The organism is Arthrobacter sp. D1-29, from assembly GCF_054130585.1.
The window spans coordinates 2,688,630-2,919,315 of record NZ_CP096383.1; the positions used below are offsets into that span (position 1 = coordinate 2,688,630).

At 64.2% G+C, this 230,686-nt stretch carries 207 protein-coding genes and 1 tRNA gene (2 of these 208 only partly in view); 128 read left to right on the forward strand and 80 right to left on the reverse strand.

The features are described 5' to 3' along the window. The 7 genes from M1E17_RS12095 to bioB form a co-directional block, all read right to left on the reverse strand. Positions 1-239: the 5' portion of an SRPBCC family protein gene (locus M1E17_RS12095; protein ID WP_457962294.1), read on the reverse strand. It extends 238 nt beyond the left edge of the window; 239 of the gene's 477 nt are visible here — the first part of the coding sequence; the start codon lies at positions 237-239; its stop codon lies beyond the left edge, outside the window. Positions 240-323: 84 nt separating this feature from the next. Beyond that, positions 324-1,556, reverse strand: a complete 1,233-nt coding sequence (locus tag M1E17_RS12100; protein WP_457962295.1) for a cytochrome P450 — start codon at positions 1,554-1,556, stop codon at positions 324-326. Continuing rightward, entirely contained in the window at positions 1,553-2,230 is a 678-nt protein-coding gene (gene bioD, locus M1E17_RS12105) for a dethiobiotin synthase (RefSeq protein ID WP_457962296.1), read from the reverse strand. The genes M1E17_RS12100 and bioD overlap by 4 nt, the downstream gene beginning before the upstream one ends. Continuing rightward, complete coding sequence (locus M1E17_RS12110) at positions 2,227-3,375, reverse strand: 8-amino-7-oxononanoate synthase (protein WP_457967730.1); 1,149 nt, start codon at positions 3,373-3,375, stop codon at positions 2,227-2,229. The genes bioD and M1E17_RS12110 overlap by 4 nt, the downstream gene beginning before the upstream one ends. Positions 3,376-3,383: 8 nt before the next feature. Then, positions 3,384-4,766, reverse strand: coding sequence for an adenosylmethionine--8-amino-7-oxononanoate transaminase (locus tag M1E17_RS12115; RefSeq protein ID WP_457962297.1), 1,383 nt, complete (start codon positions 4,764-4,766; stop codon positions 3,384-3,386). Next, positions 4,763-4,996, reverse strand: coding sequence for a biotin synthase auxiliary protein BsaP (bsaP, locus tag M1E17_RS12120; RefSeq protein WP_457962298.1), 234 nt, complete (start codon positions 4,994-4,996; stop codon positions 4,763-4,765). Before bsaP ends, M1E17_RS12115 begins: the two co-directional genes overlap by 4 nt. Next, a complete protein-coding gene (gene bioB / locus M1E17_RS12125) occupies positions 4,993-6,039 on the reverse strand; it encodes a biotin synthase BioB (RefSeq protein ID WP_457967732.1) in 1,047 nt (348 codons plus the stop codon). Before bioB ends, bsaP begins: the two co-directional genes overlap by 4 nt. A gap of 195 nt (positions 6,040-6,234) precedes the next feature. Here bioB and M1E17_RS12130 point away from each other — a divergent pair, with 195 nt between their 5' ends. Beyond that, the gene (locus tag M1E17_RS12130) at positions 6,235-7,173 is read left to right on the forward strand and encodes a 5'-3' exonuclease (RefSeq protein ID WP_457962299.1); all 939 of its coding nucleotides are present in this window, start codon (positions 6,235-6,237) and stop codon (positions 7,171-7,173) included. Between the two features lie 33 nt (positions 7,174-7,206). On the opposite strand, the gene M1E17_RS12135 is transcribed toward M1E17_RS12130, so the two are convergent. Then, positions 7,207-9,363 carry an amylo-alpha-1,6-glucosidase gene (locus M1E17_RS12135; protein WP_457962300.1) on the reverse strand — a complete coding sequence of 719 codons (2,157 nt, stop codon included), beginning with the start codon at positions 9,361-9,363 and terminating at the stop codon, positions 7,207-7,209. A 331-nt stretch (positions 9,364-9,694) separates the two neighbouring features. Between M1E17_RS12135 and M1E17_RS12140 the strand changes: the two genes are divergently transcribed. Further along, positions 9,695-10,120 carry a ChaB family protein gene (locus tag M1E17_RS12140; RefSeq protein ID WP_457962301.1) on the forward strand — a complete coding sequence of 142 codons (426 nt, stop codon included), beginning with the start codon at positions 9,695-9,697 and terminating at the stop codon, positions 10,118-10,120. 55 nt (positions 10,121-10,175) lie between these two features. Here M1E17_RS12140 and M1E17_RS12145 read toward each other — a convergent pair whose 3' ends face one another. Further along, entirely contained in the window at positions 10,176-10,757 is a 582-nt protein-coding gene (locus M1E17_RS12145; protein ID WP_457962302.1) for a hypothetical protein, read from the reverse strand. Between the two features lie 207 nt (positions 10,758-10,964). Between M1E17_RS12145 and M1E17_RS12150 the strand changes: the two genes are divergently transcribed. Further along, a complete protein-coding gene (locus M1E17_RS12150) occupies positions 10,965-11,624 on the forward strand; it encodes a GntR family transcriptional regulator (protein WP_457962303.1) in 660 nt (219 codons plus the stop codon). Positions 11,625-11,699: 75 nt separating this feature from the next. Here the strand turns inward: M1E17_RS12150 and M1E17_RS12155 are convergent, their stop codons facing one another. Further along, a complete protein-coding gene (locus M1E17_RS12155; protein WP_457962304.1) occupies positions 11,700-13,076 on the reverse strand; it encodes a dihydrolipoyl dehydrogenase family protein in 1,377 nt (458 codons plus the stop codon). Positions 13,077-13,254: 178 nt separating this feature from the next. Here M1E17_RS12155 and ggt point away from each other — a divergent pair, with 178 nt between their 5' ends. Next, complete coding sequence (gene ggt, locus M1E17_RS12160; RefSeq protein ID WP_457962305.1) at positions 13,255-15,099, forward strand: gamma-glutamyltransferase; 1,845 nt, start codon at positions 13,255-13,257, stop codon at positions 15,097-15,099. Here the strand turns inward: ggt and M1E17_RS12165 are convergent. Beyond that, positions 15,096-17,033: a glycoside hydrolase family 15 protein gene (locus tag M1E17_RS12165; protein WP_457962306.1), complete on the reverse strand. Its 1,938-nt coding sequence runs from the start codon at positions 17,031-17,033 to the stop codon at positions 15,096-15,098. The two genes, ggt and M1E17_RS12165, sit on opposite strands and share 4 nt — an antisense overlap. Continuing rightward, a complete protein-coding gene (locus M1E17_RS12170) occupies positions 17,030-17,506 on the reverse strand; it encodes a hypothetical protein (RefSeq protein ID WP_457962307.1) in 477 nt (158 codons plus the stop codon). The genes M1E17_RS12165 and M1E17_RS12170 overlap by 4 nt, the downstream gene beginning before the upstream one ends. A 132-nt stretch (positions 17,507-17,638) precedes the next feature. Between M1E17_RS12170 and M1E17_RS12175 the strand changes: the two genes are divergently transcribed. The 5 genes from M1E17_RS12175 (at position 17,639) to M1E17_RS12195 (ending at position 23,081) form a co-directional block, all read left to right on the forward strand. Then, complete coding sequence (locus M1E17_RS12175) at positions 17,639-17,929, forward strand: hypothetical protein (RefSeq protein ID WP_457962308.1); 291 nt, start codon at positions 17,639-17,641, stop codon at positions 17,927-17,929. Between the two features lie 231 nt (positions 17,930-18,160). Further along, positions 18,161-19,639 (forward strand): ABC transporter substrate-binding protein, encoded by a 1,479-nt coding sequence (locus tag M1E17_RS12180; RefSeq protein WP_457967733.1) that lies wholly within the window; start codon positions 18,161-18,163, stop codon positions 19,637-19,639. Between the two features lie 19 nt (positions 19,640-19,658). Beyond that, positions 19,659-20,600, forward strand: coding sequence for an ABC transporter permease (locus M1E17_RS12185; protein ID WP_457962309.1), 942 nt, complete (start codon positions 19,659-19,661; stop codon positions 20,598-20,600). Further along, the gene (locus M1E17_RS12190; protein ID WP_457962310.1) at positions 20,593-21,423 is read left to right on the forward strand and encodes an ABC transporter permease; all 831 of its coding nucleotides are present in this window, start codon (positions 20,593-20,595) and stop codon (positions 21,421-21,423) included. Before M1E17_RS12185 ends, M1E17_RS12190 begins: the two co-directional genes overlap by 8 nt. Continuing rightward, a complete protein-coding gene (locus tag M1E17_RS12195) occupies positions 21,423-23,081 on the forward strand; it encodes an ATP-binding cassette domain-containing protein (protein WP_457962311.1) in 1,659 nt (552 codons plus the stop codon). Before M1E17_RS12190 ends, M1E17_RS12195 begins: the two co-directional genes overlap by 1 nt. An 80-nt stretch (positions 23,082-23,161) precedes the next feature. Here the strand turns inward: M1E17_RS12195 and M1E17_RS12200 are convergent, their stop codons facing one another. Then, complete coding sequence (locus M1E17_RS12200; protein ID WP_457962312.1) at positions 23,162-28,453, reverse strand: family 43 glycosylhydrolase; 5,292 nt, start codon at positions 28,451-28,453, stop codon at positions 23,162-23,164. A 248-nt stretch (positions 28,454-28,701) separates the two neighbouring features. On the opposite strand from M1E17_RS12200, the gene M1E17_RS12205 reads away from it, so the two are divergent. The 4 genes from M1E17_RS12205 (at position 28,702) to M1E17_RS12220 (ending at position 33,272) form a co-directional block, all read left to right on the forward strand. Then, complete coding sequence (locus tag M1E17_RS12205) at positions 28,702-29,175, forward strand: hypothetical protein (RefSeq protein WP_457962313.1); 474 nt, start codon at positions 28,702-28,704, stop codon at positions 29,173-29,175. After that, positions 29,172-30,968 carry a DUF5671 domain-containing protein gene (locus M1E17_RS12210; protein WP_457962314.1) on the forward strand — a complete coding sequence of 599 codons (1,797 nt, stop codon included), beginning with the start codon at positions 29,172-29,174 and terminating at the stop codon, positions 30,966-30,968. Before M1E17_RS12205 ends, M1E17_RS12210 begins: the two co-directional genes overlap by 4 nt. A gap of 183 nt (positions 30,969-31,151) precedes the next feature. After that, entirely contained in the window at positions 31,152-32,120 is a 969-nt protein-coding gene (locus M1E17_RS12215) for an alpha/beta hydrolase (RefSeq protein WP_457962315.1), read from the forward strand. A 75-nt stretch (positions 32,121-32,195) separates the two neighbouring features. Then, positions 32,196-33,272: a helix-turn-helix domain-containing protein gene (locus M1E17_RS12220; protein ID WP_457962316.1), complete on the forward strand. Its 1,077-nt coding sequence runs from the start codon at positions 32,196-32,198 to the stop codon at positions 33,270-33,272. Between the two features lie 3 nt (positions 33,273-33,275). On the opposite strand, the gene M1E17_RS12225 is transcribed toward M1E17_RS12220, so the two are convergent. After that, positions 33,276-33,536, reverse strand: a complete 261-nt coding sequence (locus tag M1E17_RS12225; RefSeq protein WP_457962317.1) for a hypothetical protein — start codon at positions 33,534-33,536, stop codon at positions 33,276-33,278. Between the two features lie 111 nt (positions 33,537-33,647). On the opposite strand from M1E17_RS12225, the gene M1E17_RS12230 reads away from it, so the two are divergent. Together M1E17_RS12230 and M1E17_RS12235 are read left to right on the forward strand one after the other, a co-directional pair. Continuing rightward, positions 33,648-36,470, forward strand: a complete 2,823-nt coding sequence (locus M1E17_RS12230) for an ATP-dependent RNA helicase (RefSeq protein ID WP_457962318.1) — start codon at positions 33,648-33,650, stop codon at positions 36,468-36,470. A gap of 199 nt (positions 36,471-36,669) precedes the next feature. Then, complete coding sequence (locus tag M1E17_RS12235) at positions 36,670-36,822, forward strand: hypothetical protein (protein WP_457962319.1); 153 nt, start codon at positions 36,670-36,672, stop codon at positions 36,820-36,822. Between the two features lie 310 nt (positions 36,823-37,132). On the opposite strand, the gene M1E17_RS12240 is transcribed toward M1E17_RS12235, so the two are convergent. Continuing rightward, a complete protein-coding gene (locus tag M1E17_RS12240) occupies positions 37,133-38,398 on the reverse strand; it encodes an IS110 family RNA-guided transposase (RefSeq protein WP_457962217.1) in 1,266 nt (421 codons plus the stop codon). Between the two features lie 267 nt (positions 38,399-38,665). Between M1E17_RS12240 and M1E17_RS12245 the strand changes: the two genes are divergently transcribed. After that, entirely contained in the window at positions 38,666-40,252 is a 1,587-nt protein-coding gene (locus M1E17_RS12245; protein ID WP_457962320.1) for a DUF222 domain-containing protein, read from the forward strand. Between the two features lie 283 nt (positions 40,253-40,535). Next, a complete protein-coding gene (locus M1E17_RS12250) occupies positions 40,536-42,716 on the forward strand; it encodes an elongation factor G-like protein EF-G2 (protein ID WP_457962321.1) in 2,181 nt (726 codons plus the stop codon). Positions 42,717-42,727: 11 nt separating this feature from the next. On the opposite strand, the gene M1E17_RS12255 is transcribed toward M1E17_RS12250, so the two are convergent. Further along, on the reverse strand, positions 42,728-43,393 hold the full coding sequence (locus M1E17_RS12255; RefSeq protein WP_457962322.1) for an alpha/beta hydrolase family protein: 666 nt from the start codon (positions 43,391-43,393) through the stop codon (positions 42,728-42,730). Between the two features lie 152 nt (positions 43,394-43,545). Between M1E17_RS12255 and ligD the strand changes: the two genes are divergently transcribed. After that, on the forward strand, positions 43,546-44,568 hold the full coding sequence (gene ligD, locus M1E17_RS12260; RefSeq protein ID WP_457962323.1) for a non-homologous end-joining DNA ligase: 1,023 nt from the start codon (positions 43,546-43,548) through the stop codon (positions 44,566-44,568). A 17-nt stretch (positions 44,569-44,585) separates the two neighbouring features. Here the strand turns inward: ligD and M1E17_RS12265 are convergent, their stop codons facing one another. Beyond that, a complete protein-coding gene (locus M1E17_RS12265) occupies positions 44,586-45,206 on the reverse strand; it encodes an L-threonylcarbamoyladenylate synthase (RefSeq protein WP_457962324.1) in 621 nt (206 codons plus the stop codon). Between the two features lie 119 nt (positions 45,207-45,325). Between M1E17_RS12265 and M1E17_RS12270 the strand changes: the two genes are divergently transcribed. From M1E17_RS12270 to M1E17_RS12295, 6 genes are all read left to right on the forward strand, one after another. Beyond that, complete coding sequence (locus tag M1E17_RS12270; RefSeq protein WP_457962325.1) at positions 45,326-45,760, forward strand: VOC family protein; 435 nt, start codon at positions 45,326-45,328, stop codon at positions 45,758-45,760. A gap of 42 nt (positions 45,761-45,802) precedes the next feature. After that, positions 45,803-46,486, forward strand: a complete 684-nt coding sequence (locus tag M1E17_RS12275) for a hypothetical protein (RefSeq protein WP_457962326.1) — start codon at positions 45,803-45,805, stop codon at positions 46,484-46,486. 17 nt (positions 46,487-46,503) lie between these two features. Beyond that, positions 46,504-47,037 (forward strand): HAD domain-containing protein, encoded by a 534-nt coding sequence (locus M1E17_RS12280; RefSeq protein WP_457962327.1) that lies wholly within the window; start codon positions 46,504-46,506, stop codon positions 47,035-47,037. A 153-nt stretch (positions 47,038-47,190) separates the two neighbouring features. Then, positions 47,191-48,414 carry an anion permease gene (locus tag M1E17_RS12285; RefSeq protein ID WP_457962328.1) on the forward strand — a complete coding sequence of 408 codons (1,224 nt, stop codon included), beginning with the start codon at positions 47,191-47,193 and terminating at the stop codon, positions 48,412-48,414. Continuing rightward, entirely contained in the window at positions 48,411-48,632 is a 222-nt protein-coding gene (locus M1E17_RS12290; RefSeq protein ID WP_457962329.1) for a hypothetical protein, read from the forward strand. Before M1E17_RS12285 ends, M1E17_RS12290 begins: the two co-directional genes overlap by 4 nt. 65 nt (positions 48,633-48,697) lie before the next feature. Further along, the gene (locus M1E17_RS12295) at positions 48,698-49,261 is read left to right on the forward strand and encodes a dihydrofolate reductase family protein (protein WP_457962330.1); all 564 of its coding nucleotides are present in this window, start codon (positions 48,698-48,700) and stop codon (positions 49,259-49,261) included. 55 nt (positions 49,262-49,316) lie between these two features. Here the strand turns inward: M1E17_RS12295 and M1E17_RS12300 are convergent, their stop codons facing one another. Continuing rightward, positions 49,317-49,790 carry a hotdog fold thioesterase gene (locus M1E17_RS12300; protein ID WP_457962331.1) on the reverse strand — a complete coding sequence of 158 codons (474 nt, stop codon included), beginning with the start codon at positions 49,788-49,790 and terminating at the stop codon, positions 49,317-49,319. A 214-nt stretch (positions 49,791-50,004) separates the two neighbouring features. Here M1E17_RS12300 and polA point away from each other — a divergent pair, with 214 nt between their 5' ends. The 6 genes from polA (at position 50,005) to rpsA (ending at position 58,227) form a co-directional block, all read left to right on the forward strand. After that, positions 50,005-52,647: a DNA polymerase I gene (gene polA / locus M1E17_RS12305; protein WP_457967734.1), complete on the forward strand. Its 2,643-nt coding sequence runs from the start codon at positions 50,005-50,007 to the stop codon at positions 52,645-52,647. A 137-nt stretch (positions 52,648-52,784) separates the two neighbouring features. Further along, the gene (locus tag M1E17_RS12310; protein WP_457962332.1) at positions 52,785-53,309 is read left to right on the forward strand and encodes a toxin-antitoxin system HicB family antitoxin; all 525 of its coding nucleotides are present in this window, start codon (positions 52,785-52,787) and stop codon (positions 53,307-53,309) included. Positions 53,310-53,314: 5 nt separating this feature from the next. After that, entirely contained in the window at positions 53,315-54,196 is an 882-nt protein-coding gene (locus M1E17_RS12315) for a DUF4097 family beta strand repeat-containing protein (protein ID WP_457967735.1), read from the forward strand. 17 nt (positions 54,197-54,213) lie between these two features. Continuing rightward, the gene (locus M1E17_RS12320; protein ID WP_457962333.1) at positions 54,214-54,837 is read left to right on the forward strand and encodes a DUF1349 domain-containing protein; all 624 of its coding nucleotides are present in this window, start codon (positions 54,214-54,216) and stop codon (positions 54,835-54,837) included. A 332-nt stretch (positions 54,838-55,169) separates the two neighbouring features. Further along, complete coding sequence (locus M1E17_RS12325) at positions 55,170-56,495, forward strand: GNAT family N-acetyltransferase (RefSeq protein WP_457962334.1); 1,326 nt, start codon at positions 55,170-55,172, stop codon at positions 56,493-56,495. Positions 56,496-56,748: 253 nt separating this feature from the next. After that, positions 56,749-58,227 carry a 30S ribosomal protein S1 gene (gene rpsA / locus M1E17_RS12330; protein WP_267275077.1) on the forward strand — a complete coding sequence of 493 codons (1,479 nt, stop codon included), beginning with the start codon at positions 56,749-56,751 and terminating at the stop codon, positions 58,225-58,227. A 188-nt stretch (positions 58,228-58,415) separates the two neighbouring features. Here the strand turns inward: rpsA and M1E17_RS12335 are convergent, their stop codons facing one another. Together M1E17_RS12335 and M1E17_RS12340 are read right to left on the reverse strand one after the other, a co-directional pair. Next, the gene (locus M1E17_RS12335; RefSeq protein ID WP_457962335.1) at positions 58,416-58,910 is read right to left on the reverse strand and encodes a GNAT family N-acetyltransferase; all 495 of its coding nucleotides are present in this window, start codon (positions 58,908-58,910) and stop codon (positions 58,416-58,418) included. Then, on the reverse strand, positions 58,894-59,619 hold the full coding sequence (locus M1E17_RS12340; RefSeq protein ID WP_457962336.1) for an IMPACT family protein: 726 nt from the start codon (positions 59,617-59,619) through the stop codon (positions 58,894-58,896). The genes M1E17_RS12335 and M1E17_RS12340 overlap by 17 nt, the downstream gene beginning before the upstream one ends. A 32-nt stretch (positions 59,620-59,651) precedes the next feature. Here M1E17_RS12340 and coaE point away from each other — a divergent pair, with 32 nt between their 5' ends. From coaE to M1E17_RS12365, 5 genes are all read left to right on the forward strand, one after another. Next, entirely contained in the window at positions 59,652-60,884 is a 1,233-nt protein-coding gene (gene coaE / locus M1E17_RS12345) for a dephospho-CoA kinase (protein WP_457962337.1), read from the forward strand. 94 nt (positions 60,885-60,978) lie between these two features. Then, positions 60,979-63,078: an excinuclease ABC subunit UvrB gene (gene uvrB / locus M1E17_RS12350; RefSeq protein ID WP_457962338.1), complete on the forward strand. Its 2,100-nt coding sequence runs from the start codon at positions 60,979-60,981 to the stop codon at positions 63,076-63,078. A gap of 207 nt (positions 63,079-63,285) precedes the next feature. Further along, complete coding sequence (locus tag M1E17_RS12355; protein ID WP_457962339.1) at positions 63,286-64,329, forward strand: TerC family protein; 1,044 nt, start codon at positions 63,286-63,288, stop codon at positions 64,327-64,329. A 109-nt stretch (positions 64,330-64,438) separates the two neighbouring features. Then, on the forward strand, positions 64,439-65,803 hold the full coding sequence (locus M1E17_RS12360) for an MFS transporter (protein ID WP_457962340.1): 1,365 nt from the start codon (positions 64,439-64,441) through the stop codon (positions 65,801-65,803). Positions 65,804-65,889: 86 nt separating this feature from the next. After that, complete coding sequence (locus M1E17_RS12365) at positions 65,890-67,233, forward strand: MFS transporter (protein WP_457962341.1); 1,344 nt, start codon at positions 65,890-65,892, stop codon at positions 67,231-67,233. Here M1E17_RS12365 and M1E17_RS12370 read toward each other — a convergent pair. From M1E17_RS12370 to M1E17_RS12380, 3 genes are read right to left on the reverse strand one after another with little or no spacing between them, the layout of a single operon-like run. After that, the gene (locus M1E17_RS12370; RefSeq protein WP_457962342.1) at positions 67,219-68,598 is read right to left on the reverse strand and encodes an alpha/beta fold hydrolase; all 1,380 of its coding nucleotides are present in this window, start codon (positions 68,596-68,598) and stop codon (positions 67,219-67,221) included. The genes M1E17_RS12365 and M1E17_RS12370 overlap by 15 nt on opposite strands. Then, positions 68,591-69,091: an N-acetyltransferase family protein gene (locus M1E17_RS12375; RefSeq protein WP_457962343.1), complete on the reverse strand. Its 501-nt coding sequence runs from the start codon at positions 69,089-69,091 to the stop codon at positions 68,591-68,593. Before M1E17_RS12375 ends, M1E17_RS12370 begins: the two co-directional genes overlap by 8 nt. Before the next feature lie 21 nt (positions 69,092-69,112). Beyond that, positions 69,113-71,659 (reverse strand): DEAD/DEAH box helicase, encoded by a 2,547-nt coding sequence (locus M1E17_RS12380; RefSeq protein WP_457962344.1) that lies wholly within the window; start codon positions 71,657-71,659, stop codon positions 69,113-69,115. Positions 71,660-71,755: 96 nt separating this feature from the next. Here M1E17_RS12380 and M1E17_RS12385 point away from each other — a divergent pair, with 96 nt between their 5' ends. The 17 genes from M1E17_RS12385 (at position 71,756) to M1E17_RS12465 (ending at position 91,238) form a co-directional block, all read left to right on the forward strand. Then, a complete protein-coding gene (locus tag M1E17_RS12385; RefSeq protein ID WP_457962345.1) occupies positions 71,756-72,535 on the forward strand; it encodes a trans-aconitate 2-methyltransferase in 780 nt (259 codons plus the stop codon). Positions 72,536-72,737: 202 nt separating this feature from the next. Next, complete coding sequence (locus M1E17_RS12390) at positions 72,738-74,426, forward strand: ABC transporter ATP-binding protein (RefSeq protein ID WP_457962346.1); 1,689 nt, start codon at positions 72,738-72,740, stop codon at positions 74,424-74,426. Between the two features lie 5 nt (positions 74,427-74,431). Next, positions 74,432-76,246: an ABC transporter ATP-binding protein gene (locus tag M1E17_RS12395; RefSeq protein ID WP_457967736.1), complete on the forward strand. Its 1,815-nt coding sequence runs from the start codon at positions 74,432-74,434 to the stop codon at positions 76,244-76,246. Next, positions 76,243-76,620 (forward strand): GntR family transcriptional regulator, encoded by a 378-nt coding sequence (locus tag M1E17_RS12400; RefSeq protein WP_457962347.1) that lies wholly within the window; start codon positions 76,243-76,245, stop codon positions 76,618-76,620. The genes M1E17_RS12395 and M1E17_RS12400 overlap by 4 nt, the downstream gene beginning before the upstream one ends. Before the next feature lie 47 nt (positions 76,621-76,667). After that, positions 76,668-79,595, forward strand: a complete 2,928-nt coding sequence (uvrA, locus tag M1E17_RS12405; protein WP_457962348.1) for an excinuclease ABC subunit UvrA — start codon at positions 76,668-76,670, stop codon at positions 79,593-79,595. Positions 79,596-79,731: 136 nt separating this feature from the next. Continuing rightward, the gene (locus tag M1E17_RS12410) at positions 79,732-80,448 is read left to right on the forward strand and encodes an HAD hydrolase-like protein (RefSeq protein WP_457962349.1); all 717 of its coding nucleotides are present in this window, start codon (positions 79,732-79,734) and stop codon (positions 80,446-80,448) included. Continuing rightward, a complete protein-coding gene (locus M1E17_RS12415; RefSeq protein ID WP_457962350.1) occupies positions 80,435-81,103 on the forward strand; it encodes a lysophospholipid acyltransferase family protein in 669 nt (222 codons plus the stop codon). The genes M1E17_RS12410 and M1E17_RS12415 overlap by 14 nt, the downstream gene beginning before the upstream one ends. Positions 81,104-81,192: 89 nt before the next feature. Further along, entirely contained in the window at positions 81,193-83,199 is a 2,007-nt protein-coding gene (uvrC, locus tag M1E17_RS12420; RefSeq protein ID WP_457962351.1) for an excinuclease ABC subunit UvrC, read from the forward strand. Between the two features lie 71 nt (positions 83,200-83,270). Beyond that, on the forward strand, positions 83,271-84,194 hold the full coding sequence (gene rapZ, locus M1E17_RS12425; RefSeq protein ID WP_457962352.1) for an RNase adapter RapZ: 924 nt from the start codon (positions 83,271-83,273) through the stop codon (positions 84,192-84,194). After that, positions 84,194-85,213 carry a gluconeogenesis factor YvcK family protein gene (locus M1E17_RS12430; protein ID WP_457962353.1) on the forward strand — a complete coding sequence of 340 codons (1,020 nt, stop codon included), beginning with the start codon at positions 84,194-84,196 and terminating at the stop codon, positions 85,211-85,213. Before rapZ ends, M1E17_RS12430 begins: the two co-directional genes overlap by 1 nt. A gap of 9 nt (positions 85,214-85,222) precedes the next feature. Further along, the gene (whiA, locus tag M1E17_RS12435) at positions 85,223-86,203 is read left to right on the forward strand and encodes a DNA-binding protein WhiA (protein WP_267275097.1); all 981 of its coding nucleotides are present in this window, start codon (positions 85,223-85,225) and stop codon (positions 86,201-86,203) included. A 178-nt stretch (positions 86,204-86,381) separates the two neighbouring features. Then, positions 86,382-87,008, forward strand: coding sequence for a superoxide dismutase (locus M1E17_RS12440; protein ID WP_457962354.1), 627 nt, complete (start codon positions 86,382-86,384; stop codon positions 87,006-87,008). Between the two features lie 261 nt (positions 87,009-87,269). Beyond that, entirely contained in the window at positions 87,270-88,280 is a 1,011-nt protein-coding gene (gap, locus tag M1E17_RS12445) for a type I glyceraldehyde-3-phosphate dehydrogenase (protein ID WP_457962355.1), read from the forward strand. Positions 88,281-88,290: 10 nt separating this feature from the next. Beyond that, positions 88,291-89,517 (forward strand): phosphoglycerate kinase, encoded by a 1,227-nt coding sequence (locus M1E17_RS12450; protein ID WP_457962356.1) that lies wholly within the window; start codon positions 88,291-88,293, stop codon positions 89,515-89,517. A gap of 90 nt (positions 89,518-89,607) precedes the next feature. Next, entirely contained in the window at positions 89,608-90,423 is an 816-nt protein-coding gene (tpiA, locus tag M1E17_RS12455) for a triose-phosphate isomerase (protein ID WP_457962357.1), read from the forward strand. A gap of 50 nt (positions 90,424-90,473) precedes the next feature. Further along, positions 90,474-90,731: a preprotein translocase subunit SecG gene (secG, locus tag M1E17_RS12460; protein ID WP_160670806.1), complete on the forward strand. Its 258-nt coding sequence runs from the start codon at positions 90,474-90,476 to the stop codon at positions 90,729-90,731. 111 nt (positions 90,732-90,842) lie between these two features. Then, positions 90,843-91,238, forward strand: coding sequence for an RNA polymerase-binding protein RbpA (locus M1E17_RS12465; protein ID WP_457962358.1), 396 nt, complete (start codon positions 90,843-90,845; stop codon positions 91,236-91,238). On the opposite strand, the gene pgl is transcribed toward M1E17_RS12465, so the two are convergent. The 6 genes from pgl to tkt are packed head-to-tail and all read right to left on the reverse strand — an operon-like array spanning position 91,191 to position 99,420. Beyond that, on the reverse strand, positions 91,191-91,961 hold the full coding sequence (pgl, locus tag M1E17_RS12470; protein WP_457967737.1) for a 6-phosphogluconolactonase: 771 nt from the start codon (positions 91,959-91,961) through the stop codon (positions 91,191-91,193). The genes M1E17_RS12465 and pgl overlap by 48 nt on opposite strands. 37 nt (positions 91,962-91,998) lie before the next feature. Further along, entirely contained in the window at positions 91,999-92,940 is a 942-nt protein-coding gene (locus tag M1E17_RS12475; protein WP_457962359.1) for a glucose-6-phosphate dehydrogenase assembly protein OpcA, read from the reverse strand. After that, entirely contained in the window at positions 92,937-94,508 is a 1,572-nt protein-coding gene (gene zwf / locus M1E17_RS12480) for a glucose-6-phosphate dehydrogenase (protein WP_457962360.1), read from the reverse strand. The genes M1E17_RS12475 and zwf overlap by 4 nt, the downstream gene beginning before the upstream one ends. A gap of 14 nt (positions 94,509-94,522) precedes the next feature. After that, complete coding sequence (locus M1E17_RS12485) at positions 94,523-96,157, reverse strand: glucose-6-phosphate isomerase (RefSeq protein WP_457962361.1); 1,635 nt, start codon at positions 96,155-96,157, stop codon at positions 94,523-94,525. Positions 96,158-96,162: 5 nt separating this feature from the next. Next, entirely contained in the window at positions 96,163-97,278 is a 1,116-nt protein-coding gene (gene tal, locus M1E17_RS12490; RefSeq protein WP_457962362.1) for a transaldolase, read from the reverse strand. Between the two features lie 24 nt (positions 97,279-97,302). Next, the gene (gene tkt, locus M1E17_RS12495) at positions 97,303-99,420 is read right to left on the reverse strand and encodes a transketolase (RefSeq protein ID WP_457967738.1); all 2,118 of its coding nucleotides are present in this window, start codon (positions 99,418-99,420) and stop codon (positions 97,303-97,305) included. A 519-nt stretch (positions 99,421-99,939) separates the two neighbouring features. Between tkt and M1E17_RS12500 the strand changes: the two genes are divergently transcribed. After that, positions 99,940-100,899 carry a heme o synthase gene (locus M1E17_RS12500; RefSeq protein WP_457962363.1) on the forward strand — a complete coding sequence of 320 codons (960 nt, stop codon included), beginning with the start codon at positions 99,940-99,942 and terminating at the stop codon, positions 100,897-100,899. Between the two features lie 137 nt (positions 100,900-101,036). Here the strand turns inward: M1E17_RS12500 and M1E17_RS12505 are convergent, their stop codons facing one another. The 3 genes from M1E17_RS12505 to M1E17_RS12515 are packed head-to-tail and all read right to left on the reverse strand — an operon-like array spanning position 101,037 to position 103,754. After that, positions 101,037-101,981 (reverse strand): COX15/CtaA family protein, encoded by a 945-nt coding sequence (locus tag M1E17_RS12505; RefSeq protein WP_457962364.1) that lies wholly within the window; start codon positions 101,979-101,981, stop codon positions 101,037-101,039. 7 nt (positions 101,982-101,988) lie between these two features. Then, positions 101,989-102,789 carry an ABC transporter permease gene (locus M1E17_RS12510; protein WP_457962365.1) on the reverse strand — a complete coding sequence of 267 codons (801 nt, stop codon included), beginning with the start codon at positions 102,787-102,789 and terminating at the stop codon, positions 101,989-101,991. Then, positions 102,786-103,754 (reverse strand): ABC transporter ATP-binding protein, encoded by a 969-nt coding sequence (locus tag M1E17_RS12515; protein ID WP_457962366.1) that lies wholly within the window; start codon positions 103,752-103,754, stop codon positions 102,786-102,788. The genes M1E17_RS12510 and M1E17_RS12515 overlap by 4 nt, the downstream gene beginning before the upstream one ends. 107 nt (positions 103,755-103,861) lie before the next feature. On the opposite strand from M1E17_RS12515, the gene M1E17_RS12520 reads away from it, so the two are divergent. From M1E17_RS12520 to M1E17_RS12545, 6 genes are all read left to right on the forward strand, one after another. Then, a complete protein-coding gene (locus M1E17_RS12520) occupies positions 103,862-104,701 on the forward strand; it encodes a helix-turn-helix transcriptional regulator (RefSeq protein WP_457962367.1) in 840 nt (279 codons plus the stop codon). Then, complete coding sequence (gene sufB, locus M1E17_RS12525) at positions 104,701-106,164, forward strand: Fe-S cluster assembly protein SufB (protein ID WP_214959237.1); 1,464 nt, start codon at positions 104,701-104,703, stop codon at positions 106,162-106,164. The genes M1E17_RS12520 and sufB overlap by 1 nt, the downstream gene beginning before the upstream one ends. 2 nt (positions 106,165-106,166) lie before the next feature. Continuing rightward, the gene (gene sufD, locus M1E17_RS12530; RefSeq protein WP_457962368.1) at positions 106,167-107,453 is read left to right on the forward strand and encodes a Fe-S cluster assembly protein SufD; all 1,287 of its coding nucleotides are present in this window, start codon (positions 106,167-106,169) and stop codon (positions 107,451-107,453) included. Positions 107,454-107,470: 17 nt separating this feature from the next. Further along, the gene (locus M1E17_RS12535; RefSeq protein WP_457962369.1) at positions 107,471-107,830 is read left to right on the forward strand and encodes a non-heme iron oxygenase ferredoxin subunit; all 360 of its coding nucleotides are present in this window, start codon (positions 107,471-107,473) and stop codon (positions 107,828-107,830) included. A 107-nt stretch (positions 107,831-107,937) separates the two neighbouring features. Continuing rightward, entirely contained in the window at positions 107,938-108,732 is a 795-nt protein-coding gene (gene sufC, locus M1E17_RS12540) for a Fe-S cluster assembly ATPase SufC (protein WP_457962370.1), read from the forward strand. 9 nt (positions 108,733-108,741) lie between these two features. Continuing rightward, complete coding sequence (locus M1E17_RS12545; protein WP_267275115.1) at positions 108,742-109,074, forward strand: metal-sulfur cluster assembly factor; 333 nt, start codon at positions 108,742-108,744, stop codon at positions 109,072-109,074. A gap of 93 nt (positions 109,075-109,167) precedes the next feature. On the opposite strand, the gene ypfJ is transcribed toward M1E17_RS12545, so the two are convergent. After that, positions 109,168-110,046: a KPN_02809 family neutral zinc metallopeptidase gene (ypfJ, locus tag M1E17_RS12550; RefSeq protein WP_457962371.1), complete on the reverse strand. Its 879-nt coding sequence runs from the start codon at positions 110,044-110,046 to the stop codon at positions 109,168-109,170. 61 nt (positions 110,047-110,107) lie between these two features. Between ypfJ and M1E17_RS12555 the strand changes: the two genes are divergently transcribed. Then, complete coding sequence (locus tag M1E17_RS12555) at positions 110,108-111,514, forward strand: class I adenylate-forming enzyme family protein (RefSeq protein WP_457962372.1); 1,407 nt, start codon at positions 110,108-110,110, stop codon at positions 111,512-111,514. Then, entirely contained in the window at positions 111,504-112,691 is a 1,188-nt protein-coding gene (locus M1E17_RS12560) for a thiolase family protein (RefSeq protein WP_457962373.1), read from the forward strand. Before M1E17_RS12555 ends, M1E17_RS12560 begins: the two co-directional genes overlap by 11 nt. A gap of 50 nt (positions 112,692-112,741) precedes the next feature. Here M1E17_RS12560 and M1E17_RS12565 read toward each other — a convergent pair whose 3' ends face one another. The 4 genes from M1E17_RS12565 to M1E17_RS12580 form a co-directional block, all read right to left on the reverse strand. Further along, positions 112,742-113,365, reverse strand: coding sequence for an energy-coupling factor transporter transmembrane component T family protein (locus tag M1E17_RS12565; protein WP_457962374.1), 624 nt, complete (start codon positions 113,363-113,365; stop codon positions 112,742-112,744). Next, a complete protein-coding gene (locus M1E17_RS12570; RefSeq protein WP_457962375.1) occupies positions 113,362-114,078 on the reverse strand; it encodes an energy-coupling factor ABC transporter ATP-binding protein in 717 nt (238 codons plus the stop codon). Before M1E17_RS12570 ends, M1E17_RS12565 begins: the two co-directional genes overlap by 4 nt. An 11-nt stretch (positions 114,079-114,089) precedes the next feature. Continuing rightward, entirely contained in the window at positions 114,090-114,719 is a 630-nt protein-coding gene (locus M1E17_RS12575; protein ID WP_457962376.1) for a biotin transporter BioY, read from the reverse strand. A 188-nt stretch (positions 114,720-114,907) separates the two neighbouring features. Then, entirely contained in the window at positions 114,908-115,117 is a 210-nt protein-coding gene (locus tag M1E17_RS12580; protein ID WP_457962377.1) for a hypothetical protein, read from the reverse strand. 179 nt (positions 115,118-115,296) lie between these two features. Between M1E17_RS12580 and M1E17_RS12585 the strand changes: the two genes are divergently transcribed. The 3 genes from M1E17_RS12585 to M1E17_RS12595 all read left to right on the forward strand — a co-directional run bounded on the left by M1E17_RS12585 (position 115,297) and on the right by M1E17_RS12595 (position 120,075). After that, a complete protein-coding gene (locus M1E17_RS12585; RefSeq protein WP_457962378.1) occupies positions 115,297-116,031 on the forward strand; it encodes an ANTAR domain-containing protein in 735 nt (244 codons plus the stop codon). A gap of 475 nt (positions 116,032-116,506) precedes the next feature. Continuing rightward, the gene (locus M1E17_RS12590; RefSeq protein ID WP_457962379.1) at positions 116,507-118,288 is read left to right on the forward strand and encodes an N-acetylglutaminylglutamine amidotransferase; all 1,782 of its coding nucleotides are present in this window, start codon (positions 116,507-116,509) and stop codon (positions 118,286-118,288) included. Between the two features lie 188 nt (positions 118,289-118,476). Further along, positions 118,477-120,075 (forward strand): ABC-F family ATP-binding cassette domain-containing protein, encoded by a 1,599-nt coding sequence (locus M1E17_RS12595; RefSeq protein WP_457962380.1) that lies wholly within the window; start codon positions 118,477-118,479, stop codon positions 120,073-120,075. Between the two features lie 14 nt (positions 120,076-120,089). Here M1E17_RS12595 and M1E17_RS12600 read toward each other — a convergent pair whose 3' ends face one another. The 5 genes from M1E17_RS12600 to M1E17_RS12620 all read right to left on the reverse strand — a co-directional run bounded on the left by M1E17_RS12600 (position 120,090) and on the right by M1E17_RS12620 (position 122,429). Beyond that, positions 120,090-120,485, reverse strand: coding sequence for a hypothetical protein (locus tag M1E17_RS12600; RefSeq protein WP_457962381.1), 396 nt, complete (start codon positions 120,483-120,485; stop codon positions 120,090-120,092). Between the two features lie 90 nt (positions 120,486-120,575). After that, the gene (locus M1E17_RS12605) at positions 120,576-120,719 is read right to left on the reverse strand and encodes a hypothetical protein (protein ID WP_457962382.1); all 144 of its coding nucleotides are present in this window, start codon (positions 120,717-120,719) and stop codon (positions 120,576-120,578) included. Between the two features lie 115 nt (positions 120,720-120,834). Beyond that, positions 120,835-121,719, reverse strand: coding sequence for an SURF1 family cytochrome oxidase biogenesis protein (locus tag M1E17_RS12610; protein ID WP_457962383.1), 885 nt, complete (start codon positions 121,717-121,719; stop codon positions 120,835-120,837). Then, positions 121,720-121,992, reverse strand: coding sequence for a hypothetical protein (locus M1E17_RS12615; RefSeq protein WP_457962384.1), 273 nt, complete (start codon positions 121,990-121,992; stop codon positions 121,720-121,722). It lies immediately after the preceding gene. Further along, a complete protein-coding gene (locus M1E17_RS12620) occupies positions 121,989-122,429 on the reverse strand; it encodes a DUF3099 domain-containing protein (RefSeq protein ID WP_457962385.1) in 441 nt (146 codons plus the stop codon). Before M1E17_RS12620 ends, M1E17_RS12615 begins: the two co-directional genes overlap by 4 nt. A gap of 141 nt (positions 122,430-122,570) precedes the next feature. Between M1E17_RS12620 and fabG the strand changes: the two genes are divergently transcribed. Together fabG and M1E17_RS12630 are read left to right on the forward strand one after the other, a co-directional pair. After that, positions 122,571-123,296: a 3-oxoacyl-ACP reductase FabG gene (fabG, locus tag M1E17_RS12625; protein ID WP_457962386.1), complete on the forward strand. Its 726-nt coding sequence runs from the start codon at positions 122,571-122,573 to the stop codon at positions 123,294-123,296. 166 nt (positions 123,297-123,462) lie between these two features. Then, positions 123,463-124,215: an SDR family oxidoreductase gene (locus M1E17_RS12630; RefSeq protein ID WP_457962387.1), complete on the forward strand. Its 753-nt coding sequence runs from the start codon at positions 123,463-123,465 to the stop codon at positions 124,213-124,215. A gap of 92 nt (positions 124,216-124,307) precedes the next feature. Here M1E17_RS12630 and serB read toward each other — a convergent pair whose 3' ends face one another. Beyond that, on the reverse strand, positions 124,308-125,213 hold the full coding sequence (gene serB, locus M1E17_RS12635) for a phosphoserine phosphatase SerB (protein ID WP_457962388.1): 906 nt from the start codon (positions 125,211-125,213) through the stop codon (positions 124,308-124,310). Positions 125,214-125,344: 131 nt separating this feature from the next. Here serB and M1E17_RS12640 point away from each other — a divergent pair, with 131 nt between their 5' ends. From M1E17_RS12640 to M1E17_RS12660, 5 genes are all read left to right on the forward strand, one after another. After that, the gene (locus tag M1E17_RS12640; RefSeq protein WP_267275133.1) at positions 125,345-126,130 is read left to right on the forward strand and encodes an ABC transporter ATP-binding protein; all 786 of its coding nucleotides are present in this window, start codon (positions 125,345-125,347) and stop codon (positions 126,128-126,130) included. A 20-nt stretch (positions 126,131-126,150) separates the two neighbouring features. After that, the gene (locus M1E17_RS12645; RefSeq protein ID WP_457962389.1) at positions 126,151-126,936 is read left to right on the forward strand and encodes a sulfite exporter TauE/SafE family protein; all 786 of its coding nucleotides are present in this window, start codon (positions 126,151-126,153) and stop codon (positions 126,934-126,936) included. 7 nt (positions 126,937-126,943) lie between these two features. Continuing rightward, on the forward strand, positions 126,944-127,753 hold the full coding sequence (locus tag M1E17_RS12650) for a TrmH family RNA methyltransferase (RefSeq protein ID WP_457962390.1): 810 nt from the start codon (positions 126,944-126,946) through the stop codon (positions 127,751-127,753). Positions 127,754-127,896: 143 nt separating this feature from the next. Continuing rightward, positions 127,897-128,154, forward strand: a complete 258-nt coding sequence (locus M1E17_RS12655) for a type B 50S ribosomal protein L31 (protein WP_028267311.1) — start codon at positions 127,897-127,899, stop codon at positions 128,152-128,154. A gap of 168 nt (positions 128,155-128,322) precedes the next feature. After that, complete coding sequence (locus M1E17_RS12660) at positions 128,323-129,426, forward strand: lipoate--protein ligase family protein (protein WP_457962391.1); 1,104 nt, start codon at positions 128,323-128,325, stop codon at positions 129,424-129,426. An 80-nt stretch (positions 129,427-129,506) separates the two neighbouring features. On the opposite strand, the gene pepN is transcribed toward M1E17_RS12660, so the two are convergent. Both pepN and M1E17_RS12670 read right to left on the reverse strand, forming a co-directional pair. Further along, positions 129,507-132,155, reverse strand: a complete 2,649-nt coding sequence (gene pepN / locus M1E17_RS12665) for an aminopeptidase N (protein ID WP_457962392.1) — start codon at positions 132,153-132,155, stop codon at positions 129,507-129,509. 41 nt (positions 132,156-132,196) lie between these two features. After that, positions 132,197-133,312 carry a YeiH family protein gene (locus M1E17_RS12670; protein WP_457967739.1) on the reverse strand — a complete coding sequence of 372 codons (1,116 nt, stop codon included), beginning with the start codon at positions 133,310-133,312 and terminating at the stop codon, positions 132,197-132,199. A 118-nt stretch (positions 133,313-133,430) separates the two neighbouring features. Here M1E17_RS12670 and M1E17_RS12675 point away from each other — a divergent pair, with 118 nt between their 5' ends. From M1E17_RS12675 to M1E17_RS12685, 3 genes are all read left to right on the forward strand, one after another. Then, a complete protein-coding gene (locus tag M1E17_RS12675) occupies positions 133,431-134,987 on the forward strand; it encodes a circularly permuted type 2 ATP-grasp protein (protein ID WP_457962393.1) in 1,557 nt (518 codons plus the stop codon). An 84-nt stretch (positions 134,988-135,071) separates the two neighbouring features. After that, positions 135,072-135,998, forward strand: a complete 927-nt coding sequence (locus M1E17_RS12680; protein ID WP_267275143.1) for an alpha-E domain-containing protein — start codon at positions 135,072-135,074, stop codon at positions 135,996-135,998. After that, entirely contained in the window at positions 135,995-136,846 is an 852-nt protein-coding gene (locus M1E17_RS12685; protein WP_457962394.1) for a transglutaminase family protein, read from the forward strand. The genes M1E17_RS12680 and M1E17_RS12685 overlap by 4 nt, the downstream gene beginning before the upstream one ends. A gap of 74 nt (positions 136,847-136,920) precedes the next feature. On the opposite strand, the gene M1E17_RS12690 is transcribed toward M1E17_RS12685, so the two are convergent. The 3 genes from M1E17_RS12690 to glgC form a co-directional block, all read right to left on the reverse strand. Then, positions 136,921-137,388 carry a pyridoxamine 5'-phosphate oxidase family protein gene (locus M1E17_RS12690; RefSeq protein WP_457962395.1) on the reverse strand — a complete coding sequence of 156 codons (468 nt, stop codon included), beginning with the start codon at positions 137,386-137,388 and terminating at the stop codon, positions 136,921-136,923. 98 nt (positions 137,389-137,486) lie between these two features. Beyond that, on the reverse strand, positions 137,487-138,938 hold the full coding sequence (locus M1E17_RS12695) for an SDR family NAD(P)-dependent oxidoreductase (protein WP_457962396.1): 1,452 nt from the start codon (positions 138,936-138,938) through the stop codon (positions 137,487-137,489). An 86-nt stretch (positions 138,939-139,024) separates the two neighbouring features. Continuing rightward, positions 139,025-140,434 carry a glucose-1-phosphate adenylyltransferase gene (gene glgC, locus M1E17_RS12700; RefSeq protein WP_457962397.1) on the reverse strand — a complete coding sequence of 470 codons (1,410 nt, stop codon included), beginning with the start codon at positions 140,432-140,434 and terminating at the stop codon, positions 139,025-139,027. A gap of 99 nt (positions 140,435-140,533) precedes the next feature. Between glgC and glgA the strand changes: the two genes are divergently transcribed. Then, the gene (glgA, locus tag M1E17_RS12705; RefSeq protein WP_457962398.1) at positions 140,534-141,730 is read left to right on the forward strand and encodes a glycogen synthase; all 1,197 of its coding nucleotides are present in this window, start codon (positions 140,534-140,536) and stop codon (positions 141,728-141,730) included. Between the two features lie 123 nt (positions 141,731-141,853). On the opposite strand, the gene M1E17_RS12710 is transcribed toward glgA, so the two are convergent. Both M1E17_RS12710 and M1E17_RS12715 read right to left on the reverse strand, forming a co-directional pair. Then, complete coding sequence (locus tag M1E17_RS12710; RefSeq protein ID WP_457962399.1) at positions 141,854-143,980, reverse strand: acyl-CoA dehydrogenase family protein; 2,127 nt, start codon at positions 143,978-143,980, stop codon at positions 141,854-141,856. A gap of 111 nt (positions 143,981-144,091) precedes the next feature. Next, the gene (locus tag M1E17_RS12715; RefSeq protein ID WP_457962400.1) at positions 144,092-144,784 is read right to left on the reverse strand and encodes a TetR family transcriptional regulator; all 693 of its coding nucleotides are present in this window, start codon (positions 144,782-144,784) and stop codon (positions 144,092-144,094) included. Between the two features lie 60 nt (positions 144,785-144,844). Here M1E17_RS12715 and M1E17_RS12720 point away from each other — a divergent pair, with 60 nt between their 5' ends. The 3 genes from M1E17_RS12720 to M1E17_RS12730 are packed head-to-tail and all read left to right on the forward strand — an operon-like array spanning position 144,845 to position 148,483. Further along, positions 144,845-146,212 carry an acetyl-CoA C-acetyltransferase gene (locus tag M1E17_RS12720; RefSeq protein WP_457962401.1) on the forward strand — a complete coding sequence of 456 codons (1,368 nt, stop codon included), beginning with the start codon at positions 144,845-144,847 and terminating at the stop codon, positions 146,210-146,212. Between the two features lie 10 nt (positions 146,213-146,222). After that, positions 146,223-147,563 carry a 3-oxoacyl-ACP reductase gene (locus tag M1E17_RS12725; RefSeq protein WP_457962402.1) on the forward strand — a complete coding sequence of 447 codons (1,341 nt, stop codon included), beginning with the start codon at positions 146,223-146,225 and terminating at the stop codon, positions 147,561-147,563. Next, entirely contained in the window at positions 147,560-148,483 is a 924-nt protein-coding gene (locus tag M1E17_RS12730; RefSeq protein WP_457962403.1) for a MaoC family dehydratase, read from the forward strand. The genes M1E17_RS12725 and M1E17_RS12730 overlap by 4 nt, the downstream gene beginning before the upstream one ends. Here the strand turns inward: M1E17_RS12730 and M1E17_RS12735 are convergent. From M1E17_RS12735 to M1E17_RS12750, 4 genes are all read right to left on the reverse strand, one after another. After that, a complete protein-coding gene (locus M1E17_RS12735) occupies positions 148,480-149,544 on the reverse strand; it encodes an FUSC family protein (protein WP_457967740.1) in 1,065 nt (354 codons plus the stop codon). The genes M1E17_RS12730 and M1E17_RS12735 overlap by 4 nt on opposite strands. Positions 149,545-149,624: 80 nt before the next feature. Continuing rightward, complete coding sequence (locus M1E17_RS12740) at positions 149,625-150,734, reverse strand: serine hydrolase domain-containing protein (RefSeq protein WP_457962404.1); 1,110 nt, start codon at positions 150,732-150,734, stop codon at positions 149,625-149,627. 34 nt (positions 150,735-150,768) lie between these two features. Next, entirely contained in the window at positions 150,769-151,878 is a 1,110-nt protein-coding gene (locus tag M1E17_RS12745) for a glutathione S-transferase family protein (protein WP_457962405.1), read from the reverse strand. A gap of 10 nt (positions 151,879-151,888) precedes the next feature. Continuing rightward, a complete protein-coding gene (locus M1E17_RS12750; protein ID WP_457962406.1) occupies positions 151,889-152,632 on the reverse strand; it encodes a M50 family metallopeptidase in 744 nt (247 codons plus the stop codon). 109 nt (positions 152,633-152,741) lie between these two features. Between M1E17_RS12750 and M1E17_RS12755 the strand changes: the two genes are divergently transcribed. After that, entirely contained in the window at positions 152,742-153,206 is a 465-nt protein-coding gene (locus M1E17_RS12755; protein ID WP_457962407.1) for a GatB/YqeY domain-containing protein, read from the forward strand. Positions 153,207-153,298: 92 nt separating this feature from the next. Here the strand turns inward: M1E17_RS12755 and M1E17_RS12760 are convergent, their stop codons facing one another. Then, a complete protein-coding gene (locus tag M1E17_RS12760) occupies positions 153,299-153,601 on the reverse strand; it encodes a DUF4193 domain-containing protein (protein ID WP_267275158.1) in 303 nt (100 codons plus the stop codon). A gap of 473 nt (positions 153,602-154,074) precedes the next feature. Between M1E17_RS12760 and M1E17_RS12765 the strand changes: the two genes are divergently transcribed. Continuing rightward, a complete protein-coding gene (locus tag M1E17_RS12765) occupies positions 154,075-154,674 on the forward strand; it encodes an HNH endonuclease family protein (RefSeq protein WP_457967741.1) in 600 nt (199 codons plus the stop codon). A gap of 62 nt (positions 154,675-154,736) precedes the next feature. Here the strand turns inward: M1E17_RS12765 and M1E17_RS12770 are convergent, their stop codons facing one another. Continuing rightward, positions 154,737-155,630 (reverse strand): ribonuclease Z, encoded by an 894-nt coding sequence (locus M1E17_RS12770; protein WP_457962408.1) that lies wholly within the window; start codon positions 155,628-155,630, stop codon positions 154,737-154,739. Between the two features lie 136 nt (positions 155,631-155,766). Between M1E17_RS12770 and M1E17_RS12775 the strand changes: the two genes are divergently transcribed. Next, positions 155,767-156,255: a DUF805 domain-containing protein gene (locus M1E17_RS12775; RefSeq protein WP_457962409.1), complete on the forward strand. Its 489-nt coding sequence runs from the start codon at positions 155,767-155,769 to the stop codon at positions 156,253-156,255. Positions 156,256-156,461: 206 nt separating this feature from the next. On the opposite strand, the gene M1E17_RS12780 is transcribed toward M1E17_RS12775, so the two are convergent. Next, a tRNA-Leu gene (locus M1E17_RS12780) sits at positions 156,462-156,544 on the reverse strand. 174 nt (positions 156,545-156,718) lie between these two features. On the opposite strand from M1E17_RS12780, the gene M1E17_RS12785 reads away from it, so the two are divergent. Next, entirely contained in the window at positions 156,719-158,023 is a 1,305-nt protein-coding gene (locus tag M1E17_RS12785) for a M20/M25/M40 family metallo-hydrolase (RefSeq protein ID WP_457962410.1), read from the forward strand. Positions 158,024-158,034: 11 nt separating this feature from the next. Continuing rightward, the gene (locus M1E17_RS12790; RefSeq protein WP_457962411.1) at positions 158,035-159,195 is read left to right on the forward strand and encodes an acyl-CoA dehydrogenase family protein; all 1,161 of its coding nucleotides are present in this window, start codon (positions 158,035-158,037) and stop codon (positions 159,193-159,195) included. A 9-nt stretch (positions 159,196-159,204) separates the two neighbouring features. Here the strand turns inward: M1E17_RS12790 and M1E17_RS12795 are convergent, their stop codons facing one another. Further along, the gene (locus M1E17_RS12795) at positions 159,205-159,438 is read right to left on the reverse strand and encodes a DUF5703 family protein (protein ID WP_457962412.1); all 234 of its coding nucleotides are present in this window, start codon (positions 159,436-159,438) and stop codon (positions 159,205-159,207) included. 39 nt (positions 159,439-159,477) lie between these two features. Between M1E17_RS12795 and M1E17_RS12800 the strand changes: the two genes are divergently transcribed. After that, positions 159,478-159,744, forward strand: coding sequence for a hypothetical protein (locus M1E17_RS12800; protein WP_457962413.1), 267 nt, complete (start codon positions 159,478-159,480; stop codon positions 159,742-159,744). A gap of 49 nt (positions 159,745-159,793) precedes the next feature. Here the strand turns inward: M1E17_RS12800 and M1E17_RS12805 are convergent, their stop codons facing one another. After that, positions 159,794-160,729: an aldo/keto reductase gene (locus M1E17_RS12805; RefSeq protein ID WP_457962414.1), complete on the reverse strand. Its 936-nt coding sequence runs from the start codon at positions 160,727-160,729 to the stop codon at positions 159,794-159,796. 50 nt (positions 160,730-160,779) lie between these two features. Between M1E17_RS12805 and M1E17_RS12810 the strand changes: the two genes are divergently transcribed. Both M1E17_RS12810 and mshC read left to right on the forward strand, forming a co-directional pair. Continuing rightward, the gene (locus tag M1E17_RS12810; RefSeq protein WP_457962415.1) at positions 160,780-161,613 is read left to right on the forward strand and encodes an undecaprenyl-diphosphate phosphatase; all 834 of its coding nucleotides are present in this window, start codon (positions 160,780-160,782) and stop codon (positions 161,611-161,613) included. A 15-nt stretch (positions 161,614-161,628) separates the two neighbouring features. Continuing rightward, complete coding sequence (mshC, locus tag M1E17_RS12815; protein ID WP_457962416.1) at positions 161,629-162,912, forward strand: cysteine--1-D-myo-inosityl 2-amino-2-deoxy-alpha-D-glucopyranoside ligase; 1,284 nt, start codon at positions 161,629-161,631, stop codon at positions 162,910-162,912. 45 nt (positions 162,913-162,957) lie between these two features. On the opposite strand, the gene M1E17_RS12820 is transcribed toward mshC, so the two are convergent. Continuing rightward, on the reverse strand, positions 162,958-163,863 hold the full coding sequence (locus M1E17_RS12820; RefSeq protein ID WP_457962417.1) for a PAC2 family protein: 906 nt from the start codon (positions 163,861-163,863) through the stop codon (positions 162,958-162,960). 150 nt (positions 163,864-164,013) lie between these two features. Here M1E17_RS12820 and M1E17_RS12825 point away from each other — a divergent pair, with 150 nt between their 5' ends. From M1E17_RS12825 to M1E17_RS12910, 18 genes are all read left to right on the forward strand, one after another. Next, on the forward strand, positions 164,014-164,763 hold the full coding sequence (locus M1E17_RS12825) for an HAD family hydrolase (protein ID WP_457962418.1): 750 nt from the start codon (positions 164,014-164,016) through the stop codon (positions 164,761-164,763). Continuing rightward, the gene (locus M1E17_RS12830; protein ID WP_457962419.1) at positions 164,750-165,922 is read left to right on the forward strand and encodes a site-2 protease family protein; all 1,173 of its coding nucleotides are present in this window, start codon (positions 164,750-164,752) and stop codon (positions 165,920-165,922) included. Before M1E17_RS12825 ends, M1E17_RS12830 begins: the two co-directional genes overlap by 14 nt. A 115-nt stretch (positions 165,923-166,037) precedes the next feature. Then, the gene (locus M1E17_RS12835) at positions 166,038-167,117 is read left to right on the forward strand and encodes a tRNA (adenine-N1)-methyltransferase (RefSeq protein WP_457962420.1); all 1,080 of its coding nucleotides are present in this window, start codon (positions 166,038-166,040) and stop codon (positions 167,115-167,117) included. Between the two features lie 82 nt (positions 167,118-167,199). Further along, on the forward strand, positions 167,200-168,951 hold the full coding sequence (arc, locus tag M1E17_RS12840; protein ID WP_267279212.1) for a proteasome ATPase: 1,752 nt from the start codon (positions 167,200-167,202) through the stop codon (positions 168,949-168,951). Further along, the gene (dop, locus tag M1E17_RS12845; protein WP_457962421.1) at positions 168,948-170,621 is read left to right on the forward strand and encodes a depupylase/deamidase Dop; all 1,674 of its coding nucleotides are present in this window, start codon (positions 168,948-168,950) and stop codon (positions 170,619-170,621) included. Before arc ends, dop begins: the two co-directional genes overlap by 4 nt. An 87-nt stretch (positions 170,622-170,708) precedes the next feature. Next, positions 170,709-170,912, forward strand: coding sequence for a ubiquitin-like protein Pup (locus tag M1E17_RS12850; RefSeq protein WP_214959339.1), 204 nt, complete (start codon positions 170,709-170,711; stop codon positions 170,910-170,912). A gap of 81 nt (positions 170,913-170,993) precedes the next feature. Further along, entirely contained in the window at positions 170,994-171,815 is an 822-nt protein-coding gene (prcB, locus tag M1E17_RS12855) for a proteasome subunit beta (RefSeq protein ID WP_457962422.1), read from the forward strand. A 1-nt stretch (position 171,816) separates the two neighbouring features. Then, the gene (gene prcA / locus M1E17_RS12860; RefSeq protein WP_457962423.1) at positions 171,817-172,524 is read left to right on the forward strand and encodes a proteasome subunit alpha; all 708 of its coding nucleotides are present in this window, start codon (positions 171,817-171,819) and stop codon (positions 172,522-172,524) included. Position 172,525: 1 nt separating this feature from the next. After that, positions 172,526-173,890, forward strand: a complete 1,365-nt coding sequence (gene pafA, locus M1E17_RS12865) for a Pup--protein ligase (RefSeq protein WP_457962424.1) — start codon at positions 172,526-172,528, stop codon at positions 173,888-173,890. A gap of 111 nt (positions 173,891-174,001) precedes the next feature. Next, entirely contained in the window at positions 174,002-174,934 is a 933-nt protein-coding gene (locus M1E17_RS12870) for an FKBP-type peptidyl-prolyl cis-trans isomerase (protein WP_457962425.1), read from the forward strand. Between the two features lie 66 nt (positions 174,935-175,000). After that, positions 175,001-175,396, forward strand: a complete 396-nt coding sequence (locus tag M1E17_RS12875) for an FKBP-type peptidyl-prolyl cis-trans isomerase (protein ID WP_457962426.1) — start codon at positions 175,001-175,003, stop codon at positions 175,394-175,396. A 131-nt stretch (positions 175,397-175,527) separates the two neighbouring features. Then, positions 175,528-177,516 (forward strand): helix-turn-helix transcriptional regulator, encoded by a 1,989-nt coding sequence (locus tag M1E17_RS12880; RefSeq protein WP_457962427.1) that lies wholly within the window; start codon positions 175,528-175,530, stop codon positions 177,514-177,516. Between the two features lie 10 nt (positions 177,517-177,526). Next, positions 177,527-177,877, forward strand: a complete 351-nt coding sequence (locus M1E17_RS12885; RefSeq protein WP_457962428.1) for a hypothetical protein — start codon at positions 177,527-177,529, stop codon at positions 177,875-177,877. 32 nt (positions 177,878-177,909) lie between these two features. After that, on the forward strand, positions 177,910-178,182 hold the full coding sequence (tatA, locus tag M1E17_RS12890; protein ID WP_457962429.1) for a Sec-independent protein translocase subunit TatA: 273 nt from the start codon (positions 177,910-177,912) through the stop codon (positions 178,180-178,182). Between the two features lie 48 nt (positions 178,183-178,230). Continuing rightward, positions 178,231-179,025 carry a twin-arginine translocase subunit TatC gene (tatC, locus tag M1E17_RS12895; protein WP_457962430.1) on the forward strand — a complete coding sequence of 265 codons (795 nt, stop codon included), beginning with the start codon at positions 178,231-178,233 and terminating at the stop codon, positions 179,023-179,025. Positions 179,026-179,049: 24 nt separating this feature from the next. Further along, complete coding sequence (locus tag M1E17_RS12900) at positions 179,050-181,998, forward strand: DEAD/DEAH box helicase (protein ID WP_457962431.1); 2,949 nt, start codon at positions 179,050-179,052, stop codon at positions 181,996-181,998. Between the two features lie 69 nt (positions 181,999-182,067). Beyond that, the gene (locus M1E17_RS12905) at positions 182,068-183,726 is read left to right on the forward strand and encodes an amidohydrolase (protein WP_457962432.1); all 1,659 of its coding nucleotides are present in this window, start codon (positions 182,068-182,070) and stop codon (positions 183,724-183,726) included. 127 nt (positions 183,727-183,853) lie between these two features. Beyond that, complete coding sequence (locus M1E17_RS12910) at positions 183,854-184,597, forward strand: polyprenol monophosphomannose synthase (protein ID WP_457962433.1); 744 nt, start codon at positions 183,854-183,856, stop codon at positions 184,595-184,597. A 103-nt stretch (positions 184,598-184,700) separates the two neighbouring features. Here M1E17_RS12910 and M1E17_RS12915 read toward each other — a convergent pair whose 3' ends face one another. The 5 genes from M1E17_RS12915 to M1E17_RS12935 all read right to left on the reverse strand — a co-directional run bounded on the left by M1E17_RS12915 (position 184,701) and on the right by M1E17_RS12935 (position 188,597). Beyond that, complete coding sequence (locus M1E17_RS12915) at positions 184,701-185,048, reverse strand: RNA polymerase-binding protein RbpA (RefSeq protein WP_003802221.1); 348 nt, start codon at positions 185,046-185,048, stop codon at positions 184,701-184,703. 340 nt (positions 185,049-185,388) lie between these two features. Further along, positions 185,389-186,336 carry an SPFH domain-containing protein gene (locus tag M1E17_RS12920; RefSeq protein ID WP_457962434.1) on the reverse strand — a complete coding sequence of 316 codons (948 nt, stop codon included), beginning with the start codon at positions 186,334-186,336 and terminating at the stop codon, positions 185,389-185,391. Between the two features lie 39 nt (positions 186,337-186,375). After that, positions 186,376-186,840 (reverse strand): NfeD family protein, encoded by a 465-nt coding sequence (locus M1E17_RS12925; RefSeq protein WP_457962435.1) that lies wholly within the window; start codon positions 186,838-186,840, stop codon positions 186,376-186,378. A gap of 132 nt (positions 186,841-186,972) precedes the next feature. After that, the gene (locus tag M1E17_RS12930; RefSeq protein ID WP_457962436.1) at positions 186,973-187,863 is read right to left on the reverse strand and encodes a putative RNA methyltransferase; all 891 of its coding nucleotides are present in this window, start codon (positions 187,861-187,863) and stop codon (positions 186,973-186,975) included. Between the two features lie 56 nt (positions 187,864-187,919). After that, the gene (locus M1E17_RS12935) at positions 187,920-188,597 is read right to left on the reverse strand and encodes a peptide deformylase (RefSeq protein ID WP_457962437.1); all 678 of its coding nucleotides are present in this window, start codon (positions 188,595-188,597) and stop codon (positions 187,920-187,922) included. A gap of 58 nt (positions 188,598-188,655) precedes the next feature. Between M1E17_RS12935 and M1E17_RS12940 the strand changes: the two genes are divergently transcribed. Continuing rightward, on the forward strand, positions 188,656-189,075 hold the full coding sequence (locus M1E17_RS12940) for a nuclear transport factor 2 family protein (RefSeq protein ID WP_457962438.1): 420 nt from the start codon (positions 188,656-188,658) through the stop codon (positions 189,073-189,075). Between the two features lie 18 nt (positions 189,076-189,093). Here the strand turns inward: M1E17_RS12940 and M1E17_RS12945 are convergent, their stop codons facing one another. From M1E17_RS12945 to M1E17_RS12955, 3 genes are read right to left on the reverse strand one after another with little or no spacing between them, the layout of a single operon-like run. Next, the gene (locus M1E17_RS12945) at positions 189,094-190,227 is read right to left on the reverse strand and encodes an FAD-dependent oxidoreductase (protein WP_457962439.1); all 1,134 of its coding nucleotides are present in this window, start codon (positions 190,225-190,227) and stop codon (positions 189,094-189,096) included. After that, the gene (locus M1E17_RS12950) at positions 190,220-190,921 is read right to left on the reverse strand and encodes a class I SAM-dependent methyltransferase (protein WP_457962440.1); all 702 of its coding nucleotides are present in this window, start codon (positions 190,919-190,921) and stop codon (positions 190,220-190,222) included. The genes M1E17_RS12945 and M1E17_RS12950 overlap by 8 nt, the downstream gene beginning before the upstream one ends. A 9-nt stretch (positions 190,922-190,930) precedes the next feature. Continuing rightward, positions 190,931-192,136, reverse strand: coding sequence for a type III polyketide synthase (locus M1E17_RS12955; RefSeq protein WP_457962441.1), 1,206 nt, complete (start codon positions 192,134-192,136; stop codon positions 190,931-190,933). Between the two features lie 163 nt (positions 192,137-192,299). On the opposite strand from M1E17_RS12955, the gene M1E17_RS12960 reads away from it, so the two are divergent. From M1E17_RS12960 to M1E17_RS12970, 3 genes are all read left to right on the forward strand, one after another. Beyond that, on the forward strand, positions 192,300-192,749 hold the full coding sequence (locus M1E17_RS12960; protein WP_457962442.1) for a helix-turn-helix transcriptional regulator: 450 nt from the start codon (positions 192,300-192,302) through the stop codon (positions 192,747-192,749). After that, positions 192,746-193,165, forward strand: coding sequence for a VOC family protein (locus M1E17_RS12965; RefSeq protein WP_457962443.1), 420 nt, complete (start codon positions 192,746-192,748; stop codon positions 193,163-193,165). Before M1E17_RS12960 ends, M1E17_RS12965 begins: the two co-directional genes overlap by 4 nt. An 82-nt stretch (positions 193,166-193,247) precedes the next feature. After that, on the forward strand, positions 193,248-195,638 hold the full coding sequence (locus M1E17_RS12970; RefSeq protein ID WP_457962444.1) for an ATP-binding cassette domain-containing protein: 2,391 nt from the start codon (positions 193,248-193,250) through the stop codon (positions 195,636-195,638). 170 nt (positions 195,639-195,808) lie between these two features. Here M1E17_RS12970 and M1E17_RS12975 read toward each other — a convergent pair whose 3' ends face one another. The 3 genes from M1E17_RS12975 to M1E17_RS12985 are packed head-to-tail and all read right to left on the reverse strand — an operon-like array spanning position 195,809 to position 200,647. After that, positions 195,809-197,287, reverse strand: a complete 1,479-nt coding sequence (locus tag M1E17_RS12975) for a family 43 glycosylhydrolase (protein ID WP_457962445.1) — start codon at positions 197,285-197,287, stop codon at positions 195,809-195,811. 38 nt (positions 197,288-197,325) lie between these two features. Further along, positions 197,326-199,215, reverse strand: a complete 1,890-nt coding sequence (locus M1E17_RS12980; RefSeq protein ID WP_457962446.1) for an RICIN domain-containing protein — start codon at positions 199,213-199,215, stop codon at positions 197,326-197,328. 31 nt (positions 199,216-199,246) lie between these two features. Further along, a complete protein-coding gene (locus tag M1E17_RS12985; protein WP_457962447.1) occupies positions 199,247-200,647 on the reverse strand; it encodes a glycoside hydrolase family 43 protein in 1,401 nt (466 codons plus the stop codon). Between the two features lie 783 nt (positions 200,648-201,430). On the opposite strand from M1E17_RS12985, the gene M1E17_RS12990 reads away from it, so the two are divergent. Then, positions 201,431-201,715, forward strand: a complete 285-nt coding sequence (locus M1E17_RS12990) for a hypothetical protein (protein WP_457962448.1) — start codon at positions 201,431-201,433, stop codon at positions 201,713-201,715. 289 nt (positions 201,716-202,004) lie between these two features. Here the strand turns inward: M1E17_RS12990 and M1E17_RS12995 are convergent, their stop codons facing one another. Continuing rightward, positions 202,005-202,664: a cyclodeaminase/cyclohydrolase family protein gene (locus M1E17_RS12995; RefSeq protein ID WP_457962449.1), complete on the reverse strand. Its 660-nt coding sequence runs from the start codon at positions 202,662-202,664 to the stop codon at positions 202,005-202,007. 204 nt (positions 202,665-202,868) lie between these two features. After that, complete coding sequence (locus M1E17_RS13000; RefSeq protein WP_457962450.1) at positions 202,869-203,966, reverse strand: substrate-binding domain-containing protein; 1,098 nt, start codon at positions 203,964-203,966, stop codon at positions 202,869-202,871. A 220-nt stretch (positions 203,967-204,186) separates the two neighbouring features. On the opposite strand from M1E17_RS13000, the gene M1E17_RS13005 reads away from it, so the two are divergent. The 9 genes from M1E17_RS13005 (at position 204,187) to nagA (ending at position 213,959) form a co-directional block, all read left to right on the forward strand. Then, positions 204,187-204,618, forward strand: coding sequence for a hypothetical protein (locus tag M1E17_RS13005; RefSeq protein WP_457962451.1), 432 nt, complete (start codon positions 204,187-204,189; stop codon positions 204,616-204,618). Between the two features lie 179 nt (positions 204,619-204,797). Next, a complete protein-coding gene (locus M1E17_RS13010) occupies positions 204,798-206,111 on the forward strand; it encodes an ABC transporter substrate-binding protein (RefSeq protein ID WP_457962452.1) in 1,314 nt (437 codons plus the stop codon). An 88-nt stretch (positions 206,112-206,199) separates the two neighbouring features. Next, a complete protein-coding gene (locus M1E17_RS13015) occupies positions 206,200-207,126 on the forward strand; it encodes a carbohydrate ABC transporter permease (protein WP_457962453.1) in 927 nt (308 codons plus the stop codon). Beyond that, positions 207,123-208,046, forward strand: a complete 924-nt coding sequence (locus M1E17_RS13020; protein WP_457962454.1) for a carbohydrate ABC transporter permease — start codon at positions 207,123-207,125, stop codon at positions 208,044-208,046. Before M1E17_RS13015 ends, M1E17_RS13020 begins: the two co-directional genes overlap by 4 nt. Before the next feature lie 50 nt (positions 208,047-208,096). After that, complete coding sequence (locus tag M1E17_RS13025; RefSeq protein WP_457962455.1) at positions 208,097-209,059, forward strand: hydroxyacid dehydrogenase; 963 nt, start codon at positions 208,097-208,099, stop codon at positions 209,057-209,059. Positions 209,060-209,116: 57 nt separating this feature from the next. Then, positions 209,117-210,913, forward strand: coding sequence for a glycoside hydrolase family 35 protein (locus M1E17_RS13030; protein WP_457962456.1), 1,797 nt, complete (start codon positions 209,117-209,119; stop codon positions 210,911-210,913). A gap of 13 nt (positions 210,914-210,926) precedes the next feature. Then, positions 210,927-211,988 (forward strand): ROK family protein, encoded by a 1,062-nt coding sequence (locus tag M1E17_RS13035; RefSeq protein ID WP_457962457.1) that lies wholly within the window; start codon positions 210,927-210,929, stop codon positions 211,986-211,988. Further along, positions 211,985-212,755, forward strand: coding sequence for a glucosamine-6-phosphate deaminase (nagB, locus tag M1E17_RS13040; RefSeq protein WP_457962458.1), 771 nt, complete (start codon positions 211,985-211,987; stop codon positions 212,753-212,755). The genes M1E17_RS13035 and nagB overlap by 4 nt, the downstream gene beginning before the upstream one ends. 118 nt (positions 212,756-212,873) lie before the next feature. Further along, positions 212,874-213,959, forward strand: coding sequence for an N-acetylglucosamine-6-phosphate deacetylase (gene nagA, locus M1E17_RS13045; protein WP_457962459.1), 1,086 nt, complete (start codon positions 212,874-212,876; stop codon positions 213,957-213,959). Between the two features lie 73 nt (positions 213,960-214,032). On the opposite strand, the gene M1E17_RS13050 is transcribed toward nagA, so the two are convergent. Both M1E17_RS13050 and M1E17_RS13055 read right to left on the reverse strand, forming a co-directional pair. Further along, complete coding sequence (locus M1E17_RS13050; RefSeq protein ID WP_457962460.1) at positions 214,033-214,824, reverse strand: hypothetical protein; 792 nt, start codon at positions 214,822-214,824, stop codon at positions 214,033-214,035. Between the two features lie 95 nt (positions 214,825-214,919). Continuing rightward, positions 214,920-215,771 carry a class I SAM-dependent methyltransferase gene (locus tag M1E17_RS13055; protein ID WP_457962461.1) on the reverse strand — a complete coding sequence of 284 codons (852 nt, stop codon included), beginning with the start codon at positions 215,769-215,771 and terminating at the stop codon, positions 214,920-214,922. Positions 215,772-215,935: 164 nt separating this feature from the next. Between M1E17_RS13055 and M1E17_RS13060 the strand changes: the two genes are divergently transcribed. The 3 genes from M1E17_RS13060 to M1E17_RS13070 all read left to right on the forward strand — a co-directional run bounded on the left by M1E17_RS13060 (position 215,936) and on the right by M1E17_RS13070 (position 221,024). After that, entirely contained in the window at positions 215,936-216,802 is an 867-nt protein-coding gene (locus tag M1E17_RS13060; protein WP_457962462.1) for a class I SAM-dependent methyltransferase, read from the forward strand. Between the two features lie 372 nt (positions 216,803-217,174). Beyond that, positions 217,175-218,815 carry an AbfB domain-containing protein gene (locus tag M1E17_RS13065; protein WP_457962463.1) on the forward strand — a complete coding sequence of 547 codons (1,641 nt, stop codon included), beginning with the start codon at positions 217,175-217,177 and terminating at the stop codon, positions 218,813-218,815. Between the two features lie 271 nt (positions 218,816-219,086). Next, positions 219,087-221,024, forward strand: a complete 1,938-nt coding sequence (locus M1E17_RS13070; RefSeq protein ID WP_457962464.1) for a chorismate-binding protein — start codon at positions 219,087-219,089, stop codon at positions 221,022-221,024. Here M1E17_RS13070 and M1E17_RS13075 read toward each other — a convergent pair. Next, the gene (locus tag M1E17_RS13075) at positions 221,012-221,482 is read right to left on the reverse strand and encodes a VOC family protein (RefSeq protein WP_457962465.1); all 471 of its coding nucleotides are present in this window, start codon (positions 221,480-221,482) and stop codon (positions 221,012-221,014) included. The two genes, M1E17_RS13070 and M1E17_RS13075, sit on opposite strands and share 13 nt — an antisense overlap. 139 nt (positions 221,483-221,621) lie before the next feature. Between M1E17_RS13075 and M1E17_RS13080 the strand changes: the two genes are divergently transcribed. Together M1E17_RS13080 and M1E17_RS13085 are read left to right on the forward strand one after the other, a co-directional pair. After that, complete coding sequence (locus tag M1E17_RS13080; protein ID WP_457967742.1) at positions 221,622-222,038, forward strand: DUF3054 domain-containing protein; 417 nt, start codon at positions 221,622-221,624, stop codon at positions 222,036-222,038. Positions 222,039-222,121: 83 nt separating this feature from the next. Beyond that, positions 222,122-222,403, forward strand: coding sequence for an Lrp/AsnC family transcriptional regulator (locus M1E17_RS13085; RefSeq protein WP_267275206.1), 282 nt, complete (start codon positions 222,122-222,124; stop codon positions 222,401-222,403). A 99-nt stretch (positions 222,404-222,502) separates the two neighbouring features. Here M1E17_RS13085 and trpD read toward each other — a convergent pair whose 3' ends face one another. Beyond that, positions 222,503-223,561 carry an anthranilate phosphoribosyltransferase gene (trpD, locus tag M1E17_RS13090; RefSeq protein ID WP_457962466.1) on the reverse strand — a complete coding sequence of 353 codons (1,059 nt, stop codon included), beginning with the start codon at positions 223,559-223,561 and terminating at the stop codon, positions 222,503-222,505. A gap of 148 nt (positions 223,562-223,709) precedes the next feature. On the opposite strand from trpD, the gene ctaE reads away from it, so the two are divergent. The 4 genes from ctaE (at position 223,710) to qcrB (ending at position 228,054) form a co-directional block, all read left to right on the forward strand. Beyond that, positions 223,710-224,348, forward strand: coding sequence for an aa3-type cytochrome oxidase subunit III (gene ctaE / locus M1E17_RS13095; RefSeq protein ID WP_457962467.1), 639 nt, complete (start codon positions 223,710-223,712; stop codon positions 224,346-224,348). Positions 224,349-224,434: 86 nt separating this feature from the next. Further along, positions 224,435-225,223 (forward strand): cytochrome bc1 complex diheme cytochrome c subunit, encoded by a 789-nt coding sequence (qcrC, locus tag M1E17_RS13100; protein WP_457962468.1) that lies wholly within the window; start codon positions 224,435-224,437, stop codon positions 225,221-225,223. A 103-nt stretch (positions 225,224-225,326) separates the two neighbouring features. Continuing rightward, positions 225,327-226,400, forward strand: a complete 1,074-nt coding sequence (qcrA, locus tag M1E17_RS13105) for a cytochrome bc1 complex Rieske iron-sulfur subunit (RefSeq protein WP_457962469.1) — start codon at positions 225,327-225,329, stop codon at positions 226,398-226,400. After that, positions 226,378-228,054 (forward strand): cytochrome bc1 complex cytochrome b subunit, encoded by a 1,677-nt coding sequence (gene qcrB / locus M1E17_RS13110; protein WP_457962470.1) that lies wholly within the window; start codon positions 226,378-226,380, stop codon positions 228,052-228,054. The genes qcrA and qcrB overlap by 23 nt, the downstream gene beginning before the upstream one ends. A 105-nt stretch (positions 228,055-228,159) precedes the next feature. On the opposite strand, the gene M1E17_RS13115 is transcribed toward qcrB, so the two are convergent. Further along, positions 228,160-228,951: a GntR family transcriptional regulator gene (locus tag M1E17_RS13115; protein WP_457962471.1), complete on the reverse strand. Its 792-nt coding sequence runs from the start codon at positions 228,949-228,951 to the stop codon at positions 228,160-228,162. Between the two features lie 176 nt (positions 228,952-229,127). On the opposite strand from M1E17_RS13115, the gene M1E17_RS13120 reads away from it, so the two are divergent. Continuing rightward, the gene (locus tag M1E17_RS13120) at positions 229,128-229,421 is read left to right on the forward strand and encodes an HPr family phosphocarrier protein (protein WP_457962472.1); all 294 of its coding nucleotides are present in this window, start codon (positions 229,128-229,130) and stop codon (positions 229,419-229,421) included. 157 nt (positions 229,422-229,578) lie between these two features. On the opposite strand, the gene M1E17_RS13125 is transcribed toward M1E17_RS13120, so the two are convergent. After that, positions 229,579-229,980 (reverse strand): cytochrome c oxidase subunit 4, encoded by a 402-nt coding sequence (locus M1E17_RS13125; RefSeq protein WP_457962473.1) that lies wholly within the window; start codon positions 229,978-229,980, stop codon positions 229,579-229,581. Then, positions 229,977-230,686: the 3' portion of an aa3-type cytochrome oxidase subunit I gene (ctaD, locus tag M1E17_RS13130; RefSeq protein WP_457962474.1), read on the reverse strand. It continues 1,018 nt past the right edge of the window; the window shows 710 of its 1,728 coding nt (coding positions 1,019-1,728); the start codon falls outside the window, past its right edge; the stop codon is at positions 229,977-229,979. The genes M1E17_RS13125 and ctaD overlap by 4 nt, the downstream gene beginning before the upstream one ends.

Sequence of the window (230,686 nt, forward strand, 5' to 3'; positions counted from 1 at the left end):
GACTTCCCGTCGACGCTGCGCCAGGCGATGCGTTCGTCCGGCGTCTGGTCCACAATTTCGGTATCGAATTCCCGCTCCACGCCGCCGATCTTCGTGACCCAGTGATTGGTGGTGTCGGTCAGCTGTGTCACGGATTCAACACCGGACATGAATTGCGGAAATGATTCAAACTGCGTCCACTGGTTGTAGGCCGTTGATACCGGCACTGCTACATCGATGGTCTCTTTGACGGATTCCATGGTGCTTCCTCCATTTAACAAAGAGCGCGCGGTCACGGACCACGGCGGTCCGCGAGTCGACCGGCCAACGCCCTCACTTGAACACTAAGCCTGCTGACTATTGGTGTCCAGAACCGAATATTTCACCGGAAGTGCCCTGGGGGCCTGGAAGGACAACAGCATGATCCACGCCGGTTCGGAGTCCGCCAGCTGAAGCCCGGGCAGCGCCGAAGCTGTTTCGTGGACAACGATGCTGGCCTCGAGTTCCGCCAGTTTGGCTCCGAGGCAGCGGTGGATGCCGAAGCCGAAAACCAGACCGTTGCTCATTGAGTTGGCCGCTCGGTCCGGCTGCCCGGGCAAGGGCCGCGGCCTGCCTTCCGGACCGGTTTTGGTGCCCGGCCCGGCCTTGAAGGGGCTTGTGATGAAGTTGCCGCTCAACTCGAGGAGGATTTCGGTTCCGGCCGGAACACGCTCCCCGCCGAGGTCCGTGTCCTGGGTGGTCACCCGCCGCCACGTCGGAACGGACGATTCCGTGGCCAGCACGTGCCGGACCATCGAACGGGCGCCAGCCTCAGACCCAGCATCCCGCCAGCTCTGGACTGCGCTTCCCTCCAAGAGGCGGAACAGGGTGGTGCTGATCAGTTGAGTTGTTGTTTCCTGCCCGGCAATCAGGAGGAAGTAGCCAAGCGAGCAGATTTCCGGCACGGACAGACCGTGCTCCGCCAGCGATTTGAACAGGTTGCGCCCGGGTACCTGCACGGATTCCGTGACCAGCTCGCGAATCCACACATAGAAATCGGCCGCGCTCCGGGCGAGCTCCAGCTGGCGGGTTTCGTCGGGCCAGCCCCAGAACAGCTCCATCGAGTCAAGTCCCCAGCGCTTCAGGCTCACCAGGTCCCGCACGGGCAGCCCCAGCAGCTCCAGCATGACAATGGCCGGCGGTAACGCCGCAATGGACTGGACAAGGTCAACCGGTTCGGCACGGGAAAGCCGTCCGGCAGCGTTGAATGCTGCTACCCGGGCAAGTTCACGGATGCGGGGTTCCATCGCCGCAACCTTGGCGGGGGTGAAGTAGCCCGCCACCACCTTGCGGATCCCGGCGTGGGTGTCAGTGTCATTGCTGGCCAGAACCGGCGGCAGCGCGAACCGCACGCGCTGGAGCGCACGCAGGGCCGGCCCCGTCAAAGGCGTCACGGCAACCAGGGCGTTGGCGGGACTGAAGTCGGCTGGTCTTTGCAGGATTTCACGGACGTCATCCGGGTTGCGCACCACCATGTATGGGCAACGGGTTTCGGATGGGGGCGTGAGGATCCCCGTGATTGATGGATCCGGGGTCATGCCGGCAGTCCGTTCAGCCAGTGCGCTGCTTCGGCCCGAAAGCGGACCGGCGGCAGGGTTGACGCCTGCTCGGGAAGGGCGCCGAGAAACGGAACGGGCAGGGATCTCATGACCTCAAGGTTGCTGTGGTGCAGAAACCCTGGTTCAGCGGGCCAACTGCCCAGCACAATGCCCAGCACTTGAAGTCCGCGCAGTGCCAGCGCCTCGAGCGTCAGTGCTGTGTGGTTGAGCGTGCCAAGGGCAGGACGGGCCACAAGAACGAAGGCCGCAGCCAAGAGCCCGCCCAGCTCCGCCATGGTGCCGCCTGAGGAATCGAGCTGCACCAGCAGGCCGCCGGCACCTTCAACCAGGACGTGATCATGGGATCCTGCGAGTTCACGGATCCTGTCCGCGTGCGCTGTCAGCGGGGGAAGGGGCATCCGGTCGACGGCGGCAGCGGCGATTGGTGCCAGCGGCTCACGCAGCACGACTCCCGTTTCCGCTGTCACGGCACCGGCCAGCCGGAGGATTTCGGCCGTGTCGGAGTCGCCCGCCGACGCTCCTGACTGGCACGGCTTGTAGACGGCAACGCTGCGTCCCAGTCCGCCGAGGACGGCGGCGAGCGCCGCCGTCGTTATTGTCTTGCCGACACCGGTGTCTGTTCCGGTGATCAGGATGATGGGCGGCAGGTTCATGGGTGATCCTCCAAAAGGGTGCGCAACACCGCGCAACTGTGTTCGACGTCCTTAGGCTTAAGGGTGGCCCTGGCCGTGAGCCGAAGCCGTGAAATGCCGTCAGGGACCGACGGCGGGCGGAAACAGCCGATGTGCACGCCGGCGGCCCGTGCAGCTTCAGCAACCTTCAGGGCCGCCTCCGAGGAGGGCATGGCGATGGATTGAACAGCCCCCGCCGAAGGCGCCATGGTGGTGCCCATGTTCTCCAGCACGCCGGCCAGGCCCGAGGCCAGGGCTGCTGCATTGCTCCGGACGGATGCGGCGCGCCACGGTTCATCCCGAATGACATGGACCGCAGCAAGGGCCGCCGCCGCCGATGCCGGGGCCAGTCCTGTGTCGAACATAAAGCTGCGCGCACGGTTGACCAGGTGTTCGCGCAACAGCTCCGAGCCCAGAACCACACCGCCCTGGCTGCCCAAGGCCTTGGACAAGGTGGCAGTGACAATCACGTTGGGATGCCCGGCAAGAGAGGTTCCTGCCACCGCGCCGTGTCCCTGAAAGCCGGCCACTCCCAAACTATGCGCCTCGTCTATCAGCAGGGTGGCGTCGTGTTCCGTCGCCAAAGAGAGAAGGTCCTGGAGCGGCGCCTCATCGCCCAGCACGCTGTAGACGGATTCGACGGCGATGAGTGCACGCGGTTCGGTCCGTTCCGCGAGCAGCCGGCCCGCTTCGCATGCATTGTTGTGTTCAAAGAACTCTGTCCGGGAGCGGCTGAGCCGGAATCCGTCGATCATCGAGGCGTGGCAGTGCTCATCGGCCACGATCAGGGTTCCCGGCCCGCCCAGCGCGGTGATCACGCCCAGGTTGGCCAGGTAGCCGGAGGAGAACACCAGCCCTGCGGCCATGCCCGTCAACAACGCCAGTTCCTGCTCCAATTCGAGGTGGAGCCGGGTTGTCCCGGCCACCAGCCGTGAGGACGTGGCACCCGTACCCCATCGGGACACGGCCTCGGTGGCTGCCTTGGCCAGCCGCAAGTCGGCTGACAGCCCCAGGTAGTCGTTGCTGGCGAGGTCGATGAACAGTTCGTCGGCAGACCGGGGAGCGGGCCGGCGGACCAGCCCGCGCCGGTCCCGGACGGCTGCCTGCCGCTCCAGCCACTGCGTCATGGGGGTGCTCATGCCCGGCCGCCCACGGGTACAGGGACGAGGTCGTGGACTTCCGCGACGGCGGCCCTCATGCCCGCGGTGATCTGTTCAATGTCCGCCGCGGTGCTGATGTACGGGGGCATGGTGTAGACGAGGTTCCGGAACGGGCGAACCCAGACACCGTGCCGGATGGCGGCCGCAGTCACGGCGGCCACGTCGACGGCGTCGTGCAGTTCGATGACACCGACGGCGCCGATGGTCCGGACCCCGGCTACGGCGTCGAGGTCCTGCGCGGGGGCGAGCCCTGACTCAAGGCCGGCGCCGATCCGGGCCACATCGTCCCGCCAGCCTCCGGAGTCGAGAATGCCCAGGCTCGCGTTGGCCACCGCGCAGGCCAGCGGGTTGCCCATGAACGTGGGCCCGTGCAGCAGGGCGCCGGCCTTGCCGTTGGATACCGTGCTGGCCACGTCGGCGGTGCAGAGCATGGCGGCAAGGGTCAGGTATCCGCCGGTCAGCGCCTTTCCCACGCACATGATGTCCGGAACCACGCCGGCATGATCGGCTGCGAAAAGCTCCCCGGTCCGGCCAAAGCCGGTGGCGATTTCGTCGAAAATGAGCAGCAGGCCGTAGCTGTCCGCAATGAGCCGCAGTTCATGCAGGCATTCGGGCGGGTACGCGAACATGCCGCCCGCACCCTGGAGGACCGGTTCCACGATGATGGCCGCAAGCCCCTCGAAGCCGGCGGCCACGATGTCCCGGACCGCCGCCGCCCACTGTTTGATGTTGCCTGTAGTGGCGTCTGCGGTGGCGCCCCCGGTGGCGGAGGACCCCGCCGGGGGACGGGGCGCAAACACGTTGCCCGCCAGCAGACCCGGGAAGGCAGAGTGCATCCCGTCCACGGGATCGCAGACGCCCATCGCCGCAAAAGTGTCCCCGTGGTACCCGCCCCGAATGCTCAGGAAGCGCTGCCGTTGGGGAAATCCGCGCGCTGTCTGAAACTGCACCGCCAGTTTCAGCGCGACCTCCACGGAGACGGAGCCCGAGTCGGCGAGGAACACCCGCTCCAGGGGTGATCTTCCGCCGCCAGCCGGCGCCATCTCCACCAGCCGCTCTGCGAGCTCCACCGCCGGGGCATGCGTGAGCCCGCCGAACATCACGTGGCTGAAACTGTCCAGCTGCTCCCTCGCAGCGGCATCCAGCACCGGGTGGCGGTAGCCGTGGATGGCGGACCACCACGATGACATCGCATCCACCACCTCGTGGCGGCTGCCGTCCTCGCCCCTGAGCCGCAGCCGCACGCCGTCGGCCGCCTCGACCTCCCAGAGCGGAAGGTCCGCGGACGCCGGGGCGTACGGATGCCATAACCGCGCGCGGTCCCGCTGGATCAGCCCCGGCTGAGCCTCGCCGCTCACGGCGCCAAAACCTCATGGCGCGAGCATTCGGCCGACCAGCCCAGCGGAGTCACCTGGACCTTCATGCGGCGCCTGCACGTCGCGCAATAGCGCGGCGGCTCCATCGCGAGGCGCTCGCCGCAGCGGTGGTGGACGTCCGGCGCCAGGCCGGCGCCGCCGTCGGACGGCTGGCCGCAGTGCCCGCAGAACCCGACAGGGTTTTGCGGGGTGAGTGAGCGGTTGGGGATCATAGCGACTTCTGGAGTTCCTTGATGGGCATGTTGAGCTCGACCAGCAGGTTTAGGTCGGCTGTGGTCGGGCGGCCCAGCGTGGTGAGGTAGTTGCCCACGATGACGGCGTTGATCCCGCCCATCAGCCCCTCCCGCGTTCCCAGATCGCCGAGTGTCAGTTCGCGTCCGCCGGCATAGCGCAGGACGGTGCGGGGCATGGCCAGCCGGAACGCGGCGATGGCCCTGAGGGCGTCCTTTCCATCCATGATCTGCTGGTTCTCCAGCGGCGTTCCCGGCCGGGGGTTGAGGAAGTTCAGCGGGACCTCGTGCGGTTCCAGGGCCGCGAGCTGGGCGGCCAGTTCGGCGCGCTGCTCCAAGGATTCGCCCATGCCGATGAGCGCTCCGCAGCACAGTTCCATTCCGGCATCCTTAACCATGTTGCAGGTCTCCAGGCGCTCTTCGTAGCTGTGCGTGGTCACTACCTCGCTGAAGTAGCTGCGGGCCGTTTCCAGGTTGTGGTTGTAGCGGTGCACGCCCCACTCAGCAAGTTGGTCCACCTGACGCTGGGTCAGCATGCCAAGGGAGCAGGCGATGTTGATCTCAACTGCTTCGTTGATGCGATCGATCGCGAACTTGATCTGGTTCATGAGTTTGATGTCCGGCCCACGAACCGCCGCCACGATGCAGAATTCAGTGGCTCCGGTGGCGGCTGTTTCTTTGGCCGCCTTGACGAGTTCGGGAATGTCGAGCCAGACGCCCCGGACGGGGGAGTCGAACAGACCGGACTGGCTGCAGAAATGGCAGTCCTCGGGACATCCTCCCGTCTTGATCGAAATGATGCCTTCCACCTCGACGTCCTCGCCACAGTGCTTGAGCCGCACCTCGTGCGCCAGCTGAAGGGCGGCCGGAAGTGCCTCGTCCGGGAGCCTGAGAATCTCCACCAGCTGGCTTTCGGTCAGCCCCACGCCGTCTTCCAGGACCTGTTTCCTTGCAATCCCGAGTATGGACGGCTCGGGCACCGGTGCCTCAAGGTTCGGTGCCTGAAGGGTGGAGCCGGGGGTCATCGGAGGATCTGCCTGAATCGTCATTGATAGTCCTTTGCGCTGGCGGGAAAATGCCTCACAGCTGACGCTAGTTTTTCGCTGGCCAAAGGATTTTGGAGGGTATCTACAACGAGGAAGACCAGAAGTTGGGCAGCCAGTCCTGTTCGAAACGGTGACGGTCCAACCCCGCAGGACCTATTTGTGTCAGGATCAGTTATGCCTGACCGCCTGATGCTGCTGGACACTGCCTCGCTGTACTTCCGCGCCTTCTATGGCGTCCCTGACACCATCCGCCGCTCCGACGGCACGCCGGTGAACGCTGTCCGCGGGCTGCTGGACATGATCGCCCGGCTCACCACCGATTACGGGCCAACGCATCTCATCGCGTGCTGGGACGACGATTGGCGTCCGCAGTGGCGCGTGGACCTTCTCCCAACTTATAAATCGCATAGGGTGGCTGAGGTGATGGTTGGTGCCGCCGACGTGGAGGTGGTGCCGGACGCCCTGGAGGCGCAGCTTCCGATGATCCGGCGGGTGCTTGACCTTGCCGGGATCGCCGTGGTGGGGGCTGCCGAGCACGAGGCCGACGACGTCGTGGGCACCTACGCCAGCCACGCCGCGTTGCCGGTGGACGTTGTCACGGGGGACAGGGATCTCTTCCAGGTTGTCGACGACGCCCGTCAGGTGCGGGTCATCTACACCGCGCGCGGGATGAGGAACCTTGAAGTCATCACAGAGATCGTGGTGGTGGGCAAGTACCGTGTGCTGCCGCAGCAGTATGCCGACTATGCAACCCTCCGCGGTGACGCTTCGGACGGGCTGCCGGGCGTTGCCGGCATCGGGGAGAAGACCGCGGCTTCGCTGCTCAAACAGTATGGGACGCTGGAGCGGCTCCTCGAAGCGGCGGCAGATCCGGGAAGCGGACTCTCCGCATCCGTGGGATCCAAGCTTGCTGCGGCCGAGGCATACCTCCGGGTCGCGCCCACCGTGGTGAGGCTGGTCCGCGACCTTGAGCTGCCCACCCTGGAGGAATCCGGCGCGCAGCTGCGTGCCGTGGCCGGCGAGCCTCGGGCAGAACTGCAACGTCTCGCGACGGAGTGGAACCTGGGCGGATCAGTAGCACGGCTCCTCGAGGCGCTCGACCGGCACGGCTGAGGATTGGATTCGCCTACAGGAAAAGCCTCCGGCCTAGACCCGTTGGTCAGGGGCATCCAGCAGGGCTGCCAGCGGTGGCCTTGTTCCCCTGCGGAAAAGCATCCCCTCCGGCAATCCCTCTACTGCTACGCGTGATCCGGACACATCGATGGTCACCCGTGCCCCGCCCACGGGGAGGTTGGTGGTGTGCAGGCTTCCCCAGGATTTGGGCAGCACGGGGTCCATCCACAGCGCGCCGCGGGAGACGTGCGCCTCATAGCGCAGGAGGCTGCGCATAATCATCACCGGCGTGGCCGAAGCCCACGCCTGCGGGGAACAGGCGGTGGGGTAGGGCAGGGGTTCCGGACACTCGAACCTGCTGAATCCGCAGAACAGTTCGGGAAGCCGGTTGTCCGTGTATTCGGCCGCCTCCATCAGTGCCGTGGAAAGCTGCTGCGCCTCCTTGACGAAGCCGTACCTCATAAAACCTGCCACGATGAGCGCGTTGTCGTGGGGCCACACGGATCCGTTGTGGTAACTGACCGGGTTGTAGGCCCCCATGTCTGTTGCCAGGGTCCGGATTCCCCAGCCGCTGAACATCTCCGGGGACATCAGCCGGCGGACAACCAATGGTGCTTTGTCCTCATCCACGATGCCGGACCAGAGGCAGTGGCCCATGTTGGAGGCGCAGGCGTCAACCGGCCGTTTGTCCCCGTCCAGTGCGATGGCGAAATACCCCTGTTCCGGCAACCAGAACTGTTCGTTGAACTGCTTTTTCAGCCGCTCGGCCCGGTACCGGAAGTCAGCAGCGAGCGCCAGGTCACCGGCGTCGTACGCCATCCACGCCCGGGCGATGTAGGCACTGTAGACGTAGCCCTGTACCTCACACAGGGCGATGGGCGCCTCGGCAATGCGGCCGTCGGCAAAATTGATCCCGTCCCAGGAGTCCTTCCAGCCCTGGTTGATGAGGCCGTGCTCGTTCAGGCGCTCATACTCGACAAACCCATCGCCGTCACGGTCGCCGTAGTCCCGGACCCAGTCCAGGGCGCGGTCGGCATGGGGCACCAGGGCGGCGATGTCCCCGGCGGCAAGCCCCCAGTGGCTCGCTTCGCCAAGGAGGGTCACGAAAAGGGGAGTGGCGTCGGCAGTGCCGTAATAGGCGGATCTGCCGCCCAGCGCAAGGCCGGTCCCGACGTCGAGCCGCACCTCGTGCAGAATCCGTCCCGGTTGCTCTTCGGTCAGGGGATCCACTTTGGTACCTTGGCGGTCCGCAAGGGTTTGCAGCGTTCCCAGGGCCAGCGTTGCGTCGACCGGCAGGACCATAAAGGATGACAACAGCGAGTCCCGCCCGAACAGCGCCATAAACCACGGGGCTCCTGCCGCCACCACCATCCTGTCCGGATGGTCGGGGTCAACGATGCGGAGTGCGCCGATGTCGTCATGGCTGCGCAGGAGGCTCCGCTCGATGGACGGATTGCCCACTCGGGGAAGCGGGATTCGTGCCTCCCAAGTCCGCTGAAGCCGCTCCTGCGCCGAGATCATGGCGGCAGAGAGGGAAACGGTCGGCAGGCCGGCATCCACTTCAGTTTCGGCGGTCAGCGGCAGAACGGTGGCCCGCACGGTCCACTTTCCATGCGGCGGGATAGTCATCCCCACCACGAAGCCTTCAGCGCTTGCTTCGGCATCGCGCATGCGGACAACGATGCCTTTGCGTGCCTCCTGCCAGGCCGCTTCGATCGTCACCGAACCGGACTTAAAGCGCCTGCTTTGTTCCCAGACGCGGTGGAACCGGCCGTCCTTGACCTCGAACAGATCTGCGAAGTCCGCGTCCAGGGACAGCGCAATCTCGCAGGCCGCAGGCTGGAGGGAATAGTTGCTGACGGTGATGTCCTCCACGATGCCGGCACCCAGCTCACGCTTCCGCTCGACGGTCAGGGGGCTGTCGGCCCGGCCGTCGGAGCGGGCTGCCCTCCCGATATAGGTGCCCTGGTACGGGGACGGGGTCCACGCGCCCAGCGGCTCCAGCGGCTGACCGTTCACCGTGAGCGCCCAGCGCGACAGGATCCTGGTGTCCCGGTAGAAAACGCCGTGCGGGTGGTGCGGGAAAATGTCACCGTTAGGAAGGGAGATGCAGAAGGACGATCCTGCGACGAGAGTTACCGCGCCCTGGCCGGTGGATCCTGCGGCGTTGTCTGCATTCCATCCGGCCATCCCAGGCTCCTTTGAAAAACATCACAAACCGTGCCTGTAGTTGAATTTACGCCGATGGCTGGGCTCATGCCAGACGCTTCATTTCTTCGCCACACCGCTTTCCGTACCGGATTGCAGTCCTGCTCAGGCGAGGTTGGACAGGCGGGAGCATTCCTCCCAGAGCCGCCTTGGACCTTGGGACGAAGCGGGCAGACTGTCCCTGGACCGGGAAGGTGCGGCCTACAGTTGTTGTATGGACAGTTGATGTCTGGACAGCGAAGCTGCCTTCCCCGCCAGCCAACTGTTTCGAGGCGGCGATGATGCGCAGCGGCCCCCAAGGAGTGTGAGTGCCATGCCCAAGACCGGCAAGAACAACCACGCCCGCAAGGAAGAGCTTCCCTCGACCCTGCAGCGCTCTGAGCAGAAGGCCCAGGACACGTTCGCCAAAACCTACGATGCCGCCCTTGAGACCTACGACAACGACGAGAGCAGGGCTGCCCGTGCCGCCTACGCCTCGCTGAAGCACAGCTATGAGAAGGTGGGCGACCACTGGGAGCCAAAAGAGAAGCGCGGCCCCTCAGACAAGCGCGCCGAAGGCGGAGTTGATTCATCGGCACCCACTGCCGGCGGCGTGGATGCGAACGCATCCAAGGAACACCTCTACAAGCGTGCGCAGGAACTGCACATCAACGGCCGCTCGAGGATGAATAAGGACGAGCTGGTCCAGGCACTGCAAAAGGCAAATGAAACCGCCACCAGGAAGGCGCGTGGCGGCTAAGCGTGAAAAAACCACGCGCGGGAAGACCTGCTGCATGAAAACCAGGCAGGCGGCGCTAGGCGACGGCGGGCAGGGACTGCGCGTTCCTGATCCGTGATTCGCCGCAATGGACGGTCAGCGGGGGAATCTGCCACTGCCCGCGATCTTTGGTTTTGGGGCGCCCCACCGCTACGTGCGGAGTCCAGCGGGGGTGCCTGAAGCCGAGCGCCCTGGAGCTGAGGATGAAGTCATCCACGTGGTCCACCAGCAGCCCGTCGAGAAGTTCGCGCAGCCCCTGCAGGAGTGATGCCTGGTAATCGTGCACCCGTTCCGGCACATCCACTTCCAGTCCGGAGATACTTCCCCCTCCGAGCAGGATCAGTCTTTCCGCCCGCCCGGAAAAGCCTTCCAGCACCGGCAGGGACCGCAACCAGCCAACCGTGCTGCTGATAACAGCGTCGGGGCTGGTGATGCCGTTGGTCCAATCAGCGACGTCCCGGGAGAAGTCCTCCAGGATGCCGATGTGCAGCAGGGTCAGGTGCAGCCCCTGCGGCCTGCGCAACCCATGGACGTAGCTGCCCAGATGCTCGTAGTCGGATGGCCCGGAGCCCACGCTCAGCACCGGCACCTCCACGGTGATCCGGGGGAGTGATTGCATCCAGGCCTCCTCAAATCCTCTCGGCGTGGCTCTCGCGGATACAGCGTTGTCACTCTACTCGGAGGATATGGACAGCGGGTATGGAAATCCGTCAGATCGAAGGCGCGGGCTCACATTTCCGAGATCGGCAGCCCGATGGCGGGGCCGTTCTGACGAAATTGTTTACAATAAAGGGAAACGTGCCGAGAGCAACCCAGCGGGGAGAGTATGACGATTATTGATGAGGCCACGCGGACCGGCCTTTCTGCGTCCGAGCTTGTCAGCGTACTCCGCCAGGCGATCATCACCGGTGAACTGGTACCCAAGCAGCGGCTTGTCGAAGCCGATCTTGCCGCCGAGTACGGTGCCAGCCGCGGAAACATCCGCGTCGCGCTGTCGGAACTGAGCGTTGAGGGCCTGGTGGAGCGTGTGCAGAACCGCGGGGCCAGGGTCCGGGCAGTCTCGGTGGAGGAAGCCGTTGAGATCACCGAAGTCCGCGGCGCCCTGGAAGCGCTGTGCGCGCGGAAAGCCGCCCAGCGAATTTCCGATCCTGAGTCCGAGGAGTTGCGGGAGCTTGCCAGGCAGATGGAAGACGCTGTGGCCCGGGGTGACCGGGAATCGTACTCCGACTGCAACCAGCGGCTTCACGCCAAGATCATTGCCATGAGCGGCCAGGAGACCGCCGCCACAACAATTCAGCGGCTGCGCGGCCAGGCAGTGCGGTTTCAGTTCCGGCTTGCGCGGCAGCCGGGGCGGCCGGCTATTTCCCTTCCACAGCACCTGGCCATCATTGATGCTGTTTGCCGGCACGATTCCGAAGGGGCGGCCGAGGCGATGAGGCTGCATCTGGAAAGCGTGGCAGACGCCATCCGTGGGCCCCAGGGCTGACACAGGCCCGAAGAGGCAGTGCCGTATCAGCTCTGTTCCTGTCAGGCTGCAGGCACCGTCAGGCTGCAAGCACTGTCAGGCAGTGCGCGTTGCGGCGCGGGCGGCCTGTCCAATGATGGCACTGTACGTTGGATAGGCGAACTTGACCCTTGCCAAGGTGGCGAGGTCTGTACCTGCCGCCATGGCTGAGGCCACGGCCTGCACCACCTCGACGGCGCTTTCCCCCACTGCATGGGCGCCCAGGATCAGTTCCTGGTGCCGGTCAGTGACAAGTTTGAGGAAGCCCGCTTCCCGGTCATCGATGATGGGACGCTCTACCGTGCCGTAGGGGACGGTCACCGAGAGGCATTCCGGGTCGCATTCCCGCGCCCGTTCCTCGGTGAGCCCCACTCCGGCGTAGTCGGGGTCAGTGAAACCGCCTTCCGGCAGCAGGTGGTGGGGTGTGGTCCGGTGGGCGCCCAGGACCGCGTTGCCTGCCGCCGTTTCGCCTTCAAACACCGCGGCCTGCACCAGCATGCTGGTACCGTTCGCGTCTCCGGCGACAAAAATGTGCGGCACGTTGGTACGCAGGTAGCCGTCCACTGGAATGAACGAGCCGGACGTCGCCACCCCCGCGGCCTCCAGGCCCAGCCCCGGGATGTTGGCCGGCCACCCGGCGGCCATCACCACGGTGTCAACATCGACGGCGGAGCGCCCGCCGTTCTTGGTCCAGGAGATTTCGAGATCCCCATCATGGTTCCTGGCGATCTCTTCGATGCCGGAAATTCCGGTTTCCAGCCTGATTCCCTTGGTGGCGAAGCTTTGCCCTACATAGGCGGCAACGTCATGGTCCTCGGTCAGCAGCAGGCGGGGCGCCACGTCCAGGAGCAGCACCTCGGATCCCAGCGCGTTGAAGATGGTGGCCAGCTGCGCACCGGTGTGGCCGCCCCCAATGATGGCCAGCTTCCCGGGGAGTTCTTTGAGGGTCAGCACTTCGTCGGGAAGGATGGCGTGCTCGGCTCCAGGGATCGGGAGCCGCCGTGCGGCTCCGCCAACACAGAGAATGATGGAGGCCGCAGTGAATTCCTGTCCATCAACGCTGACGGTGTGGTCGTCGGTAAAGAGGGCCCGTCCTGAGATGAGGCGGATGCCAAGGCGTTCCATCATGGCGTCGTACTGCTTTGCCGCCAGCACGCGCTGCACAGTCTCGCGGACGCGGGCAACTGTCCTTTCCCAGTCCACGGCCGGTTCCTGGACCACGATCCCGTAGTCAAACGCTGTCCTCACCTCGCGGTACAGCCTTGCCGTCTTGGCCAGCACACGCGTGGGAACGCAGCCTGAGTTCAGGCACGTCCCGCCGAGCGCCGCACTCTCCACCACCGCTGTCCTGGCGCCCAGTTCGGCCGCCCGTTCCGCAGCTGCCATTCCAGCGGGCCCGCCGCCGATGACCAGAACATCGTACGTGTAGTCCATGAGCTGTCCCCTCAGTTAGCTGGTTCCCACCGTACCGGACCTGCCCCTGACCCAGGCAGGCACCCAGCAGGCATCCTCAGCCGGCGCCACGGTGTTGCCCGCCGGCTTTGAGTGTCGCAGCGCGCCCAAGTAGTGTGGCCCACACCACACTCGCAGCACTCTGACTTTGGGAGAGACCATGCCACATGTGAGACGACGACTGGCTGCCGTAACGGCAGTCCTGGCCTTGAGCACGACGGCGGGCGGTGCTATCAGCCCCGCCTTCGCCGATCCCCGCGAAACTGAAAAGACGGCCACTGCCACCGGATACGGCGGAGCCGTAAGCACGGTGGATCCGGAGGCTTCCGCGGCCGCAATCGAAGTCCTGCGCAAGGGCGGCAACGCGGCGGACGCTGCCGTCGCAGCGGCAGCGACCCTTGGCGTGACCGAGCCCTACAGCGCCGGGATCGGCGGTGGCGGCTACTTCGTCTTCTACGATGCCAAAACCGGCAAGGTGAGCACCATCGACGGGCGCGAAACGGCACCCGCAGCAATGCCCCAGAATGCGTTCATCGACCCGGCCACCATTACCCCAGACAAGCCCGCAGGCGCGCCGTACACTTTTGCGCAGCTCGTGTCGAGCGGCGTCTCCGTTGGCGTCCCCGGCACACCCGCTACCTGGGAGCGGGCGCTGGAGCGTTGGGGAACCTTAAGCCTCGGCGATGCCCTGAAGCCGGCCATCAAGGTGGCGAACCGCGGTTTTGTGGTGGACGAAACATTCCGCCAGCAGACCTTGGAGAACAAGGTCCGCTTCGCGGCCTTCACCTCGACAAGCAGCCTTTTCCTCCCGGGCGGCGACGCACCCGCCGTCGGCAGTATCTTCCAGAACCACGACCTTGCCCAGACGTACCGGCTCCTCGCAAAGCAGGGCACGGACGGCTTCTACACGGGCCCTCTTGCAGAGGAGATCGCAACCACGGTCCAGGCGCCGCCGAAATCGCCCGATACCGAACTGCCGGTCCCTGTGGGGCACCTGACGGCGGCTGACCTGGCTGCCTATAAGGCCCTGGACCAAGATCCTACCCATGTGAAGTACCGCGACTATGACGTTTACGGCATGGCGCCCTCCAGCAGCGGCGGAACCACAGTGGGTGAAGCCCTGAACATTTTGGAGCCGTTCAACCTGGCCGAAATGCCAACCTCCGGGGCCCTGCACCACTATCTCGAGGCAAGTGCGCTTGCCTTCGCCGACAGGGCCAAGTACGTGGGCGACCCGGCTTTTGTGAACGTGCCCACCGCTGCGCTGACGGACCCGCTGTTCGGCAAGGAACGCTCCTGCCAGATCAACCCGGCGCAGGCGGCAACCAAGCCGGTACCAGCGGGGGACGTAACCAAGTACGACGGCGCGTGCCCGGGTGCCGTTGCCCCGCTCGCGGATGAAAAGGACACCGAAAACATCTCGACGACGAACCTGACAGTCGCCGATAAATGGGGCAACGTGGTGGAGTACACCCTGACCATTGAGCAGACCGGCGGGTCCGGGATTGTAGTGCCCGGCCGGGGGTTCATCCTCAACAACGAGCTGACCGACTTCTCCACCGTGTACGACCCTGCTGATCCCAACAGGATCGAGGCAGGGAAGCGGCCGCGTTCCTCGATGTCCCCAACCATCATCCTGAAGGAGGGCGAACCGTTCCTTGCGCTTGGCTCGCCCGGCGGATCCACGATTATCACCACCGTCCTGCAGACCATCCTGAACCGGGTGGACCTGGGGATGACCATCTCCGAGGCGCTAGCCGCACCGCGCGCAGCCCAGCGCAATACGGCCAAAATCAGCGCCGAGCAGGAGTTCATCGATACTTATGCGGGCGAACTCGAGCCTCTCGGCCATGTGTTCACCAAAGCAGGTGACTCGTTCACCTCGCTGCCCGAAATCGGAGCTGCCACCGCCATCGAGTTCGGACCCGGCAACCGGATGGTCGCCGCTGCCGAGCCGGAAAGGCGTGGCGGCGGCTCTGCCATGGTGGTCACGCCGGCGCCTTAGGGTGATGGCATAGGGGCACTTTCCCCGGGCCCGGTATCGCGGAGCGCCAGGGCTGCCTGGACAAGCGCCGCATGCGTCAGGGCCTGGGGAAAGTTCCCCAGCAACATGCCGCTGGCCGGATCGATTTCTTCGCTGTAGAGGCCCAGCTCGTTGGCCTTTCCAAGCAGGGCTTCAAAGAGTTCCGTGGCTTCGGCATGACGGCCGGTATGGGCGAGGGCCTGGACCAGCCAGAAGGAACAGGGCAGGAAGGCGCCCTCTGTCCCCGGCAGCCCGTCCTGGCCCGGCGGGTATCGGTAAAGGAGTGGATATCCGGCGGACAGTTCACGTCCAATAGCGTCCACCGTGCCTCTCACCCGGGCTGATCCCGGTTCGTCCAGGCCCAGAAGAGGCAGCACGAGCAAAGCCGCGTCCAGGTCCTGGGACCCGTAGGTGCGTGTGTAGGAATTTTTCCCGGGGTCAAAGCCCTTGGCCTTGATCTCTTCGGACAGGGACTCCCTTGCCTCCTGCCAGCGGCGTCTTTGCCTGGCACCGAGGCGGTGGGTCTCTGCGATGCGCAGCGCCCTGTCCAGGGTCAGCCAGCCCATGATTTTTGAGTGGACATGCTGCGCTTCATCGCCCCGGATCTCCCAAATTCCCGCGTCCGGATCCTGCCAGCGTCCAGCTACCAGATCAGTGAAGCCGCGCATGGCCCGCCACGTCTCCGAAAACAGCGGATGTCCACCCTTCACCAGCACCCAGGCGGCATCCAGGACCCAACCGTAGCCATCAAGCTGGTGCTGGTTGGCGGCGCCGTTGCCGGTACGGACGGGGGCACTCCCGGCATACCCCGGCCAGCCTTGCAGCGTGCGTTCCCGTGGCACGTGCCGGCCGGACAGGCTGAGGATGGCTGGCAGCCTGGGCCGTTCCAGCCTGCTGGCATGCAGGAGCCACCCGAGGAAGTTGAGCGCTTCGGCCGATTTTCCTGCGGCCAGGAAGGACCCGACGCCGATGCTGGCGTCCCGCGGCCACGCATACCTGTAGTCCCAGTTGCGGATACCGCCCACGTCCTCGGGCAGTGAGGTGGTTGGCGCCGCCACGGGCGCGCCCGAGGGGGAGTAGGTGAGAAGCCGCAGGGTCAGCAGGCTACGGAGGACCGGTTCGCGGAACGGAATCCTCCTGTCCACCTCTTCAGTCCACATCCGCCAGCGGGCGGAGTCAGCCTCCACCAGTTCCCACGCCGCCGCCGGATCAACGTGGATGAGCGGTTCGCCGTACGCCACAGCAAGCACCAGGGTCACGGGTTGGCCGGGGATGACAGTGACAGGTTCCGGCTTGCCCGGTTCCAGGTCCAGTGCGGGGCTGCAGCCGAGGGAAAGGGCCAGTGGGCCCCATTCGCACACCAGGCTCCGGCCATTGCGGACGCGTGGGCGGCGGTGACGTTCACCGAGCTTGGGGTCAAAGCAGACCGATGCTGCCACTGGCGCGCCTTCTGCCGTCAGGCGCCGAACCAGCACTGTCGTCGGCAGCAACTGGCCTGCTACCTCTGCCACCATGGCTTCGGTGAGGACAAGCCTTCCCTGATCTGAGGCCCACACTGTTTCCAGCGTGGCGGTTCCGGGAAGGTAACGGCGGCTGACGGGCCGGGAAGGCACGGCCGGTCCCATCAGGAAGGTCCCGGCTTCGGTGCCGCCCAGGAGCGCGCCGAAGACAGGCTCGCCGTCGAATGTGGGGGCACAAAACCAATCCACTCCGCCCTCGGCGGACACCAGCGCGGCTGTCCGCGTGTCGCCCAGCAGCCCGTAGTCCGCGATGGGAAGTTCGCGCCGTCGCTCCGCCCGCCGCTCAGCCTGCCGCTCAGCCACGCGCTCACCCTGCCGCTCAACCCGCCGCTCAACCCGCCGGGGAGGCCGGCTGCCGGCAGGCTCAGCAGCCGGGTTGACGCTCGCGGCCTTCATGACGCCCCCAGCAGCAGTCCCAGGACGGCGCCGTAGATCACGTGGGCCACGACGGCCACGGCTGGCGTCTGGATTCCGTAGTTCAGGCCCAGCAGGCCCGGGGGTTCCAGCGCGGCCCTGTTGGCCGGTCCCGCACGGGTGGATGCCATCCGTGGATGGACGCCGGGCAAAAGGGGCAGGATCACCGTCAGGGCAACGGCAACGTGAAGGAGCCCGAGCAGCGCCCCGATCCACCACGTGGCCTGTCCCAGAAGGGCGAACGTTGCCGCGTACCCCAAGGCGAATACCTGGCCGGCGGCCAGGTGAATGAAAAAGCCCGCGAACCGGGCCCTGTCCGGGTCCGGAGTGAGGACCGTACCCAGGACCAGCGGCAGATCAAGACGGGTCCAGCCCGCCATTTGCGCGGCAATCATCACAACGGTCAGGGCACTGGTGGCCAACAGACCGAAAACGGCCCAACCTTGCCAATCCATCTCACGCGCTCCGCACGTCCAGAAGCTTGCCGGGCATCTATTCTAAAGCTGAGGATCTTGAATTTAGAAGACCACAGCCTTTCCCTATGCTTTTCCAGCCCTGTTCCCATGGTGGGGGAGCATGCTCGATCCATGAGGACTTGGCGAAAAAGGATGGTTCCTGCGCTCGCCGCCCTTGCGGTTGCCCTGCTGGGGGCGGCAGGCGCTGCGGGGCTGGATCAGATGGCAAACTCGAAAACGCAGAACTCTGCCCTGTTCGCCATCCAGGCATCAGCAGACGGCCAGCCATCCCTCCACCGGCTGGTGATGATCGGCCTTGCCGAAGGGTCACTTCCCGGAGGCTTCCCCAACGACGAGGCGCGGGAAGAAAAGTACGACGAGAACTTCCTGGAGACGCTGCACCTGCCCACGGCGCCTGCCTGACCTTTGGCCTGGCAGGCCGCTCCCGACCTCCGGAACGTTCATTGTTACGCCGGACCCGGTATGCCCGACTTTCCTTTTGAGTAGAGGTAAGGCTAACCTAAACCGTTCCTGTTTCCCTTCCCGCCCCTCTTTATAGCCGGGTGTTCTTCTAGGCGGTTTCTTTTGCGTGTACTCCATTGGTCCAAAGCAGCCCTGGGCCTGGCAGCCCTGCTTGCCCTCAGCGGCTGTGGAATGAGTGGCCAGGGCAGCCAGGCCGCCAGTTCTGTGGATCTGAATCAGCGGATTGTGGTGAACAACTTCCGGGCGCCGGTGGCGAACTGGGCACCGGAGTCCGATGCTGCCTATATCCTGTCGCTTTCAGGCTGCCTGGAGACCCTGACAAAGTACGATCACGAGCAAGGCAAGGTGGTTCCTTTCCTGGCCACCGAATGGAAGCAGGCCTCACCGCTGGAATGGGATTTCACCATCCGCAGCGGAGTGAAGTTCCAGGACGGCACGGACCTCACGGCCGAGGCCGTGGTTGCGTCGCTTCAGCATGTCCTTAACGCCCAGGTGCCGGCGAGGGCTTTCAACAAGACCACGGTCAGCGCAGTCACGGCGACCGACGCCAGCACAGTCCGCATCACCACCGCCACCGAAAGCCCGCTGGTGCCGTACCGGCTGGCCAGCGTCAACACCGGAATCCTCGCCCCGGCAGCCTACAAAGACGCTGTGGTCAACCCCTTTGGCCACTGCACCGGTCCCTTCACCCCCGTGTCGGAAAAACCCAAGCAGTCACTGACCTTGGACCGCAACGAAAACTACTGGGGAGGCAAAGTCCAGCTCGCCGGTGCCGAGGTCCGGTTCGTCACGAACGGGGCAACCCGTGCGGCCCAGGTCCAGACAGGCGAGGCCGACATTTCCCTCTCCATCCCGGTCTCGAGCCTCTCCGCGCTGGAGTCTGCCCCCAACGTCACCGTACTCAAGGCAGACTCTCCGCGGACCGCAACCCTCTACCTGAACAACGGCAGGGAGCCGCTGAACAACGCCGATTTCCGGAAGGCGCTCCGGTCAGCGCTTGACCTCGATGCACTGGCAGCCAGCGTTTACGAGGGCGCGGCGCTTCCGGCGTCGGGGCCCTTCGCTCCGTCAGAACCCTGGGCGTCCGGAAAAGCCGAGTCACCCAAGCAGAACCTTGATGAAGCCAAAAAACTGCTCGCCTCAGCCGGATACACGGCGGGCAGGCCGCTGGAAATCATCGCCATCGTGGAGCGTGCCGAGTTCGCAGACGTCGCTGCCGTGATCCAGGAGAACCTGAAGAACATTGGCGTCCCGCTGACCATCCAGACCAAGGAGTACGCGGCGGCCGAACCGGACGTGCTCGCCGGCAACTACGACATGCTGCTGAGCCAACGGAACCGCCTGATCGACATCGCTGATCCCATCGGCTTCCTCACGGCGGACTACACCTGCAAGGGATCGTACAACCTCAGCCACTTCTGCGACGAGAAGTACGACAATTTCATCCGCGAGGCCGCCCAGACCCAAAGCACGGAGGACCGGTACAGGCTCTATGAGCAGGCCGGAAACATTCTTGAATCCGAGGCCGTCAACATCTGGCTCGTCAACGAACAGGCAACCGACGCCATTGGCAGCAAGGTCCAGTCCTACGTCCAGGATCCGCTCTCACGCTATGTCCTGACCGCCCAGACCGCGAAGACCGGCTCCTAGCCAGGGACAAACTCCACAGATGATTGCCTTTCTGTCCAGAAGAACGGCGACCCTGACGGTCGCCGTTCTTCTGTCGTCCTTCGCAGTGTTCCTGATTCCCTATCTGACTCCTGGCGATGCTGTCCGCAAGATCATCCGCTCCCGGGTAGCCGGAGACGTGGTGGACGAAGCAACAGTTCAGGCCCTCAGCAGGAGCCTTGGCCTTGATGACCCGCTTCCGGTCCAGTACTTTCGGTGGCTGGGCTCATTCATCAGCGGCGATATGGGCCTCTCCCATGTGAGCCGGACCCCGGTGGCCGACCAGGTCATGCCGGCCCTCGCCGTCACTGTCAGCCTGGTTGTCCTGGCCCTTGCTACGGCCACCCTGATTGCCCTCCCATTGGGAATCGCGTCGGCACTCCGGCAAGGCGGCCGGACCGACAGGCTAATCACCACTGTCACGCAATCTTTTATAGCCATGCCGGAATACTGGCTGGCCCCGCTTCTGGTGCTGGTCTTCGCCCTGAAGCTGTCCCTGCTGCCGTCAGCAGGCTGGGCCAACGGCTGGTCGGCGGTCCTGCCCGCAGCCACCCTGGCCCTTCGCCCCATCAGTTACTTCACGGCAGCCGTCCGGTCGGGGATGATCGACGCACTGGAAGCCGATCACGTTCCGGCCGCCCGGGCCCGGGGGCTCAGCCAGTCCCAGGCTGTGCTCAGGCATGTGGTGCCAAACGGGCTTGTCCCCTTGGTGACGCTCGTCGCGGTCTGGTTTGCCGGCCTGTTGGGCGGTTCCGTCATTGTGGAGGTGATCTTTGCCGTTCCGGGGATGGGCCGGCTTCTCTACGACGCCGTGGTCAACGGTGACATACCCCTTGCCCAGGGAGGCGTTGTGGTGGTTGTCGCCCTCGCGGTGGGCATCACCACCCTGGCGGACTTTGTCCATCGTTTCCTGAGCCCGAAAGTAGGAGGCAAGTTTGCGTAGCTGGACACCTGTGGACAGGACCGCCGTGGTCATCCTGGGCTTTCTGGTGCTGGCTGTCGCCGCGGCCCCGTGGCTGGCTCCTTACCCGCCCGATGAGCAGAATCTCGTGGCCCGGCTTGCCCAGCCCCAACCGGGACACTGGCTCGGAACGGATCATCTCGGCAGGGATACCCTCAGCCGCCTGCTCGACGGCGGACGCTTTTCAATGCTGATGGCTGCCCTGGCAACACTGCTGACGGCCGTTCTGGGCATAACAGTCGGGGTCATCAGCGCCCGCCGCCGGGGTTGGCTGGACGAGTTCTTTACCCGCACGAATGACGTCCTGCTGGCTCTTCCGGAGATGGTGGTGGCCCTCTTTATCGTTGCTGCGATGGGCACAGGCTTCCAGTCCCTGCTGGTGGCTCTCACCGTAACCGGCTGGACGCCCTTCGCCAGGCTGGCCCGGACACTGGCGTATGACGTGTCCGCCCGGGGGTTCGTGGAGGCCGCGCGCGTTGTGGGATGCACGCCGTCGTTCATCATCTTCCGCCATATCCTCCCGCATCTGGCCGGTCCCATGCTGGGCCTGGCCACGCTGAGGTTCGGCCAGCTGCTTATCAGTGTCGGCGCGTTGTCGTACCTGGGTCTCGGCGTCCAGCCGCCCCAGTCCGACTGGGGTTCCATGCTGGCCGCGGCGCAGCCTTTCGCTGACAGGGCACCGTTGGGGATCATCGCGCCCGGCCTGGCCATCTTCACGGTGGCGCTGTGTGTCACCCTGATCGGGCAGCGCGCCGCGCACATGGCCGCCGCGCCGCTGCTCCTCCCGGTGGGAGCGCGCGGATAATGCCCGAAGAGTTGGTCATCGAAGGCCTGCATGTCAGCAGCAGCGCCGCGCCCACAGGGAAAAAGGCGCCAGCCGCGGGCAAACGGGCGTCGCCCACGGCGGCTGCGTCCCGGCCCATCCTCGCCGGGGTCAGCCTATCCGTGGCCCCCGGGGAGTTCGTAGCGCTGGTGGGAGGATCAGGGTCAGGAAAAACCATGACGGCCATGTCGGCCCTCCGCCTGCTGCCCCCACAGCTGCGAATCGAGTCCGGTTCCATCCGCCTGGGCCCGCTGGACCTCACCGGCGCATCCGAGGCGGAACTCAACACAGTCCGCGGCGGCCGCCTGGGCATGCTGTTCCAGCAGCCGAAGCGGATGTTCAATCCCAACAAAACCATTGGCAGCCACCTCCGGGAGCCGTTGAAGCTGCACAGTGGTCTGCAGGGCAAGCAGGCCCGGGCCAAGGCGCTTGAACTGTTGGAAGAAGTAGGCTTCGAGGACCCCTCCTGGGGTGTCAGGGCCTACCCACACCAGCTGTCCGGCGGGATGGCACAGCGGGCCATGACTGCCGTTGCCCTGGCCGGCCGGCCAGCCATGCTGCTGGCGGACGAGCCGACGTCGGCCCTGGACAAGGTGCTGGAGAGCCAGATCCTGGACCTGCTGGACCGTGAGCGGGACGAACGTGGACTTGGCATTCTCTACATCACGCACAACCTTGCCTCGGTGGCAGCGTTTGCCGACCGTGTTGTAGTGATGGACGCCGGGCAGATAGTGGAGCAGGGCCCTGCCCGGGAAATCTTCGCCCGTCCCCGCGCCGCTTACACCCAACAGCTGCTGGAGGCTTCCAACCTCCTGCCCGCCACGATCCGCCGCTCCGCATCCGCGAGCCGGAGCGTCCTGAACCTGAACGGTGTCGTGAAGCGTTTCGGTAAGGCGGGCCGGGCGGCCCTGGACAGCGTTTCCCTGGACGTGAAGCGGGGCGAAATCCTGGGCGTCCTGGGCCAGTCAGGGTCAGGAAAGAGCACCCTGGCACGGTCCATTGTGGGGCTTGAGGCCATCGACGGCGGGAAGATCAGCAGGAACCTTGCCCAGGACGGCAAGGGCACGGCGCCTGGCACAGCTGTTCAACTGGTGTTCCAGGAACCGCATGACGCCTTCGATCCGCGCATGACACTGCGCACCAGCCTTGAGGCTCCGCTCCTGCGGCGCACTGACCTCACCCCCGCCGGCAGGTCCGGGCACCTTGATGCCGCCATGGAGGAAGTGGGGCTGGATCCCGCCATTCTGGACAGGCGTCCCGGGCAGTGCTCCGGGGGCCAGCTTCAACGCATCACCATCGCACGGGCCCTGCTGCTGGATCCCCAGGTGCTGATCTGCGACGAGGCAACCTCGGCTTTAGACACGCTGACCCAGCGGACAATCCTGAACCTGCTGAAGCGCCTGCACCGGGACAGGGGCCTGTCGTTGATCCTGATCACCCATGACATGGACGTCATCCGGCATATGTGCGACAGGGTGGCAGTCCTGTTCAAGGGCTGCCTGGTGGAAGTCGCCGGGACGTCCGAGTTCTTCGCCGATCCGAAGCACGAACACAGCAAGGACCTGGTTTCGGCCTCCATTCCCTGCCGGGGCCTGCACCTCAAGAAAATCACTCACGCCCAGGCCGCTGCCTCGGCGTAACCGGACAACGCACAAGCGGCCATCCATCAGAGCGACGGATGGCCGCTTTCCTTGGCGTGCCTGGCTACCTGACGGTTGGGCTACCTGGTGATTGCCGCAGCCCGGAAATCGTCCAGGCTGCTGCCCGTTGCCAGCGTCGACGAGATCCCGGTCTTTCCAGACTTCCCGGCAAACAACTGGACATCCGCTGCCCGCAGCGGAACGGAAGCCACGACGTCGGCATTGCGGTAGACCGTCACGGTTCCATCCACGTATTTCGCCGTCAGGACGTCGCCGGCCTCGAATGAGGCGGCAGTGTCGCCGTAGGAGTGCCACGCGTTCTTATCAACGCCAAGCGTGGAGACCCGGACGGTCCTGGCGGATGCGTCGTAGAGCGCTGATACACCCGCCGTCAGGAAGGACTTGCCGGACTGCCCCTTGAGAACCACGCCCTGGACCGACTTGGCCGCGATGGCCTTCAACGTCAGCGAAGCCGTCTGGTCTGATCCGAAGGTCGCGGAATGGAGCAGGACGCCGCCCAGGAGCGGGTTGAGGGCTTTGTCCTTGATGACGTAGGCCTGGCGTCCGTTGTCGCCGCTCCACGCACTGCCGACGCCGCCGTTGGCCCGGTCGAAGCTGTCCAGGACGGGCGCCTTGACCTCGAATGAACGAACCACCTCAGGTGCCGCCAGGAAGCGCGCGCTGCCTTCTTGCCGGGCGGTGATGCTGCACGTGCCCGCCCCCGTCAGGTGAACCGAGGTGTCCAGCAGGGTACACGCGCCCGCGGCACCGAAGCTGACGGGCAGGTTGGAGGTTGCCGCTGCACTGATGGTGAAGTCAGAGTCGCCAAGGGTTTTGGGCGTGATGTCACCAAAGGAGATGGATTGGCCGGCCGGAGCGGGCACATCCACCGTGCCGGTGGTGGCGTTGCCTGCCTTGTCGACGGCCCGGAACTCCACCGTGGCCGCCGTACGCCCCGCGGGAACGGGGGAGGTGTAAGTCGCCCATTCGGCCGTCCCCACCCGGTAGTCCAGCGAAGCAACACCGGAGTACGGATCGGTGGCGGTGAGGGTCAGCGTCCGGTCCTCATCCAGGCCTGCGCCTGCCTGGGGTGCCGTCCTGTCAATCTTCACGGCATCGGATGCTTCCGCCGAGATGTTTCCCGTCGCGTCGGTTGCCCGCGCCCTGATGGTGTGGGCACCGTCCGATGCCACCTCGAAGGAGGACGAGTACGGAACCCAGGCGCCGCCGTCGACCGCTACCTCCACCATGGGGGCTGCGCCCGAATTGTCGGTGGCAGTGGCGCTCACGGTCACCGGACCCAGGTACCAGCCGTCAGCACCGTTGGGTGCTGCAGGGGAAGTGGCCAGGGCTACCACCGGGGCGGACGTGTCCGCGAACCGGGGCCCGACGCTTTCAAGGGTGGGGACCACCCGATTGATGGATCCATCCTGAGCGTAGGTCAGACGGTCGATGGTGGTCTCCCTGTGCATCCCGTCTCCGCCCGGAATGGCAAAACGGTGGTAGACGATGTACCAGTCGTCCGTTCCCGGCACCTGGACAACGGAGTTATGGCCGGTGCCAAGGATTCCCAGTTCGGGCTTCTTCTCGAGAATGACGCCCTTGTAGGTCCACGGGCCGGCGATGCTGCTGGCCGTGGCATAACCGACGCGATAGTTCTCGCTCCGGGTGTCATCGATCGAGTAGGTCATGTAATAGGTGCCGTTGCGCTGATGGACAAACGGGCCCTCCCTGAACTGGCTCAGGCCGGAAATGGTCTTCACATTCGCAGCAGTGTAGGACACCATGTCCGCGTTCAGGGGCACGTAGCGCGCCGTGCCGTTGCCCCAGAACAGGTAGGACACGCCGTCGTTATCAGTAAAAACAGCCGGATCAATTTGTTGGGCGCCACCGTACGCGGCCTTGTCCACCAGGGGAGCGCCGGAGTCCACAAACGGCCCCTTGGGTGAGTCAGCCACGGCCACACCGATGCTTTGACCCGCAGAGAAGTAGAGGTAGTACTTTCCATTCTTCGACGTTGCTGTGGGTGCCCACGCGTTGGAATGCGTCCAGCTGACGTTCGCCAGGTCCAGCACCACGCCTTCATCTGTCCAGTCCACAAGGTTCTTGGAGGAGTAGACGGAGAATTTTGTGCTGCCCCACGAGGCAATTCCATCGGTGGTGGGGTAGATGTAATACGTGTCGCCGTACACCACAATGTTTGGGTCGGCGGTGTAGCCGGGCAGGACAGGGCTCTTCATTTCGAGCGCGGCAAAGGTCCATTCCGCCGTCGAACCATCTGGCCCTGTCACCTTGTAGGTGACCGGACTGCTCAGGTCCACGGCGGCTCCGGAAGCCGGGCTGGAGACGGCCCCGGGGAAGAGGCTGAAGGTGGGAGCCAGCTTGCCCACATCCGTTCCCGGCTTGACAGGGTAAGTGACTTTCCTGCTGGTGCCGTCCACGATGGGCGCCACTTTCAGGAGGCTGGGGTCGGCGAGGGAAACTTCTCCGAGGCCGGCCTGGTCGCCTGAAATTTTCATTACTTCCTCCGCTGACAGTGCCCGGTTGTAGATGGCGAATTCGCGGAAGGAGCCGTTGAGGGTCCTGTCCGCGTTGTAGACGGACTTGCCCAGGTAGTTCGACGTCGTGCTGCCGAATCCGATGTCCCCGGGGTTCAGGGTGGCGTTGAGGTTCTCGCCCACCTTTTTCCCGTCAAGGTACACGGTGGCGACGGTGCCCTTGAGCGTGTACACCAGATGCTTCCAGGAATCCCGGGGGAGGGCTGCTGTGCTGATGGCGAGTTGTTCCGTAGTCCAGTTTCCCGAGGCGATTCCCGTCTTGTACACGGAATTTCCCGTGGCGAACATGTACCCGTTGCCCACACCGGCGGCGTCGGTGTGGCCGAATCCATAGATGAAGTAGGCCCCACTCTGGGCGCCGCTGACCAGGACGTCCGCTTCCACCGTCACGTCCTGGACGCCGGAGAGGATGTTGTCCGGGACATCGACGTAACCGGTGGCGCCGTCGAGCTTGAGTGCACCGTCCGGCTGCCAGCTGCCGCCGCCCACGATCTTTCCGTTGAGGCCGTTGCCGGAGGAATCGGCCACGTCCGTTCCGGTTCCCTGATCGAAGGTATAGCGGAGAATCTCACCGTTTGCGTTCGCCGGGACGGGCTTGGGCGTTTGCCGAAGCGCGTCCAGTTCGGTTTGGGTGACCGGAAGAACGGTTCCGTGGCGCGGGCTGGCGGGAAGATCGTAGTTGGTGGAGAGCTTCCAGTTGGGTGTTTGAAGGCTGGTGCTCTCCAGTGGGATGTAGCCGCGCCCGCCGAACTCATCGAGGAAGAGGTAGAACTTTTCCTCAATGTTGGATTTGAAAACGGTAGGACCCTCCACCGCCGCCGTTCCTGCGTTCTTGCCAATGCAGGAACTCTGGAGTGCCCAGTTCCTGGGGTTGCTGCCGGGAAGGTCTACGGCGAGCAGGTTGTTGGACTTTTCCTGCATGATGTCCACGCAGCCGGAAACTCCGCCTTCGTCCTTCGTGAAGCGGTAGAACGTGTCCTTGTCCTTGATGACCGTTGAATCAATGACGGACGTGCCTGGGTCATTCCAGACCTTGGCTTCGGAGAAGGTGCGGAAGTCGCGCGTTGTGGAGTACATCATCTTGTTGACGACGCCGGCGGTGTGGCCGGGATCATTCTCGGCGTAGATTTTCGATGCCCAGAACACAACGTACGCGCCGATGCCCTGGTCATAGTAGGCCTCCGGCGCCCAGGTGTTGCCTGCCGTGGCCGGGGACACCTTGACGTGCCGCTGCTCCGACCAGTTCTTGAGGTCATAGGATTCCCACACTTCAAGATATTGGCTGCCCTGGCGCTGCGAGGCATCCCAGGACGTGCCGCCGCCGATGGAAAGATCGGTGGCGATCATGTAGAACTTGTCGCCTTCGGGGGAGCGGATCACAAAAGGATCCCGCAGGCCCTTGGTTCCCATGGTTGAAGTCAGGATCGGCTTGCCGCCATTGGTCTCGTCCCAATGGAGGGCATCATTTCCGCGGCTGGCGGCCATATAGATGTTCTCACCGGCAACGCTGTTGCCCGTGAAGTACGCGAACGCGTATCCGGCGTAGGGGGCAACTGCGGGCTTTGCCTTTACCCGGGCCGTGAACTCTTTTGTTCCGCTGGCCGCCCCGACGGTCAGGGTTGCGGTCAGGACGACGTCGGTGTCCGCGGCGGGGCGGTTAACAATGCCGGTGGGGTCGATGATGGGGTTTGAAGACTGCCACGTGACCGCTGCCTGGCCGCTGCTGGGCGGCAGGGTGATGTTTCCGCGGACGTCATCGACGGCGGGAAGCACCAGGGCAGCGGTGGCGGCAGCCAGCTTCTCCTGGTCGGATTCAGCGGGGAGCACGGTTACGGTGAAGTCTTTGGTTCCGGACGCCTCACCGCGGGTAACCGTCGCCGTCAGCGTCACGGTTGCGGCGCCCTCCGCAGCACTCGGGCGGGTGACAACACCGGCAGCGGTGACCACCGATGGGTCGCTGGAGGCCCAGGCCACCGTGGAACCGTTGGCGCCGCCTGCCGGCAGGGACAGGTTGGCTGTCACCGCTGACAGGTCACCCAGGCTCAGGGCGGCGACGTCCCGGTCTTTCCGGAGCTGGTCGCTGGGCGCGATGGTTGCCGCCACCTCCCCTGGAGTCAGGGCCGCGTTGTAGATCCGGAAATCGCGCACCGATCCGGACAGGTACCTGTCCGCTGTGTAGACCGAGCGGCCGAGGTAGTTCGCGGTGGTCAGGCCGTTTCCGATGCTCGCGGGCGTAATGGTGACGCCCGTTTTCTGCCCCACCTGCACACCGTCCAGGAAGAGCGTCGCTGTCCCGTTGGACAGCGTGTACGTGATGGTCTTCCAGACACCGCGGGCCAGGGGCTGGTTCTGGGAAAGTGTCTGTTCGGTGGACCAGTTGCCGGAGGCAATGGAGGTGCGGTAGCTGTCACCTGTAGTGAACAGGTACCCGTTGCCGGCGTTGGACGTGGTGTTGCCCATGCCGTAGATGAAGTAGGGCGTGGACTGGGCAGGCGAGATCAGCACCTCAGTGCTGACAGTGATGGCAGACAGGCCCTGCATGATGTTGTCGGGAAGGCGTACGTGGTCATTGACCCCGTCCAGCTTCAGGCCTTCGCTGCCTGACCAGGTGCCGCCGTTGACGACCGCCCCGTTGCGCCCGTTTCCGGACGTGTCCACGGCGACGCTCCCGGTGGTCTGGTCCAGCGCGTATTGGAGCACAAGCCGGGGATCAGGGGAGGTCTCGGCCAGTGCCGGGACCAGCGGGGTCAGGACCAGGGCAGAGGCGACGGCCCCAGCGGCAGCCGCCCTGGTTAGCAAACGTACGGGTCGCATCGTTGCGCCTTCTTTCTGCCCGCAGGCCGAGGATCAGGTAAGTGGTGACTCGGTACTGACGGGCAGGCGGGACCCCAACAACGCCGTTGCTGCATCAGTGAGCGATCGCTCTGCCAGCAAGTGTGAACGCTAACATTGAGGTCGTCAAGTAATGCCGGTCACATAACCGTTCCGGAAGGGTCAACTGCAGCGCGCTCCGTCGCGCCAGAGCATGGTCCGGAGGCGGCCGGGTACGTCATACTGGCGGCATGAACGCTGCGGCGAGAAAACCAGACCGGATCCTCCTCGCCATCCTGGCCGCCATCGCGCTGCTGGTGGTCACCGCACTGGCCGTCGTTTTCTTCCGCGGCGCCCCGCAGGAGCTGGACGAATCGACGCCCGCAGGCGTAGTCCAGCGGTACAGCACAGCCGTCATCACCGGCGACACCGCCACAGCCGATACGTTCCTGACGGAAGAAGCCCGAGGCCGGTGCAACGGATACTTCGGGCCGCCCGAAGCCACCCGGGTGGTCCTGGTCTCCACCAGCGAGCGCGGCGACTCCGCCACCGTAAGAGTCTCCATCGTCCACTCCTCCCCCGGGGGACCCTTTGGGCCTTCCGAATTCGAGATGGAAGAGGCCTTCTCCCTCGTGAAGGACGGTGGCAGGTGGAAGGTGAACCAGGCGCCCTACCAGCTGATGTCCTGCGGGGCGCCTGCCAGGCCAGCAAGTCCAATGCCATGAACAAGCCGGCAGCACCTGACGTCACACCCTCCGCTGTCCCGGTGGCAGGCACAGCCCAACAGGTGCTGCGGCGGCTGATCCTGTACATGCTGCTGTTTATCCTGGTGCTCGTGGCGGCCACAGGCCTCGCCGGCCTGTTGGAGCGCCTTTTCAGTTCAGGCTCAGAAATGGCGTCCACCGATGTCACCGGGCTTGCCCGCGCCCTGGCGTTCACCCTGATCGGTGGGCCGATGGCGCTTCTGCTCTGGTGGTTTGTCTGGAAAAGGCTCGACGACGGGGATGAACGCGGCACTGTGGGCTGGGGCCTCTACATTGCTGCCATGTACACGATCGCCCTCATCAGCTTCACCACGACGCTGCTGGGATGGGCCGCGTCCATAGTCGACGGCTCGGAGCCGAGGTGGTATGCGGCGCTGGCCACCGGGCTTGTCTGGGGCGCTGTTTGGGGATGGCACCGGTGGATGTGGCGGCATCCTGCCAGGGGACCGCGAAGCCTTGCGGACGTCCCGTCCGTTGTGGGTGCAGTTTTTGGGCTGGTAGTCGGCGCGGCCGGAGCGATTACCGCGCTGGGCAGGTTGCTGGACGATGCCCTCCGCGGCTTCACCTCACTCACAACTGCGGCGGAGCCGTGGTGGCAGCCTGTGCTCCAGGGCGCGGTGTGGGCCGCGGGCGGAAGTGCCGTGTGGTGGTGGCACTGGAAACGGGATCCCGGCAGCCGCCTCAAGTCCGGCCTGGCCGACGTCGCGGTTGTCGCCGTGGGTGTCTTCGCCGCCGCCATCACGGCGCTGGGCGGGGCCGGCGTCGCGCTGTTCGCCCTCCTGAGGCTGGCGTTCGACAGGACGGACCCTGACACGGAAATGCTCGCACCCCTCGGTCCGGCGCTGGCTGCCGCCGCCATCGGCGCCCTGGTCTGGCGGTACCACCGCACTCTCGCCGCTGACCGCGCCGCCGGAACCGTCCGTGCCAGCAGGCTGGTCACATCAGGCGTCGCCCTGGCGGCCGCTGCTTCGGGCATTGGGGTGGTGGTCAACGCCGCCCTGGCGCTGGCGGTCTCCCCGCTGGCAGGAGACGGCTCCCGATCTTTGCTGCTGGGGGGCCTCAGCTCCCTGATGGTGGGCGGCCCGGTCTGGTGGCTCGCGTGGAAGCCGGCACAACAACCAGAACCGGGCGCCGCCCATCCTCCCGGCAGGCGCGTGTACCTTGTGGCGTTCTTTGGAATCAGCGCAGTGGTGGCGCTCGTTGCCCTTTTGGTCATTGGATACCGGCTCTTCGAATTTTTCCTCGGCGACGTGTCTGGGGGCAGCGTCGTAGACCGGGTCCGGGGACCACTGGGCCTGCTGGTGGCCGCCGGCCTCGTGGCGGGCTATCACTATTCCCTCTGGAGGCATGAACACGCGCTGCCGGAGGCAGGGGCAGAGGCAGAGCCAGAGGTAGCGGCGGACGCGGCTGACCTGACGGAGAAGAAGCCAACCATCGGCCACGTCACGCTCGTCACCGGGACTCATCCCGAAGCCATATCCAGTGCCATTGCAGCAGCCACCGGCGCGCAGGTCACCGTCTGGAGACGGGCCGACGGCGTCAGTCACCAGCCAGCCAGTCCCCAGCCGCCCGCACCTTCAGGCCAGGGGGAGTCCACTGAGCAGGAAGCCCTCGCTGCGCGCGTGACCCAAGCACTCGAAGGCACCGTCGCCCGCAGTGTCCTTCTGGTCATTGGTCATGACACCGGAGCGGATGCACAGATACAGGTCATTCCCCTGGCCACTGATGGCCAGAAGGCGGGGCACCAGACTTGAGGGCAGCAGGGTCAGCCCAGCGGGGTTAGCCGCAGGCGGCCGCTCGCTTGGGTCCGCGCCCTGACCGCCAGTTGGCGGTTCAGGGGAAGCCCTTTGCGAGTGGCTGGCGGTTAGAATCCCAGGAGGCAATACCTAGGCTGAATTTCAGGTCACAACGCGGTGGCCAGCCATCCAGGAGACACCATGATTCCAACCCCCAAAGCCCCACCCTTCGATGTTGAGCTCGGTTCAACCCTCGCTGCGTTGGGAGATCTGCTCAATCCGACCCTGACGCCGGACATGATTTCCGGTATGCGCGGCGGTCCCTTGACCGCTTCCATCGAAGATCAACTGGCCGGCCATGCGGTGCGTCACGAGGAGCGGATTATCCCCGGCCCTGAAGGTGCTCCGGACATCGTCGTGTCGATCTTCACCAAAATCGGCCACGTGCCCGGTGGCCCCGGGATCTATCACACCCACGGCGGCGGGATGATCATCGGCGACCGCTTCCTCGGCGCTGACATGCTCATCGAGTGGGTCGAGCTGATGGACGCCGTCGCCGTGTCGGTTGAGTACCGCCTGGCGCCGGAAAACCCGGACCCGGCCCCCGTAGAGGATTGCTATGCGGGCCTCGTGTGGACAGCTGCGCATGCGGAAGAGCTTGGATTTGACCCGGAGCGGCTCATCATCGCCGGCGCGAGTGCCGGCGGCGGCCTGGCCGCAGGCGTGTCCCTGATGGCAAGGGACAGGGGTGGTCCGGCGCTCGCGGGCCAGGTCCTGATCTGCCCCATGCTGGATGACCGCAACGAAACAGTCTCCAGCTACCAGATTGACGGCTTCGGACTGTGGGATCGCACCAGCAACGACACCGGCTGGGATGCCTTGCTGGGTGACCGGCGCAAGACGCCCGAGGTGTCCATCTACGCCGCACCGGCACGTGCAACTGACCTTTCACGGCTGCCTCCCGCATTCATTGATGTGGCCACCGCAGAAGTTTTCCGCGATGAAGTGGTGGCCTACGCTTCCGGTATCTGGGCAGTAGGTGGCGTGGCGGAACTGCATGTGTGGGCCGGCGGATTCCACGGCTTCGACATGATCGTGCCCCAGGCCGCATTATCGATCCAGGCCCGCGATGTGCGGACGAAGTGGGTCCGCCGCATCCTGGGGGCCTGACGCTCCTGTGGACGATCCGGGGCATTGGCGGCGGAGTAAAGTTCAGGCTACAAGCTAAATCAACGAGCGGCAGATATGCAGGGATTGGTATGGCGCCTCAAAGCGTTGGATCCTGAGGCGTCCGAAAGCCTCAAGGTCATCGCGTACTTCGACGCGCTCGTTGACGGCCATGCGAGCGCCCAGGTCCTGCTGAGCGGTGCTGCGGTCCTGAGCGGCTGTCCGGCAGGATATGCCAGTGACGGCAGCACCGTCCGGGTTGACGCCTCCGGAACGAAAACCGACGCCGGGGCTCCGGCTCCCGGAGCACCCGACGGCGGCTGGCCTTGGCACGCTTTCGGCGACGGCGGCCGGGTGTGGATCGAGCGTCCAGGCCCGGCTTTTGCCAACGACGAAATGATCCTTGAGCGGGTGGCGATCGCCCTGGGGATCTCCCTGGACCGCACCAGCCCGGTGGCCGCTTCCCGCCGGGCGGTCGAAACGCTCCTGGATGCCGCCGCGTCCCTCGACAGGCGGATGGATGCCGCCGCCATGCTCCACCTTGACCGTCACACGTCCTATCGCGTGGTTGCTGTTCCGGCGTCCACGGAGCTCGCAGGGCCAAGGACCGTCGTCTATACCGCCGTGGGTCCTGTGCGGGCAGCGGTACTCCGGTTCTCCGCAACAGAGTTGGCCGAAGGCCGGAATTCTGCCCCGAATACGGCCCGGAACACGCCGGACGCGTCCCCGGCGGGGATCGGCCTGGCTATGACCCCGGAGTCGCTCCACCGCTCGTGGGCAACTGCACTCCTGGCCCTCCGGCTGACGAGCCCGCGCCACCCGCGGCAGCTTGCAGACGATTTGGGGAGCCTGCTCGTCTTTGCGGAGGCGGCGGATGCCTCTTCGTATGAAACGCCTGACCTCACGGCGCTCAAACGCCTCGTGAAGCAACAGCCCAAGGCCCTCGGGTTACTGGAATCCGTTGCCTGCGCGAACAGCCTGCGCGCCGTCGCCGACGAGGCAGGCCTCCACCACTCCAGCGTCCAGGCCCGGGCCGCCGACTTTTCGGCGGAACTCAATTTTGACGTCCGCACAGCGCTGGGCCGGGTACGCCTGTCGCTGGCCCTCGCGCTGTACAGGCTCAACACGGCCACGTTCGGCGGGGACGGGCCGTAACCGCTACTCCGCCATCCCGGGCTGGACCGGCACGAACTCAATCCCCGGGTTTACCTTCTTTGTGGGACCCCGCGAAAAGCCTTTGGCGTCCAGCTGATTCCCGGCGCGGTAGGCAGCCAGGGCGTCGTCGTACGCCTGGTTGAGACGGCGCCCGGTCAATACTTCCTGTGTCCCGTCAGTGAAGGCGACGGTGATGGCGGCGCTGCCCGGAAAGTGCCTGTTCATGCGGATAAAGCCTTCGGAATCCTGCTGCAGGTTAATCATTGTTGGTCACGCTTTCCTGGTAGTCGGATTCAAGTCTGACCCATACTGGTCCCTTACGGTGCATCCGGCGTCCGTGCATCCGTTCTGCGGGCTTGTGCGCACAATGGACTGGTGACCTCCTCAAGTACCCCTCCCCGGCGGAACGCCCCGGCTGGTCCGGGCAGCGGATTCTTCCAGCTTTCCCGCATCGGTGAGGGCCTGGCCTTTGCGGAATCGCTGGCGGAGCTTGTGGCGGTGCTGCGGCGGGGCGGGGCAGCGGGAACGGCAGTGGTCCAGGCACCTCCCGGCACGGGGAAAACCACGCTGGTACCGCCGCTGCTCGCTAACCTTGCCGCAGAAACATCTCCTGCTCCTGTGCGGGTGGTGGTCACGCAGCCGCGGCGGGTGGCGGCCCGCGCGGCGGCCAGGCGCCTTGCCTCCCTCGACGGCAGCAGGCTGGGGGACAGGGTGGGATACACCGTCCGGGGCGAACGGCAGGTGAGCCAGGGGACCCTGGTGGAGTTCGTGACACCCGGGATCCTGCTGCGCCGCCTGCTCGGGGATCCGGGCTTGGAAACCACCTCAGCGGTGATCCTCGACGAAGTCCACGAACGCGGCCTGGAAACAGACCTGCTGCTGGGCATGCTCGCCGAGGTCCGCCAGTTACGCGGGGATCTCATGCTGGTGGCGATGTCCGCCACGCTGGATGCGCCCCGGTTCGCGGCGCTGCTGGGCGATGATCAGGACAACGGCGAGGACGACAGCGGGCGGGACAACGGCGAGGACGACGGCGGGCGCCCTGCCCCCGTCGTCGACTGTCCGTCCGCGCTGTACCCCCTGGAAATCGCCTGGTCACCGCCCGCGGCGCCACGGCTGGACAGCCGGGGCGTCACCCGCTCTTTCCTGGACCACGTTGCGGACACTGCCGCGACCTCGTACCTGCGGGCAGCTGTGGCCGACGGCGGCCTCGACGCCCTCGTTTTCGTCCCCGGCGCCTGGGAGGTGTCCTATGTTGCTGCCCGGGTGCGTGACCGGGTTGGCGCCGGCATTGAGGTCCTGGAGCTTCACGGGCAGGCAAGCCCTGCGGACCAGGACCGTGCTGTGTCCGGGCGGGGTCCCGGCGGCCGCCCACGCATCATCGTCTCCACGGATCTCGCGGAATCTTCCCTCACTGTTCCCGGCGTCCGCCTGGTCATCGACTCCGGGCTGACCCGGGAACCGCGGCGCGACGCCGGCCGCGGAATGTCCGGCCTCGTGACGGTTTCCTGCTCGCGGGCATCGGCCGAGCAGCGGGCAGGCCGTGCGGCACGGCAGGGGCCTGGCAAAGTGGTGCGCTGCTATGACCAAAGAACCTACGGTGCTGCCCCTGCCCACGTCACTCCCGAGATCGCCGTGGCGGACCTGACCGGGGCCGCCCTGGTTCTGGCCTGCTGGGGTTCACCCGGCGGGGAGGGCCTGGAGCTTCCTGACAGGCCACCCCGGCAGGCCATGGAGGACGCGGTTGAGGTGTTGCGGGAACTTGGTGCGGTGTGGGCGGACGGCACAGCCACCGACCACGGAAAGATCCTGGCCAGGATCCCTGCGGATCCGAGGCTCGCGCGGGCGCTGCTGGATGGCGCTGCCGTGACAGGACACCGGGCTGCGGCGGAGGCTGTTGCCATGGTCTCAGGTGACCAGCGCGCTCCCGGCGCAGACCTCACCCGGCTTCTGGCCATCCTGCGCGGGGGCAAGGACCCGGCGGCCCGGCGGTGGGCCGAGGAGGTCCGGCGGCTGGAAGCCATCGCACGCCAGGAGCGGGCCGGCGTCGTGCCTTCCATGTCCCCGGGAACGGTCGCTGCAGCGGAAGCTGTTGGCGCCGTCGTCGCCCTGGCGTTTCCGGACCGCGTGGCACGGCGTGTCCCGGGCGGAGGGCAGGAGCGTTACCTGCTGTCATCCGGCACGCGCGCCGGGCTGCCCGCGGGGAGCACTCTCTCCGGGCACGAATGGTTGGCGGTCGCTGAAGTTTCGCGGGCCCAAGGCCGCGACGCCGCCGGGACGGGTGCCGTTATCCGCTCCGCCGCGCCCATCACGGCGGACATAGCCCAGGCGGCGGCTTCCGGCCTGCTCGCTGAATCCGTGGCGGCAACATTCAGCAACGGCCGGATAACCGCCCGGCGCGAACGCAGGCTGGGCGCGATCGGCCTCGCCTCAACGCCGGTGCGCCCTTCCGCGGAAGAAGGACGAATGGCCGTGGCCACTGCGCTGGCAGAAGGAGGCCTGGGAATGATCGGCTGGTCGACGGCGGCGGACGCCCTGCGCCGTCGGCTCGCCCTCCTGCACCGGGAACTCGGAGATCCCTGGCCGGACGTTTCCGAGCCGGCCCTGCTGGCGAAGCTGACCACCTGGCTGGGTCCGGAGCTGGAGGCCCTGGCCGGTGGCGCGTCCGCCGGGGGAATAGACCTCACCGACCCACTCCGGCGGCTGCTGCCGTGGCCCGAGGCCTCACGGCTTGGGGAACTCGCGCCGGAGTGGCTGGAGGTGCCCAGCGGCTCCAGGGTGAAAATCGACTACCCGGACCTGTCGGAGTACGCGGTGACGGAGAATGCAGCGTCGGAGAATGCGGCGTCCGAGTACGCAGAGTCGGAGAATGCAGAGACAGGAAAGGCAACACCGGAACATCCGGTGCGGAACGGTGCGGCGCGGGAACAGGCCGGCAGCCCTGTTGTCGCCGTAAAGCTGCAGGAGTGCTTCGGTTGGGCGGAGACTCCACGGCTGGTGGAGGGGCGAGTGCCTGTGTTGTTCCACCTGCTCTCGCCCGCCAGACGTCCCCTTGCCGTGACCGGCGACCTTGCCTCCTTCTGGTCCGGGCCCTATGCCCAGGTCAGGGCTGAGATGCGGGGCCGCTACCCCAGGCATCCATGGCCTGAGGACCCGTGGTCAGCGCCGGCCACCGCACGGACCAAACGGAAAATGTGACCTCTGCCTTGGGCAGACCAATCTGGCAGGTCAATCCGGGGCAGGTCGGCGGAAACACGACAAAGCCTCATGCGGGTTACCGCCCTGCGTGAGGACTCCGATACATAGACGAAACGTGGCGTCGACGTGCTGAAACATGCCCCGGTTAGGCTCGTGGTTACTTGGACAACGTGGTCCACACAAGACACGGAAGGACGCAATGATGTTGCTTTTTACCAGCCTTAACTTCTTGCTCGATGCCCGCCGGAATGACGACAACCCTGCGCATGGGGCCGGAAGCGGCAAGACCGGGTTCCCTCATGGCCAGCTGACGTCCACTGCCTGGGAAGGGTGGTGGCACGACGAAGCCTAGGCTAGACAAATAAGCCCGAGTCGGAACGAGCACGAGCGGGGCCGAAAATCCCCGCAGCAGCTCAGTGCATCTTGCTGCTGATTTGCGGGTGCGGAACGTCTTCGGGAGCAGGGTCTGTTCGGGACGGAAAATTGATGCTCCTATTGCTGTCAATGGGCACGGCGCCCCGCGTCATGCAGATCACCGGGCTAAGGCTCCAAGGTCAAGGGTCTGCGATCGCTGGTGCGACGGCCTGCGGCCGCCCTTGACCGCAGAGCCTTAGTGGCCCGGTCATTACGGCAGGGACGGCGGGACGCCGTTGGTCCTGCCGCTAGGCAAACTGCCCGGTCAGTCCTGCAACCTCCCGGGTGCCTCTTCGCGGTTTTTGGGATTGAGAGTTGAGCCAGGTTTCGTAGTGTTGGTAGAAGTCGTCGTGGCGGGTGAGTCCGCGTTCGAGCCGGGACAGTGCTGTGGGCCAGACATGGAGGCTGTCCGCGGCGGCCTGGAGGGTGATGTTCTTCGTTTGGCGTAGGGTGCGGAGGGCTCCGGCGTCTGGTGCTGGTTGTGGATGGATCAGCTGATCGTAGACTTCGCGGGCGATGTAGCGTTTGACGCAGCGGATGATTTCCTTGGTGCTTTTCCCTTCGGCCCGGCGTCTGGCGACGTAATTTTTGGTGCGGGTGTCGCTCATCATCCGTACCAGGGCAACGTGGTGGATGGCTTTGTTGGCCCGCCGGTCGCCGCCACGGCTGAGCCGGTGCCGCATGGTCTTTCCCGAGGACGCGGGGATCGGCGCGACGCCCACGAGGGCTGCGAACTGCGCTTCGGTGCCGATCCGTCCGGGGTTGTCGCCCACGGTGACCAGGAGCTGGCTTGCCACGTCGGTGCCGACCCCGTGCAGGTCACGGAGCATCGGCGCGTGGGTTGTCACGATCGCGTCTAACTCGGCATCAATGACCGCCAGTTCCTGATCCAGGGCGCGGTAACGGATCGCGAGGCGTTTAAGCACGGCCGCGGTGGCGATCAACGGGTCAGACATGTTTCCGGCCGGCCGGGTTTTCTCCAGGGCGGCCATCATCGGGGCGCGGGTCAGCCGCCGGTATTTGGCCCGTAACGCCTCGGGTGCAGCCGTAAGGATGCTTTTGATCTGCGCCATGACCGCTACCCTGGCGCGCATGGCCGTCGCCCGTTCGGCGCGCAGGACCCGCAGGGATTCCACCGCGCCGTCCCGGGATTTGGGTGTTGCGACGTTCCGGCCGGCCAGCGCGGCTTCTGCCGCCTGGTAGGCGTCCAGAGCGTCCGATTTGCCCCGCAGCCGGCGTCCCTGCCGGTTCGGGCGCATGACTTCCAGAACCCGGAAGCCCTCCCTGGTCAGGACACGGGCGAGTTCGGCGCCGTAACTGCCGGTGCCTTCCACTCCGGCGGCAACCACCGGGCCGAACCCGGTAATGAACTCGACAATATTCCGGTAGCCGGACCCAACGGCGGGAAATTCTTTGTCCATGAGGTGTCTGCCGGTCTCGTCGATGATTGCGACGTAATGGGTGTCGGCGTGTGTGTCGATCCCGGCGATGACTTTCAGATATGGGTTTGTCATGATGAAACTGGCCCAGCCTTCCGTTGCATGCGGTGGGAAACAAAAGGGCACGCCGGCCGGGTGGGCAGACAAGACAGTAATGGGATTCTTCGAGCAGGCTCCTATGAGGTCATGTCCACCTGGCCGCCGCGTTACTGCAGCCTGTGCCGCGGCGGACAAATCATTTGCAGGACAAACCCTTCGCAGGGCGTCAGTCAGTGCCAGAGCCACACCGCAACACAAGCCAATTCCATCATTACTGTCGGTGCCTACTGACAAGCTAAGGGTATGGACAACGGGGAAGTCTTGGAGGCAGTCGAAGCACCTGATGCTGCCCTCGTCACAATCGAAGCGGCCTCCTCCGCTGCTGCCACAGGTTCTGATTCTGCTTCTGACTCAGTAGCCGAAATTGATACTGATACTGATCCGTCGCGGGATTTGGCGGAGGAGTGCCTGGCCGAGATGGCGGAGGCTGCCCGTGACGAAGCCCGGGCCGCCGCGCGGAAGGCCCGGGCGGCTGCCACGTACGCGGACACCTGCCGGCGCCTGCTTCCACCGTCGGCGTCGCTGCACGAACAGTCCGTGGCGGAGATGGGCATGGTCGCCGAGGTCGCCTGTACCCTGACCATCAGCGAAAGTGCCGCCTCGGCGTTCCTGGTCCAGTCACACCAGCTGAACACCGAACTGCCCCTCACCCTGGCTGCCCTGCAGGCCGGGGCCCTGTCCTGGCAGCACGCCCGGATCCTCTGCGATGAAACCACCGGCCTGGGCCCCGCCGGCGCGGCCGCCCTGGAAACCCACTTCCTGGACCCCGACGCCGCCAAGGCTTCCCGCGCCTGCCTTGCCGGGGACCTCACACCCTCCAGGTTCCGTGCCAGGGCCCGGACCTGGCGCGAACGCCACCACCCCGTCTCGATCGAAACACGCCACACCAAATGCGTCCTGGACCGCCGGGTCGAATACACCCCGGACCGCGACGGCATGGCCTGGCTCTCCGCCTACCTCCCCGCAGACCAGGCCGCCGGCATCTGGGAACACACCACCACCACAGCCCGGGCACTCCAAGGCCCCACCGAGCCCCGCACCCTCACCCAACTCCGCGCCGACACCCTCGCCGCCGCACTCCTCGGCGGAGAGAGCACCAACCCCGGCAACATCAGCAGTTCAGCACTCATGGGTGGCGGGAGCGCCAGCAGGGGAACCAGCAGTTGGCGTAGCGACAGCGGCGGAAGCGGCAGCGGCGGGATCAACGGCGGCGGAAGCGCAAGCGGCGCTCTCCCCGGTGGCGGAAGCGACAACGGCGTAAATAGCCGGCCCGATCGGGACGCAGAGCGCACTGCCGGGCAGGTCCCGCCGCCGCGGGCGCAAGTGCTGGTCACCGTGCCCGTGTTCTCGCTCCTGGGCCTCACCGACGAACCCGCCACCCTCGACGGCCACGGCCCCATCCCGGCCTCCATGGCCCGGAACCTGGTCGCCAACGGAGCCGACTCCTTCCACCGCGTCCTCACCGACCCCCGCGACGGCGCACCACTGGAAATCGGCCGAACCAGCTACCGGCTCACCACAGCAATGCGCCGCTGGCTCAGACTTCGCGACGCCAAATGCCCCTTCCCCGGCTGCAACAACCACTCGCTGGATAACGAAGCGGACCACCTCCTGGCCTGGGCAGGCGGCGGCACCACCGGCATCAGCAACCTCGGCCAGCCTTGCCGCAAACACCACCACCTGAAACACAACTCCGCCTGGCAACCGACCCCGGCCAGTAAAAACGAACCACCCGGCTGGACCTCACCCACCGGCCGAGAGTACAAAAGCGAACACCAAGACTGGGAACCACCCACCTGGCCTGACGGCACACCGAGCCGTCTCGAATGACATGGAGCCTTGCCCGGGTCTAGGCAACACCAATCCTCCGGATCCGACCCGGGTCTGGACCACGCCCTCCATCCGACCCAAGCCGATTCCGGACGATGCCCCTTCCGGACGACCGCCCTCGCCCCAGATGCTGTGGAACAGCGAGCCGTGTCGGCTATACCGCGCCGCTGTCCCGGGTTTGGGATGGCACCGCTTTTCCTCTTGCTGTTCAGTCACCTGAGGGTGTCGAATCGTCTTACCAAGGCTGCGTGGCGGCTGACGATTGAGACGGCAGGAGACAGTCATGTCGGTGAAAGGCACCAACGGCCGGGGCAAGGCCCCCGGCCGCACTAATTCTGATCTCCGGCGGGCCGACGGGTCCGCGGGAGGGCCGGCAGATGCACCGGAAAAGGTCCGGAACGTTGCCCTCGTAGGGCACTCGGGCGCGGGAAAGACCCTGCTGCTTGAGGCTCTGCTGGCTGCCACGGGCGTGATATCCCGCAAGGGTTCCATCGAGGACGGCAACACGGTCAGCGACGCCGAGCCCTCGGAGATCCACCAGCAGCGGTCAGTGGTGTTATCTGTGGCCCCGCTGGTGTTCGACGGCATCAAGGTCAATGTGCTGGACACCCCGGGCTACGGGGACTTCACCGGCGAGCTGCGCGCGGGCCTCCGCGCGGCGGATGCGGCACTCTTTGTGGTGTCCGCCCTGGACGATATTGATGCGGCCACCACAGCGTTGTGGGCCGAATGCGACCAGGTTGATGTGCCCCGTGCAGTGGTGATCAGCCGGCTCGATCATCCCCGGGCGGACTTCGAAAGAACCGTGGACGCCTGCCGCCGGGCCTTCGGCGACGCCGTCGTCCCGGCTTATCTGCCGGTGCGTACGGGATCAGCCATCACGGGCCTGCTGGGGCTGCTCTCCGGGACTGTATCCGACTACAGCAGCGGCGGCCCTATGCCGGAAGTGCGGGCCGCCACACCGCATGAGCTTGCGGCTTCGGAGGGGGAACGCGGCGCACTCATCGAGGGGATCATCTCCGAGAGCGAAGACGAATCCCTGATGGACCGCTACCTCGGCGGCGAGGAGATCGACGTCGACGTCCTGGTGGATGACCTGGAGACTGCTGTGGCGCGCGGTTCATTTTTTCCCGTGCTGGCCACATCCGCGGAAACCGGACTGGGCATCACCGAACTGCTGGAAATGCTGACGCGGGCGTTTCCATCGCCGGTGGAACGCAGCCTGCCGGAAGCGACGGATCTCGCCGGCAAACCTGTGGCCCCGCTCACCTGCGACCCTGCGGGACCGTTGGCCGGGGAGGTTGTCCGGACCACCATCGATCCCTTCCTGGGCCGGGTCTGCCTGGTTCGCGTTTTCTCCGGCACGCTGCGGGAGGACTCAGCCGTGCATGTTGGCGGCCGCGGACTGGCCGAACGCGGCCATGAGGACCATGACAGCGATGAGCGCCTCACCCACCTCTACTCGCCTGTGGGGGCCAGCCTCAAGCCCGTGCCCTATTGCATTGCCGGGGACATCTGTGCCATCGCCAAACTGGCAAATGCCGAGACCGGCGACACGATATCGGCCAAGGAGAACCCGCTGCTGGTGGAATCGTGGGACATGCCGGAGCCGCTGATGCCGCTCGCCGTGGAAGGGGCCTCGCGAAGTGACGAAGACGCCCTTGCAAAGAGCATGGGGAAGGTGGCGGCCGGCGATCCGACCCTCCGGGTGGAACGTAACTCCGAAACCCATCAGTTGATTTTGTGGTGCATGGGGGAGGCGCACGGCGAGGTGGTCCTGGACCGGCTGCGGGACCAGGGCGTGAAACTGGAAACAGTTCCAGTGATCACTCCATTGCGCGAAACATTTGCTGCGCCCGCCGCGGGCCACGGCCGCCATGTCAAGCAGTCAGGAGGCCACGGGCAATACGCCATTTGCGATATTGAAGTCGAGCCCCTGGAACGGGGCGCCGGGTTCGAATTCCTCGACAAGACAGTTGGCGGCGTCGTTCCCGGCCACTACATCCCCTCCGTGGAGAAAGGCGTCCGGACTCAAATGCAGAAAGGCGTGTCGGCAGGATTCCCGGTAGTGGATATCCGCGTAACCCTGGTGGGCGGCAAGGCACACAGCGTTGACTCGTCGGACGCCGCGTTCCAGGCTGCGGGCGCGCTGGCGCTGCGAGAAGCGGCGGCCGCGGGCCGTATCCAGCTGCTCGAACCCGTCTCCTCAGTGGTCATCACCACTCCGGATGAGTACGTCGGCCCCGTTATGAGTGATATGTCTTCACGCCGGGGACGGGTGACAGGAACCACGTCGATAGGCGGCGAACGCACGGAAGTCATCGCGGAAGTGCCCGACGGCGAATTGTTGCGTTACGCCGTCCAGCTGCGGGCGCTTACCGCCGGGACAGGCCGCTTCCGGCGCAGCTACCTGCGTCACGAACCGGTGCCGGGCAACGTGGCCCCGGCGGGCAGCCATGCCTGAACGGCCCTGCTTCAAGGATGCTTCCGGATAAACTCCGCCACCCGCTCGGCCAGTGAGGCTCCGATCTCTTCAGCGCTGCGCTTGGCGCCTGCCACGGCGAAGGAATGGTCGCCGCCTTCAACCCACTCAAGCGTCGCGCCGGGACCAATCCGGGCGGCAACCCCCTCGAGAAGCTCGGGAGTGGCGAACGTATCCCGGGTTCCCTGCAGGAACAGCATGGGAAGTTCCAGTCCGTACAGATGCTCGTCCCGAAGCTTTTCCGGCTTGCCCGGCGGATGCAACGGATATCCGAGGTAAACCAGGCCTTTCGTGTCCATGCCCTCTGCGACGGCCATGGAGGCCATCCTGCCGCCAAAGGATTTGCCTGCCGCCCAAACGGGCTCCCCGTCGGACCGTGACCGGGCAGCGTCGAGGGCTGCGCGCCATGCGGCGATCGCGGCCGGCGGCCGGTCGGGGAACTTCCTGCCGGCTTCACGGTAGGGAAAGTTGAAGCGCAACGTGGCCACGCCGTCGTCGTTCAGTGCCCGGGTGAAACCTCGGAGGAACGGGTGCTCCATCCCGGCGCCGGCGCCATGGGCAACCACCAGCGTGGCGAAGGGATTGTCAGGACGCGCATAGACCCCCGAAACTTCTGTTTCGCCGGTGGGAATGGTGAGGGAGGACTCTGGAACGGACATGGACTAATCATGCCCGATCTGGATGCCGGGGCATTCACGGCGGTGTCGACTTGTTGGCTCGCCCTGTTTGCCTGACGTATATGCCAGACGTGCGTGCCGGATCTGTCTGAGCCGGACTGTCTGATGTGGCAGTTCGGGTGTAGCTTGTCCCCATGGCCAGCGAACAGACCACCCTTTCCGTCCCGGGGCCCAGCGGCAGCCGCGAAATGCGCATCTCCAGTCCCAGCCGGGTCCTCTGGCCGGACCTGGGCCTGACCAAGCTGGACCTGGCCCGCTACATCGTCGAGGTGGGGGAAGCCTTCATAGCCGCAAACGGTGACAGGCCGGTCTCGCTGCAGCGGTATTCGGACAATATCGTGGGGGAAATGTTCTTCTCCAAGAACCCGCCCAAAGGGACCCCTGACTTTGTCCGGTCGGTGAAGGTGGTCTACCCAAGCGCCCGTTCGCATCCGCAGCTGGTCCTTGACGAGCCGGCAGCCGCCGTATGGGCGGTGCAGATGAACACAGTGGTCTTTCACCCCTGGCCATCCCGAACGGAGAACACGGACAATCCGGACCAGCTGCGGATCGACCTGGACCCTCAGCCCGGGACGGACTTCGATGACGCTGTTCCCGCCGCGCTGCTCCTGAAGGAAGTACTGGCGGAGGCAGGACTGGACTGCTTTATCAAGACGTCTGGAAACCGTGGGCTTCACGTGTACTCGCCCATCGAGCCGGCCCATGAATTCCTGGATGTCCGCCATGCGGTCATCGCCGCAGCCAGGGAGGTGGAGCGGCGCATTCCGGACAAGGTGACCACCGCGTGGTGGAAGGAGGAACGCGGCCAGCGGGTGTTCCTGGACTTTAATCAGGCCAACCGCGACCGGACCATCGCCGGTGCCTACAGCCCGCGCGCACTGCCGCATGCCCCGGTATCGTGCCCCATCACGTGGGATGAACTGGGCACCGCCGACCCCAAGAACTTCACCATCCTCACCGTCCCGGAACGCCTGAAGACTGTCGGCGACCCGTGGGCGGATATGGGTGCAAAGCCTGGAACCATCGACAAATTGCTGGAGTGGTGGGAACGCGACGTCGCGTCAGGACTCGGAGAGATGCCTTTCCCGCCCGACTACCCCAAGATGCCGGGTGAGCCGCCGCGTGTGCAGCCCAGCCGGGCGCGCAAACAGGACTAGCGGTCGTATTCGAACCCCTACTCGAACCGGGACGGATCTCCGGCGCCGTAACGGGCCACCTCGGCCGCGCCGCCGGAGAAGTCGATGACCGTGGTCGGTTCGGCCCCGCAGTCGCCGGCATCGATCACGGCGTCCACCTCATGCTCCAGCCTTTCCTTGATCTCCCAGCCGTTGGTGAGCGGATCTGCCTCATCCGGAAGCAGCAGCGTGCTGGAGAGCAGCGGTTCGCCGAGTTCGGCCAGCAAGGCCTGCACCACCCGGTTGTCAGGGATGCGGACGCCCACGGTCTTTTTCTTCGGGTGGAGGAGCCGCCGGGGAACTTCCTTGGTGGCGGGCAGGATGAACGTGTAGCTGCCGGGTGTCACCGACTTGATGCTGCGGAAGACGTCATTGCCGATGTTCACGAATTGGCCCAGCTGGGCGAAATCCTTGCAGACCAGGGTGAAATGGTGTTTGGCGTCAAGTTTTCGAATGGTCCGGATACGATCCAGGGCATCCTTGTTGCCCAGCTGGGCGCCCAGCGCGTAGCAGGAGTCCGTGGGGTAGGCGATCAGGCCGCCGTCGAGCACCATGCGGACGGCCTGGGTGATGGCCCGCGGCTGCGGATCCTGGGGATGAACGTCGAAGTATCTGGCCATGACCCCGAGCCTACGGTGCCACGGCTGATAAGTGCAGTTCGCCCCCTATCAACAGCGTCGTGTTTGCGGCAGGATATTGACTGTTCGTTCCCGTACCAGCACCTCAAGGAGAACCAGCCATGCCCACAGTGCTCAACCCCTACCTTGGCTTCCGCGACAACGCCCGGGAGGCGATGAACTTCTACCAGAACGTCTTCGGCGGCGAATTGACACTCAGCACCTTCGGGGATTTCCAGGCGAGCGAGGACCCCGCCGAGGCGGACAAGATCATGCACGGCATGCTGACCACCCAGCAGGGGATGGTCCTGATGGGGGCCGACACCCCGAACTCGATGGAGTACACACCGGGCGGTTCGATTTCTGTCTCGGTCAGCGGCGACGATGAGGCCGAGCTGCGCGGCTATTGGGACAAACTGGCCGGCGACGGCGGCAGCGTGACTGTTCCGCTGGAGCAGGCGCCCTGGGGCGATATTTTTGGCATGTGCACCGACAAGTTCGGCGTGGCGTGGCTGGTCAACGTCAACGGCGCACAGCCGGGCGGTCCCGTGACTTAAGGTTCCTTGAAGCGGGGCCACCCGCGATGGGACCATGGAAGGGTGCAGCCCCTCTTCGATTTTCTCGCTCACTACTGGTGGTTGGTTTTCCCCCTCAGTGGTGTGATGGGCGGGTGGGCCAAGTCCTGGCAGATGTCCACGGAACGCCGGCATCAGCGGAGGGTGGAGCTGTACAAACTCCGGAACCAGTCACTGCAGGCCGAGCAGGTGGCCATCGCCGACATCGAGTCCCTCATGGCTGCCCATGATGCCGTTAACCGCCGCTGGCTGGACTACGAACTGGACGTCGGCAAGCTGATTGATTTTCCCCTGATGACCGATGTCCGCGAACCCCTCACGGTGGCCTTCCTGCGGGCCAAACGCGAGGCGGACGGGCTGCGGCCTTCCTCGGCCAAGGAGCTGACCGCACCGTCACGGCTCGAGGCTTACCGGGCGTCGGTCAATGCCTTTGAAGTGGCCTTCGCGGTCGCGGAGCGGGAAGCCAAACGGATCAGGGATACGAACTTTTCCGGGCCAGAGCGTGAGCGGCTGGCAACGGCCAGGAAGCTGCTGCGGCTCGCCGAGAATGACGCCGCCACCCCCGCTGAGCGGCAGGCCGCCTACAAGCGGGCCCGCCGCGAACTGGACGGCCTCATCGTGCTTCCGGATGCCGCGGTTGCCGCGCTGGAGGAAAAAGTGGCGCCCATGCTCGATTCCGGCCGCCCATCGGACTCTCCGCAGAGGTAGGTCCGGGGGAGGCATGTGTGAAAAGAGTCTCCCTTTACCTCGACGTGGACGGGGTGATTTGTCCTTTCGGGCCAGCCGGGGTCAGTGAATGGGGCTCTCCCTGGCGGCACGCCAGTGCCGGCCTGCTGTCGGTCGCGTTTGCCCAGGAGCTCGTCGACGGACTGAACGGGCTCGCCGCCGTTGATGGACTCAGGTGCGTGTGGCTGACCAGCTGGGAGGACCTGGCACCCGAATACCTCTGCCCCTCCATTGGCCTCAACGCGGCGAATTGGCCCTATCTGACGGCGGCGGGAGCAGGCGCAGGAGGCGTCCCGGGTCAAGCGCTCGGGGAAGGCTGGTGGAAACTCCGTGCCATCCAGGATGACATGGACAGATTTGGCCCTGACGCCGTGGTGTGGATCGATGACCAACTCAGGTATGAGGAGGAGGCGCAGGCATGGGCGAGGATCCTGGGACGCCGCATCCTCCTGGTGTCACCTGACCCGCGCCGCGGAATCTCACCGGCCGAGTTCGGCGCCGTCAGGTCGTTTCTGGAACAGCCGGTGTTTTGACCTGATGCCATGGACGCGTACGATCTATAAGGTTTCACGCCGCTTCTGCAAACACCACAGGTCATTCCAAGCGAACAGCTGGTGAATTATGCTGTGCAGGGGCAGTCGGGGGAAAGAAACTGCTGAACGTCGACTCTGCAGATTGGGCAACAGGTGGATATCACCTTAATGGTGGCGCTGGTCATAGCACTGGCACTATTTTTCGACTTCACGAACGGCTTCCACGACACCGCCAACGCGATGGCAACACCAATCGCCACCGGCGCTATCAAACCGAAGGCTGCAGTGACTCTCGCGGCGATCCTGAACCTGGTGGGCGCATTCCTGTCAACGGAAGTGGCCAAGACAGTTTCCGGTGGCATCATCAGGGAAGGATCGGACGGGGTCCAGATCACTCCGGACATCATCTTTGCCGGTTTGATGGGCGCGATCCTGTGGAACATGATCACCTGGCTCAAAGGACTTCCGTCCAGTTCATCCCATGCCCTGTTCGGCGGACTGATCGGCGCGGCCATCGCAGGCATCGGCTTCAACTCGATCAACCTCGAGAGCCTTATGCAGAAGGTCATCCTCCCGGCCATCTTTGCGCCGCTCATCGCGGGCATTGTTGCTTACGCGTGCACCCGTCTCGCCTATGCCATGACCTCCCGGCATGATCCCGAGACCGGCAGCAAGCTGACGCAGAAGCGTGGCGGCTTCCGCACCGGACAGATCTTCACCTCCAGCCTGGTGGCGCTGGCTCACGGCACCAACGACGCCCAGAAGACCATGGGCATCATCACGCTGGTCCTGATCGCGGCCGGCACCCAGGCTCCCGGTTCCGGCCCCGAATTCTGGGTGATCGCCGCCTGTGCCTTCGCCATTGCCATCGGCACGTACGCTGGTGGCTGGCGCATCATCCGGACCATGGGATCCGGTCTGACCGAGGTCAAGCCGGCGCAGGGCTTCGCCGCCGAGACGAGCACCGCATCTGCCATCCTGGCGTCCTCGCACTTGGGCTTCGCCTTGTCCACCACGCAGGTGGCTTCCGGTTCTGTCATCGGTTCGGGAATGGGGCGGAAGGGGACCAGCGTGCGCTGGAGTATGGTGGGCAAGATCCTTGTGGGCTGGCTCTTCACCCTGCCGGCTGCGGGCATCGTTGGCGCGCTGACCGCCCTGCTCGTCAAGACGGGCGTCGTCGGTGTGGTGATCGCCGCCGTCGCCGGAACTGCTGCCGTGCTGTTTATGTTCTTCTATTCCCGCAAGTCCCATGTGGGCCACCACAATGCCGTGGAGGTCGAAGAAGCCGGGCAGGCCGTCCGCTTCGCCAAGAAGAAGAGCCTGGCCCGGGCCCAGGCCAGGGCCAAAGCCAACAATCCGAAGGATGTCCAGCGATGAAGTGGTTGGAACTGGTAACCGTAGGCGGCGCCACCCTGGTGTCTGCCGTGACAGTGGTGTTCCTGTACTCACTGGGTGTCCGCCTCACCGCCATCGCCGGCGATGCCGAGCAGGCCTCGCCCCGCATAAAGCGCTCCCTGGCGTACGTCTGCTTTGGCCTCTGCGGCCTTGCTGTCCTGTTCGGGCTCTACCTGATCATTCCTTACTTCAGCAAGTAGTCCGGGCCGGTAGTCCGGCCCAATAGTCACTGGGCAGGGCCGGAACTGATGGCTAGGCTTGAGCCATGTCACGGATCCAGTATTTTGTTGCTTCGTCCCTTGACGGTTTTATCGCAACGTCCACTGATGACCTCGGCTGGCTCCTGCAGTTTGACGGTTTCGAGGGCGGCAAGGAAAGCTACGAATCGTTCATGGACGGCGTGGGCTGCATTGTGATGGGCGGAGAAACGTTCGCCTGGCTGATGAAACACGAACCGGGAAACTGGCCCTATACCTCCACCCCCTCGTACGTTTTCACGCGCCACGAGTACGCCGCGCCGCCGGGGGCAGACGTCACCTTTATCCGGGGTGAGGTAGGGGAATTTGTCCAGGACTTCAAGGACGACGCCCGCGGCAAGAACGTCTGGGTGGTGGGCGGCGGAAACCTTGCGGCACAGTTCGCCGGCGCCGGCCTGCTGGACGAACTCATCGTGTCCATCATCCCCGTGGTCCTGGGGAACGGAAAGCGGCTGCTGCCTCTTGAAGGCCCGACGCCGCCGCTTCAGTTAACAGATTCGCGCACCCTTGGGCGGGGGGTCGTGGAGCTGCGTTACGGCTTCAGCCCTGCCGCCCGGCCGGGTGTGGCCTGACGCCAAACGTGGCCTGGACGGGCGGCTTCAGGCTGGAACAGGCGGCTGACATCGGTCAGCTGTCGTCAGGGCCGTTGTCACGCAGCATATTGGTGATCCGGGCGGTGGAAAGCCGCCGTCCCTTTTCGTCGGTCACCACGATTTGGTGCGTAGTCAGCGAGCGACCCAGGTGGATTGCGGTGCAGGTCCCGATGACGCTCCCCGCGGCAATGGAGCGGTGGTGGGTTGCACTGACCTCAATGCCCAGGGCCCGCCGGCCTGGCCCGGCGTGCATCCCTGCCGCAAAGGATCCCAGAGTTTCCGCGAGGACCACGTGGGCGCCGCCGTGCAGGATGCCTGCTACCTGGGTATTGCCTTCCACCGGCATGGTGGCCACGGTCCGTTCGGGGCTCATCTCCAGGAAGTGGATCCCCATCTTCACCACCAAGGCGCCTACTCCGTACTCGCCAAGCCAGCCGTGAAGGTGTTCCGGGATACCGGCTGCCACTAACTCATCGGTAAATGGGCCGGGCGTGAAATTGTCCATCATGGGAACTAGGCTGGCACCTGTGAGTGAAACTACCAAACCGGCCCCTTTCCCGTCCCAGACCTCTGACCTTCGGGACGATGCTGCCCTGCCCGCCGACGCTGCTTTGCAGGACGTGGTGGTTCCGCCGCCGGCCAGCCAATCGGTGTCAGCCACGGTGGCTCCCGTCATCCCCATCACCGACCAGCCGCGCCTGCTGGTTCTGGACGGGCACTCCATGGCATTCCGGGCTTTCTTCGCCTTGCCCGCGGACAAGTTCTCCACGGCCAACGGACAGCACACCAACGCCATCCACGGGTTCACGTCCATGCTCATCAACCTGATCAAGGAACAGAAGCCCACGCACATCGCGGTCGCCTTCGACGTCTCCGACGACACCACCCACCGCAAGGCCGAGTACAGCGGATACAAGGGCGGCAGAAACGAAACGCCGCGGGAGATGAGCGGCCAGATCGACCTCATCGACAAAGTCATGGGTGCCTGGGGCATCAAGACCATCAAGATGCCCGGCTACGAAGCTGACGACATCCTCGCCACCCTCGCCGCCATGGGGGAGAAGGCCGGTTTCGAAGTACTCCTGGTAACAGGGGACCGCGACGCGTTCCAGCTCATCACGGACAACGTCTTTGTGCTTTATCCCAGGAAGGGCGTCAGCGACATCCCGCGCCTGGATGCTGCTGCCATCCAGGAGAAGTACTTCGTCACGCCTCCGCAGTACTCGGACCTCGCCGCGCTGGTGGGGGAATCGGCGGACAACCTGCCGGGCGTTCCCGGCGTCGGCCCCAAGACCGCGGCCAAGTGGATCAACCTCTACGGCGGGCTCGAAGGAGTGCTGGAGCACCTGGACGCGATCGGCGGGAAGGTGGGCGACGCCCTCCGGGAAAACGTCGAGGACGTCAAGCGCAACCGGCGGCTGAACAGGCTTCACACCGATCTGGAACTGCCGCTGACGCTGGACGACCTCGCCGAGCCGAGGCCTGACGAGGCCGCACTGGAGCAACTGTTCGACGAACTCGAATTCAAGACCATCCGCGCCCGGCTGTTCGCCCTTTACGGCAGCGACGAAGTGGAGTCAGCGGAACGCGAGACCATCGACACCCCCGCCTTTGTCACCCCGGCGAACGCCGCAGAGCTGGCTGCCTTCCTGGCTGCAGGGGCCGGGAAACGCTCCGCCATTGCCGTTGATCTGGTACCGGGCCGGATCGGCGAAGACGCTGCGGCACTGGCCATCGTCCGTGACGACGCCGCCGTCTACATCGACCTCGCCGGCCAGGACGCCGCAGCCGAAAACGTCCTCGCAGACTGGCTGCGGGATGACACCTCCGCCAAGGTCATGCACGGATACAAGGCTGCCCTCAAGGCACTGTCCAGCCGTGGGCTGGGACTCTCAGGAGTAGTGGACGACACCTCCATCTCCGGGTACCTCATCCAGCCGGACCGCCGCACCTACGAACTCGCGGAACTGGCGCAGCACCACCTGAACATCAGCATCTCGCCAGAGACGGCCAAGGCGGGCCAGCTTGAGCTGTCGTTCGACGGCGAGGATGCCGCCGCCGCGGATGCGCTGGTCCGGGTGGCGGCGGTGGTCCAGACGCTGAGCCGGCGGTTCGAGTCCGAGCTCAAGGAACGCCAGGCCGAGGACCTGCTGTCCACCCTTGAGTTGCCTGTCAGCCGGGTCCTGGCCGACATGGAGCTCGCCGGGATCGCCATCGACATGCCGCACCTGGATGAACAGCTGGCCGATTTGGCGAAGGTCATCGACAACGCGCAGGAACTCGCCTTCGCCGCCATTGGCCACGAGGTCAACCTCGGTTCCCCCAAGCAGCTGCAGACTGTCCTCTTCGACGAACTCCAGCTGCCGAAGACCAAGAAAATCAAGTCCGGCTACACCACCGACGCCGCATCCTTGAAGAACCTCCTGGAAAAGACGGGGCACGAGTTCCTGGTCCAGCTGATGGCGCACCGTGAGTCCGCGAAACTAAGCCAGATGCTCGAGACGCTCAAGAAATCCGTCACCGAGGATGGCCGCATCCACACCACCTACGCGCAGAACGTTGCCGCCACGGGCCGGATCTCCTCCAACAACCCCAACCTCCAGAACATCCCCATCCGCAGCGAGGAAGGCCGGCGCGTGCGCGGCATCTTCGTGGTCAGCGACGGCTACGAGTGCCTGCTCTCCGCTGACTACTCGCAGATCGAAATGCGGATCATGGCCCACCTGTCAGGCGACCCCGGGCTGATTGCGGCATACAAGGAAGGCGAAGACCTCCACCGCTTCGTTGGCTCGCACATCTTCCACGTGCCGCCGGCGGAAGTGACCAGCGCCATGCGCTCCAAGGTCAAGGCCATGTCCTACGGACTCGCCTACGGACTGACGTCCTTTGGGCTGTCCAAGCAACTGGAAATTTCGGTAGACGAGGCCCGGACCCTGATGAAGGACTACTTCGACAGGTTCGGGGCCGTCCGCGACTACCTCCGCGGAGTGGTGGACCAGGCACGGATCGACGGCTACACCGCCACCATCGAGGGCAGGCGCCGCTATCTGCCGGACCTTACCAGCACGGACCGGCAGCTGAGGGAAAACGCCGAGCGCATCGCACTGAACTCACCCATCCAGGGATCCGCAGCGGACATCATCAAGCGGGCAATGCTGGGCGTGCACGACGAACTGCAGGCCCAGGGACTCAAATCGCGCCTGCTCCTGCAGGTCCACGATGAACTGGTGCTTGAGGTGGCCATTGGCGAGCGGGAACTCGTGGAGAGGCTGGTCACCGAGCAGATGGGCTCCGCCGCCGATCTCACCGTCCCCCTCGAAGTCCAGATCGGCGTTGGCACCACCTGGTACGACGCCGGCCACTAGCCAGGCCCGGAACTGGCACTTCCTCAAGGCGAATCTCCGGCCCTGCACCCTGCCTGGATGCAGGGCCGGACGATTGCGCTGCTGGGTGGACGCAGGCGATCTTGACCGTGACACCAGTTTGACGCCATGATGACATCATGGAACTTCAAACGTATGTCAACAGCCTCCAGGAACAGTTGGCCAATGCCGCCGGGGCAGGCGGTGAGCAGGCGCGCGAGGTGGCGCTCCGCCTCGCGGCGCCCCTTGAAACAGCAACAAGGCTTGTCCTGCTGGAAGCACTTGCAGCCGCCGCCGGGGAAATCACCGGGGAGCTGGCGCCAGGATCGGTGGAGGTGCGCCTGCGCGGCCGTAATCCCGAGTTCGTTGTTTCCCTTCCGCCGGCCCGGACGGACTTTGACGATACCGCTCAGGAGTTCCCTGTAACTGAACCCCAGCCGGCATCACCAGGGGAGGGGGACGACGGCGGGACGTCCCGGTTTACGCTGCGCCTGCCGGAACATCTTAAGCAGCGCATCGAGGCTGCGGCGGCAGCGGAGAAACTCTCGGTCAACTCGTGGCTGGTCCGCTCCCTTGCCGCTTCTTTGGAGCATCCCGGCCAAACCCCCCGGGGCAGTAAGAAAAGGTCCTCCGAGGGGCGGAGCTACAGCGGTTGGGTGCAGTGAGTTCCATGTTTAATTTCGCCACCCCGGAACCCATTTCCGTCACCATCGAATTGAACCTCGGAGACGTCCGGATGACAGCGAGCGACCGTGCCGACGCCGTGGTTGAGGTGCAGCCCACGGATGAATCAAAGGCCTCGGACATCCGGGCGGCCGAGCAGACAAGGGTGGAGTATTCCCATGGCCGGCTCGTCGTCAAGGGGTCCAGTGACTGGAGACGGTATGCCGTTTTCACTGGAAACGGATCCGTTGACGTCACCATCAAACTTCCCTCCCGTTCCGACGTCCGGGCAGAGGCAGGAATGGGCAAGTTCGAGTGCCAGGGTGAACTGGGCCGGTGTTCGCTCAAAACCGGCATGGGCAGGATCCGCCTGGACCGGACCGCTTCCGTCAAGGCTGAGACCGGCTACGGGGACATCACGCTGGAAGGTGCCGCCGGCGACGTCGAGATCAAAACGGGGTCGGGCGAGATCAGTGCCCGCCGTATTGAAGGCGCCGCCCACGTAAAGAGCTCAGATGGCCACGTCTATATCGGCTGGGTGGCCGGCGATGTCCAGGTTAAGGCAGCCAACGGCAAAATTTCCATTGGCCAGGCGCAAGGGTCCGTCACAGCCAAGTCCGCCAACGGCAGGATCCGGGTGGGCGGAGTGGCGCGCGGCTCGGTCCTGCTGGAAACCGCGATGGGTGACGTTCGGGTAGGCGTCCAGGAAGGAACGGCAGCCTGGCTCGACGTCAGCACGCAGTACGGAAGGGTGCTCAATTCCCTCAACGCTGCCGATGGGCCTGGCGGGCACAAGGAGACGGTGGAGATCCGCGCCCGGACATCCTACGGCGACGTCGAGATCCAGCGTTCACTGGACCCAATCCACGAGACGGGAAACCGCGGGTGATGGGTAGGGTTGATGTTGTGAAAAGTACGCGCGGAATCGAGATCGGGTCACTTCCCTTCCCCCTGGTCAGTGAAGGCCCGCCGTCTCTGGTTGCCCCGCTCCTTGAGGGGGAGAGGCTAGTCCTGACGGCGGACGCCGGCGCGGATATGTTCCTTGACCCCGGCGGACATCCGGACACGTCCGATGCTGAACGCTTCGTCTGGCCCGTCACGGGTGACTTTCGGTTCAGCGCATTCGTCAGCCCGGTGTTTGTCTCTGATTTCGACTCCGGCGTGCTGCTGGGCTACATCGATCCACTGAATTGGTTCAAAGTCTGCGCCGAACTGGATCCCAGCGGGACCACCAGGGTGGTGTCCGTTGTCACGCGGAACGGCAAGTCCGACGACTGTGACAGCTGGCCGATCGACGGAGCGGGGACTTACCTGCGAATCTCCCGCCTCGGCCAGGCTTTCGCGCTGCACGCCTCCATTGACGGCGAATGGTGGAACATGGTCCGCTACTTCGGCATGGGCGAGCCGGCACCTGATGCCGTCAAAATCGGATTCGCAGCGCAGTCCCCTTCCGGAGAGGGAACGACGGCGACATTCAGTGAGGTCAGGTTCGATACCCAGCGGCTGGCCGAAGTAAGGGACGGCACGTAGCCGCCCCCGGCTGGCGAGCACCTCCCGGCAAACGTCAGCTGAAACTTACGCGCCAGGAGCGGGCCGATCGGGCCGGAAGGGCTCTGCTGACCCTCGGAATGGAAGGCCTCGACGACGTCCTGGCCCGCCTTGCCGCGCACGGCGTAAAGCATGAACGGTGGAAACGTACGGGAACGGCGTGCGTCACGTCGTCGTGCTGGACCCTGATGGAAACAGTCTGTCGCTGGCCGAAGCCCCTTGAGCCCGTCCGCTGGTCCAGATGATCCCTGCCGGCCCGGAAGTGCATCAGTCCGTGAGGGCGAAGGACACGACAGGGTAGCGCTGGCCAGACGATGGATTTATTGGCTAGGCTCGGCGGTGTGGATGAACTGAGTGGGGACTATGAAATCCGGCGCTTTGGCGCGGCAACCAAAGGCGAGCAGGGCTATGCCGAGGCCGAATCGTGGATCAGGGCGGTGGCCTTCGGTTTCCATGAGGCCACCCGCGAGCCGGAGCGGATAGCGAGGTCCCTTGACAGCTACCGGGCAGACCAGCGCATCCTCACCGGCGCTTATCAGATCCGTGACGTGGCGCCGGGATCACTGCCGGCAGAAGTTCCCGTCGCCACCTTCGCTACTCTTCGCAAAACGCTCAACATCGGTTTCGGCCGCCAGCTGGAGACCCAGATGGTCACCGCCGTCACGGTGCGGACATCCCACCGGCGCCGGGGCCTGTTGCGCCGGATGATGTCAGAGGACCTGGACATGGCACGGCGGGATGGCATGGCTATGGCTGCCCTGACGGCATCCGAGGGATCGATCTATGGACGGTTCGGTTACGGGGTAGCCAGCTTCGAACGCAGCGTGAAAGTGGACACCACCGCGAGGTTCAAGCTGAACCACCAGCCTGTGGGCTACATTGAAGTCGCCGATCCGAAGGTGCTGCTGGACCTGGGTCCCCAGGTTTTCGACAAGGTGCACCGGTTGACTCCGGGCTCGATGGGCCGCCAGGACTGGTACCGTCTCCTGGCGTCGGGTTCCATGGGACCGGACGGCAAGGAGGATCCGGCCATCAAAGTAGCCCTGCACTACGGGCCGCACGGAGCTGTTGACGGGTACGTGTCCTACAAGTTCCTCGGTTGGGACAAGGAGCCCTACACCATGGAGATAGTGGACCTTGTTGCCGCCAGCAATGAGGCCTACCTTGAGCTCTGGCAGTTCCTGGGTGCCATCGACCTGGTGGAGCGGGTGACGTGGGAAGAAGCGCCGTTGGACGACCCGCTCACGTGGGCCCTGAACGACCCCCGCTGCATCGACTCCTCGAACAGCAGGGACATGCTGTGGCTCAGGATCCTGGACGTTCGGAAAGCACTGGAGGCGCGGTACTTTCCGGTGGAGGGCCGGCTGGTGCTGGAAGTCCTTGATCCGCTGGGGCTGACTGCAGGAACCTTTGCGCTGGAAGTTACGGGCGGTGAGGCCGCCGTCGTTCCCTGGGAAACACCGGAGCAGGCTGACCTGACGTTGGACGTGTCAGCGCTGTCGTCGATCTATCTGGGGGCTGTTTGCCCGGTGACCCTGACGGCGGCGGGCCGGATCCGCGAGAACACGAAGGGCGCGGCGTTCCAAGCCCGGCAGATGTTCACCGTGGAGCGGTCTACGCACTGCCTCACCCACTTCTGACTCCTCGCCACGGCTGGCAAGCCTTCCTTGCGTTCGGGAAACTTGCCGGCGCCCGCGGTGCCCGCGCTTTGACCAGCCTTGGCCACTGCGACTAGAATAAACGGGCGTGTACTACGTGCACGTATCTAGAATCCACAAAATCAGGATGACCCGGCAGGTCTGTGTGATCTGCCGAAACCTGCGCCTGCGTTCCATAACGCGGGCGCGGTGGTTTGCCTGACCGACTTACTATCCACAACGGAGCCCCTACTACATGACCATCACCTCCACCGAGAAGCCCGGTACCCCCGTAGTCGCGATTAACGACATCGGTACCGCTGAGGACTTCCTCGCAGCAGTCGACGCCACCATCAAGTACTTCAACGACGGAGACCTCGTCGAAGGTACTGTCGTCAAGGTCGACCGCGATGAAGTTCTGCTCGACATCGGTTACAAGACCGAAGGTGTCATCCCCTCCCGCGAGCTTTCCATCAAGCACGATGTTGATCCCGGAGACGTCGTCTCCGTTGGCGATCAGGTCGAAGCCCTGGTGCTCACCAAGGAAGACAAAGAAGGCCGCCTGATCCTCTCCAAGAAGCGCGCTCAGTACGAGCGTGCCTGGGGCGACATCGAGAAGGTCAAGGAAGAAGACGGTGTTGTCACCGGTACCGTCATCGAGGTTGTCAAGGGTGGTCTTATCCTCGACATCGGTCTGCGCGGCTTCCTGCCCGCATCCCTCGTCGAGATGCGCCGTGTGCGCGACCTTGCTCCGTACATCGGTCAGCAGATCGAAGCCAAGATCATCGAGCTGGACAAGAACCGCAACAACGTTGTGCTGTCCCGCCGTGCATGGCTCGAGCAGACCCAGTCCGAGGTCCGCTCCACGTTCCTCAACAAGCTGGAAAAGGGCCAGGTCCGTCCCGGCGTCGTTTCCTCCATCGTCAACTTCGGTGCCTTCGTGGACCTTGGCGGCGTAGACGGTCTCGTCCACGTTTCCGAGCTGTCCTGGAAGCACATCGACCACCCGTCCGAGGTTGTCGAAGTTGGCCAGGAAGTCACCGTCGAGGTCCTCGAGGTCGACCTGGACCGCGAGCGTGTTTCCCTGTCGCTCAAGGCTACGCAGGAAGATCCGTGGCAGACCTTCGCCCGCACCCACGCCCTCGGCCAGGTTGTTCCGGGTAAGGTCACCAAGCTGGTTCCGTTCGGTGCGTTCGTCCGCGTCGAAGACGGCATCGAAGGCCTGGTCCACATCTCCGAGCTCGCCGTGCGCCACGTTGAGCTGGCTGAGCAGGTTGTCTCCGTTGGTGACGAGCTGTTCGTCAAGGTCATCGACATCGACCTCGAGCGCCGCCGGATCTCCCTCTCCCTCAAGCAGGCCAACGAGGGCGTCGACGCCGAAAGCACCGAATTCGATCCTGCTCTCTACGGCATGGCCGCTGAGTACGACGAAGAGGGCAACTACAAGTACCCGGAGGGCTTCGACCCGGAGTCCAACGAGTGGCTTGAGGGCTACGAGAACCAGCGTTCGGCCTGGGAGCAGCAGTACGCTGACGCCCAGACCCGCTGGGAAGCACACAAGAAGCAGGTTGCCCAGCACGCTGCCGACGACGCTGCAGCTGCAACGTCCGGTGAGAGCGACTCCGGCACCACCAGCTACTCCTCGGAGCCGGCTGCTGAGTCCAACACCGGAGCCGGCACGCTGGCTTCGGACGAGGCTCTTGCCGCTCTGCGCGAGAAGCTGACCGGCAACTAATTGCCACCGGCCCGGGTTTCCGGGCTGACACAGTGGGCCCCTGCGAAAGCAGGGGCCCACTGTGTTTAACACCTGGTGTCCGACCTGAATGCGTAACTATTGGCGTCATCGGCTACAACTGGCCCTGCAACTGCGGGCTTTGCACAGCGGTCGGGCGGCTAAAGTGACGCAATCCCGTCGGGTACCCGCTACAGTACGACGGCGGCACTCACCGCGCCCCCGTCGTCGGACGTCAGCAGGGCACCTGCCGCCGTGAGGAGGCGCTGGGCGCCAATGTTGGCGTCCGTGGTGGTGGCCGTTACCTGTTGCAGGCCGGCCCGCCGCGCCTCCGCCAGGACCAGGGTCAGCGCTGCGGTTCCGATGCCGGAGCCGCGCCAACTGCGGCCCAGCCAGATGCCGGTTTCCGCCGTTGCCGGCCCTGTCCGCTTCAGCCTGACGGAACCGGCGGCGCTGCCGTCGCAAAGTACCGCCCATGACTTCTCCTGCGCCGCTCCGTCCAGGCCTGCCGCCGCCGCCCGGTGGTAGGCCCGGAACCAGTCAATCCGCTCGGTGTTCCAGCCCGCGCCGGAGCCAAGCGGGGGTGTGACCTCGTCAGGCGAGGCATCCGTCATGGCCAGAGCCATGAGCTGTTCCAACATGGCCTCGTCTACGTCTGCCAACCGGACGTCAAGGGAGCGGGACATCAATCCACTCCGTTCCACCGGGCGTGAGCATGGCCTTTCCTGCAGTGAGCGACAAGACGCGCTCCGCGGCCGCGGAGATGTCCGCCGGCTCATCGGGGATGGCCAGGCGCAGGATAGTATCCTGGGCGCCGTATCCCGTTTCCGCCATGACGAATCCGGCCGCCCGCAGGTCATTCTCCAACCGGCCGGCGGCGGCATGCGGCACGGACGCTTCGCAGATCCGCAGCCGGCGGCGGCGCACCAGCGGCGCCTGCTCCAGAGCCGCGGACACCGACTCCGAGTACGCCCGGACCAGCCCGCCGGCACCCAGCAGGATACCGCCAAAATAGCGCACGACGACGGCGCTCACGTCGCTGAGGTCCGTCACCCCCGGCGTGGTTTCCCTTTTGACAAGGGCCTCGAGCATGGGCGTGCCGGCGGTGCCGGAGGGTTCACCGTCGTCGTTTGAACGCTGAACATCGCGGTCCGGGCCTAGGACAAAGGCGGAACAGTGGTGGCGGGCGTCGTGGAACTCGCGGCGTAATCCGGATACCAGGTCCTTCGCGGCCTCTTCTGTGGCGGTGCGGCGGAGCACAGTGATGAAGCGGGACCGCTTGAGCTCGATCTCGTGCCGAGAATCGGTTCCTGCGGCAAGCGTGGTGTAGGCGGTGGTCCGGCTGTCTTGCTCTTGCACCGCCCCAGTGTAGGCCCCACCGCCCCCTGAACTCATAAGACCTGGGCACAGGGTACTAATGTGGTTGCGTGCTGAAAATCGGTTTGACGGGCGGCATCGCCTCGGGGAAGTCAGTGGTCGCCTCCCGCCTCGCCCATCTTGGGGCGGTGCTGGTTGACGCTGACGCCCTGGCCCGGGAGGTGCTGGAGCCAGGCACGCCAGGACTGGCCGCCGTCGTTGAGGCCTTCGGCAGTGGAATGTTGAATGGCGGGGGACGGCTGGACCGGGCAAAACTTGGTGCCGTGGTCTTCGGCAACCCGGAGCGGCTGGCCGTATTGAACGGCATCGTCCATCCGTTGGTGCGCCAGGCGGCGGCGGGCCTCGTGGCGGCCGCTCCCGACGGTGCCGTAGTGGTCCAGGATATTCCGCTGCTGGTGGAGACCGGCCAGGGGAGCGACTTCCACCTGGTTATGGTGGTGGATGCCCCGGACGAGGTCCGGATCCGGCGGATGCTGGACCACCGCCGCATGTCAGCGGACGAGGCCAGGTCACGAATGGCCGCGCAGGCTCCGCGCGATGAACGGCTCGCCGCTGCCGACGTGGTGCTGGACAACTCCGGCTCCATGGACGGACTGCTGGCGCAGGTGGATGCACTCTGGGGGGAGCGGCTGGCCCCGTTCGCCCGCAATCTCCTGACGCAGACGCCCGCTGACCGCCCAGGCGGACCGGTCCTGCACGCGCCTACCTCCGAGTGGCCGCGGACCGCGGAACGGCTGATCACCAGGATCCTCGCCGCGCTCCGGAAGGACGCGCCGGATGGGACGCCTCCAGTCCTCGGGGTGGATCACATCGGCTCAACGTCGGTCCCTGGCCTGGACGCGAAGGATGTTCTGGATCTGCAGGTGACAGTACTGGCGTTGGCTGCGGCGGGACCGCTGGAGCCCGTCCTGGCCGCCGCCGGATATCCCCGCGTGCACGCCATCACGGCGGATACGCCCAAGCCAACCCTGCCGGACACCACTGCCTGGGCGAAACGGTTACACGCCAGCGCCGATCCCGGCCGGGCAGTCAACCTGCATATCAGGGCCGCCGGGTCTCCCGGCTGGCGCTTCACCCTCTGTTTCCGGGACTGGCTCCGGGCCGATCCGGACGCTGCGGCGGATTATGTCGCCCTGAAACGCCGCCTTGCGGATCTTCACGCCACCGACCCCTCCACGGCCGCCTACGCCGCCGCCAAAGAGGCTTGGTTCGCCGCGGCGGAAGAGCCAATGGAGCAGTGGGCCAAACGCTCGGGGTGGGCCCCGCCGTCGTACCCGTCCTGACCGGCTAACCTGCACGGCTGGTCTCCGTCCATCCCGGTGTTCGCCGGTAACTGACCGGGCTGTCACTGTCGGTCCCCGGTTGTAGATTAGATGCATGAGCCTTGCCCAGGAGATCAACCGTGTCGTAGCGCCGTTTGAAGTCATCAGCGAGTTCCAGCCGGCGGGTGACCAGCCTGCCGCCATCGCCGAGCTGACGGACCGCATCAAGAACGGCGAAAAGGACGTGGTCCTGCTCGGCGCCACCGGTACCGGTAAGAGCGCCACCACGGCGTGGCTCATCGAACAGGTCCAGCGCCCCACCCTGGTGATGGTGCAGAACAAGACACTCGCCGCCCAGCTGGCCAATGAGTTCCGGGAACTGCTGCCCAACAATGCCGTGGAGTACTTCGTCTCCTACTACGACTACTACCAACCGGAAGCCTACGTTCCGCAGACGGACACCTTCATCGAGAAGGACTCCTCCGTCAATGAGGAGGTGGAGCGGCTGCGGCACTCGGCCACCAACGCCCTCCTGACCCGCAGGGACGTGATCGTTGTCGCCACCGTGTCCTGCATCTACGGCCTCGGTACGCCGGAGGAATACATCGCCGGTATGGTCACGCTCCGCAAAGGCCAGCAGATGAACCGGGACCATCTCCTGCGCAAGTTTGTGTCCATGCAGTACACCCGCAATGACATGGACTTCCACCGCGGGACCTTCCGCGTCCGCGGCGATACCGTAGAGATCATCCCCATGTATGAGGAACTGGCGCTGCGCATCGAGTTCTTCGGGGACGAAGTAGAGAACATCTACACCCTGCACCCTGTCACCGGGGAAGTCATCCGGGACGAAACCGAAATGTACGTCTTCCCTGCGTCCCACTACGTCGCGGGACCTGAACGGATGGGACGCGCCATCAAGGCCATCGAGGACGAGCTCGCCGAACGGCTGGCGGTGCTGGAAGGCCAAAACAAGCTTGTGGAGGCACAGCGCCTGCGGATGCGCACCACGTATGACCTCGAAATGATGCAGCAGATGGGCTTCTGCAACGGCATCGAAAACTATTCCCGGCACATCGACGGCCGGCCCGGAGGAAGCGCCCCGCACTGCCTCATCGATTACTTCCCCGATGACTTCCTGCTGGTCATCGACGAATCCCATGTGACGGTTCCGCAGATCGGAGCCATGTATGAAGGTGACATGTCCCGGAAGCGGACCCTCGTGGACCACGGCTTCAGGCTTCCCTCAGCCATGGACAACCGGCCGCTGAAGTGGGACGAGTTCCTGGAGCGCGTCGGCCAGACCGTCTACCTGTCCGCGACGCCTGGGAAGTACGAACTCGGCAAGGCTGACGGTTTCGTCCAGCAGATCATCCGGCCCACCGGCCTGATCGACCCCGAAGTGGTGGTCAAGCCCACCAAAGGACAGATCGATGACCTCCTGGGCGAGATCCGGACACGGGTGGAAAAGGACGAGCGCATCCTGGTCACCACGCTCACCAAGCGGATGGCGGAGGACCTCACCGATTACCTGCTGGGCCACGGCATCAAGGTGCAGTACCTGCACTCGGATGTGGATACCCTGCGGCGCGTGGAGTTGCTGCGTGAACTGCGGATGGGCAGTTTTGACGTGCTGGTGGGCATCAACCTGCTCCGTGAAGGCCTGGACCTGCCGGAGGTGTCACTGGTCAGTATCCTGGACGCCGACAAGGAAGGCTTCCTGCGTTCTGCCACCTCCCTGATCCAGACGATTGGCCGCGCAGCGCGAAACGTGTCCGGCCAGGTCCACATGTACGCTGACCGCATCACCGACTCCATGGCCAAGGCGATCGACGAAACCAACAGGCGCCGCGCCATCCAGGTGGCCTACAACACCGAAAACGGTGTGGATCCGCAGCCGCTCCGGAAGAAGATCGCGGACATCACGGACCAGCTGGCCCGGGAGGACGCCGATACCCAGGAACTGCTCAGCAACAACCGGCTGGCCAAGGGCGCCAAACGGGGGAAGTCCACAGCAAAGGGCGCTGCCCAGGTCCGCGCAGACGGCCTGGCAGCAGCTCCGGCCGAGGACCTTGTGGGCCTGATCGAACAGCTCACCGAGCAGATGCATGGCGCAGCCGCCGAACTTCAGTTCGAGGTGGCCGCCCGGATCCGTGATGAAGTCAGCGATCTGAAGAAGGAACTCCGCCAAATGCAGGCTGCCGGGCACGCCTGAACCACCGCGCCGGGGAACGGCGCGGAGCGCGGATCATCACTGCTGGTACAGTTAACGTCACGTAGGGGAGTATCCCGAGCGCTACGATCGTCAACACGTCAGGCACAGTTGCCCGGCCGGGCGTAGCGGGCCGCCGTTTCAGCACCACGTGCGCAGGCTGCCGGAGAGACTTACAACGCATCTTTGTACCCTACGAAAGGTATCTCTGTGCTCGAACTTCCCGTCTGGTTCGAAGTCGGCTCATTCGTCGTCCTCGGCCTCATCCTCGCTCTTGACCTTCTACTGGTGCTCCGCCGCCCACATGAGCCTTCCATGAAGGAAGCCGGCCTGTGGGTGGCTTTTTACGTGGCTTTGGCCATGGTCTTTGCGGGCGCCATGTTCATGTTCACCGGCCCGGAGTATGGCGGGCAGTTCCTTGCCGGCTGGGTCACCGAGTACAGCCTCAGCATCGACAACCTTTTTGTTTTCATCATCATCATGGCCCGGTTCTCAGTACCCCGTAAGTACCAGCAGGAAGTGCTGATGGTGGGCATCATTATTGCGCTGATCCTCCGCGGAATCTTCATCCTGCTGGGCGCCATGGTCATCGAGCAGTTCAGCTGGGTCTTCTACATCTTCGGTGCCTTCCTGCTGTGGACAGCCTGGAAGCAGGCCCAGGATGAGGGCGAAGACGAAGAGGACCGGGAAAACCCGATCATCGAGAAGCTCCGCAAGGTGATTCCGATGTCGGAGAAGTTCGACGGCGGCAAGCTGCGCACGGTGGTGGACGGCAAAAAGGTCTTCACCCCGATGCTCATCGTTTTCGTCACTATCGGCATGACCGACCTGCTGTTCGCCGTGGACTCGATCCCCGCGATCTTCGGTCTGACCCAGAGTGCCTTCATTGTCTTCACCGCGAACATCTTCGCGCTCATGGGCCTCCGCCAGCTCTACTTCCTGCTGGGCGGACTGATGAACCGGCTCATCTACCTCAAGCACGCGCTCTCGGTGATCCTCGCCTTCATCGGGGTCAAGCTGGTCCTGCACGCGATGCACGTCAACGAACTCCCGTTCATCAATGGCGGCCAGCATATCGAGTGGGCTCCGGAGATCCCCACCTTTGTATCCCTGGGTGTGATCATCGGCACGATCGTCATCGCCGTGATTGCCAGCCTGGTCAGTTCCAAGGCAAAGGCGGCCCACCTGGATCCCCGCCTTGAGGAAGATGCCAAGAAGAGCCTCAGGGACTCTGACCTCACCGACGCCGAATAGCACCCCCTTCTCCACCGCATATACCAGCAATCCCGGCCGCAGAGCGGCCGGGATTTTTGGCTTAACACTGGCACTGTAGGACCCCGCAGCCGAGGACTATGCTCAGACCATGGCCCGCACCCTGAATACCGAAATCGGAGTGCGCCAGGTGCAAAGGCGCACCGTGGCGCTGCTGAGCGCGGCCCAGGTCCTGGGCGGCATTGGAACGGGAGCAACGGTATCCGTCGGGTCCCTCCTTGCCGTGGACCTGTCGGGCTCCACTGCCTGGGCAGGGGCGGTGGCAACCATCATGACTCTGGGCGCTGCGCTGGTGGCGCTTCCCCTTGCCTCGCTGGCCGACCGCCGGGGGCGGCGGGTTGGCCAGGTCGCGGGGCTGTCTGCCGCTGTCGGAGGAGCTTTCCTGATCGTACTGTCGGTTGTGACCGGGCTTTTCGTCCTGCTGTTGGTGGGGGCAGCCGGCATCGGTGTGGGTGCCGCCGCCAGCCTGCAGGCACGCTTTGCCGCGGTGGACCTCGCCGATGCCGAACACCGCGGGCGGGCGTTGTCGTCAGTGGTGTGGGCGGTCACCGTGGGTGCGGTGGCCGGACCCAACCTGATCCAGCCCGGAGCCGTCGTCGGACAGGCCCTGGGCCTGCCCCCCATGGCTGGTCCGTTCGTGATTTCCGGTGCTGGTCTGGTGTTGGCCACCGTCCTGCTTTTTGCCGGGCTAAGGCCTGACCCCCTCCTGCTCGCACGCGAGCTCGCCGCCCGGCAGGCCAACGGTACTGACACTGGCACGCCGCAGCCGCCGGGAAACCTGCAGGCGGCTGCGCCCCGTCCTGCCTTCGGAAGTTCACTCGTCCGCGGGCTGCGGGCGATTCGGCAGTCCAGGGCGGCTGTCCTGGCACTGGCAGCTGTTGTGGGAGCCCACGCCATCATGGTGGGAGTCATGTCCATGACGCCGCTGCATCTGCAGGAACTCGTGGCAGGGCCGGGAGCCTCCCACGCCGGCCACACTGCCTCAGGCGATGTCCTGGTCATTATCGGCTTCACGATCTCCCTGCATATCGCAGGCATGTTTGCGCTGTCACCGGTCATGGGCTTGCTGACAGATAAAGCAGGCCGGACCGAGACCATCGTCCTGGGGTTTATCACGCTCATGGCTGCTGTTGCTGTTGCCGGGTTCGGGCAGGCATCAACGGCTGCCGTGGCCACCGGGCTGGTCCTGCTGGGAATAGGCTGGTCCGCGTCGACCATCGCCGGTTCCACCCTGCTGGCGGAAAGCGTGGGCCAGGAATCACGGGTTGTTGTCCAGGGCGTTTCCGACATGATGATGGGGATCGCAGGAGCGGTCGGCGGGGCCACCTCCGGGCTCATCCTCAGTTGGACGGGCTACCTCGGGCTGAACCTTGCCGGCGGCGTGGTGGGGGCGGCCGTGCTGGCTGCGGCCCTGGTGACACTTGTAGCACACCGCCGTCAGCCACTGGCCGGCTAGCCAACCTGGCAGGCCAGTCAACCTTGCCGGGCAGACGGCCGACGAGCCTCAGGGGAGCGGGGTAGTCCAATGGCTATGCTCAGACGGTGACTTCTTCTACCGCAGCGGCGCTGGACCCCCACCGGGTCCAGCGCCGTACTGTCCTGGTTCTTAGCCTTGCCCAGCTGCTTAGCGGGATCGGCAGTGGCGCAAGCCTGTCCGTCGGCTCCCTCCTCGCCGTCCAGCTCTCCGGCTCCAATGCCTGGGCAGGCTCGGTGACCACCGTGATGACCCTGGCGACTGCGCTTGCCGCCATGCCGCTGGCAGGACTTGCCGAACGGCGCGGCCGCCGGATTGGGCTCCTGACAGGTGTCCTGTCCGGAATGCTGGGGGCGATTCTGGTCATCGCGGCAACGGTGTCGGGGTTCTTTCCGGTGCTCCTGGCCGGAGCCGCCCTCCTGGGGCTGGCCACTGCGGCAAACCTCCAGGCCCGGTTTGCCGCGGTTGACCTGGCGGATCCGGAGCACCGGGGCCGTTCCCTTGCCATTGTTGTCTGGGCTGTCACCGCCGGAGCGGTGGCGGGCCCCAACCTGATCAGGCCTGGCGCTGTTGTGGGTGAGGCCATGGGACTGCCAGGCATCGCCGGCCCCTTTGTTTTCTCCACCGTGGGACTCGCGTTGGCGGCCCTCCTCCTGCTGGTTGCTCTGCGCCCGGATCCGTTGCTCCATGCCCTGGCCATCAGGCGGGCTGCTGGCGGCGGCGCCGATGCCGTCATCCCGGGCCCCCGCCGGGGTTCACTCCGCCGCGGGCTTGCCGCCATCCGGTCCTCGCCGCAGGCCGGCCTGGCGCTGCTGGCCGTCGTTGCAGCCCACGCCTGCATGGCAGCGGTGATGTCCATGACGCCGCTGCATCTTCAACTCCTGAGCGAAGGACCGCTGGCCTCCCATGGTGCCGGCCACGCCCACACCGCCAGTACGGACGTCTTTGTGCTGATAGGCTTCACCATTTCGCTGCACATCGCAGGGATGTATGCACTGTCTCCGGTGATGGGGTGGCTGACCGACCGTGCAGGCAGGGTTCCCGTCATCATCGGCGGGCACGGCCTGATCCTGGCGGCGGCATGCTGTGCAGGGTTTGGCGCCGGACAGCCCATCCTCGTCACCACCGGATTGGTGCTCCTGGGACTGGGCTGGTCTGCCGCCACCATCGCCGGCTCCACCATGCTGGCGGAGAGTGTCAGCGTCGATTCCCGGGTCCTGGTCCAGGGCGTTTCGGACACCCTGATGAGCGGGGCCGGAGCAATTGGTGCCGGTTTCTCGGGCGTGGTGATGAGCTGGATCGGCTACCAGGGGCTGAACATGTTTGCGGTGGCCGTTGCTGCCCTGGTGATGGCCGTGCTGGCTGCGGATTTCCGCAGCCGGGGGACGGCCAGCCCCTTAGCGGCGGGCTGAGCGGACCATGCCCAGCAGGCGGCCGAAGATCGCCTCGCCGTCGTCCGAAATCCCGTCGTGGTGGAAGTCGGCCGTCTCCCAGACCTGCAGTCCCCTGACCGCTGCAGCGGTCTCCAGCGACAGGTCGCGGTCCACGTAGATGTCGTCACGGTAGACGGCCGCGGCAACGGGCACCGTGTTGGCCGCAAGCCGGGAGGAACTGTAGAGCGGCTTCCAGTCCTTCTTGGCCGCTACCAGTTCCGCCACTTTTTGCAGCGGACGCAAGGCCGGGTCCTGGTCGAAGTACCACGGGTAGACCATTTCGCCGGTCAGCAGCAGGGGTTCTGCTTCCGGCCTGAATTCCGGATACTCCTGGAGCACCCGCCAGGCGGACCAGTCGGTCGCCTGGCCCTGACCATAGATTGACTCGTGCATCAGGGCATAGAGCGGGTTCGACTGCCGGGATACGATTCCCTGCATCTGTTCCAGGAAAGCGTCCGAGAGCCGGGTACCATCTGGTGTCTCGGTGAAAGCGTCCTCCAGCAAAAAGTGGAGTCCGTCCACCCGGGTGTTTCCGCCCAGGAAGGCTCCGGCCATCTGGAACCGCTCCACGGTGAGCTGCCCGCCGTCGGGAAGGACCTCGGGTACCTGACGCAGGTGGGCGGCGATCCGCTCCACTGTGGTGCGGTCCTCGGGATACCACGTGAAGTACTCGTCGTTCCGCGCGGCTACCCGCCGGAAGGTGGCCCGGTAGACGTCGTCGGCCGTGCCAGAGAGGGGCGCCAAGCCTCCCGTGATGAGCGCCTCCTTAACGCCCCCGGGGGCGAAGGACAGGTAACTGAGTGCGCAAAAACCGCCGTAGCTTTGGCCGTAGATAGTCCAGGGTCCTGAGCCTAGGGCCAGGCGGATGAGCTCGGCGTCGGCGACGATGGAATCGGCCCGGAAGTGCTCAAGGTACGCGGCCTGCTGCTCTGGTGTGCCCCGAAGCGGCAGGGTATTCCGGTCGATGGGCGAGGAGAGCCCGGTCCCGCGCTGATCGAGCATCAGGATCCGGAAGTCCTTGGCGGCCGCTTTGCTCCAGCCGCCCAGCGAGGCAAGCCTGGGCCCGCGGCCTCCCGGGCCGCCCTGGAGGAACAGCAGCCACGGCAGGCTCTGCGCCTCAGCCTCGGTGTGGGCAGCCGATACGTACTCGCGTGCGAAGACAGTGATGGTTTCCGGACCTGACCCTGTCTGCCGGTCAGGGCGCACCGCATCGTGCCCGAAATGGTCCAGGGGAACGGTGAAATAGTGCTCTGCCGTGCGCATGCCGCGGAACTCGTGGCGGGCCCGGACCGTGTGGGCTACAGGGCCGGCGGCCCGCACCGCAGCCCGTGCGGCCTTAGCCATGGACAGACACGGGGCGGGTGCTGCCGAAGTGTTCCAGCGCATCTCCGGTCAGCCGGAACGTGGACCAGCCGTCCATGGGGAACGCACCGAGGTTCCGGTAGAAATTGATGGACGGTTCGTTCCAGTCCAGGACGCTCCACTCCACCCGTGCATAACCGTTTTCGACGGCGGTGGCCGCAAGGTGCTGCAGCAGCGCCTTGCCATGGCCCTCGCCCCGCGCCTCCGGGCTGACGTAAAGGTCCTCCAGGTAGATGCCGTGAACGCCTTCCCAGGTGGAGTAGTTCAGGAACCAGAGTGCGAATCCCTGGACGTCGCCGGCCTCATTCTCGGCCATCGTGGCGAACACCCGCGGATTCTCGCCGAACAGCGCCTCCGCAAGCTTCCCCGGGGTGTTCCGGACGGCGTCCGGTTCCTTCTCATAGATGGCCAAATCATGGATCATGCGCAGGATCGTGGGGACGTCTTGAACTGTTGCGGGGCGGATTACACTCATGGTTCGAGTTTACTAGCGACCTCAGAGCCGGTTGACGTCGGTCACGCGGACTACGGCCGTACCCGTTTCGTCAGACGCGGCCAGATCCACCACAGCCGAAATTCCCCAGTCATGGTTCTTTCCGGGATCGTCAAAGATCTGGCGTACTTTCCACTGCCCGGGCTCTTCGGTGATGATCAGCAGCTCCGGCCCGCGGGCGTCAGGGCCGGTGCCGATGTCGTTATGTTCGTCGAAGTAGTCGTCCAGGACGTCCTCCCAGCGGTCAGCGTCCCAGCCGGCGCCGCCGTCGAGTTCTTCCAGGGCGGTTGCGTTCTCATCCGCGAAGAGTTCCACCCGCCGGAACATCTCGTTGCGGACCATCACCCGGAAGGCCCGGACGTTGGACGTCAGTGAAGGGGGAGGAGGCGGCGGGGCGTCATGCGGAGTGGGCGCGGCGCCGGAGGTCAGTTCCTCCCATTCATCCAGCAAACTCGAATCGACCTGCCTCACCAATTCACCCAGCCAGGCGATCAGATCCTCGAGGTCCTCCCGGAGCAGGTCCTGCGGCACTGTCTGGCGGAGCGCCTTGAAACAGTCCGCGAGGTAGCGCAGGACAATTCCCTCGGAGCGGGCCAGGCCGTAGAACTGGACGAATTCGCCAAAGTTCATGGCCCGTTCATACATGTCACGGACCACGGACTTGGGGGCCAGCTCGAAGTCGCCCACCCAGGGCGCGGCCTTGCGGTAGACCTCAAAGGCCTCGCCCAGGATTTCGGCCAGAGGCTGCGGATACGTCACCTCCTCCAGCATCGCCATCCGCTGGTCGTACTCGATACCGTCAGCCTTCATGGCAGCGATTGCCTCACCGCGGGCCTTTTTCTGCTGGGCGGAGAGAATCTGCCGGGGTTTTTCCAGGGTCGCTTCGATCACGGACACCACGTCCAATGCGTACGACGCCGAGTCCGGATCCAGCAGTTCCAGTGCTGCCAGCGCAAACGGGGAAAGCGGCTGGTTCAGCGCAAAGTTCGGTTGCAGATGGACTGTCAGCCGCACGCTGCGGCCATCCGCGCCCTGCTGCTCCAGCGGGATGCGCTCCACCACTTCGGCCGCCAGCAGTTCCCGATAGATCCCCAGTGCCTTTTTCATCAGCTGCAGCTGGGAGGACCGTGGCTCATGGTTCTCCGTCAGCAGCCGCCGTGCGGCGGTGAAGGGGTCACCAGGCCGCTCCATCAGGTTCATCAGCATCGAATGGGTGACGCTGAAGCTGGAAGTCAGCGGATCCGGGACCGATTCCACCAGGCGCTTAAAAGTCGGTTCGCCCCAAGAGACAAATCCTTCGGGAGGTTTCTTCTTCACCACCTGGCGAAGCTTCTTCTGGTCGTCGCCGAATTTGGCCGTGGCCTTGGCCATCGCTTTGACGTTCTCTGTCACGTGCTCGGGGGCCTGGACCACAACGGTTCCGGCAGTGTCATAGCCGGCGCGGCCGGCGCGCCCCGCAATCTGGTGGAACTCCCGGGAGTTAAGCAGGCGGGTACGGACGCCGTCGTACTTGCTCAGGGCCGTGAGCAGGACGGTGCGGATGGGCACGTTGATACCCACGCCCAGGGTGTCGGTCCCGCAGATAACCTTCAGCAGGCCCGCCTGGGCGAGCTGCTCCACCAGCCTCCGGTATTTGGGAAGCATCCCTGCATGGTGGACGCCGATACCGTGCCGCACCAGCCGGTTGAGGGTTTTCCCGAACCCCGCGGCGAAACGGAAGTTGGCGATCAGCTCCGCGATCTTGTCTTTTTCCTCACGGGTGCAGACGTTGATGCTCATCAGGTTCTGGGCGCGGTCAATGGCTTCGATCTGGCTGAAATGCACCACATAGACCGGCACCTGGCGCGTCGAGAGGAGCTCTTCAAGCGTCTCGTGCACAGGCGTCTGGTGGTAGTAGTAGTGCAGCGGGATGGGCCGTTCCGCTGAACTCACGGTTGTGGTGGGACGGCCGGTGAGCCCGGTGATGCCTTCCTCGAACCGGCTGACGTCGCCCAGCGTCGCGGACATCAGGAGGAACTGGGCCTGCGGGAGTTCCAGCAGCGGAACCTGCCACGCCCAGCCGCGCTGCGGATCGGAGTAGAAGTGGAACTCGTCCATAATGACGGCTCCCAGGTCGGCGCCGGCGCCTTCCCGGAGAGCTATGTTGGCCAGGATCTCGGCTGTACAGCAGATGATCGGGGCATCCTGGTTAACCCCGGAATCGCCCGTGATCATACCGACGTTTTCAGCCCCGAAAATGTCGCACAGCGCAAAGAATTTCTCCGACACCAGGGCCTTGATGGGCGCCGTGTAGTAGCTTCGCTGCCCGCGGGACATGGCCTGGAAATGGGCGGCTATCGCAACAAGCGACTTCCCCGAGCCCGTCGGGGTAGCCAGGATGACGTTGGCGCCGGTGGCCAACTCCATAATGGCTTCGTCCTGTGCCGCATACAGGGCAAGTCCGCGGCTGTCAGTCCACTCAAGGAATTGTGTGTACAAAGCGTCAGGATCGATGCCCGCTCCGGAAAGGCTTGGAACGGACAGGACGGGCAGCTGGTCAACGAGTTTCATTGATTTCCAGCTTAGTGCCCAGCCGGTGCCGCAGTTTGTGGGAGCTCGGGGTTAGGCTCGCCCTACCGGACACAGCACCAGACCGTGGAGATAAATGTGAAGTGGGACCCTTCAAGGTATGTTCAGTTCGGCGACTACCGGGACCGGCCATTTTTTGATCTGACCGGCCGGATCCACACCCAGAACCCGCATGAGGTGGTGGACCTCGGATGCGGGCCGGGGAACCTCACCGCAACCCTGGCCCGCCGTTGGCCCCACGCCAAGGTGCTGGGGCTGGATTCGTCCGCCGAGATGCTGGCCAGGGCGGCAGCGGAAGCCCGTGAGGAACCCCGGCTGCGCTTCGAGTTCGAGGATATTGCCGAGTGGATGCCGTCGCCCACTACGGACGTGGTGGTCTCCAACGCGGCGCTGCAGTGGGTTCCCGGCCATCAGGACCTGCTGGCCCGGTGGCTTGACCGGCTGAAACCGGGCGCGTGGTTCGCCATGCAGGTCCCCGGCAACTTCAATGCACCGTCCCATGTCCTGATGCGGGAACTGGCTTCGACTCCCCGCTGGAAACCAAAGCTGGAAGGCGTGCTGCGTGGCGGGGAGTCGGTGGGGGAGCCCGCCGACTACCTCGAAATCATGCTTGACGCGAACTGTAGGGCTGACAGCTGGGAAACCAGTTACCTGCAACTCCTCACAGGCACTGATCCAGTACTGGCGTGGGTGCGGGGAACGGCTTTGCGGCCGGTCCTTGCTGCACTTCCTGCCGAGGAGGCACTCGCCTTCGAGGCCGAGTATGCAGCGGCGCTCTCGACGGCATACCCGGGAACCAAGCACGGCACTGTGTTTCCGTTCCGGAGGATTTTCGCCGTGGCACGGAAGAAAGGCTGACGGCCAAACTCCATTCGATATATGTTCTCTACAGGTGTGTCACGCGCCATGACGAACATTGGAATGTGATGGGGCTTACAATGGCGAAGCGGCCATGGGGAGGCGTCCGGCCAGGCCGCGACGGGCCTCCCGAACAGTTTCTGGAGGTGTGGTGCTTTTCGGGATGATGATCCGGCTGTTGGCTGGCCACAAGGCAACCGTCATGGCGATTGTCCTCCTCCAGCTGCTCCAGACTGCCGGCAACCTCCTGCTTCCCACCGTGAATGCGGCCATCATTGACGATGGAATCGTGGCCGGGGACACGCCGGTGATCCTGCGCCTGGGCTCGGTGATGACTGCCATTGCGGCTGTCCAGGCGGGAGCGGCCATCGCCGCGGGATACCTCGGTGCCATGGTGGCCATGAAGCTCGGGCACCAGCTTCGTGCCGAGCTCTTTGGCAAAATCCAGACCCTGTCATCCCAGGAGGTGGCTGCGTTCGGCACCCAGAGCCTGGTCACGCGGGCCACCAACGATACCCAGCAGATCCAGTCATTCGCCGTTTTAGTGTTCACCATGCTTATTGCGGCGCCCGTCATGGGAGTGGGCGGTGTATTGCTGGCCCTGCATCAGGACGTAGTGCTCTCGGCGGTGGTCATCATCATCGTGCCGGTGCTGCTCCTGATCATGTACCTGATCGTTCGGCGCCTCGTGCCGCTGTACCGGGAAGGGCAGGACCTGCTTGACCGCACCGGGGCCGTGCTGCGTGAACAGATTATTGGAGCCAACGTGATCCGGGCCTTTGTCCGGCAGGATCATGAGACCCGGCGATTCGCCCGGACAAACGCCAGCCTTACAGGAAACAATCTGCAATCAGCCCTCGTGGTGGCTGGGATGTTGCCGCTGATCATGATCGTGGTGAACCTCTCATCGGTGGCAGTTGTGTGGTTTGGCGGACACCGGGTGCAGAACGGTGAGATGGAGATCGGCGCCTTAACGGCGTTTGTTGCCTACATCCTGCAGATTCTGCTGGCCATCATGATGGCAATGTATGTGCTCATGACGGCTCCCCGTGCCGCAGCCTGCGCCGAGCGGATCCGGACCGTCCTGGACGCCGAGCCCATGGTGAGGGACGGTGCCGACCGTCGGGACGGGGACCTGGTTTTCGACGGCGGCAGCGTTTCGTTCCGCAATGTCAGCTTCTCCTACCCCGGCGCGGAAGCCCCGGTTCTGGAAAACATCAGCTTCACTGCCCGGCCCGGCACCACCACTGCCATCGTGGGGTCCACGGGCAGCGGAAAATCGACCCTTCTGAACCTGATTCCCCGGTTTATGGATTCCACCGGCGGACTCATCACCGTAGGCGGCCGGGATGTCCGGGCCGTCCCCCTTGACTTGCTGCGCAGGCAGATGTCCGTAGTGCCGCAGCGCTCCCACCTGTTCACGGGCACAGTCGCCGACAACCTGCGGATCGCTGCACCGGCAGCGACGGATGCCGAATTATGGGAGGCGCTGGACATTGCCCAGGCATCGGGCTTTGTACGCCAACTGCCACTGGGCCTGCAGACGGCCGTGGGACAAGGCGGAACAAATCTCTCCGGCGGCCAGCGCCAACGGCTCTGCATTGCCCGGGCGCTGCTTCGTCCGGCTTCCCTGTACCTCTTCGACGACAGCTTCTCCGCCCTGGACTACGACACCGATGCCCGGCTGAGGGACGCACTGGAAGCCGCCCTGCACCTGGCGGTGGTCATCGTCGTGGCGGAACGCATCGCCACCGTGGAGGGCGCCGGGCTGATTCTGGTGCTCGACGACGGCCGCCTCGTGGCACAGGGCACCCACCTTGAGCTGCTGGCGGCCTCCGCCACATACCGCGAAATCGCGGAATCACAGCTTGCCCTGGAGGACACCCTGTGAAGACTGTGACGGCGCCGGTGGCGGCAGACGCGGCTCCGGGATTGTTCTGGCCCACGTCCCGCCGCCTGCTCGGCCTGCTGACGCCGTACCGATGGCATATGCTGACAGCCATCGTGGCAACCTGCGGGTTTGCCGGCCTCAACGTTGCCGCACCAAAGTACCTGGGAGACGCCACCGACGTTGTGGTGGACGGCGTGTTTGACGGCGTCCTCAACGGGCAGAGGCTGGGGGGCCTGCTGACCGGCGTGGCGCTGATGTACGTCGGAGCGTCGCTGTTCAACTGGGTCCAGGGCTCGCTGACAGCGAGTTCAGTTCATGGCCTTATGTACCGCCTGCGGGCCTCCCTGGAGGACAAGCTGCACAGACTGCCGTCAACGTACTTCCAGGAACAGTCCCGCGGTGATGTCCTCAGCCGGGCCACGAATGACATCGACAACATTTCCCAGGCGCTCAACCAGATCCTGACCCAGTTGATCATGTCCGTCCTGATGCTCTGTGGTGCCTTGGCCATGATGCTCTGGATTTCCCCGCTCCTGGCCGGCCTCGCCCTGGCGTTTGTCCCGTTGTCCATGCTGATCACTGTCCTGGTGGCCCGCCGGTCCCAGGCGCAGTTCGCACGCCAATGGACCGAAACGGGGGAACTGAACGCGCACGTGGAGGAGTTCGTGAGCGGCCATGAGGTGATCAAGGCCTTCGGCTACCAGGAACAGGCAGCGGCAGTCTTTGCTGCGAGTAACGACAGGCTGGCCCGGGCGGCGGCGAAGGCGCAGTATTCATCCGGCATGGTGCAGCCGCTGATGGTGCTGGTGGGCAACCTTAATTACATCGCGGTGGCAGTGGTCGGCGCCCTGCAGGTTACCGCGGGCGCCATGACCATTGGCGGTATCCAGGCCTTCATCCAGTTCAGCCGGCTTTTTACCCAGCCCGTCGGACAGATTGGCGGCATGCTGAACGTTATCCAGTCGTGCGCGGCGTCGGCAGGACGGGTTTTCGCGCTCCTTGACGCGGACGAAATTCCGCCCGAACCACTGAGAATGCGCACACCACCGGAGGCGGGCGGACCCATTGTTTTTGACGACGTCACCTTTGGGTACCAGCCATCCGTCGCCGTCGTCCGTAACCTGTCGTTTACTGTGGCGCCCGGACAGACAGTGGCAATTGTCGGGCACACCGGAGCGGGCAAAACCACCGTCGTCAACCTTCTGATGCGTTTTTATGAAATCGACACGGGCCGGATCACCATGGGCGGGACGGATATTGCCACCATGCCACGGGACACCCTGCGGGCTGAATTCGGGGTGGTGCTCCAGGACGCCTGGCTGTTCGCCGGCAGCATCCGGGAGAACATCGCTTACGCCCGGCCAGGGGCAACTGACGCGGACATTGTGGCCGCAGCAGAAGGAAGCCACGTAGACCATTTCGTCAGGTCGCTCCCGGCAGGATATGACACCATGCTGGACAACGGCGGAGACCCGCTCAGCCAGGGTCAGCGCCAGCTGATCACTATTGCCCGGGCCCAGCTCGCGGGCCGCAGCGTCCTGGTCCTGGATGAGGCCACCAGCTCCGTGGACTCCCGGACCGAACTCCTGATCCGCCAGGCCATGCGCCGGCTGCGGCAGGGGAGGACCAGTTTTGTTATCGCCCACCGTTTGTCCACAGTCCGTGACGCTGATCTAATCTTGGTCATGGATCATGGACGCATCATGGAGCAGGGAACCCACACTGCGTTGCTGGCAGCCAACAGCTATTACTCCAGGCTTTACAACGCCCAGTTCGCCGGCCGTACGGAAAAACCAGATGTCCTGGAGGCCGGGCTATGAGTGCCGGGAACAGCTTTCCGGGGAGCTGGAAGCCCAACCAGGCCAGCACGGTGGCGCTGTTCGAACAGTTGCGGCTGCACGTCATCAAACTGGCGGACAGCGGAGTACTGCCACCGGGTACACGGCTTCCCGCAGTGCGGGCCCTGGCCGAACGGCTGGATGTGGCCCCGCACACTGTGGCCCGGGCCTACAAGGAACTTGAGGCGGCAGGCGTGGTGGCCACCCGCGGGAGAAACGGCACGGTGGTCTGCGCGCGGGATGAACGGTGGAACGCACTCTCCGCTGCGGCTGCGGCATACGCGGGAGCAGCCAAGGCCCAGGGTGCCTCGTTCGCCGAGGCGGTTCAGCTGCTGGCCGCGGCATACGACGACTAAGGGATGCCACGTGGATATTCGAAGAAGTTTTCGATTAGCATTAGTGGGTGCCTAAAGCCGTAGCTGAAGAAACAGCAGTCGAACCCGCTCCCGCCACCGCAGCCCGGATCCCCGTCAAGCCCGCGCGTCCGGACCTGTCACGCCTGGTTGTCAAGGGCGCGCGCGAGCACAATCTGCGCAACGTGGACCTCGACCTGCCCCGCGACGCCATGATCGTCTTCACAGGCCTGTCCGGTTCCGGCAAGTCTTCCCTTGCCTTTGACACCATCTTCGCCGAGGGACAGCGGCGCTACGTTGAGTCCCTTTCCGCCTACGCGCGTCAGTTCCTGGGCCAGGTGGATAAACCTGACGTTGACTTCATCGAGGGACTGTCCCCGGCCGTGTCCATCGACCAGAAATCAACCAGTAAGAACCCGCGTTCCACCGTTGGCACCATCACGGAAATTTACGACTACATGCGCCTGCTCTGGGCGCGCGTGGGGCGTCCGCACTGCCCGGTCTGTGGTGAGCCCGTGATCAAGCAGACCCCCCAGCAGATTGTGGACCAGCTGCTGGAGCTCGAGGAGGGAACACGTTTCCAGATCCTCGCCCCGGTGGTCCGGGGACGAAAAGGCGAATTCGTGGACCTCTTCAAGGAGCTGACCGCCAAGGGCTACTCCCGTGCCAGGGTGGATGGCGAGCTGGTCCAGCTCAGTGACGCCCCCAAGCTGGGCAAGCAGTTTAAGCACACCATTGAGGTGGTGGTTGACCGCCTGGTGGTTAAGGAAGGCATCAGCCAGCGCCTTACCGATTCCATCGAAACCGCGCTGTCCCTCGCCGAGGGCCGGGTGCTGGCAGATTTTGTCGACCTCGACGCCGACGATCCCGCCCGGCTGCGCGCTTTCTCCGAAAACCTTGCCTGCCCCAACGAACACCCGCTGGCCATCGATGAGATCGAGCCCCGCTCATTCTCCTTCAACAACCCCTTCGGCGCCTGTGCGGCCTGCAGCGGCATCGGCACCAAGCTGGAGGTGGACGAGGAACTGATTGTCCCTAATTCGGAGCTGTCACTGGCGGAAGGGGCCATTGCCCCCTGGTCCCTGGGGACCGCCACCACTGAGTACTGGAACAGGCTGCTCGAGGGCCTGGCGAAGGAACTTGGGTTTTCCATGGACACCCCCTGGGAGGAGCTGGGCAACGACGTCCGCCAGACCGTGCTGCACGGGAAGGATCACAAGGTGGTGGTCCAGTACCGTAACCGCTTTGGCCGGGAACGGAAGTACAGCACAGGCTTTGAAGGCGCCATCCAGTACGTCCACCGGAAACATGGCGAGACAGACTCCGACTGGGCCCGGGACCGCTACGAAGAATACATGCGGCAGATCCCTTGCCCCGCCTGCAACGGCGCCCGGCTGAACCCGGCGTCGCTGTCCGTCCTGATCAACGGAAAGTCGATTGCCGACGTCGCGGCCTTGCCCATGCGGACCTGCGCGGACTTCCTGAACAACCTGGTGCTTACCGGCCGGGAGGCCCAGATTGCGCACCAGGTCCTGAAGGAGATCCAGGCACGCCTGACGTTCCTCCTTGACGTGGGCCTGGAGTACCTGAACCTCGAACGGCCCTCCGCCACCCTGTCGGGGGGCGAGGCTCAGCGAATCCGGCTGGCAACCCAGATCGGTTCCGGCCTGGTGGGAGTCCTGTACGTCCTGGATGAGCCGTCCATCGGGCTGCACCAGCGCGATAACCGCCGGCTCATCGAGACACTCACCCGGCTCCGCGACATGGGAAACACCCTCATCGTGGTGGAGCACGACGAAGACACCATCCACGAGGCCGACTGGATTGTGGACATCGGACCGGGCGCAGGCGAGCACGGTGGGGAGGTAGTGCACTCGGGCTCCTACCAGGACCTGCTGAAGAACCGCGCCTCCCTGACCGGCGACTACCTGTCGGGACGAAAGAAAATCGACATCCCCAAGAAGCGGCGCAAATACGACAAAAAGCGTGAACTCAAAGTGGTGGGGGCCCGCGAGAACAACCTGATTAATGTCGATGCGGCTTTCCCGCTGGGGCTCTTCACGGCGGTGACCGGCGTGAGCGGCTCCGGTAAATCCACCCTTGTCAACGAAATCCTTTACAAGGTGCTGGCCAACAAGCTCAACGGTGCCAAGCAGGTCGCCGGACGGCACAAGTCCGTTCAGGGCCTTGAGCACCTGGACAAGGTGGTCCACGTTGACCAAAGCCCCATCGGGCGCACCCCCCGGTCCAACCCGGCCACGTACACAGGCGTCTTCGACAACATCCGTAAGCTCTTCGCCGAGACCACTGAAGCCAAGGTGCGCGGCTATCTGCCCGGCCGGTTCTCCTTCAACGTCAAGGGCGGGCGCTGCGAAGCCTGCTCCGGCGACGGCACACTGAAGATTGAGATGAACTTCCTCCCCGACGTCTACGTGCCCTGCGAGGTCTGCCATGGCGCGCGCTACAACCGGGAGACGCTTGAGGTGCACTACAAAGGCAAGACCATCGCCGATGTATTGAACATGCCCATCGAAGAGGGCGCCGAATTCTTCGCGGCCTTTTCGCCTATCGCCCGGCACCTGAACACCCTGGTGGACGTAGGGCTGGGCTATGTGCGCCTGGGACAGCCTGCCACCACCCTGTCCGGCGGAGAAGCCCAGCGCGTCAAGTTGGCGGCTGAACTCCAAAAGCGGTCCAACGGCCGCAGCGTCTACGTTCTGGACGAGCCAACCACCGGCCTCCACTTTGAGGACATCCGCAAGCTGCTGCTGGTCCTCCAGGGCCTGGTGGACAAGGGCAACACGGTCATCACCATCGAGCACAATCTCGACGTCATCAAGAGCGCTGACTGGATCGTGGATCTTGGTCCTGACGGCGGCTCCGGAGGCGGGCAGATTGTCGCCACGGGAACCCCTGAACAGGTGGCAAAATCCGAGGAAAGCCACACCGCCGCCTTCCTGGCCGAGATTCTGGGCTAGCGGCGCCGCGGTTGCCCGCCATTCCCTGAGGCAGTCAAGGAAGTCTTCCTTGAATGCTCCAAGATGTATTCCCAGATGTATTCCAAGAGGAGAATGCGAGTTTCAGGGTTCACTGGTGTCATGAGAAACTAAGCCGGTGACTCAAACAACAGTGCCCGTGATCTTTGACCTGGACGGCACTCTTGTCGATCCTGCAGGCGGAATTACAGACGGAATTGCAAGTGCCCTTCGGAAGCTGGCACTCCCCGTTCCCAGCCAGGACCTGCTGGACGCGATGATCGGCCCGAAACTGAGCGACTCCCTGTTGAACGTCGCCATGGTTCCAGCGGACCTGCTTGATGATGCCATCCGCCTCTACCGGCAGTACTACGTCACCACGGGCATCGGCCAGGGACGGCTGTACCCGGGAATCATGGACGTCCTGGACAGCTTCGCATCGGCAGGCCGGCCCGTAGCCGTGGCAACCCAGAAACCCGAAGGCCTGGCGCGGACGGTCCTTGAGCACCACGGGATAGCGGGCATGTTCCAGTCCATCCGGGGCTCCGCGCACGACGAATCCGCCGGGGCTGCCGGCCCCGTGGGGAAAACAGGCATTATTGCCGCCGCCCTCCGGGACCTTTCCACCCACCACGCGGTGATGGTGGGGGACCGCGCACAGGACGTGGCCGGCGCCATCGCCAACGGGCTTGACTGCATCGGCGTGAACTGGGGTTTCGCTCCAAACGGCGAACTGCAGGATGCGGGGGCCATCATGCTGGTGGATACCGCCGCGGACCTTGTGGCCGCCATCGAACGGTTGGAAGCCATCCACGCAGCAGCCATGAGCGAGGTGCAAAACGATGGCACTCTTTGATGCGGTCCGCTGGACCACCCGAACCCTGATCTCCGGCTCCTGCCGGCCCACCGTCGTCGGCCTTGAAAACGTGCCCACGGACGGCGCATTTATCGTCGCGCCCAATCACCTTTCGTTTTTTGACAGCGTTATTGTCCAGGCCCTGATGCCGCGCCCCGTGGCCTTCTTCGCGAAGGCAGAGTACTTCAACACCGGCGGCATCAAGGGCAAGGTCATGAAGTCCTTCTTCGAGTCCGTCGGCTCCATCCCGGTGGAACGCGGCGAGCAGGCGGCCAGCGTACAGGCCCTCAAGACGCTCCTGGACATCCTTGAATCGGGCAAGGGCATCGGCATCTACCCCGAGGGCACCCGCTCCCGCGACGGTATCCTCTACCGTGGCCGGACCGGCGTTGGCTGGCTGGCCCTGACCACGGGCGCCCCCGTGGTGCCCGTCGGGCTAATCGGCACCGAGAACCTGCAGCCTGCCGGGGAGAAGGGCTTCAAGCCGCAGCATTTCACCATGAAGGTGGGGTCACCCTTGTACTTCGACAAGACAGGCCCGGACCATTCCCTTCCGGCCCGGCGCGAGGTGACGGACCGGATCATGGACGCCATCGCTGAACTCAGCGGCCAGGACCGTTCCACGACCTACAACCAGAGCAAGGCATTGGACTAGAGCAAGGCAGTGGATTAGCAGTGGCGGTTCGCGGCTAAGGCAGCCGGTGGTGGCACTGACGCCCCCGCAGCCTCAGTAGACTGGGAAACGTGGCAGATCCAGCAAGTTACAGGCCCCAGACGGGTGAGATTCCCATCAACCCCGGGGTATACCGGTTCCGCGATCCCCATGGACGGGTCATCTATGTAGGCAAGGCGAAAAGCCTCCGCTCACGCCTGAATTCCTATTTCGCGAATCCGGCCGGTCTGCTGCCTAAAACCCATGCCATGGTCCATGCCGCCAGCAGCGTTGAATGGACGGTGGTCAGCAGCGAGCTGGAATCGCTGCAGCTGGAGTACACCTGGATCAAGGAGTTCAAGCCACGCTTCAATGTTGTCTTCCGCGACGACAAAACGTATCCGTACCTTGCCCTGACCATGAGCGAGAAGCTCCCGCGGGTCCAGGTCATGCGGGGTGACCGCAGGAAGGGCACCCGCTATTTCGGCCCGTACACGGCCGGGGCCATCCGGGAAACCATGGATACGCTCCTGCGTGTCTTCCCCGTCCGCAGTTGCAGCGCAGGCGTGCTCAAACGGGCCCAGGCCAGCGGCAGGCCCTGCCTGCTTGGCTACATCGACAAATGCTCGGCACCCTGCGTCGGCCGGGTCACGCCGGAGGAACACCGGGCGCTGGCCGAGGATTTCTGCGCGTTTATGGGCGGCGAAGCCAAACGTTTTATCTCCAAGCTGGAAAAGCAGATGGCCGAGGCCGTGGCAGCCCTCGATTATGAGCGTGCGGCCAGGCTCCGCGACGACATCTCTGCCTTACGGAAAGTGTTCGAACGCAACGCCGTGGTCCTTGGCGAGGACACCGACGCCGACATCTTTGCCTTGCATGAAGACGAGCTGGAAGCAGCCGTGCAGGTATTCCACGTCCGCGGCGGCAGGGTCCGCGGCCAGCGGGGCTGGGTTGTGGAGAAGGTGGAAGACGCCACCACGCCGGACCTCGTGGAACACCTCCTCCAGCAGGTTTACGGCGAAGATGGGGACAGCCACGGCAGGCTGCCCAGGGAGGTGTTGGTGCCGGTTGCCCCGAGCAACGCCGCAGAGCTTGCCGAATGGCTCGGAGGCCTGCGGGGAGCCAAGGTGGACATCCGGGTGCCCCAGCGCGGCGACAAGGCGGCGCTGATGTCCACCGTCCGCGAGAACGCGGAGCACGCCCTGAAACTGCACAAGACGCGGCGGGCAGGTGACCTGACCGTCCGGTCGCAGGCCCTCCAGGAGCTCCAGGAAGCCCTGGACCTGCCGGTGGCGCTCCTCCGGATCGAGTGCTTTGACGTCTCCCATGTCCAGGGCACCAACGTGGTGGCGTCCATGGTGGTGGTGGAGGATGGCCTGCCGAAGAAGTCCGACTACCGCAAGTTCTCGGTTACCGGCGCAGCCGCTACTGACGATACCGCCGCCATGCATGATGTCCTGACGCGCCGTTTCCGCCATTATCTGCAGGACAAGACGGCCCAGGTGGAAGCGGCCGCCCTGGACGGACACCAGGCGGCCCTCGATGCTGCGGCCGACGCCGCAGTCCTTGACACCACCACGCCGGCCCCACGGGCAAAGTTCGCCTACCCGCCCAACCTGGTGGTGGTGGATGGCGGTAAACCGCAGGTCAACGCGGCTGCCAGGGCGCTGGCTGATCTCGGCATCGATGACGTGTACGTGGTGGGACTGGCCAAACGCCTCGAGGAAGTCTGGCTGCCGGACAGCGACTTCCCGGTCATCCTGCCCAGGACATCGCAGGGACTGTACCTCCTGCAGCGGATTCGTGACGAGGCGCACCGTTTTGCCATTTCCTTCCACCGGCAGAAGCGCGGCAAGGCCATGACGGTTTCGGCGCTGGACGGCGTGCCGGGCCTGGGGGAATCGAAGCGGAAAGCCCTGCTGGCGCACTTCGGTTCCGTCAAGGGAGTCAAGGCAGCGTCTGTGACTGAACTTTCGGCAGCCAAAGGCATCGGCCCCGCCCTGGCCACCGCCATCGTCAACCACTTCAGCTCTGATGATGCGGCGGGCGAAACCGCTCCGGCCATCAACATGAGCACCGGCGAAATCCTTGAAACTTAGCTAGGGTAAGGAGGGGGTTTCCGCGGTTGCGGTTCCTCGCCTCACGCAGGAGAGAAACGGAGCGGAAATTAATGGCAGAGTCAACGGCGGAATCCGGGACGGAGCAGGACGGGCTGACGCCGGTCAAGCCCCTCGAAGCGGAACTGCTCGTGGTCACCGGGATGTCCGGGGCCGGACGCAGCACAGCCGCGGACGCGCTCGAGGACCACGGCTGGTATGTCGTGGAAAACCTCCCGCCGCAGATGCTCAGCACGCTCGCCGAACTGGTGTCACACGCACCGCAGTCCATTCCGCGGCTGGCCGTGGTCATGGACGTCCGCAGCAAGGGCCTCTTCGCCGACATCCGTGCGGCCCTCGGTGCCCTGGCCGCCAGCGGCGTGACCTTCCGGGTCCTGTTCCTCGACGCCAGTGACGACGTCCTGGTCCGCCGGTTTGAACAGGGCCGCAGGCCCCACCCGCTCCAGGAAGGCGGCCGGATCCTGGACGGGATAGCCGCAGAACGGGAGCTGCTGACAGAACTCCGCGACAGCGCCGACGTCGTCCTCGATACCTCCACGTACAACGTCCATGGCCTGGCCACAGCCATCACCGAACTCTTCAGCGAGACCGGACCTGTGGCGCTTCGGCTGAACGTCATGAGCTTCGGGTTCAAGTACGGCCTTCCGGTCGATTCGAACTACGTGGCGGATGTCCGCTTCATTCCCAACCCGCACTGGGTGCCGCAGCTGCGTCCGCATACAGGCCTGGACAAGGATGTCAGCGATTATGTCCTGGAGGCCGAAGGCGTGAAGAACTTCGTTGACCGCTTTGTACTGGCCCTCGAACCGGTCCTGGACGGCTACCGGCGCGAGAACAAGCACTATGCCACCATCGCGGTCGGGTGCACGGGCGGCAAGCACCGCTCGGTGGCAGTCGCCGTCGAGCTTTCCAAGAAACTGGCCCAATATCCCAGGGTCACAGTCACCACCAGCCACCGGGACCTGGGCCGCGAGTAATGGGATTGCTTACCGGGCCGATGCCCTTGATTCCGCCTTCGGGGGGAACAGGAGCAGGCCAGCAGGACAAGGGTCCCAACGTGGTGGCTCTCGGCGGCGGGCACGGCCTGTCCGCGTCGCTGTCAGCCCTGAGGCTGCTCACGTCGCAGCTCACCGCCGTGGTCACGGTAGCGGACGACGGCGGATCATCCGGTCGCCTGCGGGAAGAGTACGCTGTCCTCCCGCCAGGGGACCTGCGCATGGCGCTGTCCGCGCTCTGTGACGACACCGACTGGGGACGCACCTGGCGCGACGTGATGCAGCACCGGTTCCGGCCGGGGAAGGGTCCCGGCGGCTCCCTGGATGAACACGCGATGGGGAACCTGCTGATCGTCACGCTCTGGGAACTCCTGGGCGACACCGTGGCCGGACTCAAGTGGGCAGGGGCCCTGCTCGGCGCCCGCGGCGAGGTGCTGCCGATGTCCACTGTGCCGCTCACCATCGAGGGCGACGTCCGGATCACTGCGCCGGACGGCGCGTCCGCGCTTGAAACCATCCGCGGCCAGGCGCGCTGCGCGGTCGCCGGTTCGCTGGAACAGGTCCGCCTGCTGCCCGAGGACGCTCACGCGTGTGTTGAGGCCCTCACCGCGATCGAACTGGCCGACTGGGTCATCCTGGGTCCCGGTTCCTGGTACACCTCGGTGCTGCCGCACCTGCTGCTGCCCGAGATGCGGCAGGCGCTGTGCCATACTGCCGCCAAACGCTGCCTCACCATGAACCTCGCCACCGATACGAAAGAGACATCGGGGATGTCTGCGGCTGACCACCTGCATGCGCTGCGCCGCTACGCTCCGGGTTTCAGCGTGGACGTGGTCCTGGCCGATCCCGCCTCCGTTCCGGACCTGTCGGAGTTCGAGAAGGCGGCGGAGATGATCGGTGCCGAGGTTGTCTTGGGTAAAGTAGGGGCGTCGGGCCGCCGGCCCATCCATGACCCCCTGCGTCTGGCGACGGCGTACCAAGACATTTTCGGGAACAGTTAGGAAGGTGCCATGGCACTGACAGCATCGGTCAAGGAAGAACTGTCCCGTCTGGACATCAAGAAGTCATCAGTGCGCAAGGCTGAGGTCTCCGCCATGCTCCGGTTCGCCGGCGGCCTGCACATCATCTCGGGCCGGATTGTGATCGAGGCCGAAGTGGACCTCGCATCCACAGCACGCCGGCTGCGGGCGGCGGTAGCAGAGGTTTACGGGCACCAGAGCGAAATCATCGTGGTTTCCGGCGGCGGGCTGCGGCGGGGGAGCCGGTATGTGGTCCGCGTGGTTCGCGACGGCGAAGCGCTGGCGCGGCAAACCGGGCTGCTCGACGGCCGGGGCAGGCCTGTCCGCGGCCTTCCGTCGGCAGTGGTGAACGGCTCCGCGGCCGACGCCGAGGCCGTCTGGCGGGGTGCTTTCCTGGTCCACGGCTCGCTCACGGAGCCAGGCCGCTCGTCGTCCCTGGAGGTCACCTGCCCCGGCCCCGAATCCGCCCTCGCGCTGGTGGGGGCGGCCCGCCGCCTGGGCATCCAGGCGAAGGCCCGGGAAGTCAGGGGAGTGGACCGCGTGGTGATCCGCGACGGCGACACCATCGCAGCCCTGCTGACCCGCATGGGCGCCCACGACGCACTGATGGTCTGGGAAGAACGCCGGATGCGCAAGGAAGTCCGGGCCACGGCCAACCGGCTTGCCAACTTCGACGACGCCAACCTGCGCCGGTCTGCCCAGGCAGCAGTGGCAGCAGGTGCCCGCGTTGACCGCGCCCTCGAAATCCTCGGCGACGACGTCCCGGACCACCTTAAGTACGCCGGCGAGCTCCGGGTGGCCCACAAGCAGGCGAGCCTGGATGAGCTGGGCCGGCTGGCAGATCCCGTGATGACCAAGGACGCGATTGCCGGGCGCATCCGCCGGCTGCTCGCCATGGCGGACAAACGTGCCATCGACCTGGGGATCCCCGGCACGGACGCCAATGTGACGCCGGAAATGCTGGACGAGTAAGAGCGCCCCTAGAATCAGAAACTGTGACGGAAATACCTGGGCCGGGACGAAGGTTATGCCCGGCGAACGGGCCCGGCCTCACCGGTTCCGTTACCGCAATTTTCCGGATGCCCGTCATCCGGATGCACAATCCGAGCGTTACCAACCGGACAGTCAGTCCACGATATTGGAGGATTTTGTGACCGAGTACGTACTGCCAGAACTCAGCTACGACTACGCAGCGCTTGAGCCGCACATTTCGGCGCGGATCATGGAGCTGCACCACAGCAAGCACCATGCAGCCTACGTGGCGGGCGCCAACAACGCCCTGGCCCAGCTGGCTGATGCCCGTGAAAAGGGCGACTTCGCCAACATCAACCGCCTGTCCAAGGACCTCGCGTTCCACACCGGCGGCCACGTCAACCACTCGGTGTTCTGGAACAACCTGTCGCCGGACGGCGGGGACAAGCCCGAGGGCGAGCTCGCTGCTGCCATCGATGACGCCTTCGGGTCCTTCGACGCTTTCCGTGCACAGTTCTCCGCAGCCGCCCTGGGCCTCCAGGGATCCGGCTGGGGCTTCCTGGCCTTCGAGCCGATCGGTGGCAACCTTGTCATCGAGCAGCTCTATGACCAGCAGGGCAACGTGGCGCTGGGCACCACCCCGCTGCTGATGCTCGACATGTGGGAGCACGCTTTCTACCTGGACTACGTCAACGTCAAGGCGGACTACGTCAAGGCATTCTGGAACATCGTCAACTGGGCTGACGTCGCCAAGCGCTTCGATGCTGCCCGCTCCAACGCGACGGGCCTCATCACCCTCCCGTAGTGACGTGCGGTACACGCACCTGTAACAAACTTCACATTTAGCGGCTTTTGGGCCGGAATGTGGACCGTCTGCCCCCGCAGTTGCGGGGGCAGACCCAGTTAAACGTAAGATAGGTCACGGAAGGCGGTTAGCCTTCAGCAACGTGGCTGGTCGCCCTCCGATCTGGTAATCATCTCTGCCCAATGGCGTGCGGGATCTGTTAGTTGGCTTGAACGCCTGCTCAACTAGTTGTGCTTTGACAAGCACCAAGGAGACAAAAAAGTGACGACCCGTATTGGTATCAACGGCTTTGGCCGTATCGGCCGCAACTACTTCCGCGCAGCACTCGCACAGGGCGCGGACCTTGAGATCGTTGCCGTCAACGACCTCACCAGCCCCGAAGCCCTTGCCCATCTGCTGAAGTACGACTCCGTTGGTGGCCGCCTCAAGGAAACCGTTGAGGTCAAGGACGGCAACATCGTCGTCGACGGAAACGTCATCAAGGTTCTCGCCGAGCGCGATCCCGCAAACCTGCCCTGGGCCGATCTCGGCGTCGACATCGTCATCGAGTCCACCGGCTTCTTCACCAAGGCAGCCGCTGCCCAGAAGCACATCGACGCAGGGGCCAAGAAGGTCCTGATCTCGGCTCCGGCCTCCGATGAGGACATCACCATCGTGATGGGCGTTAACGACGGACTCTACGACTCCTCCGCGCACCACATCATCTCCAACGCTTCCTGCACCACCAACTGCCTCGGCCCGCTGGCTAAGGTCATCAACGACACCTTTGGCATCGAGCGTGGCCTTATGACCACCATCCACGCCTACACCGCCGACCAGAACCTCCAGGACGGCCCGCACAACGACCTCCGCCGCGCCCGCGCCGCAGGCATCAACATGGTCCCCACCTCCACGGGTGCCGCCAAGGCAATCGGCCTGGTCCTTCCCGAGCTCAAGGGCAAGCTGGACGGCTACGCCATCCGTGTTCCCGTGCCCACCGGCTCCGCCACCGACCTCACGGTCAACGTCTCCCGCGAAACCACCGTGGAAGAAGTCAACGCGGCGCTGAAGAAGGCTTCGGAGTCGGACGAGCTCCAGGGAATCCTGACCTACACGGACGCCCCGATCGTTTCCTCCGACATCGTGGGGGACCCGGCGTCTTCCATCTTTGATTCCGGCCTGACGAAGGTCATCGGCAACCAGGTCAAGGTTGTGTCCTGGTATGACAACGAATGGGGCTACTCCAACCGCCTGGTGGACCTGACGAAGCTCGTCGCATCCAAGCTGGGCTAGGGTTAGACACATGACATTTCACACCCTCAACGAACTGATCGCTGAAGGTGTCCGCGGGCGGTACGTTCTTGTCAGAAGTGACCTGAACGTGCCGCTCGACGGCTTTACGGTGACTGACGACGGCCGCATCAAGGCCTCCCTGCCAGTGCTGGAAAAGCTCACGGACGCCGGTGCCCGCGTACTGGTCACAGCCCACCTCGGACGCCCGAAGGGCGCCCCCGAAGAAAAGTACTCCCTGAAGCCTGCCGTCGCACGGCTGGCGGAACTCGCGCCTTTCAAGGTGGTTCTCGCCGAGGACTCCGTCGGAAGCTCCGCGAAGGAGCTTTCTGCCTCACTGCAGGACGGTGAAGTACTCGTCCTGGAGAACGTGCGCTTCGATGCACGCGAAACCAGCAAGGACGATTCACAGCGAGCCCAGTTCGCCGATGAACTGGTGGCCCTGACGGGCAGCAACGGCGCGTTCGTGGATGACGCCTTTGGTGCTGTCCACCGCAAGCACGCCAGTGTCTACGACGTCGCCACCCGGCTTCCGTCCTACCAGGGCGATCTGGTGCACACGGAAGTGGAAGTCCTCAGGAAGCTAACAACTGACACGCAGCGCCCGTACGTGGTGGTTCTCGGCGGTTCCAAGGTTTCGGACAAGCTGGCCGTCATCGACAACCTGCTTGGCAAGGCTGACACCATCCTGGTGGGCGGCGGCATGCTGTTCACGTTCCTTGCTGCCGTTGGCCACCAAGTGGCCGGCAGCCTCCTGGAAGAAGACCAGATCCCGGTGGTCAAGGACTACCTCCAGCGGGCAGCAGCCGCCGGCACGGAATTCATTGTCCCCACCGACGTCGTCGTCGCCGAGAAGTTCAGCGCAGACGCCGCGCACGAAACCGTTCCTGCTGACGCCATCGAGAGCAGCAGCTTTGGAGCCAAGGGCATCGGCCTGGACATTGGCCCCGATTCGGCGGCCGCCTTCGCGGACCGGATCAAGGGTGCAAAAACCGTGTTCTGGAACGGCCCCATGGGAGTCTTCGAGTTTGAAGCCTTCTCCGGCGGCACCCGCGCCGTGGCGCAGGCACTCAGCGAAGCCGATGCGTTTACCGTTGTGGGCGGCGGAGACTCGGCCGCTGCTGTGCGGACGCTGGGCTTCGCTGACGACGCGTTCGGCCACATTTCAACAGGAGGCGGCGCCAGCCTGGAATACCTTGAAGGCAAGGAACTCCCGGGTCTGAGCGTCCTGGACCGCTAGGGTCACCGGACACCGTTATATCCTCCGGCCGGCAGGGTGCCCGCGGGCACCCTGCCGGCCGCACATACATTCAAAACTTTTGGAGAACACGTGACTACGTCAACGAACGGCGCTTTTGACCGCACGCCCTTCATCGCGGGCAACTGGAAGATGAACATGGACCATGTCCAGGGCATCACACTCCTGCAGAAGCTGGCCTGGACCCTGTCCGACGCGAAGCATGACTACAACCGCGTTGAGGTTGCCGTCTTCCCGCCCTTCACCGACCTTCGCGGCGTGCAGACCCTGGTTCAGGGCGACGACCTCGATATTGCCTACGGCGGCCAGGACCTGTCGCAGTTCGACTCCGGAGCCTACACCGGCGACATCTCCGGCCAGTTCCTCAGCAAGCTGGGCTGCAAGTACGTGCTGGCGGGGCACAGCGAACGCCGCACCATCCACCAGGAATCCGACGAAGTACTCAACGCCAAGGTCAAGGCAGCGTTCAAGCATGGCGTGACCCCGGTCCTCTGCGTCGGAGAGGGACTTGAAATCCGCCAGGCCGGCACGCACGTGGAGCACACGCTGAACCAGCTCCGCGCAGACGTCGAGGGTCTCACTCCGGAACAGGCAGCCGAGCTGGTTGTTGCGTACGAACCCGTGTGGGCCATCGGTACGGGCGAAGTAGCGGGACCGGAAGACGCCCAGGAGATGTGTGCAGCCATCCGCGCCGAACTGGCCACACTGTTCGGCGACGACGTTGCAGCAAAAATCCGGCTGCTCTACGGTGGCTCAGTCAAGTCCAGCAACGTCGCTGCCATCCTGAACGAACGGGACGTCGACGGCGTGTTGGTGGGCGGGGCAAGCCTTGATCCGGCGGAGTTTGCTAATATTGTCAGGTTCGAGAGTCATTTGCTGACGGAGTAGTCCGGACGCAGCGCCAGACTCCCGCAATTCCAATCTTCTGAAAGGCCGTCGTGGACGTTCTTCATGTCATTCTGCAGATCCTCCTGGGCATCACCAGCCTTCTGCTGACGTTGCTTATCCTCCTGCACAAGGGACGGGGCGGCGGGCTCTCGGACATGTTCGGTGGCGGTATGAGCTCCGGCCTCAGCTCTTCCGGTGTGGCGGAGCGCAACCTGAACAGGTTCACCGTAATCCTTGGTGTCACCTGGGGCGTCGTCATTATTGCCCTGGGCCTGATTATGCGCTTCAGCGGCGCGGGTGACTCCTAACCCATATTCCTCCTGATCCTGAACCGGCACTGCCGTCAGGGGACACTCCGAACTAAACTGTGGCTGTTGGCACCCAACAGCCACAGTTTCAGTTAACAGCCAGGAGTCCCGATGGTAAACACAGCGTCAGGATTCCGTGGCACCCGCGTGGGTGTCACGGAAGGAACCGGCCTCAAGAACCAGTCCGATGATTTTCCCGGTGACAGATTGCCGCGTATGCGTGTTTCCTATTGGTGCGCCAAGGGACATGAGACGCGGCCTGTTTTTATTAAGCTGCCGGAAGACCAGATTCCGCTGGTCTGGGACTGCCGCAGATGCGGGGCGACGGCGTCAAGGGACGGGCAGGAGGCTGCCCTTGACGAACCTGTGGAAGAGGGTTTCAAGAGCCATCTGGAATACGTTAAAGAACGGCGCTCCGACCAGGACGCCGAAGACGTCCTGGCCGGAGCGCTCGAACGGTTACGCGCCCGCGGCGTCCTTGCGGACCAGTTGCCCGGGGACCCGTGACGCGGCGTTCTCGTCAATAAGCCAGAGAGTGCGGGACGTTCCTCGAGGGCCCGCCGCCGGTACCTGAACCGGGTTGGCGCCGGCAAGCGCCAGGCCCACCGCTCCCGCCTTGTCCTCGCCGGCCACTACCATCCACACTTCGGCGGCAGTGTTGATGGCCGGCAGCGTCAGCGAAATGCGCAGGGGCGGGGGCTTGGGGGAGTTGCGGACGCCGACAACCGTCAGCGACTTCTCCCGAATGCCCCCCTGCTCCGGAAACAGCGATGCCACATGCGCGTCGGGGCCAACGCCCAGGAGAACCACGTCCAGCCGCGGAAGGACACCAGGCTGGTCCGGGCGGTCATCTGACATGTCCGCAGCGTGCTCGGCCTCTGCCGCCTCCCGAAGCCTGCGGGCGTAGTCCTCTGCCGCCTCCTCAGGGGTGTCAAAGTCGTCCGCCGAGGCAGGCTCGTGGATCCTGGCGGGATCCACCGGAATGTGCGACAGCAGAGCATCAAAAGCCTGCTTCGTGTTACGGTCGGCGTCTCCGGCGGGCACGAAACGTTCGTCGCCCCACCAGAAGTTCACCCGCGACCAGTCAACGGCAGGCGCTGCCGGAGAGTCAGCAACAGCCTTCAGCGTACCGATGCCAACCGTGCCGCCAGTAAGCACCACCGTGGCCTCACCGTACTTATCCTGCACATCAACAAGTTTTGTGATCAGGCGGGCTGCGATAGCAGCCATCAGGACGGACGAATCGGGATGAATGCTTACTCTTGGCTCAACGCTCACTGGGTCGGACGCTCCTTAGATTGGTACGTGGCAGTCCAATAGTAATCACTTCTCCGAAGACTTCGTCGGGGTCCAGGCGGCGGAGTTCTTCGGCGAGGCAGTCGCGGAGGCTGCGTCGGGGGAGTGAGATGCGTTGGGCTGGTTGGCCGGGTTGGGTGAGTTCGGCGATGGAGAGTCCGGGGCGGAAGAGTTGGACGTCGCCGCCGGGACGGGACAGCCGGACGCGGCGGATCCCGGTGCCGGCGGGGTCCGCGACGATGGTCACGGGGGCCTCCAGGGACAGGGTGAGCCAGGCCGCGAGGAGGATGGTGGAGGGGGAGTCGGAGGCGCCCTCGACCGCGACGGCTGTCACGGGGGAGGGGTCTACCTGGTCCAGGACCGCGGCGAGCTGGATCCGCCAGTTCGTCAGCCGGGTCCAGGCCAGATCGGTATCCCCGGCTTTGTACGTGGCGCGTATGTTTTCCAGGGCCTGTTGCGGGTCCGGTTCGTTCGCGGAATCGGTGATCCGGCGGTGCGCGATCCGCCCGATCGAGGTTTCGCAGGCGTTCTCCGGGGCGCCGTGCGGCCACCACGCCACGATCGGGGCGTCCGGGAGCAGCAACGCCGCGACGAGGGACTCGGACTCGTGCGCGAGCTGGCCGTAGCCTCGCAGCACGATCACCTCGGACGCGCCGGCGTCCCCGCCGACCCGGATCTGCGCGTCCAGCCGGTCCGGGGCGTCCTTGCCGGCGTCGGCGAGGACGATGATCCGGCAGGGGTGTTCCCGGCTGGCCTCGTTCGCGGCCTCGATCGCTTCTTCCTCGAGCCCGGACGTGGTCACGACCACCAGGGTCAGGACCCGGCCCAGCGCGATCACGCCGCCCTGCTCACGCAGGGCCATGATCTTCTTGGACACGTTCGAGGTGGTGGTGTCCGGCAAATCAACAATCATGGCCTTCTCCAGGTTCGTCCGTCACGGGCCAGCAGCTCATCAGCGCTGGCCGGGCCCCAGGAACCCGGGGCGTAGGGTTCGGGCTGTTCGTTCAGTTCGGCCCAGTAGTCCTCGAACGGGTCAAGGATCTTCCAGGACAGCTCCACTTCCTCATGCCGCGGGAACAACGGCGGCTCACCCAGCAGCACGTCCAGGATCAAACGCTCATACGCCTCCGGGGACGATTCGGTGAAGGAGTGCCCGTAACCGAAGTCCATCGTCACATCCCTGACTTCCATCTGGGTGCCCGGGACCTTGGACCCGAACCTGATGGTCACGCCCTCATCGGGCTGGACCCGGATCACCACAGCATTCTGCCCGAAGTCATCCTCACCATGATCCCGGAAGAGCAGGTTCGGGGCGCGTTTGAACACCACCGCGATCTCCGTCACCCGCCTCCCCAAACGCTTGCCCGCGCGCAGATAAAACGGCACCCCGGCCCAGCGCCGGGTATGGATATCCACCCGGATCGCCGCGAACGTCTCCGTCATCGAATCAGCCGGGATCCCCTCTTCCTCCAGGTAACCCAGGACCTGCTCCCCACCCTGCCAGCCACCAGCGAACTGCCCCCGCGCCGAATGCGCCGACAAATCCTCCGGGAGCTTCACCGCGGCCAGGACCTTTTCCTTCTCCGCCCGCAAATCATCAGCATTAAACGAAATCGGCTCCTCCATCGCGGTCAAAGCCAACAACTGCAGCAAATGGTTCTGAATCACATCCCGCGCAGCACCCACACCGTCGTAATACCCCGCCCGGCCGCCCGTACCGATGTCCTCAGCCATCGTGATCTGGACATGATCCACATAATTCGCGTTCCACAACGGCTCAAACAACTGGTTCGCGAACCGCAACGCCAGAATGTTCTGCACCGTCTCCTTACCCAAATAATGATCAATCCGGAACACCGCATCCGCAGGGAACACCGACTCCACAATGTCATTGAGCTTCCGCGCCGACTCCAGGTCATGACCGAACGGCTTCTCGATCACCACCCGCCGCCACTTATCCCCCTCAGCCTGCGCCAGTCCGTGCTTGGACAGCTGCCGGCAGACCTGCTCGAACGCCTTCGGCGGGATCGAGAGGTAGAACGCATGGTTCCCGCGGGTCCCGCGGACATCATCAAGTTCCTTAATGGTCTCGCCGAGCCGCTCGAAAGCGCCGTCGTCGTCGAACTCACCCTGGACAAAACGGATGCCCTCGGACAGCTGGTTCCACACCGCCTCATCAAAAGGCGTGCGCGCGTAGGCCTGCACGGAAGCCTTCACCTCAGCGGCGAAATCCTCCTTGTCCCACTCGCGCCGGGCAAAACCAACCAGCGCGAAACTCGGCGGCAGCAACCCCCGGTTCGCCAGGTCATACACGGCCGGCATGAGCTTCTTGCGGGCAAGGTCACCGGTAACTCCAAAGAGCACCAGCGACGACGGACCGGCGATCCGGTTCAGGCGGCGGTCCCGCGGATCCCGCAACGGATTCCGCCCCAATTTACCCGGACGCAACCCGGATGTCCTGCCGTATTCAGTTTCTGGCATGGTTGCTTTTTGCCTTAGCTTTCAGTGACGGATGCTGACCGTGCGGCAAGCGCTGCGACAATTGCCTGCAGCTGTGCCACCCCGGCGGCGCGGTCGGTCAGGTGCAGACGCAGTACGGGCCGTCCATGGCCAGCCAGGACCTGGGCGTCGCCCGCGGCCTGCGCAGAGATCAGTTCCCCGAACGTAAAGGGACGGTCAGGGATGGCCAGATCGGCGGCGGGAGCCGCAGTGACCTGGAGGAAGACGCCGATAGCGGGGCCCCCCTTGTGGAATTGGCCGGTGGAGTGCAGGAAGCGCGGACCCCAGCCGAAGGTGACGGGACGGCCGCTGACTGCTGCCAGTTCGTCCCGGATGCCCTCGAGCTGCGCGAAAGCGAGCCGGTCAAAGTATGCCTGGACACTGAGGTAGCTGTCCGCGGCAAGAGTCCCCAGCAGTGCGTGCACGGCGTCCTCGGCAGTGGTGGCGTCGCCGAGCCAGTCACCGCCGCGTACTTCGATGGCACCGTCAACAAACGCAGCGGGCGTGGGTTCCGGCTGGGCGTCCAGCAGGCCGCGGGCAGCCACCTTGGCAGCCTCGACGTCGGGCTGGTCAAACGGGTTGATACCCAGCAGCCGTCCGGCGACGGCCGTGGCGAATTCCCAAACCATCATCTGCGTTGCCAGGCCGCCCGCAATGGCGACCTCGTTTTCACCGAGTTCGACGTCGGCGTCAGCGGCTACCAGCCGCACCACCAGGACGTCCTCGGCGCCGGAAGTGACCTCGGGTGAGGAGGGGCCGGCCACCACCGGCAGGACACCGGTCCCGAGCTTGCCGGTGGACTCGGCGATGAGCTGTTCGGCCCAGTCCGCGAAGCCCACAATGCCGGAGCCGTCCTCTGCGATGACAATCTTGTCCCGCAACGGGCTGGTGCCGCCCAGGGCCGTTCCGAGGGCCAGCCCGATGTTCTCCGGGGCGTCCTCGTTCAGAATTTCGGCAGCTTCCTCGGCCTCGTCCAGGAAGGCCTGGATGTCCACGCCGGCCAGGCCCGAGGGCACCAGGCCGAATGCGGTGAGGGCGGAGTAGCGACCGCCGACGTTGGGGTCGGCGTTGAAGACGGCCCGGTAACCGGCTTCGCGGGACGCCTTGTCCAGCGGGGAACCGGGATCGGTCACAATGATGATCCGGCTCTTTGCATCGATGCCGGCCTCGTTGAAGGCGTGTTCGAAGATCCTGCGCTGTGAGTCGGTCTCCAGGGTGGAACCGGACTTGGATGAAACCACAATGGCGGTCTCGGCCAGCCGGTCCGCGAGGGCTGCACTGACCTGGTCGGGGTCGGTGCTGTCCAATACGGTCAGCTCGACGCCAGCGGTGCCGGCGATCACCTCGGGGGCAAGCGATGATCCGCCCATGCCGCAAAGCACGATCCGGGTGACACCTTCGGCCCTGAGGGCATCGCGCAGTTCCAGGATGCCTGGAACCAGGGGCTGCGAGACGGTGGCTGCCTCAACCCAGCCGAGGCGGACTGCCGACTCGGCTTCGGCGTCGGAACCCCACAGGGTGTGGTCCTTGGCGAAGATCCGGGTGGCACTGCGCTCCTCAACGAGGACCGGCAGGTGCTGTTCAAGTGCCTTCTGTGCGGCACCGGTGGCGTCGTAGCTGAGAGTACTCATATGGACTAGGAAGCCTTCCGTGCAGAGGCGAGGGCACCTTCAACGTCAGCCAAAAGTTCCTTCCAGCTGGCCACGAACTTGTCCAGGCCCTCGGATTCGAGGAGCGTAACAACCTCGTTATAGGAAATGCCCAGGGCGTCCAGCGCGTCAAGGGTTGCGTTGGCCTCGGCGTAGGTGCCGGTGATGGTGTCACCGGTGACGACACCGTGGTCGAACGTGGCGTCCAGCGTCTTCTCCGGCATGGTGTTGACCACGCCGCGGGCAACCAGTTCGGTCACGTACAGGGTGTCCGGGTAGGCCGGATCCTTCACACCGGTGGAAGCCCACAGCGGGCGCTGGGGGAGGGCGCCGGCGTCGGCCAGCAGGGCCCAGCGCTCCGTGGCGAAGAGCTCCTCGTAGACCTGGTAGGCCAGGCGGGCGTTTGCCACGCCGGCCTTGCCCTTGAGGGCCTTGGCCTCATCGGTGCCAATGGCGTCGAGGCGCTTGTCGATCTCGGAATCCACGCGGGAAACGAAGAACGAGGCCACCGAGTGGATCTTGGAGAGGTCGTGCCCGTTCTCCTTGGCCTGCTCAAGCCCTGACTGGAAGGCGTTGATCACAGCGCGGTACCGCTCCAGCGAGAAGATCAGGGTGACGTTCACGCTGATTCCCTCGGCCAGGGTGGCGGTGATCGCCTCAAGGCCTTCAAGGGTTGCCGGGATCTTGATGTGGACGTTGTCCTTGTTCACCTTCTTGTACAGGTGCTTGGCTTCCGCGATGGTTCCGGCGGTGTCCCAGGCGAGGCGGGGATCCACCTCGATCGAAACGCGGCCGTCAACTCCCTTGGTTGCCGCGGCAACGGGGGCGAACAGGTCGCAGGCATCAGCGACGTCGGTGGTGGTGATTTCGAAGATGGTCTCTTCGATGCTGGCGCCCGCGGCGGCCTGGGCTGCGATGGTGGCGTCGTAGTCAGTGCCGGTGGTGATGGCGGCGTGGAAGATAGAGGGGTTGGTGGTGACACCAACAACGTTCTTCTCTTCGATGAGCTTTCGGAGCGTGCCGGTCTTGAGGCGGCCGCGGGAAAGGTCATCAAGCCAGATGGAAACGCCGGCGTCGGACAGCTGCTGTGTGGGGGTAGTCATTTTCGTATCTCCTGGAATTCAGATTCAGGCCTGCAGGCCAGCGAGGGAGTCCTTGGCAGCGGCGGCGACAGCCTCCGCGGTAATGCCGAACTCCTGGAAAAGGCGCTTGTAGTCAGCGGAAGCGCCGTAGTGCTCGAGCGAGACGGAACGTCCGGCGTCGCCGACGAATTCCCGCCAGCCCAGGGCAAGCCCGGCTTCGACGGACACACGGGCTTTGACGCCGGCCGGAAGTACGGATTCGCGGTACGCGGCGTCCTGCTTCTTGAACCACTCCACGCACGGCATGGAGACAACGCGGGCAGCGATGCCTTCAGCCTGGAGTGCTTCGCGGGCCTGGACGGCAAGCTGGACTTCGGAGCCGGTGCCAATGAGGATGACGTCGGCCGGAACCGTGGCGCCGTCCCGGGACGCCTCAGCCAGCACGTAGCCGCCCTTGGCCACACCGGAAACCGAACCGAAGGTGTCGCCGTCGGCCTTGCCCTCGCCACGGGCGTAGGTGGGGATGTTCTGGCGGGTCAGCACAATGCCGGCCGGGTTCTCGTGGTTCTCCAGCATGGTCTTCCATGCCATGGCCACCTCGTTGGCGTCGCCGGGGCGGACAACGTCCAGGCCCACGATGGCACGCAGTGACGCCAGCTGTTCCACGGGCTGGTGGGTGGGACCGTCTTCGCCCAGGCCAATGGAGTCATGGGTCCAGACGTACAGCGACGGGACACCCATCAGGGCACCAAGCCGGATAGCGGGGCGCTGGTAGTCACTGAAGATGAGGAACGTACCGGAGAAGGAACGGGTGTTGCCGTGGAGGCTGATGCCGTTCACGATCGCAGCCGCCGCGTGCTCACGGATACCAAAGTGGAGCACCCGGCCGTAGGGGTTGCCGGACCACGCGTCAGTCTGCTTGGATGCCGGCACAAACGACGGCGAGCCCTCGATGGTGGTGTTGTTGGATTCGGCGAGGTCAGCGGAGCCGCCCCAGAGTTCCGGCATGACCGGGCCCAGCCCGTTGAGGACCTTGCCGGACGCTGCACGGGTGGACACGTCCTTGCCCGCCGGGAAGACCGGCAGTGCTGCGTCCAGGCCTTCCGGCAGTTCACGGGCTTCGATCCGCTGCAGGAGCGCGGCGCCTTCCGGGTTGGACGCCTGCCAGGAGTTGAAGGATTCCTCCCATTCCTTGCGGGCGGCTGCTCCACGGTCCACCACGGCGCGGGCGTGCGCCAGGACGTCCTGGTCAACCTCAAAAGACTTCGCGGGATCGAACCCCAGGACCTCCTTCAGTGCCGCTACTTCCTCGGAGCCGAGTGCGGAACCGTGGATCTTGCCGGTGTTCTGCTTCTTCGGGGCCGGGTAACCGATGATGGTGCGCAGCGAGACGATGGAAGGCTTGGAGGTCTCAGCCTTGGCGGCGAGCAGTGCGGAGTAGAGCTCCTGCACGTCTTCCTTGTATTCGCCGGTCTTGGTCCAGTCCACGCGCTGGGTGTGCCAGCCGTAGGCTTCGTAGCGCTTCAGGACGTCTTCGGTGAAGGAGATGTCCGTATCGTCCTCGATGGAGATGTGGTTCTCATCGTAGATAACTACCAGGTTGCCCAGCTCCTGGTGGCCGGCCAGTGAGGAAGCCTCGGCGGTGACGCCCTCCTGGAGGTCGCCGTCGGAGGCGATAACCCAGATGGTGTGGTCGAACGGGCTGGTGCCGGCGGCAGCATCGGCGTCGAACAGTCCGCGTTGGCGGCGCTGGGAGTAGGCGAAGCCTACTGAGGAGGCGAGTCCCTGGCCCAGCGGGCCGGTGGTGATCTCCACACCGGCGGTGTGCTTGTACTCCGGGTGCCCCGGGGTGAGGGAATTCCAGGTGCGAAGGGCCTCAAGGTCCTTCAGCTCCAGGCCGTAGCCGGAGAGGAACAGCTGGATGTACAGCGTCAGTGACGTGTGGCCGGGGGACAGGATGAAACGGTCACGTCCCAGCCAATCGGGATTCCGCGGATCGTGGCGCATGAGCTTCTGAAAGAGAAGGTATGCGGCAGGCGCAAGGCTCATGGCCGTGCCGGGGTGGCCGTTCCCCACCTTCTCCACAGCGTCCGCAGCCAATACCCGGACGGTATCCACGGCGCGCTGGTCCAAGCTGGTCCATGACAGTTCTTGCTCTTCCAAATGTGGCACGAAAACCGGGCCCCTCTCTGTGCTGATGGCGGGCGGTACACCGGATCCGGTCGGGGGCACGCTGTGGTGCCCGCTGCGGTGTGTACCAGCCGTTCACCATCGAAACGTTGATCTATCACTCAGTCGCCGGCATGGTGGGAATGCGTTTTCCACTGCTTCTCCCGCTGCCTGCTGATCTGGTGACAGCTTAGCTCGATTCCACTCTCCGGTCTGCGCAAATCTCACGTAGTGGACGCAATTTCCCCTTATGTGAATCACTGTTCCGGGCCGCTGACTTAATCTGATCGAAACAGCCTGCGCGCGATCATCTCGGCCTAAAGCGGCGCCGCCCGTCCTGTGCAGGCACGGTATGATAGGGAAGGCTTATGCCGGGTTGCCCGGCCCTGATCAGGGCTGACGGAAACCTTTGGCCGTTGCCCGAACTCCTGGATTCGTCCTTTCCCTGGAGTAGCCCGGGCAACACGGCCGCACAGACAGCTGCACAGCAGACAGAACTGCCAAACAGAACGGGTGACTGCCACCGTGAGCACAACCGATACGCCGCTGAACGCTTCCCGGGCCAGAGGGGGAGCAGGGCTGGCCCGCAAGGCCAAGGCGTATTTCGCCCTCACGAAGCCGCGGGTTATCGAACTGCTGTTGGTGAGCACGCTGCCCACCATGATCTATGCGGAGCGGGGTTTTCCCTCCGTCGGGCTCATCCTGGCCACGCTCGTGGGCGGTGCCTTTGCCGCCGGCAGCGCCGGTGCTTTCAACTGCTACATTGACCGGGACATCGACAAACTGATGCACCGGACCGAGAACCGGCCCCTGGTCACGGGCGAAGTGACCCCCCGTGAAGCGCTCATCTTCTCCTGGCTCCTGGGCGTCGCCGCGATCGTTATCCTCTGGTTCGGCGCCAACCCGCTGGCGGCATGGCTGGGACTGGCTGCCATCTTCTTCTACGTGGTCATCTACACCATCATCCTGAAGCGACGCACGGCGCAAAACATTGTGTGGGGCGGGGCCGCGGGCTGCTTTCCCGTCCTGATCGCCTGGGCTGCCGTCACCAACTCGGTGGAGTGGCCGGCGGTGATCCTCTTTATGGTCATCTTCCTGTGGACTCCGCCGCATTACTGGCCGCTGTCCATGCGCTACGGCGAGGATTACCGCAACGCCAACGTGCCCATGCTCGGTGCCATCGCCGGCGCCAAGGTGGTCTCGGTCCAGGTGGTCCTCTACGCGTGGGCCATGGTTGCATGCTCACTGCTGATGGTTCCGGCAGGCGGGGCAGGCTGGGTCTACACCGTGACCGCGGTGCTGGCCGGCGCCTGGTTCCTGTACGAATCACACTCCCTGTACATCCGCGCCCACCGCGAAGACATCCCGGACAAGCGGGCCATGAAGGTATTCCACGGATCCATCAGCTACCTGACACTGCTCTTCATCGCACTGGCCGTCGACCCGTTCGTCGGCTCCGCCATCGTGGGCTAACCTCCGCCGTAACGATGCCCTATCACTTTTGGTCCCTGAACCGGCTGCCAGGGGACCAAAAGTGATAGGGCATCGGCGGAAGGAACCTAACGCTCTTCAGGCCGCAGGATATAAGGGAGCGTTGGGGTGTTGCCGGGCTACTTGACCGGGCTCGAACGGGCGACGTCGGCAGCGTTGGTTGCTGCGCTCATGAGCAGGGCCGCACCGAGCATGTGCGCCGCGACCAGCAGGGCAGGAATTCCGTTGTAGTACTGCGTAAAGCCGATGACCGCCTGCAGCAGGGTCACGGCCAGGAGCATCAAGGCCGCCGTCCTGAAGGGCCCGGAGATCCGCGCCCTGAAAACCATCACCAGCGCAAAGAGCGTTCCGGCCGTGATGAGGTAGGCAGGAACGGCGTGGATGTGGGAGAAGAGGTCCCAGTCCAGCCCGTTCCGCGGCGCGTCGGCGTCGCCCGCATGCGGACCCGCGCCGGTCACCACCACGCCCAGCATCACCGCAACGGCTGAGAAAAGCGCGACGGCGGCCGTCACCGGACGCAGGACGCCCGGCAGCGCGGGGAGCCGGGTAGTGGCAAAGCGGCCGGTCCGGCCGTAGGCCCGGTTCACCAGCAGCGTGGCGAACACCACAAGGGCCATGGAGACGAGGAAGTGCAGCCCGACAACCCACGGGTTGAGGTTGGTCAGCACCGTGATGCCGCCGATCACAGCCTGAGCCGGAATGCTCGCCAGCAGGCCAAGCGCCAGCAGGAAGAGGTCCCGGCGTTCCTTGCGAAGGTTCCACAGGTAGACCAGCATGAGTGCCGCCACTGCCGCGAGGGCAAAGGTCAGCAGCCTGTTGCCGAACTCGATGAATCCATGGATCCCCATTTCCGGGGTGTTCACCAGCGACGTGTCAGTGCAGCGGGGCCAGGTGGGACAGCCCAGGCCCGACGCCGTCAGCCGGACAGCGCCGCCGGTGACCACCAGGAGGGTCTGGCCGATAAGGGAGGCCACCGCGAGGCGGCGGACCCGGGTGTCCACGGTACGGGGCAAACCTGCGAAGAGGCGGCCGGCGAACTGGGGGAGGCGTGAAGCCGTGCTCACGAATATCTCAATTCCACTTGAACCAACGGATGGCTGCGGCCCCGCCAAGGATGGTCCAGGCCAGCAGGATAAGCGCGGCGCCGCCATTGAGCGTGCCGTGCAGGAATGCTTCGCGCAAGGCTTCGCCCAGGGCACCGGAAGGAAGGTAATGCACCACTGCCTGTGCCGCGTCCGGGAGCCGTACGGCAGGGATAACTATCCCGCCCAGGGCGCCGAGCAGGATCCACAGCAGGTTGGTGATGGCCAGCGTGGCCTCGGGCCGAACCGTCCCGGCCACCAGAAGTCCCAAAGCTGTAAAGGCCGCGGCGCCCAGAACAAGAAGGGAAATGCCGGGCAGCCAGCCAGCGGCGGGAGGCTGCCAGCCCAACGGTACGGCAACTGCTGTGACCACGCCGATCTGCAGGGTAAGAACCACCAGGACCGCCAGCACCTTGCCGGCGATGAGGCCCACGCGCCCCAGCGGAGTGGTGGAAAGGAACCGAAGCACGCCGTAACGCCTGTCGAACCCGGTGGAAATTCCCTGGCCCGTAAACGCCGTGGACATGGCACAGAGTGCCAGGATGCCCGGGACTGCCACGTTGATCCGGCTCGCCCCCAGCCCGTCGAGAAACGGGGTCACCGTCAGGCCAACCAGCGCAAGGAGTGGGAGCACAACGGCCAGGATGAGCTGTTCGCCATTGCGGATCATGGTCAGGGACTCGTACTTGCCCTGCAGCAGGATGCGGCGCAGCAGAGGGGCGGCAGCCGGCGGCGAGGCCGAGCGGCTGCCCGGCGATGCCGGCACGGAAACCGTGGGCAGACCGTTCATCGGATCTCCTTCCCGGAAATGTCAAGGAAAACGTCCTCGAGGCTGCGTGCCTCCAGGCTCATGGAACCGGGCATCACACCGTGGGCGGCCCACCAGGTTGCCAACGAGGCAAGATCCTGGGGGGTCAGGGCTCCGGTGGCGACGTAACTGCCCGCACGCGTCTCACTGACCGCGATGCCTTCGGGGAGGACGCCGGAAAAGTCCAGGCCCGCCGGGGCCTCAAAGAAAAGCGTCCGGACGTGGTCAACGCCATCCTCGACAGCGGGATCCCGCTGGAGCAGCTGGGACACGGTGCCTTCCGCCACGTTCCTGCCGGCGTCGATGATGTAGACGTAGTCGGCCAGCCGTTGGGCGTCGTCCATCAGGTGGGTGGTCAGGACGATGCCCATCCCGGCGTCCCGCAGCTCCGAGATCAGTTCAAACACCAGCTGCCGGGACTGGGGATCCAGTCCTGCGCTGGGCTCATCGAGGAACAGGACCTCGGGGTTTCCGATCAGCGCCGCTGCAAGTGCCAGCCGCTGCTTCTGTCCGCCGGAGAGACGGCGGACAGTGGTCCGGCTGAATCCGTCGATCCCCAACCGCTCCACCAGCTCATGCACAGGCCGCGGGTGCGAATACATACCCGCGATGTGTTTCAGCAGGGGGATCGGACGGGCCGACGGCGGGAGGCCGCCGTCCTGGAGCATGATCCCTACCCGGGAGCGGAGTTCTGCGCCCGCACGGGCGGGATCCTCACCCAGCAGGGAAATAGTCCCGCCACTGCGCTTTTGAAGGCCCTGGGCGCATTCAATGGTGGTGGTTTTCCCGGCGCCATTCGCGCCAAGGAGGGCAGTAACCTGGCCCCGCTCAGCAACCAGCGAAACACCGCTGACCACACGGAGCATTTTTCCATCCAGGGCGGCCAGCGGACCAACATCCTTAATTAACCCGCTGATGGACAGAACCGGGGATTGGGGGGAACGCACCCCAGCATTCTACGCGATGTAGTACTGCACCAGTTTTGTTTCGGTGCCGTACGCAGGCCAGCCTCACCTTACTGGAAGGGGGGAGTAAATTACGACATGATTGTGTTGTGTATTCCATGACCAATGCTTCTGCTGTGCCTTTTGCCGGGCACGGAGCGCCGCGCACCACCGAGGGCGGCCATCTCGCTGCCGTGCCGGTGGCTGACGCGGACGAGCGCACCCGGGACCGTGTCCTGGGCGCCGTCCTGGAGCACGGGCCCATCAGCGCGGCCGAACTCGGTGACATGCTCGGATTTACTCCGGCCGCCGTCCGCCGCCACCTGGATCACCTTTCCCGCAGCGGTGTCATCGAGGTCAAGCGCGTGGCCAGGGCCGGTGCCGGAGCGGGCCGCCCGGCCCGCCGGTACGTCCTCAGTTCCCAAGGGCAATCCACCCTTGGCAACGACTACCTGGACATCGCCACCCTTGCACTCAAGCAGCTCCAGCAAATGGGCGGCGAAGAAGCGGTGCGGGAATTCGCCGTCGAGCGTTTTGCTGACATGGAGCGCCGGTATGCGCCGGAGATCGAAAAGGCCGGTCCGGATATCACCGCACGGGCCCGCGCACTGTCCGCCGCCCTCAGCCGGGACGGTTTTGTGGCGTCTGCCGCCTCGATCGAGGCCAAAGCCCCTTTGCCCGCGGCGCTTTCCAGCGTCCAGCTCTGCCAGGGGCACTGCCCCATCCAGCAGCTTGCGGCGCATTTCCCCGTCTTCTGCGATGTCGAGACCGAGGTCTTTGCCCGGCTCGTAGGCGTGGACGTGCGCCGGCTGTCCACCCTGGCACGCGGCGGCCACGTCTGTACCACCCACATACCTACAGGCCGGCTGGCTGCTATGGGACCCCAAATCCCGGTAGCCGCCCCCGCCAGCCTGAATGAAGTAAACAACCATCAGCAAGAAAGGCCGTGATGACGGACCAACTATCAGAGAAAGCGGTAGCCGAAGACACTGTGATCTCGGAGATTCTGGAAAAGAATCCTGAGCTTCACGGCATCGGCACGTACGAGTACGGATGGTCCGACAAGAACGACGTCGGTGCCAACGCCCGCCGCGGTATCAGCGACGAGGTTGTCCGCGATATTTCGGACAAGAAGAGCGAGCCGGAATGGATGCTGGACCTTCGCCTGAAGGGCCTGAAGTACTTCGACCGCAAGCCCATGCCCACCTGGGGTGCAGACCTCTCCGGCATCGACTTCGACAACATCAAGTACTTCGTCCGGTCCACCGAGAAGCAGGCCGCCACCTGGGAAGACCTGCCCGAGGACATCCGGAACACCTATGAAAAGCTGGGTATCCCGGAAGCTGAGCGCAGCCGCCTCGTCTCAGGTGTGGCCGCACAGTATGAGTCCGAAGTTGTGTACCACCAGATCCGTGAGGACCTGGAAGCACAGGGTGTCATCTTCCTGGACACCGATACGGCACTGCGCGAGCACCCGGAGATCTTCCAGGAGTACTTCGGCACGGTCATTCCGGTGGGCGACAACAAATTCGCTTCCCTGAACACGGCAGTCTGGTCCGGCGGCTCCTTTGTGTATGTCCCCAAGGGCGTCCACGTGGACATTCCGCTGCAGGCATACTTCCGCATCAACACGGAAAACATGGGCCAGTTCGAGCGGACCCTGATCATCGCCGACGAGGACTCCTACGTCCACTACATCGAAGGCTGCACCGCTCCGATCTACACCTCGGACTCGCTGCACTCCGCCGTGGTGGAAATCATTGTCAAGAAGGGCGCACGCGTCCGTTACACCACCATCCAGAACTGGTCCACCAACGTGTACAACCTGGTGACCAAGCGTGCCATCTGCGAAGAAGGCGCCACCATGGAATGGGTTGACGGCAACATCGGTTCCAAGGTCACCATGAAATACCCGGCTGTCTACCTGGTGGGCGAGCACGCCAAGGGCGAAACCCTGTCCATCGCCTTCGCCGGCGCCGGCCAGCACCAGGACACCGGATCCAAGATGGTGCACATCGCGCCGAACACCAAGAGCTCCATCATCTCCAAGTCTGTTGCCCGCGGCGGCGGACGTGCAGCATACCGCGGCCTGGTCCAGGTCCGCGAAGGTGCCAAGCACTCTGCCAACACCGTCCGCTGCGACGCCCTGCTGGTGGACACCATCAGCCGTTCGGACACCTACCCGTACATCGACATCCGCGAGGATGACGTTGTCATGGGCCACGAAGCAACCGTTTCACGGGTCAGCGAAGAGCAGCTCTTCTACCTGATGTCCCGCGGCATGCGCGAAGACGAAGCCATGGCGATGATCGTCCGCGGCTTCATCGAACCAATTGCCCGCGAACTCCCGATGGAGTACGCACTTGAGCTGAACCGCCTGATTGAACTGCAGATGGAAGGGTCCGTCGGATAACGATGACTGAAATCACTACCGAAAAGGCGCGCATCGGCGCGCCCTCAGCCCAGCCGTTTATCAACGGCTTCACCGAAGAGGGCGAAAGCCTGTCGCCGATCAACGCGGCCGCCTCCAAGGCCCCGCTTGCGGGAGAAGCGGTTAAGAGCCACTCCCATGGCGGCGGTGTCGGCATCCCGGACAGCTCACGCGCCGGCCGCCTGACCTCCTACAACCTGGCTGACTTCAAGCCCCTCACCGGCCTGGAAGAGGACTGGCGGTTCACGCCGCTCAAACGGCTGCGCGGACTTCACAGCGAGGTCCTCGCAGGGGCGGCTCCGGCCGTTACCGTCAGCGGCCCGGACCGGGTTCAGGTGGAAACGGTTGCCCGCGAGGACAAGCGCATTGGTACTGCCGGCATCCCGGAGGACCGAGTGTCCGCCAACGCCTGGGAGAACTTCAGCGAAGCCACCGTCATCACCGTCCCGGCCGAATTTGAGGCTGACACGGAAATCACCGTCCTCATCACCGGCCTGGCGACCGAAGCGGCCGCCCAGCACCTGGTGATCGTGGCAGAAAAGTTCTCCAAGTCAGTTGTGGTCCTGGACCACCAGGGCTCGGCTGTCGTCTCCGAAAACGTTGAAATCGTTGTTGAAGACGGCGCCGACCTCACCGTTGTCTCCCTCCAGGAATGGAACGACGACGCCGTCCACGCCTCCTCCCAGCAGGCGAAAATCGGCCGTGACGCCAAGCTCAAGCACGTGGTGGTCAGCCTCGGCGGAGACCTCGTCCGGGTAACCCCCTCGGCCCGCTTCACCGCCCCCGGCGGCGAGGCTGAAATGTTCGGCCTGTACTTCGCCGACGCCGGCCAGCACCTGGAGCAGCGGCTGTTCGTAGACCATGCCGTGGCCAACTGCACCTCCAACGTCCTGTACAAGGGCGCCCTGCAGGGCAGGAACGCCCACGCCGTGTGGGTTGGCGACGTCCTGATTCGCAAGGAAGCCGAAGGCACCGACAGCTACGAGGCCAACCGCAACCTGCTGCTCACCGACGGCGCGCGCGCCGACTCGGTTCCGAACCTGGAAATTGAAACAGGCCTGATCAAGGGTGCCGGCCACGCCAGTGCCACAGGGCGCCTGGACGACGAGCACCTGTTCTACCTCATGGCCCGCGGCATCCCCGAGGATGTTGCGCGCCGCCTGGTAGTCCGCGGCTTCCTCCACGAGATCATCCAGCAGATCAAGGTTCCGGCCCTCGAAGAGCGGCTCACGGACGCTGTTGAGCGCGAGCTCGCCGTGACCAACAACTAGACGGCACAGGACTACAGATGACTGACAAGCCAAAGGGCGAATTCGTCTGCAAGGTGGATGAAATCCAGCTCAAGCAGGCGCTGCGGATCCTGATCGATGACTACCCCGTAGCCATCGTCAAGGACTCCATGGGCGAGATCCACGCCATCGGCGACACCTGCTCACACGCGGACATTTCCTTGTCCGAGGGCGAGGTGGAAGGCTGCATGATCGAGTGCTGGGGCCACGGCTCCCAGTTCGATCTGCGAAGCGGGGAACCGCTGCAGCTGCCGGCGTATGACCCGGTCCCGGTGTTCGCCGTCGAGATCGTCGGGGATGAGGTCTATGTGGACTTCACCAACGTGGTCAACGGTGCGGAAGCCCCCAACTTTGGCTAGCAGCCTCCTTGCCATAGGCAAAGAACAACAGCAACAGCAACAGAACCAACTTCCAGACTAAAACCGCACCGCAGCCGGAAGGCTCGGGGCAAAGGAGAACAAGACATATGTCTACTCTTGAGATCAAGGACCTGCACGTCAGCATTGACACTGAGCAGGGCACCAAGGAGATCCTGAAGGGCGTCAGCCTGACCATCAAGACCGGCCAGACCCACGCCATCATGGGACCCAACGGCTCCGGCAAGTCCACGCTGGCCTCCACCATCGCCGGCCACCCGCGCTACAACGTCACCAGCGGCTCCATCACCCTGGACGGCGAAGACGTCCTGGACATGAGCGTTGACGAGCGCGCCCGGGCCGGCCTCTTCCTGGCCATGCAGTACCCTGTGGAGGTCCCCGGCGTCAGCATGACCAACTTCCTGCGCACCGCCAAGACCGCCATCGACGGCGAGGCTCCCAAGCTGCGCACCTGGACCAAGGACGTCAAGGACGCCATGCAGAAGCTGCGCATCGACGCCGACTTCGCCCAGCGCAATGTCAACGAAGGTTTCTCGGGCGGCGAAAAGAAGCGCGTGGAGATCCTCCAGCTGGAGCTCTTCAAGCCGAAGTTCGCCATCCTGGACGAGACCGACTCCGGGCTGGACGTGGACGCGCTCAAGGTTGTCTCCGAGGGCGTCAATCGTGCGCACGCCGAAGGCAACATGGGCACCCTGCTGATCACCCACTACACCCGGATCCTGCGCTACATCAAGCCGGACTTCGTGCACGTGTTTGTTGACGGCCAGGTTGTCGAAGAAGGCGGCCCCGAGCTGGCTGACCGCCTTGAAGAAGAAGGCTACGACCGCTACGCCAAGGGCGCCGGCGCAGCCACCATCGCTGCCGCAGCGGCACAGGCTCAGTAAGGACCTGCCATGACCGAAATCGATTCGGCCCGCACGGGCCTCGAAGACGTCGAAGAGGCACTCAAGGACGTCATCGACCCCGAGCTCGGCGTGAACATCGTTGACCTCGGGCTGCTGTACGGCCTCAAGTACTCAGACGACGACGGCGCCCTGCTGATCGACATGACGCTGACCACGGCCGCCTGCCCGCTCACCGATGTCATCGAGGAGCAGGTGGGCAAGGCCCTGGACGGCATCGTGGACGACTGGCGCCTGAACTGGGTGTGGATGCCGCCTTGGGGTCCCGAGCGGATCACCGACGACGGCAAGGACCAGATGCGGGCCCTCGGCTTCAACATCTGACCCCTTCACACGAGTATGACGACGGACGGTACCTTCCCAGCGAAGGTGCCGTCCGTCGTCGAGCTGCTTTAAGGGATCAAACCGGGCAGCTGGTCAGAGGGTGGCCGCCGAGAACGTGTCGCACTGGTTGATGTCTCCGGTCTGATACCCCAGGTAGAACCACTTCTGCCGCTGCTCGCTGGACCCGTGGGTCCACGCTTCCGGTGTCACCCTGCCGGTGGCGGCCTGCTGGATCCGGTCATCGCCCACCGCCGATGCTGCTGACAGGGCGTCGTTGAGGTCCTGCTGGGTAATGGGCTCCAGGAACGGCTGGCCGTCGGGTCCTGGTTGGGTGGCGGCGTGCCTGACCCAGAGGCCGGCGTAGCAGTCGGCCTGGAGTTCCACGCGGACAGCACCTGACTCCGGCCCCTGGGGATCCTGCTGGGCACGGTCAAGGTATCCCAGCACATTCTGGATGTGGTGGCCGAACTCGTGGGCAACCACATACTCCTGGGCCAGGGGACCGCCGGAGGACCCAAACCTGTCCACGAGGTCCTGGAAGAATCCGGGATCAAAGTAGGCAGTGGTGTCCGCGGGGCAATAGAACGGACCCACCGCGCTGGACGCCGTGCCGCATCCGGTGCTGACGGCGTCGCCGAAGATGACCGTTTCCGGCTGCGGGTACTGAACGTTGTAGTTCCGGAGATAAGCGGGCCAGAATGCATTGAGGCTGTTGACGGTCCCGGTGATCCGGCAGTCCAGGCGTGCGTCCGCGTCGGCCCCGGTTTCACATGCGGGTGCGGTGCCCTGGCTCTGGGGATCGGGCGCGATGCCGCCCAGGCCCTCCAGCAGCTGCGGATTCACGCCCAGAAGCAAGGCAACCAGGAGGATGAGCCCGCCCCCGATGCCGCCGCCCACTTTAGCCCCGCGGCCCATGCCACGGCGGTCCTGCACTTGCGAGGGGTCCAGTTGGACGTTGTCATTGAAACTCATAGAGTCACAATAGTCCTCGCGCTTGGGCGGCAGCCGGTGTCCGGCCGGTAAAGTTGACCTGATGCCTTTCTTGAACAGAATCCAGCGCTGGGCCGACGAACGGCCGCACGACACCGCCGTGGTGGTCGAAGGCAAACGCCTGGACTGGCTGTCGCTCCGGGATGCCGCGGCAGCGGCCGTGGCCGGTTCTGCGGGCGTATCGGTCCTTACCGAGGCCAACTCTGTGGACTTCGCCGTCAGGTTCGCGGCGGGTGTAGCGGGGGAACGGCAATGTGCCGTCCTGGATCCGGCGTGGCCGGCCCTGCTGCGCGAGGAGATCCATCAGCGGCTCCGGGAAACCCAGCAACCGCCTGCCGTCTCCGAGGAAGACCCGCTGGCTGACGGTTCGCCCGACTCCACGTTCCTGATCGGGCTCACCTCGGGAACCACCTCGGTTCCCAAGGCCTTCACCAGGTCGCGGCGGTCCTGGCAGCAGTCCTTTGACGCCTCGATCGAGTTCTTTGGCCTCCAGCAGGACGACGTGACGCTGGCGCCCGGACCGCTCGCTGCCAGCCTCAACCTCTATGCCCTGGCCGAATGCCTTTACGCCGGTTCGGAATTCCAGACCCTCGAACACTTCGATGTGGGCGACGTGCACGCTGCCATCACCCACGACGGCGTGACCCGGCTGGTGCTGGTCCCCACCATGCTTCGGCTGCTGAGCGAGCGCGGGCTGACCGGTTGTGTTGATGCCTCCGGTGTCCGCACCATCATCTGTGCCGGCTCGAAACTGGACGCGCGTACGCTGGAAGCGGCCCGCCGCTGGGCTCCCCATGCCACCATCTTCGAATACTATGGCGCGTCCGAACTCAGCTTCGTTTCGGGGACAGGCCTTCCCGCGGGAGAGTTGCCCGATGCGGGCGGAACCGGAATCGGACGGCCTTTCCCCGGTGTGGAAGTCCGGATCCTGGACGATGCCGGAGCAGTCCTGGCGGATGGCTCCGCGGGGAACATCTGCGTGCGCAGCCCGATGGTGAGCAACGGCTACCTCTGGGGTGACGACGGCGAGGCATTGCGCTCTTTCGACGGCTGGTACACCGTGGGGGACCAGGGCTACCTGGCGGACGGAGAACTGCACATCCTGGGCCGCCGCGCAGACATGATCCTGACCTCCGGAAAGAACGTATATCCGCACGAGGTGGAGCTGGCACTGGCTTCCGTGCCGGGTGTCGCTGCCGCGGTCGCGGCCGGAATGCCTGATGACCTCAGGGGCCAGCGGGTGGTGGCCGGGGTCCTGCCCTCGCACGGCGGAATCACCGCCACACAGCTCAGGGCAGGACTCGAAAACATCCTGACCCGGGACAAACGCCCCCTGCAGTATTTTGCGTTGACCGAACTCCCCACCACCGACCGTGGCAAGGTCAGCCGGAACATGTTCCTTGAGTGGATCGGCTCGCAGGACCAGAGGGCCCGGCACCTTGGCCACTGATCTGCTTCCCGCCGACCGGCAGCCGGTCATCATCGGTGCGCGCCGCACCCCTGTCTGCCGCGCCAATGGGCCCCTGAAGGAGCTGCGGGCGCACCAGCTGCTGGCGCCTGTCCTGGGTCAGCTGCTTGCTGACAGCGGCGTCCCGTCGGGGGCCGTCACCGATGTGGTGATCGGCAACGCGGTGGGCGGCGGCGGAAATGTGGCCCGGCTCGCCTTGCTGGAGGCCGGTCTCCCCGTCAGCGTCCCCGGGGTCACCGTGGACCGGCAGTGCGGTTCCGGGCTGGATGCCATCGTGCTGGCCTCCAAGCTCGTGGCGGCCGGCGGCGGTCCCGTGTATCTCGCCGGGGGAGTGGAAAGCATCAGCACCGCGCCGCTGCGCGCACACCGGAACGACGACGGCGGGCACGACTTCTTTTCCCGTGCCCAGTTTGTGCCGCACAGCTTTGGCGACCCCGACATGGGTGTGGCTGCCGAGAACGTCGCAGCCAAGTTCGCCGTCAGCAGGGAAAGCCAGGATGCTTTTGCCCTGCGGAGCCACCAACGGGCGGTCGCAGCAGTCCAGGCGGGCGCGTTCGCCGACGAAATCACGCCGCTGGAAACGCCTTCCGGGACCATCAGTACCGACGACGGCCCGCGTCCGCGGCTAACTGCCGGCGTCCTGGCCAGGTTCCCGGCAGCCTTCGTTGATCAGGGTACTGTCACCGCCGGGAACTCATGCTTCGACGCGGACGCCGCGTCCGCCGTCGTGATCACGTCCTTGGAGCGGGCACGGGAACTGGGCGTGCCGGACGGCCTGCTGGTCCTGGCCACCGAGACCGTTGGGGTGGAGCCGCGGCTGCTGGGGATCGGGGCCGCGATGGCCGCCGAGAAGCTTCTGGCCGCCCGGGGTTTGTCCGTCTCTGAGCTGGGCCTGGTGGAGTTCAACGAGGCTTTTGCGTCGCAGGCACTTGCGTGCCTTGACCACCTTGGCATTGATCCGCTCCTGGTGAATCTCGACGGCGGGGCGTTGGCTTTGGGCCACGCGTACGGGGCGTCAGGGGCCGTGCTCGTGACGCGCCTGCTGGCCCAGGCGAGGCGGAAAGCCGAGGCAGGCTGCCTTGCCCTGGCCATGATCAGCATCGCGGGTGGCATGGGTACTGCGGCGCTGCTGCAGTATGAAAGGTTCGCCGCCGGCTGATCAAGACCTGCCCAAGGCTGCAGGGTAGTAAGGCGGCCGGTTTTCAGCCTTTAGTCTTCGGGCTCGCCAAGTCCTCGGGCCGCCAGTGCCTCGCCGGTCTGCCTTGCGAACGCCACGGTGGTAATGATGACGGGCAGCACGAGGGCACGGGGGTTGCGCTCCAACCCGCGGGCCCGGGCGGAGTCCCGGACGTCGGCGAAGGCGCCGGCGATGTAGGGGATGCTCCGCAGCATGATGGCGATGGTGAGGGCAAAGCGCTCCGGGTCCGCACCAAAGCGGCGGAAGGGCCTGGCCAGGGACACCACACCATCCAGCAGCCGCTGCATCGGGGTGGTGGCCGTCAGCAAGGACGCCGCAACGACGCAGACCAGGATGTTCAGGACAATCCGTGCGGCGGTGGGGCCGCCCAGCTGCCACCATTGGAACAGGCCGATCACCAGCAGTACCAGGATCAACGGCCGGACGGCGGCGAGGAGCCGGAGCACACCCGCGCCCGTCAGGAGAAACAGCCCGCACATCACGGCAAAGACGGCCGCGGACACCAGCCAGTCGCCTACCAGGAACGATGACAGGCCACAGCCGATGACCAGCAGGAACTTGGCTGCCAGCGGTGCCCGGTGGATGACGGAGTTGCCGGGAACATAGTTGGCCAGCAGGAAGCCATGCCCCCTCACGGGGATGCCAGGCCGTTGGCGCAGAGCGCCCGGTACCCGTCCACCGCTTCGGCGGGGCCGCCGTCGAACACCACCCGGCCTGCTTCGACCACCAGCACACGGTCCATTTCCAATGCCAGATCCAGGTCATGGGTGGACATGATGATCTGCTGGTCAAGAGCCGAGAGCGTACGCCGTAACAGCTCGCGGTTCCGCAAGTCCAGCAGCGTTGAAGGCTCATCCAGCACCAGTACCGAAGGATTCACGGCCAGAACGGCCGCGAGCGCCATCAGTTGGCGTTCTCCGCCGGAGAGCTCGTAGATGCTCTGATCGGCGAGCGGGAGGAGGCCGAACCGGTCCAGGGCGGCTTCCGCCTGGCGGCGCCGCTCCTGTCCGTTGCGGACCGGCCTGCGCAATGACAGTTCAACGTCCTCCCGTCCTGTGGGCATCACCAACTGCGAGAGCGGATCGGTGAAAACAAACCCGACCTGCCGGCGAACAGACCGAACGGCACGGACAGTATCGGCGCCGTCCACACTGACCGAGCCCGAGCTTGGCTGGACCAGCCCATTGATCAGTCGCAGCAATGTGGACTTGCCGGAGCCGTTGGCCCCGATGACGCCGATCCGTTGTTCGGTCAGGTCCAGGTTGATGTCCCGAAGGAGTGCCTTGGCCTCGTGCCGGCCTTCAACAGCCACCTCAACGCAGGCATCGTGGAATGAAATGGTGGCCATGGCTGGTAAACCTAGGCCGCGATCCGCTTCACGCGGCGGACCAGAAGGTCAGGAAAGGCCCGGTGCAGGGCAACCGCGATCGCTGCCGCCAGGATGTTCTTGACGACGTCGCCAGGGTAGAAGATCAGGTCGGCAAGAAAAGCCTCTCCCAGGGTTGCCTTGGTGTTCAGGGCGATCCCGGCAATCCCGAGGGTGTGCACCACAACAATGCTGGTTACCGTGGCTGCGGCGAAGAACCACAGCGCCCTGGCCCGTGACGTGCGGCGGATAACCACTGTTGCCAACCAGCCCACCACGGCCGCCGCGATGGGGAAGGCGATAATATAACCTGCCGACGGCCCGGCGAGGATACCCAGGCCGCTGCGGCCCTGGCTGAAGATGGGCAGTCCCGCCAGCCCCAGAACCGTGTAGAGGCCCACGGCGGCGAAGCCGCGTCCAGGGCCCAGCATCAGTCCGGTGAGCATTACGGCGAGGGTCTGGAAGGTGATGGGAACGCCGAAGACGTTGGCGGCGATGCCGGGGATCATGGCGGATGCTGCCACCAGCGCGGCGAAAACGGCGATCAGGCCAAGGTCCGTGGCGTTCCAGCGGATGCGTTCACGGGCGGCGGTGCCGGTGACAGCTGTGTCAGTCTTGCTCATGGAAGTCCTGTCGGGGGTATACAAGCGGGGATTGGGGTCATCCTGACGTTACCGGCCCGGGAAAGCCTCCATTTTGTAGGGGGCCTACTAAGCGCGGGCCCCCGACCTGACGGCAGCCCACAAAAAGCGGCCACGACGCCGGCGGTAACCCCGGTGCCGGCCCTCCAGCCGGACTGACTGCGGACGGTTCAGCCGGTGCTTTCGAGAACCAGTTCATGAACCGCTGAGGCCAGGGCGTTCATGTCGAACCAGGCAACGGGCAGCAGTTCATGGATAAAGGCATCGAAATCAAACGGATGGCAGTCCCCACCATGGTTCCAGTACATGATCCAGAGGTCAGTCAAGGCCACATCATCCCGCTGCAGCAGGATCCTCGCCGTGTGCCGCAGGTCTTCCATAACCAATCCTTGCTTCTGCTACCCGCACCTCACAAGAGCAGTACGGCCAATACGTCAAAGTCGGAAAAGTCCTGCGGTCTCCGACCCCGGACAGGCCACGCCCATGGGCGGGCGCCGGCCTCCTTGTCCTCCTGGGTCCCCCCGTTGTGGGCACCCTGTGGCTCCCCTAGATTGACTGTATGGATACCCCTGAGGAGATGGACGATTTCGAACGGCTCCAGGATCTGGTAGCCGAAATGGAAGACATCAAAGGCTTCCTTGAGGGCATGACGGGCCTTGCCGCCGCCGCAATGACCCGGGCCTCTGAAGCACGTATTGAATGTGCCGTGACCCTTCAACGCCGCAAGCGCCCCGCCACGATCGCGGGAAGCAGTGACGACGCAATCCTCCTGGACGGGATCGAACAGCGCCTGGGGGACGGCCCGTGCCTTTTGGCGCTGCGCACGGGTGCAACAGTGCTGCTGGGCGATCTCTCATCCGATTCCCGGTGGCCGGAGTTCCGCCAGGAGCTGGCGGCTAAAGGCTTCCGCAGCGCACTGGGTGTTCCACTGGACCTGGGCAAGAATGCCTCGTCCGTCCTGAATTTCTTCGCCTCTGACACAGGTGTCTTCACCCAGGAGAGCATCGAAGAAGCTCAACGCTTCGCAGATGTGGCTGGCCGTGCCCTCCGCCTGGGCCTGAGGATTGCTGCCGCCGAGCTGCGGGCCGAGGACCTGGCCTCGGCCATGGAGTCCAGGACCACCATCGACATGGCACGTGGCATTATCATGGCGCAGAACCGCTGTACGGGCGAAGAAGCCTTCGATATCCTCCGCCGCGTTTCGAGCACTCGAAACGAGAAGCTGCACGATATTGCCGGTGGTGTCGTCGCCGGGGTTGCAGGACCGCCCAAGGCAATGCACTTCGAGCCGTGACCTCCGGGAGGCCACGGAATCTCCCGATGTTGCAGGAATTGAGCCCTGAGCTTCTCGCGCCGCGGCTTTTCAAGTCCACTCGCTATGCACAGCTGAGTGGGCACATTGCGAGCCGAAATGCGGATGCAGGGCGATCTGTCAATACTTGCTGCAAAAAATAAGCATGCTTACTATAAAGGTACTTGCCTGCGGTTAAGCCACCAGCCCATGGGTATTGATTGAGGAGTGACTGTGGCTTACCGTAACCCGGCCAGGTTTTATGCCAGCACAGGGGGAGCCCTCATATCTTGCGGAACGCCAGCGGCCGGCAGGTGGCAGGCCATGCGTGGAGCGGGCCTTGAACAAGAACTCCTGGCAATCCCGCAATCTTCCGGCCCGCAATCTTCCGGCCAGAGACATTGGCTGCGGCGGGTTTGTTCGTTGCTGGTCGCCACTGACTCCGGCCCTGTGAACATCCGAACCGGAGGAAAGTAGCATGTGCGCAATTGCCGGCGAGATTGCCTTCAACGGAGAAAGGGCAGAGCGCGAACCTGTCCTGAAAATGATGGGAGCCATGACATCGCGCGGCCCGGATGGAGACGGAATCTGGGATTGCGGCTGGGCGGCCCTGGGCCACCAGCGATTGAGCATTATCGACCTTTCCGAAGCCGGCGCACAGCCCATGATCGATGAGGACGCCGGCCTTGCCCTCACCTTCAACGGATGCATCTACAACTACAGGGATCTGCGGCGGGAGCTTGGCAAGGAGTTCGTCTTCCAGTCCACGAGTGACACCGAGGTCATCCTCAAGGCATACCGGAAATGGGGAGAAGACTTCGTCCATCACCTGGTGGGGATGTTTGCCATCGCCATCGCCGACAAAAGACGCCGGAAGATCCTCCTGGTGCGGGACCGGCTGGGCATCAAGCCCCTGTATCTGGCCAAACTCCAGGGCCGAATCCGCTTTGCGTCAACCCTCCCGGCACTGGTCAGCGCGGGCGGCCTGGATACCAGCATCGACGAGACCGCACTGCACCACTACCTGAGCTGGCACTCCATCGTTCCTGCGCCAAGGACCATCCTGAAGGGAGTGGAAAAGCTTCCGGCGGCCACCATGAGGGTCCTCCAGGCGGATGGAACCTGGCACGACAGAGAGTACTGGAAGCCCGAATACACCCGGACGGCAGGGTTCGCGGACTGGACCACCCAGGACTGGCGGGATGCCATTGGCGAGTCGCTTCGGACAGCGGTGCGCCGGCGTATGGTGGCCGATGTGCCGGTGGGCGTGCTGCTGTCCGGAGGCCTGGATTCCAGCCTGCTGGTTGCCCTCCTGGCAGACGAGGGCCAGCAGGGGCTGGCCACTTTCAGTATTGGATTCGACGGTGCCGGCGGGGAAGCCGGTGATGAATTCGCCTATTCAAACCTGATCGCCAAGACCTTTGGGACGCAGCATGAGCGCCTCCACGTGGGAACGTCAGATTTAGCCCCCGCGGTTGCGGGAGCCGTCTCGGCCATGTCCGAGCCCATGTCCAGCCACGATGTCACGGCCTTCTACCTGCTGTCCCAGAGGGTATCGGAGAGACTCAAAGTAGTGCAGTGCGGCCAGGGCGCCGACGAAGTCTTCGCCGGTTACAGCTACCACCAGCCCGCCACAACGGTGTCACGGCGGGAAGCGAGGGCCGCCTTTGTCCCGGCTTTTGTTGACCACAGCCATAAGGAGCTCCTCGAGATCCTTGAGCCTGAATGGTGGTGTGGCAGGGACGTCAGCGGCGAGGTCCTGGCTTCGAACCTGGCGTGCCCCGGAGCGGATACTGCCCTGGATGCGGTGCTGAGGCTTGATACCCATCTCCTGATGATTGATGACCCGGTAAAACGGCTGGACAACATGTCCATGGCCTGGGGCCTCGAAGCCCGCGTCCCATTCCTTGACCATCACCTCGTGGAACTCGCCGCTTCCTGCCCGCCCGGGCTCAAGTCCGCCCACGGTGGTAAAGGCATACTCAAGGACCTGGGCCGCACCATCCTGCCTTCGGCCGTGATTGATCGCCCCAAGGGGTACTTTCCCGTGCCTGCGCTGCGGTACCTGGCGGAACCATTCCTGTCCATGGCGCATGATGCCCTGCATTCACCGGAGGCCAAGCAGCGGGGACTTTTCCGGTCAGACTATGTTGAGGGGCTCCTGGCCGATCCGAACAGCAGCCGTACTCCGGTCAACAGCAATGTCCTGTGGCAGCTGGCGCTACTGGAGATGTGGCTCCAGCAGCACGGTGTGGGCTGAGAAGGCCCGTACCACTGTTTCGGGACCCGCAAATCACGACGGCGGCACGCCGGTTATGCTGTGAAGCTGCGGCCGGTAGACTTGTAAAGGCCGTTCTCTGGCCAATCTGCCCGTTTCTTCCAGATGCCCTCATGTCAGACGTCATCCGTTGAGCGCGGCGTTCCCCGTTGTGAAAGGCCTTACCTGCTGTGATTACCGTCCAGGATCTTGAATTGCGCGCCGGCGCCCGGCTCCTTATGGACCAGGTGAGCTTCCGCATCGACAAGGGAGACAAGATCGGCCTTGTGGGCCGGAACGGAGCAGGCAAGACCACCCTGACCCGCGTGCTGGCCGGTGAAGGACTTCCGGCCGCCGGCAAAGTGACCCGCACCGGAGAGATCGGTTACCTTCCGCAGGATCCCCGCACGCCGGACATGGAACAGCTTGCCCGCGACCGTATCCTGGCTGCCAGGGGGCTGGACATCGCGGTCGGCAAACTCCGGCTGGCGCACGATGAGATGGCGAGCGAGGACGCCGACGTCCAGCGCAAGGCGATGAACCGCTATGACCGGCTGGAATCGGAGTTCCTGGCAGCCGGCGGCTACGCGGCTGAGGCCGAGGCCGCCGCCATCTGCTCCAACCTGGCACTGCCGGACCGTATCCTGAACCAGCCGCTTAAGACGCTGTCCGGCGGGCAGCGCCGGCGTGTTGAACTGGCACGGATCCTGTACTCCGACGCCGAGACCATGCTGCTGGATGAACCTACCAACCACCTTGATGCGGACTCCATCGCGTGGCTCCGCGACTTCCTGAAAAACCATCAGGGCGGGCTCATTGTCATCAGCCACGATACCGAGCTCCTGGAAGCCACCGTCAACAAGGTCTTCCTGCTGGATGCCAACCGGGCCCAGATCGACTTCTACAACATGGACTGGAAGCGCTACCTCACCCAGCGGGAGACCGACGAACGCGCCCGCAAGCGGGAACGCGCCAACGCGGAAAAGAAGGCCCAGGTCCTGTTTGACCAGGCCAATAAGATGCGGGCCAAGGCCACCAAGGCAGTTGCAGCCCAGAACATGGCCAAGCGTGCCGAGCGGCTGCTCAGCGGGCTGGAAGCTGTCCGCGAAAACGACCGCGTGGCCGCCCTCCGCTTCCCGGATCCGTCACCCTGTGGCAAGACCCCGCTGACTGCCGAAGGCCTCAGCAAGTCCTACGGTTCGCTGGAAATCTTCACCGATGTTGATCTGGCGATCGACCGCGGTTCCAAGGTGGTGATCCTGGGCCTGAACGGCGCCGGAAAGACCACCCTCCTGCGTATGCTCGCCGGCGTGGACAAGCCCGACACCGGAGACATCATCCCTGGGCACGGGCTCAAGGTGGGCTACTACGCCCAGGAGCACGAAACCCTGGACGTGGACCGGACTGTCCTGCAGAACATGCGCTCTTCGGCGCCGGACATGCAGGACGCCGAAGTCCGCGGCATTCTTGGCTCGTTCCTGTTCTCCGGGGACGACGTCGACAAGCCGGCCGGCGTCCTTTCAGGTGGTGAGAAGACCCGCCTGGCCCTGGCCACCATTGTGGCTTCCAGCGCCAACGTGCTTCTGCTCGACGAACCCACGAACAACCTTGACCCTGCCAGCCGCGCCGAGATCCTGGGCGCCCTGCGCAACTACAGCGGCGCCGTGGTCCTTGTCAGCCACGACGAAGGCGCTGTGGAAGCCCTGAACCCGGAGCGGGTAGTCCTCCTGCCCGACGGCGTCGAGGACCTCTGGAACGAGGACTACCTGGACCTCATCACGCTGGCCTAGTCCCTCAGCGGGGATCAGGCAGCCAGGCCTGCCACTTTCGTTCGTACCGTGCTGCCCGGCGTCCTCTTTGGCAGTGTCCCGGCCGAAGCCTGCGCAATCATGGCCGGTGCAGTCACCACCGGAGCGCTTGGCGGTACCACGCGGAACCTGCAGTCAGCCTGGTAGGGATCGATCTGCACGGGCAGGTGACGCGTCCGGGAGCACTTGTTCAGTTGCTCCAGTGCGTCCGGCTCAACCCAGGCGTGGGTCATGTCGATTTCCAGGTCAAGATTTTCCCGGAGGGCGTTGGCGCGCTTTACCACAACGTAAAGGGCCTGGATGCTTTTGGTGGTCACATGGCCCCGGGTGGAAACCTGGGCGCGGGCGGAATCGAGGTCTACTCGAACGAGAATACTGAGCTTGTCGGTCAAGACGCTGCCCTTCGTTAGGGGTGGCCGCGACGCTGCGGCCTCACCCAGACTAGGCAATTGATGTGACCTACGCAACATTTGACCCAGGTTTTATTTGGAAGGCTCTCCTGGCGCGCTCGGCCGGTCTGCCTCAACATCCGGATCCACCACGGGCGAAAGGGCATCGGCGAGGAATTCCCGCGGGGTTTCGTCGTCACGTACCGTCGGGTCATCTTCTGCTGGATTCTCGCTCATGCCGTCATCGTAACCCCAAGGCGGCCGCCTGCGGGGGCCCTGAGCTTCACCTGATGTCCCCGGAGGCCGGAGGAGCCGGGATGGCCTCAGTGTCCGGGCGGCTGCTGTCCGTCCGTTACAGGCCCCGCGCGTCCAGGATGGCGTCTTCCTCTTCCTCCGACGTCGCGTGCCTGCGTTTGCGGGCAACAGCCGGACGACGGCGGGCCGCTGCAGCAGTCGAGTGAACGGTGCTGCCGGAGTCAATTCCGTTCTCCGCTTCCTCCTCCGCGTCGATCGCCGCGTTGCGTGCCTGCTGCCTGGCGGCATAGCCGAAGCCGACAAACATCAGGACACCAAAGGCAAACCACTGCAGGGAGTAGGACAGATGCGTCCCTTCCTCGGTGGAAGGCATGGGGAAGGGGAAAGGCATGTCAGCCACTGCCGGCGACTCGCTGGCCAGCTGTCCGTAGGCGCCGGTTAGAAGGGGATAGCCGAGCTCAGCCGAGTATGCGGGAAGGTCAATGGAGGCCAGTTGCCCGGCCGGGGCACCGCGCTGCAGCTGCGGCTCACCGGGTTTGAGCCGGACAACAGCAGTCACTTCCCCGGAGGGCGGTTCGGGGACCGAGTCGGGGCTGCCCGGATTGCTGTTGCCAATGGGCAGCCATCCCCGGTCGATGACCACTGTCTCGCCGGAATCCAGCCTGAACGGAACCACCACCTCATAACCCGGTTGGCCGTTCAGCGGACGGTTCCTGACAATCCTCTCGCCTGCGACGTCGTAACGGCCCTTCAGCTCAACCTGGGTCCATTCCTTCTCCGGATCCAAACGGATGAACTCGTCTCTCGCCTCAGCAAAGGGGATGGGGGCCGCCGAGTAATTGGAGACGACCCGGTTGATCTCTGCAAGGGTTTCAGCCCTGCGGTCCATCTGCCACCGCCCCAGGAAAACACACGCGGCCGCGAAAATGGCGGCAAGCAGGAGGTAACCCAGCCACTTGCTGGAAAAGAGGAACCGGTACATTCAGCCATCCTGCCTTGCAGGGGCATGCCCGGCCTCCGCGTCGGGAGCCAGGGCTACGGTGTCCTTCCAGAGCCCACGCGTCTGGAGATAGTCCTCCAGCCAGTCACGGTGCTCGTTGCAGGCGAGCCAGATCTTCCGGCGTTCCGGGGTGTGGATCTTGGGGTTGTTCCACAGGAGTTGCCAGGCGGCATCCGAACGGCAGGCTTTCCGGGAGCACATGGCAGCCCCGGCCGGCCCGGGATCCGTCCCTGCAGCCAGGTCGAAAATGTTCATGTAGCGCGCCGTTCCTGTCCGTCGTGTGGTTCGTCGTCGTTATCATCAATGACTTCGCCCTGGAGCACTGCAGAGACGGGGTCTTCGTCGGCGGCCGGTGCTGCCGCGCCGCCCTCAAGCTCAGCGAGGGGAGCGGAATCGAGGAGCGAATCGCTGTGGATTTCAGCTTTGTCGCTGCCGTTGGCGATGACCACTGCAATCCATGGCAGGAAGACCGCTCCCGCGACCATAAGGATCTTGAACCAGCCATCCACCACAAAGATCAGGATGAGGCACACCATGCGGATTCCCATGGCCAGCGCGTACTTGACCATACGCTGGTGCATGTCCTCCGAATGGGCTGCAGCGGCATCCGTGATGCTGTGGACTTCCGGGTCCCCGGAGAACCTTTCACGATCTCCGGGCACGGACTGTCCGGCATGGTTTTCAAGGGTCACGGTTGATTGATCACGCTCCAAAGGCTTGCCTCAATTCTCTCACCATCGGCAGTGGCGCCCAAACGGAGGCTAAGATCGGAGGCAGCAAAATCCACCCCTTCCTACAGCGGCCCAGCATGCCGCAGAATCCCGGAGCGTCTTATGTCTGAAGCAGTTACCGCGGCCCGCAGCGTCCTGATCACCGGAGGCAACCGCGGCATCGGGCTGGCCATCGCCGAGGCGTTCCTCGCCAACGGCGACAAAGTGGCCGTGACCTACCGGAGCGAGTCGGAGCTTCCGGCGGGGATCCTGGGCGTCAAAGCCGATGTGACGGACGAGGCCTCCGTGGATGTTGCCTTCTCCGAGGTGGAAGCCGCCCACGGTCCCGTGGAGGTCCTTGTGGCCAACGCAGGCATCACCAAGGACACGCTCCTGCTGCGTATGAGCGAGGACGATTTCACCTCAGTGATCGATACCAACCTCACCGGGGCGTTCCGCGTCATCAAGCGCGCCTCCAAGGGCATGATCCGGCTACGGAAGGGCCGCGTGGTCCTCATCTCATCCGTCTCCGGACTGTACGGAGCCCCGGGCCAGATCAATTATTCGGCGTCCAAGGCGGGGCTGGTGGGCATCGCCCGCTCGCTCACCCGTGAACTGGGCTCCCGCGGAATCACGGCCAACGTTGTGGCACCGGGGTTCATTAACACGGACATGACCGCGGAACTGAACGAAGCAACCCAGAAGGACTACCTTTCCAAGGTTCCGGCCGGACGCTTTGCCGACGCCTCCGAGGTTGCCAACGTTGTCCGCTGGATTTCCAGCGACGAGGCGGCGTACATTTCCGGGGCGGTCATTCCGGTGGACGGCGGACTGGGCATGGGCCACTAGCACAGCGGCTTACTTCGCCGCGCCATACGCCGTCCTGACACGGTGGCCGGCAACTAGCCGGCCGGGGCTTCTTTGTTGAGGTCGGACAAGCGGATTGGAGTCCTGCGCTGGCATGATGGACTGCAGGCCTAGACATATTTAGACGTTTCGAACAAAGGAAGTACCTGTGGGACTGCTGGACAACAAGACAGCCATCGTGACCGGATCCTCGCGCGGAATCGGCGCCGAAGTGGCCAAAAACCTCGCTGCCGAGGGTGCCGCCGTCGTTGTTAATTACCGTCAGAAGGCGCCCCGCGCCAACAAGGTTGTGGCCGGCATCGAGGCGGCCGGCGGCCGCGCCGTGGCGGTGGGCGCCGATCTCACCACCCAGGAAGGCGTGCAGGCGCTGGCCAGCGCCGCCATGGAAAACTTCGGGTCACTCGATGTCCTGGTGCTCAATGCATCCGGCGGCATGGAGTCGGGTATGGAAGACGACTACGCGCTAAAGCTCAACCGCGACGCACAGGTCAACATGCTCAACGCCGCAGTGCCCCTGATGAAGGAAGGCTCCCGCGTGGTCTTCGTGACCAGCCACCAGGCCCACTTCATCAACTCCGTCCCCACCATGCCGGAATACGAGCCTGTCGCCCGCAGCAAGCGCGCCGGTGAAGATGCGCTCCGTGAGCTTCTGCCGAACCTGGCTGAAAAGGGCATCTCCCTGGTGGTGGTGTCAGGCGACATGATCGAGGGCACAGTGACCGCCACGCTCCTGGACCGTTCCAACCCGGGCGCCATCGAGGCTCGTCGGGCGGAGGCAGGCAAGCTCTACTCAGTGGAAGAGTTTGCTGAAGTGGTGGCAGGCATGGCCACGGCCGACGTCGAATCCGGACACACTGAATACGCCGGCGGCGCCGACTACTTCGGCAAGAGCGTCAAGTAAGGCAAGGTCTCCGCGAGCAGTCCATCGAAAAGGCAGTTAACGGCAGTGTCCCCCGGGAACATTGCCGTTAACTGCCTTTTCGTTTCGAAGCGTCAAACCCCGGCGATGTGGCGGACAGCGTCAAGGTAGGGCATGTTGATGGCCGAATCGGCGACGGCTCGGACTGCGGGCTTGGCGTTGAAGGCAACGCCTATTCCTGCAGCACCCAGCATGTCCAGGTCGTTGGCGCCATCGCCCACGGCGATGGTGTGTTCCATTGGGATGCCTTCGGCCGCGGCCCATTCGCGCAGGTACTTTTCCTTGGCGGCCCGGTCTATGACCGCCCCGAGCACCTTGCCGGTCAAGGCGCCGTCAACGATTTCGAGCTCATTGGCCATCCAGTAGTCCAGCCCCAGTTCATCGGCGATCGGCTCCAGGATCTGGTTGAAGCCGCCGGAAACGACGGCGACCACGTGGCCGGCGGCCTTGAAGGCAGCCACCAGTTCGGCAGCACCCTCGCTCAGCTTCACTTCCCGGCGGACGGCTCCGACGACGTCCGCGGGGAGGCCTGCGAGTACGGCAACCCTGGCGTGGAGGCTCTGTGCGAAATCGAGTTCACCGCGCATGGCGGCTTCTGTCACCGCGGCGACTTCCTCCCGCTTGCCCGCGTAGGCGGCAAGGAGTTCAATCACTTCCTGCTGGATCAGCGTTGAGTCAACATCCATGATCAGCAGCTTGCGGGGAGCCTTCCGAAGCCCCGACGGCACAATCGCCGTGTCCATGGCTTTGTCCGGTCCATCCTCTGAGGCTCCCGCCACGGCCCGCCGCAGGGCAGCGATGCCGGCGGCCGTAGCCTCCGGAAGGCCAAGTTCCGCGGTGTGAACCTCATAACGGCTGTCCGCGGCACGGGATTCGTCTTGAACGGATGCACCGTTTTCGATCAGGAGGGAACGCAGCTGTTCCAGCTCCCCGGAGGTCAGTTTGAGGCCATAGCTGACCGCAGTCACGTTCGAAGTCATGGCTGCAATCTTAGCCAGCGGGGGAGTCCTGCCCGAATTCATTGCGCCTTTAGCGCCTGCCCCGGACTTCCCCTGCAACCGCCGGGTATCAGTTATCAGTCCGCCCGCGTTTTGTCCTAGTGTCTACTCCTATGAGTGAAGTTCTTGAATTGGCCGCCGTCAGCGTTGTCCGTGGAGCCAAAACGCTTCTGAACAAGGTGGACTGGCAGGTCAAGGAGGGCGAGCGTTGGGTCATCCTTGGCCCCAACGGCGCCGGCAAGACCACGCTCCTTCAGATCGCTGCCGCGCGGCTTCATCCCACCAGCGGCATGGCCGGCATCCTGGAGGAAATCCTGGGTGCTGTGGACGTGTTTGAGCTCCGTCCCCGCATTGGCCTCTCCTCCGCCGCACTGGCCAACCAGATCCCCGAGCACGAAAAAGTCCTTAACGTTGTGGTGACAGCCGCCTATGGCGTGACCGGCCGCTGGCGTGAGGGGTATGAGCGCGACGACGAACGCCGGGCCTTCACCCTCCTGAACGAGTGGGGCATGGGACCGCTGCTCAACCGGCCCTTCGCCTCCCTGTCCGAAGGCGAGCGCAAGCGTGTGCAGATCGCCCGTGCCCTGATGACAGATCCGGAACTTCTGCTCCTCGACGAGCCGGCCGCCGGCCTGGACCTTGGTGGGCGCGAGGACCTGGTGCACCGCCTCAGTGAGCTGGCCCAGGACGAGTCGGCGCCGGCCATCGTCCTGGTCACCCACCACCTTGAGGAGGTCCCGCCCGGATTCACCCATGCCATGCTGCTCCGCGACGCGAATGTTGTGGCCGCCGGACCCATCGCCGACGTGCTGACCGCCGCCCACCTGAGCCAGACTTTCGGGCTCGACCTGGACGTCACCGTCACCGGAGGCCGCTACACCGCCACCGCCCGCCGCTAAACCGGCGGCGGCAACCTCAGGTGGACCTTCTCAGCAGTACCTTTGTGACCTTCGCCGGCCTCTGGGCAGGCACCATCAACGCCGTCGTAGGGTCCGGCACCCTGGTGACCTTCCCGGTGCTGATCGCCCTCGGCGTCACCCCCGTTGTGGCATCCATGAGCAACGCCATGGGCCTCGTGGCGGGCACCGCAGCCGGCGCGTGGGGCTACCGCCGTGAACTCACGGGGCGCGGCAGGCAACTGCTCAGGCTCCTGCCGGCCTCGTTGCTGGGCGGCATCTCCGGAGCCTGGCTGCTTCTCCACCTCCCGGAGAGGGTCTTCCACTTCGTGGCCCCTGTGCTGCTGGTCCTGGCCCTGCTCATGGTCCTGTTCCAGCCGCGGCTGCAGTCCTGGGTGCTCAACCGCGAGGTGAATCCTGAGCATGCCATCCGGGACAAGCGCCATGGGATCCTCCTGGTGGTGCTGGTCTACCTCGCCGGCGTGTATGGCGGCTATTTCGTCGCGGCCCAGGGAATCCTGCTGGTTGGCATCCTGGGGATATTCCTGACCGGAACCATCCAGAACGCCAACGCCATGAAGAACATCCTGGTTCTGGGTGTGAACTTCGTCGCGGCCGTCTCCTACCTGCTGTTCGCCTTTGACCGGATCAACTGGCTGGTGGTGCTCCTGATCGCCGTCAGCTCCACGGTGGGGGGACTCCTGGGCTCGAGGGTCGGCAGGCGTCTGTCGCCCGCCGTGCTGCGGGGCATTATCTTCGCGCTCGGCCTGATGGCGCTGGGCTTTATGATCGCCAATCTGCTGAAATAATCAATCGGTGACAATCCACTACCTAGAGTCCGCCGGGGATCCCCGTATCTCGGACTACACGCAGCTGACGGATGTGCACCTGCGAAAACTCCGCGAGCCCGCCGAGGGCATGTACATAGCGGAGTCCTCCCGCGTGCTGCGCCGGGCGCTGGCGGCAGGCCACACGCCGCGCTCCTTTTTCCTCGCGGAGAAGTGGCTTGATGACCTGCAGGACATCCTCGGTGCTTATCCGGACGTCCCGGCCTTCATCGGCAGTGCGGCACTGCTGGAGGAAATCACCGGCTTCCACCTCCACCGCGGCGCCATGGCGGCGATGCAACGGCCGGCGCCCGTCCCGCTGGCGGAACTGCTCGCAGGCGCGCGGCGGGTGGCCGTCCTGGAGGACATTGTGGACCACACCAACGTGGGCGCCATCTTCCGGTCCGCCGCGGCCCTGGACATTGATGCGGTGCTTATTTCGCCGCGGTGCGGGGATCCGCTCTACCGCCGGAGTGTTCGGGTCAGCATGGGCACCGTCTTCCAGGTGCCGTGGGCACGGCTGGATAGCTGGCCACATGATCTAAACGTTCTCCGGGACGCCGGCTTCACGGTGGCCGCCCTGGAATTAACCCCCGACGCCGTGGACGTGGACGAACTCGCCGCGCGCAATCCAGCCCGGCTCGCCCTGGTGCTGGGCACCGAAGGCGCGGGCATGAGCGCGGAGACTCTCGCCGCCGTCGACCTCGCCGTCAAGATACCCATGCGGGCAGGAGTCGACTCACTCAACGTCGCCGCGGCCTCCGCCGTGGCGTTTTGGGAGCTACGGCCCCGGCAGTAGAGAGGCCAAGCGGTTCGCGGAGACCCCCACGATCCGCTATTATTGGTAGCTGGCCGCAATGCTTTATCTGCGTCGCGGAAAGCGGCCATCCCATTCATACCTGGCAACTGGCAAAATCCAGTTGTGCGAACAAAGGTCCCATTATGAAGTCTGATATCCACCCGAAGTACGAAGCTGTTGTTTTCAACGACCTGGCTTCCGGCGTCAAGTTCCTGACCAAGTCCACCGTGTCTTCCAAGAAGACCATCGAGTGGGAAGACGGCAACACCTACCCGGTCATCGACGTCGAAATCTCCTCCGAGTCCCACCCGTTCTACACGGGTAAGCAGCGCATCATGGACTCTGCAGGCCGCGTCGAGCGCTTCAACGCTCGCTTCAAGGGCTTCGGCGGCAAGAAGTAATTCACTTCCCGCAAGGTTCTTAGGAAGCCCGTACCGGCAACGGTGCGGGCTTCCTGCGTTCCAGGTTCTGCGTACTCGATCTCCGTATTCGATCTGCGTACTCGAACTGCGTACTCGATCTGCGTACATTTACTGCGTTGCGCGTTTGTCTGCGGCAGGATGGAAGTCATGACGCAGCCTATGCCCAGCCCGGTTCCCGCCTCTCCCGGAACGGCGGCCAACCACCACGGCGAGTACAAGGTGCCCGGCGGCAAGCTGGTGGTGGTGGATCTCGACGTCGTTGACGGTTTCCTGGCCAACGTCTCCCTCAGCGGCGATTTCTTCCTGGAGCCCGACGACGCCCTGCCGGCCATGAACCGGGCCCTGGCCGGGCTCCCGGAAACGACGACGGCGGCAGAGCTGTCCGCCGCCGTGTCTGCGTCGCTGCCGCCCGGCGCAGTCCTGTTCGGCTTCTCAGCGGATGCTGTGGCGGTCACTGTCCGCCGCGCCCTGGCAAAGGCAACGTCCTGGTCCGACCACCACTGGAACGTCATCGCTCCCTCCGTGCTGCCCACGCACATCAACGTCGCGTTGGACGAAGTACTGACCGAAGAGGTGGGCGCCGGCCGGCGCAACCCCACCCTGCGGTTCTGGGACTGGGCTGAACCGTCTGTGGTGATCGGCAGCTTCCAGTCGGTCCGCAATGAGATAGACCCCGACGGCGTTGCCCGGCACGGCATCACAGTGGTCCGCCGGATCAGCGGCGGGGGAGCGATGTTCATGGAAGCCGGCAACTGCATTACGTACTCCCTGTACCTTCCACAGACGCTGGTGGACGGCATCAGCTTCGCGGACTCCTACGCGTTCCTGGATGCCTGGGTGATGGCCGCCCTGGAGAAGCTCGGGATCAGCGCCTTCTACGTTCCGCTGAACGATATCGCCACGGACCAGGGGAAGATCGGCGGTGCAGCCCAGAAGCGCCTCGCCAACGGCGGCATGCTTCACCACGTGACCATGAGCTATGACATCGACGCCGACAAAATGGTGGAAGTGCTGCGCATCGGCAAGGAAAAGCTCTCGGACAAGGGAACGCGCAGCGCCAAAAAACGCGTCGATCCGCTCCGCCGGCAAACCGGGCTGGCCCGCACGGAGATCATCTCGGCCATGATGGAGGTGTTTACCGAAAGGTACGGTGCCACCCCTTCTGAGCTCACCGAGGCGGAACTTACGGCTGCCACGGAGCGCGTGGCGTCAAAGTTCGGCACCGGGGAATGGCTGAACCGAGTCCCCTAATCCCGCTGCCAACCTGCCAACTGCGCGATGACCTGTGGCCTCGGTGCGCAGGGACTGCCCCCGCGCACTGAGCCCCGGCTTCACTGCGCAGCGGGGTACGGCAAAGGCTCAGGTGAATTGACGACGGCGGCCTGCGCCGAGAGGGCCCGGAGCAGGTGGCTGCGCTGCTCGATGACGATCCGCCGGAGGGCAGGCGGAGCGTCCGCATTCCCGTCCAGCCAAGCGTCAGTGCGGATCACCACCGGATGCTGGTCGGGGCGGCTCCCGTCCAGCGGCATGTCCTGGGCCAGGGGAAACAGTCCCCGGACGATCCGGCTGGCGATCTCGATGCTCCGTCCGTCCCAGACGCTGCGGAGGCATTCGAAATAGGGCTCCACGTAAGGCGTGAGGAGCGCAACAGGAGCCGTTGTAAAGCCTGCGATGGTGGCACTGAGGAGCTGGTTGGACAGTTCCGTGCCGTGCACGGCGGCGTTCCAGGCGGACTTCTTCACCTCGGGATCGGTGCGGGCGGCGAGCGCGGTCGCGTGGCCGGCACGGCCTGAGGCTGTGGTGTCCCGGGCCAGTTCCTCGTCAAGCCCGGCCTGTGTTGCCTGTCCGTTGGCCGCCAGGGCGTGCCAGATGTTCCACCGCAGCTCTGCATCCACTGCAAGGCCCTCCACCACAACCGTTCCCTCCAGGAGGCCGGTGAGCGTGGGAAGGAAGGCTGCGTCATGCCGGCTGACGGCCGCGAGGGTGCGGGCCCACGCAAGCTGGTGGTCCGAACCCGGTGCCGCAATCTCCAGCCGGGTCTTGACTGCCGTGAGGAAGGCTGACCGGACGGCGTCCCTTCCCTGCACGGGAACATAGCGTTCGACGGCGGTCGAGGCGTTATTGAGGATGTTCAGCAGGACGCCGATCCCCGTTTCGGAGGGCCCGAAGGCCTGGACCGCCTCAATGTACCGGGACGCCGGGCTTTCACCGTCGCGCGCCGAGTTCCACAGCGCTGTCCAGCAGAGTGCGCGCGCCATCGGATCGCTGAGGCGGTCAAGCGACTCCAGCACCGTGGCCTCAGACAACGGATCCAGCCGTACCTTGGCATAGCTGAGGTCATCGTCGTTGACCAGCAGGAGGGCGGGTTGCGGCCGGCCCGCGAGTTCCGGAAGCTCCGTCCGCGCGCCGGCAACATCCGTTTCCACGCTGTCCATCCGGACCAGGGCGCCGTCCGGGGCGAAGTCGTAGAATCCCAGCCGGAGCCGGTGCGGGCGGAGTTCCTGGCGTCCGCTGACGGGGTCCTCAGCGTCCTGGACGATGGCCACCGTGCCGAGGACGCCGTCGTGCGCCCCCGTCTCCACGGACAGGGTGGAGATGCCTGAGGTCTGCAGCCACTGCGCTGCCCAGCCGGCCAGGTCACGGCCGGAGGAGGCGCTGAGCGCCCCGAGCAGGTCCGCGAGCGTGGTGTTGCCGTATGCGTGGTCGTGGAAGTACTGCCGGGAGCCGGCGATGAAGGCTTCAAAGCCGACGTAGGCCACCAATTGCTTGAGCACCGAGGCGCCCTTGGCGTAGGTGATGCCGTCAAAGTTCTGCTTGGCCGCCTCCAGGTCCGGGATGTCGGCCACGATGGGATGCGTCGTGGGCAGCTGGTCCTGGACGTAGGCCCACGCCTTGCGCTTGTTCGCAAAGTCCACCCAGGCGGTGTCCCAGCCGGTGGCCCGGTCCACGCCAAGGGTCCCCATGTAGTCCGCGAAGGATTCCTTGAGCCACAGATCGTCCCACCATTCCATGGTGACTAGGTCACCGAACCACATGTGGGCCATTTCGTGCATCAGGGTGTTGGCCCGCGCCTGGTACTGCGAGTCGGTGGCACGTGAGGTGAAAACGTAGCTTTCGGTGAACGTCACCAGCCCAGGGTTCTCCATGGCGCCAAGGTTGTACTCCGGGACAAAGGCCTGATCGTATTTGCCCCAGGGATAGGGGTAGTCGAAGAGCCGGTTGAAGAACTCCAGCCCGTTCTTTGTCAGCCTGAACAGTTCGGGAGCATCAAAGGACTCCGCCATGGACGCCCGGCAGTAAAGAGCCAGGGGAACATCCAGTTGGCTGCCGTCATCCAGCGTTGCCTGCCACCTGTCCTCCGCTTTGAAGTACGGACCGGCAAGGATCGAAGTGATGTAGGTGGACATTGGTTTGGTTGGTGCGAAATCCCAGCGGCTGGTGGCGGGATCACTGGTCAGCTGGGTTCGGGCCGTCTCAGCACCGTTGGAGGTGACCTCCCACCCGAAAGGCGCCATCACGTGGAACGTGAATTCGGCCTTGAGGTCGGGCTGCTCAAAGTTGGCAAACACGCGGCGGGCGTCGGCCGGTTCGTACTGCGTGTACAGGTAGCACTGGCCGTCGGCCGGATCCACAAAGCGGTGCATGCCTTCGCCTGAGCGGCTGTAGAGGGCGGTGCCGGTCACTGTCACCTGGTTCTCTGCCTGCAGGTTCTCCAGCCGGATCCGGGATCCGTCCAGCACTTCGGTTACAGGCAACCCCTTGCCGTTGAGGAAAACGCTGTGCACGTCGCTCCCTATGAAGTCCAGGAAGGTAGTCCCGCCTGGCTCGGCTGCAGAGAAGTTGATGACACTGCGGCTTGGGTACCCTGCCACGTCAGGGTTCTCCACCTGCCGCACGTCAAGGGAAATGTCGTAGCTGTGGGTTCTGATCAGGGCTGAACGTTCGGCGGCTTCGGCGCGCTGCAGATTCTCGTGTGGCACTCCGCTATCTAATCACGTGGGCAGTGCTGACGAACCCGGCCCTAGCCTGTCATCAGCAGCGCAGCCCCGAGGCCCAGCAGCGCGATCAGGAGCCAGGCAGCAAGCGCGGCGAGCAACGCCCGTCCACCGGTGTGCAGCAGCGTTCGGATCCGCACCGCAGAGCCAAGCCCGAACAGCGCCGCGCCCAGGAGGATGTCCTGAAGTCCCGCACCTGCCTCGAGCCAGCCGGGGGTCAGCCAACCGCTGGAGCGAAGCGCCACCATGGCCACGAAGCCCACCACGAAGAGGGGCACTACAGGCGGCAGGGCGAGTTCCGGTGACACCGGCCCTGCAGGAGCACTCCCGGACCGATTCTGCGCGTCGACACTGCGGCGCATCCTCCCCGTGCTCACCCTCTGCTGCAGTCCGGCGACGGCCACCACGGGCGCCAGCAGCAGCACCCTGGTGAGTTTGACCACGACGGCGATGCCAAGGGCCGCTGTTCCGGCCGTTTGCGCTGTGGCCACCACCTGGCCGACGTCGTGCACGGAGGCGCCCGTCCAGGCGCCGAACGCGAGGGGAGTCAGGGCCAGCGGGTGCACCAGCAGCGGCAGCACCCCGATGGCGAGTGTTCCGCAGAGCGTCACCAGCGCCACCGGAAGGACGGTGTCCACATGCCGGATCCGCCGCACGGCGGCCATGGCTCCGATCGCCGATGCTCCGCAGATTGAAAAGCCCGTGGCAACCAGCAACGAAGTGTCCCCCGGCAGCCGGAAGAGGCGGGCTATGAGGTAGGTACCCCAGAAACTCACCAGCACCACGCCGGCGATCAGGACCAGGGCCAACCAGCCCAGGCCCAGGATGTCCATGATGCTGACCTTGAGCCCCAGCAGGACGATCCCGCCGCGCATGAAGTGTTTTCCGGCGAAGTCAAGGCCCGGCCTGGCCCGGCCGGCGATCCAGACAGCGGTGCCGGGCAGGTTGGCGGCGAGGAGGCCCAGGACAACTGCCAGGGTCATGGCGGGCAGGACAGGGACCAGGGCATGCACAGAGAACACGGCTGCCAGGGAAACGGCAGCCGTCAGCAGGCCCGGCAGGAGACGGTCTGCACGGGCGTGCGGCAGTCCGGGCTGTCTGATGCCCGGCCCCTTTCCGGACTCCCGCCGGCTTCTGTTCATTGCCACTCACCTACTTTGCCGGAAAGGACACGGATTCCACGAACCCGCGATGCCGTCCCAACACGCCACAATGGATCGCAGTAATGCTTTCGAAACAAAAAGATGGTTGGCTAAAGGAATGTCAGACCTATTCCAGGATTACTCCGAGGCCGCCGGGAGAACCGGCGCCTACGACGAGATGTTCACCCCCGGCCAGGAACCCCGTGACTCCTACGGCCAGGTGGCGGATGCCCTGCAGAAGCTGTCCCTCGCCGATGTCAGCGCACGGGCCGATTCCATGGCCCGGACGTTCCTGGACCGCGGTGTGACATTCGACTTCGCGGGGGAGGAGCGGCCGTTCCCGCTGGACATCGTTCCCCGCGTCATCCCCGCTGACGAATGGGACGTGCTGGAACGTGGCGTGGCCCAGCGGGTCCGGGCCCTCGAAGCCTTCCTTGATGACGTTTACGACAAGATGAACGTGGTGGCCGACGGCGTGATTCCCCGCCAGCTGGTGACCACCAGCGCCCACTTCCACCGTCAGGTGCAGGGTTTTGAGCCGGCCGGCGGGGTCCGGGTTCACATTTCGGGAATCGACGTCGTCCGCGATGCCGCGGGCACGTTCCGTGTCCTCGAGGACAACGTCCGCGTCCCCTCCGGCGTGAGCTACGTCCTGGAAAACCGCCGTGCCATGGCCAAGGGCCTGCCGGAGGCATTCGGGCAGCAACTCATCCGGCCCGTGGAGGAGTACCCCCGCCGGCTGCTGTCGGCCCTGCGAAAGACCGCCCCGTCCGGCGTCGACGATCCTACCGTCGTGGTCCTCACTCCCGGAGTCTTCAACAGCGCCTACTTTGAGCACACCCTCCTGGCCGGGCTGATGGGCGTGGAGCTGGTGGAGGGGCGCGACCTCATCTGCCGCGGCAACCGCGTCTATATGCGCACCACCGCCGGTGAACAGCGCGTGGACGTGATCTACAAGCGCATCGACGACGAATTCCTGGACCCGCTGCAGTTCCGGTCCGATTCCATGCTTGGCTGCCCCGGGCTGGTCAATGCCGCCCGCGCGGGCGGCGTGACCATCGCCAACGCCGTGGGTAACGGAGTGGCCGACGACAAGCTTGTGTACAGCTACGTCCCGGACCTGATCCGCTACTACCTGAATGAGGAACCTGTCATCGCGAACGTTGACACGTTCCGGCTGGAGGAAAAGGAAGCCCGCGAGTACGTCCTGGACAACCTCGCGGAACTTGTTGTTAAGCCGGTGGACGGGTCCGGCGGCAAGGGCCTGGTGATCGGGCCTGACGCGTCACGGGACGAACTCGATGCCCTCCGCAAGCGGGTCATCGCCGATCCCCGCGGCTGGATCGCGCAACCGGTGCTGCAGCTGTCTACCGTGCCTACGCTGAGCGGAGACAAGTTTGGTCCCCGCCACGTGGATCTTCGCCCCTTCGCCGTCAACGACGGCGACAACGTCTGGGTCCTGCCCGGCGGACTCACCCGGGTTGCCCTGAAAGAGGGCTCGCTGATCGTCAATTCCAGCCAGGGCGGCGGATCCAAGGACACCTGGGTCCTGGCCGGTTCGCCCCAGGTTCCCGTCGAAACCATTCCGCGGCCATCCATCACCATCCGCGAGCGTGTTTCCGTCTGGCCCGTGGAGAGCAATTGGCGCGACCGCCAGTCGGAGCAGCAGCAGTGACCCGGAAGCGCGAAGCCGCACCGTTGTCCAGAGGTCCCTTTCCAGAAATCACCGAAGTGCCGGACGCGCAGGAGGTAGCCGCGAATGCTTAGCCGAATTGCTGAGTCCCTTTTTTGGATCGGACGCTATGTTGAGCGGGCGGACGGTACGGCCCGGATCCTGGATGTGCACCTCGAACGCCTGAACCACCTCCCCATGGATGAACGCCGCAGCGTCGCGCAGGAACTCCTGGCCGTGATGGGCGCCCGGCCGGACAGCGCAGACTTCGGCCTGCCGGAACTGCTCCATGCCCTGGCGTATGACAAGACAAGCGCCACGTCCATCGCGGGTTCCCTGGGCGCTGCGCGTGAGAATGCCCGCCGCGCCCGCGAAACAGTCTCGTCCGGCCTGTGGGAGAGCCTCAACACCACCTACTACGGGCTGAGCCAGCACCGCAAGGACGTGGTGGGTACTTACCGTTTCTGCAACTGGACCCTGGAACGGACCGCCATGGTCAGCGGACTGGCAGACACCACCGTGAGCCATGATGAAAGCTGGCTCTTCCTGGTGCTTGGCCGTTCCCTGGAGCGGGCAGACATGACGGCACGCATGCTCTCCACCCGGGACGTGCTGTCCGCCGGAATGTCATGGGTCAACATGCTGCGCTGCGCCGGAGCCTACGAATCGTTCCTGCGGACCCGCCGCGCCGCGTTCGGCGACCAGCACGCCGCCGAGTTCCTGCTGCTGGACCGCCTGTTTCCGCGTTCCATCGTCTATGCGCTGCGGGACGCCGACGAATGCCTGGCCAAACTGGACCCATCGGCCCAGCGCGTGGGCTTCATCAACGACGCCCGCCGCATCGTGGGCCAGGCCAGGACCTTCCTGGAATTCCACCGGACGGATGACCTGATGTCCGAACTGCCCGAGCACATGGAACGCGTGCAGAAGGCCGTTTCGCAGGCCTCGGACGCCATATCCCGTAAGTACTTCAATCAGGCGGACGAACTGGCCTGGGTGGGAGAAGTTTCATGACCCGGCTCAACATCATCCACAAGACCGCGTACAAGTACAACAAGCGGGTCACCCTGTCCTACAACGAGGCCCGGGTGACACCCCTGACGGACCCCCAGCAGGTGGTCCTCGAATCGGTGCTCAAGGTCTCGCCGTCGCAGGCCGCCGTGAGCAGCTACCGGGACTACTGGGGCACTCGGGTCACAGCCTTTGACATGCAGATGCCGCATGACCACCTGGAGGTGGTCTCCAACAGTACTGTTGAGGTGCACCGGGCCGAAAGGATTCCGTCCGACGCCGACATTGCCGGCTGGGATGTGCTGTCCTCCGCGGAGACGCTGAACACGTACAGTGACTGGCTCCCGCAGTCTCAGCTGAGCGGCCCCGGCGCTGAGGTGTTGGGGATCATTCCGGCAGTGGCCGCCGGCAGGAACGCGCATGAGGCTGCCCTTGCCATCTTTGAATGGATGCGCGGCGAAATGACCTACGTGTCAGGCTCCACCGCCGTCACCACCAATGCTGAAGAGGCGTGGGGGCAGCGGCAGGGAGTTTGCCAGGACCTCGCCCACCTTGCCATCGGAGCCTTGCGCAGCTGCGGCATACCGGCACGTTACGTTTCCGGTTACCTGCATCCGCGGTCGACGGCGGACATTGGCGAAACGGTTGCCGGCCAGTCACATGCGTGGCTTGAGTGGTGGGACGGCCAATGGCGCAGCTGGGACCCCACCAACCACAAGCCGGCCGGCGATTACCATGTCACCGTGGCCAAGGGCCGGGATTACCGCGACGTACCGCCCTTGAAGGGCATTCTGTCCGGCGGCGGGGGATCGGCGCTGAGCGTCAGCGTGGAGATCACCCGGCTCGCCTAGGACCCGTCCGGGAGCTGCCAGGCCGGCTGCGGAGGGGAACAGGTTAGCGGAGCAGAGTGCTGCACCGGTCCGGCTTACTCCGGGGCCGTCCTGACGGCGCCGCTGAGTTGTGTCCACCAGGTCATGGGTGCGGTGACCTTGAACCGCCGTCCCGTGATCGAGTCCGGGTTTATCCGGATGAAGGCGTCCTTCCTTCCAGCCTGCCATGGGAACAGGTAGAGGGCAGCTGTATCCAGGATGTCCTCTGTGCCCGTGATGACCTCGGCCGGCCCCTTGACCACAACGCTCCAGGCCAGCCCGCTCACGGCATCCACTCCATCGGCTTCCAGTGCCACCTGGGCGCCGCCGGACGCACCGGCCAGCTTGGTTCCTTCGCCGGTGCGGAACACGAGTGTGCCGCCGTCGACCGTGTAGTTAATGGGAAAGATGTCCGGCTGGCCGTTCACCAGGAGGGCCAGCCGTCCGACCGAGACTGTCCGCAACAGGTCCCAGCACTCGCGGTGGTCCAAAGTGTGCACGTCTGACGTTGGCTCGCTGCTCATGCCGTGAGCCTACGCCAGAGTGCCAAGGCAGGACAGTAGGGGCAGGACAGTAGGGGCAGACCCCTATTCCTCTTGTCAGGCGCAGGGCCGGATTCCCGCTACCAGGGACTGGGCTTATAGTCCTTCAGGAAGACGCCGTACTGGTCCTCGCCCTTTTCGCCCATCACGATGGGATCGTAGACGCGGGCGGCTCCGTCAACGAGGTCCAGCGGGGCGTGGAAGCCTTCCTCCATCAGCCGGACCTTGGTGACGTGGGGGCGCTCGTCCGTGATCCAGCCCGTGTCCACCGCGGTCATCAGGATCCCGTCGGATTCCAGCATTTCCTGCGCGCTGGTCCGGGTCATCATGTTCAGCGCGGCTTTGGCCATGTTGGTGTGCGGATGCCCGGGCCCCTTGTAGGCGCGCGAGAACTGGCCTTCCATGGCGGAGACGTTGACGATGTACTTCCGGTGCGCGGTGGAGCGCTTCATGGCCGGGCGCAGCCGGCTGACCAGTAGGAACGGCGCCGTTACGTTGCAGAGCTGCACTTCGAGCATTTCCAGGGGGTCTACCTCGTTCACCACCTGGGTCCAGCTGTTGATGGCGCCAAGGTCCGGGACGAGTCCACCGGCGTCGATGGCGGTTCCGGACGCGATCCGCTCCAGTGATGCGGAGCCGGTGGACAAAGCCAGGGACGTGATGGCGTCTCCGGCCAGTACCGGGTGCTCTGTGACGCTGCTGGCCAGCGCGAGGGGGTGCTTGTCATGGGCGTGCCCAAACGTCACCAGTTCCGGTCCGCCGTTGCCAGGCTCCAGGGCTGCCGGAAGCGGCTCGTCCTCTGCGTCCACCAGCGGCTTGTAGGCGTTGCCGGAGCGCCGTACGGTCTGGGCAGCGTTGTTGATGATGATGTCCAGGGGGCCGGCGGCGTCGATCGAATCGGTCAGGGCCATGACCTGGGAGGGGTCGCGGAGGTCGATGCCTACGATCCGGAGCCGGTGCAGCCATTCGGCGCTGTCTTCCATGGCGGCGAACCGGCGGGCCGCGTCTTTGGGGAAACGGGTGGTGATGGTGGTGTACGCACCGTCCCGCAGCAGGCGCAGGGCGATGTACATGCCGATTTTTGCCCGTCCGCCGGTCAGCAGGGCGCGGCGGCCCGTGAGGTCGGTGCGGGCGTCACGCTTGGTGTGGCTGAACGCCGCGCAATCGGGGCAGAGCTGGTGGTAGAACGCATCCACCTGGGTGTAGTGCTGTTTGCAGATGTAGCACGGGCGTGAACGGATGAGGTGCCCGGCGACCTTGCCGGTGGCAGACGTCTCCAGCTTGTTTCCGCGGGTTTCGTCGTCGATTCGGTCCGGAGCCGCGGTTGCAGTCTGAGCCAGCACCGCCCGGTCGGCTTCGGAAATCAGGTCGCGCTTGGTCACCCGGCGGTGCCGCTTGACGGCCTTGAACATCTTCCCGGTGGCACGGCGCACGGACACGAAGTCCGGATGTTCCTCGTCGTAGACGTGAATGCTGTTCAAGACCTTGAGGCAGGCCTGGATTTCCTCAGGCGTTAAATCGGGGGAGCTCATTGTACCGATTTTACAGCCTGAAGAAGGCCAGCCCGGCCGACGCCCGGAGGTGCCGGCCCGGGACCGGGTGGTCAGGAACGAGGCGGTCAGGAACGACGGGCGCCGGGCGAAACCTCCGCTGCGGTGTTTGCGTGGATCTCCGCCGTCTGGTCCACGGATTCCCGCAGGTCAGGATAGTTGGCGGTGGCAGCCTTGACGGCGTTGGGAACCAGGCGCAGGTTCCGGGCCGAGAGGGCAAGTTCTTCCTCGCCGGGTTCCGGCACTTCCTGGCCCTTGGCCAGGACAGTGATTCCTGATTCGGTCACCTTAAAGCCCCTGGCGCGGTCAAGCTCCGGATCCAGCCCAATCGCAGCACCGGCCGGGATCTTGACGTTTTTGTCGATGATGGCCCGGTTGATCACGGCGCCCTCGCCGACGTTCACCTTGTCCATCAGCACCGAGTCGATCACGCGGCTGCTGGTTCCCACAAAGACGTCGTTGGAAAGGACCGAGCCCTCCACCACGCCGCCGGAAATGACCACGCCGTTGGCCACGATCGAATCCAGCGCCGTTCCAACGGTGTTTTTCTGCCCGCGGACGAACTTTGCCGGCGGGGAGATGCTCTGCCGGGTGTAGATGGGCCACTCGGAGTTGTACAGGTTGAAGACCGGAAGGGGGGAAATCAGGTCAATGTGGGCGTCATAGAACGAGTCGATGGTGCCGACGTCACGCCAGTAGGTGCGGTCGCGTTCGGTGGATCCCGGGATCTGGTTGAGGGTGAAGTCGTAGACCCCTGCCTCGCCCTGGTTAACAAAGTACGGGATGATGTCCCCGCCCATGTCGTGCTTGGTGTCCAGTCGTTCGGCGTCGACGTGGAGTGCTTCCACCAGGGCGTCGGCGTCGAAGACGTAGTTGCCCATGGAGGCGAGGAATTGGGTGGGATCGGCGGCGAGTCCCGGTGTGGTGGCGGGTTTCTCCACGAAAGCTGCGATCTTCTGCGGATCTTCCTGGTCCACCTCGATCACACCGAACTGGTCGGCCATGCTCAACGGCTGGCGTACCGCGGCAACGGTGGCTTTGGCACCGCTGGCCACATGCTGCTCCACCATCTGGGAAAAGTCCATGCGGTAGACGTGGTCCGCGCCAACAACCACCACGATGTCGGGATTGGCGTCGTGGATCAGGTTCAGGGACTGGTAGATGGCGTTGGCGCTGCCCAGGAACCAGCTCTTGCCCACGCGCTGCTGGGCCGGGACGGATGCCACGTAGTTGCCCAGTTGGGTGGACATCCGCCAGGTCTCGGATATATGTCGGTCAAGGCTGTGCGATTTGTACTGGGTGAGCACAACGATCTGCAGGTAGCGCGAATTCACCAGGTTGGACAGGGCAAAGTCGATCAGGCGGTAGCTGCCGGCAAAGGGCACAGCAGGTTTTGCCCGGTCTGCCGTCAGTGGCATGAGCCGGTTTCCCTCGCCGCCAGCGAGGACAATGGCCAGGACTTTTTTGTTCAACGGCATGTGGTGACTCCTGTACGCCTTCGTAACTCCCCAAACAGTCCGGCATGCCCGGACTCCTTCACACTAGAACAGATACGCGGGAAGGACTACCTTGGAACGGTGCGAATAGACATTGTGACTAAAGAGTTCCCGCCGGAGATCTACGGTGGCGCCGGAGTCCACGTGGCCGAATTGAGCAGGGTGCTGAGTAAGCACGTTGACCTGCAGGTTCGTGCTTTCGGGGCGCCCCGCGATGCCGATTACCACGGTGCCGGGGTGACTTCCTATACCGTGCCCGAGGATCTGGGATCGGCTAACGCAGCGGTCCAGACGCTCGGGGTGGATCTGCGGATCGTTCCTGACATCGAGGGCGCAGACGTCGTCCATTCCCACACCTGGTACGCCAATATGGCTGGGCACCTGGCGTCCCTGCTGCATGGCATCCCGCATGTGCTCAGCGCGCACAGCCTTGAACCGTTGAGGCCGTGGAAGGCCGAGCAGCTGGGTGGCGGCTACGCCCTGTCTTCGTGGGTGGAAAAGACCGCCTACGAGGCCGCTGCGGCCATCATCGCCGTTTCCGAAGGCATGCGCCAGGACATCCTGCGCAGCTACCCGGATGTTGACCCGTCCAAGGTGCGTGTGGTCCACAACGGCATCGACGTTGATCAGTGGCACCGTGATGAAGGCGAAGACGCAGTTCGTGCCCTAGGCATCGATCCGCAGAAGCCCAGTGTGGTCTTTGTGGGGCGCAACACCCGCCAAAAGGGTGTGCCGTACCTGCTGCGCGCAGCGGCCAAGCTGCCGGCGGATGTTCAGCTGGTGCTGTGCCTCGGGGCTGCAGACACGCCTGAACTCGCCGCGGAGACGGCGCGCCTGATTGAGGACCTCCAAAGCCAGAGGACAGGTGTGGTCCTCATCGAGCGGATGCTGCCGCGCAAGGAGCTCATCCAGGTTCTCAGCCATGCCACGGCCTTTGCGTGCCCGTCGATTTATGAACCCCTGGGCATTGTCAACCTTGAGGCGATGGCCTGCGGGGCCGCCGTTGTGGCCAGCGCCACGGGCGGGATCCCGGAGGTGGTCAAGCACGGCGAAACCGGCCTGCTGGTTGACATCGAACAGGTCGCCGACGGCACGGGCACACCCCTGGATCCGGAGAAGTTCGTCACCGAATTCGCGGCAGCACTGATCGAGGTTGTGTCCGATCCCGAGCGTGCCCGGGCCATGGGACAGGCCGGCCGCCGCCGCGCCGAGGAGCACTTCTCCTGGGAGTCCATCACCGAAACAACCCTTGAGGTATACCGTTCAGTCCTGAACTGATAACACAGCCGGATCCGCGGCCTGCTGACCGCCTGCGGTCAGCAGGACTAACCGGATCATCACGACGGCGCCGCTCCCCTCCAGTGGGGAGCGGCGCCGTCGTTTTTTCTGAAAAGGCGACGGTCAGGCTCCGGTCCGGCCCTTGCCTGGCGAGGAAGTGCGGGCAAGCAGCACTTTCTCGTCCACCGGGGCCTGGCCGCTGGCCCGTTGGCTCCGGAAATAGGCGCGTGCCTCATCCTGCCGGGTCTTTTCTGCACCGGCGGCAACCGCGGCGCGGATGTGGTCCTGGCTGTAGCCGAAAGCTTCCACCAGATCGAGGGCGTGCGGACGAATCTTCACCAGGAGCCGATTGATGTACTCACCCACGGTGCGCCCGCGCTGCATGGACAGCCTGCCGTTCATGAGGTACCAGGCCAGGTTCTTCTCAATCAGTGAAAGTCCAAAGAGGTCACGCATCCACGTCAGCACCGTCCTGGTGCCCGGATCCGCGATGTCCTTCAGCGCCTCCGTGAAGGCCTCCCACTGCAGGAGCTCGGCGTGTGCCTGCGCGGCCTCGATCAGCTCGTTCTGGTGCTTGTTGAACAGCGCGGCCCCTTTGTCGTGGGGCAGCCGGTTGGCGCCGTTGAGGGCGGCGCCGACGTCCGCCACCATCGTCTGGACCCGGTCCGTCAGCAGGGCACGCTGGCCTTCCTCGTCCCTCAGGGCAAGGGCAGCCTTTTGCACGGACCCCGTGTCTGCCACAAACTGGGCCACCTGCCGCAGGCCGGTGCGGTGGATGGCCACGCCCGTCGCCTGGCCCACCACGTAGCGTGCCAGGACGCCAAAATCGACATTCCTGAACTCTTTGGCGTAGTCGGCCAGGAGCCGCTTGGCCACGAGCTGAAGCAGCACCGTGTTGTCGCCTTCGAACGTGGCGTAGACGTCCAGGTCCGCCCGCAGGGAAGCGAAGCGGTTTTCGATCAGGAAGCCTGCACCGCCGCACGCTTCGCGGCACTCCTGCAGCGTATCGAGGGCGTGCCAGGTGCTAAGCGGCTTGAGGGCCGCAGCGAGGGTTTCGAGGTCCTGCCGGTCTTCGTCCGTGTCGTGGGCGCCGGAAAAGACGTCGTCGAACTTCTGGAGCAGCTGCTCATGGGCAAAGCCCGCGGCGTAGGTGGTGGCCAGCCGGGTGAAGAGCCGCCGCTGGTGCCGCTGGTAGTCAAGGAGTACTTCCTCCTCCGTGTGGGAGGAGGCGTTGAACTGGCGCCGCTCCGTGGCGTAGCGGATGGCCGCGGTGAGGGCGACCTTGGACGCGGCCACTGCCGCTCCGTCAAGTGAAACCCGGCCCTGGACAAGTGTCCCCAGCATGGTGAAGAAACGCCGGCCGGGGCTGGCAATGGGCGAGCTGTAAGTGCCGTCAACATCCACGTTGCCGTACCGGTTGAGGAGGTTGGACCGCGGGATGCGGACGTTGGTGAAGTGCAGCCGGCCGTTGTCGATGCCGTTAAGGCCGCCCTTCACACCATCGTCCTCGCCGCCGATGCCGGGCAGGAACTCTTTGGTGCGAGGATCGCGCAGGTCCACGTAGAAGGCGTGCACTCCGTGGTTTACCCCTTGAGTGACCAGCTGCGCAAAGACCACTGCGCCGAGTCCGTCATTGGCAGCATTGCCGATGTAGTCCTTCCACGCGGCCCGGAACGGCGTATGGACGACGAACTCCTGGGTGCCGGGGTCGTATGTGGCTGTGGTGGCAATGCTGGCGACGTCGGAGCCGTGCCCTGTTTCCGTCATTGCAAAGCAGCCAGGGATGTCAAGGTTCATAATTCCCGGGAGCCACTTGGCATGGTGTTCCTCAGTGCCAAGGTGCATCACCGCCGAACCAAAGAGGCCCCATTGGACACCGGCTTTGATCTGCAGGGACGGATCCGCGGTCACCAGCTCCTCGAAGCCAGCGATGTTGCCGCCATGGTCATCAGAGCCGCCCAATGCGGTGGGGAAGGCACGGTGAACGGCTTCATTCTCCACGAGGTACTTCAACTGGCCGAACGTCCGGGTCCGATGTTCGGTGTGGGTCAGGCCCTCGGTCTTGTGCAGCTCCGGACGGGCGGCCAGGTCCCGCGCCTGCAAACGGATCTCGGCCCATCGGCCCAGGAGCAGCCGGCCAAGGCCCGCGACGTCTACCGCTGGCTGTCCTGAACCTGGCTTACCGTCCCCCTGGGTGTCGGCGGCGGGCCGGGATCCCCGGCCCGCGGGTCGGTCCACTAGTTCGGTCATGTCAATATCCTTCGTTGGTTCTGACAGTTGGGTTGGTGATGAGTGGGTGTGATGAAGATTTGGCCCGGGTGGGATATTGCACGGCGTCGCAGTCTGCCCTGACGCAAGGTCCTACGGTGATTTCGGCTGGTCAAGCTCTGGTGCGATCCCCACACACAGCCAGGCCGTGATCTGGCGGGCCATGGCTTCCTGGTCCGGCTTGGACGCCGATGCCGGTGTCTTCAGCCATTGCTCACCGGCATTGCGGACAAGACCGATGGCAGCCATGGGCCAATAGCCGATTACGGCTTCCTTGCCATCCCCGAGATGGGTCCGCATGGGAGTGGCGATCATTTCTCCAATGGACTCGAAGAAGTGGCCCAGCGCGCCTGAGATTGCCGCTGCATTGTGCGAAGTATCGGCGTCAGCGGGGGAGTAGCGGGTCACGAAGCTGTAGACGTTCGGGCTTGTCTCAGCCATCTGGAGATAGGCGGAAACCATGGCAAACAGGCCCTGGCGCGGTGTCTGGGCACTCTGGGCAGCCTCGCGGATCCGCTGCTGCATCTGGTTGAGTACCACTTCGCCCACGGCCTGCTGAAGGCCTGCCTTATCCCCGAAGTAGCGGTAAAAGACTGACTTGGAGGTTCCTGCGGCGGCCGCAATTTCCTCCATGGAAGCGTCGCTTCCCAGCGCATGCACGGCCCGCCGGGCGGACTTAATGAGTTCGCGGCGGCGGTCCTCGCGGTGGGTCTGCCAACGGGCCGAGCGGCCGTCTGCGCTGCCACCGGCAAAGGCCGGAGGGGACACGGGTAGGGGCTTGTTCACGATACTCAGCGTATCAGGTACGCTGAGTATCGGTAACCGACAACCCAGAGGAGTCATCTCATGTCCGTCGATGGACAGTCCGCAACCGGACCCCAGGATTTCAGCAACCCGGCTTCCCCTGGAGCCGGCGTAACCCTTCGCGATGCCGTCATCGTGGGCGGCAACAGGATTCCTTTTGCCCGATCAGGAGGCGCCTACACGAAGTCCTCGAACCAGGACATGCTGACGGCCGCGCTGGAGGGTCTCATCGCCAGGTTCGGGCTGCAGGATGAGCGGATTGGCGAGGTCGCCGCCGGGGCCGTCCTGAAGCACTCCAGGGACTTCAACCTGACCCGCGAGGCTGTCCTCGGCTCGTCATTGTCCGCCGAGACGCCTGCCTACGACGTGCAGCAGGCCTGCGCGACCGGGCTGGAGACCGTCCTGGGCCTTGCCAACAAAATCAAGCTTGGCCAGATTGATTCCGCCATTGCCGGTGGCGTGGATTCGGCGTCGGATGCGCCCATTGCGGTCAGCGAGGGGTTGCGGGCAGTGCTCCTGGACCTCAGCCGTGCCAAAACACTGCCGCAGCGCCTCCAGGCCCTTAGCCGGCTTCGCCCCAAGGACCTGGCCCCGGATGCGCCAAGCACCGGCGAGCCCCGCACCGGTCTCTCCATGGGGGAGCACCAGGCGCTGACGACGGCGCAGTGGAACATCACCCGCGAGGCGCAGGACGAGATAGCGCTGAACAGCCACCGCAACCTGGCGGCAGCCTACGGCGCCGGATTCTTTGACGACCTCCTGACCCCGTACCGCGGTCTGGCACGGGATTCGAATCTGCGGCCGGACACAACGCTGGAGAAGCTGGCATCACTGAAGCCGGTTTTCGGAAAGAGCCTGGGTGCCGAAGCCACCATGACGGCGGGGAATTCCACGCCGTTGACGGACGGCGCATCAACTGTCCTGCTGGCATCCGCCGAATGGGCGGATGCCCACGACCTGCCCAAACTGGCCAAGGTGGTGGACGGTGAAGCTGCCGCTGTGGATTTTGTGCACGGCAAGGACGGGCTCCTGATGGCTCCCGCATTCGCCGTCCCGCGGCTCCTGGCACGCCGGGGCCTGACCCTTGACGATTTTGATTTCTTTGAAATCCATGAGGCCTTTGCCGGTACTGTCCTCAGCACCCTTGCAGCGTGGGAGGACGAGGAGTTCGGCAAGACCAGGCTTGGCCTTGACGGGGCGTTTGGCAGTGTCGACCGCAGCAAACTCAACGTCAACGGCTCCTCACTCGCCGTGGGACACCCCTTTGCCGCCACGGGCGGCCGTATCGCTGCCTCGCTCGCCAAGATGCTGCATGAGAAGGGGACGGTCAACGGCCGGCCCGCCCGCGGGCTCATCTCGGTCTGCGCCGCCGGCGGCCAGGGCGTCGTTGCCATTCTCGAAGCGCTGTAGGGAGCACCGGATGACAGACACATACACCCAACTCGTGAGCCACGGACCGGGCAGGAAGGTCGCCCGGAAGCTTGGCCTGCCCCAGCCGGCGCTGCTGCGCAGGTACCAGCCGGGCCAGCCGCTCATCACCGGGCCCATCCTGGTTCAGGGGACAACACACGGCGCCGACGAGTTGGCGGCCACCCTGCTCTCCTGGGACCTGGATGTCCGGCGCCACGCGGTGCCCCGCGAAAAGCTTGGTGCCATCATTCTTGTCCTGGACGACGTGTCCCGGCCCGGTGATCTCGAAAAACCAGTCCTGGCAGCAGCGTCCTCGCTGCGGGATCTCGGTTCAAGCGCCCGCTTCATCACCATCTCGCGGCCCGCCCATGAGGCCGGAACACCTTCCGAAGCCGCGGCGCGGCAGGGGGTAGACGGTTTCCTGCGTTCGCTCGCAAAGGAGCTCCGTGCCGGTGCCACGGCCAACGGGATCCTGCTCGCCGGCGAGACACCAGCTGCCAGCCCCAGCAGCGTGGCTGCGCTGAGGTTTTTCCTCTCCGGCCGCTCGGCCTTTGTGGATGGCCAGTTCCTGACCGTTACGACGCCGGCGGGGCAACTCCCTGCCGACGTTGAAAGGCCACTGGCCGGCAAGGTCGCCGTGGTCACCGGTGCAGCGCGTGGGATAGGCGCTGCCATCGCCAGGATCCTCCACCGGGACGGCGCCACCCTGGTCCTGGTTGACATACCGGCAGCGGGTGACCATCTGGCAACGGTGGCCAACGAGGTCCGTGGCACTGCCCTTCAGCTGGACATCAGCAGGGACGACGCCGGCCAGCGGATTATCGATCACGCCGTGCAACGCCACGGTCACTTGGACATTGTGGTCCACAACGCAGGCATTACCAGGGACAAACTGCTGGCCAACATGGATCATGCCCGCTGGAGTTCGGTGATCAACGTCAACATCGCCGCCCAGCTCCGGATCAATGAGGCGTTGCTCGACTCGGACAGCTTCAGCGGTTCACCCAGGATCGTGTCAGTGGCGTCCACCAGCGGAATAGCGGGGAACAGGGGCCAGACGAACTATGCTGCTTCCAAGGGCGGGGTCATGGGGATGGTTCGTGCCACCGCCCCGCTCATGGCAGCCAAAGGAGGCACCATCAACGCCGTTGCGCCAGGCTTCATCGAAACGGAAATGACTGCCCGGATCCCCCTCGCCATGAGGGAACTGGGCCGGCGGCTCAACTCCCTCCAGCAAGGCGGGGAGCCGGCCGACGTCGCCGAGGCCATCGCCTTCCTCGCCAGTGATGCAGCAGGGGGCATCAACGGGGACGTCCTGCGGGTCTGCGGACAGCACATGGTGGGGGCATGACCACGGCTCAGCCAGCGCCACAGCCGGTCATCCTTGGCGAGATGCCATCGCTGTCCAAGCTTTACGTGAACGCGGCTGCCCAGGCGGCCCGCCGCCGCGTACTGGGCACAAACAACGGCTCCAGCCTCCCGGACGCCAGCCATGAAGTGCGCGGCGTCAGGGCCGACGTCGGCAACCTCACCGCTTACCAGCACCTCATCGGGGAAACCGCCAGCGACGTCCTGCCCGCCGGCTACATCCATGCCCTCACCTTCCCTCTTGCCATTAGCGTTATGAACCGGGACGACTTCCCGCTGCCCGTCCTGGGCATGATCCATCTGAGCAACTACGTGGAGCAGCGTTCCCCGCTGACGTTCACTGAACCGCTGGACATCACGGCAAGGGTGGAGAACCTGCGGGGGCACCGCGCCGGGACACAGCTGGATGTGGTAGCGGAGGTGCGGGGCACAGGCACGTCCGAGGTCCGCTGGACGGGTGTCTCCACGTACCTGGCCAAGGGTGTGTTCCTCCCGGGCATCGACAAGCCGTCCCCGTCCAGGGTCCTTGAGGAATTCACGCCACCGGACCCCACGGCGCTTTGGCACCTGGGCGTGGACACCGGGCGATCCTATGCTGCCGTTTCCGGCGACTTTAATCCCATCCACCTCAGCCTCCTCTCGGCTAAGGCATTGGGACTGCGCCGCTCCATCGCCCACGGAATGTACCTTGCCTCAAGGGCACTCGCCGACGTCGGAGCAGTCAAGGGCGATGCCTTCATCTGGAGCATTGCGTTTGAGGCGCCGGTGTTCCTGCCGGGCCGCGTCGGACTACACATCACTTCTGTGGAGGCTGCTGACGGGGCATGGAAACGGTCGGAGTTCGTAGGCTGGAACCGGCGGTCAGGCCGCCGGCACTTCACCGGCACCGTGGCCGGGCTCTAAGACGCCGGACGCACGGCCCGGAGAATCCTGTGAAGGCTCAGGAGGATGGACTCGGAGGCGGGCACGGTGCCGGTCTCCGGGGCATTTCCGGGTGTCGCCTCCACACATGCCTCCACCGCCGATTCCGCGGCCGCAAACCGCTCGGCCTGGAGGTCCGGATCGCCGTCACGGAACGAGGAGAGCAACGTGCCTGTGGCTGTCAGCGCATCGGCCAGGGGACCGCTGTCCTCCGGGGGAACTGCATAGGGCGCGTCCTCCTCCCAGATCACGTCGGACAGGACATCGGTCATGTCCTGGATATGGAACGTCACACGCTCAAGTTCGCGCAGGTTGCGGTAGTCAAGGTCCACGTCGCGGGGATGCAGCTTTCGGCGCGGATTGGCCCGCCGGCTCATGTCAGCCTCCCGGACCAGGTGGCGGACGGCCCGGGCAGCTGAGGCCAGCTCATCCGAGCGTCGGGACCAGTCCTCGTGTTCCGGCGGCCAGCTTTCCGTAAGCGCCGCCCCCATGTCAGTCAACTGCTTGCCCAGGGCGGCGCGGAGTTCGTCGAGGCTTGCCGCCGCAGCGTCAAAATGCAGGGGTGGAAAGACCAGGAAGTTGACGGCAATGCCCACGGCCACTCCGGCGCCCATCTGGAGCAGGTATCCGAAGGAAAAGTCGTCAGGATTGCTGCCGCCCACCAGCAGCACCAGCAGGGCCGCCGTCGGAATCCAGTCGCTGCCGGATCCGATGCGGGGAAGGCCGCCCAGCAACACTCCAATACCCATGAAAATGGCCACCGCAATCGGCGAAGGGTCAGTAATGTTGACCAGGAGAAAAGCCAGCCCGATTCCCATGGCTAAGCCGATCAGGGTTTGCAGGCCCTGCTTCACCGAGCCAGCCACGTTGTGATACATCGCCACCAGAGCCCCCAGCGGCGCGTAGTAGGGGTAGTTCGCCGCCGCCCCGGGCATGAGGGGAGCGACGAGAAAAGCGAGGCCGGCAGCGATCGCGGCCTTGGCGGCAAGCTGCAGTCGCTGTGCTGTAAAGGCCGCCGACAGTCCGGCCGCTGCGTTCTTCAAGAGACGGGTACCCGTGGTCCACCTGGCCGCCGTCTGGACTTTCGAATTATCCACCGCCCCACACTAGGGCTGGAGACGGGCTAGGACAAGGCGGATGCAGCCTGCCGGACCGCCGCAGCCAGCCGGTGCGCCTTGCCGGGGGTGCGCCCATCCTCCGCACGCCGGGGAATATAACCAAAGCCAAGTCCGTAGGCGGGGTCGGCAAAGCCCAACGCGGCATTGGCGCCTTCATGGCCAAAGGCACGGTGGCTTCCGAAATTCCGTGAGGGATGCGGTTTCATAAAGACCACGGCAAAAGCATTGTCCAGTCCTGAAGAACGGTCCAGGCCCCAGACCTGTTCCTGGGTCATCACACTGATCGTCTCGGCGGTAAGCAGGGGTGGATCCCCTTCCACGCCCGTGGTGGCTGCAGCGTAGAGCCGGGCCATGCCTTCGGCAGATCCGACCCCACCGGCCGCGCTCATGCCGGCAGCCCGGATGGTGCGGTGGTTGGGGAGCTCCATGACGGTGCTGACCGGGGCGTTGCCGTTCAGTCCTTCCAGACTGAAGGGATCCACCCACGGCTGCCGGGCGTCGGCGTCGTAAAGCACGTCCCGGTAGCGCCCCTCCAACTCCTCGGGCAGTCCCAGAAAGAAGTCCACGCCGTAAGGCTTCCTGACGCGGCGGTCATAAAGGCTTTGCAGGGTGTCCCCGGCCACCCGCCTGCACAGTTCCTCCATCAGGATCCCGATGGTCAGGGCATGGTAGCCAAAGCAGCTTCCAGGGGTCCATGCCGGTTGGGCCGCAGCCAAACGGGCGGCGGCCTCCTGAGTAGTGAATTCGTCCAGGGCAAAGCCGCCTTCAACTCCCATCAGGCCGGCCTGGTGTGACAGGGCCTCCCGCACCAGGAGCCGGTCCTTTCCGTGAACCCCGAACTCCGGCCAGTAGTGGGCCACCGCGCGGTCCAGATCCAGCAGCCCGTCCTGGACCAGCAGCGACACCACCACGGCAGCCACGCCCTTGGAACAGGAGTAGGCGCCTGTCAGGGTATCTGCAGTGATCTCCGGGCCGCCTGCCAGGTCGAGCACTTTGATGCCGTTCCGGTACGCCGCAACCTGGGCGCTGTACAGCGGGTCGTCAGCCAGGAAGGACCCGAAAAGATCCAGGACGTCCTCATACGCGGGCGCGGCATAGCCGTGAGAAATCTGCATGCTCATAGCTTAGGGGGCAGAAAGCGTTTCCCGGTCAAGCTGTTGCGCCGTGCCCCGCAGCGACCTCTTCGCCGGGTCGGACGGGTCCCGGGGGAGTACCGTCGCCAAACGGGCGCCCACCCAGTGACTCCCTGCCATGGGGCTTGAGCCAGCCCGTCAGGTCGGGGCCGTGCGGGACGATCCCGGTGGGATTGATGTCCTCGTGGACGATGTAGTAGTGCTGCTTGATCTGGACAAAATCGATGGTGTCGCCAAAGCCCGGAGTCTGGAACAGGTCACGCGCGTATGCCCACAGGGCGGGCATCTCGCTGAGTTTCTGCCGGTTGCATTTGAAATGGCCGTGGTACACGGCGTCGAACCTGGCCAGGGTAGTGAACAGCCGCACGTCAGCCTCCGTGATGGTCTCTCCCACCAGGTAACGCTGCGTGGCCAGGCGCTCTTCAAGCCAGTCCAGTGCTGTCCAAAGCCGCGCGTAGGCGGCGTCGTAGGCCTCCTGCGAACCCGCGAAACCGCAGCGGTAGACTCCGTTGTTCACCTCGGTAAAGACGCGTTCGTTGACTTCGTCAATTTCGGGCCGAAGCTCCTCAGGATAAAGCCGGGGGGCGCCCGGCCGATGGAATTCGGTCCACTCAGTGGAGAAGTCCAGGGTGATCTGGGGAAAATTGTTGGTTACCACCGCACCGCTGGCAACATCCACGATGGCCGGAACGGTGATGCCCCGTGGATACTCGGGGAACCTGGTGAAATACGCACTTTGAAGCCGCTCAATCACCAGCACGGGGTCCACGCCACCCGGGTCAAGGTCAAAAGTCCAGGACCGGGCGTCGTGGGTGGGTCCCGGCTGGCCCAGGGAGATCGCCTCCTCAAGGCCAAGGAGCCGCCGGACAATAACTGCCCTGTTCGCCCATGGACATGCCCTTGCGGCGATCAGCCGGTAACGTCCGGCTTCCACCGGCCAGCCCGGCTCGCCGTTGCTGCCAGGAGAACCATCGCGGGTGATCCGGTCCTCAATGTAGTTGGTGTCCCGATTGAATTCGGCGCCGTCCGCGACATAGGCACCCTTCGTGCTGTGGCCGGCTGATCCGGCCGTTCCTTTTGCAGCTGTTCCTGTTGCCGCTGGCGCGGCTTGCGTTTCCTTGCCCATGGCGTTAAGCCTAGGTGCCGGCTGCAAGGATTGTGGAGATGGGCTGCCAGGCAACCAGCCAGGACCCCGCCACAATCGCCGTAAAAAGGGTAATCCAGATAAAGGAAGGCACCGACGTGGCGCGGTACAGCAGGTAAGCATCCGAACTTGCCAGACGCTCCCTGCGCCGCAGATGCACCTGGGAAAGCTTCAGCAGGTCCCGGACTGCTGCCACCAACAGGGCGAGCCCGAGGATGACCGCCACATGGCCGGTGAACGCATGCGGTACAAAAAAGATGAGCGCGGCACCGCCTGCGACAGCCCCGGCGGTGATCAGGATGCCTGCCATATTACGTATAAACAGCAGCGATGCCAGCAGGATCAGGGTGCCGGTCGCCAGTGCCGCGGGGCCCCAGCCGGCAAAACCTGCGGAAACCAGCGCGGCACCTGTCATCGCCGGAACCGGATAGCCCCAAAAACCGGACCAGACAGTGGCCAGCCGGCCACGGCTGTAGCTGATGGTGGTTCCCGAGTGGTCCAGGCTGAGCCGGATCCCTCCCAGTCTTTGGCCGCTGACAACCGCCGCGAAGGCGTGGCCCAGCTCATGGGTGGCGGTGGCCAAAAGGCCAAAGTACCTCCACGTGACCCGCGGGACAGACAGCGCAATGGCCATCAACAGCACCAACGACAACTCGAGGAGGGAAACCTGAGGGATGTCGGTGCGGCTGAAGGCTTCAACGATGCGTTGCCACAGTTGCCCAGGGAAGGAGGTCATGCCCTGCAGTGCGGGGAATAGTCATTGTCAGCCATAGACCTCTACGGTACTAGAGGGACGGTTCGCCGCCGCCCTGCCCGATGGGGTGCCCTGCTACTCGAGGAACATCGTGACCACTTTGAAGGAACGCCTGCATGCTGACGTAGTTGCGCACATGAAGGACCGTAACAAGACCGCCCTGACAACGGTGCGAAACGTCCTAGGCGAGATCGAAACGCGCGAAAAATCAGGCAAGACACCCGTAGTGCTCGACGACGCCCAGGTAACGTCGCTGCTGCAAAAGGAAGCGGCCAAGCGCCGTGACACCGCCAGGATCTACTCTGAGGCTGGCGAACCCGAACGGGCAGCAGCCGAGATCGCTGAAGCTGAGGTCATTGAGGCCTATCTTCCGCAGACCCTGACACCAGCGGAAGTGGAAGCCATCGTGGACGAAACCATCGCCCAGCTCACAGCCGAAGGGCAAACGCCCACCATGCGCCAGATGGGCGCCGTTATGAAACCCGTTACCGCCAAGGTTGCAGGGCGCTTCGATGGCAAGGCCGTCAGCGAAATCGTCCGCAGCCGCCTCACCTAAGACGAAAGGCACGTCCACGTCAGTGGGCGTGCCTCATCGAATCGTGCGGGCGCCGGCGGTTTATGCCGGCAGTGGGCTCCGGAGGTCCGGAATCAGCCTTCGCAGTCGGTGCAGTAGCTGTGTCCATCTTTTTGCCGTGCAATCTGGGACCGGTGCCGGACCAGGAAGCAGGAGTAGCAGGTGAACTCGTCGTCAGCCTGGGGAATGACCTGGACGACCAGTTCCTCGGCGACAAATTCGCCGCCCGGAACGCCGGCGCCATCCAGCCCATCGGCCTCATCGAGTTCGAGGACGACGCTGCGTGCGTCCGGTGCATTGGCAGACTGAAGCGCCTCCAGCGAGTTGTCCTGCGATTCCTTGACGTCGGAGCGGAGTTCGTCGTAATCGGTTGCCACTTAGGTGTTTCTCTTTTCTTTGGTTCTGTCTGTCGCGTATGCAACGTACAGCATCAGGCTGGTATTCCCCAATAGGCAGCGACGATGAATTGCACAAAGGCACGTCCGGGCGGCGCTTTTGTGACCAATGGCACGGTGGGGGGCCGAAATTCCGGGTCTTAAGACGCGAAGCGTGCGAGGGGCAGCCCAATTGTGACGGACAGGAGTCGGGCGTGGCAATAGTTTGCGCGTGCAGGGAATGGCAGGCTTTCCGCGACGGGATCGGAAGTGGCGCCCATGTGACCGACGCCATGCCTGGGTTGCCCGGGCCAGGCAGGCCCGGCAGGTAACCTGTTCGTTCCGGCCACACCATAAGCCTTCCGGCCACACCTTTAAAGGACACGACGATCTCCAGCTTCCCCGTAAAAGCCTTGTCCCTGTTCGTTGCAGCCCTGCTGACCGGCGGCCTGACCGGTTGCGAACCCGCCTCAACGATGGGAACCGCCCACGCAGGGACTGAGGCGAAGGCCGGCGACGCCGCAGCCGCGCTGGCCCAATTGGAGACAATCCCCATTAAAGGCCGTGCACCCAAGACCGGCTACAGCCGGGGCGAGTTTGGTCCTGCCTGGGCGGACGTGGACCGGAACGGCTGCGACACCCGCAACGACATCCTGGCCCGTGACCTCGTCGAGGAGACATTTAAGGACGGGACCCACAACTGCGTTGTGCTGACAGGCACGCTTCCCGACAAATACACAGGCAAGACGATTACGTTCATCCGGGGAGCCGACACCAGTTCCGAGGTCCAGATCGACCATCTTGTCCCGCTGTCGCTGGCATGGCAGACCGGTGCCCAGCAAATCAGCGAAGAAGAACGAAAACAATTTGCCAACGATCCCCTTAACCTTATGGCAGCGGACGGCCCGGCAAACATGTCCAAATCCGACAAGGACGCCGCCACGTGGCTGCCGTCCAACAAATCGTTTCGCTGTGAGTACGTTGCCCGCCAGACGGCAGTCAAGGCCAAGTACAAGTTGTGGGTCACCCAGCCCGAACATGACGCCATCGCCGGAATCCTGAACACCTGCCAATAGGCTGTCTGCGCCAAAGCCTAGGCCGTCAGGCTCCCTTTATCCCTCCTCTTGCAGGCGACCTTTCAACCCGCCGGGTTTTGCCGCTTCGGAAAAGCAATCCGGTCAAGGTCGTTGGCAATCACTACTGTTGCTTCCCCGGCACGCGCCCTGGCCTGTTCCGCCAGTAAGCCAACGTCTGGGTAGCGGGCGGAGAAGTGGGTCAGAACCAGAGTGCGGACGCGGCCAGCGGCCGCCAACGCGCCGGCCTGCCCGGCGGTGAGGTGCCGGTACTGCGTGGCCAGGTCAACGTCGGCGTCACTGAACGTGGACTCTGCCACGAGCAAGTCGGCGCCTTCGGCAAGTTCTTCAGCGCCGGCACAGGGTGCCGTATCCATCACGAAGGCGAAACGTTGGCCCCGCCGCGGCACACTCACATCCTTGATATGTACGGAACCGAGGCTGCCCTCGCGCTGCAGGCGGCCGACGTCGGGCCCGCTGATCCCTGCCTTTTCGAGTCGTTCAGCGAGCAGCGTATGCCCATCCGGCTCCACCAGCCGGTACCCGTATGTTTCGATCCTGTGGTTCAACGGGCGTATCTCCAACCCGGGGGCCACGGTGCTGCTGCCGGCATGCGGGTGTAACCGGAGATCAAGGCTCGGTGGAGCAAGGGAAACGAGGGCCCGAACTGCGTCCCCGCCTGAAGCCGGAAAATGCAGGTGCACGGTATGTTTCACGCCGTCCAGGACCATCCGGGAAAGCACGCCGGGAAGCCCAAGGCAATGGTCGCCGTGGACATGGGTCAGGCAGATCCGGTTGACCTGGTGGGCCGAAACACCGGCAAACATCATCTGGCGCTGCGATCCCTCACCAGGGTCGAAGAGGAATCCTTCGCCGTCCCACAACAGGAAATAGCCGTTGTGGTTTCGGGACCGGGTGGGGACCTGCGAGGCAGTTCCCAGGACAACGAATTCACGCATGAAACTGAGTGTGCCACGCGGCTGGACCTGCGGCAGGTGGTCACTGGATGAACTTTCTCCATCGAAAGTACATTTGGGGCCCTGTTGGTCCTAGTATTGGGACGTCTCATCACTCTTACATCCCGGGGGAAATACCTTGAGTTATCCGCAACAACAACAGCAACAGCCATTCCTGCAGGCCGGCGAGCCGCCGCTTTGGGCACCCTACTACGGTGCGCCGTTGCCGGTAGCTGTGAAGCGCTTCTTCAAGAAGTACGCAACGTTCTCCGGCCGTGCCAGCCGCAGCGAGTACTGGTGGTGGACTCTCGTCTCCGTCGGTGTCAGCATCATCCTGCAGATCGTCGCGGGCATTATGGGGGCTGCCGGAGCGACCGTTACGGCAGACGGGACGGCCGTCCCGGGGGCAGGAGCAGTTCCTGTCTACATCATCTTGGTAATCTGGGGCCTGGCCACCATCGTTCCGTCCTTGGCGCTGACCGCCCGCCGCCTGCACGACGTGAACCTCAGCGGATGGCTGATCCTCGTGGTGCTCGTTCCGTTCCTGGGCGCAATTGCCTTGCTCGTGATGACCATCCTGGCTTCCAAGCCTGAAGGCCAGCGGTTCGACCAGCCTGGCAGCATGTAGTACCAATGCCGTCATGAGGTCAGTTGAACGTAACCGACCAAACAGAAGAACCCGCTGTCATCTGCACCGCGGGTTCTTCTGTTGCGGGGGAGAAGTTGCCTAACCCCAGAACGTGATCAACATCACCCCTGAGAGTGAATGCCGCCAGAGTGCGGGTACACGAAAAAGCCCCTGGAATCAGTGGATTCCAGGGGTTTTCCCTTCTGTGCGCGGAGGGGGACTTGAACCCCCACCCCCTTTCGAGGACTAGCACCTCAAGCTAGCGCGTCTGCCATTCCGCCACCCGCGCAGGTGGTATTTCGGACAACGTTTCCGCCTTTCAGCGGTTCGCTTTTCTCCGAAGCAGCGAGAAAAACTCTAACACGAACTCTACGGAAAGATGGAATCGGGGCGAGTGGGTAGGCTGATGGCAAGCGAGTCGCCCTGGTTCTTAGCAGCCGTTCCCCCGCAAGAGGAGAAATCGATGTCTGACGTCCGTCCCGAGGATGAAGTTGTAGGGATCTGCCAGGACCTCATCCGGATAGATACTTCAAACTATGGCGACGGCTCAGGGCCGGGGGAGCGGGCAGCGGCGGAATATACCGCTGCATTGATCGAAGAAGTGGGCCTGACTGCTGATATCTTCGAATCCGCTCCCGGCCGCGCCAATGTGGTTACGCGGATGGCCGGCGAAGATCCGTCTGCAAGCGCACTGGTGGTGCACGGGCACCTGGACGTTGTTCCGGCACTAAGGGACCAGTGGTCGGTGGACCCTTTCGGCGCCGAGCTCAGGGACGGCCTGATCTGGGGCAGGGGTGCGGTGGACATGAAGGACATGGACGCCATGATCCTCTCGGTCATGCGGGGCTTGGCGCGCACAGGGCGAAAGCCGAAGAGGGACATAGTTTTCGCCTTTTTTGCCGATGAGGAAGCCGGCGGCGAGTACGGGGCCCGCTACGCCGTGGACAAGCGCCCCGAGCTCTTTGAGGGCGCCACCGAAGCCATCTCCGAAGTGGGCGGCTTCTCGGCAACCATTGGCGGACAGCGCACGTACCTGCTGCAGACCGCCGAGAAGGGTATTTCCTGGCTGCGCCTGGTGGCCCACGGACGCGCGGGGCACGGGTCCCAGATCAGCACGGACAATGCCATCACACGGCTGGCGGCAGCGGTGACCCGCATCGGGGAGTACAAGTGGCCAATTGAGCTGACCCCCACCACGCGCCAGTTCCTGGACGGCGTCACTGAACTCACAGGAGTCGAGTTCGACGCCGACAATCCGGATCTCCTGTTGAACCAACTCGGAACGGTGGCACGGTTCGTCGGTGCCACCCTGCAAAACACCACCAACCCCACCCTCCTGAAGGGGGGCTACAAGCACAATGTCATTCCCGAGTCGGCGGAGGCCCTGGTGGACTGCCGAACCCTGCCGGGACAGCAGGAACACGTTCTAGAGATCGTGCGCGACCTCGCCGGAGCCGGCGTCGATGTCAGCTATGTCCACTCGGACGTCTCCCTGGAGGTCCCCTTCGCGGGCAACCTCGTGGATTCCATGATCGACGCCCTGCACTCCGAGGATCCCGGTGCCAAGGTCCTCCCGTACACACTCTCCGGTGGAACGGACAACAAATCCCTGAGCAGGCTGGGGATCACCGGCTACGGTTTCGCGCCGCTGCAGCTGCCCGATGACCTGGACTTCACCGGGATGTTCCACGGGGTGGACGAGCGTGTCCCTGCCGATTCGCTCAAATTCGGCGCCCGGGTGCTTAACACCCTCCTCACGAACTACTGAGCAGGCCACGTATGACGCCGGAAGAAATCCTTCCCGAGGCGCTGCTGGAGCGCATCCGCGGCCGGGCAGCCGGCTATGACCGGGATAACGCCTTTTTCCACGAGGATCTGGCGGAGCTGGCCGCAGCCGGGTACCTCAAGCTCTTTGTCCCTGCAGCCGACGGCGGTGCCGGGTTGGGGCTTGAAGCGGCGGCGCAGTGCCAGCGAAGGCTGGCAACGGCTGCGCCCGCCACTGCCCTCGCGGTCAACATGCATTTGGTGTGGACCGGCGTCGCGTACGTCCTGGCCGGGAGAGGCGACCAGTCCCTGGACTTCGTCCTCAAGGAGGCCGCGAACGGCGAAATCTTTGCCTTCGGCAATTCCGAAGCAGGCAACGATTCAGTCCTCTTCGATTCGCGGACAGTTGCCACGCCACTGTCCGGCGGCGGCTACAGCTTCACCGGGTCAAAGATCTTCACGAGCCTTTCCCCGGCATGGACCAGGCTGGGGATCTTCGGAAAGGATGAAGGCGCGAGGGGCGGAGAGGGGGAACTGATTCACGGTTTCATCACCCGCGAGACCCCGGGCTACACAATCCTGGACGACTGGAACACGCTGGGGATGCGGGCCAGCCAGTCCAACACAACAGTGCTGAACGCCGCCGAAGTCCCCGCCGACCGGATTTTCCGCAGGCTCCCCGTGGGGCCGAATGCGGACCCGTTGATCTTCGCCATTTTCGCCTGCTTTGAATCACTCCTCGCCGCCGTGTACACCGGTCTTGGGGAGCGCGCCCTGCACCTGGCCGTGGAGGCCGTCAAGCGCCGCACCTCCTTCAAGAACGGTGGCCGGAGCTACGCCCAGGATCCTGACATCCGCTGGAAAGTGGCAGAGGCGGCCATGGCCATGGACAATCTCTACCCCCAGCTCCTGATGGTGACGCGTGATGTTGACGGCGTTGTGGACCACGGTCCGCAGTGGTTCCCCAGGCTCGTCGGATTGAAAATCAATGCCACAGAGACCGCCCGCCGGGTGGTTGACCTTGCCATCAGGGTCAGCGGAGGCTCAAGTTACTTCCAAGGCAGCGAACTGGAGCGCCTGTACCGCGACGTACTGGCCGGGATGTTCCACCCCTCTGATGACGAATCAGCGCACAATACAGTGGCGAATGCCTGGCTCGGCCCCCTGGAACAATGACGGTTGGGCCTAGACAGTCCGTTGGACCTGCATGACCCTGCGCCGGAGCCAAAAGCGGCGTCCGCCACCGAGGTAGAGCTTGCTGCGTTCCAGTTCCCACTTGCCGTACTCGGAGTGCTCCACGAGCCGGCGACGCGCCTCACGCAGTGAATCGTCAGGGCTTACCGTCAGTACGAGGTACTCGTACTGCCTCAAATAGTCCCGTTCCCGGTGGACGGAGCTGGTGAGAAATTGTTCCTTCATTGCTCTCCATTCTCGTCCATTTCCAGCTAACGTGAAGTCATGAGCATCGATCCGCGTGTCGCGCTTCAGTCCTTGACAGCTGCCTTGGAAGAACACCTTATCGCAGCCTCCAACCGGCGCGGCGATGGCGACCCCACGGTGGAAGCAGCTTTTTTTGCTGTTGCGGATGCCTTCGAAGTTTACGAGGACGCACTCTACGAGGCGTACAACGAAGTGACGCCGCTGCAGGTGTTTGACGACGAGGAAGATGAAGAGGAAGACAGCGTCCTGGACGACGATGAGGACCTGGAAATCGTCGAGGAGTAACGTCCGCCGGTTGCAGCAAAATACCGGCAGGATCAGGACGGTGGCAGGATCAGGACGTTTCTGAAACGTCCTCAAGGGCGCGGGAAATCTCCGGCGGCAATGGTGTCAGCTGGGCATCCAGGATCTCTTTAAGCTGGACAGGCGTCCGGGGGCCCACCATCGCCGTGGCAACCCCGTGCTGGGAAAGCAGCCAACTGAGGGAGACATCCAGCGGTGTGCGGCCCAATCCCTTGGCAGCCATGGCCACCGCCTCCACCACCCGGGACGGCTTTTCCGCCAGGTACGGTTCAACGTAGGGCGCAAGGACCGGGTGTGCGGCCCGGGAATCGCCGGGGATGTTGCCCCGGTACTTGCCGGTGAGGACACCCCGGCCCAGCGGGGCCCATGCCATCAGGCCCAGCCCTGCGTCCTCCACAGCGGGAATGAGTTCTGCTTCCGCCTTCCGCTGAAGGAGCGAATATTCTGCCTGCGCGGCCACCAGCGGAAACCCGGCCACGGCGGCGGCCTTGGCAGTTTGCCAGCCGCTGAAGTTTGAGACGCCTGCATACCTGGCCCGCCCGCTCCGCAGGGCGAATTCAAGGGCCGAGAGGGTTTCCTCCAACGGGACGTTGGCATCCCACGCCTGCGCAAACCAAATATCCACGTAATCGGTCCCGAGCCTCGCCAGGCTGGCGTCCAGCCCGGACAGCATCGCGTTCCGTGAGGTGTCCACCGTCCGCCGGCCGTCCGACGTCGACATCCCGGCTTTGGTGGAAATGGAGACTTCGGTCCTGGAGACGACGTCCCCCAGCAGCGATCCGATCATCGCCTCTGCGCGGCCGTCCGCATAGGACGCTGCAGTGTCGATGTGCTTGCCGCCGGCGTTGACGAAAGCGCGCAGCAGGTCCGTTGCGTCCTGTTCATCGGTATCGCCTGCCCAGGACATGGTGCCCAGGGTAAGGGCGGAGACCCGCAATCCACTGTTGCCGACATAACGCTGCTGCATAGCAGCAAGCTTACGGGGAATCATCAGGGTCCATGACGTAGGGTCTTAGCGTGAACTGGTTTGAGGCGGCCCTGCTGGGCCTTGTGCAGGGACTGACCGAATTTCTACCGATTTCATCAAGTGCGCACCTGCGGATTGTGGGGGAGTTCCTGCCGAACGCCGCCGATCCCGGTGCCGCTTTTACCGCCATAACCCAGCTGGGGACCGAAACGGCCGTCCTTGTCTACTTCCGGCATGACATCGTCAGGATCTTCAGGGCGTGGGCCGGAGCACTCACCGGCAAAGTGTCCAGGCAGGACCCGGATGCGCGGATGGGATGGCTCGTTATTTTGGGAAGCCTGCCCATCATCGTCCTGGGGCTTCTGTTCCAGGACCAGATCGAATCAGTACTGCGGAGCCTGTGGATTGTAGCCACCACACTGATCGTCTTCGGGCTGGTCCTGGCGGTGGCCGATGCGGTGGGCCGGCAGGAACGCGAGCTGAGCCGGCTGACGTACAAGCACGGTGTATTTTATGGATTTGCCCAGGCAATGGCGCTTATTCCCGGGGTTTCGAGGTCGGGAGGGACCATCACGGCCGGCCTGCTGATGGGCTACACCAGGGAAGCCGCGGCGCGGTACTCGTTCCTTCTGGCCATTCCTGCTGTATTCGGCAGCGGCCTGTTCCAGCTCTACAAGACCGTCACCAAAGAGGGCATCAGTGGACCCTATGGGCTGCCGGAGACGGCGATGGCCACCGTCATTGCGTTTGCCGTGGGTTATGTGATCATCGGCTGGTTCCTGAAGTTCGTTTCCACCCGCAGCTACCGCCTCTTTGTCTGGTACCGGATCTTCCTGGGGATGGCGCTGTATCTGCTGCTCGGTTTCAATGTCATCAGCGCCTAGCACTAGGCTTGGCGTGTGAAATCCTGGATATCCCGCCCTGTTCCCGAACTGCCCGGAAGAATGTCCGCCATACGGCTGTTCGACACAGCCCGCGGCATTGAAGTGACGCTTCCCAACGGCGGGGACCAGTCGATGTATGTCTGTGGAATCACGCCTTATGACGCCACGCACATGGGGCATGCTGCCAGCTACGTGGCCTTTGACCTGCTGAACAGGGCCTGGCGCGACGCCGGGCAGCGGGTTTCGTACGTCCAGAATGTCACCGACGTTGACGACCCCCTGCTGGAACGGGCCACAGCCACGGGAGTTGACTGGAGGGACCTTGCGGCCAGCCAGGTGGAGCTCTTCCGGACCGACATGGAAGCGCTGAACGTGCTGGCACCGGATAACTACGTTGGGGCTGTGGAATCCATTCCCCTCATCGTCCCGGCGATCGAGCATCTTGTCCGGCTGGGCCTTGCCTATCGCGTGCCGGGCACTGCGGGAGAACCGGATGGCGATGTGTATTACGACGTCGAGGCAGCCGGCAAGCATTCCGTCTCCGATGAACCGGACGCCTGGACCCTGGGCTCAATTTCGGGCCTGCCGGAAACTGAGATGCTGGAGCTCTTTGCTGAACGGGGCGGCGATCCCGGGCGGGCCGGCAAGCGTCAGGCCCTTGATCCGCTCCTTTGGCGGGTTGCACGGGACGGCGAGCCCAGCTGGCCCGGCGGCGAGCTTGGGCAGGGCAGGCCGGGCTGGCACATTGAGTGCACGGTCATCGCCCAGAAATACCTCCCGGCCCCCTTCACCGTCCAGGGCGGAGGCTCTGACCTGATCTTCCCCCATCATGAAATGGGTGCAGGGCACGCGTATTCACTGACCGGGGTGCCGTTGGCCCAGCATTTTGCCCACGCCGGAATGGTGGGCCTTGACGGTGAAAAGATGAGCAAGTCCAAGGGAAATCTGGTCCTGGTCTCCGCATTGCGGGCTGCAGGGGAGGAGCCCGCGGCCATCCGCCTGGCTATCCTGGCACACCACTACCGTACGGACTGGTCCTGGACAGAGTCCGGATTTGCCCAGGCGAAGGAACGGCTGGAGTCCTGGCGCGGCGCCCTTGCCAGCGCGCCCGCAGGATCTGCGGCTGGCCTTATTGCCGGGATGCGCGAGGCAATGGCCGCTGATTTGAACGCCCCGGCGGCGCTGGCGGCCGTGGACAAATGGGCTGCGATGGCTACCACTTCAGACACCGCGGGCAGCCAGCATGACCAGGCTCTTGCCAGCGACGCGATTGACGCACTTCTCGGGGTCCGGCTCTAACGCTTTCCTTCTCGGCGGGTGGGCCCCCTTTGCGGGTGGAACCCTTTAGGGCCGGTCCTGGCCGCGGCGTTTGAGGTACCGCTCAAACTCCCGTGCGATGGACTCCCCGCTCGCCTCAGGAAGGTCGGCGGTATCCTTGGCCTCTTCCAACTGGCGCACGTAAGCAGCGATTTCCGGGTCCTCGGTGGCGAGCTCATCAACGCCCCGCTCCCAGGCGTCGGCTTCCTCTGCCAGTTCGTGGGTATCCAAAGGCACCTGCAGCAACTCCTCAATCCGGTGCAGGAGGGCCAGCTGCGCCTTGGGTGACGGCGCCTGGGCTACGTAGTGCGGTACGGCCGCCCACAACGACACGGTAGGAATGCCTGCCAGCAGCGAGACTTCGGACAGTACGCCCACAATCCCCACCGGACCTTCATACTGGGAGGCCTCCAGGTTCAGACGCTCCCGGAGCGGTCCGTCGTCGGAGGAGGTGCTGACGGGGATAGGCCTGCTGTGGGGAACGTCCGCGAGCAGGGCTCCCACCAGCACCACGTAATCCACCTTCAACGCCTCCGCATGCACCAGCAGCTCGGCTGTGTAGGCACGCCATTTGTAGGAGGGCTCAGTTCCCTGCACAAAGATGACATCCACGTTGGAGCCGGGCGCACTCGCCTTGTAGATGCGGGTGGAGGGCCATTTGATCTTGCGTTCGCCTGCCGCGTTCCGCCGTACCGTTGGACGGGTGAACTGGAAGTCGTAGTATTCATCGGCGTCGATGGAGGCAACCTTCTTACCGCCCCAGAGCTTATTGAGGTAGCGAAGTGAATCGCTCGCGGCCTCGCCGGCGTCGTTCCAGCCCTCAAAGGCGGCCAACATCACGGTCACCCGCTCTCCGTCCGCCACTGGCAGCAGGAACCGCTCTGGCTCGTCCACGGCATCCGGTTCGGTGGTGTCTCCATCGAAGCTATTCATTTCTTCACCCTACGTCCAAGAAGCTGGGTGATGCATCGAATGAACCGCCAAAAAAACAAGCCGGCGCGGCGTCAGGGTTCCAGGAGGCCCCATATTCGCCAAGGGCGTAGCCCGCAGCTGGCGTTCAGGGTGGCACCGTAGACTGAAACCATGCGATCCACTGCCTCCCCTTCCCCGCTGAGAGCCGTTCTTTGGGACATGGACGGCACCATCGTGGACACGGAACCATACTGGATCGCCGCCGAACACGCGCTGGTCCAGGCTTACGGCGGGACCTGGTCGCACGAGCAGGCCATGCAGCTGGTGGGGCAGTCCCTGACGTTTTCCGCCGGCATTCTGCAGGAGGCCGGTGTCCGGCTGGAGATCCGGCAGATTATCGACACCCTGACTGCCGAAGTCATCCGCAATGTGCGGCGCAAGGTTCCTTGGCGCCCCGGTGCACGGGAACTGCTGGATGACCTCCACAGTGCCGGCATCCGCTGCGCCCTGGTCACCATGTCTGAAGGCCCGCTGGCACGCGAAATAGTTTCCAGTCTTCCCCGGCAGTACTTCGAATTCCTGGTCACCGGAGACAGTGTGGTCCGCGGCAAGCCGGACCCTGAGGCGTACCTGACGGCTGTTGAACTGCTGCGCCAGGATGATCCCGGCCTGACCGTGGACCACTGTGTGGCGCTGGAGGACTCGGCACCGGGCGTTGCGGCGGCGGTAGCCTCAGGTGTTGCCACCGTTGCCATTCCGCATATGGTCCCGCTGCCGCCTGACCCGCGGCACGTGACCTGGGAATCACTGGAGGGACGCACCGTGGCCGAACTGGAATCCATCGCTGCACGCCGGGGCGAACAGCAGGCCGGCACGTCGGCAATGCCGGCAACCGCTTCGAGGAGCCTTGCACTTGACTAAAACGAAAGCGCCCTCCCGCAGGGAGGGCATTCCGCTGGGCAGGATTGCGGGCATTCCCGTCATTCTGGCCTACTCCTGGTTTATCATCGCGGCCTTCACGGTGGTTGCCTTCGGACCAGCGCTCCTGGCGAGGAACCCCGCCCTGGGCTTCGCCGCCTACTTGGTGGCCTTTGCTTACGCCGTGCTTCTGCTGATCTCGGTCCTCGTCCACGAACTGGCTCATGCGCTGACCGCCAAGATCTATGGCTGGCCCACGCAGAAGATCGTCCTGAACCTTTGGGGCGGGCACACACAGTTCGAAAACTTCACGGCCACCCCGGGGCGCTCCGTGCTGGTGGCACTGGCCGGGCCGGCCGCCAACTTCGTGCTCGCCGGGGGGACGTGGCTGGTCCGTGCCTCGGCCGACCTTGGCGGAGTGGCGGACATCCTGACAAATATCTTTATGGTGGCCAACCTGCTGATCGGCATCTTCAACGTCCTGCCGGGACTCCCGCTCGACGGCGGGCGCCTGGTCGAGTCGGCGGTCTGGAAGGCAACGGGAAGCCAGGCAAAAGGCACAGTCGCCGCGGGCTGGGCCGGACGTGTCCTTGTGGTCGCCCTGGGATACTGGTTTATTGCCAGGCCGCTGCTCGCCGGTGAGCCGCCGGACCTCACCTTCCTAATGATTACCATCCTCGTCGCCGGATTCCTCTGGATGGGCGCTTCGGCCTCCATCCAGCAGGGGACACTGCGCGGCAGGCTCCACCTGGTGAGCGCTGCAGCGCTGTCCGAACCCGCCGTCGGAATTCCTGCTTCTGCAACAGTGGCGGAAATCCTGCGGCTCTCACCTGCCGGAACCCCTGCAGTTGTTGTCTGCGGCCCGGACGGCCGGCCGCAGGGAGTGGTGGACCCTTCGGCGGTTTCTGCCGTACCCCCTGCCGCCGCAGGAACCACCCCAGTGACGGCCGTGTCCTATGCCCTGGTTCCCGGCGCCTATGTGCCCGAATGGTCCAAGGGGCAGGAGCTCATCCAGTACCTCGCCCAGCTGGAGGGCCGCGAATATGCCGTGGTGGATCACCGGGGGACGGTGACCGGACTCCTGCGGCAGAACGCAGTGCTGGCTGCCATCACCGGCAAGGGTCTCCGGCCCAATGGCCATCGGCAGGACCAAAACCGGTAGAGTTACGTGCCGGTCGTGCATTGCCGCTGCACGGTTGCCGACGAGGGCCTCTGTGCCGGACCGGGCTGGCCCTACAGTGCGCGGCCCCACAGTTTTACAGGAGCGAGGAAGAATCATGAGCAGCGAAACTGCCGCCAACGAAGCCACAGCAACAACCCAAGACGGTGTTGTCGCCGGCGGCTTGCAGCCTGTAGGCGCTGCACGGCGCCGGGGTCCCTTCCGGGAGGGGGAGCGGGTCCAGCTGACCGACGAACGCGGCCGGATGAACACCATCACGCTGGAAACCGGCGGCGCGTTCCACACCCACCGCGGCTTCCTGAACCACGACGAGATCATCGGCAAGGTGGACGGTTCGGTAGTGGTGAACAACGTTGGCCAGCAGTACCAGACGCTGCGCCCGCTTCTCTCCGATTTTGTCCTGTCCATGCCCCGGGGTGCCGCCGTGGTTTACCCGAAGGATGCAGGGCAGATTGTCACCATGGCGGACATCTTTCCCGGCGCCAGGGTAGTGGAGGCCGGGGTCGGTTCCGGCGCGCTGTCCATCTCGCTGCTGCGGGCCGTGGGCGACAACGGCTACCTGCACTCCTTTGAACGCCGGGCGGAATTCGCGGACATTGCCCGGGGCAACGTGGAGACCATCTTTGGTGGCCCCCACCCCGCCTGGAAGGTCTCGCTCGGCGATTTCCAGGAAGAAGTGGTCCGCAGCGAAGCCCCCGGGTCCATTGACCGCGTGGTCCTGGACATGCTGGCGCCGTGGGAGTGCCTCGACGCCGTTGCCACGGTGCTTGCCCCAGGCGGCGTCTGGATCAATTACGTGGCCACCGTAACGCAGCTCTCCCGGACTGCCGAGGCCATCCGCGCCGACGGCCGTTTCACCGAGCCCGACGCTTGGGAATCCCTGGTGCGTGGCTGGCATCTGGAAGGCCTGGCGGTCCGCCCAGACCACCGCATGGTGGCCCACACCGGTTTCCTGCTGGTGACCCGCCGGCTGGCTGACGGTGTCACCGGGATTTCGGTCAAGCGCCGGCCGTCCAAAACGGATTTCAATGAAGAGGACGTCAATGCCTGGACGCCCGGCGCGGTGGGCGAACGGCTGGTCTCAGACAAGAAACTTCGCCGCGCAGCGAGGGACGCCATCGCCGGCACCAACGTTAAGGACGAACCCGTTAAAGACGAACCGGAGATCACGAACTAGTCCATATTTCGGGAGTCTTCAGCTGTACCTGCCAACTTGGGGCTAAGGTCTTAAGAGAAGCGCAGGAAGGGGCTGATGCATGATGGAGACGCCGAACCAGGACTCCGGACGCACACCGGCGGAGCAGTCTGCCGCCAACGATCTGTCCGTTGCCGACCGGCAGGTTAACATCCTCCGGGACAAACTCAGGCACATCGACCGCCAATTGGCAGCCGCGACACAAAACAACGCCAAGCTCGTCAGCATGCTGGAAACTGCGAAAGCGGAGATTCTTCGGCTGAAGAACGCGCTGGACCAGGAAGGGCAGCCGCCGTACAGCTTTGGCACCATCCTCCAGTTGAACCCAAAGCGGCAGCCGTCGGCCGGCAGCAGCGGGCAGGCCGCCACGGAGGAATCCGCTGACATCTTCAATGCCGGCCGAAAGATGCGGGTGGGGATCAGTCCACTGGTCAACATCAACCAGTTGGCAGTGGGCCAGGAGGTCCTGCTGAACGAGGCACTGCTGATCGTGGCCGGACTCGGCTACGAGCGTGCGGGAGAGCTTGCGACACTCAAGGAAATGCTCGGCGCAGACCGCGCCCTGGTAGTGGGACGGGCGGACGAAGAGCGCGTGATCCGGCTCTCCGGAGCACTGCTGTCCGAAAAACTCAGGGTGGGCGATGCACTGTCCATCGACTCCCGCACAGGATATGCCCTGGAGAAGGTACCCAGGTCCGAGGTGGAAAACCTCGTACTCGAGGAAGTCCCGGACATCACGTACGAGGACATCGGTGGCCTGGGGCCGCAGATCGAGCAGATCAGGGACGCCGTCGAATTGCCGTTCCTGCACCCTGACCTCTACCGTGAGCACGGCCTGAAGGCACCCAAGGGGATCCTGCTCTACGGTCCGCCGGGCTGCGGCAAGACCCTCATCGCCAAGGCAGTAGCCAACTCATTGGCCGCCCGGGCGGCAGAACGTTCAGGCAACGTAGATCTGAAGAGCTACTTCCTGAACATCAAAGGTCCTGAACTGCTGGACAAGTACGTGGGGGAGACCGAACGGCACATCCGCCTGATTTTCTCCCGCGCCCGGGAAAAGGCGTCCGACGGCAGCCCCGTAGTGGTGTTCTTCGACGAGATGGACTCCCTCTTCCGCACCCGCGGAACCGGGATCTCCTCAGACGTCGAAACCACCATCGTTCCCCAGCTGCTCAGTGAGATCGACGGCGTGGAGCGGCTTGACAACGTGATTGTGATCGGTGCCTCCAACCGCGAGGACATGATTGATCCGGCCATCCTGCGTCCGGGCCGTCTGGACGTCAAAGTCAAGATCCACCGCCCCGACGCCGAGGCCGCAGCCGACATCTTCAACAAGTACATCACCACTGACCTGCCGTTCCACGAGTCCGATCTCGCAGAGCATGACGGTGACGTCCAGGCAACCGTGGACGCCATGATCCAGCGCACGGTGGAAGCCATGTACTCCACAGACAAGTCCAACGAGTACCTGGAAGTCACCTACGCCAACGGCGACACGGAGATGCTCTACTTCAAGGACTTCAACTCCGGCGCAGTGGTGCAGAATGTGGTTGACCGGGCCAAGAAGTACGCCATCAAGGATTTGCTGACGCTGCACCAGAAGGGCCTGCGGATCGAGCACCTGCTCCGTGCCGTAGTGGATGAATTCCGCGAACACGAGGATATGCCCAACACCACCAACCCGGATGACTGGGCACGCATCTCCGGCAAGAAGGGCGAGCGGATCACCTACATCCGCACCATCGTCCAGGGCAAGGCCGGCCAGGAGCCAGGCAAGTCTATTGAGACGATGCCGAACACAGGGCAGTACCTGTGACGGCTGCACCGGAACCCGTCGTCGGAGGATCGCTCCCCGTCGGCGGGGCCATGCGCGTCATGGGGGCTGAGACCGAGTACGGTATCCATGCCCCCTCGGCCCCCGGCGCCAATGCCACCATGATGTCCGCCCGGGTAGTGCAGGCGTATGCGCAGGTGACACGCCAGCGCGCGGCCGGCGGAGCAGAGACGCGGTGGGACTACACCGACGAGGAGCCCCTGCACGACGCCCGCGGCTGGACCCTTGAGCGGGAATCGGCGCATCCCAGCCAACTGACTGACCAACCGCCGGTCCTTGACGCCGAAGCCGTGGCCCTTGCCTACGGGCGCGAGGAACTGGAACTGGACGGGCAGGACGAGTCAGGCACGCTGCTGATGAACATGGTCCTGGGCAACGGCGCGCGCCTGTACGTGGACCATGCGCACCCGGAGTATTCCAGCCCTGAGGTCACCAGTCCCCGTGACGCCGTGAAGTGGGACGCGGCAGGGGACCTCGTAGCCCTGGCCGCAGTCCGGCGGCTCGCGGCGGATCCCGAACTCCCCGCCGTCAACCTCTACAAAAACAACACGGACAACAAGTCCGTCTCCTACGGCTCCCATGAGAACTACCTCATGCCGCGCTCCGTCCCGTTTGGCGACATCGTGCGGGGCCTGACACCCTTCTTCGTTACCCGGCAAATCATGTGCGGTTCGGGCCGGGTGGGTTTGGGACAGGACAGCTCCACACCGGGTTACCAGATCAGCCAACGTGCGGATTTCTTCGAGGCCGAAGTGGGCCTGGAGACCACCATCCGCCGGCCCATCATCAACACCCGTGATGAACCGCATGCCACCGCGGACAAGTACCGCCGGCTGCATGTGATCATCGGGGACGCCAACCTGAGCCAGGTGTCCAATTACCTGAAATTTGGCGCCACAGCGCTGGTTCTCAGCCTCATCGAAGCAGGCCTTGCACCGAAAGTGGAAGTGCACGAGCCTGTCGCCGCACTGCAGGCCGTCAGCCACGACACGTCCCTGACTGCCAAACTCAGGCTGCTGGACGGGCGCAGGGTGACAGCCCTGGATCTTCAGTGGATGTATCACGAGGCCGCCGCAAAGCTTGCCCAGGACACAGGGGTTGGCGACGCCGTCGACGGGGACGGGCACACCCACGAGGTCCTGGAGCGCTGGGCGTCCACGCTCACGCAGCTGGACTCGGACAGGGCGGCTGCCGCCTCATCGGTGGAGTGGCTGGCAAAGCTTTCCCTTCTGGAGGGTTACCGGGACCGTGACGGGCTCGCCTGGGACGACGCCAGGCTTGGCCTCGTGGATCTGCAGTGGGCGGATATCCGTCCGGAGAAGGGCCTGTATTACAGGTTCCTCGCGCGGAACCGGATGCAACGGATCATCGACGACGCCGACATCGCCACTGCGGTCACCGAACCGCCGTCGGACACCCGTGCCTTTTTCCGCGGCCGCTGCATCAGCAGCTTCGGCAAGGATGTGGTGGGGGCAAGCTGGGACTCGGTCATCTTCGATGTACCGGGATACGGCCGGCTCCAGCGGGTGCCCACCAGGGAACCGCTGCGTGGCACCAAAGCACTCACCGGAGGGCTCTTTGCCCGCCACCGGACGGCCGGTCCTTTCCTGGCAGAGCTGCTGGGACACAAGACTGCTCCGCCTCCGGCGTAAACCGCCCAAGCCGGCCGACGGCGTGGCAATATGGGCATATCGGAAGATCCGTCCCGGATCCGATGACTCACAGAGGGAGTGATAACAATGGCAGGCCAGGAGCAGCAGCAGCCACAATCGCGCGACAGCCAGGTCGAGGAAGACGTGCCGGAGGCCCCTCCCGCGCCCCCTGAAGCCCAGGCATCGGCGTCCACCCAGGGCGTGGATGACCTCCTCGACGAAATCGACGGCGTCCTTGAATCCAACGCTGAAGAGTTTGTCCGCGCGTTCGTCCAAAAGGGCGGTCAGTAACCCGGGTTCGGATGCTGGCGGAAGCCGCGGACGGCCGGAAACTGTACAGACGCTGAAGTACCACGTTCAAGGAGTGCATGAGTGCAGGAATCAACCGCCAATCAGGTAGCCGCCAGTGCGACGTCGTCATTTACCGAGCATCTGCAGCGGGACCGCCCGGAACTGCTTCCCTACGGCCGTGACCTTCCGGCCGGGGCAAATCCGGGCACACCCCTGCAGGTGCCGCATGCCACCACCATCGTGGCGATGAGCTACGGTGGCGGCGTACTGATGGCTGGTGATCGGCGTGCCACCATGGGCAACGTGATTGCCAGCCGGCACATTGAAAAGGTATTTCCGGCGGACCAGTATTCAGTCCTGGGGATAGCAGGAACAGCAGGCATCGCCATAGACCTGACCCGTCTCTTCCAGGTGGAGCTGGAACACTACGAAAAGATCGAGGGCACGCTGCTCAGCCTGGATGGCAAGGCCAACCGGCTGGGGGCCATGATCCGCAGCAACCTTCCCATGGCCATGCAGGGACTGGCCGTGGTTCCCCTCTTTGCAGGCTTTGACACCACGGCCGGCGTGGGCCGCCTCTTCTCCTACGATGTCACTGGCGGCCGGTACGAGGAACGGGAACACCACACGGTGGGGTCCGGTTCGGTCTTCGCCCGCGGCGCTCTGAAAAAGCTATGGCGGCCCAACCTCACGGAAGCCGAGGCAGTTTCGGTGGCCGTGGAATCGCTTTACGACGCTGCCGACGACGATTCCGCCACCGGCGGCCCCGATCCCGTCCGTCAGCTTTGGCCGATTGTCTACACTGTGAACAGGTCCGGTGCCAGGCGCGTGCCCGAGTCCGAGCTGGCCACGGTGGCAGGAAACATCATCGAAGCCCGTTCCAGCGCACGGCGGGAGGCCTGAGATGACGCAGCAGTTTTATGTTTCGCCTGAGCAACTGATGAAGGACCGTGCGGACTTCGCACGGAAAGGCATCGCACGCGGCCGCTCTGTGGTGGTGGTCAGCTGTGAGGACGGCATCGCGCTGGTTGCCGAAAACCCGTCACCGTCGCTGCACAAGATCGGCGAGATCTACGACAAGATCGCGTTTGCCGCGGTGGGCAAGTACAACGAATTTGAAAGCCTTCGCCAGGCAGGTGTGAGGTATGCCGATGTCCGCGGGTACTCGTACGACCGCGAGGATGTCACGGCCCGCGGACTTGCCAGCGTTTACGCGCAAAGCCTTGGTGCCGTGTTCACGGCGGAACAGAAGCCCTTCGAAGTGGAGTTGGCAGTGGCCGAGGTGGGACCCACGCAGGAACGCGACCACCTCTACCGGCTGACTTTCGACGGTTCCATCGCAGATGAGCACGGCTTCATTGTCATGGGCGGCCAGGCTGAGAAGGTGTCATCCGCCATTGCGGCAGGCTGGCGCTCGTCCTTGCGGTTCCCCCATGCGATCCGTCTCGCGATGGAAGGCCTGGTCACTGACACGGAAGCAGGGGAACTGCCAGCCAAAGCCGTGGAAGTTGCCGTGCTGGACCGCGTTTCCGAGAGCTCCCGTGGCTCGCGGCGCGCCTTCCGGCGACTGAATGACGCCGATCTCACGGCGTTGCTTGCTGAGGAGGACTGAAATGGACAAGAGGATCTTCGGTATTGAAACCGAGTTCGGCATTTCGTACTCGAGCCCGGATTCACGGCCGTTGGCGCCCGAGGAAGTGGCCCGTTACCTTTTCCGCAAGGTGGTCAGCTGGGGGAGGTCATCCAACGTGTTCCTCACCAACGGTTCCCGCCTCTACCTCGACGTCGGATCGCACCCCGAGTATGCCACCGCTGAATGCGATGACCTTGCACAGCTCATCGCCCACGACCGGGCAGGCGAACTCATCCTTGATGACCTCGTGGACGAAGCACAGTCCAGGCTGGCGGCTGAGGGCTTCAACGGCACCGTGTACCTGTTCAAGAACAACACTGATTCGGCCGGCAACTCCTACGGCAGCCATGAAAACTACCTGATCCCGCGGCGGGGCGAGTTCTCCAGGCTGGCCGAAATCCTCATTCCCTTCCTTGTTACCCGGCAGCTCATCGCCGGGGCGGGAAAAATCCTCAAAACGCCGCACGGGGCCACCTACGCCTTTTCGCAGCGGGCCGACCATATCTGGGAGGGTGTCTCGTCCGCCACCACACGGTCCCGTCCCATCATCAACACCAGGGACGAACCACACGCCGATGCCGAGTTCTTCAGGCGGCTCCATGTCATTGTGGGCGATTCGAACATGTCCGAAACGACGGCCCTGCTGAAGGTGGGCACGGTGGACCTGATCCTGCGGATGATTGAGGCCGGCGTGATCATGCGCGACATGCGGATGGAAAACCCCATCCGCAGCATCCGGGAAATTTCCCACGACCTCACTGGCCGTGCCCTGGTCCGGCTGGCGAACGGCCGCCAACTGACGGCGCTGGAGATCCAGCAGGAGTACCTGACCAAGGTCATCGCTTTCGTTCAGGAGAACGGTGCGCACAACCCGCATGTCCCGCTCATCCTTGACCTGTGGGGCAGGACCCTGAGGGCCATTGAAAGCGGCGACACCAGCACCATCGAAACAGAAATCGACTGGGCTATTAAAAAGAAGCTGATGGACAACTACCGGGAACGGCATGGCCTGGGCCTGGACGCACCGCGGATTGCCCAGCTTGACCTCACTTACCATGACATTTCACGCAGCCGCGGACTCTACTATCTGCTCCAGTCCAGAGGCGTGGTGCGTCGCGTGGTGGATGACACCATAGTCAAGGATGCGGTGGACGCCCCGCCCCAGACCACCAGGGCCAAATTACGGGGAGATTTCGTCCGCCGCGCCCAGGAACTGGGCAGGGACTACACGGTGGACTGGGTGCATCTGAAGCTGAATGACCGCGCACACCAGACCATCCTGTGCAAGGATCCATTCCGCAGCGTGGACGACCGTGTGGATGCCCTGCTGGACTCTATGGGCTGACACACAGCTTGAGGGGCTATTCTGGATAGGGCCGTTCTTTGGCCCTGCAGCGGTGCCGAGTGAACGAGTTCCGGCACCGCATCCACCTTGCCCCGACGAAAGTTCTCTTACGTGCGCCGACTACTTGCAATTCTTATCCCCGGTCTGCTGTTGCTTACCGCCTGTGGCGGGTCGCCCGCAGCACCGGAACCCACCAGTCAGTCCGCTGGCGATACTGCGAAGTTCGACTCCCTGAAACTGACGGACAACGGGGACAAAAAAGCTCCCGGCGTCGAATTCACCAAGCCACTCGAAGTGACTGAACCCACTGTCAAGGTGGTCGCCGAGGGCAGCGGGGATCCCGTCAAACCGAACCAGGTTGCGAACATCTCAATCCTCGCCCTGAACGGAACCGACGGCTCCACGCTGGAGGACACCTTCGCCGGTGAGCCCGAGCCCCTGGAACTCAACGAGGACCTCAAGACCGGAAGCGCCTTCATTTACAACGCGTTTGTTGGCGCCAAAGTCGGTTCGAGCCTTGCCCTTGCCATTCCCGGCCAGGCTGCTGCCGCCTCCGGCGCCCCGGCCCAGCCCACACAGCTGCTGCTGATCAAGGTGCTCTCCGCCAAGGACGTCCCACCGGCGCTCGAAAAGCCAGAGGGCGATCCCGTCACTCCGCCTGCAGGCCTGCCCACCGTCAAGGAAAATGACCAGGGCGTTCCGGAGATCTCCGTGGATGGCGCTGCGGCGCCCACTGCCCTCGTGGCCCAGGACCTGATCAAGGGCAAGGGCGCCGAAGTCAAGGCAACAGACACCCTCACCGTCAACTACGTGGGCGTGAACCTCGTGGGCGGCACCAAGTTTGATTCAAGCTTCGACCGCGGAGAGCCCGCCAGCTTCCCGCTGACGGGTGTCATCAAGGGCTGGACGCAGGGGCTCGCCGGGAAGACAGTTGGCTCGCGTGTACTCTTGGTTGTCCCCAAAGACCTGGCCTATGGTGACGCCGGGCAGGGCGAAGCCAAGGGCGACCTCGTTTTCGTTGTCGACATCCTCGGCGTTAAGTAGCTCTACAGCTACAACATTCACAAACCTGTTCCACTCACCACGCCCCACCAACTAGAAGGAGCAACCATGTCATTTGGTCAGCGCAATTTCGACCGCCAGAAGCCGGAAATTGACTTCCCGGAAGGCGATGTCCCCACAGAGCTGGTCATCACTGACCTCATCGAGGGTGACGGCGCCGAGGCCAAGGCCGGCGACACCGTCTCCACCCACTATGTGGGCGTTGCCTGGTCCACCGGCGAAGAATTCGACGCATCCTGGGGCCGCGGCGCACCGCTGGACTTCCGCGTAGGCGTCGGCCAGGTCATCCAGGGCTGGGACCAGGGCCTGCTCGGCATGAAAGTGGGCGGACGCCGCCGCCTGGAGATCCCCTCTGAACTCGCCTATGGATCACGCGGTGCCGGCGGAGCCATCGGCCCCAACGAAGCCCTGATCTTTGTGGTCGACCTCGTGGGCGTCCGCTGACCGGAGCCGTATAAGGCGTAGCCGCAAAAGGCACTGACGCCGGCGCTGAAGGCGCGGTAACGAACAGGACTGTTGTCCTGTTGTTGCCGCGCTTTCTGCTTTCCGGCACGGACTTTAGTAACGTAGCCTGCGTGTCCGCATCCCGTACAGAGCGCCTCCTGAATCTGCTGATCGCACTCCTCAACACCAAATACGGCCTCCGCCGCAGCGAACTGCGCGAAAAGGTCTACCACGACACGTCCGGCAATGACGTGGCCTTCGGCAGGATGTTCGAGCGTGACAAGAACGACCTGCGGCAGTTCGGCTTTGACGTGGAGACGGTTACGGACCTGGGCTGGAGTGAGGACGATCCCGCCACCACGCGCTACCGGATCGGCAAGGAGTCCAACAGGCTGCCGGACGTCCGGCTCAGCCCGGGGGAGTGGACGGTACTTCTGCTGGCCTCGCAGCTCTGGGAACGGGCGGCACTGGGCGCCGCCGCAGAGAACGCGCTGCGGAAGCTGCAGGCTTCCGGCGGCCTGTCTGACGTTGGACTTCCCGTCGGTGTTCAGCCAAGAATCAAACCCGCCGGCAGGGCGTTCGATGATCTCGTCGGAGCCATGCACGCCCAGCACCCTGTCACCTTCAGCTATCTGGCAGGCAGTACAGGCAACGAGGAACACCGGACGGTGGAACCCTGGGGCCTGGGAAGCCGCTTCGGCCAGTGGTACCTTGCCGGCTATGACCGCACGCGCCGGGCTGTGCGGCATTTCCGCCTCTCCCGGATCACCAGTGCCGTCTCGGTACTGGACAAGGAGCGCTATTCGCCGCCGGAGAACTTCAACATCCGGGAAGTGCTGGCAAGACTTCCGGAACTCCCGCTTCGGACCGCCGTCGTGGACGTCAGGGCGGGGCGGCTGGTGGGCTTGCGCCAGCGCGCCGCGGTCTCCGAGGAAGGCGGGGATATGGGAGCTCCCGACGCCGGGTACGACAGGCTTGAGCTTCAGTTCAGGGATGCGGAGGTGCTTGCCGAGGAACTGGCTTCCTACGGCCCGGATGCCCTGGCAGTCTCGCCTGACGAGCTCGTCACGGCCGTCCGGCGAAGGCTGCGTGCCGCCGCTGACTTCTGCGCGTCTCCGGTTCCGGAGTTCAGGTTTTCCGATGCCACAGCGGCCAGGACGGCCCGCAAGCGGACGTCTGAGGATCAGCTCAAACGGATGCTGCAGCTGGTGCCGTTCCTGGTGCACAACCAGGGGCTGCACATCCAGGACGTTGCGCGGCGGTTTGGGGTCACGCGCACTGAACTTGAAGATGACTTGCGGATCCTCATCTGTTCCGGCCTTCCCGAGGGGTATCCGGACGACCTCCTGGACATCCAGTGGGAGGACGACCACGTCTATATCACCCAGGATCTGGATCTCACCAGGCCGGTCCGCTTCACCGTGGAGGAGGCCTGTGCGCTCCTCACTGGTCTGGAGACGCTGAACGGCCTGCCGGAACTCGCTGAGGGCGGAGCGCTGGAATCCGTAACCCTGAAGCTCATGGCAGCAGCAGGTGAAGAGGGACTTCGCGCCGGCTCCCTCGCGGGGCCTGAGGTTGGTCCGGCGGATTCCGCGATTCTCGAACTGATCCATCAGGCGATCGATGACCGAGCCCAGCTGCATCTTGTGTATTTGTCCCCGCAGCGGGACAGGTTTTCAGAACGCGACGTTGACCCGCTCCGTCTTTATTCGCTGGACAACACGTGGTATTTCGAGGCGTACTGCCATTCTGTGCAGGGGTTGCGGAACTTCCGGCTGGACCGGGTCCAGGAGTTGCGGCGAAACGGCAAACAGGCGTCAAGCGACATGGAGCCCGCCGAAGGTTTCCCCGCCAAGCTCTTCACTCCCACCGACGACGACGTCACGGTGACGGTCCAGCTCACCAGGCAGGGCGCCGGGCTGGCTGACGACTACTACGCCGAACGCACGGCAGCCCTTCAGGACGGCGGCCTGGTGGCGGAGATCCGGTTCGGCAACACTGCCTGGCTGCCAATGTTCGTGGCCCAGCATGGGGGTGCGGTGCGCATTCTGGAGCCTGCGGAACTGGCGGAGTCTGCACGCAACTGGGTCAAGGCCTCGTTGGACCGGTACGGCGGCTAGACTTCTCAGCATGCCTTGGTGGTCCTGGATTCTGCTCTGGATAGCGCTTGTTGCGCTCTCCCTCCTGTTCTATGTCTTTTTGGGCATCCGCCTTTTCCGCCAGTTCATGGCAACGGTCAAGGATCTGGGTGCCGCAGGAGAGAAACTGGCGCGGCTGAATCCGGATCTTGCTCCGCCAGGGGACAGCCCGGCGGACAAGGCGGAGCAGCCCGGTTCAGCCGTTTTTGCCTCACCCGTGCGGATGCGGCATGATTACCACACATCCGCGTCATCACGCCGGGAACAGCGCCGCCAAAGGCGGGTTCAGCGTAGGACCGACCGGGGCCAGCCGCAGCTACTGGGCGATCTCGACTTCACTTAGACGTAGGATGTATCCAGAGGAAAGGAACTCCCGTGGGAAGACTCTTTGATGGCCCGTGGCCAATCGTAATTATCATCGTCGTGGCCTTGCTGCTCTTTGCCGCGCCCAAGCTTCCGGCCATGGCGCGCAGCCTTGGGCAGTCGATGCGGATCATTAAATCCGAAGTCAAGGAAATGAAGAACGACGGCAAGACCGAGACCACCGATGCATCGGGGCCCGTAGAGGGTAAGGTCGTCAACCATCCGCAGGGCAAACCCGGTGAGCCGACCGACGGTACTGACGCTCCGCCGTCGAACCGCGCTTAACCTGCAGTGGCACTAACGAGGGGCCGTAAATCAAACCCTGAAGGGCGGATGGCTCTTTGGGACCACCTCAGGGAGCTGAAGAACCGGCTGATCAAGTCCGCCATCGGCGTTGTCGTCGGCGGCGTGGGCGGCTGGTTCCTCTATGACCCGTTGCTCTCGGCCTTGGCCGAGCCGGTGAACCGCATTTCACAGCAAACCGGTGGGCTCTCCGCCATCAACTTTGGCACGATTGCTTCACCATTCGACTTCAAGTTGCAGATGTCGCTGCTGATCGGCCTGGTTATTTCCAGCCCGATCTGGATCTACCAGTTGTGGGCGTTCATCACCCCGGGCCTGACCTCGAAAGAGCGGCGCTACACCCTGGGTTACATGGCGGCAGCAGTGCCTTTGTTCCTGGCCGGAATCTACGCGGGCTGGCTGGTGGTCCCGCAGGTGGTCCGGGCACTGACGCAGTTCACCCCGACCGGGTCTTCCAGCGTTATCGATGCCCGCACCTACATCGAGTTTGTGACCCGGATGGTTCTGGTCCTGGGTATCGCCTTCCTGGTGCCGGTGGTCCTTGTCGGCATCAACATGGCCGGCGTCATCTCCGGCCAGACCATCCTCAAGGCTTGGCGCATCACAGTATTCCTCGTCTTTGTCCTGGCGGCCATCGCTGCCCCGGGTGCCGACGCAATCTCTATGTTTATGCTTGCTGGTCCGCTGCTGCTGCTCTTCTTTGCCGCCATAGGAATCTGTCTGATGAACGACAAACGGCGCAGCCGGCGGGCAGCCAAGCAGGCTGCCGAGACTGAGGCGAATGCGGATATCGCAACCCCGGGCACTGAGCTGAAGAACCTGTAGCCCTCAGCGCATTAGGCTTGGGGTATGTCCTCCATTTCCGGGCCGCTCTCTTCGGGGCCATTTTCTACCGGGCCCACCGATCCAGATCCACTGTCGCCCGCAGATAGCTACCGGGCCAGCGCAGAGCGCACGGCCGAGGCAGCCACATACCTTGGCGGCTTCATCCGCACCCTGGACTTTGAGCTTGACGATTTCCAGCGGCAGGCCTGCCTTTCGCTCCAGGCCGGCAAGGGAGTGCTGGTGGCAGCCCCCACCGGAGCCGGCAAGACGATCGTGGGCGAGTTCGCCATCTACCTCGCGCTGGAGCGGAACCTCAAGGCCTTCTACACCACCCCCATCAAGGCGCTGAGCAACCAGAAGTTTACTGAGCTCGCCGAGAAATACGGGCCCGCGAACGTGGGCCTCCTTACGGGTGACACCAGCATCAACGGAGACGCCCCCGTGGTGGTGATGACCACCGAAGTCCTTCGGAACATGCTCTATGCCGATTCCGATACATTGGATGACCTGGGCTTTGTGGTGATGGACGAAGTGCACTACCTCGCGGACCGGTTCCGCGGCGCGGTGTGGGAGGAAGTCATCATCCATCTTCCCAGCGAGGTCCAGGTAGTGTCCCTGAGCGCCACGGTATCCAACGCGGAGGAGTTCGGTGCCTGGCTGGACACCGTTCGCGGGGATACGGACATCATCGTGTCCGAGCACCGGCCGGTGCCCCTCTGGCAGCACGTTATGGTCGGCCGGGAGATTGTGGACCTGTTCGCCGGCGAAACCACGTTTGATGAGATTGCGCCGCCGGCGGAGGCAGGCGATGGAATTGCCGTCGAAGTGATCCGGGATGAACCGGGGCGGCCTGCAGCCCAGCCACGGGGGTTTGAAGTCAACCCCGACTTGCTGGCCATGGCCAGAATAGAGAGCCGGCAGAACTTCAACGGCCGCTTCGGACACGGCGGACGCAGCCAGCGCCGCCAGCACAGGCAGCGGGGCGACGACGGGCCTCCCCAGGCCACGGGTGTGCGGCGGGCCAGCCGCCCACAGGTCATAGCCAGCCTGGACAAGCAGGACCTGCTGCCGGCCATCACTTTCATTTTTTCCAGGGCGGGCTGCGATGCTGCCGTGGCTCAGTGTGTTTCCTCGGGATTGTGGCTGACCACCGAGCGGGAGCAGCGCATTATTGCCCAGCGTGTCGACGAAGCCGGGCAGGACATTCCGTCGGATGATTTGGACGTCCTGGGCTTTTGGACATGGCGCGACGGCCTGCTCCGAGGCTTCGCCGCCCATCATGCCGGCATGCTCCCCACGTTCAAGGAAGTGGTGGAGAAACTGTTTGCCGAAGGGCTGGTGAAGGCTGTTTTCGCCACCGAAACCCTCGCCCTGGGCGTGAACATGCCGGCCCGTTCAGTGGTCCTGGAGAAGCTGGACAAGTTCAACGGCGAAGCCCACGTGGACATCACCGCAGGGGAGTACACCCAGCTCACCGGGCGGGCAGGACGCCGTGGCATCGACGTCGAGGGCCACGCTGTGGTGCTGTGGCAGCCGGGCACCGATCCGGCAGCGGTTGCGGGCCTGGCCTCCCGGCGGACCTACCCCCTGAACTCCAGCTTCCGGCCCACGTACAACATGAGCATCAACCTGCTGGCGCAGTTCGGCCGCGCCCGTGCCAGGGAGATCCTGGAGTCGTCCTTTGCGCAGTTCCAGGCGGACCGTTCGGTGGTAGGCCTGGCCAAACAGGTCCGCAGCCGCGAAGAATCCCTGGCCGGGTATGCGAAGTCCATGACATGCCATCTTGGCGACTTTACGGAGTACGCGCGCTTGCGCCGGGAACTGTCCGACGCCGAGAATGTCACCTCGCGTACCAAGTCACGGGCCCGGAAATCCCTCAGCGACGACTCCCTGGCGCGCCTGCTTCCGGGAGACGTGGTGGACGTGCCCGGCGGCCGCGCCCCGGGTCCGGCCATTGTGCTCAGCTCCGATCACAGCAGCCGGGAGCCGCGGCCAGCTGTGCTTACGCTGGACAACCAGCTGCGCAGGATCGGGACGGATGACCTTGAAGGGCCCATTGCACCCCTGACCCGCATCCGGATTCCAAAATCCTTCAATGCCAAGGTTCCCAAGTCCCGCCGGGACCTTGCGTCTTCCGCCCGGAATGCGCTTCGGGAAAACCGGCCGCCGGCCCCCACCAGCAACCGCAACAACGATTTTGGCCTGGCAACTGCGCTGCCCAACCAGGAAAAGCGCATCGCGGACCTGCGACGGGCGCTTCGGGCCCATCCCTGCCACGGCTGCAGCGAACGCGAAGACCATGCACGGTGGTCCGAACGCTGGTGGAAGCTTCGGCGCGAAACTGATGCGCTGGTCCGCCAGATCCAGGGCCGGACCAACACCATCGCCAAAACGTTCGACCGCGTTTGTGATGTGCTCTCCGCCTATGGCTACCTGGAAGCCGCCGGTGACGGCAGGCTGGCCATCAGCGCTGACGGCCAAAGGCTGCGGCGAATTTACGGTGAAAAAGACCTCCTGATCTCGCAGTCGCTCCGGCTGGGTGCGTTCGATGACCTGGACGCCGTTGAGGTAGCCGCCCTGGCGAGCGTCCTGGTGTACCAAGCCAAACGTGAGGACAGGGGGCTTCGGCCGAGGATGCCCAGCATCTCCCTGGAATCCTCGGTGGACCTGGTGATCCGGGAATGGTCGGCCCTGGAGGACGTGGAAGAACAGAACAAGCTGCCGCTCACCGGGGAACCTGAACTGGGACTCGTGTGGCCGATGTACAAATGGGCCCGCGGGAGGCATCTTCAGGAGGTGCTCAACGGCACCGACCTGGCCGCCGGCGACTTTGTCCGGTGGGTCAAGCAGGTTATTGACCTCCTGGACCAGATTGCCAAGATTCCCGGCCTTGAACCACGCCTGGCACGCCTGTGCGCCGAAGCGATCTCCCTGATCCGGCGTGGAGTGGTGGCCTACTCTTCAGTCCTCTGACGACCTTTTCCAACCTGCCTTGGCGGCAACTGCCGCACCGCCTGCATCACTGAGGAGCTCTACAACGCCATGACCAGTACGCCTTCCCCGGAGCCGTCCCGCCGCGAACGCAAGGTTGTCCTCTACCGGAACGGATCCGTGTACACCGCCGCGGATCCCTTCGCCACAGCAATGCTGGTGGACGGTGACACCGTCGCGTGGGTGGGCTCAGAGCAGGCGGCCTCGTCCATCGCGGACGGCTCCATGGAAATCATCGACCTTCACGGAGCCCTCATCACGCCGGGATTTGTCGATTCACATATGCACCTGACCGAAACGGGCATTGCCCTGGGATCCCTCCAGCTCGGGGACGTCCGCTCAGCCGGGCAGCTCCTGCAGGCGGTTGCATCGTCACACGCCAACGGGCCTGTGCTTGGCCATGGCTGGGATGAGTCCACGTGGGCCGATCCTGCCCTGCCCACCGCTGATGAGCTGCAGCGGGCTGCCGGCGGCAGGGACGTCTATCTGTCCAGGGTGGACGTTCATTCTGCCCTTGTCTCTTCATCGCTGGCCGCATCCGCCGGGCTTGCCGGCCTGGATGGCTTTTCGGCAGGCAGCCAGGTCAAGAGGGCAGCCCATACGGCCGCACGCCAGGCCACGCGGCAACTTTCCGCGGAGTCGCTGCGGGCCTATCAAATGCAGGCTTTGAGGGAAGCCGCAGAGAACGGCTACGTCGCCCTGGCGGAGATGGCCGCGCCGCATATCGGAGGGGCGGATGATCTTCGGGTCGCCGCCTCCTGGACCACTGACCAGGAGGAACAGGCTGTTCCGAAAGTTCTCCCGTACTGGGGCGAACTGGCCACCTCGGAAGAACATGCCCGCGGAGTCCTGGACTCACTCGGCGTCCCGGTACGCGGCCTCGCCGGCGACTTGAACATTGACGGATCCATTGGCTCCCGGACTGCGGCGCTTCGGTCTGACTACGCTGACGCGCCCGGTGAGCGGGGCAGGCTGTACCTCTCCGCAGACCAGGCGGCCGCCCACGTCGCGGCCTGTTCGCTGTTGGGGATCCAGGGGGGATTCCACGTCATTGGCGATGCCGGGCTGGATGCGGTGCTGGCAGCATTTGACCTTGCCGCGGCGGAGGTGGGCGAACAGCGCATCCGTGCCGCCGGCCACCGGCTTGAGCACGTGGAAATGGCCGATTCCGACGCCGTCGCGCGGCTGGCGCACTACTCTGTCACGGTCAGCGCCCAGCCGGGATTTGATGGGGCCTGGGGCGCGGCAGGCGGCCTCTACGAACAGCGCCTGGGCGGCCGCAGCCGGACCATGAATTCCTTCGCGTCCTTCTATTCGGCGGGGGTCCCCATTTGCTTCGGCAGCGACAGCCCCGTCACGGCATTGCGGCCGTGGTCCAGTGTCCGTGCCTGCCTGGAGCATCACAACCAGGACGAACGGATTTCGGCGAGGGCTGCGTTCCTGGGCCATACCCGGGCAGGCTGGCGGGCGGCCAAGTACCGTAACCCCATGGCAGGACAACTTGTGCCGGGAGCGCCAGCCTCCTTCGCCGTGTGGGAGGTGGATGAACTGATGGTCCAGGTGGCCGATGGAAGGGTTCAGTCCTGGAGCACCGATCCGCGGGCCCGTACCCCGTTGTTGCCGGCTTTGGACACCGGCCGGGACCCCGTCTGCCTGCAGACTGTGAGGGACGGCCGCGAGCTGTACTCCAGTCCTGCGCTTCGATCCTGAGCGGGGGTGGCTCCGTTCCTGAGCGGAGCGGGCAGGGAATCACCCTATAATGGGTAGTTGCGCCTGCGCCTGCGATTACCGCTGTGCCTCAGTCGCTCCGACCGCTCCCCTCCAGGAAAGGCTCCCTGTGCGCGTCCTTACCATCATTCCCACCTACAACGAGCTGGAATCCCTGCCCAAAACACTCCAGCGCCTGCGCGCGGCAGTGCCGGAGTCGGATGTGCTTGTGGTGGACGACAACAGCCCGGACGGCACAGGCCAGCTTGCCGACAGCTTCGCTGCCGACGACCCCCAGGTCCACGTCCTGCACCGCAAGGGCAAGGAAGGCCTGGGCGCCGCTTACATTGCCGGTTTCCGCTGGGGCCTGGACGCCGGGTACGACGTCCTGGTGGAAATGGATGCTGACGGGTCCCACCAGCCCGAACAGCTTCCCCAGCTGCTGGAGGCAGTAGAACAGGGTGCGGACCTGGCCATGGGTTCCCGTTGGGTCTCCGGCGGCAAAGTGGTCAACTGGCCGCTGTACCGGCAGGCCATTTCGCGGACCGGCAGCACGTACGCCCGCATTATGCTCGGCCTCAAGATCAAGGACGTAACCGGCGGATACCGGGCCTTCAGGCGGACAACGCTGGAAAAGCTGAACCTGGACCAGATCGACTCGGTTGGTTACGGCTTCCAGGTGGACCTTGCTTGGCGCGTTGCCAAAATGGGGCTCCGGATCGAGGAACGCCCCATCACCTTTGTGGAGCGTGAGCTGGGCGCGTCCAAGATGAGCGGAAACATCGTGGTCGAAGCAATGATCAACGTCACCAAGTGGGGCCTGCAGGCCAGATGGAACAAACTGACCGGACGCGACACGGCGGACCAAAGCTAGCAGAACCAGCCAAACAGGCGGAGAAACTGAAAAGGGCCGCCCTGCACCATGAACATGGTGCAGGGCGGCCCTTGCCGTTGGTGACGCTGCTACAGCGTTGCGGCTAGGCGCTGCGCCGTTCGCCACGCCGTTCGCGCAGGATGGTCAGCCGGTCTTCAAGGATCTGTTCCAGCTCTGGGAGCGAGCGGCGTTCCAGCAGCATGTCCCAGTGGGTGCGGACAGCTTTTTCGTTGCTGGTGTCCGGCCGTTCGCCGTCGACCAGGAGTGCTTCCTTGCCGGTCTTGGAAACCCACACGGGGGGAATCTCCGCTTCGGAGGAGAACGTAACGAAGACCTGCTCGCCGTCCTCGCACCTGTATTCGACACGCTGACGCGGGGCCGGCTCCACGCCGGACTCGGTCTCCATGCTCTGTGCACCAAGGCGCATACCCCGCAGGCTGCGATCGCTCATGTTTTCTCCCTTTGGTCGGTTCGCGGAGCAAGGCTCCACGCTAGCCGGCGGCGACCAGGCGCCGTCGGACTACTGTGTGCACTGTGCTGCATCATAAGATTCAACGCATTGCGAAGCGTTCTTGTTCCAGCGGATCTGCACCTACCGGACAAATACCCTATTATACGGGTGCGCGGCCAGTGGGGCAAAATACCATACTCCTGAGCGGGTGAACAGGGGCGAAGAGCAGCGATACAGGAAAGCGGTACAGGACAGCGAAACAGAACAGGGAGGTGACCTTCAGTGAAGGTCACCTCCCCGCCTGCTATACCCGGATACAGCCTGGGCGCCGGCCCCGTTGTCAGGGCTGGGGCTGCTTCTCCGGCTCTTCATCGAACAATCCGCGGCCTGACTGGAGATCCGGGTTGGTGCCGCCGAGCGCATTTCCGATGCCCTTGAGGGCCTCGCCGACTTCACTGGGGATGATCCACAGCTTGTTGGATGATCCTTCAGCCAATTTGGGCAGCGTCTGCAGATACTGGTAGGCAAGCAGCTTCTGGTCGGGGTTGCCCTTGTGGATGGCGTCGAAGACCTTCTGGATGGCCTGGGCTTCACCGTCTGCCCTCAGGATGGCTGCCTTCGCATCACCCTCTGCTGCCAGAATGGAGGCTTGCCGCTGGCCCTCGGCCGTGAGGATGGCGGACTGCTTGGTACCTTCAGCGGTGAGGATGGCTGCCCGGCGGTCACGCTCGGCCCGCATCTGCTTTTCCATCGAGTCCTGGATGGAGTGCGGCGGATCGATGGCCTTGAGCTCCACGCGTGAAACACGGATGCCCCACCGGCCTGTGGCCTCATCGAGCACTCCGCGCAGTTGGCCGTTGATCTGGTCCCTGGACGTCAAGGCCTCTTCCAGGTTCAGGCCGCCCACGACGTTACGCAACGTGGTGGTGGTGAGTTGCTCCACGGCCTGGATGTAGTTGGCAATCTCGTACGTGGCGGCACGCGGATCCGTGACCTGGAAATAGACCACCGTGTCGATCGACACCACCAGGTTGTCTTCGGTGATAACCGGCTGCGGAGGAAATGAGACCACCTGTTCCCTCAGGTCCAGGAGCGGCAGGAGCCGGTCCACGAAGGGGATCAGGATGGTCAGGCCCGGGTTGAGTGTCCGCTGGTACTTGCCAAGGCGCTCGACGACGCCTGCCCTCGCCTGTGGGATGATTCGCACCGAGCGGACCAGAACAATAATCACGAATACGATCAGGACCACCAACACAATGCCCACGGCGGCTCCTCCTGCGTTATCCATACATCTCCTTTATTTCCCCAGTAGTTAGTGAAGCTGCATTCAGGATGGGTTGGCGGTCTCCGGCTGGGCGGCAACGACGGCCGTTGCGCCGTCGATGGCGGACACCACCACCCGTTGCCCCGCGGCCAGCACGCCTGTGGCCGAGCGCGCACTCCACACGTCGCCGCCGATCTTCACCAGGCCGCCTGTGGAGGTCACCGCTTCCATCACCAGGGCCTGTTCGCCAATGAGCCGGTCTACGTTGGTGCGCTGCTCGGAGGGTCCCTTTTTCAAGTGTTTGAGCGCTACAGGCCGGACAAATGCAATCATGAGCAGCGAAACGACGCAGAAGACGACGATCTGCAGCCATAGGTCCGCGCCCGCGAAATCGGCGACAAGGGCGGCGAGGGTGCCACCGCCAAGCATGATGAAGAACAGGTCAAGGGTGATCATCTCGATCACTGCGAAGGCAAGAAATACGGTGAGCCACAGCGCCCACCAATTCTCGCTCAGCCATTCGAACATTCCGTCCCCCTTTGTCGGCATCCTGCAGCCTGACGCAGCCACAGGTCCTCCAGTAACTGTTATTCCATCCTAGTCCGATGGCATGCGGGGCGGCAGGCGGCAGGTGACCCGTGGGGGATAGTGGCCAAGTTGTTACCCTGGGCGCCCTGCCAGGCCAAGGACCGTGATTCGGAAGCGGGCCTCAACTGCGGTGGTCGGGGCAAGGCCGGAGAGCCGCTGGATCAGGCCGTCGCGGTTCAGATGGTGTCCCGCAGGCCCCATGAATGCCAGGTCGGCAACTTCGACTGGTGTCAGGTTCAGGGAAATATCCAGGTCATGGGCGGATTCGACATCAAAATGCCCGGACATCGCCTCGGCCAGCCTGTCGTCCTTGCCTGCCTCGATGGCCAGCATTCCCGTTTCCGCCCTCACTGCCGCGAGATGCCCCGCCCGCGGGGTGACCACTACCAGCCGGCCGGCCGGCCGGAGAATCCGTGCGAATTCAGCCGCGTTCCGCGGGGCGAAAATGACCGTGACGACGTCGACGGCGGAGTCCGCCACGGGAAGCGGCTGCCAGACATCGCAGACAAGGTTGACTGCTTCCGGGTTGAGCCGGGCCGCCCTCCGGAGCGCGAATTTTGAAATGTCCAGGGCGATGGCGTGGAGACCCGTTGCAGCAGCGGGAGCTACCGTGTCCAGCAACTGCCTGAGATAGTGGCCGGTTCCCGTTCCGGAATCGACTACGGCGCGGCCGCTGCCGGCCAGATGCGGGGCAGCGGCCGCCGCGACAGCCTCAGCCAGGGGCCTGTAGTGGCCGCCTTCGAGGAAATTGAAGCGCGCAGCCACCATCTCGGCTGTATCCGATTCAAAAACGGTGCCCTTCCCGACCAGCAGATTGAAGTAGCCCTGTTTCGCCGCATCAAAACTGTGCCCCGCATCGCAGCGCAAGGCTGCGCCGGGGGAGGCAGGCCTGACGTCGCCTGTGGCGCTGAGCGGAGCCCGGCATACAGGGCACAGCAGCGGAGGGTCAGCGGAGATTGGCATAGGCACCATCTTAGGGCTGGCGACTGAGCCGGCGTCCGCGGGGAACCAGGGGACCCTTAGGGGAGCGGCTCAGCGGTTTCCGGAAGGAAACCCAGCGCAGCACGTGCCTTGCCAATACCCGCTTCGGCCCAATGGGCTGCATATTCGGCATTGCTGCTTAATGACCTGAGCTCGGCGCGGTCAACGTACAGGATGCCCTGGAGGTGATCGGTCTCATGCTGGACGATCCGTGCCTGCCAGCCCTCAAAGTGCCGTTCAGTGGAGAGTCCGTCCGGCGTTTCGAACCTGAGCAGTACCTGTTCAGGGCGAACCACCACGGCCTGCAAACCATTCAGGGACAGGCAGCCTTCAAAAAAGGCCGCATTCTGTGAACCGACTGGGCTGAAGCGTGGGTTCAGGATGCTCAGGAAGTCCAGCGGTGTCCGGTGGCGGAGCGCGGCTGCCTCCGGATCGACGTCGAACTGGTCTTCCAGCACCGCAAGCTGCAAGGGAATTCCCAGCTGCGGCGCCGCCAGTCCCACGCCCGGGGCTTCGTGCATCACGCGACTCATCAGGCTGATCAGCTGCTCCAGTTCTGCCGGGCTGATCTGGCCATCAAAGGCAGCTGCCTGCTGGCGCAGCACTGGATGCCCGGCCTGGACGATCTGCGGGAGCGATTCGGCAGCGAGGATCTCCTGCACTGTTTCCTGAATCTGTGACGGGCTGAACGGTGTTGGCGGTGATGCTGGGCTCATGGGGAAAGCCTAGCGGCGGACGAAGGCGCGGTGGCAGGCATCGGCTAGTCTCGATGCCATGGCTGAACTGACCGCACCGGAGACCCTGCCCGTGGACGTCGTACTCGACTTTGTCCGGACCCTGGAGGCCGGAGGGGGCGGGGCGAAGATCCGCCGATTCCTCTCCGACGCGTTTGTGTTGGTGGAGGCGCCGCATTTGCTGGCGCCAAACGGTGCCACCCGCACCCTGGAGCAGGTACTCAGAGGCGCCGACCAGAGCTCACAGGTGGTTGCCAACCAGAAGTTCGACATCCGACGAACCACCAGCGAGGGTGGCCGCGTTGTGCTCGAAGCGGACTGGTCAGCTACGTCCGTCATGGACCTCCGGTATTGGGATTCGGGCGAGACGATCAGGGCCAGGACGTCATCGGTGTTTGAGGTCCGGGATGGACTCATCGTCAGCCAGGACAGCTACGACTGCTATTTCCCCGGTTCCTGAGCCCGCCGCCGTCGCCGTTTACTGCATAGTGAAACGCTTGGCCACCAGCCTGTTAACCGGCGGGACGGAGGCGATGGCCCCGATGACACCGTTCCGCAGGTCCAACCAGGGTTCCGGCAGCGGCCGGCCCAGCATCATGTTCACCTCGGACTGCCGCCGAGCCGTGCGGGCGGCCTTCCGGCGGCGCAGTTCGAATGTCCGGAGGGCCTGTCCAACCGGCTGGCCCCCCAGGGCGGCAAGGATAATCGGCGCCAGTTCCTGAGCGTCGAGCCAGCCCAGGTTCATGCCCTGGCCGCCGATTGGGCTGATTTCGTGGGCAGCGTCCCCGATGAGCGCAACCCGCCCTGCCACCAGCCTGCGGGCGATGGTTGACCGGACGCTGAAACTGCTGAGCATGCAGTTGGTGCCTGGATCAAGCGCGATGCCCGTGCGCTGCTGGACAAGCCAGGCAAGGTGCCCCGCGCTGGGGGCTGGACCCGGCTCGCTGACCCGGACCACCCAGCGGCGGAGGCCACCGGGCAGCGGGAAGGATTCAACGATTCCTCCGGCGGCAAGGAAAAGCACGGCATCCTGGGCGAAGGTTCCGGCGTCCGCAAAGTCGCCCATGAGGTAGTGGTCGGGGTAGCTTCGGGTCTGGACGGGGATGCCCAGCAGGGTCCGCACGATTGACCTGGAGCCGTCAGCGGCTACCGCCAAGGCAGCCGAAACCTGCACCGGCGCGGTGCCGGCGGCGGCGCTGATGGTGACCCGGCCGCCGTCGTCCTCTATTCCAGTAGCCCGGATCCCCCTGACCAGGGCCGCCGGATCAAGCTCACGGACTCTTTCCTCCAGGAGTGCTTCGGTCCGGAACTGGGGTAGCGCCAGGACAAACGGAAACCGGTCGGACACTGGTGCAAAGGACATGGAACCGACGGCCTTCCCGCCGCTGATGGCAAAGCCGCGGCGGATGGGCACGCCCTCGCCGACCATCTCCGAAGCGACGCCTGCCCGCTCCAGGGCCTGCAGCGCGGGAGGGTGGATGCCGATGGCGCGCGAGTGCAGGTCCCGGTGGAGCCGCTGCTCCATGACCTGCACCGCCACGCCCTCCTGCAGGAGCAGGACGGCAAGATAAAGCCCCACCGGGCCGCCACCCACGATGACCACGTCAGCCATCAACGCTGCCCTTATGGCGGACCAGCACCTGGTGGAAAGGGGCGTGCGGCTCCACACTCCAGCCCGGGGGAGCGAGGTCAGTCAGCTCCGCGGGGGTGTAACTGCGCCTGATGGAGGTCAGGCCATCAGCCCGGATGAAGGAACCCCGGAAGGGAAGGGCTGCGACAGAGAACAGGGCGTAGGCAAGCGCGCTCCGCCGCAGGTCGTTGTGCAGCACCGCGCGGCGTGCGAGCGCCTGGGAGTCCAGCAGCAGCTGCTGCAGTTCAGGCGGCTGCAGGTGGTGCAGGACATGGTTGGAGATCACTACGTCGTAAGTGCAGCCTTCAGCGAGCAGGTCGGAGCTGTGCGCCTGCCGGAATTCGACGTGCGGAACCTTCGGCCTGGCAGCGGCGAATGAATACGCCCGCCCGTCGGGATCGATCCCGGTGACATGAAGCTTCACCTTGTCGTGTTCTGCCCACCTGGACAGCGTCAGAGCAAGATCTCCGCCGCCTGATCCTATGTCCAGGAGAGTGGTGCCTGACTCCTCCGACAGGAGTGGCCTCAGCTCACGGGAGTAGAGCCGGCGCCAGCCCGAAAGCGTCCGGTTGATGATGGCGAACTGCCGGTAGGTGCGGTCCAAGCCCCGGGGATCGCAGTCCGGCAGGTCCATGATTTCCACGGCGTCGGAGTCCCGCCGCCGCATCAGCAACATCTTGCCCTCTCAGGCCAGTGATTCCGCAGCTGCCTGCCCCTGAGCCAGCCCGCTGGCCGGGGAGCCCTGCAGCTGAACTTCGGGCGCCTGCCGAAGCTTGGTGAAGAGGCCCGTTTCAACGGTAAGGCCCGGCCCGAAAGCCATGGAACAGATGCGTTCGCCGCCATCCTCCGGCGGCTGTTCCAGGATGTACCTCAGGACAAACAGGACCGTGGCACTGCTCATGTTTCCGTAGTTCCGCAGCGTCTCACGGGCAGGAACAAGCTGCTGGTCCGTCAGTTCCAGCCTTGACTGGACCTTGTCCAAAATGCTCCGGCCGCCCGGATGGATGGCCCAATGGCGGATGCCGCTGTAGGCGAGGCCCAGCAGCGTGGGATCATGAGCCAACAGTGGTTGGAGCGCGCCGACAATATGGTCATCGATAATGTGCGGTACGTAGTTTCCCAGCACCATTTCAAAACCGTGGTCCCCGATGTTCCACGCCATGGACTCCTCGCCGACGGGGGTCAGCACGGTTTCAAAGTGATCCAGCTGCAAAAGCGCTGGCGCTTCAGGGAACTCCCGGGCAGTAACGACTGCGGCTGCCGCGCCGTCGGCAAACAGCGCCGAACCCATGATGGTGTCCGGATCGTTTGACGTACGGACGTGCAGGGAACAGAGTTCCGCGCAGACCACCAGGACAACTGCTTCGGGATCGGCCTCGCAGAAGGACTTTGCGGCCCGCAGGGCGGGGAAAGCTGCATAGCAGCCCATAAATCCAAGGTGGTAGCGCTGCACGGCCGGGTCCAGCCCGAGGGCCCGGACTATTTTGTAGTCGGGACCCGGGTTGAAGAAGCCTGTGCAGGAGACGGTGATGAGGTGGGTGACGTCCGGCGCATCCAGTTCGGGGCAGGCGTCCAGGGCCGCCTGCGCAGCGTCGATAAAAAGCTTGGTGGCCTCGCGGGCAAAGATTTCATTCCGCACCTTTGTGCTGGGGTTAAGCAGCAGTCCGGTGGTTGGGTCAAAGAACTGGGGATCGTCCGCCCGGAAGTCCATCGTCATTTCCTCGACCGCCGTGTAACGCGTATCGATCGCCGCAGAGTCGAAACAGGTGCTTAGCAGTCGCGAACCAAGCCTGGACAGCCCGGGCTGGGCCGCAAAAACGTCCCTGGCTTCTGTCTGGACCAGCAGCGTCGGCGGGACAGCAGTTTCCAATGAACGCAGATAGACCGTCATTGCTTCATTCTTGGCGAGCGCCGCACATATGACAATGGCAAGTGGGGCCAAAAGGCCTTTGAAGTGCGGATACTTAACCCCGGTGATCCCTCGGGGCCAGGCCGCAGTGCCAAGGTAACGGCCGGGGCTGGACAACCTGGGTGGGACGTGGCAGCATCGCGACGTGACCAGCAAACCTGCCACGCCGCCGAACCTGCGCGACCTCGCCCTGCTGCGCCGCGTTCGGGACAGGATGGACCGGGAATACACGAAGCCGCTGGATGTGGAGGCCCTTGCCCGCGGGGTGAACATGTCCGCCGGGCACCTCAGCCGCCAGTTCCGTCTCGCCTACGGCGAGTCGCCTTATGCCTACCTGATGACCCGCCGCATCGAACGCGCCATGGCGCTGCTGCGTATCGGCGAGCTCAGCGTCACCGAAGTCTGCTTCGCCGTCGGGTGCTCGTCGCTGGGGACGTTCAGCACCCGCTTTACGGAGCTGGTGGGTGTGCCGCCCAGCGTCTATCGGCGCGAGAGCGCCCATGCAACCGCGGAAATCCCCTCCTGTGTGGCCAAACAGGTGACCAGACCGGTCAGGAATCGAGAAGCGCGGGCCCCGGAGCCGCAACTAGCATGACTGCCATGGACATCACCATTCACTCAAGCTTCCTTCCGCACAACGATCCCGAGGCCTCGCTGGCCTTCTACCGCGACACCCTTGGCTTTGAGGTCCGCAACGACGTCGGACACGGCACCATGCGATGGATCACGGTGGGCCCGGCCGGCCAGCCCGACACATCCATCGTTCTGCATCCGCCGGCCGTCGATCCCGGCATCACCGACGAGGAGCGCCGCACCATCACCGAGATGATGGCCAAGGGCACCTACGGCATCATCCTGTTGGCCACTCACGACCTCGACGGCGTCTTCTCCAAGGTGCAGGAAAGCGACGCTGAGGTTGTCCAGGAACCGACGTCCCAGCCGTACGGCGTTCGGGACTGCGCCTTCCGTGATCCAGCGGGAAGCCTGATCCGCATCCAGGAGCTGAACTGAGCACAGGCTGGTTAGACTGCTCGAAGCTGGTCAGAGAAAGCCAGGTGACCGCGACAGCGGTCCCGTAATGGATGGAGACACCATGAGCACGGCCACGGGGACGGACACGCAATCGCCGGGACTTCACGTTGCAGACAGCCACGATCTGATCCGCGTGCAGGGGGCACGGGAAAACAACCTCAAGGATGTCAGCGTCGAGATCCCGAAGCGCCGGCTGACTGTGTTCACCGGCGTTTCCGGTTCGGGGAAGAGCTCGCTGGTATTTGCCACCATCGCTGCTGAGTCGCAGCGGATGATCAATGAAACCTACAGCGCCTTTGTGCAGGGGTTCATGCCGTCCCTGGCGCGTCCGGACGTGGACATGCTCGAGGGCCTCACGACGGCGATCATCGTCGACCAGGAGCGGATGGGCGCAAACCCCCGTTCCACCGTGGGAACTGCCACTGACGCGCACGCCATGCTCCGGATCCTGTTCAGCCGGCTCGGCAACCCGTACGTCGGGCCGCCCACAGCGTTCTCCTTTAACGTCCCGACGCGGAAGGCAAGCGGGGTGATGAGCACCGAGAAGAGTGGCCGGGTGGAGAAGAGCGTCGTCCAAAACGTCGTTTACCTTGGCGGCATGTGTCCGCGCTGCGAGGGCATGGGCTCGGTGTCCGACTTTGACCTCTCTGCGCTGTACGACGAGAGCAAGTCGCTCGCCGAGGGGGCGCTGACGGTGCCCGGCTACAGCATGGACGGCTGGTATGGCCGCATCTTCAGCGGGGCAGGCTTCAATATGGACAAGCCGATCGCAAAGTTCACCAAGAAGGAGATGCACGATCTCCTCTACAAGGAGCCAACGAAGATCAAGGTGGAGGGCATCAACCTCACCTACGAGGGGCTGATCCCGAAGATCCAGAAATCGATGCTTTCGAAGGACGTCGAGGCAATGCAGCCCCACATCCGGGCCTTCGTGGAACGCGCGATCACGTTTCAGACCTGCCCCGAATGCGACGGGACCCGGCTGAGCCCGGAGGCCCGCTCCTCGAAGATCCAGGGCAAGAACATCGCGGACCTGTGCGAGATGCAGATCAGCGACCTGGCTGGCTGGGTCCGCGAGCTGAAAGAGCCGTCGGTGGCGCCGCTGCTGAAAGGGCTGCGGCACCTGCTCGACTCGTTCGCCGAAATCGGGCTCGGCTACCTTTCACTTGACCGGCCGGCGGGCACGCTGTCCGGGGGAGAGGCCCAGCGGACCAAGATGATCCGGCACCTCGGGTCCTCCCTCACTGACGTCACCTATGTGTTCGACGAGCCCACCATCGGTCTGCATCCCCACGACATCGAGCGGATGAACCAGCTGCTGCTGCAGTTGCGCGATAAGGGCAACACCGTGCTCGTCGTAGAGCACAAGCCGGAAACAATCGCCATCGGTGATCACGTCGTCGACCTCGGTCCCGGGGCGGGCAGCGCCGGCGGTGAGGTGGTCTTCGAGGGCAGCGTCGAGGAACTCCGGCGCAGTGACACCATCACCGGGCGGCATCTTGACGACCGGGCTGCCCTCAAAAAGGCGGTGCGCACACCGAAGGGCGCGCTGGAGGTCCGCGGTGCGGGCACGCACAACCTGCAGAACGTGGACGTTGATGTGCCGCTGGGTGTGCTCTGCGTGGTGACCGGTGTTGCCGGCTCCGGGAAGAGCTCGCTGATCCACGGGTCGGTTGCCGGGCGCGAGGGCGTGGTGGTGGTGGACCAGGGCGCCATCAAGGGCTCACGCCGCAGCAACCCCGCGACCTATACCGGCCTGCTGGAACCGATCCGCAAGGCTTTCGCAAAAGCCAACGGCGTGAAGCCGGCTCTTTTCAGTTCCAACTCCGAGGGCGCCTGCCCCAACTGCAACGGCGCGGGGGTCATCTTCACGGAACTGGGGGTTATGGCTACTGTCGAGTCGACATGTGAGGTCTGCGAGGGCCGGCGGTTCCAGGCATCGGTCCTGGAATACACGATGGCCGGGCGGAACATCGCCGAGGTGCTGGCAATGTCCATGACCGAGGCGGAAAAGTTCTTCGGCGAAGGGGATGCCCGTACCCCCGCCGCCCATAAGATCCTGGACCGTATCGTGGATGTTGGGCTCGGGTATCTCACTCTCGGCCAGCCGCTGACCACGTTGTCCGGGGGAGAGCGGCAGCGTGTCAAGCTTGCCACCCAGATGGCTGAGAAGGGCGACGTCTACGTCCTCGATGAACCGACCACCGGGCTTCACCTTGCCGACGTCGAGAACCTGCTGGGCCTGCTCGACCGCCTGGTCGATTCCGGAAAGTCCGTCATTGTCATTGAGCATCACCAGGCCGTGATGGCGCACGCCGACTGGATTATCGACCTCGGCCCGGGAGCAGGCCACGACGGCGGCCGGATCGTTTTCGAGGGGACGCCAACGGATCTTGTGGCTAGCCGGCCAACACTCACCGGCGAGCACCTGGCGGCCTACGTCAGGAGTTGAATGAGTCCGTCATTAACCACAAGTTGGCCCTGGGATTTCTGAAGGCTGTCCAGGTGGCTGGATTCAGTGTTCCCGGATGTCAGCATCGTGGGCTATGCCGGTCAGGGCACACGGAACCGCCGCCGTCTCCTCCCACCACGGGGGCAAGACGACGGCAGATCCGCGCTTTCCTAGACGACTGTGAAGGACGCGTCGGCCGCGCCAAGCGTGCCGGCCACAGGTTCCACGTACAGCACGTAATTGCGGTGGCGAAGCCACGCCCCGGGTTTCGCCACCGATTCGAAGGAGACCGTTCCGGCGCCCGAGAGCCCCGTCCGCCGCTGGAACGACGCCCGCGCCGCGAACCCCGTGGTGCCGTCGTTCCGTGCAAGGGCAACCGTGCCGGAGGACTCGGTCAGGAACCACCCGGGCCAGTTGATCGATTCCATTGCCACGGACCCGTTGCCGGCAGGCCCGGCAACAAGACGTATCTGCGAATCTTCCAGCGGGGTGACATCCACATCAATCCTGGCCGCAAAGTCCTGGTGCCGCACGTAGCGTGTGGGGAAGTTCGCTGGCTTGAGGCGGATGGGCGGTACGCCGTCCGGTACCGGGATCCCGAAATCGGGAGTTCCGTCCGTGCGCCAGTACAGCGGCTGGGCACGTGCGTGCCGGTTCGGATCGGTCAAGGGATCACGGACGTCCCGGTAGGGGCGGGCGTGGTAGATCAGCACGTCGCTGCCGTCCTCCGCCGTGGTGAAGCAGTTGTGGCCCGGGCCGTACTGGCCAGTGGTGTCATTGGTGCGGAAAACCGGACCATTTGATTTCGTCCATGATGCTGCGTCAAGCAGATTCGCTCCTGTCGAGGCGGTGAGCAGCCCCAAGCAGTAGCTCGCATCCGTGGCGCTGGCCGAGAACGAGATAAACACGCGGCCGTTCCGCTGGATCACGGAGGGTCCCTCGTTGACCTTGTACTTGATGGTCTCCCAGCCAGCGGTTGGGACAGCAATACGGACCTGCGGTCCTGTCAGGGTGGCTGGCCCGGACATGGCCGAGATGTAGAGATTGCTGTTGGTGTCGATGCCTGGTTCCGCCTGGGCCCACACCAGATAACGCGTGCCGCTGTGGACAAAAGTAGTGGCATCGAGCGCGAAAGTGTCCCAAGCTGTCGTGATCCGTCCCAGCACGCTCCACGTCGCCGTCATTGGATCGGGACCGTTGGCGCGCAGGACGTAGGGCCGTACATGGAAGACGTCTCCAGCGTCACCTGCCGCGAAGTAGATGTGCCAGACCCCATCCACCAGGTGCATTTCGGGTGCCCAAATGTGGCCGCCTGTGGTTCCGGATGCCGGGCGCAGCCAGATTGTCTTTTCTGCGGCGGTAGCGAGCCCGGCCAGGGTCTGGGATGCCCGGAGTACCACCCGGTCATAGGCTGGAACGGAAGCGGTGAGGTAATAGGTACCGTCTGACCCACGGGCGATGTGTGGATCCGCCCGCTGCTGAACAAGCGGATTGGTGAGTGTCAGCGCCGCCGCCTGCGCGGTGGATACACCCAGCGGGCCGCCGGCGAGGCCGACAGCGGTGAGGGCAGCGGCACCCGCGGCGCCCAATAGCAGGGTCCGCCGGCCGATGAGTGCCTCGAAGCGCATTCTGTCAGTGATCTCATTCATGGGGGCAATCCTTTCGGTGGAGGTAAATGGGGCCGTCATCAGGAGATCCGGAATTTCTGGCAGTCGTTCTGGAGGGTGCTGTACTGGCGGAGCTTGGCACCGTCAGCGGTTTGACAGCCGTCCAGGTCGAGCGACTTGCCGGTGAGCGCCGAGACAATGCGGGTGGTGCCATCTGCGAGGGGGACCAACCGCCAGGACGCGGTCTGGTCGCACGGCCCTTGGATGACGGCGGCGCCATCTGCCGGGGATCCATCGCGGATGCCAAGGCAAAGGGTGGGGGCGGACCCGGGACGGATTTGGACTGCCCCGGCGGCGGCCGCTGAAAACGTATATGTCTGGCAGTTGGAGCCAAGGTACTGCCACTGCTGTAGGACCGCCCCGGTGGTTGTGGCACAGAAGGGAATGTCGAAGGACTTTCCGCTGTGCGCACTGAGGACAGCGCGCTGGCCTATGGGCCGAATGGACCACTGCTGGCAGGCGTTGCCGAGTGAACGCCACTGCCGGACGTCCCCGCCGGCCACAGTGCTGCAATTTGAAACATCGAGCACCTTGCCGTTGGCGCGGTTGCCGAGGGTCAGGAATCCGTCTGCCGTTGCGGTAGGCAGCCATTGTTGGCACGCGTTGGCGAGCCAGGACCACTGCCGCGCATCAGTTCCGTCTGTGGTGCCGCAATTCGCGGAGTCAAGCACCTTCCTGGTGGCAGCATTCACCAACCGGTAGTACCCGTCAGCAGTGGAATCGAGGGTCCAGGTGGTGGCTCCGCCAGCGGGGCCGCACGTCTCCTGGACCACGTTTCCGCCGTCTGCCGTAGATCCGCCGGCCACGCCCAAGCAGAGCCCGCTATTGCGGTTGACCACCTCGAATGAAGCGCCTTCGACGGCAGCCGTGATGGGCCCGCGTTCGCCGGAGGGCACGCTCAGGGCGGTTCCTGTGGCCACAGGCTGGCCGAAAACTGGTTCCCCGGCCGCATCCCACGTCAGCTGCTGGGCGCGGGCGGAACGCTCGCGGCCACATCCGCCGTCAGCACGGGCGTTGCCGTGGTACAGGTTCCAGGTCTGTGTGCCGTCCGGTGAGGTGAAGAAGTCGTTGTGGCCCGGCCCGAAGACGCCGTTTGCCTTGGAGAACACAGGTCCTGAGCTCTTGTTCCAGGATGCGGAGAGCACGGGATCGCCGCCGGTGTAGCGCAAGGTACCCAAGGAGTAGTCCTCGGTTGCGCATGAGCTTGCGGAGAAGACAACCCAGGTTTTTCCGTCTTTCTGCAGAGGGACCGGGCCCTCGTTCACGGGCATGCCTGTCCGCTCCCAGGCAGCGGTGGGCTGGGACAGGATGTTCAGCGGACCGGTGGTGGACCAGGGCGTTGACATCCGTGCAATGTAGTTGCTCTGCAAGCCGTCAGGAGCGAACATTGACCACGTGACGAACAACTCGCCGTTTAGCTCCATGTAGGAGCCGTCAATGTTCCACTCTTTGGTTGGGATGGGCCGGCCCTTGTACGTGTAAGGGCCCATCGGGTCAGTAGAAGCACTTTCAATGACCTGCATCTGCTGGAGCCCGTTGCTGCCCATGGTGTACATGAGGTACCAACGCGGGCCGCTGGGCCCATTCAGGAGCTTGAGTTCAGGGGCCCACATAGTGTTGTCGCGGCCCGGAGTATTGTCTGAGTACACCGTGACGAGCTTGGCTGTCTTGAGACCTTCAAGAGTGGGCGCCTTGCGCATCACAACGTGGTTGTCCCACGTAGTGGCCACCATGTAGTAATTGCCTTGATAAAACTCGATGGTGGGGTCTGCGCCGTCAGCGACGATCGGATTGCTGAATTGCGCTTCACCGATGGCGGACGCTTGCTGCGGCGGGACTGTGAGGACACCGGAAATGGTCAGCAGCACCAGCGCCAGCGCGTATAGCGCAAGATGGCGGGCTCGTAACATGGAGAACTCCTTTGATCTCGTATCGGGGTGGTCAGGAAGTTATGCGGAAAGTAGCGTCTTCGCGCTCTGCAACGGATGACGACGCCGAAACCGGCTCCACGTACAGCTGGAAGTTCCGGTGCCGGATGACACGATCCGGAAAGTTGAGAGATCCGAACGTGGTCCAGGATGGATCTGCCAGCCCTGCACGTCTGGTGAAGGTGGCGTCGCGGGCGAACAGTGACGATCCGTCGTTGCGGGCCAGGACCAGCCCAAATCCGGAGTGGCGAAGAAAAAGGGCGGCGTCAGTGGCGGAGCGGAAGGATACGGCGGAACTGTCGGCCAGCCCCGGAGTGAGGACAAACTGGGAGTCGGTGAACGGGTCCAGAGGGTACGCGTCGATGCGTGCCAGTGAATCACGATGGCGGATGAACCGGTCAGGGAAGTTGTACGACTTTATGCGGTTCCAACGCGGAAGGCCCCACGCGGCGACGAGGCTGGTGTATTCGGCGGCCGAGATGGGCTGGATGGTGGCGTGCTTGGAATTGATCGGCTGCGTGTACAGCCGGCGGGAGAGAGGTGTCCACAGGTCCTGTGCGATGTCTGGGGACGACCACACCATGAACGTTCCGTTGACCGGTGTGTACACGTCGCCCCAGAGGTACCAGGTCCGGCTTGTGGCCGAGCGAATGATGATAGGGGCTTCGGTGAGTCCGGGGCCTGCATAGCCTCGCGTGTAGGTCCCGCCTTCAAAACCGCGCGGAGCGAGATTTCCTTTCGCCCCGTAGAGCTTGTTGTCCCGCTTGTAGTAGAGGTAAGGCGTGGAGCCGTCCATGTGCAAGGTGGCATCGATGACCGGGACGCCGCCGTCGAACCACTTCTGTTGGGAGGAGAACGTGCGAAAATCCGACGTGTAGTTGACGAGAATCACGTCCTGTGTTCCGTCGTGTGCCGAGTAGACCAGGCCGTACTGTCCGCGAGCTGGATCCCAAAACGCTTCGGGGGCCCAGGAATGCGTGGGGAGGCTGTGCATCCTCACACGGCGGTATCCCGTGAAGCTGCGGAGGTCGACAGAATCCCAGATGTGGACGAACTGGTTCTGTTGGGTGAAATCAAGTCCGTTCAGGTCGGTAGCGAGCACAACGAAGGTACCGTCCTGCTTGCGGAAAATGAACGGATCCCGCAAACCGCGGGTGCCGTCAGTTGGATAGACCACCGCAGCGTTCTGATTAAGGGGCTGCCACTCCAGGCCGTCAGAACTGACCGCCAGGTGCAGGCCGTAATCATTGCCCAGACCCTGTGGCGATTCGGTGAAATAGCCCATGACAAAGGCGTCGCCTGGCGCCGCTGCTGCAGGACCGGATGAGTTTAATGCTGCCGGCAGCGCTACAGCAGCAGCGCCGGCGAGAAGGGTGAAAGAGCGGCGGGACAGGTACGTTGATTTGGGGGACAATGCATGCCTCTCTTGGGCCACCCCAAAGGAGGCGGCTGCGGATACAAGTGGGGGACTGCCGGGGGAGCAGCGAAGAGAGCGATGGCTGGGAAGGCCGCCCCCACACGATCAGGGCGCGGCAGAAGAACTCCTTCGTTCGAAACAACCAGCCAGTTGTTAGCGCTCACACTTCCTGGTTCCCAGACTGTACGGATGCATTGAGAGGCATGTCAAGAGTCAGCCCGCAGAAGTTTGAAATCGCTGGACATGGGCTGTGTTAACGCTCACAATTCGGCTCGCCCGGAACGCCTTCAGTTGCTCGGGTCATCGGCTCATCGGGACACAGTCCGCGAGGAAATCATCGCTGCGAGTCCCGTCGCGGTTGAGAAGTGAAGTGTCCCTTCAATGCGGATATTTGGCCGCCAACAAAGGCCCGGTTGACTTGTGGAGACGCCGAATCCGTTATGGGACGGGAGTTCTCGCACGTACTTCTACTCCCGTTGTTTTAACGCCGATAATCTACATTATGTAAAGTTGCAATGGTTGGTCGCATCAATATTCGCCCCAATCCCTCGGAGCCATCGGGATGGCTCACCCTCACCCCTCAGGCCACCACGGAGGGGTCATCGCGGGTATAGTCCGACCATGAACACACGGTGGTCAGGACCGGTCATTGTTGGATCAATATTGTCGTTGGTCGCATCGCTTGCTGCGTGTTCGGCCCCGTCTCCGAAACCTTCCCCGGGCTCGTCTTCGGCCCCCTACTTGCGCATCGTTACAGTCCCTGCACCGCAGAACAGCGCTATGGATGCGGCCTTTACGGGCACTTTAACAGTCGATGGCGACGGCTGTGTTCAGGCTCATTCAGGTGATGAATCTTCCGTCTACACTCTTGCCTGGCCGCAAGGCTATACAGTTCAAGGCGATTTGAAGGCGTTTGAAATCTTCGACGCGAACAAGAACGTCGTAGCCCGTTCAGGATCACCCTTTACGGTTGGCGGCGGACTTATCGACTCGCCACGTGAGAGTTGGACTGAACGAGACTGCTCCAAGGGCCACCTTTGGCTGGTTGCACCGCCCGATTTCTAGATCACGCAGAAATGCTTTTACTGGTTCAGAAACCGGTAGTTGATGGTGCACTCGTTCTCCGCAGAGGGCCACGAGCCTGTCACTGCCGTCTCCCCTACCGGCATCCCCGCCGCAGGGATTCGCTGTTCGGTCCGTTGCGGAGCAAAGGGCATGAGTCGGGTCCTGCAGGTCGCGCACATCTGGTGCGCAGTGAACCAGAAATTATGCGTCCGCTGAAGATCAGCTGATCACTGTCGCCCGCCCGGGTACACACGCGCCTATTTTGATCGGTTGCAAAACTTACGCCAGGTCAGGCGGCGTCGGTTGGGGCGGCGCGGTTATTGATACTGGCAGTCAATCCGTCAATCCGTTCAAGGGCGGCGTTAAGCCGCTCAACCGTCGCCCAGAGGCCAGGGTGCTGTTCCCGAACCTGTTCGAGTGTGCAACCCGCCGACGTGAGCGCCGCGAGATCGAAACTCACATTGGTGCGCGCCCCTGTTATCGCTGCCCTGAGGGCCCCGAAGGCGACAACAGCATCGGCAATAAGCGCCGGGTTACCGTTGGAAGCAAGCCACCCCAAATCTCCTATCGCATCCATTGCCCGCTCTCCAAGTACAGCGGATGCCTTGGCGGCGTCCACGGATGCCCGATGTATTGCATCCTCGCGTTCGGCCCCGGGATCCAGCCGAAACGCGGCCCCAAAGGCCTGGGATGCCGACGCGTCCTCATCCGCCAACCGCAGAGCGGCTTCTCGAAGTGAGTGCGCCCGCGTATGAATATCCGCGAGTTCCTTGCGCTGCTCCTCTTTAGCTTCCGTGTACCCGGCAACCATGGACGTCAACGACGCGGCTACCGCTAGCATCACTCCCGCCCCGGCCCCACCGCCTGGTGAACCGGAGGACTCCGCCAACGCACGCGTCCACTCCTCAACCGTCGAGGTTTGTGTTGTCACTGTTTGAGAATCATCCATAGCATCAAGTCTGCCCTTCTGGCTGGACGGTCCGTTAACTGCCGGTCCAGCTCGTATTCAGCCCTCTGCTCCTCTAATGTGTCGTCCCTTAGCCGAAGTGTGGACAGGATGGCCATCAAAGTGCTCGTCGATGCCCGCTACAGGCGTTCCGAGGGAGGAAAACGCGAGTTTCAGACGTCCCGTCCTGGGCCGGTTCCGGCCATCCTATCCACGGCTTGCGATGCTGGTCTCAAATGAGGGCTCGGTTGTTGATTGACGTATATGCAGCCGCGGGACAAACTCGAGGTGTTCAGTGGCCATGTGTTCGGTTGGGCGGCCGAAATTTCCTGCTGGTTCTCTTTCCGCGATGCGGCTGAGAAGCCGCTGGACCGCCCGATGACCGACCACGCTTTTCCAGGGCGCTACGGCGGTCAGTGGTACGTGGGCTACGCCGGCGATGACGTCGTCGTAGCCGGCAAGGGAAACCTCTCCGGGGACGTCGATGCCTGCGTCTTCCAGCCACATCATGCAGCGCACAGCCAGCTGGTCGTTGTGGACGAAGATACCCGTGGCGCCGTCGCGGACGGACTGCAGGAGGACTTCGGCTGCGTCCTCGGAACCTGCCCCGCCTTCATCGATGACTCCCAGGGATTCCAGGCCCAGCGACTCCACAGCGGATAGGTATCCCTGCCGTACTTGCGGGGTATTGGGGCCAGAGATCATGACACTGACGAGTTTGCGGTGGCCCAGTTCGGCAAGATGCCGGATTGCGAGGGCAGCTCCTGCAGAGTGGGAGGAGCTGACGGAGTCCAGGATTGACGCTACACCCGTGGAAGCGACCGGGCGTTCGACCAGGACGACTGGAACGGAGAGGGACACTAGCCATTGCTGCTGCTCGGCGTCGAGTTCGCCGGTGATGAAATCGGGGGTGGGGGCAATGAGCAGCCCGTCGACGCCTTTGTTCGTGAGTCGGGCGACCTGGTGCATTTCTGTGGCCTTGTCGTAGTCGGAGACGCCAAGGACCAGCCTTGCTCCTGCTGATGCTGCAGCGGCTTTGGCGCCGGCGATGACCCCGTCGAAGTAGTAGTTGCTGTGCGGTACTACCAGACCGATGGTTTTTGGCCCGTCCAATGCCGTCGATGCCGGTTCGGCAGCGGGGGCAACTGAACCATGGGTCCGGTGGACCAGGCCCTGCGCAGCGAGTTCCTCCAGGTCCCGGCGGATCGTCACAGCTGAGATTTTTAGCCGTTGGGCCAGTTCCAGAACGACTTGTGAGCCTTCCTTCTGGACGATCTCGAGAATGGCCTGCCGTCTCTCCGTCACGCTCCGTGCCAACGCAAATCCCTCCGAATGACTGATTGATCAATTTGATCATACTCCCACGATTTGCCGACCATTCGAGTAATGGCAGTACGGACGCGGAAAAACTTTGCGGATACGGCGTACATAATCGCGCCAGCCTTTGGACAAAGCGATCATATGATCTGTGTCATTGATCCTATGCGTGGTGCCCCATAGCATCGCCAGATCCCCAAGTGGTGACATGCACCACCTGCAGACCATGGACATCGACGACATCCAAATCTCCCCTTCGACTGTCACTGCCGGTCTAACAACGGCCACCACGGAGGCCGGCGACATCGGCCTGAACTGGACCGTTGCTGCCCCCGCAAAGACACCGGTAAGCTTTGCCATCCATCCAGGACCAGCCGGATCACCACTCACGGTCGACGCATCCACCCTGATCCGGACCGCCCTGGCCAGCCTCCTGCAGGCCACGGACGTGGAATGGCAACCTTCCAACGAGTACAAGCACGTTGTGGTCGCACGGTATGGCTCGGGCGCAGAAGTGGCCTGCACCAACGAAAGCAGGATCCTCTCCCCCGCCGCTGACACCATGACCACTGCAGTACGCATGGAAGAACATCAAGGCAAGGGTCGACGGCGGCATGGCCACCTTCGGCTCGTCGGCTGACAGGTACGCCCGCCTCTTTTCGTGTTCCAACGGGCCTGCCTGAAGGTCGGCCGACATCTAAACTTTTCATTTCTTTCGTTTGAGCACCAAAACAGATCGTTTTGTTCATCTGCGCTTGACGAGACAGGCGTGGTGTTTCAGCATTGTGAGTGGGGCCACATCTACTAGGAGTTATGTACATGCCACGCAGTCGCAAACCAAGCATCGTCATCGCAGCGGGAATGCTCTCAGCAGCACTCCTCGCCGGCTGTTCGGGAACAGGAGCAGGAACAACCGCACCGCCTGCACCCACCCAGCAAGAGACGGTGGATATCACTTTCTCGTCATGGTTGAAGGGTTCAAAGCAGGTGGTTGACGCATTCAACGCCGCCCAGGACGAAGTCAACGTTACCTTCAACGAAGTAGCCAGTTCGAAGGACAACTACCCGCAGCTGACGAACCAGGTCAAGGCAGGAAACGCGCCGGACGTCATCACGGTGGAATATCCCCGGGTCGCGGAAATGGCCAGCCAGGGAGTTCTGAAGGACATCAGCAACGAAGCCGGTGACCTCGTCAAGGAGAATTTCTCCGAGTCCATCCAGTCCCTGGTCAACTTCGGCGGGTCCACCTGGTCGGTTCCGCTGGACGCAGGCGTCCTGCAGATGTATTACCGCGCAGACCTCTTCGAGCAGTACGGCATCACCGTGCCAAAGACCTGGGACGAGTACAAGGCCGCCGCCGAGAAGGTCGCGGCGGCCGATGGGAACGTCCGCATTGGGGCCAGCGCGGTGGGCGATCCCGCCATGTATGCCGCCCTCGCCTGGCAGAACGGCGCCAAGTGGGGAGGGCTCGACGGCGACTCGTGGAAGGTGGACATCGACACCGAGGAAACCAAGGAAGCGCTGAGGGTCCAGCAGGACCTTGTTGACGCCAAACTACTCTGGACCGAGGACGCCCCGGTGCTGCAGCAGAAGCAGGCAGCCGGCCAGCTCCTCTCCGTCATCAGCGGATCATGGTATGGCGCCGGGCTACAGTCCACTTATGCCGATCAAGCCGGCAAGTGGCGCGTCGCCCCGGTGCCGGCGCCGTCGTCAAAACCGGCCTCTGCGCTCTACGGCGGCTCAACCTTCGGCATCTCGGAGAACAGCACCAAGGCCGAAGCGGGCGTGAAGTTCATCAAGTGGATGACCACCAACCCTGAAGGCATCAAAGCACGCATCGCCGGCGGCACCTCCACAGTCTTCCCAGTGAACGAGGAAGCCCGCATGGCCGCCTCCGGTGCCTTCACGCCTGACTTCTTCGGCGGGCAGAACATCTACGACGTCGCCGCAGAGGGCCTGGCAGCAGTACCCGAAGGCTGGGTATGGGGACCGGGCACGGCCACCACGCTGGCCAAGCTCACCGACGAAAGCGCAAAGGTCAAGGCCGGTACCGCCAAGCTCACCGACATCTTTGCGCCGACCCAGGAAGCCACGGTTTCCGAGTTGAAGAACCGCGGAATCTCCGTCAAGTAAAGACCCCTTGGTTAGTCCGCCGTCTTCCCCCAGGCGGTGGACTAATCAAGGCCCACCCGCAGTGCCACCCATTCGAAGGGAAAAAGTCATGACAGGCGCCACCACAACGGCCCGCTCCACCGTCATACGCCGTTCACGCCGCCGGTCAGGCAGACACGCTTTCCTGTTCCTGGCGCCGTTTTTCGTGCTGTTCCTGGCGTTCACCATCGCCCCCATTGGATACTCCGGGTTCCTGAGCCTCTTCACGGAAAAGTCCAGCGGACTGGGCCTGGGCGGGACAGCACGGGTTTTCAACGGCCTGGCCAACTACGTCCGCGCCTTCCAGGACCAGGCGTTCCTTGCAGGCTTCTTGAACATCGCCGTTTACTGCCTCTTCTACATCCCGGTCATGATCGGCCTGTCCCTGGTGGTGGCGCTTCTGCTGGACTCTGCAGCCGCACGGGCAAAGTCCTTTTTCCGCCTGGCGTTCTACATGCCGAACATCGTCCCCGGCCTGATTGCCGCGGTCATCTGGGTCTACCTCTACACTCCCGGCGTGAGCCCACTGGTGGACGTCTACGAAAGCACCGGCGCCGGTTGGGACATGGGCAGCCACCTGGCCGCCCTGCTCTCCTTGTCCAACATCACCATCTGGCTGCACACCGGCTATAACGTCATCCTCTTCTACGCCGCCCTGCAGGCCGTTCCGCAGGAGGTCCTGGAGGCCGCCACCGTTGACGGCGCAGGACCCATCCGCACCGCCTACGCCATCAAGGCCCGCATGATCATGGGCGCCGTGAGCGTCGCGACCCTGTTCACCGTCGTCGGCGCCATGCAGCTTTTCGCCGAACCGCTGCTCCTGAAGAGCCGCGCAACGTCCATCGACAGCAATTGGACCCCGAACATGTTCATTTACCAAACGGCTTTCGACAAACACGACTTCGGCTATGCGGCAGCAACAGCACTGCTCTTCGCCGTCTTCATCGGAGCCTTCTCCTGGGGCGTCACCAAATTCGGATCAAAGGTGGAATCATGAGCCCGCTGACCACACAACCTGCAGTAAGCGGACCCCCCATCCCCACTCCCCTGCCCCCAGCAGCCCCAAAACGGCGCCAGGCCAAGAGCGCCTGGTCCTCAAAGTTCGCAGTGAACATCGTGCTGGGCCTGTTCTGCCTCTACACACTGTTGCCGCTGACCTGGCTCATTGTCGCCTCGACGAAGAACACCTCAGACCTCTACGGCACAGCCGGATTCTCCTTCGCCGAGTTCAACCTCATCGAAAACCTCATCCAGCTGTTCACTTGGGAAAACGGAACGTTCCTGCGCTGGATGGCCAACACCGCCGCCTACGCCGGCCTCGGTGCCTGTGCCTCCGTGGCCGTATCCTTCCTTGCCGGCCACGCCTTCGACAAGTTCGACTTTCCCGGGAAGGAACGCTGGTTCGGCTTCGTCCTGGTCGGTGTCCTCGTACCCGCAGCAGTTACCACCATGCCGCTCTACCTGCTCGCCTCCAACCTCGGCCTGGTCAACAACTTTTGGGGCGTCTTCCTGCCCCAGGTCGCCAGTCCCTTCGGCGTCTACCTGGCCCGCATGTTCAGCGCCAGTTATGTGCCGAAGGAAATCATCGAGGCCGCCCGCCTGGACGGCGCCGGTGAATTCCGGGCCTTCCTGACCATTGCTGCGCCCCTCATGAAGCCCGGAATCGTCACCCTGTTCCTCATGACTTTCAGCGCCATCTGGAACAACTTCTTCCTCCCGCTGGTCATGCTTAGCGACACGAATCTGTTCCCGGCAGCGCTGGGCATCTACTCCTGGCACGGCAGGACGCTTGCCGACCCCGAGTACGCCCAGCTCGTCGTTGCCGGTTCTCTCGTCACCATCATCCCGGTCATCATCCTCTTCATGTCCCTGCAGAGGTTCTGGAAGGCCGGCATCGGGTCAGGAGCCCTGAAATAGCAACCAACCAGCACCTGACCCGGGCCAACCAGCCCAAAGCCGTCCTCGCGATGGAAAACGACCTTCCGGAAAGACTCTTCGCGCCGGCGGTGTTCCAGGACCTCAAAACCCTTGTGGATCTCCAACCGGCATTGCTCACCAAAGCCAACGCGGAGGATTACCCCCTGCAGGACATCGAACTCATCATTGGATGCTGGGGCTGCCCCCAGCTCGGTGAGGAGATCCTGTACCGGATGCCGCGACTCAAAGCCGTCATCTACACAGCCGGTTCGGTCAAGGAATTCGCCACGGACGAACTGTTCAAGCGCGGGATCGCCGTCACCTCGGGTGCGGTTACCAACGCCCTGCCGGTGGCCGAATACACGCTGGCGATGATCCTCCTCTCCGGCAAGCGTGTCCTGGAACTGGCCCGCGGCTACATGCACACCCGCAAATACCGTCCCTTTGAGGTTGAGCCCGTGCGCTGGGGCAACCACGGCCTCAAGGTCGGCATCGTCGGCGCTTCCCGCATCGGCCGGAGGGTCATTGACCTTCTCGCGCCCTTTGACATCGACGTCGTCTTCTACGACCCCTTCGTGCAGCACGGCATCCTCGACGCCCGCCCTGCCAGCTTGGAACACTTGCTGGAAACCTGCGACGTCGTCAGCCTCCACGCCCCGGAAGTCCCCGAAACCTTCCACATAATCGACAAAGACGCGCTATCCCTGATGCGGGACGGCGCCACGCTGATCAACACTGCCCGGGGATCACTGGTGGACACCGCGGCACTGACAGCGGAACTCGAGTCCGGGCGCCTGCACGCCGTCATCGACGTCACGGACCCGGACCCGCTGCCGGCGGAATCGCCCCTTTTCGATGCCCCAAACCTCGTGCTCACCCCGCACATCGCCGGCTCCCAAGGCAATGAACTCTACCGGCTCGGGGAAGCCGCATACCGGGAAGTCACACGGTTCGTCACCGGCAAGCCGCTCCTGAACCAGGTCAAAGCGGAAGTCCTCTCCCACACCGCCTAGCCGCCGTATCCAGCAGTCAGCGCGGTCAGCGCGTCCTGCAGTCGTAAGGAAATTTTGTTGCCCGACCCCATCCTGAGCTACCAGAACTCCCAACTCTTCCGGTCCAACCAACCCCACCGTATCCTCGCCGGAGCCATCCACTATTTCCGCGTCCATCCCGATCAGTGGCGGGACCGGCTCCTCAAGCTCCGGGCGATGGGGGCCAACACCGTTGACACCTACGTCGCGTGGAACTTCCACCAGCGCCGGCAGGAAGACGAACCCGATTTCAGCGGCTGGCGTGACCTGGGGGCCTTTATCGATACCGCAGCCGGCATCGGCCTGGATGTCATCGTCCGTCCCGGGCCCTTCATTTGTGCCGAATGGGACAACGGCGGGCTCCCGGCCTGGCTGACCGGGCAGCCAGGAATCGGCGTCCGGTCCATGGACCCGGTGTTCACGGCCGCCGTCGAAACGTGGTTCGACCAACTCTTGCCCGTCATCGTGCCGAGGCAGGCCGCCCATGGCGGTCCCGTCGTCGCCGTTCAGATCGAGAACGAATACGGCAGCTACGGCGACGATAAGGAATACCTGCAATGGAACAGGCAGGCGCTTGGGCAGCGCGGCATCACCGAACTGCTGTTTACTGCCGACGGCGGGACGGACTACTTCCTGGACGGCGGCGCCCTGGACGGCACCTGGGCGGCCGCCACCCTGGGCAGCCGCGGCGACGAAGCGATAGAGACCTGGCAACGCCGCCGCCCCGGGGAACCCTTCTTCAACGTGGAATTCTGGGGAGGCTGGTTCGACCATTGGGGCGAAGAGAACCATCACGTCCGCGACATCACCGAAACCTGCACCGAAGTGCGGAAGATTCTGGACCTCGACGGCTCAATCTGCCTCTACATGGCGCACGGCGGCACCAACTTTGGCCTGTTTTCCGGCGCGAACCATGACGGCAGCAAACTGCAGCCAACCACCACCAGCTACGACTCGGACGCCCCCATCGCCGAGAACGGTTCCCTCACGGAGAAATTCCACGCGCTGCGGGCCGAATTCTTCCGCGCCCAGGGCATCACCGATCCTCCCCCGCTCCCGCCCGCACTCCTGGAACCGGCACCGGTACTTCCGGCGCAGTCCCTGCCCGTCGCCGCGGGCAAACCCCTTCTCCCGCTCCTGCGCGAAGCCGCCCGTCCCGTCAGCAGCGTCCTTCCCCTGACCTTTGAACAGCTGGGGCTGGACTCCGGAATGGTTCTGTACTCCTCCCACCCCGTCCTCCCGGGAAGGCCGGACGAACCAACGGAAACCCCGCTACGGATCCTGGGCCTCGCAGACCGCGCCTACATCTGGGTGGACGGCAGCTTCGCCGGAATCCTCGATGACCACAACGCCGCCGACGGGCTCATTCTCACAGGGACAGGAACCCCGGTGCAGTTGGAAATCCTGGTCGAGAACAGGGGCAGGATCAACTACGGGCCACTGATCGGCCAAGGCAAGGGAATCCTGCACGGGGTACTCGTCAATCAACGGCGCACCTTCAACTGGAACCAAACGCCCATTCCGCTGGCCGGGTGGGCAGCAGAGGAACTCGAACCCCTCCTCTCGGCAACCCTCGATATCGACGCACCTGCAGATACCTACCTCGCATTCCCTGGCTTCGGGCAAGGCTTTGTCTGGGTCAACGGATTCCTCCTGGGCCGCTACCAGGAGGCCGGGCCGCAGGTCACCCTCTACGTCCCCGCACCCCTCCTGCACGCAGGAACCAACCACATCCACATCCTGGACCTGGTCAAGCACGGCACGCAGGTTGAGCTTCGTCCCGAGCCTGAACTGGGTACCCCCAGTACGGGGAAAATCCTCGCCGCGGAACTGTAGCCGGGACCCCATCATGAGCACAGCAACAACACCATGGAACAGCCATGCGCCTTCACGGCAGGTGGCCCTTGCCCTGGACATCGGCGGAACCACGCTCAAGGGCGCGGCCGTCGATACCACCGGCCGCACCCTCATCACGCAAACCATCCCCACGGGCCGCCCTGGTAAAGGTGTCATGCACCGGGCACTGGCGATCCTCAAGGCACTGAAGGCCGAATCACTCCAACGGGGGCTGCATCCCGTTGGCATCGGCGTCGGGACTCCTGGACTGGTGAACTCCGGCACCGGCATGGTCGAATATGCCTCATCCCTGGGCTGGACCACCATGCCCGTCGCGGAGGTGCTCTCCGCGGAATTCGGTCTTCCCGTTCTCATCAGCCACGACGCGCGCGCCGCCGGGCTGGCAGAAGCCCGCCTCCTGCCACAGGCTCCAGGCCAAGATTCTGTCTTTGTCGCCATCGGCACCGGAGTCGGGGCAGCAGTCATCACCGACGGCACCGTCGTCAAAGGAGCGACCCACTCCGCCGGAGAACTAGGCCATATCCCCGTCATCCCCGGCGGCGAAACATGCACCTGCAGCCAGCGCGGCTGCCTCGAAGCCTACTTTTCCGGCGCGGGCCTCGTCCGCAGATACCGCGGCCGTGGAGGAGATCCTGGCATGACCACGGCAGATATCGCCTCCGGCCGGGCGGGCGAGACCGGTGCAAGCATCTGGGACGAAGGAATTAAGGCTCTTGCCCTGGCGCTGGCCACCGTCACCCTGCTCACCGACCCCAAAACGATCATCATCGGCGGCGGACTGTCCGAAGCCGGGGACACACTCCTGCACCCACTCGGGCAGAACATGGTATCGCTCCTGGGCTGGCGCCGCCCGCCGGAACTGCGGCGCTCACTGCTGGGACCACGCGCGGGACAAATCGGGGCCGCCATCCTTGGCTTCCGGGCGGCTGGTTCCCCGAACGCAGGCACCAGCTGGCGCCCTGAAGACGTCACCGCCGAAGCACCACGGCCGCTGGAAGAGCGCACAAGCCCGCCGCTGACACACAACCTCAGGAACCACCAAGGACACCCATGAAAATCGCCATCGTTAAGACCACCGCCGACATCGGCGCCTACGCCGCAGACATCATCGAGAACCGCATCAGCAGCGGCCGCCTCAAAGTCCTCGGCGTCGCGACCGGATCCTCTCCGCTGCCCGTCTATCAGGAACTGGCCGCCCGGCGCCCGGAAGGCCTGTCGGCTTTGTCCGCCTTCGCACTGGACGAGTACGTGGGCCTCAGCCCCAGCCACCCCGAGAGCTACCACGCAGTCATCGACCGCGAAGTGACAAAGCCCCTCGGACTGGACCCGGAACGAGTCCACATGCCGGATGGGACTGCCACCGACCTGGAAGGGGCCTGCGCCGGCTATGAGGAACTCATCACTGCCTCCGGCGGAATCGACCTCCAACTACTGGGAATCGGTTCCACCGGCCACATCGGCTTCAACGAGCCAACCTCATCCCTGAGCTCACGCACCAGGATAAAAACCCTCACCCCTCAGACGCGCAAAGACAATGCCCGATTCTTCACCAGTCCGGACGAAGTCCCAACGCACTGCCTCACCCAAGGCCTCGGCACCATTATGGACGCGAAGGAAGTCGTACTGATCGCCCAGGGCCGCTCGAAGGCAAAGGCCATCGCCGGCCTCATTGAAGGCCCAGTCAGCGCCATGTGTCCCGGCTCGGTGCTGCAAATGCACCCCCAGGCCACGGTAATCCTGGATGAAGAGGCCTCCGCAGAACTTCAAGGCGCCGCCTACTACAAATACGTGGCAGAGAACCTGCCCCTCTGGCAGGGGTAACCCCCTGCTCTCGGAAAACCTCGCCCAGAAAACAACGCACCGGCAAAGTGTTCTCTGCGATCTCATCGTGCACAGCGCGCGCCTCCTCGACGGCAACGGCACGGTAGAAAACGGATGGGTGGCAATCCAAGACCGCACGATTATCGCTACCGGCTCGGAAACCGGATGGCACACCTATGCCGCCCCGGACGTCGTCGACGGCAGCGGCGGGATCCTCGTACCCGGATTCATCGACCTGCACTGTCACGGAGCAGGCGGAGCAGCTTTTGACGCCGAACCCGAAGACATCCTGACGGCACTGGCGGTCCACAGGGCACACGGCACCACCCGCTCCGTTCTCAGCCTTGTCAGCGCCCCTCTCGATGAGCTCTGCCGCAGCCTGAACACCATTGCAGACCTGGCTGACACCAACCCCCTGATCCTCGGATCACACCTCGAAGGACCCTTCCTCGCCACCGCCCGGTGCGGTGCCCACAACCCGGATCACCTGATACATCCCACCCCCGCAGCGGTAGACCGGCTCCTCGACGCAGCCCGTGGGACCCTCCGCCAAATCACCATCGCCCCGGAACTGCCCGGAGCCCTTGACGCGATCGAAGAATTCGTCGCCGCAGGAGTCAGCGTGGCAGTAGGCCACACCGACGCGGACATGGCACTCACCAAAAAGGCCTTCGCCCGTGGCGCTACCCTGCTCACCCACGCCTTCAACGCGATGGCCGGAATCCATCACCGTGCACCCGGCCCTGTCGTAGCCGCATTCGGCGACCCGGCCGCATCCCTGGAAATCATTCTGGACGGCGTCCACCTAGACCCCGCCGTAGCAAAAATGGCCTTCGACGCGGCCCCGGGCCGAATCGCCCTGGTCACCGACGCCATGGCCGCAACAGGGGCGAAAGACGGGCACTACCGCCTGGGCAGCGCAGACGTCACCGTCGAGGCAGGGCGCGCCGTCCTGGCAGGAACCGGCACAATCGCCGGATCCACACTCACCCAGGACACCGCATTCAGGAATGCGGTCACCCTGCTCAAGCTCCCACTCACAGCAGCTGTGCAGGCATTGACGGCCACACCCGCCCACCTGGTTGGCCGCGAAGACCTCGGAAGCCTCAGTGTTGGGAAAGCAGCTGACTTTGTCCTGCTCGATCAGGGATACAACATACTCGTTGTATGGGCGGACGGGGAGAATCAAACACGCTCCACCTGAAGATCGACAGGCACTTGCCCTGTTTAGCACGGCGCCAACTATAGGTTCCGGTCGCTGTACAGGCTGTGCGCCCTCACGAATCACATGGATCAGAGAGGGCGATGACAGCCGCTGCTACCGGCCCATGCCGTACTGCCTGCACGTCATCCCAGTACCCGAGCAGGTGAAGCGTTGTCATCCGGAAGACCAACGCCCTCAGCAGCAGCTGGCGCCATTCCGGAATACCATGGTGATCGGCCAAATCGTCCAGTGAGTATCCATGCCAACACGCCGCATCGGCCACTGCAATCGCCGCCCCCAGTCCTGCCGGACGCCAATAGGGTGCCCAGTCGATCAACGCCGGCGGGCGCCCCTGTGCAAAGAGGACGTTGCCCAGAAGATCACCGTGAATGACCTGCGACGGCGTTCCCACCGGCTGGTACTCCTCCACCAACAGCTCCAGAAGCTGATCGGCAGGCAAAGCCGCCTCACCCCAGGCAATGCGGTCCGCGTTGCTCCACGGATCGTTCGACGCCATGATGAAGGCTGGCCGCGGGAGCCCCGCAATGGCGCGGTGAAACACCTCACCTGCATGCACGACGTCGGAAACCCGGGTCTCGTCCGCGGCGCCAGGGATCCACTCGGCGGCTTGCCAGCCATCGCGGACCCACTTGCCTCGATCGTCGCGGATGGGGCGCGGAACAGTAAACAATTCGGCACCGTCAAGCTCTGCCAGCACCTCTGACTTCCAGGCAGCCTCTTCGGTATCCTCCGTGGGGCGAACCACGACGTGCCCTGCCCGCCAGGTGAGTCCCCGGCCCCCGGCCAACCGCTCCGGCGGCCCCGAAGCCCCGAATGCCGCAAACACCGCCCGTGGAGGTTGCATCTGGGAATTACTTCCAGCCATCCGTCCAGTATGCATGCTGCTGCCTAATGCCCATCCACATCGCGGCGCGTTCCTGCCCAAGCTTGCCTGCTTATCTATTCGGCTGCTTTCCGAGCGACGATCGTGTAGGTGCACGGCACAAGGTCCCGCTCGGGCAGCGGCCACGCGTAGCCACCTGGCACCTCCAGCATGCGCCGGCTGAACTTCCATGGAATGGTGTTGTCCTCGTCGAAACGGAGAATTTGCAAGCCTGCCCTGATGAGCGAGTTGAGGATGTCGGACAGGGGGTGGGCCCACTGATACGTCCGGGAGTGCGCAACTTTTCCATCGCCGGCATACGTGGACTCGTCATCCCATACCTGTGCCCTGCCGTTGCCAAAGTATGGATACCTCAACTGCAGTCCGTCGGCGTGCTCGTCAAGGGCGTAGAGGGCAGGATGCCCGTCCCGGATGTAAAACAACCCCCCTGCCCGTAGCAGACCCGACACCTGGGCTGCCCACCGGTCCAGGTCAGGCAGCCAGGTAATGGTTCCGATACTGGTGTACACGAGGTCAAAGTCGCCCTCGACGGCGGCACGGGCCTCGAGGACGTCCGTCTCGATCCACGTTGATTCGAGTCCCAGATGCCGTGCCAGGTTGGCGGCAGATTCCAGCGCGGCAGGGGAGAAATCGACGCCCGTGACCTGGGCGCCGGCCCGGGCCAGGGAGAGCGTATCCGTCCCGATATGGCACTGAAGGTGGCAGACATCCAGACCCGCCACCGTGCCCCCTGCAAGGAAAGGCTGCAGCGCGGCCAAGTCCGTGCGGACGATTTCGGTCAAGTAGTCCGGATCGTCCAAGGCCCTGATCCCATACGCCTTTTCGTGCAACGGAACACGGTCTTCCCAGTTGTCGCGGTTGCTCGCACGCGCAGCTTCCCATTCGACCGCAAGCGGCTTTTCACTCATGAGTCGAGTCTATGCAGAGGGGTGGACCGGCAGCGAAAGCCACCACCACGGCGCAGGCGTCTTTACATCCGCGTCCTGCCGCGTCCACAATAAAGCGCACCACAGCCTCCACTGGGCCAACAGCGCGCTGTCCATTGAAAACCTGCAATGCAAGGGGCAATGACATGAATGAGCAGACAGATGCCATCGAAGCGGACCGGGCGCTGAAGCAAAAGCACCGGGCCATGTGGGCCCAGGGCGACTACCCAGCCCTCGCCAGCGAACTGATTCCGGACCTCGGGGCAATCCTCGTGGAGGCCTGCGGGGTCAAGCCCCGGCAGCGAGTCCTTGACGTGGCCGCCGGCGCCGGCAACGCGGCGATTCCCGCAGCCATGATGGGGGCGGAGGTGGTGGCCAGCGACCTCACCCCCGAACTCTTCGACGCCGGACGCCGGCAGGCAGCGGACCGGGGGGCTGAACTGGAATGGATGGAAGGCGACGCCGAGTCCCTGCCGTTTCCTGATGACGAATTCGATGTGGTGCTGTCCTGCCTGGGTGTGATGTTCGCACCGCACCACCAGTCGGCCGCGGATGAGTTGGTGCGGGTGTGCAAACCCGGCGGCACCATTGGGCTGCTGAGCTGGACGCCCGACGGGTTTATCGGCAGGATGTTCGCTGCCATGAAGCCGTTTGCTCCCCCGCCCCCGCCTGGTGCCCAGCCACCGCCACTCTGGGGCAGTGAAGCCCATGTGCGGGAGCTCCTGGGTGACAGGATTACCGATGTCCAGGCGCGGACGCAGACAGTCTCAATCACCAGCTTCCATAAGCCGGACGACTTTCTGCATTACTTCAAGTCCCATTACGGCCCCACCATCTCCGTCTACAAGTTCCTCGCCGGCGATGAGGAAAAGATCCAGGCGCTGGACAAGGCGCTCACGGAACTGGCCGACACGTTCAGCGATGCCCACGGTGATGCGCCATCGCAAATGGACTGGGAATACTTGCTGCTGACGGCCAGGAAGCAGGCACGGAAACCCGCCACTCCCGCGTAGCGGCGCATTCTCGGTCTTATCCGATTCAGGCGGGTCTTGAACTTCCCGCCTTCGCATGTGAGTATTCACACAGCGGGATAACGATTTCCCACTACCCCTCGGCCCGACTTCAGGGCGATTGCCGATGCTGCGCACGGACGTGGGAGAGTGTTGTTAGCGCTCACTCACCAACCACGCTCGCTGTGATTGCCATGGCGAGCCGTGGGACGGGCCCGTGTCTGGACGGAGTGCAGTGCCGCCGTCGCAGTCGTGATCGACGGGCCCACAACCTCAGCCAGCCCTAGCGAACGGAAGTCAATGACGACGAATTACCGCCACCCGCACTCATTCGGCAGCACGATTTCACGGAGGTCCCTGATAACAGGCGCCTCGTTGGCCATACCACTTGCAGCCTTCGGAACTTTGGGTGCCTCGGCGGCCAAGGACAAACCCCGTTCCGTGCCGCTTGCCACCGCAGCCGGAGCCGGAGCGTCCAACTACGCACACCCTGGCCTGGTGCACACGCTCTCGGACATCGAACAAGTATCGACACAGGTGGGCAGCGGCGCCCAGCCCTGGTTGGGAGGCTGGAACCGTCTCGTGGCGAATGGCCGCTCGAATTCGGGGTGGCAGCCGCGTCCGCTGGAGACAGTCGTCCGCGGCGGCGACGGCTCCAACTACGGGCAGCTGTTCCCTGACGTCCATGCCGCGTACCAGAACGCCCTGCGCTGGCGGATCTCCGGGGACGCCGCCCATGGAGCGGCTGCCGTGCGGATCCTCAACGCCTGGTCCGGAATGTTGACCACGGTCACCGGCAACGCAGACCGCTTCCTGGCTGCGGGCATCTACGGCTACCAGTTCGCCAACGCGGCGGAGCTAGTACGGGACCACCCGGACTTCGAGTTTGAGCGGTTCCGCGGCATGCTCCTCAACATTTTCCACCCGATGAACGAACACTTCCTCACCAATCACAACGGTGCCGTGATCACCAACTACTGGGCCAACTGGGACCTCTGCAACATGGCATCGATTCTGGCCATCGGCATCCTCGCGGACCGCGACGATCTCGTGGACCGCGCGGTCACTTACTTCCAGAGCGGTGCGGGCAACGGCTCCCTGCCCAATGCTGTGCCGTACGTTTACGAGGACGAGGGCCTGGCGCAGTGGCAGGAGAGCGGCCGCGACCAGGCGCACAGCATCATGGGCATCGGGCTGATGGGTGCCTTCTGTGAAATGGCCTGGAACCAAGGCATCGACTGCTACGGACACGATAACAACCGATTCCTCAAGGCGGCCGAGTACGTCGCCAAGTACAACCTCGGCCATGACGTCCCCTTCACCCCGTACACGTGGCAGTCCGGCCCATTGAGCACCGCCCCGCACGCCGGCTGGCAGACCCAGACTGTCCCGGGTGAGGGCGGGCGCGGGCAGGGCCGGCCGGTGTGGGATCAGGTTCTGGGACACTACTCCGGCCGCAAGGGCCTCAGCACCCCCTGGGTCAGCCAGATCGCTGCCACCCTTCGGCCTGATGGCGGAGGCGGCGACTATGGTTCCACGTCTGGAGGGTATGACGCACTGGGATTCGGCACCCTGATGCAGTACCCCGCCCAGACTGGCAGACGTTTCTCCCGCCTGCAAAGCTTCAACGTCCCGGACCGCTATGTCCGGCACTCCGGTTCGACAGTCCGCCTCGATCCCGTTACTTCGCCGGTCAAGGACTCACAGTTCCGGGTAGTTTCCGGGCTGGCAAGTGCGGCAGATGGCCGCATCTCCTTCGAATCCGTGGACATGCCCGGCTACTTCCTGCGCCACTGGAACTACCAATTCAGCCTGGTGCAGAATGATGGCTCCGCGGTCTTCAAGGCCGACACGACCTTCCTTCCTGTGTCCGGCTTGGGCCACAGCCGCCTGACATCCTTCCGGTCGCACAACTTCCCGGACCGGTATATCCGGCACCAGAACTACGCCCTGGTTCTGGCCCCAATGGTGAGCGATCTGGACCGTGCCGACGCAACATTCCGGATGGTCGACTAGCTCCGGCTCAAAAGGACCGCTGAATACACACACTGACTGCAGTACATCTTGGGGCGGGAGCTCCAGCCTTCCGCCCCAAGATGCCCACTTGCGGGAACCGGCTCCGGCGCCCTAGAATCGGGCCCATGCGCTTCTCAGCTTCCTCTTCTTGGTGGCCCGCCCCGTAAGGCGGACTGACGCGCGCAAAAACCACGCTCACGACCGCCTCGCCAGGCGGTCGTTTTTTTGCGGCACCGGTCGGGTGGGGTGGACACAAATCCAGGGACTGTCCATGACCTCGCTCCTCACCCGCATCGTTAACTCCTCCGCCGAGGCATCACTGCCCTTCGCCGTCATACGGCGCCAGCAGTCCGACGTCGTAGACGTCCTCACAGGCGATATTGTCGACGTCGAAAACCTGGCGGACATCCCCCTCGACTGGACGTCCAGCGGACAGGACGTGCTTACCTTGGTTCCGTTCCGCCAGGTCAGGGAGCGCGGATTTGCAGCAACCGACGACGGCGCGCCGCTCCGTTGCCTGCTGGTAACGGAACGTGAAACGGTCACCATCGCTGAAGCGCTGGCCACTCTCCCCGGCTACACGGTCCCCATCGAGTCTCTCGGATTTGAGACGTCCGACGCAGACTACGCCGGGATCGTACGGCGGGTTATCGACGACGAAATTGGACAAGGCGAAGGCGCCAACTTTGTCATCCGGCGCTCGTTCCGCGGAGGCATCGAAGCTTCCCCGGCGTCTGCGGTGCTTGCCTGGATGCGTGCCCTGCTCCTCTCAGAGCAGGGAGCCTACTGGACCTTTGCGGTGCACTCCCCCGGCCATTCACTTGTCGGAGCAACTCCGGAGCGCCACGTCTCGGTCAAGGACGGCATGGTGACGATGAATCCCATTTCCGGGACATACCGGCACCCAGCGGCAGGTCCCACCGCAGACGGCGTTCTGGAATTCCTCTCCGACATCAAGGAGAGCGGCGAACTCTTTATGGTGGTCGATGAGGAACTGAAAATGATGAGCGCCATCTGTCCGGACGGCGGGCGCATCCTGGGTCCGTACCTCAAGCAGATGTCCAGGCTCAGCCACACCGAGTATCTGCTGGAGGGACGAACCGGGCTGGATCTGCGGGAGGTCCTGCGTGCCACGATGTTCGCTCCCACCGTTACCGGCTCTCCCATGGAGAACGCCTGTTCCGTCATCGAACGCCATGAAGAGGGTGGCCGCGGATACTACTCAGGTGTCCTGGCGTTCTTTGAGTCCCGAATGGACGGGAACGGCTGCGTTTCCTATGAGCTGGACGCACCAATCCTCATCCGTACGGCGCATGTGGACGGGGCAGGCGGAGTCACCGTGTCAGCAGGCGCTACGCTCGTTCGGCTCTCGACGCCGGAAGGAGAGGCAGCAGAAACGCACGCAAAAGCGTCAGGAATACTCTCGGCGCTTGGGCTCCTCCCTTCGACGCCGGTCCCGCCTGCGGTGGACCTGAACTCACTGCCCGGCGTGGCTGAGGCGCTTCTGGATCGCAACAATCAACTGGCGCCGTTTTGGCTCCGCCCCCAGGGCTGGGAACAACACCCGCCCTTTTCCGGCAACACAGCGCTTGTCGTTGACTGCGAGGACCAGTTCACCGAGATGCTCGCCCATCAACTGCGGCACCTCGGTCTGGAAACCACCGTGGTCCGATGGGACGCCGCCGTGGATATCTCCAGCGCGGACCTGGTGGTCTTCGGGCCTGGCCCCGGGGACCCCCGGAGCGACACCAGCAGGCGGCTGGAAACCGTGCGGACCTTGATGCTTGCCAGGCTGGAGACGGGCCGGCCGCTGCTCGCCGTCTGCCTGAGCCACCAGCTCCTGTCGATCCTTGCGGGGCTTTCCGTTGAAGCATTGCCCATCCCCCGTCAGGGCACACGGCTTGACGCAGACGTTTTCGGTACCCGGGCCAGCCTCGGCTTTTACAACACCTTCGCCGCCATGGCTGAGCCGGACCAGCTGGCAACACCTCGCCTCAACCTGGAAATTTCCGCAGACAACGGCGTCGTGAACGCGTTACGCGGCGAAGGGGTCGCATCTATCCAGGGACACCTGGAATCTGTGCTCTCTACAGACGGCTTGGCCACGTTGGAGCGGCTCGTACATTCCGTGCTTTCCAGGCCCGCGGCCGGGCAAAGCTTCGCGGCGGACCTGTCGGTGCAGAGGCTGGAGGCCGGTCAGCCGTCGTAGGCCTGCTGAAGCTGCGCGATGTCCAACTTCCGCATTCCAAGCATCGCCTGCATGGCGCGCTGCGAGCCCTCGGGATCAGCACCCCCAAGAAGTGATCCGAGCACGGACGGGATGATCTGCCAGGACACCCCATAACGGTCCTTCAGCCACCCACACTGCTGCTCGGATCCGCCGTCGGTGAGTGCTGTCCAGTAGCGGTCAACCTCGTCCTGGTCGGCACAATCGACCACAAAGGACACTGCTTCAGTGAAATTGCTGGCCGGGCCGCCATTGAGCGCCATAAACCTGCGCCCTTCGATCTCGAACTCCACCGTCATCGCCTGGCCCACGGGCCCCGGGCCGCCCTCCCCGAACCTGGCAACGTTGAGGATCCTGGAATCGCTAAAGACCGAAGTGTATAAGCCGGCGGCTTCCTCAGCCTGGTTTTCGAACCACAGGCATGTCGAAATTTTCTGCATCTGCTTCCTCTCCGAGCTGAGCCTAATCCGGCGGGACTACCTGCACAACGATTTCGGACGGATCGCCGTAGTGCGGCGGGCACCGGTCTTTGCTTTCCACTGTCAGCAAACCGCTAGGCTCGAAAGCGTGAATCCAGAGATCCAACAGACGAAACGGCCGGACGGCTCCGACGGCGCCGGGCGTCTTATCGTGGCCGGAGCGGCCCTGGCCGATGCCATCCTTATCCTGGTCTTCGCGGCCATCGGCCGGGACGCACACCAGCGCGGTGACGTTGTCACGGGGGTGCTGCTGACCGCCTGGCCCTTCCTTGCCGGTGCTGCGCTTGCGTGGGCTGCGGCAAGAGTGTGGCGCCGTCCGCTGTCTGTCCGGCCGGCAGGGCTGGCCGTCTGGCTCGGAACTGTCGCCGGCGGGATGCTCCTGCGTGCCCTGACCGGACAAACTGTGGTTATCGCGTTTGTCATCGTCGCCCTGGTGACCCTGGGCTTGTTCCTGGTGGGCTACCGTCTCCTGCTGGCCCTGCTCATCAGGTTGCGCAGCACGGCAAGCAAAGGTTGATGGCCGGAGCGATGTAATAGGCTGGCAGCACTGAAGAGTCCCGCCGGCGCACTGCCACGGCCTACAAATCCGGAAGGATTGAAGTGATCACCGCATTCGTTCTGATCAAAACAGATGCCGCCCGCATTCCCGAAACGGCGGAGGAGATTTCCGCCATCCAGGGCATCAGCGAGGTGTACTCCGTCACCGGGGAATGGGACCTCATTGCCGTGGCCCGGGTATCCCGCCACGAGGAACTGGCCGATGTCATCGCAGACAGGCTTTCGAAGGTTCCGGCTGTGGTGCATACCAGTACGCACATCGCTTTTCGCGCCTACTCCCAGCACGACCTGGATGCGGCGTTCGCTCTGGGCTTCGAACAGTAAGTACCGTCACCAACCAAACGCAGAGCGGGACCCGGCGAATCAGCCGGGTCCCGCTCTGCTGTCTGGCAATGCCCTGTCTGGCACTGCCTGACGGGCGGCTCATGCCTGGGTGAGCGATACCCACTTATCAAGGACTCCTGCGGCAGCGCCGGAGTCGATTGAGGCAGTGGCCCGCGCCAGCGCCGAGCGCATACGTTCGAGGAAAGGCCCGTGGGCTTCTGTATCGAAAGCCACCAGTCCTGCTGCCGCATTGAGCAGGACCGCATCGCGGGCTGGTCCCGCCTTGCCGGCGAGGACGTCGCGTACGACGGCGGCATTGGCCTGCGCATCTCCGCCACGGAGCTCCTCCACCGTCGCCGGACGGATTCCAAGATCGGCCGGCGAGAAAGCCAACTCGATGACGGCACCGTCCCGGATCTCCCAGACGGTGGAAGGTCCTGTGGTGGTCAGTTCGTCCAGCCCGTCGTCTCCGCGGAACACCAGCCCCCTGCTCCCCCTGCGCGCCAGGACACCTGCAACCAAGGGCGCCATCCTGGCGTTGGCCACTCCCACGGCTGAGGCCTGGACGTGCGCCGGGTTGGTCAGCGGGCCCAGGAAGTTGAAGGCTGTGGGAATGGCGAGTTCACGCCGGGGCACAGCGGTGTGACGGAACGACGGATGGAATACCTGCGCAAAACAGAAGGTGATGCCGGCTTCCTCGGCGTTGGAGGCCACCTGGTCGATGGGGAGGTCGAGCCTGACGCCCAAAGCCTCCAGAACATCCGCAGAACCTGAGGAGGACGACGCCGCCCGGTTGCCGTGCTTCACCACCTTGGCGCCCGCTCCTGCAGCCACCAGGGCTGCCATGGTTGAAATGTTCACCGTGTTGAGCTGGTCTCCTCCGGTGCCAACAATGTCCAGCTTTTGCCCGGAAATACTCACTGGCCTGGCGTGGCCCAGCATTGCTTCGACCAAACCTGAGATCTCTTCGACTGTTTCGCCCTTGGCGCGGAGGGCAACGAGGAAGCCGGCAATCTGTGCCGGGGTCGCCTCGCCGGACATAATGGTCCCCATCGCCCAGGCGGTACTGTCCGCTGTCAGGTCTGTGCCATTAATGAGTGCGGAGATGAGCCGCGGCCACGAGTTGCCGGCCGCCGGTGCCGATGCCTGAGAAGTCACCCCCTGATGCTATCGACCGGGCGGCGGCCGTGACCAATATGAACCCGAACGGGAACTTTTCCCGCTGATTTCGCGTCTTTGTAGAAAAAGTCCCCCGAAAAGCCGGTTCGCGTTGGGAACTACGGAAGTTTATAGACATAATGTCTATGTGACATCTGCGACCCATGCCCCCAGTACCCCGGCGCACCCCACGCTGAACCGCCCCAATATGGTTTCCGTTGGAACCGTAGTGTGGCTGTCCAGCGAGTTGATGTTCTTCGCCGGTCTCTTCGCCATGTACTTCACGCTGCGCTCCACAAGCGGTGAGATGTGGGCGGACGAGACGGCCAAGCTCAACTTCCCCTTTGCGCTCGTCAACACGATTGTCCTTGTGGCCAGTTCCTTTACTTGCCAGATGGGCGTCTTCGCCGCCGAACGGCTGCAGCCCCGCAAGTCCGGTGGCCCGTTCCAGTTCTCCCGCTGGGGCATGAACGAGTGGTTCACCCTGACCTTCCTCATGGGCGCGTTCTTCGTCGCCGGCCAGGCCACGGAATACGCGATGCTGGTATCTGAGCATGTCTCGCTCTCCTCCAACGCCTACGGCTCGGCCTTCTACATCACCACCGGCTTCCACGGCCTGCACGTTATTGGTGGCCTGGTGGCCTTCCTCTTCATCATCGGCCGCTCGTTCGCCGCGAAGAAGTTTGGTCACTTTGAAGCAACCTCCGCGATTGTCACTTCCTACTACTGGCACTTCGTGGATGTCGTGTGGATCGGCCTCTTCCTGGTCATCTACGTACTCAAGTAGCCAGCTTTGATTCTTTTTCTACAAGAGGCAGAATTTCAAGAAGCGGCTCACGGAGCCGACGCACGATCGAATAAAGGAACCACCACGTGAAGGCACTCTCGCAAAAGCGGCGTCACCCACTTGCAGCAATAGCGCTGCTCCTGATGGGGCTCCTCGTCACTGGTGGGCTTTATGCCGTTGCCACCACCGTCAACGAGGCGAAGGCTTCCACCACCAGCTACAGCGCCAATGATGTTGAGGAGGGCGGCAAGCTCTTCGCGGCCAACTGCGCCACCTGCCACGGCATGGGTGCCAGCGGAACCCAGGACGGTCCGTCCCTGGTTGGTGTCGGCGCCGCAGCGGTTGACTTCCAGGTTGGCACCGGCCGGATGCCCATGCAGATGAACGGCCCGCAGGCCGCCGAGAAGCCAGTCCAGTTCAACGACGAACAGACCCACCAGCTTGCAGCCTATGTCGCTTCCCTGGGAGCCGGCCCGGCAATCCCTGAAGAGCACCTGCTGGACGAAAAGGGTGACGCGGCAGCCGGCGGCGAGCTCTTCCGTACCAACTGCGCCATGTGCCACAACGCTGCTGCCGCCGGCGGTGCCCTGACGCGGGGTAAGTTCGCACCCGCTCTGGCCGACGTTTCGGGCAAGCACATTTACGAGGCGATGGTCACTGGCCCGCAGAACATGCCGGTATTCAGCGACGCCAACATCACCCCCGAGGGCAAGCGGGACATCATCACGTTCCTGAAGCAGATCGAGTCCAACGGCTCCCCCGGCGGCGCCGACCTCGGTGCACTGGGACCTGTCGCCGAAGGCCTGTTCGTCTGGGTCGCGGGGCTGGGTGTCATCATCGCTTTCACCATCTGGCTGACGTCGCGGACGTCTTAGGCGTTTCCCTTGCCGCTAAGAAAACTTCTGCTGATGAGTCAGCAGTTCGAAATTGAAAAACTAACTCGGCAGAAGCCGGGACGAGAGAAGGATGAGGCGAATTATGGGCAACCATAGTGACGGCAGTCCGAGCCACTCGGGCACCGTAGCTACGGCTGGTCAGAATGAGGTGGAGAAGTTCCAGGATCCTGGACTTCCTCCGCATCGTTTGCGCCTGGCTGACACGGACCCGAAGGCCGCAAAGCGTGCAGAACGGCAGGTCGCCCTACTTTTTGGCACCTCTGTTATCGGCACAGTGATCTTCCTGGTGGCGTACTTCGCCATCGACCTTGGCGGCGACGATTCCAGCATTGCAACGGTCCGCCTGCAGAATGCCCTGCTGGGCATCGGCACTGCTTTTGCCATGCTTGGCATCGGTACCGGCATTGTCCATTGGGCCAAGGCCCTCATGCCGGACCATGAAGTCTCGGAAGAACGCCATGGCATCCGCACAGAAGAGGACCGCCTCGCCGCTGTCCGCATCGTAGATGACATTGTGGAAGAGACCGGAATCAAGCGCCGTCCGCTCATCCGCAACACCCTTCTCGGCGCTGTAGCCCTGGCGCCCCTTCCGGCAGTGGCAATATTCGGCGACCTGGGCCCGCGCCCCGACAAGGCACTGTCGCACACCATGTGGGCTCCCCAGGACGGCCAGTTCAAGCGTCTTGCCCGCGACCCTGATGGCACTCCCATCAAGGCTTCGGATGTCACCCTGGGCTCCGCCTTCCACGTCATCCCGGAAGGCCTGAACGAACTGCATGAAGGCAAGCTCAACGAAAAAGCCAAGGCTGTTGTGCTGCTGATGCGTCTGGATCCAGCATCGCTGAACCCTTCAGCGGGCCGCGAGGACTGGAGCTACAACGGAATCGTTGCCTACTCCAAGATCTGCACTCACGTCGGGTGCCCGGTTGCTCTTTACGAGCAGCAGACGCACCACCTGCTGTGCCCGTGCCACCAGTCCACCTTTGACCTCACCAACGAGTGCAAGGTGATCTTCGGCCCGGCCAGCCGGCCCCTCCCCCAGCTGCCCATCGCAGTGGATGACGAGGGCTACCTGGTCGCAACCAGCGACTTCAAAGAACCTGTAGGACCTAGTTACTGGGAGCGTGATGAGCATGAGCGCAGCATCAAGAGCTGAAGCCCCCGCCTTCGTCGCCAAGACCAAAGCCGGACGCATTACCGATTTCGTTGACGAGCGCGTCGGCGGCGCCGGGATCCTGCGCGAGTTCGGCCGAAAGGTCTTCCCCGACCACTGGTCGTTCATGTTCGGTGAAGTCGCGCTGTATTCCTTCGTTATCCTGCTGCTGTCAGGTACGTTCCTGACGTTCTTCTTTGATCCGTCCATGGCAGAAACACACTACGACGGCTCATACGTGCCCCTCAAGGGCGTCGAGATGTCAGTGGCCTACAGCTCATCGCTGGACATCTCCTTTGACGTCCGCGGCGGCCTGTTCATGCGTCAGGTGCACCACTGGGCGGCCCTGCTGTTCGTGGCGTCCATCGCCGTGCACATGCTCCGCGTCTTCTTCACCGGAGCCTTCCGGAAACCCCGCGAAATGAACTGGGTGGTGGGCGGCGTCCTGCTGATCCTGGCGATGGCAGCCGGCTTCACCGGCTACTCCCTCCCCGATGACCTGCTGTCCGGCAACGGCCTGCGCATCATCGACGGCGTCATGAAGGCAATCCCGGTGATCGGGACCTACGCTTCCTTCTTCTTCTTCGGAGGCGAGTTCCCCGGAACGATGGTCATTGGCCGCCTCTATATGCTGCACATCCTGCTGGTTCCGGCCCTGATCCTCCTGATGATCGTCCTGCACCTCTTTATGGTGGTCATCCACAAGCACACCCAGTACCCCGGCCCGGGACGCAACGACGGAAACGTCGTCGGCTACCCGCTGGGTCCCGTATACGCTGCCAAGGCAGGCGGATTCTTCTTCATCGTCTTCGGTGTCATCGCACTGATGGCAGGGTTCTTCACCATCAACCCGATCTGGAACTACGGCCCCTACGATCCTTCACCGGTGTCGGCAGGTACCCAGCCTGACTGGTACATCGGCTTCGTGGACGGCGCACTGCGCCTCATGCCCGGTGTGATCGGGGACTTCCACTTTGAGTACGTCGTCTTCGGATACACGCTCTCACTCAATGTCCTGCTGCCGGCGCTGGTTCCTGCGGGCATTCTCTTCACGGTGATGTTCATGTACCCGTGGATCGAACGGTGGATCACCAAGGACAACCGTGAGCACCATGTCCTGGACCGTCCGCGCAATGCACCAACGCGTACCGCCATCGGCATGGCCGGTTTCGTCTGGTACTGCGTGATGTGGGCAGCTGCAGGCTCGGACCTCATCGCCACGCACTTCCATGTGTCGCTGAATGATGTCACCTACTGGCTCCGCGCGCTCTTCTTCATCGGCCCAATCATCGCGTTCATCGTCACCAAACGCGTCGCGCTGGCACTTCAGCGCAAGGACCGCGAAATCGCGCTCCACGGCCGTGAGACCGGACGTATCGTGCGACTGCCGCACGGTGAGTTCATTGAGGTGCACGCACCGCTGGACGAATACAAGCGCTACAAGCTGGTTGGCTTCGAGTCACCGGCACCACTTCCGGCAGTGCCCAACGATCACGGCATTGTCACACGCAAGGAGAAGCAGCGTGCCTGGCTCTCCCGGTGGTTCTTTGAGGACCGGGTAGCCCCCGCCACACCCGCGGAGCTGGAGGCAGCACACGGCCACCACGCCCACCCGGCAGTTGAAGCAGCCGAGGAGAGCAAGAGCCTCAGCCACTAGACAGTTGCCAGAGCGCAAAGGAAAGGCCCGGTCATCGTGACCGGGCCTTTCCTTTTGTTTGCCTTGCCTTCTATTTGGTTTCCTGGGAACCAGGGCTTATAACAGCTACGGGTTCCGGTAGCCCGACGCATGATTTCGGGCCGGCCGCGCTCCCGGACGCTGGAGCGGGACCCAAAGCTTGTAACGGTCAGCGCGGTAGTACGAAACGGAGTAGTCCACCATGGCCCGGGCCACGAACGCATGCCGCTGGATTTTCAGCAGCGGTGATCCAACGTCGACGTTGAGTAGCCGGGCAGTGGAGGGCGATGCCGCAGTCGCTTCAATCATGTCCTCGCCCCACTCCATCACGAGCCCGAACTGCTCGCTGAGCACGTTGTAGAGGGATGTGGGCGGTTCACCGTCCAAAAGCCCCGGGACCCGGTGCGCCGGAATGAAGTTTTCATCCACGCTCATGGGCTCCCCGTCCGCCAGCAGAAGGCGGCGGAAACGCACCAGGGCCGTTCCCTCCTCCAGCTGAAGCTCCCGGGCCAGGAAGGCACTGGCGGCGATCTGCTCAAAGCTCAGTACCTTGGCGGCCGGCACCATGCCGCGACGCTGCATCTCCTCGCTGTACGAGGTCAGCTTGACCTGCAGGTCAAGCTTTGGCTTGCGGACGAACGTGCCAAGACCCACTACTCGTTCTATGACTTCTTCGCCGACCAGTGCATCGATGGCCTGGCGCACAGTCATTCGAGCGAGGCCAAAGCGTTCGGCAAGGTCCCGTTCCGAAGGGAGTGCGGATCCAGGCGGGCAGGAGTCCGCAATGTAGGAACGAAGGATCTCGCGCAGCTGAATGTAGATGGCAGTCCCGTTGCTGCGGTCTATCTCGCCGCTGACGGCGCCTGCGCTACCGGCCATGGCCCGGAGCCAGTGCTTCTGTGTTCACCATCCAATCTTAAGCCAAGCCGGCGGAGGTCTAGACCAGTGGTTGCCACATGCCGGTCGGTTTGGGAGCCGACACATCCCGGCGGATATATTTGGACAGGAAAATTTGAAAATTGACGGAGGGGGCCGTTGTGACAAAAGGAGTCCCGTTGCCCATTCACAAGGCCGTGGTGTCGGCGTCGATCGGCCTTCATGCCAGGCCAGCTGCTGTATTCGTCAGGGCCGTGACCGACACCGGGCTGCCGGTCACCATCAGCAAGGCAGGTATTGAAGGCGTAGATGCCCGCTCGCTGCTGGAAGTCATGACCGCAGACTTCCACTACGGCTGTGAAGTGGAGCTCTCCATCATGGATTCGGCCCTGGAGGGACCTTCAGGCCTCCAAACAGCAGAGGACGCTCTCCGTATGCTTGCCGAGCTGTTGGAGTCGCAGGGGGCCCGCTAGGCGCTGCCAGCGCTGCTTCACGACGCCATATAGCGCTGATCTTCAGATAGCGGCTGCCCTCATACGCAAAACTGCTCCCCGAAAGCCGGAACTGAATTCTCAGTCCGACTTTCGAGGAGCAGTTCAGGTGTAAGGAGCCGCAGCTCCCGCTCGACGGCTAGTGGGCGTGGTCTCCGCGGCTGTACTCGTAAACCCAGCCCACAAGGGCGATGAGTGCGAGTCCAGCACTGATGAAGACGATCCAGAAACCTATTGCCATGCCCAGGAATCCCCCGGCGCAAGCCAGGCCCAGGACCAGCGGCCACCAGCTCCATGGGCTGAAGTGCCCTTGTTCGCCGGCACCTTCATGGATTTCGGCGTCATTGCGGTCTTCAGGACGCATACCTATCCGCTTGCCGGTGAATCCAAGGTAGCCGCCGATCATGCCGGCCAGGCCGCCTACGAGAAGGATTCCCAGGATGCCAACCCACTCATGCCAGTCCGTCAGGAACCCGTAAACGATCGAGACCGGTACGAAGAAGAAAACTCCGGCTCCAAATATCCAAGATTCGATTTTCACTTGCTGGTGTCCTTCTGGTCGGCGTTACCAAGAGCAGCAGCAGCCACAGCAGGCGACTGAACTGTGTGGACCTGGGAGAGCTCCGGGTGGTGCAGGTCCAGGGCCGGGCGCTCGGAACGGATCCGGGGCAGCGAGGTGAAGTTGTGGCGCGGCGGAGGGCAGGACGTGGCCCACTCCAGCGAGGCACCGAAGCCCCACGGGTCATCCACCTGCACCTTTTCGGCACCGCGCCAGGTGATGTAGACATTCCAGAAGAACGGAATCAGGGACGCTCCCAGGACAAACGAGGCGATGGTGGAGAACTGGTTCATCCAGGTGAAGTTGTCCTCCACCAGGTAGTCCGCGTACCGGCGGGGCATGCCCTCGACACCCAGCCAGTGCTGGATCAGGAAGGTGCCGTGGAAGCCCAGGAACAGCAGCCAGAAGTGGATCTTGCCCAGGCGCTCGTTGAGCATCTTGCCGGTGAATTTTGGCCACCAGAAGTAGAAGCCGGCGAACATCGCGAACACCACGGTCCCAAACACCACGTAGTGGAAGTGCGCCACCACGAAGTAGGAGTCAGAGACGTGGAAGTCCAGCGGCGGCGACGCCAGGATGATGCCGGTCAGGCCGCCGAACAGGAAGGTGATGAGGAAGCCGATGCTCCACAGCATGGGCGTCTCAAACGTGATTGATCCGCGCCACATGGTGCCGATCCAGTTGAAGA

What these genes read in the sequence shown, in the direction of transcription:
- M1E17_RS12100 (WP_457962295.1), bottom strand. Translation starts at nt 1,556, where the DNA reads ATGACCCCGGATCCATCAATCACGGGGATCCTCACGCCCCCATCCGAA.
- bioD (WP_457962296.1), bottom strand. Translation starts at nt 2,230, where the DNA reads ATGAACCTGCCGCCCATCATCCTGATCACCGGAACAGACACCGGTGTC.
- M1E17_RS12110 (WP_457967730.1), bottom strand. Translation starts at nt 3,375, where the DNA reads ATGACGCAGTGGCTGGAGCGGCAGGCAGCCGTCCGGGACCGGCGCGGG.
- bsaP (WP_457962298.1), bottom strand. Translation starts at nt 4,996, where the DNA reads ATGATCCCCAACCGCTCACTCACCCCGCAAAACCCTGTCGGGTTCTGC.
- bioB (WP_457967732.1), bottom strand. Translation starts at nt 6,039, where the DNA reads ATGACCCCCGGCTCCACCCTTCAGGCACCGAACCTTGAGGCACCGGTG.
- M1E17_RS12130 (WP_457962299.1), top strand. Translation starts at nt 6,235, where the DNA reads ATGCCTGACCGCCTGATGCTGCTGGACACTGCCTCGCTGTACTTCCGC.
- M1E17_RS12135 (WP_457962300.1), bottom strand. Translation starts at nt 9,363, where the DNA reads ATGGCCGGATGGAATGCAGACAACGCCGCAGGATCCACCGGCCAGGGC.
- M1E17_RS12140 (WP_457962301.1), top strand. Translation starts at nt 9,695, where the DNA reads ATGCCCAAGACCGGCAAGAACAACCACGCCCGCAAGGAAGAGCTTCCC.
- M1E17_RS12145 (WP_457962302.1), bottom strand. Translation starts at nt 10,757, where the DNA reads ATGCAATCACTCCCCCGGATCACCGTGGAGGTGCCGGTGCTGAGCGTG.
- M1E17_RS12150 (WP_457962303.1), top strand. Translation starts at nt 10,965, where the DNA reads ATGACGATTATTGATGAGGCCACGCGGACCGGCCTTTCTGCGTCCGAG.
- M1E17_RS12155 (WP_457962304.1), bottom strand. Translation starts at nt 13,076, where the DNA reads ATGGACTACACGTACGATGTTCTGGTCATCGGCGGCGGGCCCGCTGGA.
- ggt (WP_457962305.1), top strand. Translation starts at nt 13,255, where the DNA reads ATGCCACATGTGAGACGACGACTGGCTGCCGTAACGGCAGTCCTGGCC.
- M1E17_RS12165 (WP_457962306.1), bottom strand. Translation starts at nt 17,033, where the DNA reads ATGAAGGCCGCGAGCGTCAACCCGGCTGCTGAGCCTGCCGGCAGCCGG.
- M1E17_RS12170 (WP_457962307.1), bottom strand. Translation starts at nt 17,506, where the DNA reads ATGGATTGGCAAGGTTGGGCCGTTTTCGGTCTGTTGGCCACCAGTGCC.
- M1E17_RS12175 (WP_457962308.1), top strand. Translation starts at nt 17,639, where the DNA reads ATGAGGACTTGGCGAAAAAGGATGGTTCCTGCGCTCGCCGCCCTTGCG.
- M1E17_RS12180 (WP_457967733.1), top strand. Translation starts at nt 18,161, where the DNA reads ATGAGTGGCCAGGGCAGCCAGGCCGCCAGTTCTGTGGATCTGAATCAG.
- M1E17_RS12185 (WP_457962309.1), top strand. Translation starts at nt 19,659, where the DNA reads ATGATTGCCTTTCTGTCCAGAAGAACGGCGACCCTGACGGTCGCCGTT.
- M1E17_RS12195 (WP_457962311.1), top strand. Translation starts at nt 21,423, where the DNA reads ATGCCCGAAGAGTTGGTCATCGAAGGCCTGCATGTCAGCAGCAGCGCC.
- M1E17_RS12200 (WP_457962312.1), bottom strand. Translation starts at nt 28,453, where the DNA reads ATGCGACCCGTACGTTTGCTAACCAGGGCGGCTGCCGCTGGGGCCGTC.
- M1E17_RS12205 (WP_457962313.1), top strand. Translation starts at nt 28,702, where the DNA reads ATGAACGCTGCGGCGAGAAAACCAGACCGGATCCTCCTCGCCATCCTG.
- M1E17_RS12210 (WP_457962314.1), top strand. Translation starts at nt 29,172, where the DNA reads ATGAACAAGCCGGCAGCACCTGACGTCACACCCTCCGCTGTCCCGGTG.
- M1E17_RS12215 (WP_457962315.1), top strand. Translation starts at nt 31,152, where the DNA reads ATGATTCCAACCCCCAAAGCCCCACCCTTCGATGTTGAGCTCGGTTCA.
- M1E17_RS12220 (WP_457962316.1), top strand. Translation starts at nt 32,196, where the DNA reads ATGCAGGGATTGGTATGGCGCCTCAAAGCGTTGGATCCTGAGGCGTCC.
- M1E17_RS12225 (WP_457962317.1), bottom strand. Translation starts at nt 33,536, where the DNA reads ATGATTAACCTGCAGCAGGATTCCGAAGGCTTTATCCGCATGAACAGG.
- M1E17_RS12235 (WP_457962319.1), top strand. Translation starts at nt 36,670, where the DNA reads ATGATGTTGCTTTTTACCAGCCTTAACTTCTTGCTCGATGCCCGCCGG.
- M1E17_RS12240 (WP_457962217.1), bottom strand. Translation starts at nt 38,398, where the DNA reads ATGACAAACCCATATCTGAAAGTCATCGCCGGGATCGACACACACGCC.
- M1E17_RS12245 (WP_457962320.1), top strand. Translation starts at nt 38,666, where the DNA reads ATGGACAACGGGGAAGTCTTGGAGGCAGTCGAAGCACCTGATGCTGCC.
- M1E17_RS12250 (WP_457962321.1), top strand. Translation starts at nt 40,536, where the DNA reads ATGTCGGTGAAAGGCACCAACGGCCGGGGCAAGGCCCCCGGCCGCACT.
- M1E17_RS12255 (WP_457962322.1), bottom strand. Translation starts at nt 43,393, where the DNA reads ATGTCCGTTCCAGAGTCCTCCCTCACCATTCCCACCGGCGAAACAGAA.
- ligD (WP_457962323.1), top strand. Translation starts at nt 43,546, where the DNA reads ATGGCCAGCGAACAGACCACCCTTTCCGTCCCGGGGCCCAGCGGCAGC.
- M1E17_RS12265 (WP_457962324.1), bottom strand. Translation starts at nt 45,206, where the DNA reads ATGGCCAGATACTTCGACGTTCATCCCCAGGATCCGCAGCCGCGGGCC.
- M1E17_RS12270 (WP_457962325.1), top strand. Translation starts at nt 45,326, where the DNA reads ATGCCCACAGTGCTCAACCCCTACCTTGGCTTCCGCGACAACGCCCGG.
- M1E17_RS12290 (WP_457962329.1), top strand. Translation starts at nt 48,411, where the DNA reads ATGAAGTGGTTGGAACTGGTAACCGTAGGCGGCGCCACCCTGGTGTCT.
- M1E17_RS12295 (WP_457962330.1), top strand. Translation starts at nt 48,698, where the DNA reads ATGTCACGGATCCAGTATTTTGTTGCTTCGTCCCTTGACGGTTTTATC.
- M1E17_RS12300 (WP_457962331.1), bottom strand. Translation starts at nt 49,790, where the DNA reads ATGATGGACAATTTCACGCCCGGCCCATTTACCGATGAGTTAGTGGCA.
- polA (WP_457967734.1), top strand. Translation starts at nt 50,005, where the DNA reads ATGGCATTCCGGGCTTTCTTCGCCTTGCCCGCGGACAAGTTCTCCACG.
- M1E17_RS12310 (WP_457962332.1), top strand. Translation starts at nt 52,785, where the DNA reads ATGGAACTTCAAACGTATGTCAACAGCCTCCAGGAACAGTTGGCCAAT.
- M1E17_RS12315 (WP_457967735.1), top strand. Translation starts at nt 53,315, where the DNA reads ATGTTTAATTTCGCCACCCCGGAACCCATTTCCGTCACCATCGAATTG.
- M1E17_RS12325 (WP_457962334.1), top strand. Translation starts at nt 55,170, where the DNA reads ATGGATTTATTGGCTAGGCTCGGCGGTGTGGATGAACTGAGTGGGGAC.
- rpsA (WP_267275077.1), top strand. Translation starts at nt 56,749, where the DNA reads ATGACCATCACCTCCACCGAGAAGCCCGGTACCCCCGTAGTCGCGATT.
- M1E17_RS12335 (WP_457962335.1), bottom strand. Translation starts at nt 58,910, where the DNA reads ATGTCCCGCTCCCTTGACGTCCGGTTGGCAGACGTAGACGAGGCCATG.
- M1E17_RS12340 (WP_457962336.1), bottom strand. Translation starts at nt 59,619, where the DNA reads ATGAGTTCAGGGGGCGGTGGGGCCTACACTGGGGCGGTGCAAGAGCAA.
- uvrB (WP_457962338.1), top strand. Translation starts at nt 60,979, where the DNA reads ATGAGCCTTGCCCAGGAGATCAACCGTGTCGTAGCGCCGTTTGAAGTC.
- M1E17_RS12360 (WP_457962340.1), top strand. Translation starts at nt 64,439, where the DNA reads ATGGCCCGCACCCTGAATACCGAAATCGGAGTGCGCCAGGTGCAAAGG.
- M1E17_RS12370 (WP_457962342.1), bottom strand. Translation starts at nt 68,598, where the DNA reads ATGGCTAAGGCCGCACGGGCTGCGGTGCGGGCCGCCGGCCCTGTAGCC.
- M1E17_RS12375 (WP_457962343.1), bottom strand. Translation starts at nt 69,091, where the DNA reads ATGAGTGTAATCCGCCCCGCAACAGTTCAAGACGTCCCCACGATCCTG.
- M1E17_RS12380 (WP_457962344.1), bottom strand. Translation starts at nt 71,659, where the DNA reads ATGAAACTCGTTGACCAGCTGCCCGTCCTGTCCGTTCCAAGCCTTTCC.
- M1E17_RS12390 (WP_457962346.1), top strand. Translation starts at nt 72,738, where the DNA reads ATGGCGATTGTCCTCCTCCAGCTGCTCCAGACTGCCGGCAACCTCCTG.
- M1E17_RS12400 (WP_457962347.1), top strand. Translation starts at nt 76,243, where the DNA reads ATGAGTGCCGGGAACAGCTTTCCGGGGAGCTGGAAGCCCAACCAGGCC.
- M1E17_RS12415 (WP_457962350.1), top strand. Translation starts at nt 80,435, where the DNA reads ATGGCACTCTTTGATGCGGTCCGCTGGACCACCCGAACCCTGATCTCC.
- rapZ (WP_457962352.1), top strand. Translation starts at nt 83,271, where the DNA reads ATGGCAGAGTCAACGGCGGAATCCGGGACGGAGCAGGACGGGCTGACG.
- M1E17_RS12430 (WP_457962353.1), top strand. Translation starts at nt 84,194, where the DNA reads ATGGGATTGCTTACCGGGCCGATGCCCTTGATTCCGCCTTCGGGGGGA.
- whiA (WP_267275097.1), top strand. Translation starts at nt 85,223, where the DNA reads ATGGCACTGACAGCATCGGTCAAGGAAGAACTGTCCCGTCTGGACATC.
- M1E17_RS12450 (WP_457962356.1), top strand. Translation starts at nt 88,291, where the DNA reads ATGACATTTCACACCCTCAACGAACTGATCGCTGAAGGTGTCCGCGGG.
- M1E17_RS12465 (WP_457962358.1), top strand. Translation starts at nt 90,843, where the DNA reads ATGGTAAACACAGCGTCAGGATTCCGTGGCACCCGCGTGGGTGTCACG.
- pgl (WP_457967737.1), bottom strand. Translation starts at nt 91,961, where the DNA reads ATGGCTGCTATCGCAGCCCGCCTGATCACAAAACTTGTTGATGTGCAG.
- M1E17_RS12475 (WP_457962359.1), bottom strand. Translation starts at nt 92,940, where the DNA reads ATGATTGTTGATTTGCCGGACACCACCACCTCGAACGTGTCCAAGAAG.
- zwf (WP_457962360.1), bottom strand. Translation starts at nt 94,508, where the DNA reads ATGCCAGAAACTGAATACGGCAGGACATCCGGGTTGCGTCCGGGTAAA.
- M1E17_RS12485 (WP_457962361.1), bottom strand. Translation starts at nt 96,157, where the DNA reads ATGAGTACTCTCAGCTACGACGCCACCGGTGCCGCACAGAAGGCACTT.
- tal (WP_457962362.1), bottom strand. Translation starts at nt 97,278, where the DNA reads ATGACTACCCCCACACAGCAGCTGTCCGACGCCGGCGTTTCCATCTGG.
- M1E17_RS12510 (WP_457962365.1), bottom strand. Translation starts at nt 102,789, where the DNA reads ATGAACGGTCTGCCCACGGTTTCCGTGCCGGCATCGCCGGGCAGCCGC.
- sufB (WP_214959237.1), top strand. Translation starts at nt 104,701, where the DNA reads ATGACGGACCAACTATCAGAGAAAGCGGTAGCCGAAGACACTGTGATC.
- sufD (WP_457962368.1), top strand. Translation starts at nt 106,167, where the DNA reads ATGACTGAAATCACTACCGAAAAGGCGCGCATCGGCGCGCCCTCAGCC.
- M1E17_RS12535 (WP_457962369.1), top strand. Translation starts at nt 107,471, where the DNA reads ATGACTGACAAGCCAAAGGGCGAATTCGTCTGCAAGGTGGATGAAATC.
- sufC (WP_457962370.1), top strand. Translation starts at nt 107,938, where the DNA reads ATGTCTACTCTTGAGATCAAGGACCTGCACGTCAGCATTGACACTGAG.
- M1E17_RS12545 (WP_267275115.1), top strand. Translation starts at nt 108,742, where the DNA reads ATGACCGAAATCGATTCGGCCCGCACGGGCCTCGAAGACGTCGAAGAG.
- ypfJ (WP_457962371.1), bottom strand. Translation starts at nt 110,046, where the DNA reads ATGAGTTTCAATGACAACGTCCAACTGGACCCCTCGCAAGTGCAGGAC.
- M1E17_RS12555 (WP_457962372.1), top strand. Translation starts at nt 110,108, where the DNA reads ATGCCTTTCTTGAACAGAATCCAGCGCTGGGCCGACGAACGGCCGCAC.
- M1E17_RS12570 (WP_457962375.1), bottom strand. Translation starts at nt 114,078, where the DNA reads ATGGCCACCATTTCATTCCACGATGCCTGCGTTGAGGTGGCTGTTGAA.
- M1E17_RS12575 (WP_457962376.1), bottom strand. Translation starts at nt 114,719, where the DNA reads ATGAGCAAGACTGACACAGCTGTCACCGGCACCGCCGCCCGTGAACGC.
- M1E17_RS12580 (WP_457962377.1), bottom strand. Translation starts at nt 115,117, where the DNA reads ATGGAAGACCTGCGGCACACGGCGAGGATCCTGCTGCAGCGGGATGAT.
- M1E17_RS12585 (WP_457962378.1), top strand. Translation starts at nt 115,297, where the DNA reads ATGGATACCCCTGAGGAGATGGACGATTTCGAACGGCTCCAGGATCTG.
- M1E17_RS12590 (WP_457962379.1), top strand. Translation starts at nt 116,507, where the DNA reads ATGTGCGCAATTGCCGGCGAGATTGCCTTCAACGGAGAAAGGGCAGAG.
- M1E17_RS12605 (WP_457962382.1), bottom strand. Translation starts at nt 120,719, where the DNA reads ATGAGCGAGAATCCAGCAGAAGATGACCCGACGGTACGTGACGACGAA.
- M1E17_RS12610 (WP_457962383.1), bottom strand. Translation starts at nt 121,719, where the DNA reads ATGTACCGGTTCCTCTTTTCCAGCAAGTGGCTGGGTTACCTCCTGCTT.
- M1E17_RS12615 (WP_457962384.1), bottom strand. Translation starts at nt 121,992, where the DNA reads ATGAACATTTTCGACCTGGCTGCAGGGACGGATCCCGGGCCGGCCGGG.
- fabG (WP_457962386.1), top strand. Translation starts at nt 122,571, where the DNA reads ATGTCTGAAGCAGTTACCGCGGCCCGCAGCGTCCTGATCACCGGAGGC.
- serB (WP_457962388.1), bottom strand. Translation starts at nt 125,213, where the DNA reads ATGACTTCGAACGTGACTGCGGTCAGCTATGGCCTCAAACTGACCTCC.
- M1E17_RS12640 (WP_267275133.1), top strand. Translation starts at nt 125,345, where the DNA reads ATGAGTGAAGTTCTTGAATTGGCCGCCGTCAGCGTTGTCCGTGGAGCC.
- M1E17_RS12655 (WP_028267311.1), top strand. Translation starts at nt 127,897, where the DNA reads ATGAAGTCTGATATCCACCCGAAGTACGAAGCTGTTGTTTTCAACGAC.
- M1E17_RS12660 (WP_457962391.1), top strand. Translation starts at nt 128,323, where the DNA reads ATGACGCAGCCTATGCCCAGCCCGGTTCCCGCCTCTCCCGGAACGGCG.
- M1E17_RS12670 (WP_457967739.1), bottom strand. Translation starts at nt 133,312, where the DNA reads ATGAACAGAAGCCGGCGGGAGTCCGGAAAGGGGCCGGGCATCAGACAG.
- M1E17_RS12675 (WP_457962393.1), top strand. Translation starts at nt 133,431, where the DNA reads ATGTCAGACCTATTCCAGGATTACTCCGAGGCCGCCGGGAGAACCGGC.
- M1E17_RS12680 (WP_267275143.1), top strand. Translation starts at nt 135,072, where the DNA reads ATGCTTAGCCGAATTGCTGAGTCCCTTTTTTGGATCGGACGCTATGTT.
- M1E17_RS12685 (WP_457962394.1), top strand. Translation starts at nt 135,995, where the DNA reads ATGACCCGGCTCAACATCATCCACAAGACCGCGTACAAGTACAACAAG.
- M1E17_RS12690 (WP_457962395.1), bottom strand. Translation starts at nt 137,388, where the DNA reads ATGAGCAGCGAGCCAACGTCAGACGTGCACACTTTGGACCACCGCGAG.
- M1E17_RS12695 (WP_457962396.1), bottom strand. Translation starts at nt 138,938, where the DNA reads ATGAGCTCCCCCGATTTAACGCCTGAGGAAATCCAGGCCTGCCTCAAG.
- glgC (WP_457962397.1), bottom strand. Translation starts at nt 140,434, where the DNA reads ATGCCGTTGAACAAAAAAGTCCTGGCCATTGTCCTCGCTGGCGGCGAG.
- M1E17_RS12710 (WP_457962399.1), bottom strand. Translation starts at nt 143,980, where the DNA reads ATGACCGAACTAGTGGACCGACCCGCGGGCCGGGGATCCCGGCCCGCC.
- M1E17_RS12720 (WP_457962401.1), top strand. Translation starts at nt 144,845, where the DNA reads ATGTCCGTCGATGGACAGTCCGCAACCGGACCCCAGGATTTCAGCAAC.
- M1E17_RS12725 (WP_457962402.1), top strand. Translation starts at nt 146,223, where the DNA reads ATGACAGACACATACACCCAACTCGTGAGCCACGGACCGGGCAGGAAG.
- M1E17_RS12730 (WP_457962403.1), top strand. Translation starts at nt 147,560, where the DNA reads ATGACCACGGCTCAGCCAGCGCCACAGCCGGTCATCCTTGGCGAGATG.
- M1E17_RS12740 (WP_457962404.1), bottom strand. Translation starts at nt 150,734, where the DNA reads ATGCAGATTTCTCACGGCTATGCCGCGCCCGCGTATGAGGACGTCCTG.
- M1E17_RS12745 (WP_457962405.1), bottom strand. Translation starts at nt 151,878, where the DNA reads ATGGGCAAGGAAACGCAAGCCGCGCCAGCGGCAACAGGAACAGCTGCA.
- M1E17_RS12750 (WP_457962406.1), bottom strand. Translation starts at nt 152,632, where the DNA reads ATGACCTCCTTCCCTGGGCAACTGTGGCAACGCATCGTTGAAGCCTTC.
- M1E17_RS12765 (WP_457967741.1), top strand. Translation starts at nt 154,075, where the DNA reads ATGGGAACCGCCCACGCAGGGACTGAGGCGAAGGCCGGCGACGCCGCA.
- M1E17_RS12770 (WP_457962408.1), bottom strand. Translation starts at nt 155,630, where the DNA reads ATGCGTGAATTCGTTGTCCTGGGAACTGCCTCGCAGGTCCCCACCCGG.
- M1E17_RS12785 (WP_457962410.1), top strand. Translation starts at nt 156,719, where the DNA reads ATGTCTGACGTCCGTCCCGAGGATGAAGTTGTAGGGATCTGCCAGGAC.
- M1E17_RS12790 (WP_457962411.1), top strand. Translation starts at nt 158,035, where the DNA reads ATGACGCCGGAAGAAATCCTTCCCGAGGCGCTGCTGGAGCGCATCCGC.
- M1E17_RS12795 (WP_457962412.1), bottom strand. Translation starts at nt 159,438, where the DNA reads ATGAAGGAACAATTTCTCACCAGCTCCGTCCACCGGGAACGGGACTAT.
- M1E17_RS12800 (WP_457962413.1), top strand. Translation starts at nt 159,478, where the DNA reads ATGAGCATCGATCCGCGTGTCGCGCTTCAGTCCTTGACAGCTGCCTTG.
- M1E17_RS12805 (WP_457962414.1), bottom strand. Translation starts at nt 160,729, where the DNA reads ATGCAGCAGCGTTATGTCGGCAACAGTGGATTGCGGGTCTCCGCCCTT.
- M1E17_RS12820 (WP_457962417.1), bottom strand. Translation starts at nt 163,863, where the DNA reads ATGAATAGCTTCGATGGAGACACCACCGAACCGGATGCCGTGGACGAG.
- M1E17_RS12825 (WP_457962418.1), top strand. Translation starts at nt 164,014, where the DNA reads ATGCGATCCACTGCCTCCCCTTCCCCGCTGAGAGCCGTTCTTTGGGAC.
- M1E17_RS12835 (WP_457962420.1), top strand. Translation starts at nt 166,038, where the DNA reads ATGAGCAGCGAAACTGCCGCCAACGAAGCCACAGCAACAACCCAAGAC.
- arc (WP_267279212.1), top strand. Translation starts at nt 167,200, where the DNA reads ATGGAGACGCCGAACCAGGACTCCGGACGCACACCGGCGGAGCAGTCT.
- M1E17_RS12850 (WP_214959339.1), top strand. Translation starts at nt 170,709, where the DNA reads ATGGCAGGCCAGGAGCAGCAGCAGCCACAATCGCGCGACAGCCAGGTC.
- prcA (WP_457962423.1), top strand. Translation starts at nt 171,817, where the DNA reads ATGACGCAGCAGTTTTATGTTTCGCCTGAGCAACTGATGAAGGACCGT.
- pafA (WP_457962424.1), top strand. Translation starts at nt 172,526, where the DNA reads ATGGACAAGAGGATCTTCGGTATTGAAACCGAGTTCGGCATTTCGTAC.
- M1E17_RS12875 (WP_457962426.1), top strand. Translation starts at nt 175,001, where the DNA reads ATGTCATTTGGTCAGCGCAATTTCGACCGCCAGAAGCCGGAAATTGAC.
- M1E17_RS12885 (WP_457962428.1), top strand. Translation starts at nt 177,527, where the DNA reads ATGCCTTGGTGGTCCTGGATTCTGCTCTGGATAGCGCTTGTTGCGCTC.
- tatC (WP_457962430.1), top strand. Translation starts at nt 178,231, where the DNA reads ATGGCTCTTTGGGACCACCTCAGGGAGCTGAAGAACCGGCTGATCAAG.
- M1E17_RS12900 (WP_457962431.1), top strand. Translation starts at nt 179,050, where the DNA reads ATGTCCTCCATTTCCGGGCCGCTCTCTTCGGGGCCATTTTCTACCGGG.
- M1E17_RS12905 (WP_457962432.1), top strand. Translation starts at nt 182,068, where the DNA reads ATGACCAGTACGCCTTCCCCGGAGCCGTCCCGCCGCGAACGCAAGGTT.
- M1E17_RS12915 (WP_003802221.1), bottom strand. Translation starts at nt 185,048, where the DNA reads ATGAGCGATCGCAGCCTGCGGGGTATGCGCCTTGGTGCACAGAGCATG.
- M1E17_RS12920 (WP_457962434.1), bottom strand. Translation starts at nt 186,336, where the DNA reads ATGGATAACGCAGGAGGAGCCGCCGTGGGCATTGTGTTGGTGGTCCTG.
- M1E17_RS12925 (WP_457962435.1), bottom strand. Translation starts at nt 186,840, where the DNA reads ATGTTCGAATGGCTGAGCGAGAATTGGTGGGCGCTGTGGCTCACCGTA.
- M1E17_RS12930 (WP_457962436.1), bottom strand. Translation starts at nt 187,863, where the DNA reads ATGCCAATCTCCGCTGACCCTCCGCTGCTGTGCCCTGTATGCCGGGCT.
- M1E17_RS12935 (WP_457962437.1), bottom strand. Translation starts at nt 188,597, where the DNA reads ATGAGCCCAGCATCACCGCCAACACCGTTCAGCCCGTCACAGATTCAG.
- M1E17_RS12940 (WP_457962438.1), top strand. Translation starts at nt 188,656, where the DNA reads ATGGCTGAACTGACCGCACCGGAGACCCTGCCCGTGGACGTCGTACTC.
- M1E17_RS12945 (WP_457962439.1), bottom strand. Translation starts at nt 190,227, where the DNA reads ATGGCTGACGTGGTCATCGTGGGTGGCGGCCCGGTGGGGCTTTATCTT.
- M1E17_RS12950 (WP_457962440.1), bottom strand. Translation starts at nt 190,921, where the DNA reads ATGTTGCTGATGCGGCGGCGGGACTCCGACGCCGTGGAAATCATGGAC.
- M1E17_RS12955 (WP_457962441.1), bottom strand. Translation starts at nt 192,136, where the DNA reads ATGACGGTCTATCTGCGTTCATTGGAAACTGCTGTCCCGCCGACGCTG.
- M1E17_RS12965 (WP_457962443.1), top strand. Translation starts at nt 192,746, where the DNA reads ATGACTGCCATGGACATCACCATTCACTCAAGCTTCCTTCCGCACAAC.
- M1E17_RS12970 (WP_457962444.1), top strand. Translation starts at nt 193,248, where the DNA reads ATGAGCACGGCCACGGGGACGGACACGCAATCGCCGGGACTTCACGTT.
- M1E17_RS12975 (WP_457962445.1), bottom strand. Translation starts at nt 197,287, where the DNA reads ATGAATGAGATCACTGACAGAATGCGCTTCGAGGCACTCATCGGCCGG.
- M1E17_RS12980 (WP_457962446.1), bottom strand. Translation starts at nt 199,215, where the DNA reads ATGTTACGAGCCCGCCATCTTGCGCTATACGCGCTGGCGCTGGTGCTG.
- M1E17_RS12990 (WP_457962448.1), top strand. Translation starts at nt 201,431, where the DNA reads ATGGATGCGGCCTTTACGGGCACTTTAACAGTCGATGGCGACGGCTGT.
- M1E17_RS12995 (WP_457962449.1), bottom strand. Translation starts at nt 202,664, where the DNA reads ATGGATGATTCTCAAACAGTGACAACACAAACCTCGACGGTTGAGGAG.
- M1E17_RS13005 (WP_457962451.1), top strand. Translation starts at nt 204,187, where the DNA reads ATGCACCACCTGCAGACCATGGACATCGACGACATCCAAATCTCCCCT.
- M1E17_RS13010 (WP_457962452.1), top strand. Translation starts at nt 204,798, where the DNA reads ATGCCACGCAGTCGCAAACCAAGCATCGTCATCGCAGCGGGAATGCTC.
- M1E17_RS13015 (WP_457962453.1), top strand. Translation starts at nt 206,200, where the DNA reads ATGACAGGCGCCACCACAACGGCCCGCTCCACCGTCATACGCCGTTCA.
- M1E17_RS13020 (WP_457962454.1), top strand. Translation starts at nt 207,123, where the DNA reads ATGAGCCCGCTGACCACACAACCTGCAGTAAGCGGACCCCCCATCCCC.
- M1E17_RS13025 (WP_457962455.1), top strand. Translation starts at nt 208,097, where the DNA reads ATGGAAAACGACCTTCCGGAAAGACTCTTCGCGCCGGCGGTGTTCCAG.
- M1E17_RS13035 (WP_457962457.1), top strand. Translation starts at nt 210,927, where the DNA reads ATGAGCACAGCAACAACACCATGGAACAGCCATGCGCCTTCACGGCAG.
- nagB (WP_457962458.1), top strand. Translation starts at nt 211,985, where the DNA reads ATGAAAATCGCCATCGTTAAGACCACCGCCGACATCGGCGCCTACGCC.
- M1E17_RS13050 (WP_457962460.1), bottom strand. Translation starts at nt 214,824, where the DNA reads ATGCAACCTCCACGGGCGGTGTTTGCGGCATTCGGGGCTTCGGGGCCG.
- M1E17_RS13055 (WP_457962461.1), bottom strand. Translation starts at nt 215,771, where the DNA reads ATGAGTGAAAAGCCGCTTGCGGTCGAATGGGAAGCTGCGCGTGCGAGC.
- M1E17_RS13060 (WP_457962462.1), top strand. Translation starts at nt 215,936, where the DNA reads ATGAATGAGCAGACAGATGCCATCGAAGCGGACCGGGCGCTGAAGCAA.
- M1E17_RS13070 (WP_457962464.1), top strand. Translation starts at nt 219,087, where the DNA reads ATGACCTCGCTCCTCACCCGCATCGTTAACTCCTCCGCCGAGGCATCA.
- M1E17_RS13075 (WP_457962465.1), bottom strand. Translation starts at nt 221,482, where the DNA reads ATGCAGAAAATTTCGACATGCCTGTGGTTCGAAAACCAGGCTGAGGAA.
- qcrA (WP_457962469.1), top strand. Translation starts at nt 225,327, where the DNA reads ATGGGCAACCATAGTGACGGCAGTCCGAGCCACTCGGGCACCGTAGCT.
- qcrB (WP_457962470.1), top strand. Translation starts at nt 226,378, where the DNA reads ATGAGCGCAGCATCAAGAGCTGAAGCCCCCGCCTTCGTCGCCAAGACC.
- M1E17_RS13115 (WP_457962471.1), bottom strand. Translation starts at nt 228,951, where the DNA reads ATGGCCGGTAGCGCAGGCGCCGTCAGCGGCGAGATAGACCGCAGCAAC.